This window comes from Jannaschia sp. L-14R, from assembly GCF_056857695.1.
Map to the genome: position 1 here is coordinate 1 of NZ_JBSXNP010000007.1, position 225397 is coordinate 225397.

The following is a 225397-nucleotide window of genomic DNA, read 5'->3' on the forward strand; positions in this document are numbered from 1 at the left end:
CCGTCGATCTGGTCGTAGGCCTTGAAGTCGCCGAAATACTTCGTGATCGCCGCCGTCAGCGTCGTCTTGCCATGGTCAACGTGACCGATCGTACCGATGTTCACATGCGGTTTGTTGCGTTCGAACTTTGCCTTCGCCATGATGGGCCCCTGACTTGAAAGGAGGCCGCGCACGACCCCCGGAATTGCATCGCGCGCCGTCTAGCTGCACGGGGCTCGGTTGGCAAGCCCGACAGGCCGTCCGCGGTGCTCAGGCAGGCAGATCGAACCACGTCGGATTGCGCAAAAGCCAGGACTGGATTTTCTTGACCATGTTGCGTGACAGCGTCGTCAGTTGTTCATCCGCCGTCTTCTGCAAACCGGAGCCCAGAAGGAACGTATCGGCCCCTTCGAAGGTCGTGAGCTGTTCGGGACCGGCGATCTTCTCCTGCGGGTCCGCGGTCCAGAGGTTGGCGGATACGACCATGATCGACTTGGGTGTCAGAACGATCGGAATGCCCGGAGGGGCAAGGGCATATCCGTCGATCGCCACGGCCACGACGAAGCCTTTGCCGCCTTTGTACTGCCCGAACCGACGCTCGATCTCGGAGGTCATGGTCGCTTTCAGCAGTTCGGGCGTTGCATCGCGCGACGGGGGGACCTTCTTGGCATTTTCCGACACCACCACGGAATAGGCCAATTCGAAATTGCCCATATCGGGCAAGTCTTCGTCCACTGGGTCGGGCACAGCGCAGCCGGACAGGCCCGCCGTCGCGGCGAGGCCGAGGCTCCCGAAGGTGCGGCGGTTCATCATGCGCGTCATCCTGTATCCCCCCTTTTATGGTCCTGCCGGTGGTAGACACGGTGAACCCGCATGGCAAGCATGCCAATCCGGCTACAATCACCGGCAGGAGGCCGTGAAAGGCGCGGCAACGGGCACGATTACCGCCCCGATCATCGGCAGATCGACTGCAACGCGGCCCAGTCCTTCGGCGTCAGGGCGGGCTGGCCGATCGGCGGGTCGCCGACGCCGAGAGAGGCCTCGATCCGGGAGGTCAATCGCGGATGGCTGGAAAAATACGCGCCCAGACCTTCGGCTTCGCCCCAAGTGGCGCGCGCCCGTTCAAAAAAGCTACCCATGGCGGAAGGCGGCAGACCCGCGGCCGTCAACTGCGCGACGGCGAAGTCATCGGCCCGCATCTCGGCTCCGCGCGAATAGCTGGCCACCAGGGCATTGCCGAAGGTCGCAGTCAGGACCCCGCCACCGGAAAGATCGCCCACCAGAACCGCCAGAACCGCCTGTGAGCTGGCGGACTGAAGGGTGTGCCGTACCGGATCGGAATAGACGACATGGCCCAGTTCATGCGCAAAAACGGCCGCGACCTCTTCGGGGGTCCGGGCCGTCTGAATCAAACTGTCGAAAAAGGTGATCCGGCCTCCCGCGACCGCATAGGCATTCAGGACCGGACTGGCGCTGTCGTCCAGAATCTGGACCTTGATATCGTACGGCAGATCCACGCCGTCGGACACCCGCGCGACAAGAATGGCCAGCGCCGCGCGACCGGCAGGGTCGTCACATTCGCGAAGCGGCATCCCCGCCTCACCGCCGAACATCCTGCGCGTCAGTTCGTAGTGCTCGCGGCCCATGGCCACTTCGGCCTCGGGGTTCATGAAGCGGGCCAGGGAGCCGGCAAGCGCGGGCAAGACCATGAAGATCAGGGCCGCGAGTGTCACGGCTCCGGCCATGAACACGATCAGCGCCCGCGGCCAGAGCGGCGGGGCAGCCAGACGCCCGCGAACCGATGAACCGATGATCGGCAGAAGCGTTTCCGCCGCTTCGACCGACAGGACCACGCGCGTCGGATCATCGAGTGAAAGACCCAACACCGTCTTACCGGGGGCCTGGTCTGGCAGGCGACGGATATGCTGCGCTGACCAATGCCGGACCTTTCCCTCGGGCGGTTCGATCACCAGAACCCGACCACGATAGGTGTCTTCGACTGTCAGACGCACCCGTTGCCGCAACGCGCGCAGACCGTCGAAATAATCGCCCCAGACGGGCTGTATCTCGGGAGGTGTGGCTTCGCGCGTCATACGCCGGACCCGAAGTCGAACAGGTTCGCGAAGCCATCGGCATCCGCCATATGCGATGCCTCGCCCCGGCACACGGCGTTGACCTCGACCGCATTGGAAACGGAGAGTGTGCGCGCGACATGCCGGAACAACGGAAAGGTGACCATCGCGATCCGCAGGGCCCCGCGAAGGACGAAGAACGTCAGGTAGAACAGGATACCGCCGACTGCCAGAAGATAGGGCGAGAGGTTTTCCAGCACCTCCAGATCGACGTTCGCCTGCGCGCCGACCGCGAAAAAGCCGAAGGCGAAGGCCAGCACCGCGGCAACCGCCAGAAACAGCAAACCCATCAGAATCCAGCCCAGCAGGTGGATCCCGATCACTGCCCCGGTTCGGGGTGCAACGGTCAGATCCATCGCGCCGCCGAAGCGCAGCCCTGACGCCAGGATGCGGAATGAGGCAACTCGCCAATAGACCCAGCCGAACAACAGCAGCGGCACGAAGATCAGCAGGCCGACCAGCGCGCTTTCGTCGCGCATGAAACCATAGACGCCGGAGAGCAACGACCCGAACAGCCCGATCAGGACGAATCCGAAATGCGGATACAAATCGCCGGCCTTCGTGTCGAACCGGAAATGATCGTCGCCGTAATACGTTCGCTCCACCCGATATTGCCAAAGCCGATGCGCCCGGAGCGGCAGCAAGATACCAGCCGTCAGGACCGTCGCAATCGTCCAGCAGGTCGCGCGCAAGAGATAGCCCCAGGCCCCCGGCGCCATCGAAAACGCGATGCCGCGCCACCGGGTATGGTTCAGCAGATATCGCTGCCCGCGATATTTGGCGAACCAGTAGACAGGCAGCAACAGCGCGAAAGCCGCTGCAGTGCCGGGACCCACCCCTCCGAACAGGTTGAGGGAGGTAAAAATCAGTACCATCACCACCAGACCCAGGTAGATCGCGACGATAACGGCGGCGATGACGAAGCCCATCAGCTTTTCCAGCGGCCGGCCCGCGTATTCGAACGGTATCCCGTCCACCTGCAACGACGACCAGAGCCAGCGGCGGATGCGGGTCCGCGCCCAGAAGCTGTAGATGCCCAGAGTAAGCACCGTCAGGGTCGTTGTCTTCAGGACAAGCGACAGAAGATCGCTGCGTGTCCCGGCCATATCGCCGGTCAAACGGGTTGTGGCGACCACCCGTCAGCCGAAACGGTTGTCGCGGGGGAACCCCCGCGGCGCCATGCGACCGGCCTGCGCACGCGCACCCAGCCATTCGGACAGGTCCGCCTCGTGCCGTGTGCGCCCGGCAGGATCTGCCCAGGACAGCCCATCCGCCAGTGTGATAACCCGGACATCGCTCAGGCCGCCGTCCTTGAACTTCTGAAGGCGAACCCCCTTGCCGCGTGGCATTTCGGGCAGGTCGGCCAGCGGGAAAACCAGCATCTTGCGGTTATCGCCAATGCAGGCGACGTGGTCGCCTTCGGCCATCACAGGGCGCAGCGCGGCCACCCCCGGCTTGACGTTCAATACCTGCTTGCCCGCGCGCCGCATGGCCACCATCTCCGTCTCGGGGACGACGAACCCGTCACCCGCACTTGAAGCCAGAAGCAGTTTTCGATCCGGGTTGTGCAACAGGATATCGACAATCGCAGTCTCGTTCGGCAGGTCGATCATCAGGCGCAGCGGCTCCCCCATGCCCCGACCGCCGGGCAGCGAATTCGCAAGCAGGGTAAAGGCCCGCCCGTCGCTGCCCCAGATCAACAGCTTGTCAGTGGTTTCCGCGTGAAACATGAAGGCCGGGCCGTCGCCGTCCTTGAATTTCAATTCCTTATCCAGCGCGACATGCCCCGACAACGCGCGCACCCAGCCCATTCTGGAGCAGACGACGGTCACCGGCTCCCGCTCGATCATGGCTTCCAGCGGCACTTCGGCCACTTCGACCGCCTCGGCGAAGTCCGAGCGGCGACGACCGAGTTCCGTTGATTTGCCGAACTGTTTGCGGACGTCGCGCAATTCCTCGGCAATGGTTTTCCATTGGATATCCTCCGAATCCAGCAGATCCTGAAGCCCCGCACGTTCCTCCATGAGGGCATCGCGCTCCTTCAGCAGCGCCATTTCTTCCAGACGCCGCAAGGCCCGCAGGCGCATGTTCAGGATCGCTTCGGACTGAATATCCGTCAGCGATGCCTGGGCCTGGGACGGCAAAGGCGAAACGTAATCCGCCTCGTCCTTGGCACGGACGTATCCCGCCCCCCATGGCTCGAACATCAGCGCCTCTTTCGGGGCGTCGTCATAGCGGATGATGTCGATCACCCGGTCAAGGTTCAGATAGGCGACGATGAAGCCTTCCAACACCTCAAGCCGATGGTCGATCTTGTCCATGCGGTGCCGAGAGCGGCGCAGCAGCACGTCGCGACGATGATCCAGAAACGCCTGCAACACGTCGCGCAAACCGCAGACCCGCGGCGTCACCCCGTCAATCAGCACGTTCATATTCAGCGAGAAACGCGTTTCCAGCTCCGAATTGCGGTAGAGCGTGGACATCAGCACGTCCGGGTCGACGTTGCGCGACTTCGGTTCCAGCACAATGCGGATGTCCTCGGCACTTTCATCCCGGATGTCGCCGAGGATAGGGACCTTCTTGGTGGTCACCAGTTCGGCCAGCTTCTCGATCAGCTTGCCCTTCTGCACCTGATAGGGAATCTCGGTGACGATGATCTGCCACTGGCCCTTGCCCAGCTCTTCGATCTCGTGCCGCGCCCTCAGACGGAACGCGCCGCGCCCGGTGCGATAGGCTTCCAGAATGTTCTCGCGCGGTTCTACGATAATACCACCGGTCGGGAAATCCGGGCCGGGAATATGATCCAGCAGAGTCTCGTCACGGGCATTGGGCGACTTGATCAGATGCAGACAGGCCGCGATCAACTCGTCCAGATTGTGCGGAGGGATGTTCGTCGCCATGCCCACGGCGATACCCGCAGAGCCATTGGCCAACAGGTTCGGATAGGCGGCAGGCAGAACAACAGGTTCCTGAAGCGTCCCATCGTAATTGTCGCGAAAATCGACGGCATTCTCGTCCAGACCGGCCAGCAGCGCCTCGGCGGCGGCAGTCATTCGCGCCTCGGTATATCGCGCGGCCGCAGGGTTATCGCCGTCGATGTTGCCGAAGTTCCCCTGTCCGTCGACCAACGGATAGCGGACGTTGAAATCCTGCGCCAAACGCGCCATCGCATCATAAATCGCGGCATCGCCGTGCGGGTGGTAGTTGCCCATCACATCGCCGGAAATCTTGGCCGACTTGCGGAAGCCGCCGTTCGATACCAGCCGCAACTCTCGCATCGCATACAGAATGCGGCGATGCACCGGCTTCAGGCCATCGCGGACATCCGGCAGTGCGCGGTGCATGATCGTCGACAGCGCATAGGTCAGATAGCGGTCGCCAATCGCCAGGCTCAGGGGTTCTGACACCACCTCACCATCCGGGCCGTTCGGGCTTTTCGTGTCATTCGGGTCACTCATACCGGATGATGTATCCAGCAGGACTCCGCCACACAAGCAATGGCGGCTACTGCGGCCAGGAAAATCCAACCTATGGCGAATGGGCGCCATGTGTTAATTTAGAGTTAGTCGGAACCGCGTCCACGCTAGCGACGTTGATGAGACACAATGAGAAGTGTCTGGGGGAACGAAAATGTTTAAACTTACCTTTAGCTTGGCGGTCGCGCTTTATGCCGGCTTCGTCATTTGGGGTGACCCCTCCGACACTTTGACGACGGAGGTCAGCACTCGAAATGTGACCTCTGAAGCACAATCGAATGCGCAATTCGACCGCCCCGTCATCCTCAACGACGGGTCGGGTCCTGCGTCCAGTGCCGTCGTGACCCGCGCTGCAGTAACCGATACTGTCGTTCCCGACGCCGCCACGATTGCCGCATCGGCCCCTGCCCCAGAAACATTCGGAGCGGCCCCTCGGGTAATCGGCGATCCCATGGTGGTCAGTCTTGTTCGTCCCTACCAGCCTGATCCAGCAGACGCGCTTCAGACTGCCGCTGCGACTGTTACGGACGCACCCGAGGGCCTGCTCAAGGTCAGCGGCACACGTGTCAACATGCGCTCCGGCCCGTCGACGTCGAATGCTGTTATCGACAGTCTGGCCGGTGGCACACTGGCAGAGCCTTTGGGCGAGCCGGTAAACGGCTGGGTCGAGATCCGCGACGTTGCCACCGGTCTTACCGGATACATGTCGGCTCGCTTCCTGGAACCCGCGTAAATACGCCTTTCGGTTTCCGAAACGGACACGCAAGCGATTACGTGTCCGCTTGCATTTGCGGTCCCCACTGATATCGCGGGCGGATGACACGCTCCGTCCTTATCACCGGCTGTTCCTCCGGCATTGGTCGCGATGCAGCGCTGACCTTGCACGAACGCGGCTGGCAGGTCTTTGCGGCCTGTCGCAAACCCGACGACTGCGCCGCATTGGAAGCCAAAGGCCTGGTTTCTCCTCTGATCGACTATGAAGCACCCGACACCATCGCCGCGGGTCTGGATAAGGTCCTGACCGCGACCGGCGGACGACTGGACGGCCTGTTCAATAATGGTGCTTATGCCATTCCAGGCCTGGTCGAAGATCTGCCGACGGATGCCCTGCGCACCACCTTCGAGGCCAATTTCTTCGGTTGGCATGACCTGACAAGACGGGTGATTCCGGTCATGCGCGCGCAAGGCCAGGGTCGCATTGTCCAGAACTCCAGCGTACTTGGCTTTGCCGCCGCCCCTTGGCGCGGAGCCTATAACGCAACGAAATTCGCGCTCGAAGGTCTGACTGATACCCTGCGAATCGAGATGCGCGGCACCGGCATAGATGTTATTCTGATCGAGCCCGGCCCGATCACGTCGCGGTTCCGGGCCAACGCGCGGTTGCAGTTCGAACGTTGGATCGACTGGAAATCCTCGTCCCGCCGGGCGGATTACGAACGCCTGATGGACAATCTGTATCAGGATGGGACTGCCAGATTCGAATTGCCCGCGTCTGCCGTAACCGAAGTCCTGATCCGCGCACTGGAAGCCGATCGCCCCCGCGCGCGCTATCGCGTAACCACACCAACGACCTTGGCCATGATTATGAAACGCACGCTGCCGACGCGCATGTCGGACCGAATCGTCTCGAACTCCTGAATTTCCGGACTAGATTACGATGCGCGGACCAAACGACGGCCATGTAACAAAAAGGAGCATCCATGCGTGACGATCCCCTATTCTACGTTGTTGTGGGTGCCTGCCTGCTTGTTCTGGTAATCTTGATGACCGGGATTGGCGGTTTTGCCAAAGGCGGCGAATTCAACCAGAAATACGCTAACAAGATCATGCAGTTGCGCATCCTCGCTCAGTTTGTCGCAGTGGTGTTACTGGTCGGATACGTCTGGCTGCGCTCGAAAGGCTGACGCAATGGTTGTCCTGTCCAAGATCTACACTCGCACCGGCGACACTGGAACCACGGCCCTCGGCAACGGCTCGCGCGTGTCCAAGACCGACGTCCGCGTCGAAGCTTACGGCACCGTCGACGAAGCGAATTGCACCATCGGCATGGCGCGCCTGCACGCCGCAGGTGCGATGGACGACCGTCTTGCCATGATCCAGAACGACATGTTCGATCTGGGCGCGGATCTGTGCCGCCCGGACATGGCTGGCGACGCCAGGGCTGAGTATCCGCCGCTGCGCATGACCCCGGCCCAGGTCGACCGTCTGGAAGCGGAAATCGACGCGATGAACGACGTCCTGGACCCCTTGCGAAGTTTCGTCCTGCCCGGCGGGTCTGCCCTGTCGGCACATTTGCACATGTGTCGCACCGTCTGCCGCAGAGCCGAAAGGCTTTGCGTCGAATTGGCGGGGCGGGACGACGTGAACGAAGCGGCCATCAAGTATCTGAACCGGTTATCCGACTGGTTTTTCGTCGCCTCGCGGATCGCAAACGACGATGGCAAGTCCGACGTTTTATGGGTTCCGGGCGCAAACCGGACCTGACGATGGGACGACGCGACCAGTTTCGCCGCCTCAGGTTTTCCTAAAAATCATCATAAATTCTCGGGAATGCCCGTTTCTTGCCTTGTTGTCTCGCCATTCGAAACAACGGCAAGACGGTCAGGAGACCCCGAAGATGGCAGATGCAACTCTCTCTCCCGTGGCAAGTTTCTGGACGGGAGCGCCGCTGTCTTTCGTGGAACGTCTCTGCCTCAAGTCCTTCGTGGATATCGGTCACGAGATCACGCTTTACAGCTATGAAGAGATCGAAGGCGTGCCCGAGGGCGTGCTGATCGCCGATGCCGCCGACATTCTGCCGCGCCCCGACACTTATACCGTGCACCCCCGTACCGGCAGTCCGGCACCCTTTGCCGACCGCTTTCGTTATCACCTGCTACGCAAGCGTCCCGGTATCATCTGGGCGGACACCGACGCCTATTGTCTGCGGCCCTTCACGCCCAAGGACGGTTATTATTTTTCGTGGGAAGACGATCATCAGGGGTCCGTCTCAAATGGTGTGCTTGCCCTGCCTGCGGACAGCCCGGCTCTGGCCGAACTGATCGCCTATACCAGTGACGAATACGCCGTCCTGCCCTGGCTGCCGCCGCGCATGCTCGACATCGCCTGCCGCCGTGCCCGCGACGGCGACCCGATGCATGTGACCGAAATGCCATGGGCGGTCTGGGGGCCGACCGGTATCACGCATGTCCTGCGGACGACCGGCGAAATCGAACACGCGTTGGAACGCGATGTCCTATATCCCGTGCGCTATGCAGACCGCCGTCGGTTCTTCCGCAAGGCCCGGATGACGTGGGAACATATCACGCCCAATACGCAATCGATCCATCTTTACGGACGTCGCATCCGCAGCCGCCTGGCCGCAGATTACGACGGCGTGCCGCCGCGCGGTTCGATCCTGTCCCGTCTCGCGCAGCGCCACGGCATCGCCGCCTGATCCGAACCCGCATCGCTCTGCCCTTCGACATCCGCATAACCTGTCCGACGGTGCGTCAGAAGGCATCATCCTGTCGCTTTCGCCCTGTCCGCCGCAGTATTGTTCCGTTAACACCCGGAAAACATCTGTAGGAGGAGCGACCGATGAAAGTCCTCGTGCCCGTCAAACGGGTCATCGATTACAACGTCAAAGTGCGCGTCAGGGCCGATGGCTCGGGCGTCGATCTTGCGAACGTCAAGATGTCCATGAACCCCTTTGACGAGATTGCCGTCGAAGAGGCGATCCGCCTGAAAGAGGCCGGAACCGCGACCGAAGTCGTTGCCGTCTCCATCGGCGTCAAACAAAGCCAGGAAACACTGCGGACCGCACTGGCAATGGGTGCCGACCGCGCCATTCTGATCGTTGCCGCCGATGATGTTCACACAGACATCGAGCCGCTGGCCGTCGCCAAGATCCTCAAGGCTGTGATCGACGAGGAGGCCCCCGGCCTCGTTCTCGCCGGCAAGCAGGCCATCGACAACGACATGAATGCCACCGGACAGATGCTGTCGGCCCTTCTGGGCTGGTCGCAGGCCACCTTCGCGTCCGATTTGTCGGTCGATGGCGACCACGCGACTGTCACCCGCGAAGTTGACGGCGGCCTTCAGACCATCAAGGTCAAGATGCCTGCAATCGTTACTGTCGATCTGCGCTTGAACGAGCCGCGCTATGCATCGCTGCCGAACATCATGAAGGCCAAGAAAAAACCGCTTGATGAAAAGACCCCTGCTGATTACGGCGTCGACGCTGCCCCCCGGCTGGAAATCATTAAGACGACCGAACCCGAAGCTCGCAAGGCCGGTGAAATGGTCGCCTCGGTCGACGAGCTTGTCGCAAAACTCAAAGAAGCGGGGGCTGTCTGATGGCTGTTCTTCTGATTGGCGAAGTGACCAATGGTGAACTCAACGTCGATGCGACTTCCAAGGCACTGACGGCGGCGAAGCAGTTGGGCGACGTGACGATTCTGTGCGCCGGGGCATCCGCCGCTGCCGCCGGCGATGCGGCGGCGAAACTGGACGGTGTGAGCAGGGTTCTGGTCGCCGAAGACGCCTCGCTGGGACATCGGCTGGCCGAACCGACTGCCGGGCTGGTTGTGTCGCTCGCAGGCGATTACAGCCACATCCTGGCGCCCTCGACCACCGACGCCAAGAACGTGATGCCGCGCATTGCCGCTCTTCTGGATGTCATGATCCTGTCCGACGTGACCGCGGTGATCGACGCCGACACATTCGAGCGACCGATCTATGCTGGCAATGCCATCCAGACAATCAAGTCGTCGGATGCCACAAAGGTGATGACGATCCGCACGTCGACGTTCGATCTGTCGGGCGATGGCGGCAGCGCGCCGGTCGAGACGATCGGTGCCGTCGCCGACCCTGGCCTGTCAGAATGGATCGAAGACAAGGTCGCAGCATCGGATCGTCCTGAACTCACCTCTGCGGGGGTCGTCGTGTCGGGAGGCCGGGGCGTCGGGTCGGAAGAAGACTTCGCGATGATCGAAAAACTGGCCGACAAGCTGGGCGCCGCTGTCGGTGCGTCCCGTGCCGCGGTCGACTCGGGTTATGCGCCGAACGACTGGCAGGTCGGTCAGACTGGCAAGGTCGTCGCTCCAGATCTGTATATCGCAGTCGGCATTTCCGGGGCGATCCAGCACCTGGCTGGCATGAAAGACTCGAAGATCATCGTTGCCATCAACAAGGACGAGGAAGCGCCGATCTTTCAGGTCGCGGACTACGGTCTGGTCGCCGACCTGTTCACCGCTGTGCCTGAATTGATCGAAAAGCTCTGACAACGCGCCATTTCGTCGATCTCGCGCGGTCCCGTAAAACCTGCGGGGCCGTGCTTTCGTATTTTGTCTGTTCGCATATCCTGTGCCCCCGTCTCTGGGCGATCAGGCCGCCATTCCATCGACCCGACGCACGGCCCTGACCAGATTTTCCGCAACTCGTTCATGGGCTGCAGGGGTCAGGAACTGATTGGCGCGTGCAAGGTCAGCTTGAGGAACGACCATCTGTGCGGTCTGCGCTTCGGTCATGGCATCGGTCACGTTGCAATGTACGATCTTGTCCAGCGATGCCTCCAGCTGCTGCATCATATCTACCGTCACGAACAACGGCTCGGCCCCCAGCCCGCGATCCGTTTCATCCTCGATCCACAGAAGAATGCGATTACCTTTGATGCGCGACAGCAGCACCGTCATGCGCGCAACCCAAGCTATCTCCAGTTCCAGTTGTAGAATTCGAAACCGGTTCTGTGACACCTCGCGCAGAGACGAAAGCATGTGACGCGTGAAGCTGAAATCGCTGAAATCGACGTCGCGATACAGGTTCGTCATTGTCGTCGAATGCTTCAGAAAGCGGTCGTTGCGACGCGGATGCACAGTATAATATCGGTTCGATAGATTCTGCGCCCCCATTGCCTGAATCACGACCGTTTCTGCGCCGCCGATGATCTGCATGATCGCCTCGTCCTTGACGAAGGTATCGATGCCACCGTTGATCACGCCCAGATTGACGACCCGACGTCCGGTTCGCTCCGCAAGCTGGTCGGTGAACGGATCTTCGACGTATCGGCCATAGACCTCGCAACTGCCGATCACGACCGTATAGGGCCCGTCCAGACTGACCCTGGGGCCCCGGAACATCGTTCGGGACTTGCCATATGTGCAGGGGTAATAGTCCACCCCCGTGTCTTGCCCATCGAAGTTCATGCCGATTCCGTCGCTTTCATCGTCTGAAGGCAACTGTTGCATCCAAGGCTTACCGAAAGGTTGAACCCTGCATTCACTGATAATTTTCAGCATTCCGCCCTGCCTTGCCCCGCCCCGTTCCGCTGCTATGGTCCCGGCACGTCACATGGGGTCAGGAGAGCGGCATGGACATCACCAGCATCGGCATCGTTGGGGCAGGCCAGATGGGCAACGGGATCGCGCATGTCTGCGCTCTGGCGGGCTATGACGTGACCCTGACAGACGTGAATGCCGATGCGCTGGAAGAGGCCGTGAAGATAATCGGCACGAATCTCGACCGACAGGTCAGCCGTGAAAAAATCGCTCAGAATGACCGTGATGCAGCCATGCAGCGCATTCGCACGACCTCGACGCTGATTGAGCTTGGGCCGTCCGATCTGATCATCGAAGCTGCAACCGAACGGGAAGACGTGAAACATGCAATTTTTGCAGAGTTGCTGCCCGCACTGAAACCCGAAACGATTCTGACTTCGAACACGTCATCGATCTCGATCACCCGACTGGCCAGCCGAACAGACCGGCCCGAGAAGTTCATGGGCTTCCATTTCATGAACCCCGTCCCGGTCATGCAACTGGTCGAGCTGATCCGCGGCATCGCCACGGACGAGCCGACGTACGACGCCTGCCGGTCCGTCGTGGACCGGCTGGAAAAGACCGCCGCCACGGCCGAGGATTTTCCCGCTTTCATCGTCAATCGCATCCTGATGCCGATGATTAACGAAGCGGTCTATACCCTGTATGAAGGCGTCGGCACGGTGACCTCAATCGACACCTCGCTCAAGCTGGGGGCAAATCATCCGATGGGGCCGCTGGAGCTGGCCGATTTCATCGGTCTGGATACCTGCCTTGCGATCATGAACGTGCTGCATGACGGGCTGGCAGATACCAAGTACCGGCCCTGCCCCCTTCTGACCAAATACGTCGAGGCCGGATGGCTGGGTCGCAAGACACAACGTGGTTTCTATGATTACCGCGGCGAAGGCGACCCTGTTCCCACCCGCTGAGCTGCGCTATCCCTTGATCGTCCGGTCGCGCAGCCAGTCCATGAAGTCGCTGGCATTCCCTGCCATCGGGCCCCAGTCATCGGGATGGAGCGGCGTACGGATGACCGGTACCTGGGGCTTGCCAAGGGCATGCACCACCTCGTGCAGCAGCAGACCCTGCCGCAACGTTGCGGAAATTCGGTTGGCAATCTGATAGGCCCGCGAATTCCGTCCCCTGAAATACACCGGAACGATCGTTGCACCGCTGCGCCGGATCATCTTGCCTGTGAAAGGGTTCCACGGCTTCTCGATAGCCGGGCCAAAAGCCGTTTCCGACGCGGCGACGGCTCCCGCCGGAAATACCACGATACAGCCCCCATCCGAGAGGTGCGCCATGGCAAGGCGGCGCATCTCCAGATTGCGTTCACGCGCGTCGGCTTCATGCGGGAACGGAACCGGGATCATGAAATCGGAGACTTCAGGCACGTCGGTAAGCAAGCTGCGCGTCAGAATGCGATAATCGGTCCGCACCCGCCCGATCAGGTCTGCAAGCACGATCCCGTCGACCAGACCATGCGGGTGGTTCGCGACTACCACCAAAGGCCCGGTTGCGGGAATGCGGGAGATCTGTTCGGCGGGGGTGTCGATGCGAATATTCATCACCCGCAGCGCATGGGCGAAGAAAGCCTGCCCTGTCTCAACGCCTTCACGCTCAAACCGACGGATCAGACGTAACAGGTGCAGCTTGCCGGTCATCCATTCCAGCGTGCGAATGACATTCACCTTGAACGGATCGGTGAAGGTTCCGGCATAGCTCAGGTTGCCACCGTCATATGGGACGTAATCCTCTTCCGGGACCTGATCTTGCTCAGGGTTCCCGATGCGTCCCAGTAACGGAACGTCGCTCACATTCCCTCCCCGAAGAAATCGGCGACCAGCGCCGCCAATGCCTCCATCAGGGCGTCGGCCTGCGGCCCTGTCGTCTCTACCTCGATCGACGTGCCGCGCGCGGCGGCCAGCATCAGCAGGCCCATGATCGAGTCGCCGCCCGCCGACATTCCGTCGCGACTGACCGATGCGCGGGCGTCGAACCCCTCAACCGTCTCCACGAACCTGGCCGAGGCCCGCGCATGCAAGCCCTTTTCGTTCACGATTTCAAACGTTCGAATCGGCATCCAATCCCCTGGCCATGTCCTTCCGGATCAGACCGCCGGACCCTCTGCAACGTCCATGTAACGCGTTCCCGCCGCTTTCGCCAAGGCCAGTGCTTCGGACAGTGGCTTGTCGCGGCTGCGCGCCAGCTTGATCAACGCCGGCAGGTTCGCCCCATAGAAGATTTTGCGGTCGCGGGGCGCACAGGCGCCCATCGACAGGTTCGACGGCGATCCACCGAAAATATCCGTGACGACGACAACGCCGTCCCCCTGATCGACAGCATCGGCAGCCGCGCGAATCTCGTTTTCCTTGCCGCTACGGTCGCAGGACGCGGCGACGGAAATCGCGCGCACCCCTTGCTGCGGGCCCATGACATGTTCCACGGCACGCCGATATTCCTCGGCCAGGCCCCCATGGGCGACGATGACGATGCCGATCATGCGGCGCTTTCCCCGTGGTTCGTATCCCCCGAACCATTGGGGATCGCCGCAGTGCGGCGATCCAATTCCCGATGCCGTTTAGACACCTGCCATCCGTGCTCGGCAAGGGTCTCTGACAGCATTTCCGTTACGGCAACGGATCGGTGCCGCCCGCCTGTGCATCCCAACCCGATCGCCAGATGCGCCCGCCCCTCATCCCGGTAGGCCGGCAGAAGCGACGTGATCAGCCCGGACAGGCGCTCATAGAAATCCGCGAAACGCGGATCGCTCGTCACATACTTGCGGACCGGAGCATCGCGACCCGTGCCGCCGCGCAGTTCCGGCACCCAGTGCGGGTTCGCCAGAAACCGTACGTCGAACACCATGTCCAGACCCCGTGGCACGCCCCGCTTGTAGCTGAAAGACTGCACCGAGACCGCTAATCGGCGCTGGTCCCGGCCAAACCATCGCAACACTTCATCCTTGAGATCATGCACTGTCATTCCGGTCGTATCGATCACGATATCTGCATGATCGGCGACCGCGTCGATGATCGACAACTCGCGTGTGACGCCGACTTCCGCATCCTCTTCCGGGGCAAGGGGGTGACGACGGCGCGTCTCGGAAAACCGGGCAATCAAAGTCGCTGCGTCGCAATCCAGATACAGCAGACGCGCCGCATAGGTCGGGTCGGCCCGCAATCGCGCCGCCAGCGACAGAAGCGCGTCGACACTGAAATCGCGGTTTCGTATATCTATGCCAAGGGCCAGCGGCCGATCGGTGCCACCGTCGAGCAGTCGGGCCGTTAACGACAGCGGCAGATTGTCGATGACTTCGAACCCCGCATCCTCCAGCACATGGACCGCCGTTGTCCGACCGGCACCCGACGGGCCGGTGACAAGGATCAGGTCGATGGGCTCAGATGCCGATATCATTCCATTCTCGCATACGCAGGCCTGACATAGACAATTGTGATGGCAATACTAGGGCACGGCAGGCCCACGCCCCACACTCTATCGTGTCTTCAGCCAAAGTATCAGTTTCGCGGCCAGGTCAGCAGTGGCCGGATGCCGCAGAAGCGGCATCTGCACACCGCAAAGAAGGACCATTTCCGGTTCCGGCAGGCGGGACTGAATGGGTTCCAGCAGCAGCACCCCAGCCAGAGACGTCGGCCCCGTTACTGTCATCGGCACGATCCCCAGGCCCCGAAGCTCCATCGCTGCCACCCCCCTGGCGGGCATTTCAGCAATGACGCCCCCGGCCAATGAACCGTCGCCATCCCTGTCCCTCATCCCTGGAGACAGAACAGTCAGGTCATCTGTCACCAGGTCGGCGCCCAGCGCGATCATCTGTGCCGCGACCCCGGATTTTCCGCTGCCCGACGGGCCGGTTATCAACAAGGCGCGATCCGCAACAGCGACCGTCGTTGCATGAACCGATAATCTGCCGTCCGGCAAGGGAGTCGATGAAAAGGGCATGTCGCGGGCTCATGCAGCAATGACATATCTGACCGGGAAAGCCCGGCGCTTTGGGCCGTGATCGTCAGGTCCGTGACGGCGAAGGGGGTCAGATGGGCCAACACCCTACTCCATCGATCAGATCGGCAGGCCGACAACGAAACGCGCGCCAAGCGGGTCTGACGTCATATCCATGTCGGTCGGTCGGATGTTCTCGGCCCAGATGACGCCGCCATGTGCCTCGACGATCTGCTTCGAAATCGCCAGACCAAGACCAGAGTGATTGCCGAACTGCTTCTCGGGTCGTTCCGAATAGAAGCGATTGAACACCTTCGTCAGTGCAGCCTCCGGAATTCCCGGCCCCGTATCCTCGACCACGACAAGTACACGATTTTCCCGGCGGCGCAGCCAGACGCGAACGGCATCGCCCTCCTCGCAGAAAGACAGCGCATTGGTAATCAGGTTGACGAAAACCTGCGCCAGGCGCGCCTCCAGCCCCATGATAACGATGGGTTCCTTCGGCAGGTCAGTGATGAAGTCGATGTTGTCGAGTTCCGCTTCCTGCGCATTGTAGACGGCGAGGTTCGAGATCATCTTGACCAGATCGAACGGCTCCTCCTCCTCCTTGACCAGTTCGGAGTCGAGGCGGGACGCGTTCGAGATGTCGGAAACAAGGCGATCCAGTCGCCGCACGTCATGCTCGATCACATCAAGCAGGCGGCCGCGTTGATCGTCATTCTTGGCCAGGCGCATCGTACCCACGGCGGACCGCAGGCTGGCCAGCGGGTTTTTGATTTCATGCGCGACATCGGCTGCGAATTGCTCGTTGCTATCGATGCGATCATAAAGCGCCGCCACCATACCGCGCAGCGCGCCGGACAAACGACCGATCTCGTCGGGGCGTGCCGTAAGGTCCGGGATACGAACACGCTGCGGCGACATCTTGCGCGCGTGTTTGTCGCGGCCCAGTTCCGCTGCGGCTGACAGGTCCGACAATGGGTTCGCGATGGTCGACGCCAGCACGAGGCTCAGCCCTATGGACACCAGTAGGGCGATCACGAACATCTGCAGAAGCTGTTCCCGCTCGACCCGGACCAGCGCATCGATTTCACCCGCCCGGGTTGTGATGGCGATCATTCCCATTTCCCTGCCCGCCGCCAGAATCGGCGTGGCAACGGTGAACAGCTTGCCATCCTCGCCATCATAGCCGCGGATCGCAGTGCCACCGTCCGATTGGGCGATCAGGCCCTGCGCCACGTCGAGCGGACGCGGGGCTTCCTCCGGGGCGCGGCTGAAAATCGAAGACGCGATCTCCCAGACCCCATTCAGGGCCGAGGTGATGATCGTCGTTTTCCGGGTGCCGACGCTCAATCCATCGACTTCTTCCACGACATTGTCGCCGGTGGCCTGCGCGACCAATGCACCGCTTGTGTCGAAAACATGTACATCGACCCCGCGCGGCAGGTCGATCCGCTCCAGAAGATCGGTAACATCGATACCGTCGCCCGCCCCCAGCGACACGGGCGCACCCTGCGGCAATGACGCTTGAAAGATATCCGCGATCAGCCGCGCTTCGGTCACCAGACCCTGTTCGCGCTGCACCAGAAGGCTGTCGCGAGACGGATTCAGGAACAGAACGCCTGCCACCAACATAAGAATGGCGAGCAGGTTGAACAGGATGATCTTTCGCGCCAAGGGGGAACGGTCGAGGCTGAACAAGCCGCGACGTTCGCGGGCCGCGCTCAGTTCACGTTCGACTGTCCCCTCTGGACGATCCCAATCTTCGCCAAGCAAGACTTCCCCGCCCTTGGCAGGAGTGTCGCGGCCGAAGCGTCGACGCTTACGCGCCGCGGGAGCCATGTCCATGTCGGTCACGGAAGCCATTCTAACCCGATCTATTCTTCGTTGTAGCGATAGCCAATACCGTAAAGCGTCTCGATGGCCGAGAACTCGGAGTCGGCGGACCGCATCTTCTTGCGCAACCGCTTGATGTGGCTGTCGATCGTGCGGTCGTCGACATAAACCTGATCGTCATAGGCAACGTCCATCAACTGATCGCGCGACTTGACGAAACCCGGTCGCTGGGCCAGCGCCTGCAGAAGAAGGAATTCCGTGACGGTCAGGGTGACGTCGCGACCTTTCCACTTCACCGCATGTCGCAGCGGGTCCATCGAAAGCTCCCCACGCTGCATGATCTGGGTGTCTTCGGGGGTTTCCGTGTCGTCCGAGGCGATCGCCTCCTGACGGCGCAGGATCGCGCGGATACGTTCGACCAGCAGACGCTGACTGAACGGCTTGCGCACGTAATCGTCCGCTCCCATCCGCAGGCCCAGAACCTCGTCGATCTCATCGTCTTTGGACGTCAGAAAGATCACCGGAACCGAAGATTTCTGCCGCACACGTTGCAACAGGTCCATCCCGTCCATGCGCGGCATCTTGATGTCGAAGACACCCAGATCCGGCATTTGCTTGGTGAAGGCGTCCAGCGCCGACTGTCCATCATTATAAGTCTCGACTTCAAAGCCTTCGGCTTCGAGAGTCATTGAAACCGACGTCAGGATGTTCCTGTCGTCGTCGACGAGCGCGATCCGCGACATGCCAATGTCCTTTGATTGCCTGTTATACTGCTTTTTTTTTCATCGTCCCCGAAAAGACCCCTCAAGATCAACACAAATCGCCATCCGGATGATTCGCTCGGCTGACTGTGGCCTGTCTGCAATTAAGGCGCGGTTAAAGGGATGTTTCCTATCGGACACATGATTGCGCTAGCGGGAGGCCCTGCTTGCGCTAACACCCCCTGCCCCATAACCGGCCGCGATGATACGTAGAACACATGGGGAGGCCGGGGCGACTGTCGATGCCGACAGATCGTTCGACCCGACGTGCCCCCGCCAAAAGGAGCATGACGATGACCCACCGCGTGAACCCCGAGCAGACGCTCGAAGCCCAAGGCATCACAGGGTTGGGTCGCGTCTATTACAATTTGCTGGAGCCTGCGATCATCCAGCAGGCCATCACCCGCAAGGAGGGCACGCTGGGTCACGGCGGGTCATTCCTGGTGACAACCGGCAAGTTCACCGGCCGCTCCCCCAAGGACAAGCATGTCGTTCGCAGCCCTGCCACCGAAGGTACGGTCTGGTGGAACAACAACGCGCCGATGACGCCCGCGGCCTATGCAACACTCAAGTCCGACATGCTCGCCCATATGAAGGGCCGCGACTATTTCGTGCAGGATCTGTTCGGCGGCGCCGATCCGGCCCATCGCCTCGATGTGCGGGTGGTAACTGAACTTGCATGGCATTCCCTGTTCATCCGCCATATGCTGCGCCGCCCCGACGCGCAGCAACTCGCGAAATTCGTTCCTGAATACACCATCATCAACTGCCCGTCCTTCAAGGCCGATCCGGCGCGCCATGGGTGCCGCAGCGATGTGGTCATCGCGATGAACCTGGACGCGAAGGAAATCCTGATCGCCGGCACCGAATACGCGGGCGAGAACAAGAAATCCGTGTTCACGCTGCTCAATTACATCCTGCCCGAGAAAGGCGTGATGCCGATGCACTGCTCGGCCAACCATGCGCCTGGCAAACCCACGGAGTCGGCCATTTTCTTCGGCCTGTCGGGCACCGGCAAGACAACGCTGTCCGCCGCACCCGACCGCATACTGATCGGTGACGACGAACATGGCTGGTCGGATCGCGGCATCTTCAACTTCGAAGGCGGCTGCTATGCCAAGACTATCAACCTGTCGCCCGATGCGGAGCCGGAAATCTTTGCCACCACCTCGAAGTTCGGCACCGTGATCGAGAACATGGTGTTCGACCCCGACACTCTGGATCTGGACTTCGACGACGACAGCATCACCGCGAACATGCGAGCGGCCTATCCGCTGGATTACATTTCCAACGCATCGCCATCTGCGCTTGGCGGAAACCCCGGAAATGTCATCATGCTGACCTGCGATGCCTTCGGTGTCTTGCCCCCGATCGCCCGACTGACACCGGCCCAGGCGATGTATCACTTCCTGTCCGGCTTCACGTCCAAGGTCGCGGGAACCGAGCGTGGCGTGACCGAACCCGAGCCGACATTCTCAACATGCTTCGGCGCGCCCTTCATGCCGCGCAGGCCCGAAGTCTATGGCAACCTGCTGCGTGACAAGATCGCCAAGCACGGATCCGATTGCTGGCTGGTCAACACCGGCTGGACCGGCGGCGCTCATGGCACCGGATCGCGAATGCCGATCAAGGCGACCCGCGCGCTGCTGACAGCCGCGCTGTCGGGGTCATTGTCACGGGGAAAGTTCCGCCGCGATCCGAACTTCGGTTTCGACGTGCCGGTGCATTGCGAAGGCGTGGCAGACCTGTTGCTGGACCCTCGCCGGACATGGGCGGACAAGGACGCTTATGACGCACAGGCACAAAAGCTGGTGGACATGTTTGCTGCCAACTTCGAGAATTACGTCGATCACATCGACGAGGACGTAAAGGCGTGCGCCATCGGCTGACCCTCATTGCCCGGCGGGGGCCATTGCGGCCCCTGTCCGGTCTGGTGGCATCGGCCCTGCTGATCCTGTTCAATGCGGCGCCGCTTGCCGCGCAGGTTCGCCTGGTGGAAGTCGGCATCTCCTGCCCCGACTTTCGGGAAGGCGTGATCATCGAGGCACCCGGCACACCCTCCGGTTTCGTGCGTCGGATCCAGGGCATCAGTTTCGATCTTCCGGGCCGCAGCCTGCCTGCCGTGCCAGGTCTGGGGTTCGGATTCCGCACCGAGGTAGAGGGCGATACCCCGGTCAAGGCACGGATGATCACCCGACATCCGCCCATGGGCCCCGATGGCATCACCGAACAGGCCTATTCGATCACTTTGCCCGCCGGTGGTCAGACGTATGGTCGCATCTACCGCTTCGACTACGGCTATGAACTGCTGGTCGGCACATGGACCCTCGCGGTAGAGGTGGAGGGGAAAACCGTCGTATCGGTCGATTTCACCGTGATCGATGGGCCAGATGCCCGCGTGGATGCCGCCTGCGGCATGCGCCTGCAAAGCTGAAAGACCTTCATATGATCCGTTCCCTTGCCACTGTCCTGCTGCTGACGATCGTCACTCCGGCCACTGCACAGGTCCGCCTGGTCGACGCCGGCATCATCTGCCCGCGCGAGTCCACCGGCGAACTTGTCGAGGCGCCAGGCACGGAAGCGGGCTATATCCGCCTGATTCAGCAAGGGCAGACCTTCGACCTGCCGGATCGCATCGTGCCCGCGATGGATAACCTCAGCTTCGGGTTTCGCACCGCCCTGAAACCCGGCATGCCCATGCAGGATGTCACCGTTGTCGTCACCCACCCCCCGATGGGCGACCGCGGCGTCGAGCGAGAGGAATGGTCCGACGTGATCGAACCGGGAAGCGAGAGTCTGAACCTTTTCACCTTCGAGATGGACTACGAAAAAGTGCCCGGCGCCTGGGAATTTTCAATCGAGGTCGACGGCACCCCGGTCGTCCGTGTGCCCTTCACGGTAACCGAAAGCGAAGGTCGTGGCCGCGTCGAACAGGCCTGCTTCCAGTTCCTGTCCTGAGCCGCGCTGCCGGGAATCCGGCCATTTTCTAGAAACCACTCAACCCCTTGCGGATCAGGTTCACCCCCGCGACGACCAGCACGATCAGCGTCACGCGCTTGAACAACGCCTGATCCATCCGGTCCTGAGCCTTGAATCCGATCGCCATACCGATCAACGCCGCAGGCAGCATGGCAGCCGAAAACCACACCGTTTCGCCGTTCAGGATGCCGGACCGCAGATGTGCCAGCACCAGAACCACCGATCCCGCCCCGTAAATTACGCCCTGTACCACCATTTGCCGCGCCTTCGGCGTATCGATGGCCAGCAGATACAGCACCGTCGTCGGTCCCCATGTTCCGGTCAGCCCGCCAAGCAGACCGGAAATCAGTCCGATTCCCCATTCCGCCGTGACGCGACGCTCAGGCGCGATCGAAAGGCGCACACCGACCAGCTGGATCAGCGACAACGCCACGACGGGGATACCCAGTATGAAATAAAACACCTGACCGGGGATACGGGTGACAATCTGCGCCGCTGCGAAAATCGCCACCATCACGATCAGCAGATACCGCCAGTGCAGCACCGCCGCATCGCGTGCAGGCTCCCACCCCTGACGTGTGACCTGCCACACGTTGGTGGCAAGCACTGATATCAGTATCCCGGCAAGCGCCAGTTTCGGATCGAGGAAACTTGAAAGCCCCGAAATCATGATCAGCGGCAGGGCAAAGCCGATCGATCCCTTAACTATTCCCGCGAACAGCGCGATGACGAGCGCAAGAGTCCAGGCGAAGGGAGAAAGGTATTCCATGCCGCCTGCCTACGACGGGCAATGCCGACAGACCAGCCCGCCCATGAGACACTTTATACACTTGCGGAGGTATTTTCATGCAATTAAGTTTCGCTGCAACTGCACAATAACCAAAGCTCAGGAGGGTCCGATGCCCCACGATGGACAGACGATGCCGCTCGACATGCCGACGATTCTGCCGGACCTTCTGACGCTCACCGCGACGGCAACCGAGGCGCTCGATGTGCTTGTCGTCGCTGCCAGGGAGGCGGCAGCGGCCCATGTCACCCGTGACAGCCGCATTGCCCCAGATCTTATGGAGGCCTGCCAGACCGCCACCCACGGCTTCGCCTGGCTTGCGACCTATGCGCAGGCCCTGCGTCAGATGCAGAATTGGGCAGACCGTCTGAATGCCACCGGCAGCTTTGGCGAGATGGAGATGTTGATCCACCAGATCGCGTTCGGCGAATACCTTTTGCAGGTCCGTGGCGGTATCCCGATGTCGCAGGGCGAAATCGTCCGCATGGATGACATCGGCCTGACTCAGGACCAACAGCGCAGTCTGATGATCCCAGCCGTGATGACATTGTGCAGTCAGGGCAACATCCAGGCCGCCCGAACCCGCCTCGTCGCCCTGATGCGTGATGGCACCGCCAACGCCACCTTCGGTGCCACCGGGCAGGACGAAGAACTCGACATGATCCGCGACCAGTTTCGCCGCTGGTCCACCGACAAGGTCGCGCCCCACGCCCACGGCTGGCATTTGCGCGACGAACTGATCCCGATGGAGGTCATCGACGAGATGGCCGAAATGGGCGTCTTCGGCCTGACCATCCCCGAAGAATTTGGCGGCCTCGGCCTGCCCAAGGCGGCGATGTGTGTCGTGTCCGAGGAACTGTCGCGCGGCTATATCGGCGTCGGCTCGCTGGGCACCCGCTCGGAAATCGCGGCTGAATTGATCCTCTGTGGCGGCACCGACGACCAGAAAGCCAAGTGGCTGCCCAAACTCGCCTCGGGCGAAACGCTTCCCACTGCTGTCTTTACCGAACCGAATACCGGCTCCGACCTCGGCTCCCTCAAGACGCGTGCCGTCAGGACAGGCGACGACTGGACCGTGACCGGCAACAAGACCTGGATCACCCACGCAGCTCGCACACATATGATGACCCTCTTGGCGCGGACCGACCCCGAGTCCACCGACTACAAGGGCTTGTCGATGTTCCTTGCCGAAAAAACGCCCGGCACGGACGAAGCACCCTTCCCGACCCACGGCATGACCGGCGGCGAGATCGAGGTGCTGGGCTACCGTGGCATGAAGGAATATGAACTGGCCTTCGACGGCTTTCACGTCGCGGGCGACAACCTTCTGGGCGGCGTCACCGGCGCGGGCTTCAAGCAGTTGATGCAGACGTTCGAGAGCGCTCGCATCCAGACCGCCGCACGCGCCATCGGCGTCGCACAGGCCTCATTGGACGAAGCGCTTGCCTATGCCGAAACCCGCACCCAGTTCGGCAAGGCCCTGATCGAATTCCCCCGCGTCGCCAACAAACTGGCGATGATGGCCGTCGACATCATGGTCACGCGACAGCTCACCTATTTCTCCGCCGGGGAGAAGGACAACGACCGCCGCTGCGACATCGAAGCGGGCATGGCCAAACTGCTGGGCGCACGCACCGCATGGGCCGCCGCCGACAACGGGTTGCAGATCCACGGTGGCAACGGCTTCGCCCTGGAATACCCGATCAGCCGCCTGCTCTGCGACGCCCGCATCCTGAACATCTTCGAAGGCGCGGCGGAAATTCAGGCTCAGGTCATCGCAAGAAGACTCCTCGGCCAGCAAAAGTGAAGAAAGGTCCAGTGGACCTTTCGCCTCCGCCGCGCGCGGAAATTCAGGCTCAGGTGATCGCCCGCCGCTTGCTCGGGTAAAACCTGAGTTATCCCCTCCTCCCCTGACGCTTACGCAGGGGAAAGACGCGACGTTCTGCGCCCTCGACGTCCGACGCAGATCACCCGTGGATCACCCGTTCCTCATACCTCGGATTTCAGCGCCGCCAGCAATCGCTGACGTGCTGGCGGCACAGGCCGATTGCCCAGTGACGGCGCTAGCCTGTTCTCCAAAAAGAACCCGGTAACCTCCAAAGCCGCGACAGCACCTTCAATCGACGGCGCTCCACCGAGAAGTATATCCGGCAATTTCAACAACTTGGATGCCCACTCCCCGGCCCCCGACCGACTGACCGCGCGACCCGTACGCGGACTGACATAGGCCAGATCGTTCGCCCCACCGGATACCGCGCAAGCCGACAGATCCAACCGAAAGCCCGTGACCTCAAGAAGCGCCATTTCCCAATAAACGTAATCGGTTATCCAACCCTTCCCGTCCACGATCGCATCGCAAAGGTCTTCTGTCCGCGTCTGGAAATCCTCCATCGCCTCTCGCTCCGGCAGAGCGAACGACGCCATTGAACAGGCCGACGTCAACGCAGCCAACCGCAAAGGATCGCTCAATATTCCAGCCGCCCGCGACCGTTTCAGCTCCACCGTCCAGCCGCCCATATGGCTCTCCAACCGGGCCCGCCAGACTGCATCGAGTTGATTGCCCGGTTGCAGCATCGGGGATTTCTTGCGCGATACACCCCCATGCACGACGCCCAGATGGCGCCCGTGCGCGCGCGTAAACATCTCGAGAATAACAGAAGTTTCGCCATGAGGTCGCGCCGCGAGAACAATGCCTTCGTCCCGCCATTCCATCAGCCCATACCGTCCTGATCCAGCATATGCCGCCCCTGCCGGTCTTCAACCTCCAGCACCCAAAGGTCCGGATCAAAGCTGTTTTGCCGCGCAATTGCCTGATCGCAATACGTTTCTTCGCCCTCGGCCAGCACGATCCACGACCGGTCCCCGGTCATCAGGTCGAAACTGCGCTGAAAGACACGGGCATTTCCGTCCAGTGTATTGAGCTTGACCAGTACTGCGCCTGCCGTATCGTCGCCATGACGCACCACGAAGCAGGATATGTCGTGCATCTCCAGCCGCTTGCGATAGGCGGACACCCAGAAGGATGCCGTCAGTCGCATCAGGCGTTGCCGTCCTTGAAATCCAGGCCCATTGCGTCGAACCTTTCCGCATCGTCCATCCAGCCGGGCCGCACCTTGACCTGAAGGAACAGGTGGACGCGCTGACCCAAAAACGCTTCCATATCGGCGCGCGCCGCCTGTCCTACGGCCTTCGTCGTCTCGCCCTTGCGGCCCAACACGATGCCCTTGTGACCATCCCGAACAACATAGATCAACTGGTCGATCCGCACCGACCCGTCGGGACGATCCTCCCACTTCTCGGTTTCCACAGTCAGTTGATACGGCAACTCCTGATGCAGCCGCAGCGTCAGTTTCTCGCGCGTAATTTCCGCCGCTATGGTCCTGAGCGGCAGGTCCGCGATCTGATCCTCGGGATAGAGCCACGGCCCCACCGGCACCCGCGCCGCCAGATCGGCGCGCAGATCCTCGACCCCGTGTCCGCGTTCCGCTGAAATCAGGAACGTGCCGTCAAAGGCGTAGCGCGCGTTCATCTTCTCGGTCAGCGCCAAGAGCGTATCGGCCTTAACCCGGTCGATCTTGTTTATGGCCAGCAAGACCGGCTGCCCCGCACCGCGCTTGTCCTCCAGTGCAGTCAAAATCGCCTCAACACCTTCGGTCAGCCCGCGTGTCGCCTCGATCAACAGAACGACCACATCCGCGTCCGCCGCCCCCGTCCAGGCCGCTGCGACCATGGCGCGATCCAGGCGGCGCTTGGGGTGGAACAATCCGGGCGTATCGACAAAGATCAGCTGGCTTGCCCCCGCCATCGCCACACCGCGTACACGGGCGCGCGTGGTCTGGACCTTGTGCGTGACGATGGACACCTTGGCCCCCACCATCCGGTTGAGAAGTGTGGATTTCCCGGCATTCGGCTCGCCAATAAGGGCAACGAAACCAGCCCGAGTTGATTGGTCAGTCATGACTTACCTCTGTCAGCAGAGCCTTGGCCGCCGCCTGTTCCGCTGCTCGCTTGGACGGGGCTTCTCCGTCTGCCGACGGGCCGTCCCCAAGGCTGGCAGTGATGCGGAAAACAGGCGCATGATCCGGGCCGGACCGTTCCGTGACAGTATAGACCGGTGGCTTCATGCCGCGCGCCTGCGCCCACTCCTGCAATGTCGTCTTGGCGTCTCGGGCGTCGTATTCCACATTCTCGACCTGATCGGACCAGAGGCGCAGGATCATCGCGCGGGCGGCGTCCAGTCCGGCATCCAGATAGACCGCCGCGATCAGGGCTTCCATCGCGTCGCCCAACAATGCCAGCTTGCGACGCCCGCCTGTCACCTGCTCCGATTTGCCAAGCTTGAGGACATCGCCCAACCCGACTGACCGGGCCACTTCGGCGCAGGCCTCCTTGCGAACCAGTGCATTGAAGCGCGGGGCGAGCTGACCTTCTTCGGCGGTGCGGTCGCCGTTCATCAACGCCTCGGCGATAACGAGGCCCAGAACGCGGTCGCCCAGAAATTCAAGCCGTTGATTGTCGGGACGGGTATCGGATGCGATAGACGAATGAGTCATCGCACGCAGCAGCAACTCGGGCTGCCCGAAGCGATGACCGATACGGTCCTGGAAAGCGTCGAGATCGCGGGAAAGCTTCAAACGATCTCCTCGAAGAAACGGTCCAGCCGCCATGTCCAGAAATACAGCATCCGACTGCCGGCAGAGGAGAAGACGACCCGGTCGGCCCGCCCGATCAGGTTTTCATATGGCACGAACCCCACGCCGCCGATCGACCGGGGCACCCGGCTGTCGCGCGAGTTGTCGCGGTTGTCGCCCATGAAGAAATACTGGCCCTCGGGAACCGTGAAGACCGGGGTATTGTCAGTGCTGGAAATACCGATGTTCAGGATCGAATGACCGCGGTCGTTGCCCGGCAGATATTCGGTAAACCGCTCTTTAATGCACTCACCACCCAGGCCGATGGGATCGTTGGAACAACGCGGCGTCAGGCGCTGCGGCCCCTGCGGGGCCTTCGTCTCCACGAGATCGGGTGCCGGTTCGACCCGCACCGCTTCGCCATTAAGGTAAAGCCTGCCGTCGCGCATCTGCACCGTATCCCCCGGCAGACCGATCAGCCGTTTGATGAAGTCGGTGCCATTGACCGGATGGCGAAAGACGATCACATCCCCACGTTCAGGTTGCGATCCTAAGATACGGCCGGACACCGGACAGAGTGAAAACGGGCAGGAATAGCGGGAATAACCGTAGGCCATTTTGTTGACGAACAGGAAATCGCCGATCAGCAGCGTGTCTTTCATTGAGCCGGACGGAATCCAGAACGGCTGAAAGAACAGTGTACGGAAGATGCCTGCGATCACCAGGGCCCAGAACACGGTCTTGACCGTCTCGAAGAGACCCTCCTTCTTCTCCGCCTTCGCCATGATCACCTTCCAGAATTACGTTTCGGTTCCCTGCCCCCTGCCCTCTTTGCTGTCAACAGCGCACCCGCCCGAGGGCGAAGTGTCGCGGCAATTCAGATGGTCAAGCGATGCGCATCAGGCGAAGGGGCGCGCTTCGATCACGACGTAAGCCTGAGCCCAAGGGTGGTCGTCTGTCAGGCTGACGTGGATGATCGCCTCGTATCCGTCCGGGCACATAATATCCAGACGCTCCGCCGCCCAGCCGGTCACACTCATTACGGGCTGGCCGGAGTGCAGGTTGCTGACGGCCATGTCTTTCCATGAAATCCCCATACGCAGCCCGGTGCCGAGGGCCTTGGAACATGCCTCCTTGGCGGCCCAGCGTTTGGCATAGGTCGCTGCCTCGTCCACGCGGCTGGCTGCCTTGCTCTGTTCGCGGGGGGTAAACACGCGGTTGCGGAACCTGTCGCCAAAGCGGTCGAGAACACCCTGCACCCTGTCGATGTTCGCAAGATCGGTGCCGATGCCAAGGATCATCTGTAAAACTTGATCGGCAAAGCGGACTGGATTTGCCCTTGCGTCAACACTGCACCATGCCCCGCGCCTGATCCATCAGCCGCCGCATCTCGGCCATGGCGTCGGGCAGGCCGCGAAACACGGCCTCGCCAATCAGGAAATGGCCGATGTTCAACTCTACCGCCTGCGGAATCGCGGCCAATGCCGTGACACTGTCATAGGTAATTCCATGGCCCAGATGCACCTCCAGCCCCAGATCGTCGGCCTGGCGCGCGGCGGAAATCAGTCGCCCAAGCTCCGCTTCGGCTTCTTCGATCCGTCCTTCGGCGACAGCATCGCAATACTTGCCGGTGTGCAGTTCCACGACAGCCGCACCTACGCGGGCCGAGGCGTCGATCTGCCGGGGGTCGGCCGCTATGAACAGCGAGACGCGCGCACCCATATCGGCCAGCGGCGCGACATAGCTCTTCAGACGGTTGGCATCGCCCGCCACCTCCAGCCCGCCCTCAGTGGTTCGTTCCTCGCGTCGCTCGGGCACCAGACAGACGGCGTGGGGCCTTGTGGCCAAGGCGATACGGCACATTTCCTCGGTCGCCGCCATTTCAAAATTCAGCGGAATGTCGATGGCCTCGGCAATTGCCGCCATGTCGGCATCGCGGATGTGACGACGATCTTCGCGTAAATGCGCCGTAATCCCGTCGGCTCCGGCGGCCTGCGCCATCAGGGCCGCGCGCACCGGATCGGGATTGTCGCCACCGCGCGCATTCCGGATGGTGGCCACATGATCGATATTGATGCCCAGCCTCAGCTTATCCATTCGCCTCGCCCTTTGCTTTCTTCTCGGCAGCTCGCGCCGCCGCCTTGCGCCGGATCTCGTCCAGCTTTTTCTTGATCCGGCCGCGTCTGCGCTTCTGATAGGCTTCGATCAGCGGCAGGCTGATCGTATAGGCGGCGATCCCGGTGAAAATACCCGGCACCAGACCGCCGACCAGCCACGGCAGAAATACGTCGTTCCAGAATACAGCGGTCGCAGTCCAGTCGACAGAATTGCCGACCAGCGCGTTCCAGCTGTTCCAGAAAAGATCTTCACCCGCGCCGAAGAACTTGCCGAAGATATTTTCATCGACGGCACCGCGCACTTCGGTCCCCAGCATGAAATGCCCAAGGTTGAGCGACACGACTGCAATCGGCACATAGGTCAGCGGATTGCCGAAAAATGTCCCCAGCAGTGCAGCCATGACGTTGCCGCGCACTGCGATGGCAAGGCTCGCCGCGACGAAGAAGTGCAACCCGTAAAATGGCGTGAACGTCGTGAAAACGCCGACCATGATGCCACGGCTGATCTTGCGCGGTGTGTCGGGCAAACGCCGCAACCGGTGCTTGACGTAGATCGCGGCACGACCCCATCCGCCACGCGGCCAGACCGCCTGCCAGATGCTTTGCCAAAGGGGCAATCGGTCGCGGCGTTTGAACAAGATCAGTCCTCAGGCGGGTATGGACGGGGGCGGCCCCGGGTGTGTCAGGCGTTCGCGATGACGGCGGACCTGCGCCACATCGTTGTCGGTATCGATCGCCATGACAAGGCTGTGCAGGTGCTCGCGGTCACGCACGTCGACATCAATCAGCAGCCGGAAGAAGTCCGGCTTCCGATCTACAAAGCGCAGATCCGAGATATTAGCGTTCTGTTCCGCAATCAGAAGGCAAATCCGGCCCAGCACCCCTGGCGCGTTGCTTATCGTCAAGTCCAGAGTGACCGCATTGCGCGGGGCGTGATGCCCCGGCGACCAGCCCAGATCGACCCAGCGGTCTGTCTGATCCTCGAATTCGGCCATGCGCGGGCAGTCGATGGCGTGGAGCGTGACGCCGTGCCCCTTGTTGGTGATGCCCACGATCCGCTCTCCCGGTACCGGCTGGCAACAGGTCGCGCGGTCGTAATGCGCCTTTGGGTCGAGGCCGATAATAGCGCGTTCGGGCGAAACATCCGGCGCGGGGGGGGCTTGCGATATTTCGGGGTAAAGTGTCGCGACGACGGTTCTCGCGCTGACCTCTGACGCGCCGATGGCGGCCAGCAGATCTTCATCGTCATCGAACCCGAGCGCCTTGGCCGCGGTCTCAAGCGCCTTGTCGGTCGAGCGCTTGCCGACCTGCGAAAAGGAGGCACGCGCCAGTTCTCGCCCCAGCCGCACATGCCCCCCCCGTCGCTCGGCCTTGAGCGCGCGGCGGATCGCGGATTTCGCGCGTCCGGTGGTTGCGATGTCGATCCAGGTGGCCTGCGGTGACTGCGCTTCGGCTGTGACGATTTCGACCGACTGTCCGTTGCGCAAACGGGTCCAGAGCGGCACCCGCATTCCGTCGACCCGCGCCGCCACGGTGCGATGACCGATGCGGGTGTGGATCGCATAGGCGAAGTCGATGGGCGTAGCCCCCTTGGGCAGCTTGATGACATCACCCTTGGGTGTGAAGCAGAACACCTGATCGGTATACATTTCCAGCTTCACGGCTTCCATGAATTCGGCGTGGTCGCTGGCTTCCTCAAAGCGCTCGGTCATCGTCTTCAGCCACTCCGCCGGATCGACGGCGAACGGATTCTCGGCCCGCACACCGTCGCGATACGACCAGTGCGCCGCCACGCCGCGTTCGGCGACCTCGTGCATTTCCCGAGTGCGGATCTGCACTTCGACCCGCTTGCCGTCGCGCCCCGACACCGTCGTATGGATCGAGCGATAGCCGTTGGACTTGGGCTGACTGATATAGTCCTTGAAACGGCCCGGCACGGACCGCCAGCGTTGGTGGATGACACCGAGCGCACGATAACAATCAGCTTCTGACCCGACGATGATGCGGAACCCATAGATGTCGGAGAGACGGGAGAACCCGATCTCCTTTTCCTCCATCTTGCGCCAGATGCTGAACGGGCGCTTCGCGCGTCCCATGACGGTTGCGGTGATATCGGCGCGGGCCAGTTCGGTTTCGATATCGTCGGTGATGCGACGTATGACGTTGCCCGCTTCGCGCTGCAGGGTCACGAAACGGCGCAGGATGGAATTACGTGCCTCGGGGTTGATGACCGCGAAACACAGATCCTCCAACTCCTCTCGCATCCATTGCATGCCCATGCGCCCGGCCAGCGGCGCATAGATTTCCATCGTCTCATGCGCCTTCTGGGCCTGCTTGTGATGCGCCATGTGACGGATGGTGCGCATGTTGTGCAGCCGGTCCGTCAGCTTGACCAGGATAACCCGCAGGTCCTTGGACATCGCCATGAACAGCTTGCGGAAATTCTCGGCCTGCTTGGTCTCGGAAGAGCTGAGTTCAAGGTTCGTCAGCTTGGTAACGCCGTCGACCATCTCGGCGATTTCGAGGCCGAAGCGCGCCTCGACCTCGGCATATGTGGACCGTGTGTCCTCGATCGTATCGTGCAGAAGCGCGGTAATAATTGTCGCGTCGTCCAGCCGCTGTTCCGTCAGCAAGCTGGCCACTTCGACAGGATGGGTGAAATACGGCTCGCCGGATCGACGCACCTGACCTGCATGCATGTCCCGCCCATAGGCATAGGCTTCGCGGATCAGATCAGCGTTCGTTCGGGGGTTATAGGCGCGCACCAGCGCGATCAGGTCTTCGACCTCGATCATCTCGCGCAGGCCTCCGCTAGTGTCAGGGCTGGCCTTGCGCCTCCATCAGCGCGCGCAGCAGTTTTTCCTCGGACATATCGTCCTGGGCAGGCATGTCCTTTTCGACACCCATAAGCAGGGCCATCGAGTCCTCTTCCGGCTCGTCAACTTCGATCTGCGTCTGGTTCGATTCGATCAGGCGCTCACGCAGGTCATCAGCCCGCTGCGTTTCCTCCGCGATCTCGCGCAGGGCGACAACGGGGTTCTTGTCGTTGTCCCGATCCACGGTCACCGGGCTGCCGGTGGCGATTTCGCGCGCCCGATGGGCGGCCAACATCACCAGTTCAAACCGATTGGGAACCTTGTCGACGCAATCTTCGACTGTCACGCGGGCCATGGGCGCACCTCTGTCAGGGGGGTCGGAAAGGCGTATCTATTACCGACGTTTTATATTGACAACCCCGTTCACGGGTCCAATCGCGGTGATTTGTCCACGCTCGGTCCCCGACAGGGCCATCAGCATTGCCCGCGCCGTCCGTCCGGTCAGCGGATGCCGCCAGTCCGGAGCCACGTCGCACAGCGGGATCAGCACGAAAGCCCGGTCCTGAAGGCGCGGGTGTGGCAGGATCAATTGGTCCGGCGCTATGCTGACCTGATCGGCTGGGGGCAACGTCATCCAATGTCGCACGGTCGTCACATCCGGGCGCATCGTGCCGTTCCAGTCAAGAAGATCGAGGTCAAGCGTCCGCGCACCCCAACGACGCTCGCGCACCCGCCCATGGCGCGCCTCGATACCATGCAACCGGTCCAACAGGATACTCGGCGCCATCGTGCAGTGCAGCAAGGCAACGGCATTTGCGAAATCCGGACCCGCCCCCGGTGGCCATGCAGGCGTCCGGTAAATCCGCGAAATCGCGCCTATTCGGCCGGGCAATTGTCGGGCCGCCTTGGCAAGACCCCGCGCGTTTGCGGCGAAACTGACGCCGGAATTGGCACCGAGCGCGATTAGACATAATGTCACCGGATGACCAAACATTGTTGCTGCATCTGACAACCACTATATGTAAGAAATTACAGAGAGAAGCTGTACCTGACGATTTCACTCATCGTTGATCGGGTCCGGGCGTTCTCCATGAGGATCTGAAATGTTTTACCGGGACGAGCGATTGGCGCTCTTCATCGATGGCTCGAATTTGTATGCCGCTGCAAAGGCGCTTTCATTCGACATAGACTACAAGCTGCTACGGCAGGAATTCGTTCGACGTGGCAAGCTGTTACGCGCCTGCTATTATACGGCCCTGCTTGAGAACGACGAATACTCGCCGATCCGCCCGTTGGTCGACTGGCTGCAATACAACGGCTTTAATATGATTACGAAGCCCGCCAAGGAATTCACTGACAGTCAAGGTCGGCGCAAGATCAAGGGCAACATGGACATCGAACTGGCCGTCGATGCGCTGGAGGCCGCGGACCACGTCGATCACATTGTTTTGTTCTCGGGGGATGGCGATTTCCGACCTCTGGTCGAAGCGTTGCAGCGCAAGGGCGTCCGTGTATCGGTCTGCTCTACCATGCGAAGCCAGCCTCCGATGATTGCAGATGATCTTCGCCGTCAGGCCGACAATTTCATCGAGCTGGAAGATCTGCGAGACGTCATTGGACGCCCACCGCGGGAAAACCGCGAAGCCGAGCCGGCTGCAGTCGCCGCCAGGTAGATCGTCGTAAAGTCATTCGCCAGGACGTTTTCAGCCTGGTATCATGTTCGCGGCGGACGCGGGCGGAACGATGGCAAACTCCACCCATAACGGATTGCTCCGGCCCTCAGCAGGAATGTCACCGCGATGCAGGCCGCCAGCGGCAGCAGCCCCGCGCCGCCACCCTCCCGCGTCACTACGGCAGCCCCGCCCCCCGCCAGGGCCGCAGTGACATAGAGTTCACCCTGTTTCAGAACCAGCGGCACTTCGTTGCAGACCACGTCCCGCAACAGGCCGCCCATACTTCCTGTCACGACACCCATGACAACCTGTGCCCAGATCGGCTGACCCAGTCCGTAGGCCACGCCGACTCCGGCAGCTACTGCAATCGACAAGGCGACGGCATCCAGCCAGATGATCCACGCCATCCGTGACGCCAGCAGATGATGCGTGAAAAATACCAGAATTGCCGCACTGCCCGCGACTGCCAGCGGAGTCGGATTGCCCACCCAGAAGACCGGATCGCGCCCCAGCAGTACATCACGGACTGTACCGCCGCCCACCGCCGTCAGGCAGGCTATAAAAATGAAACCGACCGGGTCCAGTTGCGACCGCGCAGCGACCAGAGCGCCTGTAATCGCGAACACCAGCACGGATGCCAGGTCAAGCGCGGTGGTCAGTATCATGCCGTCACCGTTTGTCCTTGAACGGTGCCATACCGGCCCGTGCCAATTCGTCCGCCCTTTCGTTCTCGGGGTGTCCTGCGTGGCCCTTGACCCATTTCCAGTTCACCTTATGACGCGCCTGTGCGGTGTCCAGACGCTTCCACAGGTCCTCGTTCTTGACCGGCTTGCGGGTCGATGTCTTCCAGCCGTTCTTCTTCCAACCATGCATCCAAACTGTGACGCCACCCTTCACATAGGCCGAATCGGTAACAACAGTCAGCGTCGATGGCCGCTCCAACGCTTCCAGCGCATGGATCGCGGCCAGCAGTTCCATTCGGTTGTTGGTGGTGTCGGCTTCGCCGCCCTTCAACTCCCGCTCGCGCAACACCGCCCCGCCTTCGGACGCAACGAGAAGCGCGCCCCAGCCGCCGGGCCCCGGATTTCCACTACAGGCACCATCGGTATAAGCCGTCAAATCCATCGAACCCCTCTCAGAACGCGATCGGTAAAAGGCTGGCAACAACGCCTGCCGTCAGGATCAGCCTTAATTTCATCCACCATGCCGGGGCCAATCCCTGTTGCCAGAACAGCCAGTCCAGACCCAGCAGGCCGATGTATCCCGCGACCAATGCAATGGCCGCGCTGGTCGGCCCGCCCCCGGTCATGAAAAACGCCCAGAGCGCGGGCAGCGTGGACAAGGCGTATCCTGTCGCCGCGACCCGCCCTTCGGCCTGTGTGGCAAATCCCCATAGCACGCCGGACATGAACGACAGGATGACCGAGCCATAGAACAGCCCGACATATGGCCCGATGAATCGCGGACCCATCCATTCCATTGTTAGCGCTGCGGCCGGGTCGGAGATGATGGTCACCTGTCCCCAGATGAATGGCAAAAGACCGGTCAAACCGAGCAGAAGAGCGGATATCGGGATGCGAGCGTCGAACATGCGCTGCAGATGCCACGGGCGAGCGCGGCGGGGAACCGGAAACTTGTGCGCGCTAGGCCGTATATCAGGGCGGATCGGCGCAGCTCAGATTTTCCATGCGCTCTGGGCATGCCGCAGATAATGCGCGTCGCATTCAATCCGGTCAGTCAGATGCGCTCCTATGCCAATCGTCCCGCCATGCCCGTGAAGACCGCCGAAGCTGCGATTCAGCCAAGCCATCGCGCGATCGCTTGACAGCAATCGGACACGCAATGCCCCGGCGAACAGGCCGTAGATGGCTAAGACCGTAAACGTCATCGCCATGAAACTGCCTCCGAACGTTGCCATCTCGACTGTGGCTTGGCTGGCATCGCCGGACAGGAAAGGCGGCAAAATGCCAGAAAGAAGATCGACAACCTGGGATTCAGAACATTGATCAGAACCCCACGCCACGCCACGCGCAGCAACGGATCGGATCTGCGGTCCGCGGGGCGCACAGCCAGCGCGCCTAAACCCAAAGCCGCGGTGGCAAGCGCCAGAACAATACCCAGAGTGCATCCTGCCGCCGCCAACCTGGAGAGGCACCCGCTGCCCGGTCCTGGTGCCAGTATGCAGACGACGCCGGTTTCTGGGGCGATGACGATGATCAGGGCTGTAAAAGCAACTGCACGGTAATCATTTGGCCACCCTGACACATTTACGCGTGCCGGACACGCGCCAGCAAGGGCTTCGACAGCTGTGGGTAACGGCTACAAACATTGCGATGCGCGAACGACAAAGCGTTTTAGCTCCCGCACCGATTGTCGATGATAAGATTTGGTAACACTTCGTTAACGAATATTAACGAGGTCGGATTTTTTACCACGAACCCACTGAGCTGGTCCGCCCCCAACTCGCGGCCGCCCTTTTGCGGCTGCCTGCCGTTCCAGCGGGGGCGCAATCCTGTCACAGCAGCCATATCGGAGTCTGCGTTCCGGCAGACGTCAGCCATGTCGATTGCGCGGGCGGCTCTGGAGTCGGACCATACCAGGTGCGTGGTCCATTTCGCGTCGGCGGGTGGGACGAATACAAGCTGGATCGCGACGGCGTTGCCTGCAAGCGCCGATCCTCAGGCCCGTTCGCGCAGAATGCGCGGGACCTTGAACTCCACATGCTCCTCGGCGGTTACGACCGATTCGACCGTCACATCATAGCGAGCCCGAAACGCGTCGACGACTTCGTCGATCAGAACTTCTGGCGCACTCGCACCAGCCGTGATCCCTATCGAACGGATGCCGTCCAGCGCGCGCCAGTCGATATCCGTCGCCCGCTGCACCAGTTGGGCATACGCACATCCTGCTTTTGCCCCAACTTCGACCAACCTGCGAGAGTTCGACGAATTCGGCGCTCCGACCACCAGAATCGCGTCGCAATCGGGAGCCATGGCCTTGACCGCCTCTTGGCGGTTGGTGGTGGCGTAGCAGATATCTTCCTTGTGCGGTCCGACGATTGCCGGGAAACGCGCCTTGAGCGCGGCGACCACGGCGGCGGTATCATCGACTGACAAAGTTGTCTGCGTGATGAATGCCAGCTTCTCGGGATCATGCGGCTCTAACGTCGCCACGTCATCGGCCGTCTCAACCAGCAGGACCGCGCCCTCGGGCAACTGCCCCATCGTACCGACGGTTTCCGGGTGACCGGCGTGGCCAATCATAATCATCTGCAAACCCGCCTCATGATGGCGGGCGGCTTCTATATGAACCTTGCTGACCAAAGGACAGGTGGCGTCGACGAACACCATCTGACGCGCAGCCGCCGCCGCGGGCACTGCCTTGGGTACGCCATGCGCACTGAAGATCACGGGGCGGTCGGGCGGGCATTCATCCAGGTCCTCGACGAAAACGGCGCCCTTGTCCCGCAGGCTGTCGACAACGTAGCGGTTATGAACAATTTCATGGCGCACAAAAACCGGCGCACCCCATTTTTCCAGTGCGATCTCCACGATCTTGATGGCACGATCCACGCCCGCGCAAAAGCCGCGCGGTGCGGCCAGAAAAAGGGTCAGCGGGGGTTTGTTCATCACGGCCATCCTCTCGTGGCATGAGTTAGGCGGCCCCCTGTCCCGCGTCCACCCCCAACCATTGCCAGATGGAGTCCAAGCGTTCCTTTGCAGGTCGAAATGGACCGGTCCAGGCGGGGAAGACGTTCTTGTGAACCGGATTTGAAAACATCGGTCCGGATACCCGTCAATGTTTACGTCAAACGTGTCGTATCCCGCGGCGGGTCAACAGTTTTAAAGGAAGGTCTACATCCTGAAACGAAATATCATGCCTGCGCGGGTGACCAGCGCCGTACCGGTTCCGATCTGGGCCGAACTTTCGGAAATCAACGTACCGATATCCTGTGCCGCCTGAGACGCCCGCCCGGCGAAAGCGCGCCCCTCCGATGCGACGACGGCGAAGCCGCGGCCGGCCTCTCCTGCGCGCGCCGCCTCGCTCGCTCTCCGCCTCGGCGCGGGCCCGGCTTTCTTCGGCACGGGCGGCCTTCGTCTCGGCGTTGCGGGCCTTGAGCGCCTCGTGTTCCCGTTGCGCCTCGGCATTGCGCCGAAAGACCTGCATTGCGATGGCCATCTCGCCCTATTCATCCCGACGTGCGGTGAAGGGAATCACGATATCCGTTCGCCCATCGGACAATCGCGACATGACTTCGGTCATCCTTGCTACAGCGTTTCCGATGGACCGGCCCAGAAGACCGGAGATCACAAGAAGTGACAGTACGCCGACAGGTCCGAACAAGATGAGAAACTTGCCGACGCGATAACTCAGTGTCACCAGCGATGCCCAGACGACCGACACAAAAACCGCCAGCAGGATCATCTTCCCTTGATTGACGTCAAATGCATTTTCATCCCTCGCAGTGGGTCCCGTACGGGTCCTGTCACAAGGGGCATGGGCGAATAGTCCTAATAGCCGATGAATCGCCAGCAACCTGTCAGTCGAGTGCGAAATGCATCTGCTATCGTCCTGACGCAGGAGTTTGACCTCATGCCCACGAAAGGCGACTTCATGCCCGTTGATCGATACGGCACCGAGGGAATGTCGCGCGCGCCTGCCAGATCCAACGGTATGTTATGTATTCAACACCTGTCGTCCGGCTAGCGCCGCCAATGCGTCGGAACGATGACGAGCGCTCCGACCGACGCCATGATCGCGTTCAGTCCCTGCGCCCTGAAACCGAAGCCGAACATGATGCTGACGAAATAGAACAGAAAGGCCCCGCCGATGCAGATGATGATGCTTTGCAGATAGCCATTGTGGGTGAACGCCATCCGCTCGGATGCATAGCCGACGATGCCCGCGATCACGACCGTTCCGAACAGGGTAAGAAACATGGAAGGGAGCACCTATGCAGAGAATGCCCCCTTAGTGGCCGAATTGTCGGGTCAGCACAAACCGACGATGAAGCTGCGGGAAACCCTGTCAGTCCATCAGGGTGTCACCGGGCTTGAGTCGTGCGCCATTGCGGAATGCGGTGCCGGAGACCGGCCCCCTGCCTGCAGGCTGAACCTGCAATAACTCAACCGCCCCCTGCCCGGCGGCAACGATCAGGCCGGGCATATCGAGAAGCGTTCCCGGTTCGACATCGAACTCATCAAGCTCATCGGCCACCCGACCGCGCAACAACTTCAGTCTTGTGCCGCCATGCTCGACCCAGGCACCTGGAACGGGCGACAGACCATTTATATGCCGCACAAGTGTTTGGGCGTCCCAGGCCGGATCGGCGCGCGCCTCGGCCTTGTCGATCTTGGCGGCATAGGTCACGCCCTCCCTGGGTTGCGCCACGGGCGACAGGCGGTCCACCTGCGCAACAACCTGCACTGCCAGCCGCGCGCCCATCGCCGACAGACGGTCGTGCAGGTCGCCCGTGGTGTCGGTCGGGGCGATATCCGTGCCCTCGCGCAGCAGGACTGGCCCGGTATCCAGCCCTGCCTCCATCTGCATGATGCAGACACCTGTCCGGTCGTCGCCCGCCATAACCGCGCGGTGGATCGGAGCTGCCCCGCGCCATCGCGGCAACAGGGATGCATGGACATTGATGCAACCCTTTGCCGGGGCGTCGAGGACGTTTTGCGGCAGGATCAAACCGTATGCCACGACCACGGCGATATCGGCCTGAAAGGCTGCGAACTCCGCCTGCGCGGCTTCGTCTTTAAGCGATTTCGGCGTGCGGACTTCGAAGCCCAGCGCCTCGGCCCGCGTCTGCACTGGCGATGGACGGTCTTTCTTGCCCCGACCTGCCGGACGCGGCGGTTGCGAATAGACTGCGGCGATCTCATGTCCCGCCTCCACCAGTGCGTCCAGTACCGGCACCGAAAAATCGGGCGTGCCCATGAAGATTACGCGCATTTCGACGCCTTTCGCAGAAGCATGTCCCGCTTGAGTTTCGACAGACGGTGAAAATACAGCTTGCCGTCCAGATGATCGATCTGATGCTGCACAGACGTTGCGCGCAGCAGAACAAAATCCTCTTCCCGCGCCGTCCCAGTCTCGTCCAGATAGGCAACCGTCACGGCGCGCGGACGCTTCACCTTGGCCGATACCCCAGGAAGGTTAGGCGATGCTTCGTCGTGTTCGCGCAGGTCCCCGCTGGCATGAAGGATGCGCGGGTTGGCCAGACGCGTGACGCCAAACCCGTCATCCGCGTCCACCACCGCAAGGCGCTGCGGAATGCCAAGCTGCGGCGCGGCAAGTCCGACGCCCGGCATCGCACGCATGGCGGCGATCATCTCGTTCCAGATCGCGCGGGTTTCGTCCGTTACCGCATCCACCGGCCGCGCAGGCTTTGTCAAACGCGCGTCAGGCCAGCGCAGGAACGGGCGATGCGTCATTCGGGCGCTTCCGGCAGGTCAGTGATCAGAATTCCATCCAGATGATCCATCTCGTGACAGATACAGGCGGCGGCCATGCCCGTGAACACTTCGGACCGGCGGCCTTTCACCCCATCGAACGCAAGCGTGACACTCGCCGGTCGGGCAATGCGGCGCGGCATGTCCGGGATCGACAGGCAGCCTTCGGTATTCACCTGCGCGCCCTCCCGCGCTGTGATCTCCGGGTTCACGAAAACGCGCGGATCGGGCAGACCTTCTTTCCACGTCGCGTCCATCACGAAAATCCGTTCCGTAACCCCCACCTGCGGACCGGCCAACCCGCGTCCCGGCGCGGCATACATCGTGTCCAGCATGTCGCGGGCAAGATCGGTCCGGTCGCCGACGACCGGGGTGCACCGCACATTCAGAACCGGGTCGGGAGACAGGAGGATCGGCAGAATCAATCTACCGCTCCGGGCCGCGCGCACATCTTATCCACGCGCGAGTTCGCGCTTCAGCTTCACCATCCGCCGCGTGATCAACTGACGTTTCATCGGGCCAAGGTAGTCGATGAACAGCTTGCCGTCCAAGTGATCGATCTCGTGCTGCACACAGGTTGCCCAAAGACCTTCCATATCCTCCGACCGTTCCGCCCCGGTCTCGTCGATCCAGCGCACGGTGACTTCGGCGGGGCGGGTGACTTCGCCATATTGCTCGGGAATCGACAGGCAGCCTTCCTCGTAAACCGATGTGCGATCCGAGGCGGCAATGATTTCGGGGTTGAACATGATCAGCGGGCGAGGTGCTATGCCCTCGTCCTTGACGCAATCCACGACGATCAGACGCTCCGCCACCCCCACCTGCGGTGCAGCCAGACCGATGCCGGGCGCGTCGTACATCGTCTCCAGCAGGTCGGCAGCGAGAGCGCGCCGTTCGTCCGACAGATCGGACACGGCGGCGGCGACCTGCTTCAGACGAGGGTCGGGGTGGATCAAAATCGGACGTTTCATCGGCTGCCCAGATAGTCGTGCAACCCGCGCCTTGCAACCGCGACCGCGTGGTCTAGGGTCCGATCAAGCCAAGGAGAGATTTCCATGAACGCCGACCCCCGACTTACCCAGATCGATGACCGTTTCGACCAGGTCATCGACAGGCGCGGCACGCATTGTTCCAAGTGGGATATGATGGAGGACATCTATGGCGTGCCAGGTGATGACGGCCTTGCAATGTGGGTCGCCGATATGGATTTCCGTCCGCCCCAAGTCGTCATCGATGCAGTGCAGCGGCAGGTCGATCATGGTATTTTCGGCTATTTCGGCGACGACGGACCGTATCTTGACGCAATCTGCTGGTGGATGAAGACGCGGCACGGGTGGAAGGTCGATCCGTCCGCCATCTTTTCGACCCATGGCCTGGTCAACGGCGCGGCGCTCTGCGTCGACACATGGACCGATCCGGGTGATGGCGTGGTTCTTTTCACACCTGTCTATCATGCGTTCGCAAGGGTGATCAAAGCCAACGACCGCCGGGTCGTGGAATGCGAACTGCCGTTCGACGGCACGCAATATACCTGCGATTTCGATGCCTGGGACAAGGTGGTCGAAGGTACGGGTGCCAAGCTGATGATCCTGTGCTCGCCACACAATCCGAATGGACGGGTCTGGTCGCGCGAGGAGTTGGAAGGATATGCCGCCTTCGCGCGCCGCCACGACCTGATCCTGATCGCGGACGAGATTCACCACGACGTGGTCTATCCCGGCAATACGCATATTCCCATGGCGCATATCGACGGCATCTCGGACCGCCTCGTGATGATGACCGCTACCACGAAGACCTTCAATATCGCCGGGTCGCATGTCGGTAACGTGATCGTCCACGACGAAAAGCTGCGGGCGCAGTTTGCCAGAAAAATGGGCGCATTCGGAATATCACCCAATTCCTTCGGGCTGTTCATGGCCACCGCCGCCTACTCAACCGAGGGGGCTGAATGGCTGGATGCGCTGATCGATTACCTGGACGGTAACCGCAAACTGTTTGACGCAGGGATCAATGCGATTCCGGGCCTGAAATCCGTGCCGTTACAGTCGACCTTTCTGTCCTGGGTGGATTTTTCAGGCACCGGCATGTCGCGGGAAGAGTTCACTCACCGCACCGAACAGGGTGCACATATCGCCGCGAACCATGGGTCGACCTTTGGAAAGGGCGGCGAGAGTTTCCTGCGGTTCAACATCGCCACACCGCGCGCGAACATCGAAAAGGCAGTCGCGCGCATGCAAAAGGCGTTCGGGGATCTGCAATAGAGATCGTCGCTTTGGGAGTGGTACCACCGCCCCGGCTCGAACGGGGGACCTCCTGATCCACAATCAGGCGCTCTAACCTACTGAGCTACGGCGGCACTGCGGGCGATTTAGCGAAGCTGACGCCGGGGTGCAAGGGTCGTGGAGAGGTCAGAGGGTCAGCGCCCAATTCTGTTCCTTCGTGGGTTGACCGAAGGCCTCGACCGGCTTTTCATCGAGCAATTCAAAGCCGTTGCGTGCATAGAGCCTGCCGGCCGCCCGGTGGCTTTCATGAGTCCAGAGGACCAGCTTTGTCGCGCCGCCCAACCGCGCGCAGTCCACCACTGCGTCCAGCAACCTCTGCGCCAGCCGCTGCCTCGCATCGCCGGTTCTACCAGAAACATCCGCAACTTGGCCGTCGCATCGTCCGGCCAGACACAGAAGACGCAGCCCTGCCGAGTGCCCTGTCCGTCGACCGCAATCCATGCGCGATCTTTCGGGCCACGCTCTTTGATGAAATTCGCCAGTATACCGGCAACCAGCCCCTCGAACCGGATGTCATAGCCTTCATCGACCCAATATAGTTCGCCATGGCGCTGCACGACCCAGCCCGCATCGCCGGGATGCAGATCACGCAGTTGAATGAAGTCGGTCGAGAGGATGTCCGTGGCCATGGCGGCAGCCTTGCGCGGATGCAACGGTCTGTCTAGAGATCGGCACATGGGTATCAACGATCAATCCGACGCCGAGGCCAATCTGCAGATTGCACCGACCGATCAGGGAATGGTGCGCCTGTTCATCGAATCCGGCAGTGTGGAAATTCCGATGGATTTCGACCCCGAGGACGCGCTCGAGATCGCTGAAGAAATCCGCGCCGCCGCCGCCATCGCGGCCAGCAAACGCTGATTTTTCATAGCAGCCCCATTGGGTCACGCAGCGCCTGCATCCGCAGCGCCGCGCAACGTGCGAACCGGAACGTAAGGGCGCGGCGGCGGGCCGAAGCCAGGGGCGTCGCGTCGGGCATGCGGACGACTTCGGCCCCGAAGGAATCGGCGATGATCAGGCCTGTGTCGTGCGGCAGGAGATCGACCGGAAACTCGGGATCCACGGCCCAGAAATACCGATCCGACCATTCCAGATAGCCCGACCATTTCGCATCGGCCGTAAAATCGGCGCGGCTGGATTTACACTCGACAATCCAGAATTCGCCCTTCGGTCCCAGGGCCATGACGTCCAGCCGCTTGCCGCGTTCGGGCGAAAACTCCTCCAGGCAGGTGAAATCGAGATCGCGCAGATGTCGGCATACACCGCGGGCCAGCAACTGACCGGGTTGGAGGATCTCGGGCGTCATCAGGCGACATGTGAATGAAAGGTGAACAAAAGTCCAGCTAAGCCATCGCGGGGCATTGCCCTTGCCCGCACACCAGCGCAAGCCTATCTGATAGATACGGTGCTTCTGTGCTTCCCGTCATCCGGACATAATTCCAGTGGCCTTAAGCAATTCCGAGGGAGCTGGCTCTGTCGCGGTCCTGGCTGCGTTACCCGGCGCCCACCTGTATATACAGGTCCTCGGGAATACATGTTCGACGGTTGCCATGGTTCACCACAGGGTCGATCCCGAAAGGGGTCGGCCCGACCAGCCACAAAGGCAGCCACCGCAGGCGGATGCCCGTCAGGCCCGACGATTCCAGAACTCCGACAGCAGAGTCGAAGAACCGGGCTGCGTCCATCCTACTCCGCGTCGTCCATTGCTTCCGCATCTCTCCAGAAATCCCGCACTACCTGTGCCAAATCGCCCGTGTCGGTAAGGGGTATCATGTGACCCCTGCCCGTTCGGGCCTGTCTCGCCTGTGGCATGTGTCGCTGTAGGCCATCGCAAATCGACCGGACGATATCGGGCGGATTGTGGCGCGCCACGATCAGGGTCGGTGGCCTGCCCGCCGGAAGCCGGTTCAATACGTCGTGGATGTCTTCGGTAATACTGGGTGCCATCGCGGGAATCAGGGGGATCCGGTCGATGACGTAAGCGCGCTGCAGATCGCTCAGATCATCGAAATCTGTGCCGTCGCCCCAGACCTCCATGAACATGCGCGCGGCTTTCACATGGTCGCCCCGCGCCATAGCCACATCGAATCTCGTCATCTCCAGCCAATGGTCCTCCAGCTCCGCGGCATCGGCGGCCGCGAACTTCACAGGCTCGATCAGGACGAGACTTCGCACCCGCTCGGGGTGATCTGCCAGAAGACGCAGGGCAAGGCAGCCGCCGAAACTGTGACCCAGCACGTCGAACCGCCCGTTGGGCGCAGCCTCCATAGCAAGGTCAAGAGCTTGCGTCTGAAAGTCCTGAAGTTCGTCCCAGCCCCCTGACGTGCCGTGACCTGGCAGATCCGGACAGTGAAACAGGACCTCTGGCAAAACGTCCCTCAGCGCCTCGAAAACCGCACCTGACGCCAGACTGCAATGCAGGCCCAGCACGTTACGAGTCAAGATGATGGCCTCCCACTATGGTCAAACCGCAGCAAGATAGGCGTCCAGATCATCGATCCGATCCTGTCCCCAGAACGGTTCCTCTCCCACGATGAAGAACGGCGCGCCGAAGGCCCCGGCCTTGACAGCATCTTCGAGGTTTCGAGCATAGGTCTCGGCCCCCTGCATCATGTCGTGATCGACCAGCGTACGGTCGAAGCCGGCGGCGGCAAGACAATCGCCGATCACCTCGTCCTGGGCGATATCCTTTTCCTCGGCCCAGCAGGCGCGCGTCAGTCCTGCCACCAGGTCGGCCACATCGCCCGAGCCGTCACGGACAGCGGCGATGATCGCATAGGAGGAAGGTGCAGCGTTGGTCGGCCAGTGCGCAGGTTGCAGATTGATCGGCATCTCCAGTTTGGCCGCCGCACGCCGCATTTCCGTCAGACGATAGGCTTTGCGGTTTTCATGGCGATCCTTGGGCGGCGTGCCCCCGGTGCGCCCGAACAGTCCCATGATGTCCAGTGGTTTATAGTTCAGCGAAGCCCCGTGCTTGGCCGCCACCTGGGCCGGGCGGGTGCCGGACAGATAGGTGAAAGGTGAAATCGTCGAGAAGTAGTAGTCGATCTGCATCAGGCCGTTCTCCAATGGTTGGAAGAACGGCTAGCCCGGTGCTAACCCCTGCGCAACGTGCTCCGGACGATTCGAGAGGAATGTCGATGCCAAGCCCTGATCCGAAGATCATCTCCGGCAACGCCAACAGGCCATTGGCCCAGGCGATCTCGCGGCGCATGTCGCTGCACAGGGGGATCAAGACGGGGTTGGTCGACGCACGGGTCGAACGCTTCAACGACCAGGAAATCTTCGTCGAAGTCTACGAAAACGTGCGCGGCGAAGATATGTTCATCATCCAGTCCACGTCGAACCCCGCTAACGACAACCTGATGGAATTGCTGATCATATCTGACGCACTGCGCCGATCGTCTGCATCGCGCATCACTGCTGTGATCCCGTATTTCGGCTATGCCAGGCAGGACCGCCGGACCAAGGCCCGCACCCCGATCAGCGCCAAGCTTGTCGCCAACCTGATTGCCAACTCCGGTATCGAACGGGTCCTGACGATGGACCTCCATGCCGCGCAGATTCAGGGTTTTTTCGATATTCCGGTCGATAACCTTTATGCTTCCCCGATCTTCGCGCTCGACATAATGCACCACTTCAAGGGCCAGATGGACGACGTGATGATCGTCTCGCCCGATGTCGGCGGCGTGGCCCGCGCGCGCGAATTGGCGCAACGGATCAACGCACCGCTGTCGATCGTGGACAAACGACGGGAAAAGGCGGGCGAAGTCTCGGAAATGACGGTCATCGGCGACGTGTCGGGCAAGAAGGTCATCATCGTCGACGACATCTGCGACACGGCCGGAACACTGTGCAAGGCGGCGGACGTTCTGATCGATGCAGGCGCGACGGAGGTTCACTCCTATATCACTCACGGTGTGCTCTCGGGTCCTGCGGTCGAGCGAATTACAAACTCGAAGATGAAATCGCTGGTCATCACCGATTCCATCGAACCCACGCAGGCCATCAAGGACTGCAAGAACATCCGTATCGTGCCGACCGCCCCGATGCTCACGCAGGCGATCCTGAACATCTGGAACGGCACGTCCGTATCCTCGCTGTTCGACACCGCAACGCTGGAGCCGATCTACGAACCGCTCTATCCCGGCCTGGCCATCGACGGCTGACAGGCGATCTGCGGTTCCGCAGGGCCGGTGGCTCGGCTAGGGACATACATGAGCTTTGAAATTTTCCTGATGGCCGCACCGGGCCTCGAAGCCGTGTTGGCGGACGAAGCGCGGGCGGCGGGATTCGAAGGCCTGACCACCCTGCCCGGCGGCGTGACGTTCACAGGCGACTGGCCTGACGTCTGGCGCGCCAACCTGACATTGCGCGGCACGGGTCGCGTATTGGCCCGCATCGGCGAATTCCGGGCTTTTCATCTGGCGCAACTGGATAAGCGGGCACGCAAGTTTCCATGGGGCAACGTGTTACGTGCCGATGTGCCGGTGCGGGTCGAGGTGGCGACCAACCGCAAATCCAAGATCTATCACGCCGGGGCCGCGCAGCAGCGGATCGAGACGGCGCTCATCGAAGAACTTGGTGTCAAAATCGCAGCGGACGCTCCGGTCACGGTCAAGGCGCGGATTGATGACAACCTGGTCGTTCTCAGCGTCGATACCTCTGGCGAGGGGCTTCACAAGCGTGGCCACAAGGTCGCAGTCGGCAAGGCACCCTTGCGGGAAACCATGGCCGCGATGTTTCTGAAGCAGAGCGGGTTTTCGGGCCAGGAACCAGTGTTGGACCCGATGTGCGGTTCGGGAACTTTCGTGATCGAAGCCGCCGAAATCGCGGCAGGCCTGTTGCCGGGACGGTCAAGAGACTTCGCATTTCAAAAACTTGCGACTTTCGACGCGCAAGCATGGTCCAGCATGTCTGGCGTAGCGTCCAGTCCGAAACCGACCGCTCTGCGTTTCCACGGATCGGACCGCGACGCGGGCGCGTTCACTGCCGCGCGGGCAAACGCGGAACGGGCGGGGGTGGGCGAACTAGTCGACTTCAGGAAGTGCCCTATCAGCGACATCCAGCCGCCCGAGGGACCTGCGGGACTGGTAATCGTGAACCCGCCGTATGGCATACGGATCGGAAACAAGAAGCCTTTGTATGGATTGCACGGTGCATTGGGTGCATCTCTCAAATCGCGGTTCCGCGGCTGGCGGGTCGCTATCGTCACATCGGAGGCGTCGTTGGCGCAAGCCACGGGTCTGCCGTTCGAGTCACCAGGACCGCAGGTCGCGCACGGCGGGCTACGTGTAACGCTGTTCCAGACGAAACCACTGCCATAATCGTTGGAAAGGCCCGCTCTGCGAACGCAGCCCATATTGAACCCCGACGCGCCCGACGCTAGACCGCCCTCGAACATTCCCCCGGAGGTCCCATGTCCATCGACAAGGAAACCGCGCGCCGCGTGGCCAAGTTGGCCCGCATTGCTGTCCCTGACGACCACCTCGACGCACTGGCGGGCGAATTCAACGCCATTCTGGGCTTCATTGAGCAGTTGCAGCAAGTCGATGTCGACGGCGTGGAACCGATGGTATCCGTCACACCGATGAGGCTCAAGCGGCGCGCCGATATCGTGACTGAAGGCAACCAGCCCAAGGCCGTACTTGCCAATGCGCCCGACGCTCGCGAGGGCTTCTTCTCCGTGCCGAAAGTCGTCGAATGACCGATCTGACACAGCTGACCATTTCCACCGCCCGCGATGCCCTGCGCGTCGGCGACATCAGTGCCATCGACCTGACCGAAGCGCATCTGACCGCCATCGAAAGCGCCGGTGCCCTGAACGCCTTCGTCCACCACACCCCCGAGATTGCGCGCAAACAGGCCGCCGACGCCGATGCGCGGATCAAGGCCGGGGACGCGCCCGCAATGTGCGGCATTCCGATCGGGGTGAAGGATCTGTTCTGCACCAAGGGCGTGGCATCCCAGGCCGGATCGCACATTCTGGAAGGTTTCAAGCCGGAGTACGAATCCACCATCACGACGCAATTGTTCGACGCGGGGTCGATCATGCTGGGCAAGCTGAACATGGACGAATTCGCCATGGGCAGCTCGAACGAGACCTCGACCTACGGCAATGCCGTGAACCCCTGGAAGGCCGGAAACTCCGACGCGGAACTGACGCCCGGCGGATCCTCGGGCGGGTCCGCCGCCGCCGTCGCCGCGCATCTGTGCCTGGGCGCGCTCGGCACCGATACCGGAGGGTCGATCCGGCAACCCGCGGCCTTCACCGGCACCGTCGGCATCAAGCCGACCTACGGTCGTTGTTCCCGTTGGGGCGTCGTCGCCTTCGCCAGCAGTCTGGACCAGGCCGGGCCGATGACCCGCAGCGTGCGTGACTGCGCGATCATGCTGGAAGCCATGGCCGGGCACGACCCGAAGGACAGCACCTCTGCTGACTTGGCCGTGCCCGATTTCGAGGCGATGCTGACCGGCGACATCAAGGGCCAGACCATCGGCATTCCGCGCGAATACCGCATGGACGGCATGCCCGAGGAAATCGAAACGCTTTGGAGCCAAGGCACCCAGATGCTGCGGGATGCCGGTGCGATCATCCGTGACATCAGCCTGCCGCATACCGAATACGCCCTGCCCGCCTATTACGTCATCGCCCCGGCCGAGGCGTCGTCAAATCTGGCGCGCTACGATGGCGTGCGCTTCGGCCACCGTGCCGACATAGGCCCCGGCGACGGCATCACCGAGATGTACGAAAAGACCCGCGCCGAGGGCTTCGGGCCGGAGGTGCAGCGCCGCGTCATGATCGGCACCTATGTCCTGTCGGCGGGTTTCTACGATGCCTACTATAACCGGGCCCGCAAGGTTCGCGCCCTGATCAAACGCGACTTCGAGACGGTCTTCGCCGATGGCATCGACGCCATCCTGACGCCCGCCACGCCCTCGTCTGCGTTCGAACTGGGGTCGATGACCGACGCCGATCCGATCCAGATGTATCTCAACGACATTTTTACCGTGACGGTAAATCTGGCCGGTCTGCCCGGCATTGCCGTGCCGACGGGACAGGATCGCAGAGGCCTGCCGATGGGCCTGCAACTCATCGGACGGCCCTGGGAAGAAGGGGCCCTGCTGAATGTCGCACAATGCCTCGAAGACCGTGCCGGATTCGTGGCGCAGCCCGCCAAGTGGTGGTAGGGATCGCAAAACAAACGTCGGGGCAGACATGCGGACGATCAGGATCATTGTTGGCCTAGCGGCCGCGACACTTGTTACAGCGTGCGAACCGCCCCTGCCCGAAAGCGGCGCGCGCGGCGTAGGCTTCGATACGCCCGAACAGGCTGCGCAGCGGCGCGACGCACAGTTGAGCGGGCAAGCCCCGTTGAGACCGCAGGCCTCGGTCCTCCCGCCCGCGCCCGGCACCGCGGTCGCCTCCGCCGCCCCGTCCGAAGCCGAAGACCTGGCCAGCCAGACCCGCGTGGCCCTTGGTCGACCGGCGGCAACGACATCCCCGACGACATCCCCCGCGCAGCTGCCGCAAACGATCACGACGGCATCGACCGATCTCAACCTTGACCGTGATAATCCGTCGATCAGCCGTGAACAGGATTTCAATGCCGTCACCGCACAGCGTGACATGGCCGCCGACGCCGAACGCCTGCGCGCCGCGCGCCAGCGATATCAGCTGGTCACACCGACCGAGTTGCAACGCCCCGACTCGACCGGGCCGAACATCTTCGCCTACGCCCTCGGCCCGTCGCGGCCCGTCGGCACGAGCGGAGCCTATCGTCGCGGATTTCGCGCCTCGGAACGGGCCGCGGCCGTGAAATGTCAAAACTACCGCAGCGACGACATCGCCCAGGAAGATTTCCTTGCCGCCGGTGGACCGGACCGCGACAAACTCGGCCTCGACCCCGATGGCGACGGCAACGCCTGCGCCTGGGATCCGCAGGTCGTGCGGGACCTCGTCCAGAGCCAGTGAGCCCGCTTATCATTCGCGACTGCCCCAGCCCGAACCACGGTCCCCGCAAGGGGGGTGTGGCGGCACCTGACCTCATATTGATCCATTATACGGCAATGCAGGGCGGCCCAAATCCGGCGATCAAGCGCCTGTGCGATCCTGAAACCGAGGTCTCCTGCCACTACGTCATCGGAGAAAGCGGCGATATCACCCGGCTCGTCCCCGACGACCGGCGGGCATGGCATGCAGGTGCGGGTCAGTGGGGCGGATCGGACGACGTGAACTCCCGCTCGCTGGGCATTGAGTTGTCAAACGACGGTCACTCCCCGTTTCCCGCCCCGCAAATGGACGCTCTCGAAGCCCTCCTGCACGACCGGATGGCGCGACACGGCATCCCGCCCCAGGGCGTTATCGGTCATTCTGACTGCGCCCCCGGCCGCAAGATCGATCCTGGCAAGCGGTTCGACTGGCAACGTCTTGCCCGCCGCGGTTTTGCCGTCTGGCCCAGGTCAGTGCCCGCCGACCCCGAAGCTTTCCGCGGCCACGCCCGCACCTTCGGCTATACATCCTCCGTCGATGACGAAACGCTGCTGGCCGCCTTCCGCCTGCGATTCCGACCCGGCGCGCAGGGTCCCCTCGACGCGATTGATGCGGGACTGGCCGCGGATCTCGCCCGCCGCTTTCCGGCCTGATCCGCTTCTATTTCCGAATATTTGTGTTCGAGTCATCGCCTATCTTTCCAGTGCGGCCATTTTCGTTGACGCGGCTCGCGCTGCCGCATACTCCGCCCCTTGTGCGGGGGGCCGGACGGCCGCCTGCGGGGGGAAACCCTTGCGGGAGGAAAGTCCGGACTCCACAAAGCGACGGTGCCGGGTAACGCCCGGGCGGGGTAACCCGACGGATAGCGCCACAGAGAACAGACCGCCTTCGCGACATTGCTCTGCAATGGACGGGGGTCAGGGTGAAACGGTGGGGTAAGAGCCCACCGGGGGGGCGGCAACGTTCCCCGCATGGCAAGCCCCACCGGGAGCAATGCCAAATAGGGACCCCGCGCCTTCGGGCATCGGTGCTTTGCCGAAGGGGTCCGGGTTGGCAGCTGGAGGCCGCGAAGCGATTCGCGGTCCAGAGGAATGGTCGTCGAACCGGAGCGATCCGGGGAACAGAATCCGGCTTACAGGCTCCCCGCACATCCTGTTTTGACCCGATATCGGCGACATTAAGCCGACGCTCTCAAGATTATTAACGAATCCGCATCATCGGACTTGCCACACGGTCAGTGTCGGCTCTTCCTGTTAAGGGATCGGGGTATGAAGGAAGTCGGGATTTGCGATGGAACAGATGGAACAGACGCCTCTGCCATCCTTGTCCGGGCCGGATGCCCTTTCTGACGCTGCGCTCGATTTGCTCGAATCCCGAAAATCACGACGTGGATTGATCCATTGCGATGGTCGTATCGCCGTGTTTGGCGCGGCTTTGCTCGGCGATCTCGGTTTTGACGACAAGGACGATCTGAACGGGTTGGCCTTTGCGAGTTTCTGGCACCCGTCCGAGCGTCCTGCCGTGATGGCTGCCCTGCGCCGCGTCCATATCGAAGGTGTGGTCGTTCTGAAACTGGACCTCAGCTATGCACAGAAGCGGAATGACACGCGTCAGGTCCGGATGAAACTGGCCCCGGAAGGCGATCTGATTGTCGTCGATCTGGACCGCGAACCGGCATCCGCTTCGGGTTGACACCCCACGTCCAGCGGCTAGAAGGCAGCTTCCGGATTAAGCGGCGGCCCGACCACGCGGCCCCGACCCGTTGCAGGAGACACCCAGATGGCGAAGCCAACCACGATCAAGATCCGGCTGAATTCCTCGGCCGGCACCGGCCACTTCTACGTGACGAAGAAGAATGCCCGTACCATGACCGAGAAGATGTCGGTGCGGAAGTATGACCCCGTTGCGCGGAAACACGTCGAATATAAAGAAGGCAAAATCAAGTAAGGGCTTCTTAACCTTATTTGCGAGAATGTGAGAGAGGTCGTGCGGTTATCCGCACGGCCTCTCTTTGTTTTGCAATGGAGGTTGCTTGTGACCCTTACCCTGACCCTCAGGCCTGCCGACCCGTCGGATCGTCTGGCGGTGGATGCGCTGCTGTCGCGTGTCTATCCGAAGATGCTGGCGCGGGACTATCCTGCCGCCACTCTGCGCGCCGCGCATCCGCTGATTGCGAAGTCCAATCCGGACCTTCTGGCCAGTGGCACCTATCACCTGATCGAGGAAAACGGCGAGGTGATCTGCGTCGGTGGCTGGTCGCGCGGCTATCCGACGGCAATTCAGGAGGATGCGGTCGGACATGTGCGCCATGTGGCCACCGACCCGCGCCATCTGCGTCGGGGCCATGCCGCACACCTGATGAAACACGTTCTCGCCGAGGCACGGGCAACCCGCCTGGATCGGTTGGAGTGCCTGTCGACAACGACGGCGCAGTCTTTTTATGCCGGGCTGGGCTTCATGCCGGTGCAGAACATCGACGCCGACATCGGCGGCGGTGTGTCCTTCCCGGTCGTGAAGATGCAATTGCCACTCTAGGCCAGAACGCCGGGGTCCGGGCCAAGGTCGAGTCCCGGAAAAACCACCGATGCCAGCGCGGACCGATCGGTTCCGAACAATCCGTGCAGCGCCCAGGCCAGATAGGCCCGCACATCCCGCGTCGGCATCAGGTCGCGCCGGTCCAGAAGCTGCGCCTCGGCCAGACCGGGCCAATCGCCCCAGACCTGTCCGCCCTTCAGCGCGCCGCCCGCCAGAATCATCGTCCCGCCCGTGCCGTGATCGGTGCCTTGCGTGCCGTTCTGGAAGGCCGTGCGCCCGAATTCGGTGACAGCGACGATCATCGTGCGATCCCATTCCGGGCCCAGATCCGCCTTCAGCCGCAGCACGCCTTCGCTCAGCGCCGTCAGCCCCCGCGTGACTTGCCGCGCCTGCCCCCGATGACTGTCCCATCCGCCAAGGCTCAGCGCCGCGATCCGTGCGTCCTGCCGCAATTGCGCGGCGGCAAAGGCGAACAGAGCATCCGTTCCGCGCCCTTCGGTGTTTCCCGTCGCCCGCGCCAGCCCCAGCGCAGCCGTCGCCGTTTCGCGAAACAGCGCGTCGTCCTGATAAATGTGCAGCAACAGGTCCGCCGTCGCCGGGGCCATGTCCAGCCGCGCATCCGGTGCCCAACTGGAATGCGCCGCCGGGCCGCGCAGGATCAGCATCTCGTCCCGGCCCACGGCAAAGGCCGTCCGTCCCTGTGCCCCCGGCATCAGCGGCAGCAGACGGTTCAGCCAGCCCTCACGCCCCGCCAGCGGTGGAACATCGCCCGCCGTCCCCGCCTCCAGCACGTCCTGCGCGTCGAAATGGCTGCGATTGCCCCGATAGGGGGTGCTGACCGCCTGCGCGAACCCAAGGTGCCCGTCCCGCCACAAGGGCAGCAGCGGTGCCATCGCCGGATGCAGCGCGTGAAATCCGGTCAGGTCCACGGCCCCTGCCCCCGGCCCGATATCGAACCCCGGTCGCATCCGCTCCAAATCGGGGTCGCCATAAGGTTGCAGCGCGTCCATCCCGTCCATCGCACCACGCAGGATTATCACGACCAGCCGGTTGTCCGACGGCAATGCGGCAAAGGCCATCGGCGTGGCCAGCGGGAACGCCGCCGCCGAACAGCCCAGCAAAGACAGCATCCGGCGACGTGTCAGATCATCGGGCATCGCACTCATCTCCGCTGAAACTCCGGCGACGACAGAACCAGTTCTATGCCCGCAATCCGATCTTCGGCTGCTTGTGCCGCGAAAACCGTGCGCGGCCCGGCCAGAGGTCCCAGCGCCTGCACCACGAATGCACGCGGGTCCGGCACCGGGTTCAAAAGGCCCGCCAACCCCATCGTCCATTCCAGACGCGCCGCCAGCGCCTGCGGGGTGATCCACGCCTCCGCTTCCTCGGGCCAGCCGTCAGGCCCGGCAGGGCGCAGCCAGGGCTGACCCATGGCAGTCAGCGGTTCGGTCAGGCGCTTGCGGGTCTGGCGCGTCGTCTGGTCCGGCAGCGCGGACCCCGCCCCCGTCGCGCGCAATGCCGCCGCCATCATGTCCAGCGGTCGGCGCACCTTGCGCAATTCCGGCACCCAGGCGGCCGGGTGCTCCAGCATCGCGCCATAGACAGCCATCAGGTTTCCCTTGGTCGCCAGCCATGTAGCAGCCATCGCCTCCACCAGATCGCCCGGCGGCACATCCGCCACGAAATGCGCGGCCAGCTTGCCCGACAGATGCCGCGCCGTCGCCGGATGCACCGCCAGATCGCGCAGAACGGCGGTGATATCGTGCCGGTTAGGGCGATCGCCACCGTAACTGCGGCCCAGCACGGTTTCGGCCCCCGGCTCAGCCATGTTCGGAGTAAAGCGTGCCTGCCCGGCCTTGTCGAAATCAAGACCCGTCAGAAGCTCCGCCAACTCCCGCACGTCGGTTTGCGTATAGTCGGCCCCGACGCCCAGCGTATGCAGTTCCAGCACTTCGCGGGCGAGGTTTTCGTTCAGCCCGCCGCCCCGCCGCCCGCGCGGCGAATTCGGCCCCATCGACTTGTTCTGATCCAGATAGGACACCATCGCCGGATGTGTCACCGCCGACGTCAGCAGCGTGGCGAAATCGCCCGTCAGATAGGGTCGGATCGCCTCGTCATGGTATGATCCGACATTGCGCCGCAACGCGCCACGCCCCTCGGTCACGGCGAAATGCCCGGCCCAGAACCAGTGCAGGCGTTCGCGCATCCCGTCGCGCGTCATCGCGGCCCGCGACAGCGTCTGCCGCAAATCGTGGTGATAGCCATCGTTCAACGCGCGGTCGGCGACGCGATACGCTTCGTTCGCCGCATCGCTGTCGCGGCGCGCCCGGCGCAGCCGCCCGTGGTCGCGGATGGCGATGGCCCGTGTCGTCCAGGATTCAATCGGAAAGGCCGCCCGCATCTCGTCCGCTCCGCCCAGGCGCGACAACAGTGCGTTGGCCCCGGTCGGAGAGGGCAAGTCGGGCGACAACCCGGTTCCAAAGCGAATGGCGGCCAGTGTGGGGATCATGACGGCAAGATAGGCGCGCGGCTTCCCCTTGCACAGGGGGGCCGCCGCGCCTGTGTTCCAGCCTGCGTCAGTCCTTCGGGACGACCCGCAGGCCCAGCTCCATCAACTGACCGGCCACCGGCTCGGACGGGGCACCCATCATCAGGTCTTCGGCCCGCTGGTTCATCGGGAACAGGATGACCTCGCGAATGTTCGCCTCGTCCGCCAGCAACATCACGATCCGGTCGATGCCTGCCGCACAGCCACCGTGGGGTGGCGCGCCATAGCGGAATGCCTTGACCATGCCGCCGAACCGCTTTTCCACCTCGTCCTTGCCGTATCCAGCCAGTTCGAACGCCTTGAACATGATCTCCGGGCGGTGGTTCCGGATCGCGCCGGAAATCAACTCATATCCGTTGCAGGCCAGATCATACTGATATCCCAGCACGTCCTCCGGCTTGCCTTCCAGCGCCTCCATTCCGCCTTGGGGCATGGAGAACGGGTTGTGGCTGAAGTCCAGCTTGCCGTCGTCGTCGCGCTCGTACATCGGGAAGTCGACGATCCACGCAAAGGCGAAGCGGTCTTCGTCGATCAGACCCAGTTCCTCGCCGATAACGGTGCGCGCTCGCCCCGCAACGGCTTCGAAGTCGGAGGCCTTGCCGCCGAGGAAGAACGCGGCGTCGCCGACGCCGAGGCCAAGCTGCTGGCGGATCGCCTCGGTCCGCTCGGGCCCGATGTTCTTGGCCAACGGACCCGCGGCTTCCAAGCCGTCGCCCTGATCACGCCAGAAAATATACCCCATCCCCGGCAAACCCTGCTCCTGCGCGAACTTGTTCATCCGGTCGCAGAACTTGCGCGACCCGCCGGTCGGCGCGGGAATGGCGCGGATTTCGGTACCCTCTTTCTCCAGCAAAGACGCGAAGATCGCGAAGCCCGAACCTTTGAAATGCCCGGACACGTCCTGCATCTCGATCGGGTTGCGCAGGTCCGGCTTGTCGGTGCCGTATTTCAGCGCCGCATCCTTGTAGGAAATCAGCGGCCAGTCGGCATCGACCTTGCGACCGCCCCCGAACTCCTCGAACAGCCCGCCGACCACGGGCTGAATCGTATCGAAAACATCCTGTTGCGAGACGAAGCTCATCTCCATGTCCAACTGATAGAAGTCGGTGGGCGAGCGGTCGGCACGGGGGTCCTCGTCGCGGAAACAGGGCGCGATCTGGAAGTATTTGTCGAACCCCGACACCATCAGAAGCTGCTTGAACTGCTGCGGTGCCTGCGGCAGGGCATAAACCTTGCCCGGATGCAGGCGCGACGGCACGATAAAGTCCCGCGCGCCCTCCGGCGACGAGGCCGTGATGATCGGCGTCTGAAATTCGTGAAAACCCTTTTCCCACATACGGTTACGGATCGATCTTACCACATTTGAACGCAGGATCATGTTCTTCTGCATCTGTTCGCGACGCAGGTCGAGGAAGCGATACTTCAGCCGCGTCTCCTCGGGGTATTCCTGATCGCCGAACACCATCAGCGGCAATTCGTCCGCCGCGCCCAGCACTTCCATATCGCGCACGAAAACCTCGATCTCGCCCGTCGGTATCTTGGGGTTCACCAGTTCCGCGTCGCGCGCCTTCACCGTGCCATCGATGCGGATGCACCATTCGGCACGCACTTTTTCCATCTGCGCGAACACCGGGCTGTCGGGGTCACACAAGACCTGCGTCATCCCGTAATGGTCGCGCAGATCTATGAACAGGATGCCGCCGTGGTCGCGAATACGGTGGACCCAGCCCGACAAACGGACGGTTTCACCCACATCGTCCTTGGTCAGACCGGCACAGGTGTGGGTGCGAAAGGCATGCATGATCGGGTCTCCGGCAAGGGGTCGTCAGGGTTGGCCCTATCGACACGGCCCCTTGCCGGGTGTCAACCTACTCGGCAGCGATGACACTGGCCCGGCTGCTTCGGTTCAGATGATCCCGGTCCAGCCGGTCGACGATCTCGACGCCTGCCGGAAAGGCCCGGCCCCGCGCCGCTTCGCCCGCGAAACCGATGGTCGCCAGCCCGGCATCGACGGCGGCCTGCGCGCTTTCGGGCGTGTCTTCGATCACCAGAACATGGTGCGGCAACAGGCCCAGATCATCCATCGCCGCGTAGTAGAGGTCGGGCGCAGGTTTTCCCCGCGCCGCACGTGTCCGGTCACCGACCCAGTCGAAGTCATCGCGCGAAATCGGCAACGCTGCCAGTAACCCATCTACCTGTGCAGCGTCCGTGCCGGTGACCAAAGCCAGCAACAGACCCCGTGCCTGGACCGCGTTGATCAGGTCGCCGACGCCGGGACGCAGATCGACCCCCTCGCGGGCCAGCAGCATGGCGAAATACATCTGTTTCGCGGCGTGGACGGCCGCGGCATCCACCCGGTCGCCCGCCTGTTCGGCATAGGTCCGGATGCGGGTCTTCCCGCCCGGCTCACGCAGCATCCGGGCATAGCTTTCGCGATCCCAGACCCAATCCAGGTCAGCGGCGGCAAAGGCCATATTATAGGCACGGCGTTGCAGTTCACTGGTCTCGGCAAGTGTGCCGATGGCTCCGAAAAAGACAGCTTGCAAGGTCATATCTAAGCTCCTCCCGTGTGAAATCGAATGTTCCGCGTCCCAACCTCGGCGCGAAGGTTCCGTTCCCACTCTCCCGCCGACAATATGCACTGAATTGTCATGCTCTTGCTCCTGCGCGACAGATTTCGTTCTCTGCGGCAAAGACCCGCCCATGGGTCCACCAAAAAGGACTGCTGATATGTGGCAATCAATAGTACTGACGATGCTCAAGCGACTGTCCCGTAAGGGGCAACTTACCGCGATCATGCCGGACGGCACACGCCACGTATTCGGTTCGGGCAACAATGGCCCCTCGATCACGTTGAAGCTGACCGACGAATCACGCCTGCGCGATCTGGTGCGCAACCCTGAACTGGCCATGGGCGAAGCCTATATGGACGGCACCCTCACTGTCGAGGAAGGCACTCTGCGCGAGATGTTCACCCTGTTCGCAATCAATGGCGGGCGGTCGATCATGCCGCCGCTCATCGCCGCCGGATACCGTGCCCGCTTTGCCATCCGACGCGTCATGCAGGCCAACGACCCGCGCAAATCCCGCACCAACGTAGCGCACCATTACGATCTGGGCGACGATTTCTACGCCCTTTTCCTGGATGACGACCGACAGTATTCCTGCGCCTATTTTCGTGAACCCGAAATGACACTGGAACAGGCGCAGCAAGCCAAAAAGGACCATATCGCCGCCAAGCTGCGAATTGAACCGGGGATGCGCGTTCTCGATATCGGCTGTGGCTGGGGCGGCATGGCCCTGACGCTGGCCCGCGATTATGGCGCGCATGTCACCGGGGTCACCCTGTCCGAGAATCAGCACGCCACGGCTACGGCCCGCGCCAAGGAAGCCGGGCTGACCGATCAGATCGACTTCCGCTTGCAGGATTACCGCAACCTCTCGGGCCGCTATGATCGGATCGTCTCCGTGGGCATGCTGGAACACGTCGGCGTTCCGCAATACGCGACCTATTTCAACAAGGTGGACGACCTGCTGACTGATGATGGCGTGGCGCTGATCCATTCCATCGGGCGCTGTGGTCCGCCGACGACGACGTCGGGATGGCTGGCGAAATACATCTTTCCGGGCGGCTACACACCGTCCCTGTCCGAACTCCTGCCGCCAATCGAGGCGACACGACTTTGGCAGGGGGATATCGAGGTCTGGCGCGGCCATTATGCCGAAACCCTGCGCCACTGGCAGGACCGGTTCGAAGCCAATATCGACACCGTACGTGCCATGTACGATGACCGCTTCATCCGCATGTGGCGCTATTACCTCGTCGCCGCCGAGGTCAGCTTCGACGCCTACAGCCACGTCGTCTATCAAATCCAGCTGGCGAAGCGGCGCGAAACCGTGCCCAACACCCGCGACTATCTCTATACCGACCGATGATCCGTAAACCTTCCCTCCCCTGACACCGTCCCTCAAGATCCTGTGCCCAAGCTTGGGCCGTGTCGCTGGCGCACAGGCAGGGGGCGTGACGGTTTCCAGCGCATGACATCGTCGGCTCAACCGTATGTGCGTTTGTCCTCCGTATGGCTGCGACTGGCTCGCCAGATCGCACCGGGCACCCTTGCCCTCCGCGAGTCCTCCCCCTAAACCCCGGCGAGTTTGCCAGACATCGAGGGAAGACCATGCCCAAACGGACCGACATCAAGTCGATCATGATCATCGGCGCGGGCCCTATCGTGATCGGTCAGGCCTGTGAGTTCGACTATTCCGGCGCACAGGCCTGCAAGGCCCTGCGCGAAGAGGGCTATCGCGTCATCCTCGTCAACTCGAACCCGGCCACGATCATGACCGACCCCGGCATGGCCGATGCGACATATATCGAACCGATTACCCCGGATGTCGTCGCACGCATCATCGAACAGGAACGCCCCGACGCGCTGTTGCCGACGATGGGTGGCCAGACCGGGCTGAACACCGCATTGGCGCTGGACGACATGGGCGTCCTCGAGAAGTTTGGCGTGGAGTTGATCGGTGCCAGGCGCGCCGCCATCGAAATGGCCGAAGACCGCAAGCTGTTCCGCGAAGCGATGGAGCGGCTGGGTATCGAGAATCCAAAGGCCACCATCGTCTCTGCTCCCAAGCTCCCGAACGGCAAGTTCGACATCGCTGCCGGTTTGAAAGACGCTATCGAAGCCATCGAATTTGTTGGACTGCCCGCCATTATCCGCCCCGCATTTACGCTGGGTGGCACAGGCGGCGGCGTGGCCTACAACCGTGCCGATTACGAACGCATCTGTCGCACCGGGCTGGAAGCCTCGCCGATGGCGCAGATCCTCGTGGACGAAAGCCTGCTGGGTTGGAAAGAATTCGAGATGGAGGTCGTGCGCGATACCGCCGACAACGCCATCATCGTCTGCGCCATCGAAAACGTCGATCCGATGGGCGTGCATACCGGCGATTCCATCACCGTCGCCCCCGCGCTGACCCTGACGGACAAGGAATACCAGATCATGCGGACACACAGCATCAATGTGCTGCGTGAAATCGGCGTCGAAACCGGCGGCTCCAACGTCCAATGGGCCGTGAACCCCGCCGACGGGCGTATGGTCGTGATCGAGATGAACCCCCGCGTGTCGCGCTCCTCGGCACTGGCGTCCAAGGCGACGGGCTTCCCGATTGCCAAGATCGCCGCCAAGCTGGCCGTCGGCTACACGCTCGACGAACTGGACAACGATATCACGAAAGTGACACCCGCGTCGTTCGAGCCGACAATAGATTATGTCGTCACCAAGATCCCAAGGTTCGCTTTTGAAAAGTTTCCCGGTGCCGAACCCCTGCTGACCACCGCGATGAAATCCGTGGGCGAGGCGATGGCCATCGGTCGCACCTTCCACGAGTCGATGCAGAAGGCGCTTGCCTCGATGGAAACCGGGTTGACCGGATTTGACGAGATCGAGCTTTCCACCGACCCCGCCGCCATCAAGGCCGCCCTCGGACGTCAGACGCCGGATCGCATCCGCGTCATCGCCCAGGCCATGCGCCACGGGCTCTCGGACGATGAGATCAATGCCGTCACCAGGTTCGACCCGTGGTTCCTGGCCCGCATCAGGGAAATCATGGACCTGGAGGCCGAAGTTAAGGCCAATGGTCTGCCTGTCACCGAAGACGGCCTGCGCCGTCTCAAGACCTACGGTTTTACCGACGCCCGCCTCGCCAAACTCTCCGGGCGGACCGAAGACAACGTCCGCCGGGCGCGCCTGAACCTCGGCGTCGTGGCCCAGTTCAAACGCATCGACACCTGCGCCGCCGAGTTCGAGGCGCAGACCCCCTACATGTACTCGACCTATGAAACGCCTGTCATGGGCGAAGCGGAATGCGAATCCCGCCCCACGGATGCCAAGAAGGTCGTCATTCTCGGCGGTGGCCCCAACCGCATCGGTCAGGGCATCGAATTCGACTACTGCTGCTGCCACGCCTGTTTCGCGCTCTCCGATCAGGGCTACGAAACCATCATGATCAACTGCAACCCCGAGACCGTCAGCACCGACTACGACACCTCCGACCGCCTGTACTTCGAACCCCTGACCTTCGAACACGTCATGGAAATCCTGCGGGTCGAACAGGAAAACGGCACCCTCCACGGCGTCATCGTTCAGTTCGGCGGCCAGACACCGCTCAAGATCGCCGCTGCCCTGCACGACGCGGGCATTCCGATTCTCGGCACCTCTCCGGACGCCATCGACCTGGCCGAAGACCGCGAACGGTTCAGCGCGCTGGTCACCCAGCTCGGCCTGAAACAACCCAGGAACGCCATCGCCCACAGTGACGCCGAGGCCCGCCTCGTGGCCGAAGACCTTGGCTATCCGCTGGTGATCCGCCCGTCCTACGTCCTCGGGGGCCGCGCCATGGAAATCGTTCGCGACACCGCGCAGCTCGAACGCTACATCCGCGACGCGGTCGTCGTTTCCGGCGACAGCCCCGTCCTGCTCGACAGCTATCTTTCCGGTGCGATCGAAGTCGACGTCGACGCCCTGTCCGACGGCGAAAACGTCCATGTCGCCGGCATCATGCAGCATATCGAGGAGGCGGGCGTCCACTCCGGCGACTCCGCCTGCTGCCTGCCCCCGCATACCCTCTCGACCGACACGATCAACACGATCCGCGACCAGACCGTCGCGCTGGCCCGTGCGCTCCGTGTCGTCGGCCTGATGAACGTCCAGTTCGCCGTGAAGGACGACCCCGAGACCGGGCCGGAGATCTATCTGATCGAGGTCAACCCCCGCGCCTCGCGCACCGTGCCCTTCGTCGCCAAGGCGGTGGACTCCGCCATCGCCAGCATCGCCAGTCGCCTCATGGCCGGAGAGCCGCTGTCGAATTTCCCGCTGCGCGACCCCTACCCCGCCGACGCCACCATCGACCACGTGCCGATGGGCGATGTCATGTCGCTGGCCCATCCCGACACACCGTGGTTCTCGGTCAAGGAAGCTGTGCTGCCCTTCGCCCGCTTCCCCGGCGTCGACACCCTGCTGGGGCCGGAAATGCGCTCCACCGGCGAAGTCATGGGCTGGGACCGCAGCTTCGCGCGTGCCTTTCTCAAGGCGCAGATGGGTGCGGGCGTCGAACTGCCGCATTCGGGCACCGTCTTCCTGTCGATCAAACCCTCCGACAAGACCGCGCAACTGATCGAAACCGCGTCGATCCTTACCGACATGGGCTTCTCGATCCTCGCCACCTCCGGCACCGCCGAATACCTGGCCCGCCACGGCATCGACTCGCGCCACGTCAACAAGGCCTACGAGGGCGGCCGCACCATCGTCGACGTCATGAAGGACGGAGAAGTCGCGCTGGTCATGAACACCACCGAAGGCGCGCAGGCGGTCGAGGACAGCCGCTCCATGCGCAACGTCGCCCTGATGGACCGCATCCCGTATTACACGACCCTGGCGGGGTCACACGCGGCGGCCTTGGCGATGCGCGCGCGGGCGGAAGGGGACGTGGAGGTTCGGACGTTGCAGTAGAGACGCAGCCAAACCGCGCCACCTCTCGCCATGCCGGTGCCGACCCGCCAGCCCCGGTACGGCCTCGCATCTACTGGTTCGCGACGGGTCCGGTCACCGGCGCATTATTATTGTCGTTCTCGGTATCTGACGGGTCCACAGGGGGGAGCGGTTCGGGTGCCTCGTCTTGAAAGAACCGTGCCAGCAGCAACCGGACTTCGACATCTCCCGCACCGGAGATCGTGACAGGCGCGCCGATGCACCGAACGCCCTCCGGCAACCCCTCCAGCGGCAGACGTTGTGCGATCGCGTCGACAGAGAACTGCTCATTGATCGCATCTTCGATATTGTTCTCAAGCCAGAAGATCAGGAAATCTGCGTTCACCCTCAAATCACGCGCCGCGATCGCGTAACTGATCTGATCGCCCGCGTCGTTGCACGCCGCCGACACGTCGAGTTCGAGACTCGCTTCGATCTGCGCATCCGGCAGAAACGGCGCCTCGCCCACGATCCCGAAACCGATCCGATAGGTGTCCTCGTCTACCGTCTTCAAAGACACCCTGCTGTCTTGTCCCGAGGCCGGACTTTGCCAATGGGCGTCCTCTGTCGCGATGCTGTCACCGATGATCGCCTCGACCCGGCTGAGCATGTCGGCATGCAGAAGCCCCAGCAATTGGCTCGGAAGTTTGACGGTGGTCAGAGAACCTTCAGGCAGCGGATCGTCGTCCGTCTGCAAGGGCGTCGTCGTCCGCTCGCTCAGCAATGCCAAGACCCTCGGGTCGAACCGGCCCCATTGCGGGTGGTTTCGAAGGGACTCGAACGGAATGACAAGCCGTCCGTCGCTTGCGGCTCTGACCCAGAAACAGTCGTCCGGCAAATCCTCGAACGTCTGGTCGAAATACGTCAGTTCATTGACGATCAATTCTATCCTGCTGACGCACCAATCGTCAGACCCGGATTTTTCGACGAAAATCTGGGTGATATCGCTGATCCGGCGAAGGCTCCGCACGTTAAGGTCATAAGCAAAGTGGTCGCCCCGCTCGAAATCGTTTCGGCTGTAGTCGATCCAGGTCGAATTCCCCGTCGGGACGATAAGCGCGCGGTGTTGGAGCAGAACCTCGATATCGTCATCGGTTCCGGCATTCTCCAGATCGGCGGTGTGCAACTGCAATTGCACTCGAAAGATCGGTTGTGTCTGCGCTGCGTGGGTTACGGCACAGCGCACTGCCGATCTCTTTTCAGTCGTGTCATCGACAGCAAACGCGCGATAACAGTAGTGCCGTTCCGGTATCAGACCCTCATCGACGATCTCCGGAAAGCCCTCCTGCGGACCGGTCGATGCGACCTCCTGCCAGAGGTCTTCGCCGGGCCAGGTCCAGACCTGCCCGACATCCGCCCGCTCAATCCGGTATCCAGTCTCGACATCGGTGCGATCATGCCAGCGAACGGTAATCCGGGTGGCGCGACGGTCACGCAGGAAAACACCCCCCGGTGATTGCAAAGAGCCGGTCGGGTCGCCTCCAATTACTGTGCCACCATTATCGATTGAGTCGTTCTGAAATGCGGGCGAAATCGTTTCAGCTTCGCCTATGCTGCCAGCAGCAGCGACGACCAGGAACAATGAAAGAAAAAGAGAGGCTTGCATAAAAACACCCAATGGTAAGAAACACGAAGATCAACAGGTTGGAACGGAAAACCCTCGTTTCATGACCGGCTGCCCAGCAAAATTAACACATTTCAGGCCGCAAGTCTTAATTCGCTTTGGATCATGCCGGACATGCGTCACGACTTGCCCGATGACCGTTCGCGTGCCGCTCCCTGTCCAGAGTCATACTCCAGGCGTAAGGTCCGGCGCGCGATCGCACTCCGGACTACGTATCTTGCCATTCCGGAAACACCCAATCTTTAGCAACGACCGACTTCATTCCCACATCCGCCTTGATAGGACTGATGCTGCATCATCAAGCCCCACCACTCAGCCGCACCGAACCCTCACCCCCTCAAACCTCCCAATCCTCCGTGCCCGTCTCGTTCCGGGCGATCCGGCCCAGCCGCTCCATCTCCGCCAAGATCTCCTGGACCTGCGGCTTCTTCTTGCCCATCCAGTCCTCGCGGTAGCTGTCCAGCAGGTCCTCGCCTTCCAGCATCGCTGCCATGCGCGCGTACATGAACGATCGCAGCACGATATTCATGCGCGGGCCATAGCCCGGGCCCATAGACCGGAACAGCTTCAGCACGTCCTCGTCCAGCCACAGCGACACCCGCGTCTTGCGCTTCGTGCGGTTCTGCCAGACCTCGCGCCATTCGCGCGGCACCCGCCCCTCGCGCGTGGCGACATGGTGCAGGTCCCATTCAAATCGCTGCATCGCCGCGATCATCGCATTTGTCGCGTCGTGTTGCGTTCTGTTCGGTTTTCGATCCGCCATGGTTACGCCCCAATTCACCAGATTTCAGGTAAACCTGAGCCGGAACGGTTAATCGATTCCTAATGCCGCGGGGTATGACCGGGGTAATACCTTCATATGCACTGGCACCATACGTGGGATTTTCCGGAAACAGGCCGCGCGTCCGACGGGAACATGGCATAGGTCAGGCGGTGTTCGCGGCGACGGAAACAGAAGACAGGCTTGTATGGGATTGTCTCCGAAACCGTCTGGAGGGACACCGTAGTTTCACGATCCCGGCGAACGAAAGACATGACCGGCGGCAATGGTTTTCCCAGAGATAGCAGACACTCGAAAGGAAGACCGATGGAACCGATGAGCCTCTCCCTCATGGCACTTAGCGCTTCTAGCATGGCGATCCGCCGCGCCACGGCAACGCCCGAAATCACCCTGGAGTTTCCCGCCCACCGCATCGACGCGCAGCCCCGCGCTTCTGTCTTGTCGGCGCTCGCCGCGGGCCTTCGCAAGCGCAAGCTCTTCGCTCCGCGTCAGTCCGACATGCTGCACGCCCTCGCCCGGTTCGCCGCCAGCCAGGGGTTGCGGATCGACATGCAGGTATCCCTCGCGGGTCTTTTCGAAACCGGCGACGACGATCTGTCCCCTGTTGCCAGTGCCCTGCGTCAACGCCGGATCGACGTGGTCATTTCCGACATGGAGGGCATGCCCCTGTGCGGCGTCGAACTCCCGGCCGGTCGTGGTCCCGCCCACCGCGATGCCGTCCGCCGCCGGGCCTTCGCGGCGGCCGAACTGCCACTGCTGACGCTCTATGACGACAGTGGATGGCAAGCCTGTCATGCTGAACTGATGGACGTCCTTGGCGTCGATCTGGATGCGGCCGACGATGACTGTCCCGCAGAAGCCGCTTTGAACTGAGCCTTGGGGCGGAGCGGATCTGACGTAACGCTCCGCGCCTCATAGGCTTGACGACACCGGACCTGCCCGGCACATCTGACCGACCTCTGGGGGAGGCATCGGATGGCCAACACACCTAGCGTCGCAATCACCGGATCGGGCGTCTTTACCCCTTCGCAGGTAATCACTAACGACGAACTGGTGGTCGCATTCAACGTTTATGCAGACCGCGAAAATGACAGACGTGCCGATGGCATCGCGTCGGGCAACCGTGAAGCCATCCCTCGGTCCAGCGCCGAGTTCATCAAGTCCGCCAGCGGAATCGAACAGCGCTTCGTTCTCGACAAGGCGGGCGTGCTGGACCCCGACCGGATGTATCCCAAGCTGGCCGCGCGCGACGACGAAGCCCCGAGCCAGATGGCCGAAATGGCAGTTGCGGCCTGTACCGATGCGCTGGCGCAGGCGGGTATCCTGGCGGGCGAGATTGATGTCGTGATCTGCGCCGCCTCGAACCATGAACGCGCCTATCCCGCCATTGCCATCGAAATTCAGGACCTGATGGGCACGGGCGGGTTCGCCTTCGACATGAATGTCGCATGTTCATCGGCGACTTTCGGTATCCAGGCCGCGGCAGACATGATCCGCGCCGGGTCGATCCGCCGCGCCATCGTGGTCAACCCCGAGATATGTTCGGCCCACCTGGAGTGGCGCGACCGCGATTGCCACTTCATCTTTGGCGACGTCTGCACCGCCGTCGTGCTGGAGCGGGATGATCTGGCCACGGGCGATCGGTTCATCGTTGAAAGCACGCGCTGTGCGACGCAGTTTTCCAACAATATCCGCAACAACGACGGGTTCCTACGCCGTACGCGTGACGCAATGGAAGACCGTCGCGACATGCAGTTCATGCAAAACGGTCGCAAGGTATTCAAAGAAGTGCTGCCGCTGGTGGCAGGTCACATCGCCGATCACATGGCCGATGCAGGTTGGGTGGCGGACGACCTGAAACGGCTGTGGTTGCATCAGGCGAACAAGTCGATGAACGATTTCATCGGCAAGAAGGTTCTGGGCCGCGTGCCTGCGCCCGAAGAACAGCCGAACATTCTGCAGGATTATGCGAACACGTCGTCGGCCGGATCGATCATCGCTTTTTCACAATATTCGGCTGACATGGAATTGGGTGACAAGGGGCTGATCTGTTCATTCGGGGCCGGGTATTCCGTCGGGTCTGTTCTGCTTACGCGCGCCTGAAGGGGGCTTGCAGCCACGTGGGCCGCTTGGCAGGAGGGGGCATGGCCAAGCTCTATTTTCATTTCTCGACAATGAATGCAGGCAAAAGCACGCTCCTGCTTCAGGCGTCCTACAATTACATAGAACGGGGAATGCAGACCTATCTGCTGACCGCAAATTTCGACAACCGTGCGGGCAAGGGGCGCATCGCCAGTCGCATTGGCATCGACGCTGAAGCCGACACATGGTCGGGCCGGTCTGATCTCTATGCCATGATCGAAACCCGGCTGACCGAAGGTCCGGTCGCCTGCGTCCTGCTGGACGAAGCGCAATGGCTGTCGCGCGAGCAGGTCTGGCAATTGGCGCGCGCCGTCGACGACCTGAACGTGCCGGTCATGGCCTATGGGTTGCGGGTCGATTTCCGGGGCGAGCTGTTTCCCGGCTCCGCCGCGCTGCTGGCGCTGGCGGACGAACTGCGCGAGGTGCGGACGATCTGCCACTGCGGGCGCAAGGCGACGATGGTCATTCGCGTGGACGAAGACGGCACCGCCCTGTCCGAGGGCAGGCAGGTCGAAGTGGGGGGCAACGACCGCTATATCTCGCTCTGCCGTCGGCATTTCCGCGAGGCTACGGGCGATCGCGTTCCGCCGGAACCGCCGATCTAGGCCATCAACTGCGTCAGCAGGGTCTCGGCCCGCTCGATCACGCGGGGCAAATCTATGGTCGTGATACGCCCGTCACGCACCACCTGCCGCCCCTCGACGAAGAGGTCGCGGACCCGGCGCGGACCGGCCAGCAACAGCGCGCTGCGATCCCAGCTTCCGGTCGCCTCGACACCGGACATATCCCATATGGCAATGTCGGCACGCATCCCCACAGCCAGTCGGCCGATGTCATCGCGGCCCAGAACCGCAGCACCCCCGGCGGTGGCCAATTGCAGCGCCTCGATGTTCGACATGGCATCGGCGCCCCGCGATACCCGCTGCAACAGCATGGCCTGCCGCGCTTCGTCCAACAGGTTCGCGCGATCATTCGACGCGGAGCCGTCAACACCCAGGCCCACCGGAACCCCCGCCTCCAGCATATCTCTCAAAGGCGCGATGCCCGACCCAAGCCGACAGTTGGAACAGGGGCAATGCGCCACACCCGTGCGCGTTCGCGCGAACAGGTCGATTTCCGTCGCATCCAGTTTGACGCAATGGGCATGCCAGACGTCTGGTCCGGTCCAACCAAGGTCTTCGGCATATTGACCGGGACGGCACCCGAAGCGGTCGAGCGAAAACGCGACGTCTTCGTCATTCTCGGCCAGATGGGTGTGCAGCATGACGCCCTTGTCGCGCGCCAGCAGAGCCGCATCGCGCATCAGTTCCCGGCTGACCGAAAACGGCGAACAGGGCGCGATGCCGACCCGGCACATCGACCCCGGCGCGGGGTCATGGAACGCGTCGACCACGCGGATGCTGTCGGCAAGGATCGACGCTTCCGACTCGACCAGAACATCCGGCGGCAGGCCGCCGTCGGATGCGCCGATGGACATGGCCCCGCGAGTCGGATGAAATCGCAAACCGACGTCTGCGGCGGCATGGATCGTATCCTCCAACCGGACGCCGTTCGGGAACAGATACAGGTGGTCGGACGACGTGGTGCAGCCCGACAGCGCCAGCTCTGCCAACCCCAGCTGAGTGGCGACGTGAACATGGTCCGGCGTAAACCGTGCCCAGATCGGATAGAGTGCCCGCAGCCAGCCGAACAGCAATGCGTCCTGCCCGGCGGGCACCGCACGGGTCAATGTCTGGTAGAGGTGATGGTGCGTGTTCACGAGGCCGGGCGTGACGAGGCAGGCTGTCGCGTCAACGACCTCACCCACCGTGGTCAGGCCCGCTCCAACCCCGGCGATTACGCCATCGCGGATCAGGATGTCGGCTCCGGTCACGGTTGCATCCATGGTCAGGATGTGACCAGCCCCCCGGATCAGCACCTCAGCCATTCAAACGCTCCAGCGCGGCGGCATGCAGTGCGGGTGTGGCGGCGGCAATAACCTGACCGCCATGATGGGCCGGGCCGCCCCGCCAATCGGTGACGATGCCGCCGGCCGCCTGAATGACGGCGATCGGTGCGGCAATGTCATAGGGCTGCAACTGGGCCTCGATGACCAGATCGACGTGGCCCGCCGCCAGCAGGGCATAGGCATAGCAGTCCATGCCATAGCGCGTCAGACGACAGTCCCGCGCGACGCGGGCAAAGGCGGCCCCTTCGGACCTGGTGCCGACTTCGGGAAAGGTGCTGAGGATGGTCGCCCGCGCCAGCGTGGCGGTCATGCTGACCTGCAAGGGCCGCGTTTCGCCCGCCCGTATCCATCTCGCGCCGGACGGATCACCCTCGAACCGCTCGCCCGTGAACGGCTGGTCGATAATGCCGTAAAACGGGCCATCCTCGTCCTGCACCGCGATCAGCACGCCCCAGGTCGGTGTGCCGGAAATGAACCCCCGCGTGCCGTCAATCGGGTCCAGCACCCAGGTCAGGCCGCTGGTGCCGAGAACGGCCTCGCCCTCCTCGCCCAATATCCCGTCATCGGGCCGCATGCGCGACAGGACAGCCCGCATTGCCGTCTCGGCCTCGCGGTCGGCGACGGTGACAGGGTCGAAATCGGCCCGCTTGGTCTCGATTTCGAGGGGGTGGCGAAAATACCGAAGGGTCACGACACGCGCGGCATCGGCCAGCGCATGCGCAGCCTTTCTGATATCGTCGATGTCGGTGCGGTTCGTCATCCCAACCGGGTGGCATCCCGGCGCAGGACGGTCAAGCGGCAGGCGGGTTCACGCGGCACTCTCGGACAAGGCGCGCGCCAGATCGAACAGACGACGGCGCTGGTTCTCGGGCATTGCATAATAGGCGCGAACCAACTCCACCGTTTCCTTGTCGGACAGCATATCTTGCGCCCCTATCGCAGGAATCTCTCCCTCCAGACCTTCGAAAAAATGCTCGATCGCGACACCGAGCGCGTCCGAAATCTCCCAAAGTCGCGACGCGGAAACCCGGTTCATGCCGGTTTCGTACTTCTGAATCTGCTGGAATTTGATCCCCACCTGTTCGGCCAACTGTTGCTGTGTCATTCCCACCATCCAGCGACGGTGGCGAATCCGCCTGCCGACATGGACGTCCACGGGATGTTTCATCTTGAGCTCCGTTCGAATGACATATGTTCTGAAGACTGAAAATTTTATGAAGAATAATGAATTCTAAGATCATACGCTTATGCTGACTTGGTATAATAGATCTATGAAACGCGAGACGTGCTTGCATAAGTGCAAGGTTCCATTCGACTTTCCGTCGATTTCATCGATCGCCGATGGGTTGTTTTAACTCTGTTTGCAACAGCTTGCGCGAAACCGGGGGCTGGAAGCCTGGCGTGTCAAATGACACCCTGCTCCGACCACTTTCAGGCAAGCGGAGACTTTGAGATGCGTGGATATGTCGTAACGGGGCCCGAGTCCGCCGCTTTGCAGCAGGATGTTGCGGTTCCCGAACCGGGTCTCGGCGAGGTCGCCCTGAGAATCGGGGCAACGGGGCTGAACTTTGCGGACCTGCTGATGGTGAAGGGCACTTATCAGGCGACCCCGCCTCCCCCCTTCATTCCAGGGCTGGAGGTCTGCGGTACCGTGACCGCCCTTGGTCCGGACACCGACGGTCCGTCCCCCGGAACGCGGGTCGCGGTTTTTGGCGGACAAGGCGGACTGGCCGAATACGGGGTTTTTCCCGCGAACCGCCTTGTTGTCGTACCAGACGCGATGCCGTCAGAGATCGCGGCAGGTTTCATCGTGGCATGGTCGACCAGCCATCTCGCCCTGACCCACCGTGCCCGGTTGCGACCCGGCGAACGTCTTCTTGTGCTGGGAGCGGCGGGCGGTGTGGGTCTGACGGCGGTGGAACTGGGCGCGAAGATGGGGGCAGAGGTCGTTGCCGTCGCGCGTGGCGCGGATAAACTTACTGTGGCGCGCGACCACGGCGCACACCACCTGATTGACGCCGACGCACCCGATCTGCGTGATCAGTTGCGCAATCTGGGTGGTGTGGACGTGGTCTATGATGCTGTCGGCGGGGGCGTGGCGAAGGCAGCATTCCGTGCCATCCGGCCCGGTGGGCGATATCTGGTGATCGGCTTCGCCAGCGGCGAGATCCCCGAGTTTCCCGCCAATCACATCCTGGTCAAGAACATAGACCTGATCGGCTTTTACTGGGGCGGATATCTGGATTTCGATCCATCACCCGTCACCGACAGCATCGCCGCCCTGTTCGCGATGTATGCTGCGGGCGAAATACGGCCACATGTCAGCCACGTGTTGCCTCTGGACCAGGTAGAAGAAGCACTGGCCCTGCTCCGCGAGCGCAAATCCACCGGCAAGATCGTCGTGGTGCCCTGATCCGGTTGCAAAAGGCCCCAAAGTCGCGATCAGGGGATGCACGCCTATCTTGCCGCTGTCGTCTTAACCTGCGTCCACCGATCGCGGCAGATGGATCAGAAAGGTCGTTCCCGCCTCGCCCGTGTGTTCCAGCGTCAGGGTTCCGCCATGGCCGCGGATCAGTTCGGACGCTATTACGAGGCCGAGGCCAGTCCCGCCCTTGCGAACATTGCCCTGAAACGCCTGAAACAATTTCTCCTGTGCCTTGGGGGGCAAGCCGGGGCCGGTGTCGGTGACGCGTATCTGCCAGGCATCACCAATATCGGACGCCGCTACGATCACTTCGCCCGCGCCGCCGGACACCTGGATCGCCTGCCGGGCGTTTCTGATCAGATTGCCGATCACGCGGTGCATCTGGTCGGGGTCGATCCGCAGGGTCAGGCCAGGTGGCGCGTCGTGACGGATGGTGACATCCTTCTGCGCGACGGCAAGTTGTTCACCTTCGCAAATCTCCTCGAAGAATGGCCGCGCGTCGATCAGCTGGAGGGCAGGCGCAGCCTCTTCGGCGCGCCCGAAGGCCAGCGTCCCTTCGGTCAGGTTCACGGCGCGGGTCAGGGATTTGACGATCTTCGGGGCGACGCGGCGGACGGTGGGGTCGTCGACCATTTCCATCCGGTCGGCCAGCAGGGTGGCGGTCGTCAGGATGTTTCGCAGGTCATGGCTGATCTTGGCGACGGCGGTGCCCAACTGGGCCAGACGCTCCTTCTGCCGCAGCGATTGCGACAGTTGGGTTTCAAGGTCGCGCAGGGTCGTCTCGGCCTCGTTCAACTCGCGGATGCGGGATGCGGGTTCGATAATGCGGCGCGCGTCTTCGGGAGCGGCGGCATAGGCCTTCATGTGACCGACCAGGGCCTTGATCGGCATGACCAGAAGGCGTCGCACAGCAAGGAACAGGAAGACCGAAGTGATGACCGAGATAATCAGGCTAAGCCACAGGATGTTCAGACCATATTCGATCATCGCGGCGTAAAGGTCCCCGGTGTCGATGGCGGCCTCGATCTGGACGCCGCCACCGCGGGCGGGTTCGGCGATGACGCGGATAACTTCGGGCGTGGGCGTCATGAAACGTACAACGGCATCGCGGATCAGGACGAGGGCCATAGGATCGCGCAGGTCCACCGTCTTTGCGACAGGGCCGGGCAGGTCCGACGACAGGACCAGTTGCCGCATCGCGTCCCGGCGCAGCACGACGTTGAGGACGCCTGCGTTTTCAAGCAGTTCCGCCTCAACATTTTCGGGAATCATCTCGTCCGCGCCCAGCAGCGCCAGCGAAGCGATCTGTGCCCGCTCCATGCGTTCAGTCAGGTAGTCCAGGCGGAAGCGCGCGATGGACGGCACGAAGATCAGCACTTCCGCCAGCATCACGAACACCACGGTCAGGATCAGGAAGCGGCCGGAGAGGGTCGTGAACATGGTGGAAACCGGTCTGGTTGCGTCGGGGCATCTTATGGCCCCTAGCCGTTGATTGCGACAGGAGGAACAGTGGTTCTTGTCAGGGCATCCATCGCTGAACGAATCCGACGACGGCCTTGACCAACTGACTGTCGAACAGGCGCGGGGCGTAATACTGACCCGCCGCGCGTTTGGAGACCTCGCCCAGCGTCGGGTAGGGCGCGACCATGTTGGTAACGGCCCCGATCTTGAGCTTGTTGGCGATGACCAGCGCCCACAGGCCGATCAGCTCGCCCGCGTGGGGTCCGACAATCGAGACGCCGACCGGACGCTTGTTCACGACCATGACCTTGATCAGCCCCTCGGCCCTGCCTTCCGCGATGGCACGGTCGTTTTCCTCGAAGCCGGAGCGCAGGACCTCAAGCCTGTCGCCATGCGCCTCGCGCGCCTGTGCCTCGGTCAGACCGATCTGGGCCAGTTCGGGGTCGGTGTAGGTGACCCATGGAACGTGATCCTCGCGTGCCTTCGCGGGCAGGCCGAACAGGATCGGACGGATCACGGTCGCGCCGTGATAGCCCGCGACATGGGTGAACTGTAACCCGCCCGCGACGTCGCCGATGGCATAGACGCGGCGGTTCGTGGTCCGCAGGTCGGCACCGACCCTGATGGCGCGGTCATGTTCGATACCCGCCGCATCCAGGTTCAGTTTTTCGATATTGGCCTTGCGCCCGACTGCCATCAGCAGGTGCGAGCCCTTGAATGTGCCGTTGTCCGTCTGGACCGTGATCGCACCCGCCTTGCCCGAAATTTTCCCGGCCTTGGCCCCCTCGACGATCTCGACGCCCTCGGCGCGCAGGTTGCGCAGCACCATTTCGGCCAGTTCGGGATCGTCCTTGCCCATGGCTTTGGCCCCTTCGATCACGGTGACCTTGCTGCCCAGCCGGATGTGCGCCTGCGCCATTTCCATTCCGATGGGACCACCGCCGATGATCAACAGATGGTCGGGCTGCTCCATCAGGTCGAACAGCGTCTCGTTGGTATGAAACGGCACATCGCCGAGGCCATCGATCGGCGGCACGAAGGGCGACGATCCGGTGGCGATAACAATGCGGCGCGCTGTGATGCGATGATTCCCCGCGACGACCGTGTCGCGGTCGGTGAAGGTGCCGTATTCCTTGATGACGCGGACACCCAGACCCTCGAATCTCTCGACGCTGTCGACGGGGGCGATGGTCTCGATCACCTTGCGGACGTGGCCCTTGGCGGCGGCATAGTCGACTTTTGGCTTGACCGGAGACACGCCGAATTTTGCCCCGCTGCGCATGGCGTGAGCGTGCTTGCCCGCCGCAATCAGCGCCTTGGAGGGCACACAGCCGTAGTTCAGGCAGTCGCCACCCATCAGGTGGCCTTCCAGCAACGTGACGTCGGCGCCCATCTGGCTGGCCCCCGCTGCAACGCTGAGTCCGGCGGACCCGGCGCCGATCACCAGGACGTCTGTCTTGATCTCTTGCATGGCCGGACCTTTCGCCTGCGTCGTTTCCTGTGGCGCGGCTTGCATGTTCATGGTGTTCCCCGGTTTTGCTTTCGCAATTTCTTGAAGACAATGGGCAGTACCGCCAGTGCCACGAGGCCGAGGATCGGGCCAAGGATCTGCGGTTCGAATATGATGCCAAGGTTCGGGGTTTCGCCACGGGCGAAAACCTCTCCCAGTCCGGCACCGACCCAAGTATAGATCACGCATGCAGGCAGAATGCCGAAGAAGGTGGTGAAAACGAATTTCCCGAGTGAAACACCGACGAATGCGGGGCACAGATTTGCCACGAAGAACGGCACTGCAGGGACCAGGCGCATGATGAACAGATACGATGTCTCGTTTTCGCGAATGCCCTCCTTGATTTTTTTCACCGCCCCGCCCGAGGCGTCCATTCTGGCGGCAAGACGGTCACCAAATCCGTATTTTGCCGCCAGGAAGATGATCGTGGCCCCGCTGGTCGCCCCGACCATGTTGAATATTGTGCCTTGAAAGACGCCGAACAGGAACCCGCCAGTCAGCGTGGCGACGGTCGCACCCGGCAGAGAAAAACCGACGATGACGATATAGGCGGCAATGAAGACCGCGACGGTCAGGACGTAATTCGCATCGCGAAATGTCAGCAGCGCCTCGCGGTTGGCGGCCAGCGCGTCGAAGCTGAGATGATCGCGGAGCAAGACCGCGCCCATCACGGCGGCGAGCCCAATAACAGCCAGTGGAACGTATCGAGCTGGACCTGACCTTGCCTTGGGCCGGGGGGGCGTCGTTTGATCGATCATGTCACATCCAGTGCATCATTCGGATTTTCCCGCAAGACGACCGTGGGTCGCTCGGAGGACTTTGAATGGTATCTGACGGGTGTGGAGGCACGGAGATACCCGCCCTCACGTCGACTTGAGAGGGCGTGTAAGCCCGAGCCCTGAAAGAGGTCGATTGTTTCAGACTGTGACGCTCCGCGGGTCGCGATGTTACAAGTCGGGATGATCCGGCTGAAACAATGGATGACACTGCGCGGAGATCGTGAGTTCGCCCGGTCGGGACCGTTGACAGCCCCTGCCACCTGACCTAGACGGCGACTTCCAGTTTACCCGGTTACAGGTTCACGTCAGAATCTGGCCCAAGATGTCGGAGAGAAGGCAATGAAACGTACCTTCCAGCCCTCGAACCTTGTCCGCAAGCGGCGCCACGGTTTCCGCGCGCGCATGGCCACCAAGGCCGGACGTCGCATCCTGAACGCGCGCCGCGCCCGTGGCCGCAAGGTTCTTTCGGCGTAAGACGCCCGATGGATGACGCGATTTCGACGCCGGAGGGGGTATCCTCTCCGGCGTTTTTGCGTGTTCTGCAGAAGCGTCGGCAATTTCTTGCGCTCAACAGGGGCTTGCGCGTGCCTGCAGGGGCATTTCTGTTGCAGGCCCGCGACCGGTGCGACGATGATCCGGTAATCGGTGTGGGCTTCACCTGTTCCAGAAAAGTCGGCAATGCCGTGGCCCGCAATCGCGCCAAGCGGCGTTTGCGTGAAGCGGCACGATTGGTCCTGCCCGATCTGGGCCAAGCCGGGTGGGATTACGCACTCATCGGGCGCGCCGAAGCGACAGCGGAGCGGGAGTTCGAGGCGCTACTGGACGATCTTCGGAAGGCTCTGACGAAGGTTCATGGATCGGTGCGGACCAAGGGACGCAAGACGTGACCCCCCTCGCCCGCGTCCTTTCGTGGCCGGTTCATGGTTACCGCGCGGTGTTCTCCGCTCACGTCGGACACAACTGTCGCTATCAGCCTACCTGCTCGGCCTATGCCCTGGAGGCATTGGCACGCCACGGCGGTATACGCGGAGGATGGCTGGCGGTGCGGCGTATCGTGCGTTGCCATCCGTGGGGCGGTGCTGGCATCGACAACGTTCCGGACTGACAATATCCGGTTTACGGGCGAAATCGACGGACTGCGACCCGAGCCACATCCGCCATTGCGGCTCGTCCCTGATGACTGCACTTGCGTCATAATACAGGGCGAAAGCACTGCTGCCCGCGTTCAGTGAGGGGACATAAGATGATACCGTATTCTCGCCGGTCGCCCGCGGGCTGATATTCCCGCAATATCTGGTCCGACACTTGCTGCCTGAACTCGGTTGCCCTGTGGAAGCCCCTCGTCCGATCCGCTAGGACAAGGTTACCCGACCCAAGGACGCCGCCCATGCCCGACATCCTGAGATCCGACCAAGGCACCGACGACATTCACGCTCTGTTTCATGGCGCGCCCAAGACCACCGAATTTCGCAAACTGCGAAAACGTCTGGTGCGCGAAACCCGCGAGGCGATTGAACGCTATGGCATGCTTCCGCCCGATACCCCGCGGGCGGGCGGAGCGCGCCCGAAATGGCTGGTCTGTCTGTCGGGCGGCAAGGACAGCTATACATTGTTGGCTGTGCTGACCGAATTGCAGTGGCGCGGGCTTCTGCCGGTCGACATCCTGGCCTGTAATCTGGATCAGGGGCAGCCGAATTTCCCCGCCACCGTGCTGCCCGCGTTTCTGGAGCGGATGGGTGTGCCGCACCGCATCGAATACCGCGACACCTATTCCATCGTCGTCGACAAGGTGCCTGCCGGGCGCACGTATTGCGCACTCTGTTCACGGTTGCGTCGGGCCAATCTGTACCGCATTGCGCGCGAGGAAGGCTGCTCCGCCGTGGTGCTGGGTCATCACCGTGACGACATACTGGAGACGTTCTTTCTGAACCTGTTCCATGGCGGCAAGATCGCGACGATGCCACCCAAACTCCTGAATGACGAAGGCGATCTGACCTTGCTGCGTCCGCTTGCCCATGTGGCCGAAGCCGACTGCGCGCGCTTCGCGGAGACCATGGCCTATCCGATCATACCCTGCGATCTGTGCGGGTCGCAGGATGGGCTGCAACGGCAGGTCATCAAAGCGATGCTGGACGGGTGGGAGGCCAGGGTGCCCGGACGTCGCGCCAAGATGTTCTCGGCTCTTATGCAGGTTCGCCCCTCACATATGCTGGACCCGACATTATTTGATTTCGCCGGTTTAACGGTAACATCCAGGGGAGACGCGGTATCGGATTGTAACAATTCGATGGAAGTTCCTGACCTGCGTTAAGGCACCGTTAGAGCCTGCGGCCTACCTCCTGAATCAGTTGATGATCGGAGATTCGCATGACCGACCGGCCAAGTGCCCCGCAATCGCGGACCCGCCTGACAGGCTGGATCGCCCGCGTGGACTGGATGATGCTGTTCCCTGTCGTGGCTGCCATCGCATGGGCCTCGGGACAGGACGCGGTGGCGATGGTGCTGGCAATCGTGCTGCCGGTATTCCTCGCCCTGAATGGCGATATTTTACGCCACCGCACCGACCGGATATCAGCCCTTTCCATGCTGTCCAGCGATCAGCCCCTCGCGCGGCCGGTCCTGAAGCGCATCGTGGACGACGTGCTGGACGATTGCGCCCGTCGCGACCGCACGACTGCGGTTCTGCACATCCAGGTCGACGATCTCCACATTGCCGATGGCGGCTGGGGGGCTGATGCCGGGGACAAGATCATGGATCGCGTGGTGCAGCGCGTCGCGGCTACGATGCGGGGACAGGATGCGGTCATGCGGACGGGCGACGACGGGGTGATCGCCATGCTGGCACCCACCCGGCGCGCTGACCTCGACATAATCATGGCTATCGTTGATCGCATTCAATCTGCCGTGTCCGCACCGATCTCGGTCGATGGCCGCACGGTTCGGGTGCATTGCTGCATCGGTATCTGCTCCGAGGCGATGGCTCCCATTCGCAGCGGTGCCGCCATTCTGGCCGCTGCGGAGTGCGCCCTTCGGATAGCGCGCCAACAGGGGAACGATGCCGTCCGTGCATTCAATGCAGACATCCAGATGCAGATCGAAACCGACCACCGTCTGTCCACCCAGGTCGAGGATGCGCTGGATGCCGGCGAAATCAGGCCCTGGTTCCAGCCCCAGGTCGAAACCCGATCGGGTCGACTTGCCGGATTCGAGGCGCTGGCCCGCTGGCATCACCCCGAACTCGGTATCCTGACGCCTGCCCAGTTTCTGTCCACCATCGCATCGGCCGGTCGATCCGCCGAACTCGGTGAAATCATTCTGAAAGCAAGCCTGGAGGCGTTGATCGAATGGGACAGGGCCGGGTTGGACGTGCCTTGTGTAGGCGTCAACGTTTCGCTTGAACAATTGACCGATCCGCGTCTGGCGGAACGGATCATCTGGCAGTTGGATCGTTATGATATTGCGCCCGATCGAATCGCCATCGAAATCCTCGAAACGGTGACGCTGCGCGACGGTGACGAAACGATTACCCGTAACATCAATGCCATGCGGGATGCGGGGTTCCGCCTTGATCTTGACGATTTCGGCACAGGCGCGGCGTCCATCGCGCATATCGCCCAGTTCGGAGTTCACCGCATCAAGATCGACCGCAGCTTCATCCACGGTATCGACGCCAATCCGATGCAATGCGAAGTGGTCGCGGCGATACTGGGTCTGGCCGAACGGCTGTCAATCGCCACACTTGCCGAGGGCGTCGAAACCCCTGAAGAGCAGGAGACATTGGCCGAAATGGGCTGCCCTCATGTGCAGGGATACGGCATCGCCCGCCCGATGCCATTCCATGAGACGATTCCCTGGGCTCTATCGCTTCGCGCCGGTCCCTCGGCTAAGCTACGAATGATGCAGACGCAGGGATCGGCCTGATAAAATATGTACCACTCACGACCCAGCTTTGATGGTGACGGCCGCAGACCGACAAGTGACCCTTTCCAGGATCATAATTACCAGGAACAGCCCGGTTCAGTCATAACGGCTCCACCTTTGTGGAGTTCAGACATGCCCGCACCTTTCCCCATTCCATGGATCAAGACACGACCGCTACATCTATAGTCCTCCGTACAAAACCTGTCTCTGCTGACAACGCAGCAACGCAGATCGCCCGACCGATTGGCTTACGCGTGGTTGCACCCGCCCTACGCGGAGCAACGTATCACTGCGACAGCCGCCCATTGCCTTTCTGAGACATATCCCTCTTCCGCGACACAATGTCTCGTTATGGCAGCGATATCTCGTCACGGCGGCAATCCGAGAACTTGTCGGCCACATCGGTTTTTCGGGGCAAATCGGACTTTCGGGTAAATCACTTCGTCGCTAGCAGCATGCAATGGCATCGCAGCACACCTTTCGGACCGCGACGCCCAACATACCGGAATGGATCGTGATCTTGTCGAGCCCAAGACAAATGTATGAACGATAGGGTCGTTGCCCGCGCGCCCAGCTCCGGATTCGCCTTGACCTTCCCCGGCCCGGTCTGTTGAACGGCGCGCAATCCCCCTTTCCGTGCGCGACAGGTCTTCAATGGACGATCAGAACAAGAACCTCATCCTTGCCACGGTGCTCAGTGCCTTGGTCCTCCTTGTCTGGTTCGTTCTGTTTCCGCCCGAACAACAGGCACCTTCGGTGGCCGAAACGGCAACCTCCGATGGCGTTCCGGCCCCGGCACGCGAGGCGGGTGCCCCACCCGCAGGCGACGGAACTCTGGCCGTGACGCCCGGCGCAGTGCCCGGCGTCGGGGTGACACCCGCGGAAAGTCGCGCGAACGCCGTGAATGCATCGACCCGTATTCCCGTCGACACGCCGCGCCTGACCGGATCGATCTCGCTGACAGGAGGGCGAATCGACGATATCGCCTTGAAGGACTACAAAGAAACGCTGGCCCCGGATTCACCTATCGTGACGCTGCTGTCGCCCGCAGGCGCGCCAGACGCATATTATGCACTTCACGGCTGGGTTCCCGCGGGCGACCTGCCGAGCGATGCCGTGCCATCGGCCTCGACCGAATGGACCGCACCGGAGGGCGCAAGGCTGACACCTGATACGCCGCTGACACTGACGTGGGACAATGGCACAGGCCTGATCTTCACGCGGGTAATTTCCGTCGACGATGATTTCATGTTCACGGTCGCGCAGTCGGTTGAAAATACCGGCGATGTGGCCGTGCGGATGTTCCCCTATGGTCTGGTGGCACGTCACGGCGAACCCGATGTCGAAAACTTTTTCATCAGCCATGAGGGCGTCGTCGCTCATTCCGATGGCATCGTGGAGCGGCTCGAATATGGCGACATGGTCGATCTGGACGTAGATCCGACCGAAGGCGGACGTGTCGTCAAATACCAGATCACCGATGAAGGCTGGATCGGATTCGCGGACAAATACTGGATGACGATGTTGATCCCGTCCACGGGAACACCGGCCACAAGTGTCGTGAAATACGTCGACGGCGGAGCCATCTATCAGACCGAAACACGCATGCCCGTGGTCGAAGTGGCCGCCGGTGCGACGGTAACCAGCGAAAGCCGCCTGTTCGCCGGTGCGAAGGAATGGGAAGAGCTGCGCTACTATCAGAACGAACAGGGCGTTCCGGGCTTCGTGGATGCAATCGACTGGGGCTGGTTCTTTTTCCTGACCAAACCGATCTTTCAGGCTTTGCACTTCTTGAATGCATTGATCGGGAACATGGGGCTGGCGATCATCGTGCTGACACTGGGGATCAAGGCGATCCTGTTTCCGTTGGCTTATAAATCCTACGTCTCAATGGCGCGCATGAAAGAGTTGCAGCCCGAGATGGAGAAGCTGAAGGAAAAGGCGGGCGACGACCGCCAGAAACTTCAGACCGGGATGATGGAACTCTACAAGAAGAACAAGGTGAACCCGGCGGCGGGCTGTCTGCCGATCCTGTTGCAGATCCCAATTTTCTTCAGCCTCTACAAGGTGATCTTCGTCACGATCGAATTGCGGCATGCACCGTTTTTCGGGCCGTTCCAGGATCTGTCGGCACCCGATCCGACTAGCCTGCTGAACCTGTTCGGCCTGCTGCCCATCGCTGCGCCCGAGGCAGGAACCATCCTGGCACTTGTCTTCATCGGGATCCTTCCGATCATGCTGGGCGTGTCGATGTGGTTCCAGCAGAAGCTGAATCCGGCGCCCGCCGACCCCACTCAAGCAATGATCTTCGCCTGGCTGCCATGGGTGTTCATGTTCATGCTGGGCAGCTTCGCATCCGGGCTTGTGGTCTACTGGATCGCCAACAACACGATCACCTTCACACAGCAGTACATCATCATGCGGTCGCACGGGTCGAAGCCCGACCTGTTCGGAAACATCAAGTCCGGTTTTCGCAAGAAGGCGGCTGCCAACGATGTCAGGCCGCCGTCCTCCAAGGGAAAATAGATGCGTCTGGTCGAGATCTGGCGCCATCCGATCAAGGCCCATGGCCGGGAGGACATGTCTGCGTTCGACATTGCGGCAGGCGGCACCATCCCTCTCGACCGGGAATGGGCCGTAGCGCATGAGGCTGCAAAGCTGAACGGCGAGTCATGGGTGCCCTGCGCGAACTTCAGCCGTGGTGCCAAGACACCGGCCTTGATGGCGATCAAGGCTCGGACTGGGGACGGTGTCATCACGCTGTCACACCCCGACCTGGCCGATCTGACCTTCGATCCTGATTGCGACAATCGCATCTTCCTTGAATGGATCGCGCCCCTGGTCGATCCATCGCGTGCGGCCCCGACCGGTATCGTGCGGGCCGCAGGCCGGGGCTTCACTGATACCGAGTTTCCGTCGATCTCATTGCTTGGCATGGCGTCTCACCGCGCCGTAGAGCAAAAGGTCGGGCGGCCTCTTTCGCATCTGCGATGGCGTGGCAACCTTTGGATCGACGGACTTGCCCCGTGGGAAGAGTTCGACATGATCGGGCGGGAGTTGACTTTGGGCACTGCACGGTTCGCTGTCGAAGAACGGATCACGCGGTGTCGCGCTACGATGGCCAACCCGGAGACCGGCAAGATCGATACCGACACGCTTGGCGCATTGGAGGATGGCTGGGGCCATCGCGATTTCGGCGTCTACCTGAGTTGTATCGCGCCGGGCCATGTGGCCGTCGGCGATGTGCTGGTGCTTTCGTGACGGCCCGCGCAGCGGCTTTCCACGTCCGCAGAATTTCCAATTCAATGGAGGCCACCGCATGAGCCTGCCCTTCCCAGTCGCCGATGCCCCGACCCCCGAAGCCGAGGAGATTGGTCGCAAGCTGTTCGCCACGGGCGGAGAGTTCCTCAAGGGCGTGGTCGCCATGTCGGGCATGCCGCCCGCAGATCGCTTGGAGGTCTGTTTCGCGGGCCGGTCGAACGTCGGAAAATCGACACTGATCAATGCGCTGACGGGCCGCAAGGCGTTGGCCCGTGCTTCCAACACGCCCGGACGGACACAGGAAATCAACTATTTCACGCTGGCCGACAGCCACTACCTTGTGGACCTTCCGGGCTACGGTTTCGCCAATGCGCCCGTCGCCGTGGTCGCCAAGTGGCAGGCCTTGCTCAAGGCATATCTGGCGGGCCGACCATCGCTGCGCCGTGCCTTCGTTCTGATAGACGCGCGCCACGGCGTGAAGTCCGTGGACGAAGAGATCATGACCCTGCTCGACCGGTCCGCCGTGCCGTTCCAGACCGTGCTGACCAAGGCTGACAAGGTGAAGGACGCGGAGAGGGAGCAGGCGCTGAACCAGACCCGCGCGGCCTTGGCCAAGCATCCAGCCGCCTATCCGGAACTGATCGTCACCAGCAGCGAAAAGGGCTGGGGCATCCCCGACCTTCGTGCCACCATCGCGACGATGGAGTGACCCAATGCAGAAACAGGATTCCATGACCGCCCGCGACAATGCCGCCATCGCCCGCACGCTTAACGAAGCATTGCCTTATCTGACGCGCTATAACGACGCGATCGTCGTCATCAAGCTGGGCGGACATGCGATGGGCAGCGATGAGGGCATGGCCAGTTTCGCCCGCGACGTCGTGCTGATGCGAACGGTCGGGATCAACCCGGTGATCGTTCACGGCGGCGGACCGATGATCAATGAACTGCTGGCCAGGCTTGGCGTCGAGTCGGAGTTCGTACGCGGCAAGCGCGTGACCGATGCCGAAACCGTCCGTGTCGTTGAAATGGTGCTGGCCGGAGAGGTCAACAAGCGGATCGTTCAGGCCATCAACTCGGCCGGTGGGCGCGCCGTTGGCCTGTCGGGCAAGGACGCCGACATGATCGTCTGCACGCAGACGGACCCGGATTTGGGCTTTGTCGGCACCCCGTCCGAAGTGGACCCCCGTCTGTTGCACAGCCTGTTTCGCGATGAGATGATCCCTGTGATCGCCCCCATCGGCACGGGCGAGAACGACGAGACCTTCAACATCAACGGCGACACTGCCGCAGGGGCCATTGCCGGGGCATTGCGGGCCGATCGCCTGCTGTTGCTAACGGATGTGGCTGGCGTAAAGGACGGCACCGGCGAAGTCGTGACGCAATTGTCGGCCTCGCAGGTGCGCGAAATGACGGCAGACGGCACAATTGCGGGCGGCATGATCCCCAAGACCGAAACCGCGCTGGATGCGCTGGCGGCGGGTGTGCGCGCCGTCGTCATTCTGGACGGGCGGGTGCCGAACGCGGCCTTGCTGGAACTGTTCACCAGTCACGGCGCAGGCAGCCTGATCCGAATGGATCCGGCCAACTGATAGCCGACTGATACGTGTGTCTAACCCCGATAATCAGTCCTCGGCGTGGGCACGGATGCGTCGGATGACCCACCAGACCAGAAGGACGACAGGCACCACGGCCATGGCCGAGATCATTTCTTTCGTCAGACCGATGGCCGATCCGAACGGATAGGCAATATAGGTCACGAGGTTGACGGCATAGTACCCGATGGCGACGACCGACAGCCCCTCGACCGTCTTTTGCAGACGCAACTGCATCGCGGCGCGGTCATCCATCGAGCGCAGCAGTCTGCCATTCTGGGTCGCCCGCTCTACGTTCACACGGGTAGACAGCAAATCACCGGCACGGCGCGCCCGTTCGGCCAGGGCTTCCATTCGCCTTTCGACCGATTGACAGGTGCGCATCGCAGGGTCGAACCGGCGCATCATGAACTCCGCGAAGGTTTGCCGCCCTCCGGTCCGATCTTCGCGCAGGATGGCAATGCGCTGCGCGACCAGTGCCGCATAAGCCTCGCGCGCGCCGAAGCGAAAGGCCGAGAGGGCGAGCATCGTCTCAAGCTCCGACCCGATGGCCAGCAGGTCTTCCAGTGTCGCATCGGCATCGCTGTCGGTCTGACGCAGAGCCCCGACGAGTGCGGAAAGCTGCGTATCCATTTTACCCAGACGGGCGCTCAGATCATGGGCGCGCGGAAGGGCCAGCATCGACATCGTCTTGTAGGTTTCAATCTCGCAAAGCCTTTGGGCAATGCGTCCGATCCGTCGTTCACCAGTTCCCGGAGCGGTAAACAGGGCAAATCGCATATGACCGCTGGCGTCGATGCGAAAGTCGCCCGCAATCGTCGCGCATCCATCCAGCACGGTCGCGGCGGCAAGGCTTTCGGGTACGAACCATTTTGACATTTTAGCGTCCATGTCGTCGCACTCCGGCTCTACCCGGATCAGGGCGGACGTCAGACGCAGGCCCGGCGCTGCGGCCAACCAGTCAGCGGGGAAGGCCGCAAACAAATTGCCGTCAAATGGGAGCGGCGAAAGACTGTCGGAAAACAGCGTGTAGGTCACGAATTCGGTATGACTCTCCCATTTGAGGCGATAGCGGCCCATCTGGCCGAAGAAATGGGTTGCATCGGGTTTAGGATGATCCGCGCCAAACCGGTCCAGCAACGCCAGAAGATGCGCCCTGTCCGCTGCGCGGTCACGATTGGCAGCATCGTGTTCCCGCTTGATGGCGAGGAACGCGGCTTCGGACCCGGTCGGCAGTGACGGGAACGGACGGGCATGAAGCTCGTTGGCCAAATCGTAGCGGCAGGGATAATCGCGCAACATATCAGGTATCTCCGACGTATGGCGCGATAGGTGTGCGCCAAGCGGAAGGGTGCAATCGCCACCGCGCGGTATGCAATGGCATGGCGGCTTTCAGGTCACGGCCTTACGCGCAAGAAATTGCGGCTGATCCCATTCCCGCGTGGTCAGAACCTGCGCCAGATGGGAGACTGCCGCATCCACCTCGGACTCGCCGATGAATAACGGGGTAAAACCAAAGCGCAGGATGTCGGGTGCGCGGAAGTCGCCGATGACACCGCGCGCGATCAGGGCCTGCATGACCGCATAGCCCTGATCGTGGCGGAAGCTGACTTGCGAGCCGCACGTCTGATCGGCGGGCGATGCAGGCATCAGCGAAGGACATAGTTCGGAGACACCGTCGAAAAAACGGCCAGACAATTCGAGAGAGCGCGCCCGCAAGGCAGGCATGTCGACGTCGTCCCAGATATCGAGTGCGGCGTCGAGCGCGGCGAGTTGCAGGACCGGAGGTGTGCCGACGCGCATCCGCTCGATCCCCGGACCGGGACGATAGGATGGATCGAAGGCGAAGGGCGCGGCATGTCCCAGCCACCCTGACAGCGCCGGGGCGATCCGGTCCTGCAAGTCGGGGCGGACGTGGACAAAGGCGGGCGCACCGGGGCCGGCGTTCAGATACTTATAGGTGCAGCCGATTGCGAAATCGGCATTTGCGGCCGTCACATCAACTTCGTGCGCGCCGGCGGAATGGGCCAGATCCCAGATTGCAAGTGCGCCGTGATCGTGGGCCAGTGCGGTCAGGGACGCCATGTCATGCATCCGACCGGTGCGATAATCAACCTGTGTCAACAGGGTGACGGCCACGGCGTCGTCGATCGCCGTTGCCACGTCTTCTGGCGCGACGACCCGCAACTCGTGCCCCTGCCCCAGCGTGGCGATCAATCCTTCAGCCATATAGAGATCGGTCGGAAAATTGCCGCTGTCAGACAGAATCACGCGACGGTCGGGCCGCAACTTCAAGGCGGCATCCAGCACCTGAAACACCTTGATCGACAGGGTGTCGCCCACGACGACTGACCCCTCGGGCGCGCCGATCAAGCGACCTATGCGGTCGCCCAGACGTGTGGGCCATCCCATCCAGCCTTCACCGTCCGCGCCTGTGTTCCAACCCCGGATCAGAAGCTGCCCCCACTCGTCTTCGATCGTTCGGCGCACGCGCTCCGCCGCTGCGACCGGCAGTGGACCCAGCGAATTGCCATCCAGATAGATCACCCCATCCGGCAGATGGAACCGTTTTCGCATCTCCGTCCAGTTCATCAGTATTGCCCCCCGGCGATCTGTATCGCCTGACCATTCACGCTACGTGCGCCATCGCTGCACAGCCATATCGCGGCATCGGCTACTTCATCGACTTCGATCAGGCGGCGATGGGCGTTTTGGCCGATCATCACATCGCGCGCATCCGCCTCGGACATGCCCGTCCTTGCCATGATCCGTGAGGTGTTGTCAGTTACGATCGCGGTATCCACATATCCGGGGCAGAGCGCGTTAAACGTGACGCCGCGTCCCAGATGATCCGCTGCAAGCGCCCGGATCAGTCCGATCATTCCATGTTTCGACGCGGTATAGGCCGATGCTCCTTTCAATCCCTTAAGCCCCGCGATGGATGACACGGCGATGACCCTTCCCCAGTCGTCCATGTCGGGCAGGCAGGCGCGGATCGTGTGAAACGCCCCGTCGAGGTTTGTCGCCATGATGCGCCGCCACATCTGCGCATCAGTCCTGGCCAGTGATGCACCTTCTGCGATGCCCGCGTTTGCAATACATATCTGAACAGGGCCAAACGCGGCGCGGGCAGCGTCGATGCCCTCGATGACAGAAGCTTCGTCGGTTACATCCATCGCGACTGCATTTGCGCCGGACACGGATTGCAATGCTTCCAGTCGCCGTCCGGTGACCGTGACGCGCGCGCCCGCCGACATCAGGCTTTCCGCAATGGCGCGACCGATGCCGCTGCCACCGCCTGTTACAAGTGCGTGCCGTTCGCTCAATTTCCCCAAGGTCATCATCCTTCACGCAATTAAGTGTCGCATCAGCGCATGTTGCATTGAGGCTTCCGTTGCCGACAGATAAGAGGGATTACCGCTAACTGCCCCCGGAGACTTTGCAATGAAGATCGGCGCACCGAAAGAGGTACACGAGGGCGAAGCCCGCGTCGCCATCACCCCAGAGAGCGCAGGTCATCTGCAAAAGCTCGGGCATGAAGTTTTTATCGAGGCCGGTGCCGGTACCCTCGCCGGGTTCACGGATGATGCGTATCGTGATGCAGGGGTGGAAGTCGTCAAGACAGCGCCGTCCCTGTTCAAGATGATCGACGTCGTGGCCAAGGTGCGCCCGCCGACGGAAACTGAAGCCAAGCGACTGACCAAGGGCCAGACGCTGATCTCGTTCTTCTATCCGTCGTCGAACGAGGCGCTGATGGAAACGCTGAAATCCAAGGGCGCGACTGCCATTGCGATGGACATGGTTCCCCGGATTTCCCGCGCCCAGAAGATGGATGCGCTGTCGTCGATGGCGAATATCGCCGGGTATCGCGCGGTGATCGAGGCGGGCAATAACTTCGGGCGTTTCTTCACCGGACAGGTAACGGCTGCAGGCAAGGTGCCACCGGCCAAGGTTCTGGTGATCGGTGCGGGTGTCGCCGGTCTGGCCGCGATCGGCACGTCTACATCACTGGGCGCCATCACCTATGCCTTTGACGTGCGTCCCGAAGTGGCCGAGCAGATCGAGTCGATGGGGGCGGAGTTCGTCTATCTGGAGTTCGACGACAGCGAATTGCCCGACGGCGCGGAGACGGGCGGCTATGCCCCGCCTTCCAGCCCCGAATTCCAGGCAAAGCAACTGGCCAAGTTCCGTGAGATCGCTCCGGATATCGACATCGTCATCTCGACCGCGCTGATCCCGAACCGGCCCGCGCCGGTGTTGTGGACGGCCGATATGGTCAAGTCCATGAAGCCCGGATCGGTAATCGTGGATCTGGCGGCCGAACGCGGCGGTAACTGCGAACTGACCGTGCCGGACGAAAAGATCGTCACCGATAACGGCGTCACGATCATCGGCTATACCGATTTCCCCAGTCGGATGGCGGCGCAGTCGTCGACGCTTTATGGCAACAACATCCGTCATATGATGGCCGACCTGACGCCCGAGAAGGACGGTGTCGTGGTCCACGACATGGAAGACGATGTGATCCGGGGCGCGACCGTCACGCACGAAGGGTCGATCACATGGCCGCCCCCGCCGCCCAAAATCGCGGCCATCGCAACGAAGCCGAAGCAGAAAGTTATCGTCCCGACAGCCGAGGAAAAACGCGCGACCGAAGTCGCCGCCTTCAAGGCACAGACCCGCAATCAGGTCGGGCTGCTGGTCATCGGTGCCGCGCTTCTGCTTTTCGTAGGCTTTTTCGCGCCTGCCAGTTTCATGCAGCACTTCATCGTATTCGTCCTGTCTGTTTTCGTCGGGTTTCAGGTCATCTGGAACGTGTCGCACAGCCTGCACACACCACTGATGGCGGTGACCAACGCGATCTCTTCGATCATCATTCTGGGCGCCCTGGTGCAGATCGGCTCGGGCTCGTGGCTGGTGATCCTTCTGGCGGCGTTGTCCGTCTTCATGGCCGGGATAAACATTTTCGGCGGCTTCCTCGTGACACGGCGCATGCTCGCCATGTTCCAGAAATCATAAGGGGGACCGGTCATGGAATTCGGATTCACCACTGCGGCCTATGTTGTCGCAGCCGTTCTCTTCATCCTGTCTCTGGGCGGATTGTCAGGTCAGGAATCGGCCAAGCGCGCCGTCTGGTACGGTATCGCGGGCATGGCTCTGGCGGTCTTCGCAACCCTGATAGGCCCCGGTGCGGGGCTTTGGGTGCTGTCGCTGATCCTGATCGCACTGGGTGGCGTCATCGGTTACCAACTGGCAACCAAAGTGCAGATGACGCAGATGCCGGAACTGGTTGCGGCCATGCATTCGCTGGTCGGTCTGGCCGCCGTGTTCGTCGGCTTCATCGCGCATTTCGAAATGGCGCGCGTCGCGGGGCTCAAAGCAGAGGGCGCCGATCTGACGACACTGGGCACCTTCGCCACGCTGATCGCCAAGAAGACCACTGTCGAGCTGAATATCCTGCGGGTCGAGTTGTTCCTGGGCGTCTTCATCGGAGCCGTGACCTTCACCGGTTCGGTCATCGCCTATGGCAAGCTTGCGGGAAAGGTCGACTCGGCTGCTAAAAAGCTACCGGGCGGTCATCTGTTGAATGCGGCGGCGGCGGGTATCTCTCTGCTGGCGCTGATCTGGTACTTCAACACTGGCGGGTTTTTTCCACTGTTCATCATGACGCTGGCCGCGCTTTTCATCGGGTATCACCTGATCACGGGCATCGGCGGCGCAGACATGCCCGTCGTCGTCTCGATGCTCAACAGTTACTCGGGCTGGGCAGCGGCGGCGATCGGTTTCAGCCTTGGCAATGACCTGTTGATCGTGGTCGGCGCGTTGGTCGGATCGTCGGGCGCAATCCTGTCGTATATCATGTGCAAGGCGATGAATCGCAGCTTTGTGTCGGTTATTCTGGGCGGCTTCGGTGGCCCGGCGGGCGAACAGATGGCGGTCGAGGGCGAACAGGTCGCCATTGATGCCGACGGCGTAGCGAATGCGCTCAACGAGGCGGACAGTGTCGTCATCGTGCCGGGCTATGGCATGGCGGTCGCGCAGGCACAGCAGAATGTGGCCGAACTGACCCGCAAATTGCGCGCCAAGGGCAAGAACGTCCGCTTCGCCATTCACCCCGTCGCGGGCCGTTTGCCCGGCCATATGAACGTGCTGCTGGCCGAGGCGAAGGTGCCCTATGACATCGTGCTGGAAATGGACGAGATCAACGACGACCTGCCCGACACCGATGTCGTCATCGTCATCGGGTCAAACGACATCGTGAACCCCGCCGCGCAGGACGACCCCAACAGCCCCATCGCCGGGATGCCGGTGCTGGAGGTCTGGAAGGCGAAGCAGGTGTTCGTGTCCAAACGAGGCCAGGGCACCGGATATTCCGGCATCGAGAACCCGCTGTTCTACAAAGAGAACACGCGCATGTTCTACGGCGATGCAAAGGCGTCGTTGGACCTGTTGCTGCCGAAGATCGACTGATCCATTGAAGCTTTGAGATTGCTCAAGATGGTTACTCCAAATTCCGCACTGCCGCGTTCCTCTTTATGAGAGAAAATATAGACCGCACAGTTAAGCAGCATCGAAACAGATAGTTTGGCCATATATTCCGGACAGCTTGGCAAGGCAGATCATACAGTCAGCGGATACAAAGCTCCGGCATTTGGTGGACCATCGAAAAGAACAGTAAATTGCATGGGCTGCCTTTCGGGGCGGCCCTTGACATTCCGAGCGTAAGAGCCACTTTTGCGAATAGTTCTCAATCTCAGGTATTCATGTTTCGCATCATCCTCGCCATACTTCTCCTCGCCTCACCCGCCACGGCGCAGGAGGGCAGATTGAAGGTCGTGACTACCTTCACCGTCATTGCCGATATGGCCCGCAATGTCGCAGGCGATGCCGCCGATGTCGTGTCGGTCACCAAACCGGGGGCGGAAATCCACGGCTACTCCCCCACACCGCGAGACCTGGTGCGTGCGTCGGATGCGGATCTGCTGCTGTGGAACGGCCTGAATCTGGAGCTGTGGTACGAGCAATTCCTGTCAAATCTGGGCGATATCCCATCCGTCACCGTCAGCGATGGGATCGAACCGATTTCCATCACCGAAGGCGGCTATGAAGGGCTGGCAAACCCCCACGCCTGGATCGGCCCGGATGCCGCACTGATCTATGTCGACAATATCCGCGATGCGTTGTCGGAAGCCGACCCTGCGAATGCGTCGACGTACGCTGCCAACGCCGATGCTTACAAGACGCAAATCACTGCCACCCTCGCCCCGGCGCGCGAACGTCTGGCGACCATCCCCGAAGATGGCCGCTGGCTGGTCACCTGCGAAGGGGCCTTCAGCTATCTGGCGCGCGATTTCGGGTTGAAGGAATTGTATCTGTGGCCCATCAACGCCGATGCCGTGGGCACCCCGCAGCAGGTGCGCAAGGTAATCGACGGGGTGCGCGACCATAACATTCCCGTCGTATTCTGCGAAAGCACCGTCAATACGGACCCCGCCAGACAGGTCGCCCGCGAAACCGGCGCGGCCTACGGAGGCGAGTTGTATGTCGACAGTCTGTCGGAAGCCGACGGGCCGGTCCCGACATATCTGGATCTGCTGCGGGTAACGTCGGAAACGGTGGCCGACGGCCTTTTGGCAAACCGATGATAAACAGTGTGGCAGATGGCGGCGGCATCGACGCGACCGGTGTAACCGTGACCTATCGTAACGGTCTCACGGCGCTGCGCGACGCGACCTTTCACATTCCCAAGGGCAGCGTGACCGCGCTGGTCGGGGTGAACGGGGCGGGCAAATCCACGCTGTTCAAGGCCATAATGGGCTTTGTGCCTGCGTCCCAGGGTGAAATCAGACTGTTGGGGCGAACCGTACGCGAGGCCCTGAAATCCAATATCGTCGCCTATGTCCCGCAGGCGGAGGAGGTCGACTGGGCCTTCCCCGTACTGGTCGAAGACGTCGTGATGATGGGTCGATACGGCCACATGGGGTTCCTGCGCCGCGCCCGTCCGGCCGATCATGCCGCTGTCGATCAGGCGCTGGCCCGCGTCGGCATGTCCGATTATCGGCAGCGTCAGATCGGTGAGCTTTCAGGAGGTCAGCGCAAGCGCGTCTTTCTGGCTCGCGCCCTGGCGCAGGACGGTCAGGTCATCCTGCTGGACGAGCCATTTACCGGCGTCGACGTCAAGACCGAGGAGCAGATTGTCGCCCTGCTGCGCGAAATGCGCGAGGAAGGCCGGGTGATGCTGGTGTCGACGCACAACCTCGGGTCCGTGCCGGAATTCTGCGATCGTGTCGTCCTCGTTAAAGGGACCGTCACCGCCTACGGCAAGACCGACGAAGTCTACACCCGCGATAATCTGGAGGCTGCCTTCGGAGGCGTCCTGCGGCATTTCACGCTGGGCGGGACCGAGTTGCACCACGACGACGAAGACACCCGCGAAGTGCGTATCATCACTGACGATGAACGACCGTTTGTGATGTATGGCGAGAAGCGGAAGAAATCGATTGCGCGCATGACGGTCAAGGCCGACACAGATGACGGCAATGCTTGAGCCCTTCGCCTATTCCTACATGGTCAACGCGATGTGGGTCAGCGCGCTGGTCGGCGGCGTATGTGCCTTCTTGTCGTGTTACCTGATGCTCAAGGGCTGGTCGCTGATCGGGGATGCCCTGTCCCATTCGGTCGTGCCCGGAGTGGCGGGGGCCTATATGCTGGGCCTGCCTTTCGCCTTCGGCGCATTCCTGTCGGGCGGATTGGCGGCGGCGGCGATGCTTTTCCTGACCGATCGGTCGGGGCTGAAAGCCGATGTCATCATCGGCATCATCTTCACATCGTTCTTCGGGCTGGGCCTGTTCATGGTGTCGGTGAATCCGATATCTGTGTCGGTTCAGACCATCACGATGGGCAATATCCTGGCCATCACGCCAGAGGATACGCTGCAGCTTGTCATCATCGGAACAGTGTCGGCAGTGGTACTGGCGCTGAAGTGGAAAGACCTGCTGGTCACATTCTTCGACGAAAGCCACGCCCGATCCATTGGATTGCGGCCCGAGTTGCTGAAAGTCCTGTTTTTCACCCTGCTGTCCGCTTCCGTCGTCGCAGCAATGCAAACGGTCGGCGCGTTTCTGGTGATCGCCCTGGTGGTGACCCCCGGTGCGACCGCCTATCTGCTGGCCGACCGGTTTCCACGTCTGCTGGCTTGGTCGATCAGCATCGGGGCCGGCACATCGTTCGTTGGCGCTTACCTTAGCTTCTTTCTTGATGGGGCGACCGGCGGCATCATCGTGTCGCTGCAAACTCTGATCTTCGGTATCGCCTTTGTTTTCGCACCCGTGCACGGCGTTCTGGCGACCCGTCGCAAGGCACGGAAAGCCCGGAAGGTAGCATGATCGAAACACTGCTCCTGCCATTTCAGTTTCCGTTCATGCAGAATGGCTTTCTGATTTCGCTGATCGTCTCGCCAGCGGCTGCGCTTCTGTCGTGTTTCCTCGTCCTCAAGGGTTGGGCGTTGATGGGCGATGCCGTCAGCCATGCAATCCTGCCCGGCGTCGTGTTGGCATATCTGCTGGGCATTCCGTTGATCGTTGGGGCATTTACCGCTGGCATGGGATGTTCGCTACTGACCGGGTATCTGGCCGAAAATTCGCGCGTCAAACGCGACACCGTCATGGGTGTGGTATTTTCCGGCATGTTCGCAGTCGGATTGATCCTGTTCGTTGCATTTCCTTCGGATGCCCATCTGGATCAGATCCTGTTCGGGAATATGCTGGGCGTCGGCCCTGCGGACCTGTGGACCGGGCTGGCCATCTCGGGGCCGGTGGTCGCAGTCCTGAGCCTGAAATGGCGGGACTTTCTGCTGCATGCCTTCGATCCTGCGCAGGCACAGGCGGCGGGGCTGAATACGCGGTTGCTGCATTATGGCCTGCTGACGATCCTGTCATTAGTGGTCGTGGCAGTGCTTGCCTCCGTCGGCCTGATTTTGGCTGTCGCTCTGCTGGTGACGCCGGGGGCCATAGCGTTTCTGGTCACACGAAGTTTCGGACGTATGCTGGTCGTTTCTGTCGTCGTCTGCACCGGTTCGATGCTGACGGGCATATATGCGAGTTTCTGGTTGGACAGTGCACCTGCGCCAACCATCGTGCTGGTTTTGACGGGGTTGTTTTTGGCGGCCTTCACGGCTCGCCGCATTCAGGTCGCACGACAATCGCGTACCGACCGTGAAAAATACGAACGCCCCAGTCCTAATGAAAGAACCGGGGCGCCGCTCTGACGATCGCCTCCCGCACCGCACAACCACCGGAAGACGACCGGAGCCCATAAAGGGGAGATATGCCAACGGTTGTGGCGTAGACATTTTGTGCGGTTCGATAAATCAACGGCAGCCGCGGCGTATAGTTCCGCCCAATCGCTCGTGTTACAGAAACATGTCGCCAGGTTCCGGCGGAACCTGCACGGTATCTGATTTCGCGACCTTGGACGCCCCTTTGTCGCTGCGTCCCACGCCGATACAGATGTCATCTTCCACAAACGCGCGCACGAAATGCCCCTATTGTAAGGTCAGTCCACCGCCAGGACACCCCTCGCAATCTGATCAGCCTCGATGCTCTCGAACAGGGCCTTGAAGTTGCCTTCACCAAAGCCGTCATCTCCCTTGCGCTGGATGAACTCGAAAAAGATCGGCCCGATGCAGGTCTTTGAGAAAATCTGCAGCAGAATCCGGGTCTCGCCCCCACCGACGACGCCTTCACCGTCGATCAGAATACCGTGCTTCTCCATCCGGTCCAGCGGCTCCGTGTGGTCGGTCACCCGTTCCCGGCTCATATCGTAATAAGATTGCGGCGGCTTCGGCATGAAGGTGACACCATTGTCGGCAATGCGGTCGACGGCCGAATAGATGTCCCTGGCCCCTACCGCGATGTGCTGAATGCCTTCGCCGTTGTAACGCTTGAGATATTCGACGATCTGCCCGGTCTCGCCGCGGTCTTCGTTGATCGGGATGCGGATACGACCACAGGGTGACGTCAGTGCCCGGCTAAGCAGGCCGGAGTGTTTACCCTGAATGTCGAAAAAGCGGATTTCGCGGAAATTGAACAGATCGCCGTAGAAGCGGAACCACTTGTCCATGTTCCCCTTGTGGACGTTATGGGTCAGGTGATCGAGGTAGTGGAAGCCCACGCCCTCCGGGTGCGCCTTGCCGACCCAATCGAACTCGGCATTGAAGGGCGAGGCGTCACGGTACTGATCTATGAAATAGATCAGGCTGCCGCCGATCCCGATGATTGCGGGCACATCCATCAACTTTCCCGGACCGTCGAACGGTATGGCACCCCGGCCCACGGCATGATCGAAGGCATGCCGGGCATCTGCGACGCGCCAACCCATCGCCGGGGCGCAAGGCCCATGTTCGTCGACGAAGCGCATTGCGTGGCTGCCGGGCTGGGCGTCGATCAGATAGGTAATATCGCCTTGCTGCCAGATCTCGACGGCGTCGGTCTTGTGCGTTGCGACATGAGAATAGCCCTGCCGGGTGAAAACGTCGCGCAGCATCTGTGGATCTTCATGCGCGAAAGCGACAAAGGCGAAACCGTCGGTTCCGGCCGGATTATCGGCACTGATTTCGGCATAGGGGGCGTGATGCGGGAACGGACCCATAAGTGATCTCCTTCGAATTTGCCTGTACGATACTGGCTCGGCTCTGATCCTTGTGCGCATTATCAGGGCTATCATTGCAGTTGCGCGCATTCTTCGCGCATCTTAACTTTTGGGGACGCGATAAACGCGCACCCTTGAGGCTAGCCGTGCTTGATGAAACCGACCGCCATCTTCTTCGTCTTGTTCAGCGCGATGCAACACTTACGGCAGACGCGCTTGGTCGCGCCCTGAACCTGTCGCCCAGTCAGGCGGGACGGCGGCGCGCCCGACTGGAAACGGACGGTCTGATCCGGGCCACGGTCGCCCGGCTCGACCCATTCAAACTGGATCTGAATGTGCAGGCCTTCGTTCAGGTCCAGATGGCGAGCCACGCCCCGGACCGCGCCCGTGCGTTTCTGCGTTTGCTGGAGACAGAACCGCGCGTCGTGTCGGTCTGGACGATGACGGGCGAGGCGGATTATCTGCTGCGCGTCTGGTGCCACGACCTGACGGCGCTGAACGATCTCATCCACTGTGTCCTGCTGCCGCATGATGCCGTGGCCCGCGTTCAAAGCCAGATCGTCATGGACCAACCCAAGCGGGATGGCCCCCTGCCCGTCTGACGCCAACACTGCGTTGCCCGACAGGGCAGTGTGGCCTAGACCCGTGACATGGAATCCTTTCTCTTTCAGGCGGCGATATATCTGGGTGCGGCAACGCTCTGCGTGCCGCTTGCCGTACGATTCGGGCTGGGCTCCGTTCTTGGCTATCTGGTCGCAGGCATCCTGATCGGCCCGGTCACCGGCCTCGTCGGGTCCGAGACCGTGACATTGCAGCATTTCGCGGAATTCGGCGTCGTCATGATGCTTTTCGTAATCGGGCTGGAACTTGAGCCCCGCGCCCTCTGGGAGATGCGGGTCCGATTGCTCGGGCTGGGTCTGGGTCAGGTCTTGCTGACGACCGGCCTCGTGACGGTGACAGCGGCATGGTTCGGCCTGCAGCTTCCCGTCGCAATCGCGATCGGCATGGTGTTTGCACTGTCGTCCACGGCAATCGTCATGCAGACGCTCGATGAAAAGGCCCTGACCTCAACCCGAGGCGGACGCTCGACCTTTTCCGTCCTGTTGACGCAAGACATCGTTGTCATCCCGATGTTGGCCATCATGCCCCTGTTGGCGATCGATTATGGATCGGCGGCCACAGGCAAAGCGGAAACTGAAGGTGAGCCGGCGGCGGTTGGTGACGGCGAAAGTGCCACGATGGTCGCCGATGTCACATCCTGGGTCGACGCCCTGCCCGGTTGGGGGGTCGGCCTGCTGACGATAGGCGCGGTCGCGGTCATTATTCTGGGCGGCACATTCCTGACGCGGCCGGTTTTCAACTTCGCCGGTCGCGCGCGCCTGCGCGAAATGCACACCGTAGTGACGCTTCTGTTCGTGATCGGTGTCGCAGTCATGATGTCGCTGATCGGGCTTTCTCCCGCGCTCGGTACATTTCTCGCTGGTGTTGTGCTGGCCAATTCCGAATTTCGCCACGAGCTGGAGGCGGATATCGAGCCGTTCAAAGGGCTTCTGCTTGGATTGTTCTTTATAACCGTAGGGGCAGGCATCAGCTTTGAAACCTTCGCTTCGGCCCCTCTGATCGTCCTGGGGATCGTTCTGGGCGTAATGTTGGTCAAAGGCGCGATCCTGTATGTTCTGGCTCTCGTTTTCCGCGTGAAGGGGCGAGACCGCATCCTCTTTACACTCAGCCTTGCGCAGGCGGGGGAATTCGGGTTCGTTCTGGTGTCGGTCGGGGTCCAGGATGGCGTCTTCACGGACAGAGTGTCATCCATCCTGCTGCTGGCAGTAGCCCTGTCGATGCTGCTGACTCCGTTTCTGTTCATCGTCTATGAAAAACTTGCCGCACGACAACCCGCAGGCGAGGACGTTCCTGACGATAAAATCGACGAACGGGCCGAAGTTATCATCGCCGGAGTCGGGCGGTTCGGTCAGGTCGTTCATCGCATGCTTCAGGGCGCGGGGCTCCGCACGGTGGTTCTGGACCGGGATATCGAAACGATCCAGTTGCTTCGCCAGTTCGGAATCAAGACTTATATGGGCGACCCGACCAGACCCGAATTGCTGGAAGCTGCTGGACTGAAAACCGCGAAGATTCTGGTTGTAGCAGTCGACAGCAGGGCAGACGCGGTCAAGCTGGTCAAGCTGGCGAAAAAGGCTAACCCCGAAATACATATCGTCGCACGCGCCTATGACAGGGTGCATGTCTACGAGTTGTATCGGGCTGGTGCCGATCAGATCGTTCGCGAAATGTTCGACAGCTCCCTGCGGGTCGGGCGATATGTTCTCGAACAGATGGGCTGGTCGGAAACCGAGGCCCATGAAGCGCGCGAAACTTTTTTCCGTCATGACCGAGAGGCGATGCTGAACCTTGCAAAGGTCTGGAAACCAGGTGTGTCGATCAAGGATAACCCCGAGTATACCGAACAGGCCCGCGCCTATAACAAGGATCTGGAAAGCGCCCTGTTGACTCGTTTCGGCGAAGACCCGGCTACAGCCGATGCTCTTACAGGGAACGGCGACGCAACCTGACCCTTTCGGCCCAGGTCGGCGTTTGATGAGTTGGATCGGGTTGTGAATCGGCCACCCCCCGCATCTGATCAAGTAGCGTTCCGAACGCGAACGCAATGACTTCAGCCTGATCGCCACCCCTCGCGTCCGTCATGGTGGCGTCCCGGCACGTTGTTACGACACGGTCGATGGCTTTTGACAGGTTGCTGATCTGGTCATGTATCAATTCGCCGTCGGCCAAGGCATCCAGAACGTCTCCGCCGAGTTTCGAAATAGGAGCGAGCGGTTCCTCTAAAGGCGTTTGCCTCAGGTCCTCCGTACGCTGCATGATCGAATTGAGCAGCCAGATCGCATCGGACGCCGCATCAGCAGCCTGCAGGCGTTGCGTCATGGCACCGTGATCAGCCATCTTGGCGGCCTCGTTTACTTCGCGGGCGGAGCGCAGACTGTCGCGGGCGGCTTGGTGCCCCTTGATGTCTGTATCCGGTTTCTCCTGCGGGGCCTTTTCCGAAACGTTGCGCATGGCGTCTGCCATATGGCGCAGGGCCGCCGACAGATGACGTTCGAACCGGGCGGTTGCGGTATCCGGCCAGATCGTCGCCGACACGATCAGACCTGTAGCCACGCCCAGCGCGATAGCAACAAGGCGCGTGATGGACGCCGTGGTCAGGTCTTCTGTATCGGCGATAGACAGGGCGACCGCGGCGACGACTCCATATGACCACTCCGGTTTGAGCTGGGCAAAGGCGTTTATGATCAGCATCGTGAAAAGAAGCGCGAATGCCGTGCCGAAGCCCGTGGGCAAGACGATCAGGCTGACCAATCCGATCAGCGACCCGATGACCGATGCCGCGATCCGCGTGCGTGCGGCATCTATCGTACCCCCGACACTGGGTTGCAGGATCAGAACGGCCGAAAGTATTGCCACAAAGGCCTCGTCCGAACCGATTGCCCGGATAACGATATAAGAAACCATGGCGGCAATCGCGCTCTGGATTGACAGGCGGGCCGCATCGCGAAGCGTTGCATTATCGTAGTCCAGCCCCATTCGGGACAGAAATCGGGACACTATACGAAAAATCTGCATGGTCCTGAACGCGCGTCCTTCGCCGGGGTTCCGGACGCGCGCTCAGATCAGAGGCCCTTGGCCTGATAGCTTGCCGCAATCCGGCCGATCGAGACGATAAAGCCCGCTGTCCGGAGGTCGGGAACCGCATCGCGGGAATGCCAGACTTCGCGCATCGCGCCGTAGGCCGCGCGCATCGTATCGTCGAGACCGGATCGAACGAGTTCCAGTTCACCCGCGCCCCGCAGGTAGTTCTTCTTGAAGTCGTCCGAGAGCGTCCAGGCCACCTCCTTGTTTTTCGACAGCCGCTCCAGCTCATTCACCAGCACATGATGTCGGGCTTCCTCCGCGCGGCGCTGCATTCGACCGAAGCGGATATGGCTCAGGTTCTTGACCCACTCGAAATAGCTGACCGTGACACCGCCAGCATTGGCGTAAAGATCGGGGATGATGACGCAGCCGCGTTTCTGCAATATGTCGTTCGCCCCGGCTGTGACCGGACCGTTCGCCGCCTCGATGATCAGCGGCGCCTTGATGCGGTCGGCGTTCCCTTCGTCGATCACTCCTTCCAGCGCCGCCGGGATCAGGATGTCGCAGTCGATTTCCAGCAACTTGGCACCATCGGGCTCATATGTAGCGCCGGGGAAGCCTTTCACGCCGCCGTTTTCACGAATGTGCAGATGCACCATGTCGACATCGAGGCCGGCTTCATCATGAATCGCGCCGTCGCGCTCGATGATGGCGATGATCTTGGCCCCATCCTCCCGCGACAGGAAGCTGGCGGCATGGAAGCCCACGTTGCCCAGACCCTGAACCACGACTCGCTTGCCGTCGAGCGTGCCGGTCAGGCCCGCGATCTTCATGTCATCGGGGTGACGGAAAAATTCCCGCAGCGCATATTGCACACCCCGGCCCGTCGCTTCGGTCCGACCGGCGATGCCGCCCGCATTCAGCGGTTTGCCGGTAACGCAGGCATTTCCGTTGATGTCCGTGGTCTTCATGCGTTTGTACTGATCGGCGATCCAGGCCATCTCGCGCTCGCCGGTTCCCATGTCGGGGGCGGGGACGTTCTGACTGGGGTTGATGAGGTCGCGCTTGATCAGCTCATAGGCGAACCGTCGGGTGATCTGCTCCAGCTCATGCGGTTCCCATTGGGTCGGGTCGATGCACAACCCCCCTTTGGACCCGCCGAATGGCGTTTCGACCAGCGCGCACTTGTAGGTCATCAGCGCGGCAAGGGCCTCGACCTCATCCTGGTGGACGGCCAGCGAATAGCGGATGCCGCCCTTCACGGGTTCCATATGTTCGGAGTGGACGGAGCGATATCCGGTAAAGGTGTGGATCGCGCCCCGCAGGCGCACCCCAAAGCGAACGGTATAGGTCGCGTTGCACACCCTGATCTTCTCGACCAGCCCGGGACCAAGGTCCATCATACCGACAGCCCGGTCGTACATCGCGTTAACAGAGGCGCTGAAGCCCCCTTGTTGGGTAACCATTGTGTCGTATCCTCCGAAGCTGCGGTGCGTGTGCGCAAAGTTCCATGACCCACGATAGAGGCTGGATCGGGAAACGACACCTCCATTAGGGCAAGATCATATAAATCCTATGAACAATGCCTTGCTTTTTCCTCATTCACGCCCGGCAGACACCCTGATCGGGGTCAATAAAAAGCGGCGCGACTCAGTTTTGTCGCATCTCGTTAACCGTATTAATTTGAGTGGTATCTGCCGTGATCCGCGATTATGAAAACCCGCCCCGACCAGCCGCTGCCAAGGCTGCCCTCGCCTTCGGAAAGCGCGAGGACGGCAGTTTGACGATCTTCGGATTGATGGTTTTCATGTTGATGATGGTCGGCGGCGGGATCGCCCTCGACATCATGCGCTCGGAGTTGAAACGGACCGAGCTGCAATATGCGGTCGACCGCGCAGCGCTCGCTTCGGCTGGCCTTGACCAGAACCGTGATGCGGAAGCCATCGTGAAAGACTACATCCGGGCGGCAGGCATTGACGAAGAAAGCGTCGAGGTGACGTCCACAGTCCAATCCGATGCCCGCACGGTGGAGGTCACCGGCTCGGCGGACGTGAATAGCCTCTTCATGGACCTTCTGGGCGTGGAAACCCTTCGTCAGCCGGTGCGATCGGTTGCCCTCGAGCGGCGGACCGAACTGGAACTGTCACTGGTCGTGGATATCTCCGGTTCGATGGGGGGCGCCAAGATCGAAACCCTGCGCACCGCCGCGTCGGACTTCGTGGCCGAACTTCTGCGCGGTCGCACCGATCTGACGTCAATTTCCCTCGTGCCCTACAATGACCGGGTGAATGCCGGGTCGCTGGTCGGTGGTGTCTTCGACCTGACCGAAGAGCATCCGTTCTCGAACTGCGTCGTTTTTTCGGATGCGGAATATCGTCGCCTGGATCAGCCCAATGGCTTTCCGTTGCAGCGGATGGGCCATTTCGACTTCCGGACGAGCTACCGCTCGGGGAACTCGCCCGGTCTGGTCGAAAACCCGAACTGCCGCACGGATGAATATGGTGCGATCCTGCCTTGGTCCAACAACGTGACCGAGCTTCAGAACCGTATTTCGGCCCTGCAAGCCGGCAGCTGGACCGCAATGGATCTGGGTGTGAAATGGGGCAGCCTGCTTCTCGACCCTTCGTCGCGCGATGAACTTGCTACCCTGAGCATTGACCCGGACGTCTCCGACGCAGAGCGGGTGAACGCCAACTTCGTCGGACGTCCGGTCGACTATAATACCGATGGCACGCATAAGGTGCTGGTGGTGATGACCGATGGCGTCAACACTCAGCAGTGGGATCTGAAACCCTCCCGCAAAACCGGCGCTTCGGGCATCTATGTCTATCGCGAGCCGCTGTCCGTTGTCTGCGAGAATTACCGTGCCAATGCGACGGTCTACAGTAACGGCAGCCGATCCGACGGCATCTGGCCCGAGGATGTGGCCCTGTGCGAAGGCTGGGTCGATGCCGGTCGCCCCGACCCGGCGGACAACACTCCATTCAATCTCAGCGTGCTGGGTCAGACAATCAGCCTGAACCTGTTCGGTTTGAACGGCAGCGGCTGCGGCACGGTCGGAGATCTAAACGAAGCCCTTTGCCAAGCCTATTACGATGACGATCAGGACAACACCTACGCCGTGCGCTTCTCGGTCTACGACCCCGCGGAAAACGAATATTGGATCGACCATCAGAACCGCTACAGAACATCGGTTTATGGTGGCACCGCCGCGCGGCGTCTGGACTGGGCCGAAGTCTTCGGATCGCTGACCATGAGCTATATTGCAAACGACATCATGAGCGGCATGACCTTCAACACCCGCGTCGATTACTTCTATTCATGGGAAACGACCCATGGGCAGAGAGAGGCCGACACCAACCTGTCGAATATCTGCAAGCAGATCAGGGATCAGGGTGTGGTCATCTATACCATCGCCTTCCAGGCGCCATCCGACGGCAAGGCCGCGATGCGCGATTGCGCCGGCGACGGTGACGTCTCGATGGGCGATAACTTCCGGGCCCGCTATTTCGAGGTCGAGAACCTCGATATCGAATCCGCCTTCGATGACGTGCTGGCCTCTGTCTCGCGCCTGCGGTTGGATCAATGACACGGCGCGCCCTCCCCCTTGTCGGGCAATTGGCCCGCGCCTGGGGTACCCTGTCCCGTGCAGTCGTCGGACGCTTCGACAATGCGGCCTGCCCCGGCCAATGCGATGCGGAACGGGGTGCCGCCTCGGTCGAATTCGTCCTTCTTCTGCCCGCATTCCTGATGGTCTTCATCTCATCCTTCGAGGCGTCGATCATGCTGACACGTCAGGTCATGCTGGAGCGCGCGGTGGATATCGTCGTGCGCGACATCCGACTGGACACCGGCAGTACGGTCACCCAGGGACAGGTTCGCGCCAAAGTCTGCAACCGGGCGAAAATTCTGCCCGACTGCAGCGAGAACCTGGTGATCGAAATGACCGAAATCGACCAGATTACCTATTCGACGCCCGATACAGATGCTCCTTGCGTGAACCAACTGACTTCGATCGTGCCGCCGTCGCGCTTTGCCGCCAACCGGACCGGTCGGATGATCCTGCTGCGGGCCTGTTATTCTGTGCTTCCGACATTGCCGCTTTCTGTGATGGCAGGGAACCGCACCTTGGGATCGCATCTGGTGAATGACGAAGACGGATCGTTCCGCATGGTGACGTCGAACGCTTTTGTCGTCGAATCGAATTGAGGATGACGCAGATGAAGACCATTCTTTCGCGCCTCCGGACCGCCACGCGCCACTTTGCACTCGAAGACCGCGCCTCGCTTTCGATCGAAGCCGCGATCATCCTTCCGGTCATCGCCGCACTCTATGTTGCCGGCTACCAGTATTTCGACGGTTACCGCCGTGAATCGCAGATGTTCAAGGCCAGCTATGCTGTTGCGGATATGCTGTCGCGTCGGCTTAGCCTGCTGAGCCCGCAGGATCTGGATGGTCTGGAAAGCGTCTACGAAACGCTGACCTTCTCGGAAGATGCCAGCTATATGCGCTTCACGGAGGTGCGGCGCACCGACGATGGGCTGGAAGTCGTCTGGTCCTATGCGACCGATGGGCAGCCCGCCTTGACGACAACCCGCCTGCAAAGCTTCCTCGACAAGATTCCGCGCCTCGACAAGAACGAGCGCCTCACTCTCGTCGAAGCCTATACTTATGATTCTCCGTTCTTTTCCGTCGGCCTAGAAGATCGGATCATCCCGAACTTCGTACCAATCAGCCAGAGGTACTCGGCCCGTCTGGCCTTTGCGCCCGGCGAGAACCAGGAAGGCAACACCAGCGTCAACAACAACAACCTCGACTGCGGCACGGAAGTTGTGCTGATCGACGGTGTCCCGCTCATCGGTCTTGGAAACTGTACCGCAGGCTGAGGTCTGCGCCACGCGTGCAGTGTCTCGAATGGCGAAACGCCGCCCTCCATTCGGGATCGGGCGGCGTCTGGCGTACCGGTGGGTTTCGTGTTCGCACACGCTCGGGCGACAATCGCCGCCGACGGTCGCCCACAGGTCCATGATCGTGCTGCGCCCTCTCGACTCTGGCAGGTCGCAGGCCGATATTGCGGCAATGCGCCTGCCCGACAGCTTCCTCGACGATCTTCGCAACCGGCTGAGCCTGTCTCATGTCGTCGGGCGCAAGGTGACGTGGGACATGAAGAAGACGAACCAGGCCAAGGGCGACTGGTGGGCCCCCTGCCCGTTTCATCAGGAAAAATCCGCCAGCTTCCACGTCGACGACCAGAAGGGATTCTACTACTGCTTCGGTTGTCAGGCGAAAGGCAACGTCTTCGGCTTCGTGCAGGAGACCGAGAACGTCGGCTTCATGGAAGCTGTCGAAATTCTTGCAGGCGAGGCCGGGATGCCGATGCCCGCGAAAGACCCGAAGGCCGCCCAGAAGGCCGATCTTCGCACCCGTCTGGCCGAGGTTACCGAAGAGGCCGTGAAATGGTTTCGCCTGCAGCTTGAGACGCAGGCCGCCACGGATGCACGCGCCTATCTGGAACGCCGGGGCCTGAACCGCACCACCCTCGACCGCTTCGAGATCGGGTTCGCGCCCGATGCCTCCGACCTGCTGATGAATGCGCTGACCGACAAGGGCATTCCATTCGACCTTATAGAAGGGGCCGGCCTGGCCGTTCCTGCCGAAGATGGCAACGCGGCCCGCGACCGTTTCATCCACCGGATCATCTTTCCGATCCGCGACCCAAGAGGACGCTGCATCGGGTTCGGCGGTCGGGCAATGAACCCGAATGCCAAGGCGAAATACCTGAACTCGCCCGAAACCGTGCTGTTCGACAAGGGGGCCAATCTCTATAATCTCGGACCCGCGCGCACTGCGGCGGGCAAGGGTCAATCCCTTGTCGTGGCCGAGGGTTACATGGACGTCATCGCCCTGTCGCAAGCCGGGTTCGAGGCATCCGTCGCACCGTTGGGCACCGCCGTCACCGAACGTCAGCTGCAGATGCTGTGGCGCGTCACGCCCGAACCGCTGATCGCGCTGGACGGCGACGTGGCCGGACAGCGTGCGGGGCTGCGTGTGGTGGATCTTTCGCTGCCTCTGATCGAAGCGGGTCAATCCCTGCGCTTTGCCATCCTGCCCGAGGGCAAGGACCCGGACGATCTGATCCGCGACGGCGGGCCGAAGGCGATGCAGGCCGTGCTGGACGAGGCCCGGCCCATGCTGTCGCTGCTATGGCACCGCGAAGTGGTCGGCAAGTCCTTCGACAGCCCCGAGCGTCGTGCGATGCTGGACCGCGACCTTCGGGCCGTCGTGCGCCGGATCAAGGACCCCAGCCTGCGACGACATTACGGCGAGGAAATCGCCCGCCTGCGCGCCGAATTGTTCGGACCCGTCGTGCCCCGCGGCGACGGTGGCGGGCTGCGGGGCAACCGCGAATTCGTCTCGACTAAATCCCATGCGCAAAACCGCCCCTTCACGCCCGGCAAACGCTGGCAGCCACCTGCGCAGGCCACGACAACGGCGCGCACCTCGGATCTGGCGGTGGGCAAGACCAGCCCCGACACATTGCTGGAACAGGTCATCCTTGCCGGATTGGCCCTGCATCCGTCGCTGATCGGGGAGTTTTCCGATCTGCTCGAGGCGGGCCATTGGACGCGGGACGAGCATCTTTGGCTGGCTCAGGTATTGATTGCACTGGAGCCGCAAATCGGCGCGGAGGCGGCACGGATCACCATTGACGAACGTCTTGGCCACGAAGCCCTTGAAATACTTCTGGCGCAGCGCCATGTCCGCATCTCGCCTCTGACCCGTACCGATGTGGACGGGGCGCGGATGTGCATTCGGGATGCGCTGGCGCGACTTGATGCGCGGCGGGGGGCCGACCGGGAACGCCGGGAGGCGATCGAGGATTTCGAGGACGGAGCCGATGAGGCAATGACCTGGCGGCTGGCGCAGGCCGGGCGCCTTCGTGACAACAGCCAGCGGATGGCACGGAGTGATGACTTGGACGGGGCGGATGAAGTCGGCCTGTCCACCTACTTGCAGGACCTTCTGGACACGAAGGTTTGGGAAAAAGCTAAGAAAAAGTGATTCGGGGTGCGGCTCCGTGCGATTCGCGCTAGTGATTCGCCAGACGAACCATGAAGAATCACTCCTCTGATCGGAGCGCGGCGATGGCCAAAGATACGGACGACGAAAAGCAACAGGATCCGGATGGCGATCACTCGCTCGATATGAGCCAGGCGGCTGTCAAAAAGATGATCGCCGAGGCCCGCACGCGGGGCTACATCACCTACGATCAACTCAACCAGGTTCTGCCGCCCGAACAGGTATCGTCCGAGCAGATCGAGGATGTGATGTCGATGCTGTCCGAGATGGGCATCAACATCGTCGAGGCCGAGGAAACCGAGGACGAGGACGAGGATGACGATCAGTCTGGCGGGTCCACTGCCGTAGTCGATGCGTCGAAAAAGGGTGGCGACGTTGCCACGACCGAGGGCGGTGCCGAAAAGCTGGACCGGACCGATGATCCCGTGCGGATGTACCTGCGCGAAATGGGGTCTGTCGAATTGCTGTCGCGCGAAGGCGAAATCGCCATCGCCAAGCGGATCGAGGCCGGTCGCAATACTATGATCCTGGGTTTGTGTGAAAGCCCGCTGACCTTTCAAGCGATCACGATCTGGCGGGACGAATTGCTGTCCGAGGATATTCTGCTGCGCGACGTGATCGATCTGGAAACCACATTTGGCGACCAGATGGAGGAGGAGAGCGAGACTGCTGTGGTTGGCACCGCTCCCGTATCTGGGGCAGCTCCGGACGCAGGCGCCAAGCCTGAACTCGATGCCGACGGCAATCCGATTACGGACGCGGATGACGAAGACGACGAAGACGAAGGCGCGAATATGTCGCTGGCCGCGATGGAGGCGGCTTTGAAGCCGCGTGTCCTGGAAACGCTCGACGTGATCGCAAACGACTACATCAAGCTGGCCGAGATGCAGGACCTCCGGATCAGCGCCACGCTGAACGAGGACGATACGTTCTCGAACAAGGCCGAGGACGAGTATCAAAAGCTGCGCTCCGAGATCGTCGAACTGGTCAATGCGCTGCATTTGCACAACAACCGGATCGAAGCCCTGATCGACCAGCTCTACGGGATCAATCGTCGGATCATGTCCATCGACTCGGGCATGGTGAAGCTGGCGGATCAGGCGCGCATCAACCGTCGCGAATTCATCGAGGAATATCGCGGCCATGAACTGGACCCGGGCTGGGTCGATCGCATGACCGAGAAGACCGGGCGCGGCTGGCAGGCCCTGTTCGAGCGGTCGCGCGACAAGGTCGATGAATTGCGCGGCGACATGGCACAGGTTGGTCAATACGTCGGCGTCGACATCAACGAGTTCCGCCGCATCGTGAACCAGGTCCAGAAGGGCGAGAAGGAAGCCCGTCAGGCCAAGAAGGAAATGGTCGAAGCCAACCTGCGTCTCGTGATTTCCATTGCCAAGAAATACACCAATCGCGGCCTGCAATTCCTCGATCTCATTCAGGAAGGCAACATCGGTCTGATGAAGGCCGTCGACAAGTTCGAGTATCGTCGCGGGTACAAGTTCTCGACTTATGCGACGTGGTGGATTCGTCAGGCGATCACGCGCAGCATCGCCGATCAGGCCCGCACGATCCGTATCCCGGTCCACATGATCGAGACGATCAACAAGCTGGTCCGCACCGGCCGCCAGATGCTGCACGAGATCGGTCGCGAACCGACACCCGAAGAACTGGCCGCCAAGCTGCAGATGCCGCTGGAAAAGGTTCGCAAGGTGATGAAGATCGCCAAGGAGCCGATCTCGCTCGAAACGCCGATCGGCGACGAGGAGGACAGCCAGCTTGGAGATTTCATCGAGGACAAGAACGCCGTTCTGCCGCTGGACAGTGCCATTCAGGAAAACCTGAAAGAGACGACGACGCGTGTCTTGGCATCGCTGACCCCGCGCGAGGAACGCGTCCTGCGGATGCGGTTCGGCATTGGTATGAATACCGATCACACCCTGGAAGAGGTCGGCCAGCAGTTCTCGGTGACCCGCGAACGCATCCGTCAGATCGAGGCGAAGGCGCTGCGCAAACTGAAGCATCCGTCGCGGTCGCGCAAACTGCGTTCGTTCCTCGATCAGTAAGTGAAATATGAGCCGCGTGCCGCTCAGGTCATCCTATTACCTGAGCGGCCAGGTCTCTGGTGCCATAGTCGTATCGCGGACGTTGACCGGTGGGCCCGTCACGACCAATGTCTCGGATCGGATGGCCGAGTATTACACGGCTGAAAGCGCTGCAATCGTGGCACGGGTATACGCCAGTGATTTTGCGCGTCTCCGGTATTCGACAGACCTTTCCGAGGCCCGATAGAATTCCCTGGGTCTTTCACGGCTCACACAACAGCGGGAGGAGCGCTCCCGCTGCCGCATGGCAACGCGGTATCTAGTACCTTCCGGACTACTTCTTCCCGTCTTCGAGGATGAACGTCACCATCATGTTGACCTGATAGTGGTCCACCTTTCCGTCCTCGACGCGGACATACTGCTCCTTGACCCAGGCGCTCTGGACATTGCGCAATGTGTCGTTGGCGCGTTCGACACCTAGGGCCACGGCGTCATCGAAGCTCTTCTTCGAGGTAGCGGAAATTTCTGTTACGCGGGCGATACTCATGTTCTGATCCCTTTCAACTGTGTCGGAACAGGTTGCGGGCTCGGCTGTCGTCAGGTCAAGGAAACATGCCGCAACCCGAGTTTGCGCGGACGTCCGCTGCCCGCACGGGGTCCGGCTAGATGCGGAGGCACATTGGAAGATGCCGCATCGCACTTGCCACACCACCATTAGAACGGCACACTACCCGCGCACCTAGGATTGGTCCCTTGCGCCAGATGTCGCTGGACCGAAGACCCGGAGATCTATCATGCGTTGCCCCTTCTGCGGAAATGTCGACACCCAGGTGAAGGATTCCCGACCGGCCGAAGATCACGTCGCCATCCGCAGACGTCGGTTCTGTCCGTCCTGCGGGGGCCGGTTCACGACCTATGAACGGGTGCAACTACGCGATTTGGTGGTTATTAAATCCAGCGGCAAACGCGAGGAATTCGACCGTGCCAAGCTGGAGCGCTCGATCCGCATCTCGATGCAGAAGCGGCCCGTCGATCCTGAACGGATCGATCAGATGATTTCCGGCATCGTGCGGCGGTTGGAATCGATGGGCGATACCGACATCAAGTCAACCACGATCGGCGAGATCGTGATGGAAAGCCTCGCCCGGATAGACACCGTCGCCTACGTTCGTTTTGCCAGCGTCTACAAGAACTTCCAGGCCGCGGACGACTTCGAAGACTTCGTTCACGAACTGCGCCCCCCCGCCGACCCGTGATCGACCCCCGCTTCATGGCCCACGCCCTGGGTCTGGCACGGCGCGGTCTGGGCCGGGTCTGGCCAAACCCGGCCGTCGGCTGTGTGATCGAACGGCATGGCGTGATCCTGGGCCGCGCGCGGACCGCCGACGGGGGCAGGCCTCATGCCGAAACACGCGCCTTGGCTCAGGCCGGTGGGGCGGCGCGCGGGGCGACGGCCTATGTCACGCTGGAGCCTTGCGCGCACCATGGCGCGACCCCGCCATGCGCGCAGGCCCTGATCGATGCGGGTATCGCGCGGGTCGTTATCGCCGCTCGCGACCCGGACCCCCGCGTCGATGGGGGCGGGATCGCGATGCTGAGGGACGCCGGGATAGAAGTGATTGAAGGCGTTCTGGACAGCGAGGCAAGGTCGCTGCAGCAAGGGTTTCTGACACGCCTCGCGCAGGGTCGCCCGTTTGTTACGTTGAAACTCGCCACCAGTATCGATGGTCGTATCGCGACGGCAAGCGGCGACAGTCAGTGGATCACCGGACCGGAAGCACGGGCTCATGTCCATGCGCAGCGGGCTTGCCACGATGCCGTGATGGTCGGTGCCGGAACCGCACGCAACGACGATCCGCAACTGACGGTGCGCGGAATGGGCGAGGTGCCGCAGCCCGTCCGCATTGTCCTGTCCCGGCGTCTGGACCTGCCTGTCGACAGTGCAATGACCCGTGGCACAGCCCCCGTCTGGATGGTGCACGGCAGCAAAGCGCCAGAAGATCGCCGTGCCGCCTTCGCAGCCAGGGGTGTCAGCCTGATTGCCTGCCCCGCCGGGCCGGGCGGGCATGTCGACCTGACAGCCGCGCTGTCTGAACTGGCCCGGCGCGGACTGACGCGGCTATATTGCGAGGGCGGCGGCACTTTGGCCGCGGCCTTGCTGTCCGGAAACCTGGTCGACCGGCTGGATTGCTATACCGCCGGACTGGCCTTGGGGGCCGAGGGCACGCCCGCACTTGGGGCAATGGGGCTCAGCGTCCTGTCCGATGCGCCGCGTATGCGCCTGTCGGAGGTTCGAACGCTGGGCCCCGACATCCTGCACCGCTGGACCGCCGGTTAGACCATCCGCTCAGACTTCGGTGGCGATCTTTTCGGCCAGATCCGTCCGCTCCCACGAAAAACCACCGTCCGCCTCGGGCGCGCGACCAAAGTGACCATAGGCAGCCGTGCGCTGATAAATCGGCTTGTTCAGGCCCAGATGTATGCGGATGCCGCGCGGCGTCAGATCCATCACCCGATCCAGCGCGTGTTCGATCGCAGGCTCTTCGACCTGCCCGGTGCCATGCGTATCGACATAGATCGACAGCGGCTTCGCCACACCGATCGCATACGACAGTTGAAGTGTGCAGCGTGTCGCCAGTCCGGCGGCGACCACGTTCTTCGCCAGATACCGCGCGGCATAAGCGGCGGAACGATCCACCTTGGTCGGATCCTTACCCGAGAATGCACCGCCGCCATGCGGGGCCGCGCCCCCATAGGTATCGACGATGATCTTGCGCCCGGTAAGGCCCGCGTCGCCGTCCGGCCCGCCGATCACGAAGATGCCGGTCGGGTTCACGTGCCAGACCGTATCGTCGTGAATCCATCCGTCGGGCAGAACTTCGCGGATATACGGCTCAACGATGGCGCGAATGTCGGCCTGCGTTTGCGTCTCATGCGCGTGCTGTGTCGACAGGACGATGGAGTCGACCGCCACCGGCACGCCGTCTTCATAACGCAACGTCAGCTGCGACTTGGCGTCCGGCAGCAGCGTTGGTTCGGTCCCGTCCTTTCGCACTTCGGCAAGACGGCGCAGCATCGCATGGGCGTAGTGGATGGGCGCGGGCATCAAATCGGGTGTCTCGGAACAGGCATAGCCGAACATGATCCCCTGATCGCCCGCGCCCTCTTCCTTCTGGTTGGTCGCGTCCACACCCTTGGCAATATGCGCCGACTGGCCGTGCAGAAGATTCGTCACCTCGACCGTGGCGTGATGAAACTTGTCCTGTTCGTAACCTATATCGCGGATGCAATCGCGGGCGATCTGCTCAATACGACCCAAGTAGTCGTCCAGCGCCGCCTTGTCGGACAGCCCCACCTCGCCACCGATCACCACGCGGTTTGTCGTCGCGAAGGTTTCGCAGGCGACGCGGGCCTCCGGTTCCTCGGCCAGAAAAGCGTCGAGGACGGCGTCCGAAATCCGGTCACAGACCTTGTCAGGGTGACCTTCGGACACGGATTCCGAGGTGAAGGAATAATTCTTGCGACTGCTCATGAAGTGCTCCGATTATGAACCGCGCCCCGTCAGGAAGCCGTTGGGACGGTTGGTGTCTTCGCTAGGTGGGATTGCGAACGAGGGCAACCGGATTTCGAACCCTGTGCCACAGCAGAAATGCAGTCAGGAGCAGCAACACCATGAGAGCCGCCCAGTCTCCAGTCATGATATAAAGCGTCGGGGGCAGTGCGGGCGGCAAGGCTGCGTCGAGGTGCCCGGCCTCTCCCAGTGGCAGCGACCCGAGAATGTTGCCCCGCGCGTCGATGACCGCCGATACCCCGGTATTCGCGGCGCGCAGCAGCGGCAGACCGGATTCGGCTGATCGCAACCGCGCCAGAGCCAGATGCTGCTGCGGCCCCGCATTGGCTCCGAACCAGGCGTCGTTGGTCAGGTTCAGAATCGCCTTCGGGCGATCTACCTGCCGCAATATCTGGGGAAAGATGGTTTCGTAACAAATCAGGGGCAACACCGTTCCGATTTCCGGCAGGTCCATCAGAACAGGTCCGTCGCCCGGCACGAAGCCACCCGCCAGCTGCGCCGCGAGGGGGCCTAATCCGAACATTTCAAAAAAGCCCTTCAGGGGCAGGTATTCTCCGAACGGAACCAGTCGGAACTTGTCCTGTACCTGGGCGACGTCGCCCCCCTCACCCGTCAGCATCACGACCGAATTCCGCGGCCTGCCGTCCTCGCCGTATCGCTGCGCTCCGATGACGACCGGTTTGCCACCCGCCGCCGTGGCGATGACAGGCCGCAGATCGTCGGAGTATCGCAAAAGCTGTGGCAGAGATGTTTCGGGCCAGACGACGGCATCCGGCGCTCGGCCAAGCGGAGCGGCCGCGGTTTCGGCAAGCCCCCGCTGGAAGAATACGTAAATGAAATCCGGGTCCCATTTCTGACTTTGCGGCGCATTCGGCTGCACCAGCCGGATGACCGGCGCATCGTCGGGCACGGCGGGTGCATCCGGCAGGGTCAGTGCCAGACCGAATGGCAGCAGCCATATCGCGACCCCCGATGCCATCCGCACCGGGGTCCGCGCCGCGATCAGGGCAGCCCCCAGAAGCACCATCAGACCCAACCCGTGCGCACCGACATAGGCCGATGCCGTAAGGGCAGGCGATCCGATCAGGATGTGCCCCGGCAGGCCCCAGGGGAACCCGGTCAGCATATAGGACCGCAAAAGCTCGGCCCCCGCCAGCGCCACGCCGACCCCGATAGGCCCGCCCGACAGGCGCATCCCCAGCCAGCCTGCAACCGCCCAGAACAGCCCGAAACCCAATGAGAAGCCAAGCAGGGCGAAAGGCGCGAGCCATCCGGTCAGGGCCACGTCCACCAGGAAAGGTTCTATGATCCAGTTCAGGGCCAGCGCGAAATGGGCCATGCCGAACAGCAGACCGGCCAGGAAGGGCCAGCGCGCCACCGTGATGGAATAGATCCCGACGACATAGGCCGGCAGCGCCAGCCACCACAACTCCCACGGGGCCTGACCCAACGCGGCGGCAAGTCCCGCGAGAACGGGAAGAAGGTGGTGAAGGTGGCGCATTCTCAGGCGGCTTGCGGCATACGAAGGCGCAGACGCTTGATCCGGCGGGGGTCGGCGTCGACTACCTCGATCTCGGCGCCCGACGGATGGGGAATGACCTCGCCGCGTTCGGGCACACGCCCGGCCAGCATGAACACCAGCCCGCCCAGCGTATCGACCTCTTCTTCATCCTCGGAGTCAACCAGCCGAAAACCGATCTCGTCCTGAAAATCGTCGATGGGCGTGCGGGCCAGCGCCAGATAGCAGCCGGTCTTCTCCTGCCGCCAGAACTTGCCTTCCTCCTGATCGTGCTCGTCCTCGATCTCGCCGATGACCTGTTCGATCAGGTCCTCCAGCGTCACCAGACCGTCGACGCCGCCATATTCGTCGATCACCAGCGCCATATGGATGCGCTGCGTCTGCATCTTGGTCAGCAGCACGCCAATGGGCATCGACGGCGGCGCATAGATCAGCTTGCGCAGCAGGGGGCGCATGTCGAACGTCTTGTCGCGATCACCGTTGAATCCATGGTTCAGCGCCAGATCTTTCAAATGGATCATGCCCAGCGGCTCGTCGAGCGTATTCTCGAACACCGGCAGGCGCGTCATCCCGGACTGGCGGAATTTGGCAACCAGATCCGGCAGCGAGATATCGACCTGCACGGCCACCACCTCGGCGCGCGGGATCAGCACATCGTCCAGCCGCTTCAGCCGAAGGTTCAAAAGGCCAGGCATCGGACGCGCTGTCGCCACGTTATCGGTTCGCAACTGTGGATCGGGCATCAAACCGCCGAAAACACGCGCCATGAATCCCGGACGTGCACCGATATGCCCGTCGCTTGCTGTATTTTCGTCCTGCGCGCCCGGCGCGGCGCTAGACGATCCGTCGTTGTCCATCGGACCCGGTGGCCCCTTCCTGTTGATGCGAAACATCGCTTCGCGCATGTCGTATCATTCCCTACCAGACGCATAGGGATCGGGGAAACCCAATCCGGCAAGGATTTTAACTTCGAGCGCTTCCATGCGCGCCGCCTCCGCATCGGTCTGGTGATCGTGCCCCAGAAGATGCAGCGTGGCATGGACCAGCAGATGAATGACATGGGCTTCGAATGTCTTGTCCTGCTCGGCAGCTTCTTGCCTGCAAGTATCGAAGGCGATTGCGATATCGCCCAACTCCGGATCATCCGGCACCTTGCCGGGCATGCGGTCCCCGGACGGCCAGCTCAGCACGTTGGTCGGCACGGGCTTGCCGCGAAAGTCCGCGTTCAACGCGGCGATGCGCGTATCGTCGCAGCCCATGACCGCGACCTCGAAATCGCCGGTCAGGTCCGATCCGCGCAGTGCTGCGGGAATGGCAATCTGCGCCAGACGCTCCAGATCGATCCAGCGCGCGTCTTCGACGATCACGTCGGCGATCATGCCCCGATAAATCCCCAGCCATCGGGTGTGAACCCGAAACGCAGCGCCGCCTCGGTGCAGCGACGCTCCTCGGCATGGATCGTCTCGGGCGTCAGTGGCATGACACCGGTCTGCACTTCGATTGCCTCTTCCGGGTCATCTTCATCCTCGGGGTCGGCCTCGTAATGTTCGACATCGTATCCCGCGTCTTCCAGCCAGCCCATGAATTCTGTCGCATCCGCACCGTCACCAGCCCGGAAATGCAGGTCCAACTGGCCCTGATGCGGCAGGTCGTGCTGCGCCGACATCTCCGCCCAGAGCGCCTCCGTAGCGGCTTTCTGCGCGGCATAATCAAAGCTCATCGCGCGTAATCACGCGGCGCGGCGCGCTCGGCTTCGCGGCGCGCATCATCAGCCTCGTAGGCGGTGATGATCTTGGCGACCAACTGGTGACGCACGACATCGGTGGCGGTGAAGTAATTGAAACTGATCCCCTCCACCCCTTCCAGAATAGCCTCCGCATCGCGCAGACCCGACTGAACACCGCGTGGCAGATCGACCTGCGACCGGTCGCCGGTGATCGCCATGCGCGACCCCTGCCCCAGACGCGTCAGGAACATCTTCATCTGCATGGTCGTCGCGTTCTGCGCCTCGTCCAGAATGACGAAGGCATTCGACAGCGTGCGCCCCCGCATGAAGGCCAGCGGCGCGATTTCGACCCGCTTGTCCTCGCGCAGTTTCTGCAACTGCTTGCCGGGCAGAAAATCATTCAGCGCATCATACAGCGGCTGCATGTAGGGATCGACCTTCTCGTCCTGTGTGCCGGGCAGGAAGCCCAGCTTTTCGCCCGCCTCGACGGCGGGCCGTGTCAGGATGATCCGGTCGACTTCGCCGGTGATGAATTTCGACACCGCGACCGCGACCGCGATATAGGTCTTGCCCGTTCCCGCGGGGCCGATCCCGAAGGTCAGTTCGTTCTCCAGAAGGTTGCGGGTATAGGCTTTCTGCGCCTCGGTCCGCGGCTCCATCGTCTTCTTGCGGGTGCGGATTTCCAGTTTGGGACCGGCGAACATCTCGGTCTGATCGCCCTGACGCGCGCCATCGTTCTCTTCCTCGGCGCGCAGACGGATCAGACCGTCGATCGCGCCCATATCGACCTGTTTGCCCGATTCGAGCCGGGAGTAGAGCGCATTGAGCACCCGTTCCGCCTCGGGGGCAGCTTCACCGTGCACGGCAAGCGCATTGCCGCGATGGACGATTTGCACGCCCATTAATTGTTCGATCTGAGAGAGATGGGCACCGCCGGGACCGACCAGGTCGATCATCAGGCGATTGTCGGGGAAGTCCAGCTGGACGGCGATTTTGTCTTCGGGGGCAAGCAGAGTGGCCAAGCACGCATCCTTCTAGGGAGTATCAACAGCGGCGATCGCAAAAGGGTGCCCCGAACACGATGGAGCCGCAAGGGAACGTCGGTGGCATGAGCGCGATTTCAACCCCGAATGTAACAGGGCCGCGACGTTTCCGCAGCGACCCCATCATTGGCACCCGAAAACAACAGTCAAATTCCGTCGCTGACGTCCTGTCCGCCACGGAACGGACCGGTCACATATTCCGGCGGAGCCGTGTTGCGTCCGCAGACCTGACGTCCGGTGCGCGGGTCGTAACGGGCCGAAAGATATCCTTCCACGCCGTCGTCTATCAGCCAATGTTCACAGCCGCGCGGGTCGACCCAGATACCGGGCGAAAGGTCCTGCAGGGACGAACGACCGATCAACCCGCGGTCGATGGTCTTGTCGCCGGTGTTGTCCGATTCGCATGCGGACAGCGTGACGAACACCGCACCTGCGGCGGCGATACGAAGAATGCTCATGTCAGTGTTTCCCCCGGTGCGTCTTTGGCGGTTGATTGCATACGGGAACACCAAGCTCTGTCACATGCGGCGTCATGAAGCCTTCGACACCGTCGTCCATGACCCAATGTTCGCATCCGTCGGGGTCAGTCCAGATCGTGGGCGTGTAGCGTTCGGCCTGAATGCGCCGCTCGGTCGTCGGCTCGGGAATCGTGCGCCCCTTCATCCAGACGCCGCGCCCGGTCCGGTCGCGTACGAAAGTATAGATGTTGCCACGCGAATCCGCGCCGACATCACCGATATTCTGCGCCATCGCGGGGGCTGCTGCGACCTGCAGCGCAGCCATACTCAGAAAGGCCATCGCCATCCTGAATGTCTTCGTTCCGTCCCGAGCCACACCGAGCCTCCCATATCGTTCCGTCACAATATCGCGCGACTCACCCCCACGAATCCGACGTCACGATTGCGAAAGACAGAACGGACGGTGGCAGCCGCTGTCTCGCAGACTATCAAATGCGGCGCGCCTGCAAAGCCCCATTACTACATATTGCGGCTTATTAGGGCCGAACCCCAATTTTTTCGTCCCCACCTCCGCTTTTCTCGGGACAATTCCGGCTATCCCGGCCTTTCGTCTCCGGAGCGAGCAAAATGCGCCATAATAGATGTCAAACCCCTTCGAGAGCGCTACTCTGACCGATATGCGACGGTCTTTCGCGCGGGGTAACTCGTGATCCGGGGGGATCGGGCCGACGCATGTGTCTGCCATAACCTTCACAGGATAACGTCATGAAAATTCTAACTGCCGCGCTTACCGTTGCCGTGATGCTACCGGCATCGGCTGCCTTCGCGCATCAGGGCCACGGCTACAAAGTCCGCCACGCGACCCAGCAGGTGCAACCCCTTAAGGTGCGCGTCAGCTGCCAGCGCTTCTTCAGCGATGAAGTCATCTGGGACCGGCCCAACGGTGTCTTCGTCGATGATCTGCGGGCTGCGGGCTACAACCCGTCCGACTCTCAGTCGATCGCCACGTCGGTCTGCCGCGATGAACGTCTGGTCAATAATCCCGAAGGGCTGGGCGACAAGATGCGCGAAATCCTCGCCTCCAATCCGCCCCGTCGCTGAACCGGGTCTCTGCGTCCGGGTGCGGGCACATCAACGGCCCGCACCCGTCAGATCAGGATACCGGCCAGCGAATTGGTCTTGGCCTCGACGATGCGGACCCGCGCGACCTGACCCAGCAAGGTATCGGGCGCATCGGCGTGAACTGCCTGTAAATACTCGGATTTGCCGATCAACTGACCGGGATTGCGCCCTGCCTTCTCGAACAGGACCTCCGTTTCGCGCCCGACCATCGCGTTCTGCGTCTCGTGTTGCTGCTGCGTGATCAGCGTCTGCAGACGATGCAGACGTTCGACCGCGATGTCCTGCGGAACGTCTTCTTTCTCTGCGGCGGGCGTGCCGGGGCGCGCCGAATACCGGAAGGAATAGGCCGCTGCATAATGCACCTGCCGCACCAGATCCATCGTCGCCTCGAAATCCGCTTCGGTCTCGCCCGGAAAGCCGACGATGAAATCGCCCGACATCGCCAGATCGGGCCGTACCGCCCGCAGCCGCTCAAGGATCGCCAGGTATTCCGCCGCCGTATGCTTGCGGTTCATCGCCTTCAGAATCCGGTCGCTCCCCGACTGCACTGGCAGGTGCAGATAAGGCATCAGCTTGGCGCAACGCCCGTGCGCCGCGATCAGATCATCGCTCATGTCGTTGGGATGCGACGTCGTGAACCGAATACGCGCCAACCCTTCGATCCCTTCCAGCGCCCAGATCAGATCGGCCAGCGACCAGGTTCGGCCATCCGGCCCGACCCCGTGATAGCCATTCACGTTCTGCCCCAGCAGGGTGATTTCCCGCACACCGCGCGCCACCAGATCGCGCGCCTCGCCCAACAGACGCTCGACCGGGCGGCTGACCTCGGCGCCGCGTGTATAGGGCACGACGCAAAACGCGCAGAACTTGTCGCAGCCTTCCTGCACAGTCAGAAACGCGGTCGGCCGCGCGGCACTGCGCAGTTTCGGCAGAAGGTCGAACTTGTCCTCCTCCGGCATCTCCGTATCCAGCGCCTTCTCACCCGCATCGACCTTGCGCATCATCGCCGGCAGCCGGTGATAGGTCTGCGGACCGACGATCAGATCGACCAGCGGTTGGCGGGCCATGATCTCCGCGCCCTCGGCCTGCGCAACACATCCCGCGACCCCGATCTTGAGGTTCGGATTGGCCTCCCGCAGCGGTCGCAAGCGGCCAAGGTCGGAATAGACCTTCTCGGCGGCCTTCTCGCGGATATGGCAGGTATTCAACAGGATCAGATCGGCCTCCTCGGGCCGGTCCGTCACCTCATATCCTTCCGGCCCCATCGCCTCGGCCATGCGCTCGCTGTCATAGACGTTCATCTGACAGCCATAGGTCTTGATGTGCAGCTTCTTCGGCGCGCTCATGGCAGGGGTCTCCGCGGGGGTACGAGTTGCGCCAATACCGCAGGCCCGCAGCTACCGCAACGCGGCCCCGTTGCGGCCTCGGTAACTTTGCGGGAAGGTGCGCGACGAACGGGCAGGCGGGCGCACTGGATGGACTTTACCTCGACCGAGGATCTGACGGCCCGCGCCGGTGCTCTCGGCACGGGTCCTGCCCTGATGCTGATCTGCGAGGACGACTGCGAAATCGCCAGCACAGTCCGGCATCATTCCGATGCCGGGTTCCGGCAGATCGTGCTGGCCGTGCCCCCCGGCATCACCGTGCCTCCGGCCCTGCCCGAAGGTGTGCATCGCCTGACCCTGGACCGACGCCCCGACGACATGGCCACGACCTGCGTGAACGCTCTGATCGCCGGTCGACCCGCCGGGGCCTGGACCGGATACGTCCATAACGCGGAATACATCTACCATCCGTTTGCCGAAACGCGCCGCATCGGCGAAGCCCTCGCCTTCTGCGCCGAAGAACGCCGCGATGCCGTGCTGACCTTCGTGGTCGATCTCTATTCCGGCACGCTGCAGCGGGGTCAGAACGGTGTCGATCCGAACGATGCCTGGATGGACGAGGCAGGCTATTTCGCACTGGCCCGCTGGAGCGAGGACGGCCCCGTCGACCGGCAGCTCGACTTCTTCGGCGGCCTGCGCTGGCGGTTCGAGGAACATATCCCGTGGGAACGTCGCCGCATTGACCGTGTGTCGCTGTTCCGCGCCAGGAAGGGCCTGCGCCTGCTGCCCGACCACCGCCTGTCGGACGAGGAAATGAACACCTACGCCTGTCCGTGGCATCATTCGCTGACCGGCTGCGTCGCGTCCTTCCGCGCCGCCAAGGCGCTTGCTACCAATCCCGGTTCGCGCGCGGCAATCAAGGCATTCCGCTGGGATGGCTCGATACGCTTCGACTGGCAGGCACAACAGTTGATCGACCTGGGCCTGATGGAACCGGGGCAGTGGTTCTGACGGCACGCTCCGGCACCCATGGCGTCCCAACCTTGACCAGACCTCGCAGGCCACCCTGCCCGTCGTCTGCCCGGTTCGCCCTGTCCGGCCGGGCAAACGGCCGCCAGACAAAAACGCGCGCCCCCATTGCCGGGGACGCGCGCCACTCCTCATCTGCGAGGGTCAGTCTTGGGGACGTTCAGACCTCGACAGTCTCGGAGGTTCCTTCCAGTGCGGGCCGCTTCGGCGCGCCCGACGCGATCTCGATCCGGCGGGGCTTCAGGGCCTCGGGGACCTGACGCTCCAGATCTATATGCAGCATGCCATCGGCATGGCTGGCACCCGTGACGGACACGTGATCGGCAAGCTGGAACGACTTCTCGAAGGCACGGGTGGCGATGCCCCGGTGCAGATAGGTCGGCTTGGTCTCGCTCTCGGCCTTGCGGGCAGTCACGACAAGCTGGTTTTCACGCGCTTCGATCGACAGCTCGTCTTCGGCGAATCCGGCCACGGCAATCGAAATCCGGTAATCGTTCTCGCCCAGCTTTTCGATGTTGTAGGGCGGATAGGTCGTCGCCGTGTCGGCGGTCATCGCGCGGTCCAGCTGATTGGCCATGCGGTCGAAACCGACGGTGGCGCGATAAAGGGGGGTCAAATCTAGGGTTCGCATGTCATGCATCCTTGCTTCAAGCGATACGGGACGGCCCCCTCCGGGATGGACAGGGACCGGGTCTGCTGATGCCGGACCCTGTTCAGGCATCCGACACAGAAAAATCTGGGGATCGGACGTAATCGCTTCAAGGGGGGCCGCTGAAAATCCTGACGCCCAAAGCCGATCAGGCGCCCCTGCCAGTTTTCTGCTGCAAGGTATCGATCCGCTTCGACGCCTCGGCCTTGGTCATATCCGGGTCAAACGTCTCGCCCGCCTCTTCGCACAGCGTCTTGAGATAGCTGGCCTGTGCGCCGGTCATCTCCTCGTCACCCGTGGTCCAGTCGTCCGGGTCTTTCTCGGCGTTGCCTGGGGCGTCGGTTTTCGGGGTATCGGTCGTCCTGGTCATGGGAACCTCTTCTGGTTGAAGTTCCCTTAACGTTCTTGTTGCGGCCCCGGTTCCCTTCCCGATCTCAGGTCGGCTCGATCAGGTCCCAGCGCGTGCCGAACGGGTCGCGCCAGACGGCCACCTTGCCATAGCTTTCGCTGCGCACCGCTTCCTCGAACACGCCACCTGCCTTCTCGATCTTCCTGGCATCGCGGGCAAAGTTCGTAGTCTTCAGGAACAGGCCGACCCGGCCCCCGAACTGCTGCCCGATGGCTGCGACCTGCGCATCCGTGTCGGCGCGTGCCAGGACCAGGCTTATCGGACCGCAGCGCACCGTGACCCAGCGCTTACGTCCCTGATCGATATCCTCGACCAGTTTGAATCCAAGCCCGTCGACAAAGAAGGCCAGGCCCTTGTCATAGTCGGGCACGAGATAAGCGAAGGAGCCCAGCTTCATTCGCGTCGCCCCCCCGCGAACCGCTCGGCCCAGCCTTGGCGGGTCGCATCGTCGATCTTGGCAAACAGGACTTCCGGCACCGTGAACGCATGACCGGGGGCCAGCACGCGCACCGCTGCATCCACGTCGTCGGGCCAGGCATCGTCCTCGGTCTGCATACCCGCCAGCATTGCCGCAGCCGCATCCGGAATGAACGGGCGCGACAAAACGGCGTAGAGCCGGATCAGGTTCAGCGCCAATCGGATCTGGGCCGCCGCCTGTTCAGGATCGGTCTTGAACGTGGCCCAGGGTGCGGCCTCCTGCAAGTATTCGTTCCCCGCGACCCAGATCGCCCGCAACTCCGCCGCCGCCTTGCGGATTTCGATGGCGTCCATATGCCTCTCATAGGCGCGGATGCGCGTCGTCAGCGTGTCGATCAATGCCGTCTCCGCCGCGCCCCAGTCGCCACCCCCCGGCACCGCCTCGCCGAACTTCGAGCGGCAGAACTTGGTGACCCGGCTGACGAAATTGCCCAGCACGTCGGCCAGGTCCTTGTTCACGTCGGTCTGGAATGCCTCCCAGGTGAATTCGGTATCCTGATTTTCCGGCGCATGGCTCAGCAGCCACCAGCGCCAGTAATCCGACGGCAGGATCTCCAGGGCCTGATCCATGAACACGCCGCGCCCTTGCGACGTGCTGAACTGTCCGCCGTCGTAATTCAGATAGTTGAACGCTTTCAGATAATCGACCGTCTTCCAGGGCTCGCCCGACCCCAGCAACGTCGCCGGAAAGCCCAGCGTGTGGAACGGCACATTGTCCTTGCCCATGAACTGAACATAGCGGACGTCTTCGGCACCTTTATCCTTGCGCCACCAGCGCTCCCAATCGCCGCCAGTCGCATCCGCCCATTCGGCGGTTCCGGCGATGTATTCGATGGGCGCGTCGAACCAGACATAGAAGACCTTGCCCTCCATACCGGGCCAGGGCTCATCGCCGCGCATCACCGGAATGCCCCAGTCCAGATCGCGGGTGATGCCGCGGTCCTGCAACCCGTCGCCGTCGTGCAGCCATTTCTTGGCGATCGACGTCGTCAGCACCGGCCAGCCGTCCTGGCTGTCGATCCATGCATCCAGCCGGTCCTTCAACTGCGACTGCTTCAGGAACAGGTGCTTGGTCGACCGCACCTCCAGATCGGTGCTGCCCGAAATCGCCGAACGCGGGTCGATCAGGTCGGTCGGTTCCAACTGCTTGGTGCAATTCTCGCACTGGTCCCCCCGCGCCCGCTCGTATCCGCAATTCGGGCAGGTCCCTTCGACATAACGGTCCGGCAAAAACCGCCCGTCCGCATTGGAGTAGACCTGCTTCGACGACCGCTCCTCGATCAGACCGGCTTCGTCCAGCTTGCCCGCGAAATGCTGCGTCAGCTTATGGTTCTGCGGGCTGCTGGATCGTCCGAAGTGATCGAACGACAGGCGGAAGCCGTCGGCCAGATCCTTCTGCACCTGCCACATCTCCGCGCAGTATTCCGCAACCGGCTTGCCTGCTTTCTTGGCCGCCAGCTCCGCCGGGGTGCCATGTTCGTCGGTGGCGCAGATGAACATCACCTCGTGCCCCCGCGCGCGGGCATAGCGGGCATACAGATCGGCGGGCAATTGCGAGCCGATCAGGTTGCCGAGGTGCTTGATGCCATTGATGTACGGAATGGCCGAAGTGATGAGCGTGCGCTGCATGTGGTTCTCTCGATAGGTCGAAAGGCTTCTAGGCGCGCGACATGGGCCTCGCAAGCCGGGAGCGTGGCGCCAGGCCCGTCATACCGTGGTAATACCTTCGTATGCACCGTCGTAATATGTCGGATTCAGACCGGCAAACGGCGTCAGGTGAACTGTTCCCGCAGCAGCCGTTCCTCCAGCCCGTGTCCCGGATCGAACAGCAGGCGATGACAGATCGCCGGTTCGCTGGCGACTTCGACGGATACGACATCGCGCACCGAATGCCCGTCCGCCTCGGCCATCATCGGCCGTTTATCGGGGGTCAGTACGTCGAACCGGACCCTGGCTTCCTGTGGTAAAAGCGCGCCGCGCCAACGCCTTGGCCGGAACGCCGACATTGCCGTCAGCGCCAGAACGCCGGACCCGATCGGCAGGATCGGACCGTGCGCGGAGTAGTTGTAGGCCGTCGATCCCGCCGGCGTGGAGACCAGTGCGCCATCGCAGACCAGTTCTTCCATCCGCACCCGGTCGTCGACCGTGATCCTGAGCCGTGCTGCCTGCGGCCCTGCGCGCAGCAACGAAACCTCGTTTATTGCCAAAGCCTCGACAATTTCCCCATCGGAACGAGTGGCTTGCATCCGAAGCGGGTTGATGACCGCCTCCTCGGCCCGCGCCAGGCGACCCGTCAGGCCGGTCTCGCGGTAGTCGTTCATCAGGAACCCGACTGTCCCCCGGTTCATGCCATATACGGGCGCTTCGACTGCCATCGTTGCATGCAACGTCTCCAGCATGAACCCGTCGCCCCCCAACGCCACGATGACCTGAGCATCCGCTATATCCGTCTGGCCATAACGGTCCGTCAGCCGCTTCAAAGCGAACTGCGCCTCGGACGTGTCCGAAGCGACAAAGGCGATATTCTTGGCGCGCGGCATTAAGGCCCCCGATGGTTCCGGCACAGGGTTGTCGTGCGCGGATCGGAAAGGCAAGGCGCGCATCGGCGTCGCGGGGAACCCCCGAAGCGCCGCATTGGCGGCTTCAAACCAGACGCGAGGCGGCGTATGACGCCTGCAACCTGCCCAAAGGAGCCGTGCCATGAACGCCCCCCACCGCGACCCGACCTTCTTTACCGCCACTCTGGCCGACACCGACCCGGAGATCGCCGAGGCCATTCGCCAGGAGCTCGGACGTCAACGCGACGAGATCGAACTGATCGCATCCGAGAACATCGTCAGCCGCGCCGTGATGGAAGCACAGGGCAGCGTCATGACGAACAAATACGCCGAGGGCTATCCGGGTCGCCGCTACTACGGCGGCTGCCAATATGTGGATATCGCGGAAAATCTCGCCATCGACCGAGCCAAGGAATTGTTCGGTTGCAACTTCGTCAACGTCCAGCCGAATTCAGGATCGCAGGCCAATCAGGGCGTGTTCACCGCCTTGTTGAAACCCGGCGACACCATTCTGGGCATGTCGCTTGATGCGGGTGGTCACCTGACCCACGGCGCCAAGCCGAACCAGTCTGGCAAGTGGTTCAACGCGGTGCAATATGGTGTCCGCAAGCAGGACCTGACCCTGGACTACGATCAGGTGCAGGAGTTGGCGACCGAGCATCAGCCGAAGATGATCATCGCAGGCGGCTCGGCCATTCCGCGCATCATCGACTTTGCCCGGATGCGCGAGATTGCAGACAGCGTCGGTGCCATCCTACTGGTGGACATGGCGCATTTCGCGGGTCTGGTGGCCTCGGGTCACTACCCCAGCCCCTTCCCGCACGCCCATGTCGCGACCACCACGACACACAAGACCCTGCGCGGCCCGCGCGGCGGCATGATCCTGACCGACGACGAAACCATCGCGAAAAAGGTCAATTCCGCGATCTTCCCCGGAATTCAGGGCGGCCCGCTGATGCATGTCATTGCGGGCAAGGCCGTGGCCTTCGGTGAAGCGCTGCGTCCGGGCTTTAAGGACTATCAGCTCCAGGTGATCGAGAACGCGCAGGCCTTGGCCGATCAGCTGATGAAAGGCGGCCTCGACATCGTTACCGGCGGCACCGACACGCATCTGATGCTGGTCGATCTGCGCCCCAAAGGCGTCAAGGGCAATGCGACCGAGGCCGCGCTGGGACGCGCGCATATCACCTGTAACAAGAACGGCATTCCGTTCGACGATGAAAAGCCGACCGTTACCAGTGGCATTCGTCTGGGGTCACCTGCGGGGACCACGCGCGGGTTCGGCGTTGATGAGTTCCGCGAAATCGGCGACCTGATCGTCGAGGTGGTCGATGGATTGGCCGCGAATGGACCGGATGGGAATGCGGAGGTCGAAGAAGCGGTTCGCACCAAGGTGCAGGCGCTGTGCGACCGGTTCCCGATCTATCCGGGCCTGTAAGACGCGACTTACACTTGATCTCGGAATACCGTGCTGCGCAATCGGGCAGCGCGGTATTGTCCTGCCCGACACAAGCGCCGCGCGGCGATTGAAAGCCTCGGGACGACCGGATAACCCTTCTGCAAGGACAGCTTCATGCAGGGTGGGACAATGAAGAAAGTATTCGGATCGGCGGCCGAGGCACTCGACGGGCTTTTGCAGGACGGGATGTTCATTGCTGCCGGCGGCTTCGGGTTGTGCGGCATCCCGGAATTGCTGTTGCAGGCGATCAAGGAGGCCGGGACCAGGGACCTGACGTTCGCATCCAACAATGCGGGCGTCGACGATTTCGGCATCGGCATCCTGTTGCAGACGCGGCAGGTGAAGAAGATGATCTCCTCCTATGTCGGAGAGAACGCCGAGTTCATGCGCCAATACCTGTCCGGCGAGCTGGAGCTGGAGTTCAACCCGCAAGGCACCTTGGCCGAACGGATGCGGTCGGGCGGCTGCGGCATACCCGGCTTTTATACCAAGACCGGCGTCGGCACGGTCATCGCGGACGGCAAGGACCACAAGGATTTCGACGGCGAGACATATATCCTGGAGCGCGGGATCGTTGCCGACCTGTCCATTGTCAAGGCCTGGAAGGCGGATGCGACGGGCAATCTGGTGTTCCGCAAGACCGCGCGCAACTTCAACCCGCCCGCCGCGATGTGCGGCAAGGTCTGCGTAGCGGAAGTCGAGGAGATCGTGCCGACCGGATCGCTGGACCCCGACGGCATCCACCTGCCGGGCATCTATGTGCATCGGATCGTGCAGGGCGAGCACGAGAAACGTATCGAACAGCGCACCGTGCGCGCCAAGAAGGAGCCTGTCTGATGGCCGACGCGATCAAGGGTTGGGACCGCAACCAGATGGCCGCACGGGCGGCGCAGGAACTGCAGGACGGTTGGTACGTCAATCTCGGTATCGGGATTCCGACACTGGTATCGAATTACATCCCCGACGGGATCGAGGTGACGCTGCAATCGGAAAACGGCATGCTGGGCATGGGTCCGTTCCCGATCGATGGCGAAGAGGACGCCGATCTGATCAACGCGGGCAAGCAGACCATTACCGAACTGCCGCAGACCGCATATTTCGACAGCGCGCAAAGCTTCGGGATGATCCGGGGCGGCAAGATCGCGATGGCGATCCTGGGCGCGATGGAGGTAGCCGAGAACGGCGATCTGGCGAACTGGATGATCCCCGGCAAGCTGGTCAAGGGGATGGGTGGCGCGATGGATCTGGTGGCAGGCGTCGGCCGCGTGGTGGTGGTGATGGACCATGCCAACAAGCACGGACAGTCGAAGGTGCTGCGCGAATGCACACTGCCGCTGACCGGCAAGGCGGTGGTCGACCGCATCATCACCAACCTGGGCGTTCTGGATGTCGTCGACGGTGGCTTGCGCATCGTGGAACTGGCCGATGGCGTAAGCGAGGCTGAACTGCGTTCCCTGACAGACGCAACGCTGGTCTGAGCGGATGGTGCGACTATCGGGCGAAATCACCCGCGAAGACGGCGAAAGCGGCGGGCGCTGGGTCTATCGCGCGGACGGGGCCGAGGCCGAGATGACCTATTCGCGGCTGGGAACGGCGAAGATCATCGTCGACCACACCGGGGTGCCGGATGCGTTTCGCGGACAGGGTGTCGGGCTGGCGCTGGCTGAACGGATGGTTGCCGACATGCGCAGCGAGGGGATGCGGGTGATCGCGCTCTGCCCCTTCGTCAAGGCGCAGGCACAGCGGCATCCGGACTGGGCCGACGTCATCGAATAGGATATGTGCCCCTAACGATGCGGTACGGATCAGGATCCGGTGAGTGTCGGATTGAAGACGCACCCGTCACCGGGCAATTCGGGCGGCGTGCTGCACATCATGCGCGCGACGTTCCAGGCAGCCAGCACCCTGGGTACATAAGCGCGGGTTTCGTTAAAGGGCGGCACGCCTTCGTGGCGGCGCACGGCCCCCTCGCCGGCATTGTAACCGGCCAGCGCGAGGACCGGATCGTTCCCGAACTCCTCCATCAGCCAATCCAGATAGGCGACACCCGCGCGGATATTCTGAGCCGGATCCCTGGCATCGGTGATGCCGAACCGTTCAGCGGTGGCGGGTATCAATTGCATCAGCCCGGTCGCGCCCTTGTTGGATACCGCGGTGACCCGACCACCCGATTCAACCGAGATCAGCGCCAGCACCAGCGCGGGCGACACCCGTGTTCCGACCGAGCGTGCCAGGATTTCGGGACCATGCAGCTTGGCGATAGCCTGAAGCTGCGCAAGCGACGGGGCAAGGATGCCACTGCCGTCCGGGGGGCGGGCAGCAACCTGCGCGGCCTTGAGAAAGCGGCCCGGCGTCGGCGCGATGGTGGGCGATATGGCAGACCAGAACCAGGTCTGCGGGTCGCCGCGCCCGACTTGCGGATTTGACGGGGGCGTACGCGCAACCGCTACGTCCGGGTCCTGCGGCCTGTCGGGGCGCGGGGCAGACTGGGCGTCGAACGTCTCCTGCTCGATCTGGATGTTGATGCGATTCGTAGCCCCAGCCTCGGGCGGGCGCACGCGTTTGAACGTGAACTGGGCGTTCGCCTGTGTCGCCGGCAGCGCAAGAAAGAGAGCACCCGCAAGAGCGAGGGAGATAATCGGCTTCATGTCTGGACTGCCCGACCGTTGTGTCGTTGTTATTGCGGGCATCCTGCCATTTTTGTGCCCCGCCTGTCATTGCGCCTGCATGAAATCGTGCCCGCCCTGTGACAATTGCCGCGCGCAGGTCATCGCTGGACGTCCAGCAACACCGGAATAACACGCCCCGGCCCTGCTGTTGTCGCCTGGCATCGCTAAAAAGAGCGTAAATACGCCATTGTCCCCACTTTGAACGAAATGCGACACGATCTCGCCTCAATTGCCCGACATACCGATCACATCTTATGACGCGGGCGACGGCAGACCGCCCCGGCATGGATCAATAACAAGCACCGGAACATCCGGGCAAGGACCGTGGCAATCGAGCAAGTCCCCACCGATCCGTTGGCAGGCGGACCGGACAATGAGGGAAACGCCACGACATTCCATCGGTACCAAGAGCCGAGGGACAGGGGGTCGTGCTGGCAGGCGCGGCCCCTACTCTTTTCCGATCTCATGAGATCCGCGGATCGGTTTGCAGGACGTGACTGGAGCATGCGGTCCCTTCACCGCAATAGGACCAATGTGCCTGGCCACGTCCGTGAAGGCGGGCACTCCAAGGCAGAATCTGCCGTAAGGAAGATTCACGTTAAATTCGCATAAATCCTTGAGTCCAATCCCAAGTCACTGGTTTTCCGGCAATGTGCTAAATGCAAGATCAACTTTGCATAATCCATCATGTCTATATAAATCAATTGGTTACAAAAATAACACCATTGTTTGACCCGCACATTTCCCCTGACTTGACCCGAAGGTGTCTCATTCCCGCCCTGTTTCACATGCAGAACCGACTCATCGAAAGGGCGAGACGGCCCGACGATGTGAAACCAGAAGAACCTTACAAGGAACGAACCAATGCTGAATGCCATCAACACCTTCAAGAACGACGAATCCGGTGCCGTGACGGTTGACTGGGTTGTGCTGACCGCCGCCCTGGTTGGCCTGGGCCTCGCCGTCATGGGCGTCGTCTCCGGCGGTATCGAGGATCTGTCGACCGACATCAACTCGGCCCTGACCGACACCGATCCGCTCACCAACCCCTTCACGAACAACAGCGACGGAATTTCCGGCACCCCCCCAGCCTGATAACAGACAAGCAAATCTGACCAAAGCGCCCCGGACATCATGTCCGGGGCGCTTTTTTTCGTTCACGATTCCTTAGGCCAGCCATGCGATGACCCAATCGCGTCCATCGTATTGCCGTATTCCGACGCCAGAACGGAAACGATCGCCCGGCCGACGCAAGTGGCGGATGTTATACAAGGAAAAGATCGATGCGCGTCATCTTCGGACTTCTGCTTCTGGTGGGCCTCGGCCTGGCCGGGTTTGCAGTCAACACCGCCAAGGGGCGGTTCAGCCAATACAAGAATGCCCTTGCCCAGACCCAGCAGGCCATCATTCCGGTCAAGGATGTCTATGTCGTCAAGCGCCAGTTGCGCTATGGCGATATCCTGAAGCCCGACGATGTTCGCGCCGTGTCCTGGCCTGCGGATGCCATCCCCGCCGGCACGTTTGAGACGATGGAAGCCATATTCCCGCCGGGCGAAAGCGGTTCCCGCACCATTCTCCGCGTCATGGAACGTGACGAACCGGTTCTTCTGGTCAAGGTCACGCAGCCGGGCGAAGATGCGGGACTTGCCGCCGCGCTGACACCGGGCATGCGGGCCTTCACCCTTCAGGTCGACGTGAACAGCGGCGTTTCGGGCTTTCTGCGCCCCGGCGACCGGGTCGACGTCTATTGGACGGGTGGCGGCAAACAGGGCGGCGTAACCCGTCTGATCCATGCGAACCTGCCGCTTATCGCCATCGATCAGCAGACGGACGAGGAACGCAACAGCCCCACTATTGCGCGCAACATCACGGTCGAGGTCACCCCCGCCGTCGTCGCCAAGCTGGCCCAGGCGCAGGCCACCGGGCGATTGACACTGGCCCTGGTCGGCGTGCGCGACGAAACCGAGGCGCAGACTGTCGAGGCGACGCTTGCGGAAATCCTGGGTCCAAAGGAAGAAGAGGCCGTGGTCGAGCGGCAGCGCACCTGCACCGTCCGCACCCGCAAAGGCGCCGAAATGGTGCTGATCCCGATCCCCTGTCCCAGAGAGGGCTGACCGGAAACGAACCGGCTTCGCCAGGATGACGAAACAGTGCCCCGCGTGGAGATCACCCTCCGCGCGGGGTTTCCTGCACGAAAACGCCTGCATAACATGCTGGAATGTGTCGCAAAAGAGACGAACTGTGTCCAAAAGGTCCGTCTTGGCACCGCATTCCCCCAGATCCGTTGCAAAATTCCGCCCATCTGACATCGTTGTCGGGATGCGGACGCAAGATCCGTTTGAGCAGAGTGATCAGAGAGGCAGGTCACAATGAATTTTCGTACGATTCTTCGGGCAGCGATGCTCGGGGTGCTTATTTCCGGTTCCCCCGTCGCAGATGCCTATGCACAGACTTTACAGATCAGTCAGGGCCGGACGCAAACCGCGCTCCGGGTTCCGCTGAACCGCGCCATCGTGCTGGAGTCGGATGTCCCCTTTGCGGAACTCTCCGTCGCCAACCCGCTGATCGCAGATATTGCAACGCTGTCTGAACGCACGGTTTATGTGCTTGGCAAACTGCCTGGCCGGACGACGCTGACCCTTCTGGGGGCGGACGGACGTCTGATCACCAACGTCGAGGTGCAGGTCACACCCGATATTGCCGAATTCAAGGAACGGCTGCGAGAGCTGCTGCCGCGTGAACGCATCGAAGTTCGCACCGCAAATGATGGGATCGTCCTGTCCGGGACTGTTTCCTCGGTGCAGAAGGTAGACCAGGCGATGGAGATTGCCGAACGCTATGCTCCGGGACGGACATTGAACCTTATGAATGTGGGCGGCACTCAGCAGGTGCAGTTGAAGGTCCGCTTTGCCGAGATGTCGCGGAACCTGTCCAAGCAATTGGGCGCGTCGCTGGGCGTCGATTCCTCGGGTGACACTTTCACCGGATCCACGGCTGCGGTCGCCAACAATGCCGGCGCACTGAATGTCACGTTCGGCGCGGGTTCGGTCAACTTCAACCTGATGCTGCAGGCTCTCGAAAATCAAGGCGTCGTGCGGACATTGTCTGAGCCGAATCTGACTGCCCTCTCGGGCCAGACGGCCAGTTTTCTCGCCGGCGGCGAATTTCCCATTCCGACAGTGGATACAGATGGAAACGTCGGTGTGGATTTCAAACCTTTCGGTGTCACCCTGAATTTCACACCAACTGTGGTAGATGGTGACATCATCAACCTGGTTTTGGAAAGTGAAGTCTCTGCAATCGACAACGCCAACGGGGTCACGATCGGTGGCGGTGTAATTCCTGCGGTCAGTTCACGTCGCGCGGCGACGACAGTCGAACTGCGTGATGGACAAAGCTTCGCAATCGCAGGCATCCTTCAGGACGATTTTCAGGACAATATCACTCAAGTGCCATTCTTGGGCAGTCTGCCGGTGTTGGGTGCGTTGTTCCGGTCCGCTGGATATCAGCGCAATCAAACGGAACTGGTCATCATCATTACCGCCTATCTGGTGCAGCCGACGTCGGGTGTAGCCCTGGCCGTACCGACCGACCGCATCCGTCCCCCGACCGAAAATGAGCTGTTCCTTTATGGCCGGGTGACCGGCAGCCAGACGAACACGAATGCGTCCAGCCGTGGAAACGGGGCCGCAGCGCAGGACTTTTCGGGCAATTACGGTTATGTGTTGGAGTGAGATGATGAACAGACTGTCCCTCTCCCGTCGCTTCGTGATCGGAGGCCTCGGCCTTACGGCGCTTTCGGCCTGCACCGGCACACAGTACAACCGTCCCGCAGGATCCGAAATCGACGAAGGTGCCTTCGGCGATTCCACGATGCAGAACATGCTTGTCATGAATGGCGAAGCGCCCGCGCTCAGCCATCTGGGCACGCGGTTCGCAGCCGAAGTCCCGACGACGATAAATTTTGCCTTCAACTCCTCGGCACTGGACGCAACGGCACGAGCCGTCCTGGACCAGCAGGCAGCGTTCATCCGCACTTTCCCCGAGGTGCGGTTCAGTGTCTACGGCCATACCGACAAGGTCGGCTCGAACGGCTATAACAAGCGACTGGGCCTCGCTCGCGCGAAGGCCGCCGTGGCCTACCTGGCGTCGCGCGGTGTCTCTCTCAACAGGCTGGAAGCTCTGGTGAGCTTCGGCGAGACCCGTCCGCTTGTGCCGACCCAATCGCGGGAACGTGCGAACCGCCGGGCCGTTACCGAAGTTGCCGGCTTCGTGGGTGACCATCCGTTGGTGCTTGACGGAAAATACGGTCAGATCGTCTATCGTCGCTATGTCGGAGGGGCCGCAGGACAGGCATCCGCATCTTCGGTCGCCACGAGTGCGGCAGCACCGGCCGGAGCTGGTCAGAGCGCCGGCAATTCCGGCGGAGGCGGCTGACTTCGAATTCCAGATCATGAACGTACCAACAGGGCCCTGCGGAAACGTGGGGCCTTTTTCCGTCAAGTTTCGTTCGAAATGGCGTCGGATAGATCACAGTTTGGTGCCCGTGTTTCCGATAATTTCATATTTTCGGTCCAATTGTTGCCTGAATTGCCCGTCATTCAGGGCTCACGGAGGTAACCTCCGCGTGCGGGCCGACAGATTTTCGGCTGTCCCCGCTCAAGATCTGCCCCAAAGGGGCGCCGATAACAGTGTGGTGATGTCCGATGGCGAGCAATCTTGCCCTGCTACCCGAACCCGAGCCGCTTCGCGCGGTCACCGTGTCCCGTGACGTGCAGGAATTTGATCTTCTTATCGAGGACATGGAAACCGAACTGGGCGAAGCCTGGGGCGACCTCGATTTTGCCGAAGCGGCAGCGTTCCTGCGACAGGACGATGCCCGCAAACTGGAATTCATCGTACTTGCGGTCGACAAGGATGACGAGGCGCGCCTGCCCCAGATTGCGGATGTGATCCGCCAGGGCAAGCGCAGCGGACTGAAGGTTATTCTGGTGGCAGACGGTCTGGGGCCGATGGCCCTGCACGAACTGCTGCGCGCCGGAGCCGACGATTTCGCGCCCTACCCTCTGCCAGAAGCTGCCTTGTCTGATGCGGTTTCGCGCATTCGCACCCAGGGCGGCGCGGACAACACCGAAATGCTCAAACGCGCAGGCTCCGACATGGTCGACGCGCAACCGCAACTGCCGACCCCCAGTATGAACCTGCCCGCCACCACTGGCGGTGGCGTGAAGTCGGAGGGCGCGATCTTCGCAGTCCAGTCCGCATCTGGCGGCGACGGCGCGACGACCGTTGCCGTGAATCTCGCCTGGGAACTGGCGAATGTCGTCAAGGATGGCGGCCCGACGATCTGCGTGATCGACCTGGGATTACAGTTCGGGTCGGTCGCCACATATCTCGATCTGCCGCGCAAGGCGATGATCTACGAAGTCCTGTCCGATATCTCGGCAATGGACGAACAGGCCTTCAGGCAGGCCCTTGGTCACTACAAGGACAAGGTCAGTGTGTTCACGGCCCCTGCCGAGATCCTGCCTTTGGATCTGATCGGCCCGGAAGATGTGACCGGCCTGCTTACCCTTGCACGGACCTGTTTCGACATCGTCATCATCGACATGCCAATTACTGTAACCGGTTGGACGGACACAGTTTTCAGCCTGTCGGATATCTATTTCCTGGTCTGTAGCCTGGAAGTGCGATCGGCCCAGAATGCCATGCGGTTTCACAAACTTCTGCAAGCCGAAGGGCTGCCGATCGAAAAACTGACCTATCTGCTGAATCGGGCTCCGGGAAAAATGGACATGTCCGGTCGCGGACGCGTCGACAAGATGGCCGACAGCCTTGGCGTCAAATTTCACGCCGTGCTGCCCGATGGCGGCAAGCAGGTGACCGAAGTCAACGATCAGGCCGCGCCGATCTCCACCCTTGCCGCCCGCAATCCGCTTGCCAAGGAACTCGGCAAGCTGGCCGGGAGCCTCTTGGAAGCGCGGAAGGCCATCCAGTCCGGGGTCCCGCAAGGTGCTCAGAAACCTGCCAAAAAAGCGATTTTCGGCTTGAAGTTCGGCTGAATACGCAAGGAAGCGACAGATGTTCTCACGTTACAAGAAACCGCAGATCGAAGGGGCCAAGCCCATTGGAGGCCCTGCCGACGGCCCCAAAGCCGCTCCCTCGGGCGCCATTTCTGTTTCTGAGGCCAGGCCGACCGCTGCGCCGAAGGCAGCACCGGCCCCGAAGCCGAAGGCCGCCGCACCCGCGCCCGCCGACAGGGATATGAAACGCCGCGAACGTATCGAGGAGTTGAAGACCGAAATGCACCACAGGTTGCTCGACAACCTGAACCTTGGTGCGATCGAAAAGGCCGATCCGACCGCTCTGCGCGGCGAGATCGTCTCGATCACCAATGAAGAGCTCAACGAGTTGGGTATCGTACTGGGCCGTGAAGACCGCGATATCCTGAACTCGGAATTGTTCGACGAAGTCATGGGTCTCGGCCCGCTCGAGCCGCTGCTCAAGGACGAAACTGTCAACGATATTCTGGTCAATGGTCCGCACAGCATCTTCATCGAACGCGACGGAAAGCTGCAGAAATCCGAAATTCGTTTCAAAGATGAAAAGCACCTGATGCGGATCATCGACAAGATCGTGTCCGCCGTGGGCCGTCGTGTCGACGAATCCAATCCTTATGTCGACGCCCGCCTCAAGGACGGGTCGCGTTTCAACGCGATGGTCCCGCCGGTCGCTGTCGACGGATCGCTGGTCTCGATCCGTAAGTTCAAGAAGGAAAAGCTGGCGATTGACGATCTGGTCAAGTTCGGAGCCTTCACCGAGGAAATGGCCACCTATCTACAGGCTGCGGTCGCTTGCCGCCTGAACGTGATCGTGTCGGGCGGAACCGGTTCGGGCAAGACGACAACGCTGAACGCGCTGTCGTCCTTCATCGGAAACGCCGAGCGTGTTCTGACGATCGAGGATACGGCCGAACTTCAGTTGCAGCAGGATCACGTCGGCCGGATGGAAAGCCGACCGCCCAACGTCGAAGGCAAAGGGGCCGTCACCCAGCGTGACTGTCTCCGCAATGCGCTGCGGATGCGTCCCGACCGTATCATCGTGGGTGAGACGCGGGGCGAGGAGGTCATCGACATGCTACAGGCGATGAACACCGGCCACGACGGTTCGATGACGACGATCCACGCCAATAACGCGCGCGACGGTATTTCGCGTCTTGAAAATATGGTCGCGATGGCCGGTATCGAAATGCCGCTGAAAGCCGTGCGTGCCCAGATTTCATCGGCCGTGAACCTGATCGTGCAGGCCTCACGCCTGCAGGACGGTTCGCGCCGCATGGTCTCGATCACCGAGGTGACCGGCATGGAAGGTGAGGTCATCACCCTTCAGGAAGTGTTCCGTTACGAGCGTCTTGGTCTGGAGCAGGATGGCAAGATCATCGGTCGCTTCACAGCCACCGGCATCCGCAGCCATTATTCGGATCGCTTCAAGGCCTGGGGCTATGACCTGCCCACATCCATCTATGAACCGGCAGGGAGCCGCTGATATGGAACTGTCTATTGAGCCACTGATTTATCTGGCTATTTTCGGTGCCGTCTTCCTGTCTATCGGCGGCATCTACATGCTGATCTTCGGCAAGTCGATCAAGCTGAACAATCGCGTCAATCGCCGCCTGGCCCTGTTGGAGCAGGGTCAGACCCGCGACGAGGTGATGGCCCAGCTTCGCAAGGAAATGTCGCAGCATGATGGGGCGAAATCCATTCCGCTGTATTCTCTGCTGGCCGAAAAGGCGCAGAAGGCGAACCTCGCCTTCACGCCGGGCATGCTGATCGGCGTCATGGTTCTGATGGTATTCATGTCCTTCTTTCTGATGACCTTCCTGACAGGCGCGGCACTCGCGATCCGTATCCCGCTGTCGCTTTTCATTGGTATCGGCGGCGTATATTTCTGGGTTAACGGCAAGGCCAAGAAACGTCTCGCCCTGATGGAAGAGCAACTGCCCGATGCGATCGAACTGATCGTCCGGTCGTTGCGTGTCGGTCATCCGCTGAACTCCGCCATCGGGATCGTCGCCAAGGAAGTCGCCGACCCGTTGGGCTCTGAAATGGGCTTCATCGCGGACGAAGCCGCATATGGACGCGATGTGCCCGACGCTTTGCGCGCGCTGGCGGAACGGGTCGAGTTGCAGGACCTACGCTTCCTCGCCGTGGCCGTCGCCATTCAGCAGAAATCGGGCGGCAACCTGGCGGAAATCCTCGAAGGTCTGTCGAAAGTGGTCCGCGCGCGGTTCAAGCTATTCCGCAAGGTCAAGGCAATCACCGCCGAGGCGCGTTGGTCCGGCGTCTTCCTGTCGGCGTTCCCGGTTCTGGCCGCCGTCGGCATCAATGTCATGAAGCCCGACTATTATTCCGAGGTCTCCGGAACCCCCTATTTCATCCCGGCCGCAGCCGTGGTGATCGTGTTCCTTATCGTGAACGTGATCTTCATGCGCATGATGGTCAATATCAAGGTCTGAGGCACACCGATGTTCGAAACAATCAACACGATGCTGACCGATGCTCTGGGCGCGGACGCCTGGATATATGTCGCGGGCGCAGCCGGGCTGGTCCTTGTACTGATGATGCTGCCCCTGATCCTGACCCGCAAGAAGGAGCCGATGGACCGCATCGCCCGCGAGCGGAAGGGGATCATCCTGGAGGATGACAGCGATAATCGTCTGTCGCGTCACGGCACGCGCAACGAACACCTGGCAAAATACGCACAATACCTCGATCCGCAGGACGAGGAAGAGATGTCGAAGACCCGAACGATGCTGATCCGGGCGGGCTACCCGCACAAGGACGCCGTCCGTACGTTGACTGCCGCCCAGATGCTTCTGGGTCTGGGGTTGCTGGTTCTTGGGGCGATCTATTCGCTGGTTCTGGCCGCAGATATGTCGATGGTCAACAAAATGGCCTATACGATGATTCCCGGCGTGGTCGGGTACTATGCGCCGAAATACTGGGTGAACAAGCGCGTCGCCAAACGTCAGGGCGAAATCCAGGACGGGTTTCCCGACGCGCTCGACCTTCTGTTGGTCTGCGTTGAAGCCGGTCAGTCGCTGGACCAGTCGATTATCCGCATGGCCACCGAGATCGAACCTTCGTATCCAGCACTTGCCGGTGAGTTCCTTATGGTCGCCCAGGAAATGAAAGCCGGCAAGGACAAGCCCGATGTTCTGCGCGCAATGGCCGATCGCTGTGATATCAACGATATCACCAGCTTCGTCACAGTGCTGATCCAGTCCGCGAGCTTCGGCACCTCGATCGCCGATGCCCTGCGCGTCTATGCGGGCGAGATGCGGGACAAACGTGTGATGCGGGCCGAAGAAAAAGCCAACGTCCTGCCGACCAAGCTGACCGTTGGCACGATGATGTTCTGCGTCCCTCCCCTTCTGATCATCCTTATCGGCCCTTCGCTGTTCGGCATTGCCGAGGCGTTGAGCGGTACTAAGGCATTCTGATGCGCCGCAGCTGGCTCCTTTTCCTGACCGTCGCGGCCCTGTCCGCCTGCCAGGCCGGTGTCACCGAACGCGGGGCGGTCGCAGATGATCCGTTGACAGCGCCAGGTTTCATGCGCGGCCCGGGGGGCGTCGATCCTCTGATCGTCGGGGACCGACTGTTGGCGGCGGGGGAACCTGAACTCGCCTTGAATAGCTACATTCGGGCGGCAGGCCAACGCGCGGGCCCGACAACCGAGATAAAAATTGCCATGGCACAAGCCAATATAGGATTGGGCCGGTTGAATCAGGCTGAACGTCTTCTGCGAGAAGCGGTCGCCGAAGAACCCCGGAACGCGCCTGCGATGAATAATCTCGGTGTCGTCCTGATGGAGTTGGGACAGACGGGTGAGGCACACCGCGTCTTCCGAACTGCGTTCGCGTTGCAACCATCACCGGAGATTCTGGAGAATCTGCGTGTCTCAGGTGCAAAAATCGAAAACAGCGGCTACACTCAACCGCAAGATAACGCCTTCACGCTGACGCGGGGGGATGATGGCATTTACGGCCTGAATTCGCCCGAGCAGTTTCCATAAGAAAAAGAAGGCATCGAGCAGCAAAGGACGCAAAATGCGCCACCCTGTCTTTTTCGCTCTCCTCCTCGGGAGCGCCGCGATCCTGTCGGCCTGTGGCCAGACGGGGCAAGGCGATGTCACCCGTGCCGTCAACAATGCCGCCGCCGCCGAAGCCGACAGCATTCGCCAGATCATGCTTACGGTCGCCGACCCCGGCGAGGCGGTCACATATTTCCAACGTCAGGTGGATGCCGAACCAGATGAGATTGAGCATCAACGCGGCCTCGCCCGTTCGCTGGTGCGCGGCGGTCGGCAATCAGAAGCGGTGCTGGCCTGGCGCAAGGTCGTCGACCACGATGACAGCAATAACGATGATATGGTCAGCCTGGCCGACGCGCTGATCCGGACGTCCGACTGGGCCGCAGCCAAAATCGTGCTCGACACCATACCCCCGACGCATGAGACTTTTGACCGCTACAAGCTGGAAGCCGTCGTCGCCGACAGCAATCAGCAATGGACAAAGGCCGACAGTTTCTATGAGACCGCCGTAGGTCTGACGACGACGCCGGCGGGTGTGCTGAACAACTGGGGTTATTCCAAGTTGACCCGCGGTGATGGTGAGGCGGCGGAACGGCTGTTCACCGAAGCCATCACTTATGACCCCAAGCTTTTCACGGCAAAGAACAATCTCGTTCTCGCGCGGGCCACCCGCCGGGTTTACGCCCTGCCGATCGTTCCGATGACGCAGGAAGAACGGGCGCAACTTTTACATACCGGTGCCCTTGCCGCGATCAAGCGGGGTGACACAGACATCGGGCGCAGCATGCTTGAAGACGCCATCGATACACACCCCCGCTATTTCGAACCGGCGGTGCGTGCACTGGAAGCATTAAACAGCTAGGTCATGGAAAATATAACAAGTACCATTTTGTCCGCGACGCCCTTGCAGGGCCTTGTGTTCGGCCTTCTTTCCCTGCCGATTTGCCTCTGGGTCGCCTATACCGACCTGACTCAGATGAAGATCCGCAACGAGGCGGTGCTTGCCCTGTTCGTGACATTCGTCGTGTCGGGCATCTTCCTGATGCCGTTCACCGAATACTTGTGGCGCTACCTGCATCTGGCCGTCATCCTGGCAGTCGGATTTGGTCTCAGCACGATCCGGGCACTGGGCGCGGGCGATGCAAAATTTGCTGCTGCCATGGCACCTTTCGTGGCGGCTGGTGACATCGCCGAAGTCATGATCCTGTTTGCCGGTCTGCTTGTCGTGACCTGGGTCGCGCACCGCTTGATCCGTATGATCCCCGCCGTTCGCTCCGCGACACCCGGCTGGAAAAGCTGGTCCGAACCCAAGGATTTTCCGATGGGCATCACGCTTGCAGCAACGCAACTGACCTATTTGGGACTGGCCGCGACGCAATGACAATCGCCCTTCAGAATTTCTAAAGCCCTGCGTGTCAAACCGGGCCAGAGGCAGAGGACAGATAGATGAATATTCGCCCCGACCCCATAGAATTAGGTGTTCCTGCCCCAGTCCAGCCTCGCACGCTGGTCGATACCGGCCTGACGAACACGATGCTGCGTGACATTCTGTTGAAAACGGTGTTCCGCAAATCGCTTGAAACCACCCGCGAAATTGCAAGCGCCCTCTGTCTGACATCCGGCCTGACGCAACAGTTGGTCGATAAGGCCCGCGATGCGGGGTTGATGCAGGCGACCGGCACAATGCATGCCGGGTCGTCGGGCGAAATGGGATTCCAGCTCACTGATCAGGGCAAGGCCCGCGCGATGGATGCTCTCAGCCAATCGGAATATTACGGCCCGATGCCGGTGCCACTTGAAACCTACAAGATGCAGGTCAAGGCGCAATCGATCAAGAACATCCGCATGACCCGTGACCTTCTGACCAAGTCGATGGGTCATCTGATCCTGCCGGAAGGATTGTTGGATCAGCTTGGCCCCGCCGTGGGATCGGGTCGATCTGTTCTGCTTTACGGTCCGCCGGGCAACGGCAAATCGTCGATCGCCGAAGGCATCCGCGCCGCAATGGGCGATCATATCTGGATCCCGCATGCCATCGAATATGCAGGTCAGGTTATTACCCTGTACGACCCTATCGTGCATACCCCCATCGTGGTCGATGTCGATGTGAGCGAGCTTCGCAAGGTCAATAACCGCGTCGACGGCAGATATATCCTGTGCCAGCGCCCGACCGTGATGACGGGGGGTGAGTTGTCCCTGGACATGCTGGATCTGAACTATAATCCCGTTGCGCGCACCTATCAGGCCAGCTTGCAGTTGAAATCCTCAGGTGGCGTTTTCATCGTGGACGACCTAGGCCGCCAGGCCGAACCGCCGCAGAAAATCGTCAACCGCTGGATCGTTCCGATGGAAATGGGATACGATATTCTCGCATTGCAGTCTGGCGAAAAGTTCGAGGTGCCCTTCGATACGCTTGTCGTATTTTCGACAAATTTCCACCCAAACAAGATTTTCGACATGGCTGCCCTACGTCGTATTTTCTTCAAGGTTCTGATCGACGGGCCAACTCAGGCGGAGTTTCTCAAGATCTTCGCCCTGGTAGCAAAGAAGAAGAAATTTGAGCTGGATGAAGCCGCACTCGTGCATCTTCTCAAACAAAAATACCCGGAAATTGACAATGTTTACGCCAACTTCCACGGCATTTTCCTGATCGACCAGATGATCGCGGCCTGCGACTTCGAAGGTCTTCCCTATCGCATGACGCCGGAACTGGTCGACCGCGCCTGGGCAAACCTGTTCGTAGAGGAAGGCGACATTGCACACTAATGGTTAATAATTGGTTAACAATACCCTTTTTATTGATTGCATTTGTGCAGGAGCGGTTCCGCAAAGGTTGAGTCAAATTGACAGAATCATGCCAGCATCATCACCTAGGATCGAATTATGGAAACGGTGCGTTTCGCCCCGGATATGATAACTCGAAATGATGAGGTGCCTAGGATGTCGTTAGAAACAGCAAAAAAAACTGGACTCAGTTTGGTGCGCAAGCACAGTCATGCAACGATTGCCGTCTTCACGATGGCCGCTATCCTCATCACCGCAGGGGCCAATGCCGTGACATTGATCGCGCCGCAATCCCGTAAAGCACCGGCTCCCACGACCAATATCGCAGTGACGGCATTTTCCCAAAATGCGATGGTCGAGACGATCAACAAGGCTTGCGAGGTTGTCGGATGCGACATTGATAATCTGCATCCTCTCATCCTGGCTTACGCCGATACTATGGACCGGGATCAACTCGACTCCGGGCGGTGGGCGCAGATGCGTACGATCGTCGAAAATCTTGCCGTGATCGACAAGTCACCCGACGGGTCGGAAAGCAAGGTTTCAGCACAGCTGGAATTGACGGCAGCCGCACGCATCGCACGTCTGTATACTGCGAAACTGCATTATCTCCGGTAGGTTTTCCGAACATCCAAGACCGCTCGCCTGACACAGGCGAGCGTCCTCCATCTGGCGCTTGCCCGATTTTCGCCAGATTTTCCCAGTACAATTGTTTCGAATAAGCGTGAAAACCGCGGCGACCGAAGGGCATGACGTCATGGGCAATACGACAGAACTCAAACGCATTCTGCGACTGACTGCAATTGTCCTGCCTGTCGCTGTGATCGGTGGAGTTCTTGCGACAGCCACGGTGGTCTTGGGCGATCTGCGTGCGAACGTGGCGGCCTATGCCGACCTTACGCCAGCTGATATACAGGACATCCAGTTTGTCGCGCAGACTGATACTTCGCTGGCCGTTGCCTTGTATGATGCCTGCGCGGCATCCGGATGCAACGCGGACCTGGTACATCCCATGATCACAGCGTCGGCCGTCAACATGACCAAATCGGAACTTGAAGCCGCGCTCGAAGCTCAAGCCCGTATCCTGATCGAAAGCCAGGTTACCCGCGACATCGCACCGTCAGGGTCCGAAGCGGCTCGGATGGCTGATCTTGAAATCGCCGCCACGACGCGAATTGCCGATCTGTATCGGGCAGAACTCCGCAGTCGCTGATCCGAACAAGTCCCGTAAACACAAGTAAAACTCCGCGCCCTGAAGCGCTCCTCATACTCGCCGGGTCCATTGCAACCCCCAAGGCTGTTCCGCGACCGGCGGGTTAACAAGGGCGGGCCGTACCGGTCCGCCCTTTTCCTTCGCCTTGCCTGCGCTAGACTGCAGGGGCATGTCCCTGCCACTCCCCCTCGTCAGGTTTTTCGCCAGCCGCAACTGGTCGCTGCATCCTCATCAGGTTGAGATGCTGGCCCGCGCGGACGCGCCGTCGCTTTTGCTGATCGCGCCCACCGGAGGCGGCAAGACACTGGCCGGTTTCCTGCCAACATTGATCGAACTGGCAGATGGTACTCATGAAGGGCTGCACACGCTTTATGTCAGTCCGCTCAAAGCCCTGGCGAATGACATCAAACGCAATCTACGCACCCCTATCGAGGAAGCCGGGTTTCCGATCCGGGTAGAGGACCGGACCGGCGACACCCCCCAGACCCAGCGCAAACGTCAGCGTGCCGACCCGCCACATATCCTGCTGACCACGCCGGAAAGTCTGGCACTGATGATCAGCTACCCTGACGCCGGTCGCACATTCAAAGGCCTCAAGCGCATCATCGTCGACGAAATTCACGCTTTGGCCGACAGCAAGCGTGGCGATCAGTTGATGCTGTGCCTGTCGCGCCTGCAAACCCTTGACCCCGGCCTGCGCCGGATCGGGCTTTCTGCCACAGTCGACGATCCCGCTGTCATTGCACATTATCTGGCACGCCACCCCGACCCATGCCCCATTTTGCATGCCGACCCCGGCCCGCCGCCCGACATCGCCATCCTGCCTACGACAGATGCACCGCCCTGGGCCGGTGCGGGCGGTCGATATGCCATTCCTGACGTGCTGGCCGAAGTTCGAAAGCACAACACGACGCTGATTTTCCACAACACCCGCGCTCAGGCCGAGATCTTCTTTCACAACCTCTGGCTTGCCAACGATGATGACCTGCCCATCGGCATTCACCATGGCGCGCTATCGAAAGAAGCCCGTATTCGGGTTGAACAGGCAATGGTCGAAGGGACGCTGAAAGCCATAGTGGCGACCGGCAGTCTCGACCTGGGGATTGATTGGGGCGACGTCGATCTGGTGATCCAGATCGGGGCACCGAAAAAGGTGAAGAACCTTGTTCAGCGTATCGGACGCGCCAATCATCGCTACAATTCTCCTTCCAAAGCTCGACTTGTCCCGGCAAATCGCTTCGAGGTCGTCGAATGCATCGCCGCGCTGGATGCGGTCCGCGACAGAACATTGGACGGCGATTTGCGACTGGACGGGCCGCTCGACGTGTTGAGTCAGCATATTGCCTGCGTGGCCTGTGCCGGCGATTTCTCCGAAGACGCACTTTATACAGAAGTTCGCAGTGTCGGCCCCTATTCCACCCTGACCCGCGCCACGTTTGACGATTGTGTGAATTTCGTGGCCACGGGCGGATATGCCCTGCGTGCCTATGACCGCTACCAAAGGCTCAAGGAACGCGAACCCGGTGTCTGGGGTCTTCGCGATCCGCGTGCGGCGCGACAGATACGAATGAACCTCGGTACGATCATCGATACGGACACGCTCAAGGTGCGCTATCGCGGGCGTGGCGGCGCACCATTGGGTGAAATCGAAGAAGGCTTTGCCGCCACCCTGTCCAAAAACGATACTTTCCTGATGGGCGGTCAGGTCGTCCGCTTCGAGGGCCTGCGTGAATTGATCGTGGAGGTCAGCCCGAACCCCAATCGGGAACCCCGCATCGCCACCTTCATGGGGTATAAATGGTCGACGTCGGTGCATCTGGCCGACCGTATCCAGCGCATCCTTCACTCCGGAGATTTCAGTGCCTTTCCGGACCACACTCGCGAATGGCTTGATCTTCAGATCGCTAGGTCGCAAATGCCGCAGCCCGGTCGCCTGTTGGTCGAGACATTTCCCCGCGACGGCCGCCACCACATCTGCCTTTATGGGTTTTGCGGGCGCAATGCGAACCAGACGCTGGCCCTTCTGGTCACCAAGGGTATGGAAGAAGCGGGACTGGAGCCGCTAGGCTTCGTTGCAACCGATTATGCCGTGTTGATCTGGGGCCTGAAACCTGTGCCCGACGTCGCGCCATTTCTGCACAATGACGGGGTTCACGCCGCGCTGGAATCCTGGCTGAAAGGCAATGCTGTCATGAAACGGGCATTTCGGAATGCGGCGATCATCGCTGGATTGATCGACCGAAATTTTCCGGGCAAGCGGTCCAGCGGGCGACAGGCGACATTCAGCAGCGACATTCTGTATGATACGCTGCACCGCTATGACCCGGACCACCTGATGCTGCGGATCACCGAGGAGGAGGCGATGCGCGGCCATATCGACTTCGCACGGGTGGAGTTGCTTCTGGAAACCGTCGGCGACAGGATCGACCAGATTGCTCTGGACCGCGTGTCGCCGCTGGCCGCGCCGCTGTTTCTGGAAATGGGCAAGGTTCCGATCAAGGGCCGCGCTGAAAGCCGGTTGCTTCAGGAAGAAGCCGCGCGTTTGATGTCCGATGCAGGGCTGTCGCTCGACTGACGCGGCTTGCATTGGATCGCCGCGCATGATTCACCGGAACGCATGCAGAACGGGCACATCTTCACCTTTGCCGGTCAGGCGATGATCGCACGCCCTTCGGGTGCGCTGTACTGGCCTGCGGAGGAGTTGCTGGTCGTCAGTGACCTGCACCTCGGGAAATCCGAGCGCATTTCGCGGCGCAGCGGAGCCCTGTTGCCGCCCTACGAAGTACAGGACACGCTGACCCGGCTGGAGGCCGATATCGCGGCGACCCTGCCCCGCGCCGTCATCTGCCTGGGCGACAGTTTCGATGATATGGTCGCCGTAACCGCACTCGACCCCGACCATGCGAACTGGATCGCAGGTCTGACGGCGGGCCGTGACTGGACATGGGTGACCGGCAATCACGACCCGGCACCGACGGGGCTGGGCGGGCATGCGGCGGATGTCGTGACCTGCGGGCCGGTGACGTTTCGGCACATCGCGATTGATGGCACGTCCCCCGAAATCTCGGGGCATTATCATCCAAAGGCCAGCTTGCGGGTTCGGGGGCACGCGGTATCTCGACCTTGTTTCCTGCGCGACGACATGCGCCTTATCCTGCCTGCCTACGGCACCTATACCGGCGGGATGCGAACCTCTGACCGGGCGTTGGGGCAACTCATGGCCGCCAATGCGCGCGCCATATTGGCCGGGCTGCCGATGGTCGAAATTCCGATGCCACGCTAGGGTTGGCCATGCGCGCGATATTCCTCTTGCTGCTGCTCGCCGGGTGCGAGGCCACATTGTCCCCAGCCGGTGAACGCAATTTTCGTGACCCAAACGCCCTCATTGCATCGAAAGCCGATTTCGATCTCGCCCGGTTTCAGGGAGATTGGTACGAGGTCGCGCGCTTCCCGGATGGGCGCGCCTGTGCCAACGCTCGTGTCCGTTATGACCAGCGAAGCCCGACGTCCGCGGCGATTACCGAAACCTGCGACGGCGGCGATCCTGCGACCGGCCAGGCAGATACTACCGGCCTTGGGCGACTGTCCGTCAAGATGCAGGGACAGACGTCGCAACACTGGATACTTTGGACTGACACCGGCTATCGCACGGCCATTATCGTGCGGCCCGACGGCACCGGGGGGCGCATCCTGAACCGTAGCCCCGGCCTGCCGTTGGACCGTTTGCGCGCGGCGCTGGAGGTTCTGGACTTCAACGGCTTCGATCGCAGTGCGCTGATGTTTGTCCGCCCCTCGTAAGCCGGTCAGTCAGAACAGTTTTGCAAGAAAAACGAATCATATTCCAATCAATGTTTGACGGGCGATTCGCAGATGCGCTATGACTGTGCCACAGGTCGGGCAGCGGCCGAAAAAAACAATAAAAAACAAACGGTAACGAAGGGGCGGGCATGTTGGGGGCATGTGCAGGGGCACAAGTCATTTCCGCAGTTCAGGCGCGGGTGGACGGGCATTTTCCGTCCGCCCGCACACCTTTTCCGGTCGGCTCCGATTTCCGGTGGTTCGGTGCTCCCCTGCGCCTTGACGGGGCTCGCGCGGCGCTGCTTCTCAATGGTGCGGAAGGTCAGGCGGACCTGCGCGCGCGCGTGCCGCGAACGGTAGCGAAACTTAGCCGAGGACGCGGCAGCAGTGCCGTCCCGCTCAGTCTGCTGGACCCCGACGAGGATCCCGCCGCCCTGATCGTGACCGACGGGCGGACCCGATGGCCCGCGCAGGTTGTGCCGGTCGCGAACGGTGAAACGCTTCTTCTGTTCTCGGATGGTCTGCCGCCCGCCAACGCCGATCTCCGCATCGTGCAGTCGCCCACGGTGCAGGATGCGCCGACCGACAAGAAGACCATCTGTTTTACCGCAGGCACCCTGCTCGACACGCCCGACGGCCCCCGCGCAATCGAGGATCTGTATCCAGGCGACCGTGTCGACACCCGCGACAACGGCCCGCAGGAAGTGCTTTGGATGGGACTGCGCCGAGTGTCGGGCGCGCGAATGTTCGCGATGCCCCGTTTGCGCCCGGTTCGTATCCGTGCCGGTGCAATGGGCAACGATACCGACCTCGTGGTGTCGCCCGGCCACCAGATGCTGATATCCGGGCGCAAGGTGCAGGCGCTCTGGAATACTGCCGAAGTTCTGGTCCGCGCGCAGGACATGATCGACGGCGTCCGCGTTGCGGTCGATCACAGCGCGACCGAGGCCACGTATCTGCATGTCCTGACGCAACACCATCAGGTGCTGCGCGCCAACGGTGTCTGGTCCGAAAGTTTCCATCCCGGCGAGGCCGACCTGTCCCACGTTAATACCGCCGAGATGGAGGAGTTGCTGGACCGCGTGCCCGGCATCGACACCGACGACAGCGCTTATGGTCCATCGGCGCGGCGTTGCCTGTCGGCGGCCGAACTGGCGATCCTGCGCCATGACGGGCCGCCGCGTTATCTGATATAGCGGCTGACCGGCAGGCGCTGAACAAGCGTTGACACCCTTCGGGGGTGCGACTAACAGGCGACTTCCATTGGTGTTGGTGGCCCCCGCGAGGGGATCCCTGTCAGGGTGCAGATCGCCCAGAGGACAACGCCCTTCACGCCCCGTCGGGGGCACTCAGAAGGAGAACAGCCGTGACCAAACGCACGTCTGCCAAGTACAAGATCGACCGCCGCATGGGCGAAAACATCTGGGGCCGCGCCAAGTCGCCGGTTAACCGCCGCGAATACGGCCCCGGCCAGCACGGCCAGCGCCGCAAGGGCAAGCTGTCGGATTTCGGCCTGCAGCTCCGCGCCAAGCAGAAGCTCAAGGGCTATTACGGCGACCTGACCGAGAAGCAGTTCAAGCGTATCTTCGCCGAAGCCGCCCGCGTCAAAGGCGATACCGGTGAAAACCTCATCGGTCTGCTGGAGCGTCGTCTGGATGCCGTCGTCTACCGCGCCAAGTTCGTGGCGACTATCTTCGCCGCCCGTCAGTTCGTGAACCACGGCCACGTCACCGTGAACGGTCAGCGCGTCAACATCGCATCCTATCGCGTCAAGGAAGGCGACGTCGTTGCCGTCCGCGAAAAGTCGCGTCAGCTGGCCGTGCTGCTGGAAGCCACGCAGCTGGCCGAGCGTGACGTCCCCGACTATATCGAGGCTGACCACTCAAAGATGACCGCCACTTTCGTCCGCGCGCCCGGCCTGTCCGATGTGCCCTACGCAGTGGTCATGGAACCGAACCTCGTCATCGAATACTACGCTCAGAACTGACGCGCGTCCGGCGCGTCATCCCTGACACCGATCCGGGGTTTCCCGTTTCATTCTATAAAGGGCCGCTCCTTCGGGGCGGTCCTTTTCTGTTGAGGCTGCCCCCAAACCTCGCATGCGCGTCCAGACATTGACCTTCGCCCTCCGGCAATGCATTCCCGCGCGCGGCTGCCCTTTCGCCTGTTCGGAGACCTGACTATGACCGATTACCCTGTCCACGCCCGTATTGACGGTGCCGTCGTGATGATCGGTTTCGGGTCCATCGGGCGCGGCACGCTCCCCCTGATCCAGCGTCATTTCGACTATGACCCCGACCGTTTTCTTGTGATCGAACCATCGGACGCAGCCTGTGCCGACCTTGCTGCCCGTGGCATCCCGTACCGACAGGTCGCACTGACACCCGAAAACTATCGCGCCATTCTGGACGAAGTGATGACCCCAGGCACGGGTTTCGTCGTCAATCTCTCGGTCGACACGTCCAGCCTTGACCTGATGAAGCACTGCCGGGCGCGCGGCGTTCCCTACATCGACACCGTCGTCGAACCTTGGGCGGGTTTTTATTTCGACACCGAAGACAACGCACAACGTACGAATTACGCTCTGCGTCAGAAGGTCCGCGATGAGAAATCCGCGAACCCCGGTGGCACCACCGCAGTATCCTGCTGTGGTGCGAACCCTGGCATGGTCAGCTGGTTCGTCAAGGCAGCTCTGTTGAAGTTGGCGCAGGACATCGGAGTTGCCGGGAACATACCGTCGGACCGCACCGGATGGGCCCGCCTGATGCAATCCCTCGGCGTCAAAGGCGTTCACATCGCCGAGCGGGACACTCAAGCCCGCCGCACTCCGCGTCCCCGCAACACATTCGTCAATACATGGTCAGTCGAAGGTTTCATCGCCGAAGGGTTCCAGCCTGCCGAATTGGGCTGGGGCACACATGAGACATGGTTTCCCGAGAACGCCCGTCGTCACAGCACCGGGTCTCAGTCCGCAATCTGGCTGAACCGCCCCGGCGCGATCACCCGCGTCCATAGCTGGTGCCCGACCCCCGGCCCGCAGTTCGGCTATCTGGTAACCCATAATGAAGCGATCAGTATCGCCGATTACTATACCGTCGGGTCCGGCCCCGCGCCGGAGTATCGCCCGACCTGCCACTACGCATATCATCCCTGCGACGACGCAGTTCTGTCTTTGCACGAAATGTTCGGTGCCGGCCGCCAGCAACCAGACCACCACATCCTGTCAGAACACGAAATTGTCGAAGGCGTGGACGAACTGGGTGTCCTCATTTTTGGTCATGCGAAAAACGCGCTCTGGTATGGCTCCCGTCTGTCGAATGCGGAAACCCGCGACCTTGCCCCTGACCAGAATGCCACGGGTTTGCAGGTCACCTCCGCCGTGCTGGCTGGAATGGTCTGGGCACTGGAGAATCCCGATGCTGGCATTGTCGAGACCGACGAGATCGACCACGCCCGCTGCCTGGAAATCCAGATGCCCTACCTTGGCCCGGTCGAAGCACATTATACCGATTGGACCCCGCTTCAGGACCGTTGGCAGCACTTTCCCGAAGACATCGACGAAAGCGACCCGTGGCAGTTCCGAAACGTCCTCGCCAGCTGATCGAACTGGGGCGCGCCACTAGAACGCACCTGCAATCTTCCCCCCCCGGACAAGACATGAACCCTCTCCGGCGTCGATCCGTTAGCAGGCCGTCGCCCCGAATGTCAGTCGCACCGATCCGGGGCATGCGCACAAGGGGAACCGATTTGTGATCGGCCGTGTTGGAAAGCCAAGACGTAACGGCGTCGCCCCCGAAGCAAAAGGACGATCCCATGAGCGAAACATATGTCACCGCACCCCCCGTTGCCGCCCCTGCAACCGGAACCGTGCGCCGCGTATCCTGGGGCGCCATCATTGCGGGATCTGTGGTGTCCGTTGCCCTGATGATCCTGTTTACGACTTTCGGTATCGGCATCGGTGCCGCCATCGTTGACCCGCTCTATGACCGGAACCCCGTGGAAGGGGTCGGTATCGGATCGGGTATCTACATGGTCATTACGCAATTGATCGCATTGGGTGTCGGTGGATATGTCGCCGCGCGTCTGGCGGGCATTCCCCGTCCGATCGCATCCGTTCTTCATGGTGCCGCCGTATGGTCGGTCGCCACTATTTTCCTGGCCTGGGCCGCTGTCACCGGCGGCGGCATGATATTCGGCGCTACGTCGTCGATCATCAGTGGCACTGTCAACGCCGCCGCGAATGTCGGCGAAGCGGTCGTACCCGACGATCTGTCGATGCCGAACATCGGTGAAATCGCCGGCTCCATCTCGCTTGATGCCTTGCCGCAGGATGTGCAGGACCGTCTGGCCGAGGCCGGTATCACCGAAGCCAACATCCGTGAGGAAGCAACCATTGCCTTTCGCAACGTGTTCAGCCAGCAGGAACAGCAGGCCGCCATGTCCGAGGCGCGCGACACCCTGAACGATATCCTGCGCTCGCCGGGCGATGCGGGTGCCGACATCGCGGCCTTCTTCGACCGTCTGGTTGAAGGCCCGAACGCGATCATCTCGGATGAGGATCGTCAGGAGGCGATGGCTGTCATGGAGCGTCGCCTGGGAGTGACACCAGAGGACGCACAACAGATCGTCCAATCGGTCGAGGACGGGGCGCTGACTGCACTGGACGAAGCCGAAGCCGCTGTCGAAGCCGTGCAGACACAAACCGTTGAGGCGGCACAAGCCGCAAGCGATGCCCTGTCGGCCGCCGCGCTGCTGTTGTCGCTGGCCTCGATCCTGGGTCTGGCCGCGGCCGCTGGCGGTGCCTTCGCCGGCAAACCTAATTCGCTGATAGGAGACCGTTTGGACGATCACGTCTGATCGTTTCGCGCTCACACACGACCCTTGCTCCGTCCGCGCTGCACTGTGCGGGCGGGATTCATCTTCGCCCTAAATGCATCCCACAGCGGCACTTTTTGAAAAAGGACTCGCTAGACGCCTCTCGGTCGGGGGCGTAGGCCAACCGGCATGCGCCTCTTTCCCTCGCCGCAGCCCCGACGCTTCCCGCTGGCAACGCCCCGAGGCGCTTTTGATGCTGTTCGCAATTCTCATGCCCGGTCGAAGGACACGAAACCACGCTCAGCCGCCGCCCCCTCGTCATTGCCGAATAACGACCCCATATTGGAGGACAAAGGAGTGCTAAAGATGCTATTTCAACGCCAGAAGTCCGAATTGATCGCCAAAGATGCCGCCCTGCCCGGACGAGACACGCCGATCTCCACCGCCGAGACGCACCATGTCTTCGGCACACCCCTGTCCAACGACGTACCCGAAGATATGGAAGAAGCCATGTTTGGCATGGGCTGTTTCTGGGGCGTTGAACGCATGTTCTGGCAGACCCCCGGCGTCCACATGACGCTGGTCGGCTATGCCGGGGGGCACACCCCGAACCCCACTTACGACGAGGTCTGTTCGGGCCGCACCGGCCATAATGAAGTCGTCCGCGTGATCTATGACCCCTCCGTTGTGACGTATGATGATCTGTTGCGCGTTTTCTGGGAAGGCCACGACCCGACCCAGGGCATGCGGCAGGGCAACGATCGCGGCACGCAATACCGCTCCGGTATCTATGCCTATTCCAACGCGCAGATGCAGGCGGCCAAGGCCGCATCCGAGGCATTCGCCCCCCGACTACGCGATGCAGGCTACGGCGAAATCACGACCGAGATCGTGGATGCCCCGGCTTTCTACGTGGCCGAGGAATACCATCAGCAGTACCTGTCGAAAAATCCACGCGGATACTGCGGGATCGGCGGAACCGGTGTTACCTGCCCGATTGGCGTTGGGGCGTAAGGGCATATTACGGGTTTATCCTGTCCGTCACCTTGACCGACCCAGAACAGTTAGCGACCTGTGTCATTCCAATCGAAGTCCGGAGTGCAATCCTGCGCGACCGTCGTGGCGCGACCCAGCGTAGCGGCGACGATTCCGTGATGAACAGGTTCGCCGTCCGTATCGGTGATGGCAAGGTGCAGGCGATCGCCGTCGTGATCAAGTAAAACCGCCCAGCCCAGCGCTTCCTGTGCACCGCGGTCGGCATCGAACTGTTACAAGGCCATATTGGACCTGTCGCGGAATTTTTCCGTTCCTTTGGCTTGGTATTTTGCCTCAAAGGAGAAGTATCTTGGCATCGAAATCTTCCCCCGAATTCAGTATCGAAGCAGTTCGCGTGGCGCTGGCGAGCGGGGTGCCGTGCGAGCAAAAAAGCAACGACCGACAGCAATCACCGCTCTAACATCGCGCCGAACCTGCTGAACCGGAAATAGGATCAGCACGAAAACGCTACAGGCTCAATGAACTTCAGACAGTCGAACATACCGGTCCCTTCCCGCCTTCACAGGAGGGGTCGCATGCTCGACCGTCGTCAGCCCTTATTCAGATCAAGCGGATCGGTCGTCCCGGCCATAGTCAGACAATATTACTGTGTCATCGCCCGTCACGGATATCAACGAGGGCAGATCGCCACAGACAATGCCGCGTGTGCCTTCAAGGCGGATGAACCCGTCCTTGCGAAGGGCGGTCATCTGGCGGCTCACGGTTTCGATGGTCAAACCCAGATAAGTCGCCATCGCTTCCCGCGAGAGGGGAAGTTCCGCGCGCAACGGAAAGGCTGCCGAGGGGGCGCGGCGCAGAATAATCGCCAGCAGCGTCGCGACCTTTTCGCGTGCGGTCTTGCGGCCCAGCAGCAGCATCCAATCACGCGCCGCGTCCAATTCATCCAACGCCATTTTCAGAAGGCGATCCGCCACATGCGGCGTTTCCGCCATCATCCGCTCGAAGGCCAGGCGTTCGAACACGCACAGCGTCGTATCCGTGACCGCGACGACTTCGAACGGTGCGGTGGCACGGCCCGGACGGCCCAGAAAGTCCGATGGCAGCAAAAGCCCGACCATTTGCATCCGCCCGTCTTCCAGCGATTGCGTCAACGTCGCACAGCCGGTGACGATCGAGGCGACGAACGGCAGCACTCCGCCTTCCAGAGCGATGACCTCGCCCGCCTTGCACGATCGATAGGACTTCATGTCGGACAAGCGGTTCAGTTCCGCCCCGTTGCAAGAGGCACAGACGGCCCGGTGCCGGATCGGACAGGACGAACAGTCCGAGGTCGCAAGTAAAAAATCCATGTGGGCCATGGCCAGAAAATGTCCGAAAAAATGTGGGGCCGTCGCCGCTTGTTCGAAAACTGCCATGTCCTTTGATCTGTAACAAGGGACGGCGGTGCATACCCGCAATGGCAGGGGCACGAGGCTCCTGCTCCTGGACCTGATTGCGCGGCGTCACGCTACTGCCCGGCAAAAACGCCCGGACCGCTTGATCCGGGCGTCATATTGTCAGATCGGGCCATCCAACCCGGTCAGTGTCGCGTCAGGACGGCAGCGCACCAGAGTCCTGTGCGGCCTGAACTTCTTCTTCGCTCAGCAACCCATCTGCATCGGTGTCCATCGCGGCGAAGTTGTCCGCAGTCATATCCGGATAGGCGGTCTGAAGCTCTTCCATCGAGACGTATCCATCGCCATCGGTATCCATTGCGCTCTGCGCCCAGGACGGGGCGGCAAGGGCAAGGACGGTAGCAGCTGTCGCAAGAATGCTTTTCATCGTTCTTCTCCAGTTTGGATTACAAAGGGGTGATCTCTCTACCCGCGCCCATTAGGACGCAACGCCGTCATCGACGCTTCCCCAAGTGATCATCCGTCCCTTTTCGTGCACAACCTCGCTCCTTACTGCCCCGTTCCTGCGCACTTTCCTGCCCGAAAAATCGCGCCCGGAAACCTCGGCGGAAAAGCCTTCATCGAGCCCGTGATTTCCGGCTTGTTCCCGCCGCAGCGGCACAGGCCGATCAACATCACAATGCAGTGCGAATCGCATAAGGAGATCTGCATTCCGGCTTGCCGATTCAGGCGAAACGATCAAAGTCGGAAAAGTGAGCAGGCAGTCCGGTAAGGTCGATCCGTATCGGTCTGAATCGAAAAAGGCGCCCCGTTTCCGGGACGCCTTTCAGACTGTCGGAACCCTCGAAAGGGTTCGAAAATCAGGCCAGTTCGATGTTGGTCGCGCTCTCGCGGCCGTCACGGCCGGGCTCGATATCGAACGTGACTTTTTGGTTGTCGGCCAGACCGGTCAGGCCCGCGCGCTCAACAGCAGAAATGTGCACGAACACGTCCTTGCTGCCGCCGTCGGGGGCGATGAAGCCGAAGCCTTTAGTAGTATTGAACCATTTGACGGTGCCAGTAGCCATCGTCGATCTCCTTCTTAAACTGCCCACAGGATGCGGCAGGTCGGCTAGCGTCAGTGCAAGATCGAAAGACTGAGCCTTAAGAAGGTGTCGTCGATATGGATAACGTCGCAACTCCCACATGGCCGCTTGCAAGCAGGTTTGCAAGCCTTACGCGCAGTCGCGACGATATAGGCAAAGGTTCGCCGCCATTGTTCTATTCCCATCCGGCCCGGATCAGCCGCGCCGCCTCGGGCGCGAAATAGGTCAGCACACCGTCGCAACCGGCCCGGCGGAACGCCATCAGGCTCTCCATCATAGCCTTTTCCCCATCGATCCATCCGTTTCCCGCCGCCGCCCGGATCATCGCGTATTCTCCCGACACCTGATAGGCAAAGGTCGGCACGCCAAAACGATCCTTCACCTTCGCGCAAAGGTCCAGATAGGGCATACCCGGCTTGACCATGACCATATCCGCGCCCTCGGCAATATCGCGGGCGACGCAACGCAGACCTTCATCGGCATTCAGCGGATCCAGTTGATAGGTCTTCTTGTCACCCTTCAATGCACCCGACGCCCCCACCGCATCCCGGAACGGACCATAGAAGGCCGAGGCGTATTTGGCAGCATAGGACATGATCGTCACATCGCACAGGCCCGCGTCTTCCAAGGCACTACGGATCGCGCCGATGCGACCGTCCATCATGTCCGATGGTCCCAGAATATCGGCCCCTGCTTCGGCCTGTGCCATGGCCATCTTGACCAGAGCCGCTACCGAGTCGTCGTTTACGATGACGCCGTCACGCAGAATGCCGTCGTGACCCTGCGCGTTATATGGGTCCAGCGCCACGTCCGTCATGATCGCGATGTCGGGCACGGCGGCCTTGATCGCACGGGTGGCACGGTTGGACAGGTTCTCGGGGTTCCATGCCTCGGCGCAATCGTCGGTCTTGAAGGTGCCGTCTGTATAGGGAAACAGACAGATCGCGCGAATGCCAGCCGCCTGCGCTTCGGCCGCCGCTTCCACGGTCAGGTCAACGGACCGGCGGATCACGCCCGGCATCGACGCGATTTCCTGTGTCGCGTTGTCACCGTCGCAGACGAAAACGGGCCAGATCAGGTCGTCGACCGACAGCCGGTCCTCTCGGACCAGCGCCCGCAGCGCCGGGGTCCGGCGCAGACGACGGGGGCGGGAGGCAGGGAATCCGGGCGCAGACTTGGCCGTCATGATGTACCTTTGTGACAGTTCCCCTTCGGTCGCACGACCGGAGGCTGGGTTCAACCGCCGCCCGACTTGCCATCCCTCCTTGCGTGGGCGACATGGGTGCGACGGTTGCTATGGATCAAGCTGAACCTTGGATTTTCTTTTCCTGGAACTGGCTCTCGAAGCCATCGACTTTAGGTCCTTCTCGAACCTTTGGTTCTGGATCGCGCTCGCCGTGCTGTGGTCAACGGCATCGCATTGGGTCGTGGGCGTGCCTTTCGACATGGTGCGCCGAGCGGCCAGAGGAAACGAGCAGTCGCTGGAGGACATGCATGTGCTGGCCAACATCCATGCTCGTCGCATTCTGTTCATCGCCGAAGAAACCGGCCTGATCACAACCGCCTTTAGTTTCTTTCTGGTCACGATGCTGGCCCTGCTGGGTTTTCTGTATCGGGTGGAATTCGCGCAGGCGATCCTGCTGCTGTTCCTGCCGCTGATGCTTGTTGCGTGGGTCACCCTGCGCGCTGCCCGCAAGGTCGACGGGTTGGACGCGTCAGATCTGGGCAACCTTCTGTTCCGCACCCGACGTCTGATCCAGTTCCTTGGCATCGTGTCGATCTTCGTCACATCGATGTGGGGCATGTGGGTCAATCTGAGCGCCAACGTCCTAGGAATATGAATACGGGTATGGCGCATGGTTGACACCCGCGCCGGCGCCGTTACCTGACGCGGATGCCCGACACCGCCTTCTCTCCTTTGCCGCAAGGCCATATCCGCGTCGGCGGCGCGCCCGAGGGTTTCGACGCCCGCGTTTTGTTGCGCGAACTGGAAAGCGGCAAACCTGTCGTTCATGTCGCCCGCGACGACAAACGGGCCGAGGCAATGGCCGCTGCAATCCGTGCGCACCAATCGGGCGTCACCGTGTTGCGCTTTCCTGCATGGGACTGCCTGCCCTATGACCGGCTTAGTCCCGCTGCCGAAATCAGCGCCACGCGCATGGCGACGCTGACGGCGCTGGCGCATGGGTTCACCGGCGAATTCATCCTGCTGACGACGCTGTCTGCGCTGACGCAGCGTATGCCTGCGCGCGCGACACTGAAAGGTGCGGGCTTTGCCGCCCGTCTGAACCAGCGCATCGACGAGGATGCCTTGCGCCTGTTCCTTGTCCGCATGGGCTTTACCCAGACCCCCACCGTGGTTGAGCCGGGCGACTGGTCGCCGCGCGGCGGTATCATCGACATCTGGCCCCCGGGTCAGCCTGCGCCAGTGCGTCTGGACCTGTTCGGCGACACGCTGGACGGGCTGCGCCGCTTCGATCCGGTGACGCAGCGCACGACCGATCAATTGAAGATGATCGAACTTGCGCCGGTTTCCGAAGTCATCCTGGACGGTCCGGCGATCACCCGATTCCGTCAGACCTATCGCATCGAGTTCGGGGCGGCGGGCACTGACGACCCGCTCTACGAAGCGGTCAGCGCTGGCAAGAAACCACAGGGCGCGGAACACTGGCTGCCGTTCTTCCACGAAACGCTGGAGACTTTGCCCGATTATCTGCCCGACGCGACCTTTGTGCTGGACGACGCCACGCCCGCGCATCACGCCGACCGATGGATTCAGATCGCCGATATGTATGATAATCGGCGCGAGGCGATGCAGGCCAAGGGGCGCGTCGACAGCGTATATAAACCCGCCCGGCCCGAGACCTTGTATTTGCGCCCCGAAGACCTCGATGTCGCACTGGCCTCCCACCGCACGCTGCATCTGAACCCTCTACCCGCTGCCCCCGGCCCGGGTGTCATCGACGCGGGTGGGCGGATCGGTCGCAGCTTCGCGCCCGAACGGCAGCTGGAGGATGTGAGCCTGTTCGGCGCGCTTGCCGACCACATCGCCGCCAAACGGGCCGATGGCGGCGTTGTGATCGCATCCTATTCCGGCGGCGCGCGCGAGCGTCTGCAAGGATTGCTTGAAGATCAGGGCGTCACCGGTACCCGTGCCGTCAAGCGACTGGAAGACGTTGCCAAGGGCGAAGTCGGGCTGGCGATCTGGGCGCTGGATCGGGGCTGGGAGGGGCCTGTCGGCAAGGACAGGCTGACGGTGATTTCAGAACAGGACGTGCTGGGCGAACGCCTGATCCGCGGCAAAAAAAAGAAACGCCGTGCCGAGAACTTCCTGACCGAGGCGCAGGCCCTGTCAATGGGCGATCTGGTCGTTCACGTCGATCATGGTGTCGGACGGTTCATCGGGCTGGAGACGGTCACGGCGGCGGGCGCGCCGCATGAATGTCTGGCGCTGGAATACGCGGGCGGCGACCGCCTGTTCCTGCCGGTCGAGAATATTGAACTGCTGTCCCGATACGGGCAGGAAGAAGGTCTTCTCGACAAGTTGGGCGGCGGCGCATGGCAGGCCCGCAAGGCCCGACTGAAAGAACGCATCCGCCAGATCGCCGAACGCCTGATGCGGATCGCGGCGGAACGTGCCCTGCGCAAGGCGCCCATTCTGGAGGCACCCCGCGACATGTGGGAAACCTTCGCCGCCCGCTTTCCCTACGAGGAAACCGACGATCAGTTGCAGGCCATCGAGGACGTGGCCGAAGACCTTGCCTCGGGCCGTCCGATGGACCGGCTTGTTGTCGGCGATGTGGGTTTTGGCAAGACCGAGGTGGCGATGCGCGCTGCCTTCATCGCGGTCACCGCCGGCAAGCAGGTGGCCGTCATCGCACCGACGACCCTGCTGGCACGGCAACACGCCAAGTCGTTTCAGGACCGGTTTCGCGGACTGCCGATCAAGGTGCGGCAGCTGTCGCGGTTCGTGACCACCAAGGATGCCAACGCGACCCGCGCCGGTCTGACGGATGGAACCGTCGACATCGTCATTGGCACCCACGCCCTGCTGGCAAAGCAGGTGAAATTCGCCGAGCTTGGCCTGTTGATTATCGACGAGGAGCAGCATTTCGGCGTCACCCACAAGGAACGCCTCAAGGAAATGCGGTCCGATATTCACGTTCTGACTCTGTCCGCCACGCCGATTCCACGCACGTTGCAGATGTCGCTGACCGGCGTGCGCGATCTGTCGATCATCGGCACTCCGCCGATAGACCGTCTTGCCATCCGTACCTATGTGTCCGAATTCGACACCGTCCAGACCCGCGAAGCATTGCTGCGCGAACATTATCGCGGCGGGCAATCCTTCATGGTCGTCCCCCGCATCACCGACCTGCCGGACATGGAAGCGTTCCTGCGCGAACAGCTGCCGGAACTGACCTATGTGATTGCCCACGGACAGCTTGCGGCAGGAGATCTGGACGAGCGGATGAACGCCTTTTACGACGGCAAATACGATGTCCTGCTGTCGACGACGATCATCGAGAGCGGCATCGACATCCCGACCGCCAATACCATGATCATCTGGCGCGCCGACATGTTTGGCCTGTCGCAGCTTTATCAGATCAGGGGGCGCGTGGGTCGCTCCAAGACGCGCGCCTATGCGTTCCTGACCACCAAACCGCGCGCCAAGCTGACGCCGCAGGCCGAGCGACGCCTGAAGGTGCTTGGGTCTATCGACGCGCTCGGTGCCGGGTTCAACATTGCAAGCCAGGATCTGGACCTGCGCGGCGGTGGCAACATCATTGGCGAAGAACAGTCCGGCCACATGCGCGAAGTCGGCTTCGAGCTGTACCAATCCATGCTGGAGGAGACGATCGAGAAGCTGAAATCCGGCAAGGCCGACCTGCCCGATGCGCTGTCCGACGATTGGTCACCCCAGATCAATCTGGGTGTTCCGGTCCTGATCCCCGAAGACTACGTCACCGACCTGGATACCCGTCTGGGTCTCTATCGTCGCCTGTCGGGTCTGGATCGGAAAGTCGAACTGGAAGGCTTTGCCGCCGAACTCATCGACCGTTTCGGTCCTCTGCCCCGCGAAGTGAATGTCCTGCTGCGGATCGTGCGCATCAAATCTATGTGCAAGGCTGCGGGTGTCGAGAAGCTGAACGTCGGGGCCAGGGGTGCAACGGTCGAATTTCACGGCAACCGCTTTGCGCGGCCCGAAGGTCTGGTTGATTTCATCAAGGCAAGAAACGGCGCCGCCAGAATCAAGGGCGACAAGCTGGTCGTCATCTCGGAGTTTCCGTCCGAGGCGGACCGCATCAAGGGCGCATTCTCCATCGCCCGCGATCTGGCGGTGCACGCGGGGGCGGCCAAGCAGCGAACGGATTGACCTTTATTGCTGACCGTGAGTCGGAGGACATGCTTCTGGTCAAAACGCGAGCGTGGTTCTGGTCGGGCCTTCAGTTTTCTTGGCTTTCGGACACTGGCTGACTGTGGCGGACTGTGGCGGAGCGCACCGCCGGGGCCCCCCCTATAGCTCCCGCAACCTGCGCGCCAACAACAGACCAAGCGCAGCGCAGACAGCGACCCCCAGCATCAGAGGCACCGGCGTGCCATTGAACGCCAGCCCGATGGGTGCGGCCACGAAAACGGCGACAATGGTGGAAACGGCTGAAATCACCGACGACGCCATCCCCGCGATATGTCCCATCGGCTGCATCGCGATGGCGTTCAGATTGCCGATGGTCAGCCCCGCCATGGCGAAAACGCCAACCTGCCAGACCACGAACAAGCCGAAGCGCCAGCCCTCGGGCGTCAGTCCCGTGGCCCACCCGGCGGCCAGCACGAGCGACAGCACCAGATGCGACGCCAGCGCAAGCCTTACCAGATACGGCATGCCCAACCGTCCGACGAGCGATGCGTTCAGAAAGGACGCCCCTCCGGACAGAAGGGCGACCAGACCGAACCAGATCGGGAACGTATCAGCCCGACCGAAAGTGAATTCATAGATCGGCTGTATGCTGATGATGGTGGCAAACAGGATGCCGAACACCAGCGTCTGCATGATGATCGCCCGGCGAACGTTACGATGGACAAAGACCTCGACCACTGCCGCGCGCAGCTGCGCGATCCGCAGGGGACGGCGCAAACCGACAGGCAGGGTTTCGGGCTGACGGATCAGCAGCCAGAGACCCGAGATGGTCGCGAACACGACGAAGGCCCAGAATACCCCGCGCCAGCCGAAGCCCGCGATGATGAACGCGCCGATCAGCGGCGCAATGGCGGGCACAAGAGTGAAGGTCATCATTATGAAACTGGCGACACGCGCCATCCCCCGGCCGGCATAAAGGTCGCGCACCATCGCCTGTGCCGCGACCCTTGGACCGGATGCCCCCAGCCCCTGCAACACGCGCACGGCCAGCAGCATTTCCAGACTGGGCGCGATGGTGGCGAGTGCGGCGGCGATGGAGTAGACGACCGCACCGCCGATCATCACCCATTTGCGCCCCAGCGCATCCGACAGCGGCCCGGCGAACAATGTGCCAAGCCCCATGCCGAACACGAAGGCGACGATCACCAACTGAGCGGCATTGGGCGCACCGGGCGAAAGCTCACGGCCGATTTCCGGCAAGGCGGGCAGCATGGCATCGATGGAAAACGCGATCGTAGCGGACAGCATAGCCATCAGCGCCACGAACTCCGGCATTGACAGTGCGCGCTCTGTGCGTGGTTTCAGACGGGACGGTTGCGGCGGCGGGGCTTCCGGGCGGGCGGTCACGGAATTCTCACGTAGCAGTCGCGTCCGATCCGGCCTGTTTATTCACCTCCTCCAGAATTTCCTCGATGACCTGCCCCCATAATTCGGGCGGCTGCGCCCCGCGCAGCACATGCTGATTGGCGATCACGAACGTCGGCACGCCGCTGACACCCCGTTCACGGGCGTGGGCATCGCGGGCGCGAATATCCTCGCGGTCCGCGTCCGATGCGAACAGACGGCCCAGCATCTCGCGCTCCATGCCGCAGCCCACACCGATATCAATCAGAGTAGCTATATCGCCAATGTCGCGGCCCTGCTCGAAATACGCTTCGAACAAGGCCTGCACCACGTGCGTCTGTTTTTCCTCAAGCCCTGCCCAATGGATCAGCCGATGAGCATCCAGCGTGTTCGGCGTGACCTTGATGGCCTCGAAATCAATTGTGAGACCCGCCGCCTCCGCCGCTTCGACGACGGGGGCATAGGCGCGCATCGCGCCTTCCTTGCCACCGAACTTCTCCTCGAGGTAGGCGCGCCGGTCCCTGCCCCCTTCAGGCATGTCCGGATTCAACTGAAACGGATGCCATTCCAGAACGAAAGGATGGTCTGGATGCTTCTGCAGCGCCCGGAACAGGTTCGCCTTGCCGATATGGCACCAGGGACAGATCGGGTCTGAAAGAATATCGAGCTTGATCATGAATACAGCCTTATCGCGGGGTCATGACGAACCTAATGGCGGTATCGACGGGTTGAAAGATCGTCGGATACACATCCGCCTGTGCGCATTTTTCTTTTCCCGAAGCATTAAGGTCGGCAACGGACCTTAGCTTCATCCGAAAAGATCGTCCCGTTCAGGAACGTCCAGTCCCAAGTGCGTCCAGCCCTTCTGCGCCAGAATCCGTCCGCGCGGCGTTCGCGCAAGCAGCCCTTGTTGCAGCAGGTATGGCTCGATCACCTCTTCCAGGGCATCGCGGCTTTCCGAAAGCCCGGCAGCCATCGTTTCAACCCCCACCGGGCCGCCGCCGTAATTTTCCGCCAGCAGTCTCAGATACCTTCTGTCAGCGGAGTCGAGGCCCAGGTGGTCCACACCCAAACGTGTCAAAGCCCGGTCAGCGATGGCGGAGGTAACTGTCCCGTCGCCCTCGACCACCGCGAAATCCACCACCCGTCGCAACAAGCGACCGGCGATCCGCGGTGTGCCACGGGCCCGTCGGGCGATTTCCTGCGCGCCGTCATCGGTCGCAGGTGCCCCCATCAGTCGCGCACCACGGGTGACGATCTGGTGCAACTCGGGGATGGTATAAAATTCCAGTCGCGTCGGAATGCCAAACCGGTCGCGCAACGGCGTTGTCAGAAGCCCCAGCCGCGTCGTCGCGCCCACCAATGTGAACGGTTGCAGGTCGATGCGCACGGTGCGCGCCGCCGGACCTTCGCCGATCACCAGGTCCAGCGCGAAATCCTCCAGCGCGGGGTAAAGGACTTCCTCGACTGCGGGGTTCAGGCGGTGGATTTCGTCGATGAACAGAACGTCGCGTGGCTCCAGGTTGGTCAGGATCGCGGCCAGATCACCGGCCTTGGCCAGCACCGGCCCCGAGGTCATCCGAAACCCCACGCCCAACTCGCGTGCCATGATCTGCGCCAGCGTCGTCTTGCCCAACCCCGGAGGGCCATGAAACAGCACGTGATCCATGGCCTGCACCCGTCTGCGTGCGCTTTCGATGAAGATCCGCAGGTTTGCCCGCGCCTCAGCCTGCCCGATGAATTCATCCAGCACCTGTGGACGCAACGCCCGGTCGTCCGGCACGTCATCGGGGATCGAAGCATCCAGCAGCGGGTCACGGTCCATCATCGGTTCAACCCATCCGTTCTGGCGTGCAAATGTCTCATCCAGCCTTGTTGCGGTGTCGTGATGTCTTCAATGGACATGGCGGGCGAGACGCGTTCAAGGATCGAGAGGTTTTCCTGCGCAGCTTTTATAAAGCACGCAACGAACCTGCATCCCAGCCTCCGATACAGCAGCATGAGATTCGCATCCTGCGGCGCGATTTTTACGCGCTCCAGAATCTCGCGAAACGCCAGCATCAATCCCTCGGGGCCAGCAGCTTGAGCGCTGCGCGGATCAGGTCGGGTGTGTCGCCGCCCGCGCTCGCCGCTTCGGCCACGGCGCGGGCGGCATCGACCGGGGCATAGCCCAGGTTTGACAGGGCCGACAGCGCTTCGGACTGGGCGCTGGCGTCGACCTTTGGCGCGACTGCGGTCGAGTCGACCAAAGGTCCGTCCGCCACCCCTTCCAAGTCAGGGGCCGAACCACCCTCCATCAGCATCATGGCCGGGGCCTTGCCCTTCAGCTCCAGCACGACGCGCTGCGCGATTTTCGGGCCGACGCCCGGCGCGGCCCTGACCGCATTCGCATCGCCCAGGGCAATCGCACGGGCCACACCGTCGGCACCCAACGTGCCAAGAATAGCCAGTGATCCCTTGGCTCCGATCCCCTGAACGCTTGTGAGAAGGCGGTGCCACTCCCGCTCCTGCACCGTCAGGAATCCGAAAAGCTGCATCAGGTCTTCGCGCACCAGTAACTCGGTCCAGAGCGAAACCGGCGTCCGCACAGGTGGCAGTGCGGCGATTGTACGGTCCGAGCATTGAACGATATACCCAACGCCGTTTACGTCCAACAGAACGTGATCGCTTGCCTTGTGGTCAAGCCGCCCGGTCAGCCGCCCGATCACGCGGATGTCTCCGCGCCGCGGGCCACTGCCGCCGCCAGCCGTCCGCGGGTCTGCAAATGCACGGAATGGCACAGTGCAATTGCCAGCGCATCCGCTGCATCCGCCGAATCCGGGGCGCACCCCGGCAATTGCATCAAAACCATGTGCAGGATCTGCGATTTGTCGGCGTGACCAACGCCCACAACGGTTTTCTTGACCGTATTGGGGGCATATTCACCGACATCGATTCCGGCCTGTGCCGGGACCAGAACGGCGATCCCCCGCGCCTGCCCAAGCTTGAGCGTGCTTTGCCCGCCCGCGTTCACGAACGTCTGTTCGACCGCAGCCGCATCGGGCGCGTATCTCAACAGAACCTCGGTCAGCAAAGCATGCAATGACAGCAGGCGGACATCCATTGCCGTGCCAGTCGGGCGACAGGTCCCGTTCGCAACATGACGAATGCGCGGCCCATCGACATCGATGACGCCCCAGCCGCAGGCCCGCAGACCCGGATCGATTCCCATCACGCGCATCTGCCCAACCCCGTGCCTCGTCTGATGTTCTTGCTTTGATCCTTTGCTAGCATAGGCCAGCCCACAGGACCAGCACGGACATTCGCGGAACGGCATCACTAGGATTGCCGTGGTCACCCCGTGTAAACTTGCCGCGGCGCAGCAACTATTTCCGAGGTTCTCATACTGCTATGCAAAAAGCACATAGCGGACATTCCCGCTTGATATTTGTGCAGTTTGAGAACCCACCCTATCTGCGCCTGATCCGAAGCAGCCAAAAGGGCTGCACCCCCTCTTTGCAGCCTCATTCCGAACTAGGATAAATCATGGCCACCTTCGACGTCTTTACCCCCGCCCGTCCAGCCCCCGCCACAGGCATGTTCACTGCCATGTTGGGACGTTTCATTTCGTGGAACGATCGCCGCGTGACTGTAAAGATGCTGAACGGTCTGACCGACCGCGAACTTAACGATATCGGCCTGGAACGTGCCAACATCGCGTCCTGGTCCCGCCGTCGCTAATCTGTGACCGCATTACCGTTACGATTTGCCAATGGGCCGTCCATCGGGACGGCCCGTTTTGCCTTGGTGGATTTATAGAGACAGCTTCATCAGGCATGGCTCCCGTTCCATCGGGATCAACGCCGCCGCAGGCTCAGTGTTGTCCAGTCGCCGACTTCGACGCGGCGGACCATATCGAACCCGACAGCATCATAGGCCGCCACGACCTCGTCACCCTGTGGATTCAACAGGCCTGAAAGTATCGCGTAGCCGCCCCTCGCCGCGTGGGCGGCCAGATCGGGGGCCATGTCGATCAGTGGGCCTTTCAGGATATTGGCGAAAATCAGACCATAAGGGGCCTGCGCCGCCAATCGCGGATGATCGAACCCGGCGGCCTCAACGCATTCGACCCGCGCCGTCAGGTCGTTCACGTCGACATTGGCCTGCGCCACTTCGACCGCGACCATGTCGATATCCGACGCAATAACGGCTGCGTCCGGCCAGACCTTCGCCGCCGCCATCGCCAGAACCGCCGTACCCGCCCCGATATCCGCTGTCGGTCCCGGCGCCAGGCCGTCGGCCAGCAGCGTCTCGAACGCCAGAAGGCAGCCCTGCGTCGTGCCATGGTGGCCGGTGCCGAAGGCCATCGCCGCCTCGATCAGCAGGGCGACGCGGCCATCTGGAATGCGGTCGGCATCGTGACTGCCATAGACGAAGAAGCGCCCTGCTTCGACCGGGTGCAGATCGCGCTTGACGTGAGCGACCCAGTCCGTCGGCGGCACTTCTGAGATGACGAAAGGTTTCGCCCCGAAGGCCGCCGCCAGCAAGGCCAGCCCGGTGTCATCGGGAGCATCCGCGAAATAGGCTCCGACCTCCCACAACCCGGAGCCGTCCTCCATCTCGAAGACGCCGACGCCGTCGGGCTCCAGCGTTTCTTCCAGTGCGTCGCCCAGCCCTTCGGCCTGCGCCTTGGTCCTGAGGGTGGTCAGCGCGGTCCAGCTGGCGGGGGTGATGTCAGACATTCTTGCGGCTCCTCGTCGGGTTCAGGTGTCCTTGCGGGGTGGCTGGGGCAGCCGTCAAGGCATTGCGCGCCCCGCCCTCTGGCCACCGCGCATCCGTCATGGCATTTCCGTGCCCATGACACAGAATATGCCACAGATCGAACCCCTGTCGCCCGACGCCATTGAAACGCTATTCACCCGTGGCGACGGCCAGTTCCTGTTCGCCCGCTGGGGTCGACCCATCGTGCCGGTCGTCTTCGGTGTCACCGACGAAACCGTCGCCATTCTGAAAGGCGCGATCGAGGCATTGTGCGTGCTGACCGGCCACAAGATGGCCGAGACCGACCCGGAGCTTGGCGTCAACCTGATGGTCTTCTTCGTGCGCGACTGGGCCGAATTGCCCGTGACGCCCAACCTGGACCGCCTGATCCCGGATCTGGGCGCACTGACCGACCGCCTTCAGGCCGCAGAGGCCAACCAGTATCGCATCTTTCGCTTCGACGAGAGCGGCGCGATCAAGGCCTGCTTCGCCTTCCTGCGCATGGACGACGAGCTGGCGCAGGTACCCGCCGACACCTTGGCATTGAACCAGATGGTGCAGGCGCTTTTGCTGTGGTCTGATAAAGCGTTTACCGACGCCTCCCCCCTCGCCCTGCTGGAGGGTCGCGCCGTGCTGCGCCCCGATGTCGCCGACCTTATGCGAGCTGCCTATGACCCCGTTCTGCCTGCGATGGCGCAGGACCCAAGCCATGCGCTGCGCCTCTTCGCCCGCACAGGACGGGTGCAATGACAGCCATTGATCCGAGGCATGTCTGGCCGATCCGCGTCTATTACGAGGATGTCGATCTGGCCGGCATCGTCTATTATGCCAATTATCTGAAGTTCATAGAACGCGCCCGCTCCGAAATGGTCCGCTCCGCAGGGGTGGATCAGGACGCGATGCGGTCCGCGGGGCTGGTTTTTGCCGTTTCGCGGATCGAAGCGGATTATCTGAGGCCCGCGCGCTATGACGATACGCTTCAGGTCGAAACCACGATGGGCGACGTTACTGCGGCGCGCTTCGTGATGAAGCAGACGGTGATGCGCGATGGCAGGCCCCTGTTCCGCGCGACTGTGACCATTGTCTGCATGGACCTGTCCGGTCGTCCGCGCCGCTTGCCTGCCGAAATAACGGATCTGGTCCCATGACGTCCGCCGCCACCCGTGCAACGCTTGCCCGGCGGACGTCCGATGCAGAATTCACGGATGTGCAGAGGAAGGATCGCTCGACGGCGGCGCTCGGTCCTAAGGGTTTTTTAAGGGCAATCTGGCAGGGTCCCGCAAAACAGCGAGTCGACTGCCATGCCCCTTCCCTTCCGCGCCGCCGCCTATCTCGTTGCCACGCTGTCAGGGGCATCGCTGGGATATTCGATCTCGGGCGGGGGCGGCGACGGCGCGGTGCCGCGGAATACCATGCCCTCGACCCTGCCCGTCGGCACCCCGCCCGTTACCCCGGTCGCGACCCCGGAGACAATGTCGGACGGCCCTCCGCCAACCACGGTGCAAACGACGGCAGCCCCAGACGGGGACACATTCGACACCAGTGGGTGGACTTTGCGATCCGAAGTGTCGGATTTCGATAATCTGACCAATGTGTTCCTGTCCGTTTCAAGCGATCGGCCATTGCCCTGCGGACCACGGCGCAGGGCGACATTGATGCTGCGTTGCCTGCAGGACAGGACAGCGGTCTATATCGCCCACGATTGTGCCACACCGCCCGGCGACCCCGATGGATGGCAGGTGGAGCAGCGTCTGGATAATGCCGCCACCACCACCGCCTATATGGAGGTCGACAGTCACGGCGAGGCATTCGGGCACTGGCAGTATCGCCCCGCCCGCACCCTCATCGAAGACCTGACCCGCGCCGACAATCTGTATCTTCGCTTCACGGATGCCGATGGCCTGACCAGCGAGATGCGATTTCCGCTGACCGGTCTGACCGAGACATTGCCGACACTCAGCGCAGCCTGCAACTGGTCGGATGTCGCCCCATGGGAGGCACCAGATCCCGCAGCGATAACGGTGGGGTCTGAACACGATCCCCAAACCGGCGAGAGCAGTGTGACAACAAGCGCAGGCAAATCGCGCAATGATCACGGCGATGATGGGTCGGCTTTGAACGGGATCAACGCAATATCCGACGACCATCCGTCGACCGAAGCCGAAGGGGCCGCGCCGCGAGGTACAGGGCCGGGTGCAGCGAGGCAGGCGGCGAAGGACGGCGGTCGCGGTCAGCCCGGACCAGACAGGCCGCCAACCAGCCTGCTTGCGGCACGCTCTGGGGCTGGCGCATCCATCGACATCGTACATCTGGATGGTCAGCCACCGGACAGGGCGGCAGGCCGTCATGAAGACGATGGCGGGACGGCCCCACAGGCTTCGACACCCGCCGTCGTGACAGTCAACGCATCGAACAGGTCGAGGGAAAGACCCGCCGACGTCGAAAGCGCACCAAGACTGTTGCTCGGCGAAAGATGGCTCAACGATTATACGCGCGGCAATCCGCCCAAGAAGTGATCCAGCTACACAAACGCTTTTTCATCTGATAGGGATTCGGCAATTCTCAGCGGTCGACAAACGATCCGAACAACCAAGGACGGGCAGTCCACATGGAAACCGAAGTACTGGCAGCCGCCAGCGAGATCGACTTCTCGCTCTGGGCGCTGTTCCTGCGTGCGACCTTCATCGTGAAGATCGTTATGGTCATGCTGTTTGCAGCCTCGATCTGGGTCTGGGCCGTGCTGATCCAGAAAGTCGTGCAGTTCCGGCGCGCGCGCAACCACGCCGCCTCCTTCGACCGGGCTTTCTGGTCGGGCGAGCCGTTGGACGAACTCTATGACCAGATCGGCGACCGACCCAAATCCGCGTCGGAGCGCATCTTCGCCTCGGCAATGCAGGAATGGTCGCGCAGCCACCGCGATGACGGTGGCCTGATCGCGGGCACCCAGTCGCGCATCGATCGCACCATGGATGTGGCCATCGCCAAGGAACGCGACCGCCTGACATCCGGGCTCGTTTTTCTGGCCACGGTCGGATCCACCGGACCGTTCGTCGGCCTGTTCGGCACGGTCTGGGGCATCAAGAACGCGTTCGAACAGATCGCCATCAGCCAGAACACCAATCTCGCAGTCGTGGCTCCCGGCATTGCCGAAGCCTTGCTGGCCACGGGACTGGGCCTTCTGGCCGCCATTCCGGCGGTCGTCTTCTATAACAAGCTGACCCGCGATGCGGATCGCATCACCGGTAACTACGAAGCCTTCGCGGACGAATTCGCCACTATCCTGTCGCGCCAGCTGGACGCGGCCTGACATGGGGGCGGGAACGATCCAGTCCGGCGGCGGCAGTGGCGGGCGACGCCGCAGGCGCAGCAGCAGCGGTGCACCGATGTCCGAAATCAACGTCACGCCCTTTGTGGACGTGATGCTGGTGCTGCTGATCATCTTCATGGTCGCGGCCCCCCTGCTCACGGCGGGCGTTCCCGTCGAGCTGCCCCAGACTGCCGCCACGCCCCTGCCTCAGGAAGACGAGGAGCCGCTGGCCATAACGGTCGCAGCGGATGGTCTCGTGCAGATCGGGTCTCAGGAAGTGCCACGCGACGAATTGGTCACGCGATTGCAGGCGATCGCCGGCGAACGTCAGAGCGACAGGGTGTTCCTGCGCGCTGACGGAAGCGTGCCATATTCCGACATTATGGTGGTGATGGGTGCTTTGAACGCGGGCGGGTTCCGAAATATCGGGCTGGTCACGGATGCGGGCGGGCCGACGCTGGATGGCACCGGCACGGCGGATCAGTAGATGGAACGGCGCACGGCAGTCGCGCTCTCGGGCACGGCCCATGCAGGCCTGATCGTCTGGGCCATGGTTGCCGGGCTTTTCAACCCCGTTGAAGACGACCAGTTGCAGATTGCGGCCGTCAGCGTCATTTCCAGTGCCGAATTCGACGCACTGGTGTCGGCGGCTCCGGCCCCTGCCGCGCCCGCTCCGGCAGCACCTGCGGCACCCGAACAACCCGAAACATCTCAGGCGCCTACTCCCACCGAAGAAGCACCGCCCCCTGAGCCTGCACCGACGCCCGTGACCCCGACTCCTACCCAGCCTGACGATACGCCGGACGTGGCAGAACTGGTCCTGCCACAGACCGAAGTGACGCAGGATGCACCGAACGCGCCGACCCCGCCCGCCGATGCGCCGGATGCGGCACCCGGCCCACGGCCCACCCCGCGCGCCGCGGAACGCGTGTCGCCCACGCCTGCCCCGGCCCCGCCGCCTCTGACGGAAACCGCACCAACGGTCGAGGCCCCGCCTGCCCCATCGGACGTCAAACCGGAGGAGCCGGTCGAACCTGCCGAAACGCCGACCGCGCCCGAGGAGAGCGCACCGCGTATCATCACCGAAGCCGATATCCCGGCGGCCGCCGAACAACCGTCGAATGCCCCCGAGACATCGTCACGGCCTCCGTCACGGCCCGCGCGTCCGCAAGTTGCTGTGGCCGAAACGCCCGCCGCTCCGGCACGACCCGCCGCTCCGGCGGAACCCCGACCGACTGAAACGGCGACCGCCGCCGAAGAACCCCGCACATTCGATACATCCGCGGCTTTGGCCGAAGCTCTGGGTGGCGGCACACCCGCCTCGCCCGGCGATCCAGGCCCGCAACTTTCTCCGGGACAGGAGGAAGGCTTCCGTCTCGCCGTGCAAAGCTGCTGGGATCTGGGTGCCGTCTCGACCGATGTCATGCGGACCGTAATGACGGTGTCGTTCGAAATGCGGCCCGACGGTTTTCCCATCTCCAGTACGATCCGGGTGAAAAATGCGTCGGGCGGCACCGCGGCGTCCCAGCAAATCGCATTAGAACGGGCCAAGACCGCGATTATCCAGTGTTCGGTGAAGAATCAGGGCTATGACTTGCCCGAAGAAAGCTATGCACAGTGGAAAAACATCACGATCACCTTCGATCCGACGCAATCGCGGGTTCGGTGATGTCACAATATCGCGCTGAACGTTGCCACCCTGCAGCAAAGCCCACACGGCCGGTTGAGAAATTTCGCCATGGCGGCGATACCGGACGCACGACCGTTCTGGAAACGATGAGGTTGACGTGAAACGATTGTATCAAGGTCTCTGCGCCGCTCTGCTGTCGCTTGCATTCCTGACAGGTGCCGCACGGGCGCAGTTGGAAATCATCATCACCGATCCGAACATATCGCCTCTGCCCTTTGCGGTGCCGACTTTCGTGGCGCGGAACGCGGAGGCGGCCGAACTTGCCGACAACATCTCGCAGGTCATCGCGGCGGATTTGACGAACACCGGCCTGTTCCGTGAAATCCCCAGGGACGCTCATATTTCACGTATCGGCACTTTCGATGCCCCGATCCAGTTTTCCGACTGGAAGGCGATCAATGCACAGGCGCTTATCACCGGCTCCGTTCTGGCCGAGGGGGACGGGCGCATCGTCGTTCAGTTCCGACTGTTCGACGTGACCAGCGAGGCACCTCTGGGCGAGGGACTGCAATTCGTCGGGACCGCCGATGGCTGGCGCCGCATGGCCCACAAGGTTGCCGACGCCGCCTATTCCCGCATCACCGGCGAAGGCCCCTATTTCGACAGCCGCACGGTATTCGTCTCGGAACAGGGGCCCAAGGATGCACGGCTCAAGCGTCTGGCGGTGATGGATTACGACGGGGCGAATGTACAATATCTGACGTCGTCGGATTCCATCGTGTTGGCCCCTCGGTTCAGCCCGGACGGCAGCCGAATCATCTATACCGGGTATGAATCGGGCTTTCCCAAGGTCACGTTGATCAATGTCGGCACCCTCCAAAAGCAGACCGTGGGCGGCATCGACCAGAACATGAGCTTCGCCCCACGATTCAGCCCGGATGGCGGACGCGTCGTGTATTCCGCCGAGGTGGCAGGCAATACCGACCTGTATCTGCTGGATCTCAACTCGGGTGCGACGACGCGGCTGACGACGGCCCCCTCGATCGAGACGGCCCCCAGTTTCAGCCCCGATGGCACCCGGATCACCTTCGAGTCTGATCGCTCGGGCGGACAGCAGCTTTATATTATGCCTGCGAGTGGCGGCGAAGGTAACCGGATCAGCTTTGGCGCGGGCCGGTATGGCACGCCTGTCTGGTCGCCCAAGAACGATTATATCGCCTTCACCAAGCAGAATGAGGGCCGCTTCCACATTGGCGTGATGCGCACCGACGGGTCCGAAGAACGGCTGCTGACCGGAGCTTTTCTGGACGAGGGGCCGACCTGGGCGCCGAACGGGCGTGTGATCATGTTTACCCGCGAGACGTCGGGCGCGAATGGTGCGCCTGCTTTGTATACGGTCGACATTACTGGCCGGAATCTTCAACGTGCCGCGACTCCCGCGGCGGCTTCGGACCCGTCCTGGGGTCCGCTCCTTCGATAGAGGTAGATACCATGAAACTGACTGCACTTCTTCTGTTGGCCGCGCTGACCCTGTCCGCCTGTGGCAGCCGCCTGGGTCAAGACGGGGCGAACGGCGCCGTCGATCTGAATGCCGGCGCAAACGGCAGTTTTGTCCCCGGCAGCGCCAACGATCCATCCTCGGTGGCTTATTTCCAGCAAACCATCGGCGACCGCGTACTGTTCGCTCTCAATCAATCCAGCCTGTCTCCCGAGGCGCAGACCGTCCTTGCCGCCCAGGCCCGTTGGATGAACAGCAACCCCGGCTACACCGCGCTGATCGAAGGTCATGCGGACGAACAGGGCACCCGGGAATACAACCTTGCGCTTGGCGGCCGACGTGCGAATTCGGCCCGCGATTACCTGATCAGCCAGGGCGTTTCCGCCACGCGCCTGCGCACCATCAGCTATGGCAAGGAGCGTCCGGTTCAGGTCTGTTCGACAGAAGCGTGCTATAGCCAGAACCGTCGAGCCGTCACCGTGCTGGCCGCCGGGGCGGGCGTCTGATGCTGCGCGTCCTCTGCGTCGCTCTGTTGACAGCGATGTCGGGGCTGCCTGCAGTCGCGCAGCAGGACCAGACCCTGGCCGACATTCGCCAGCAGTTGAGCGTTCTGCAGGTCGAGATGCAGAAACTGAAGGGTGAATTGAACACCACCGGTGCGCCCGCGACCGGCACTGGTGGGTCCACGGTTCTCGATCGGATGAATGCCATCGAGAGCGAGCTGCAACGCTTGACCCAAAAGACCGAGCGGATGCAGTTTCGCATCGAAAGCGTATCACGTGACGGGGCCGCAAGAATCGAGGATCTGCGGTTCCAGCTTTGCGAACTGACGACCGATTGCGACCTGGCGTCCCTGCCGAACCCCGGCCCGCTGGGCGGCGCGCCCGAGGGCGGAACAGCGGCAGCGGGCATCATCGCGCCTCCGGCCGAAACCGGTGGCACGTCCGGCGGCGCTGAGTTGGCGTTCAGCGAACAGGCTGATTTTGACCGCGCCAAATCCGCGCTGGATGCGGGTGACAATGCCGCTGCGGCGCAGGCGTTCAGTCAGTTCGTCACAAGCTATCCGACCGGGCCGCTGACCGCCGAAGCACAGTTCTTCCGCGGCCAGGCGCTGGCCCGCGACGGCCAGCACGCCGCTGCGGCCCGCGCATATCTCGAATCGTTTTCCGGCACCCCCGAAGGCCCGCGGGCGCCCGAAGCGCTGGTGGGGCTGGGCACGGCGCTCGGCTCTCTGGGGCAAAACGATGAGGCATGTCTGACGCTGTCGGAAGTGGCGATCCGCTTCCCGAACTCGCCCGCCATCTCGCAGGCCAATGCGGCGCGGGCAGGTCTTGGCTGCGCAGGATAGTACCATCGGGGGACGCCTCTGGACGTCCCTCGAGACCCTTCTCGGCCCCCGTCGCTCTCGTTTCGAGTCTGGCCCGCTTGGCGTTGCCATTTCGGGTGGCGGCGATTCGACGGCGCTTTTGCTGGCGACGCTCGACTGGGCGAAAGAAGACGGAATCGACGTTCGAGCCGTGACAGTGGACCACGGCTTGCGCGACGGCTCCGCAGCCGAAACGAACCATGTCGCCACCCTTTGCGCCGGTCTGGGTTGCCCGCATGATACACTGACCCTGACCGATCTGGTCCCCGGCCCGAACCTTCAGGCGCGCGCCCGCGATGCCAGGTACGAGGCGATGAAGGACTGGGCCGGGACCGTGGGGTGCAACGCCGTTCTGCTGGGTCACACCGCCGATGACGTTGCCGAAACGCTGGTGTTGCGGTTGCGGCGCGGGGCGGGCATCGACGGTTTGGCCCGGATGGCGGCGTGGCGGCTGGCGGCGCACACGTCGCTGCACTGGGGCCGCCCGTTTCTGGATATCCGCCGCGCCGAATTGCGCGACTATCTCGGTGCAAAGGGGATCACACCTATCGAAGATCCAAGCAACGAAGACCCGTCTTTCGATCGCATCGCGGTCCGCCATGCGATGGCGAGCCTCGGCCTTGATGTCGCAACTTTGTGTCAGTCGGCGACGGCGCTGGGCGAAGCGCGGGATACCCTGGACCATCGGATGCGCATGCTGGCCCGCGAGCTTATCCGCGAGGATCGTGGCGACCTGATCTTCGCCCTTGCGCCTTTCTCCGACCTGTTCGCGTCGGAACCTGAACACGCCAGACGCTTGCTGGTCGCCGCACTGGCATGGGTGGGCGGCAAGTCGGATGCACCCCGCCGGGCCGAACAGCGTCGTTTGCGTGAAAATATTCTGAACCGTCAGGCCTGCACACTGGCCGGATGCCGGATAGAGCCGAACCTGCCCGATATGCGGATCGGACGTGAACTTTCCGCCGTCGCCGGTCCGTCCCAGACCGACGCGGTATGGGACGGGCGCTGGATACTGGACGGCCCGCATGCGCCCGAGCTTACCGTCGGCGCGCTCGGCGACGACATCAATTCCATCGACTGGAGAGCGACCGGCCTGCCGCGAAAAACCGTCATGGCCTCGCCTGCGGTGCGGCGCGGAGACAGCCTGATCGCCGCGCCGATCGCCGGGTGGTCGGAAGGTTGGGACGCATTTCCCCGCGTCGCATTCGCACAGGCGCTGATAAGACGTTGAACCTGCGGCCCGAACGACTATCTTTCAGTGCAAACCAAACGCGTGGTCTAGGGCCGCGAGATTCGGAGATTTTTCTTGGGTAATGCGCGCAATATCGCCTTCTGGGTCGTTCTTTTCGTCCTTGTGATGGCCCTCTTCCAACTGTTTTCAGGTGGTAATTCGACGGTCGCCGGCCGCGACGTCCCGTACTCCGACTTCATCAACCAGGTCGAGAACGGGTCGGTTTCCACTGTGACTCTGGACGGCGAGCGGATCGTCTTCCGCGGCGCATCGGGTGCTGACCAGATGACGATCAAGCCTGCCGACGTGGACGTAACCGATACGCTTCTGAAGAATAACGTGCGGATCGTCGCCGAAAGTCAGCAACAGTCTGGGTTCCTGTCGGCGCTGGGACTGTGGTTGCCGTTCCTCGTGCTGATCGGGATCTGGATCTTCTTCATGAATCGCATGCAGGGCGGCGGCAAAGGCGGCGCCATGGGCTTCGGCAAGTCGAAGGCAAAACTGCTGACCGAGAAATCGGGCCGGGTGACGTTTGACGACGTGGCTGGCATCGATGAGGCCAAGGAAGACCTGGAAGAAATCGTCGAATTCCTGCGTAATCCGCAAAAGTTCAGTCGACTGGGCGGTAAAATTCCCAAGGGCGCTCTTTTGGTTGGCCCTCCGGGTACGGGCAAAACGCTTCTGGCGCGCGCCGTGGCGGGCGAAGCCGGGGTGCCGTTCTTTACCATTTCCGGCTCTGACTTCGTCGAGATGTTCGTGGGTGTCGGGGCCAGCCGTGTCCGCGATATGTTCGAACAGGCCAAGAAAAACGCGCCCTGTATCGTCTTCATCGACGAAATCGACGCCGTCGGCCGTTCGCGCGGCGTCGGCTATGGCGGTGGCAACGACGAGCGTGAGCAGACGCTGAACCAGCTTCTGGTCGAAATGGACGGGTTCGAGGCGAACGAGGGCATCATCATCGTCGCCGCCACCAACCGGCCCGACGTTCTGGACCCGGCATTGCTGCGCCCCGGTCGCTTCGACCGTCAGGTGCAGGTGCCGAATCCCGACATCAAGGGTCGTGAAAAGATCCTCAACGTTCATGCCCGCAAGGTGCCGCTGGGTGCTGACGTCGACCTGCGGATCATTGCGCGTGGCACGCCTGGTTTCTCGGGGGCCGACCTTGCCAACCTCGTGAACGAATCCGCGCTGAGCGCTGCTCGCATTGGCCGCCGTGTCGTGACGATGGAGGACTTCGAGCAAGCCAAGGACAAGGTGATGATGGGGGCCGAGCGTCGGTCGATGGTCATGACCGAAGACGAAAAGAAACTGACCGCCTATCACGAAGCCGGTCACGCTATCGTCGGCCTGAACGTGCCGCAGCATGATCCTATCCACAAGGCAACGATCATCCCGCGCGGTCGTGCATTGGGTCTGGTGTTGTCGCTGCCCGAACGCGACCGGATCTCGGCCAGCTATCAGTGGTTCACCTCGCGCATTGCAATGGCGATGGGTGGCCGCGTCGCCGAGGAGCTGATCTTCGGCAAGGAGCATGTCACCAGCGGGGCCAGTCAGGACATCAAACAGGCCACGCAAATGGCGCGCGCCATGGTCACGCAATATGGCTATGCCCACGAGGAATTGGGGTTCGTCGATTATGCAAACGAACAGCAAAGTTTCCTGGGACCCTATGGCGGCGGTACGAACCATTCGTCCGAAACGCAAAAGCTGATCGACGACAAGGTCAAGGAAATCATCAACGACGGGTATGAGACCGCCAAGCGTATCCTGACCGAAAAGGCCGATGCGCTGGAAAACCTGGCGCAGGGTCTTCTGGAATATGAGACGCTGACCGGACCCGAGATCATGAAGGTGATCAACGGAGAGGTGCTCACGCGCGGTGATGACGACGATCACACGGATATTTCGGGCGGCAGCAGCCTGACGGCGGTTCCGAAAACCAAGCCGAAATCCAAGGGTCCGGATATCGCGCCCGAACCCGAACCAAGCGCCTGAGGTTTTCTCAACGGCCCCGGCATCGTGTCATGGCGCGTGCCGGGGTTTCCATTCCGTGACGGGTAGGATGCGTATGCCGTGCTGGCTTGCTGAAAACATCGGTTGCCTGTGCCTGATCAGAGGCTGGCAATGCGCAAAGGAAAAGGCCTGACGCAGCGCATCAGGCCTTTGAAATCAATCTGTTCGTATTTATCAGGCCAGAGCCAGGCTTGTCGCGAGAGCAAGGGCCAGACCGGTGACGAAACCGGCGTGAATGAAGAGGCTTGTGGCGGTCATGGTAAGCTCCTGAGTTGGGTAGTTCGGCGATACTCTGCCGATGATGTTCATCGTTCTTGCAGGTAGAACAATTAACAACTCGTTTCGGTTCCTTGATTCGGCACGATCATTTTTCCAGCTCTGGCCGATGCTTCCGTTTCCCAGCCGTTGCCATAGTTTCCAATCCGATCCGTCAGGCCCTTGCGGCGACGTGGGAACGTGTCGGAATGTCGGTTTTCGCAACACCCTTCCCCTGTCGCTCCGCATAGGGCTTGTGCCAAGTCTGAAGCCCGCGCGACGAAAAGGATGCCGCCATGACCGTGAAGACAGATATCGAGATTGCCCGTGCGGCGAATAAGCGTCCTATCCTGGAGATCGGAGAGAAGCTGGGCATCGGGGCGGATGATCTGCTGCCGTATGGGCATGACAAGGCCAAGGTCAGTCAGGCGTTCATCAACGGCATCGAGGCGCGCAAGAGTGGCAAACTTATCCTTGTGACCGCGATCAACCCGACACCCGCGGGTGAAGGCAAGACGACGACGACGGTGGGTCTGGGCGACGGTCTGAACGCGATCGGCAAAAAGGCGATGATCTGCATCCGCGAAGCCTCGCTCGGGCCCAATTTCGGGATGAAGGGCGGCGCTGCGGGCGGCGGTTACGCGCAGATCGTTCCTATGGAGGAGATGAACCTCCACTTCACCGGCGATTTCCATGCCATCACCAGTGCGCATTCCCTGCTGTCGGCGATGATCGACAATCACATCTACTGGGGCAACACGCTGGAGATCGACATCCGACGCGTCGTCTGGCGGCGCGTCGTCGATATGAACGACCGGGCGCTGCGCCAGATCACCGCCAGCCTGGGCGGGGTCAGCAACGGTTTTCCCAGTGAGGCCGGGTTCGATATCACCGTTGCATCTGAAGTCATGGCCTGCCTGTGTCTGGCCAGTGACCTGAAGGATCTGGAGAAACGTTTGGGTGATATGATCGTGGCTTATACCCGCGATCGCAAACCGATCTATGCCCGCGATATCAAGGCCGATGGTGCGATGACGGTATTGTTGAAGGATGCGATGCAACCCAATCTGGTGCAGACGCTGGAGAACAACCCCGCCTTCGTGCATGGCGGGCCGTTCGCCAACATCGCGCATGGCTGCAACTCGGTCATCGCGACGACGACGGCGCTGAAACTGGCGGATTACGTGGTGACCGAGGCGGGCTTCGGGGCTGATCTGGGGGCCGAGAAGTTCATGAACATCAAGTGCCGCAAGGCCGGGATCGCGCCAGATTGCGTGGTGCTGGTGGCGACGGTGCGGGCGATGAAGATGAACGGCGGCATCGCCAAAGCCGATCTGGCCGCTGAAAATGTAGACGCGGTAAAGGCGGGCTGCGCCAATCTGGGCCGCCACATCGGCAATGTGAAATCCTTCGGCGTGCCGGTCGTGGTCGCGATCAACCACTTCACCGGCGACTCGGATGCCGAGGTGCAGGCGGTCAGTGACTACGTCGCCAGCCAGGGATCCGAGGCCATCGTCTCGAAGCATTGGGCCGACGGCTCCAAGGGGTCCGAGGCGTTGGCCAGGCGCGTGGCGGAAATCGCCGATGCGGGGGTGGCGAACTTCGCGCCGCTCTACCCCGACGAGATGCCGCTGTTCCAGAAGATGGAGACTATCGCCAAACGAATCTATCACGCCGACGAGGTGCTGGCCGACAAGAAGATCCGCGATCAGCTAAAGGCCTGGGAAGAACAGGGCTATGGCCATCTGCCGGTCTGCATGGCCAAGACGCAGTATTCCTTCTCGACCGATCCGAATTTGCGTGGCGCGCCGACGGGGCATTCGGTGCCGGTCCGCGAAGTCAGGCTGTCGGCAGGGGCAGGCTTCGTGGTCGCGGTCTGCGGCGATATCATGACGATGCCCGGCCTGCCGCGCGTGCCCTCGGCCGAGAACATCCGGTTGAACGACGCGGGCGAGGTCGAGGGGCTGTTTTGAAGGTGCGAAACCCGAAACGCCGCCGTTCACCTTTGTGAATCAATCGTTCACATTCGGGACCAGCGGTCGCAGCAATGCTCCGCGACCGGCGAAGAATCGCCACGGGTGATCCACGGGTGACCTGCGGGTGATCCGGGTCGGACAAGAAAGCAGATGAGGAGAAACGGATGACCGCAACGATCATCGACGGAAAGGCCTTCGCGGCCCGCATCCGCGAACAGGTCGCCACCGAGGTCGCGCGGGTAAAGGCCGCAGGCGTGACACCCGGTCTGGCCGTCGTTCTGGTCGGTGAGGATCCCGCCAGTGCCGTCTATGTCCGCAACAAGGGCAAGCAGACGGTCGAGGTTGGAATGGAGAGCTTCGAGCACAGGCTGCCTGCCGACACCTCCGAAGCCGACCTGCTGGCCCTGATCGCGCAGCTGAACGCCGACCCGGCGGTCCACGGCATCCTGTGCCAGTTGCCGCTGCCCGATCATATCGATGCCGACAAGGTGCTGGCCGCGATCGACCCGGCCAAGGACGTCGATGGCTTCCACATCTCGAACGTCGGTCTTCTGGCGACGGGGCAGAAGGCGATGGTGCCCTGTACGCCGCTGGGGTGCCTGATGATGCTGCGGGATCATCATGGCTCGCTGTCAGGCATGGATGCGGTCGTGCTGGGCCGGTCGAACATCGTCGGCAAGCCGATGGCGCAGCTTCTGCTGGGCGACAGCTGCACCGTGACCATCGCGCATTCGCGCACCAGGAACCTGGCCGATGTCGTGCGCCGCGCCGATATCGTGGTCGCCGCCGTGGGCCGCCCGCAGATGGTGCCCGGCGACTGGATCAAACCGGGCGCCACGGTCATCGATGTCGGCATCAACCGCATCGACGCCGGGGTCAGGGATGACGGGACGCCGAGGACACGGCTGGTGGGCGACGTCGACTTCGACAGTTGCGCTGCCGTGGCAGGGGCGATCACCCCGGTCCCCGGCGGTGTCGGCCCCATGACCATTGCCTGCCTGCTGGCCAATACGCTGACCGCCTGCTGCCGCGCACATGGTCTGGACGAGCCGGAGGGCCTGACCGCCTAGACGTCGAGAAAGGCGCGCACCGCCGCCTCGAATTCGCGCGGTTTCTCGGCGTGCAACCAATGGTGGGCGTCGGGAATTCTGGCGAAGCGTGCCTGCGGGAACAATGCCTTGATCGTGGCCCGGTGTTCGGGGCGGACGTAGTCGCTTTCCGCGCCTGACAGGAAGAACGCGGGCCCGTCGAACGTGCCAGAGAGATCGGGAAAGCCGAGGATCTTCGGCATCTCGGCCTCCAGTGTGTCGAGGTTCAGGGTCCAGCGCTTGTCGGCGGTGTCCAGCGATTGCAGCAGGAACGACCGCGTGCCGTCGTCGGGCACCTGCATGAGTTGTGCGGCGGCATCCGACCGACGGGTGACGCCAGACAGATCGACGGCGCGCATGGCCGCGATCAGATGCGCCTGTGTGTGGTCGTACGCAACGGGAGCGATGTCGGCCACGATCAGGCGGCGAAGGCGCGTCGGGTCGGTCAGTGCCAGAACCATCGCCGCCTTACCGCCCATCGAATGGCCCAGAACGTCGTGCGGCGTATCGCCGATGACCTGCGCCAGATCGGCGGCGAGATCGGCATAGGAATGGGTGTCGTGCCACGCGCTGTCGCCGTGATTTCGCATGTCGACGGCGACGACCTGACGATCCGTGGACAGGCGCTTGGCGATAACGCCCCAGTTGCGCGCCGACCCGAACAGGCCATGCGCGATCAGAAGCGGGGGGCGGTCGGTGGGCAAGCCGTGGCGGATCGTGTTCAACATGGAAACCGCAGTATCCGTCCGCCGCTCCGATTGCCAGATGCGGCGGGTGAAGCCCTGATCGGAAGAGACGACGCTGGGCTGACGCTTGCCCAGCACCACCCCGCCATGCGACGACGCAATGAGACCCCCATCTGAAAGCACTTCCATGTCCGACGACATGCCCCCGACCGACGATCTGACGCTGGCGGCCCTGGGCTGGCAGGCGTTCTTTGCCGATCAGGTGTCGGATGCCGATCTGGAAGCCGCGCCCCCGGTCCGCGTCACCGAAGTCCATCGCAGCGGGTTGCGTGCGCTTGGGGCCGGGTTGGACCGGCGTATTCCGCCGGGCGTGGCGGCGACCGTGGGCGACTGGATGCTGCTGGACCGGGATCGCCCCGTCGACAGCCGCGTGCTGGACCGGCACAGCCTGATCAAGCGCCGCGCGCCCGGCAAGGGGCACGAGGTACAGTTGATCGCGGCGAACATCGACACGGTGTTCATCGTCACCTCCTGCACGCGCGAATTCAACGTGGCCCGGCTGGAACGCTATGCCGCCCTGACCCTTGAGGCGGGGGCCGTGCCGGTGATCGTGATGACCAAGCCCGATCTGTGCGACGACGCGCAGGCCATGGCCGACCGGGCGCGGACGATTTCGGACCGGGTAGAGGTCGTGGTTCTGGACGCGCGGGGCGACGCACCCCGCCGCGATCTGGCGCGTTGGTGCGGGCCGGGGCAGACGGTGGCGTTTCTGGGGTCGTCAGGCGTGGGGAAATCGACGCTGGTGAATGCGCTGTCCGACGGGCCGGAGATCGCCACCCAACCCGCGCGCGAAGCGGACGACCGGGGGCGTCACACAACGACGCACCGGCAGATGCACCTGCTGGGCAACGGTTGCGTCGTCCTTGACACGCCGGGCATGCGCGAGTTGCAACTGACCGATACCGCCGATGGTCTGGCCACGCTGTTCGCCGATCTGGAAATGCTGGCCGGGCAGTGCAAATTCCGCGACTGCGCCCACGAGAGAGAGCCGGGCTGCGCCATCATGGCCACACTGGACGCAGGCGATATCGACGCGAACCGGGTCGAGCGATGGAAGGTTCTGGTGGCGGAAGACACGTTCAACACCGAAAGCCTGTCGGGCCGGCGCTGGGACGAAAAGGAACGTGCCGAGGGCATCCGCGACCGGCGCGCCCGTCTGGGCAAGGGCGGCTGACCCGCCCCTTCCTCTTGGCATGAAATATCCCAGGGAGCGCGAGGGAAGATCCCTCGCCCCCCTCCCGTCTAATGCGCCGGTTGAATGAACGTCCCGTTGCGCAGGTCCTTCATCGCCTGCTGCAATTCATCCTGAGTGTTCATCACGATGGGACCGTGCCAGGCCACCGGCTCTCTGATCGGCGCGCCCGAGACCAGCAGGAAACGCACGCCGTCTTCGCCCGCCTGCACCGTGATCTCATCGCCGGAGCCGAAGCGGACCAGCGTGCGATTGCCCGACAGGTCGCGGATATTGACCTCCTGACCCTGCCAGTCCTTCTCCACCAGAATCCCCTGCGGCGCGCTGGCATCCGAAAACGCGCCCGAGCCTGCGAAGACATAGGCGAAGGTCTGACGATAGGTGTCGACCTTGAAGGTCTTCTTCACGCCCGGCGGGACCGAAATATCGAGGTATTGCGGATCGGCGGCGATACCGTCGACCGGTCCCCTGGTGCCCCAGATTTCGCCCATGACGACCTTGATGCGGGTGCCGTCATCGTCTGTCACCTCGGGAATGTCCGATCCGGCGATGTCCTGATAGCGCGGGGCCGTCATCTTGAGCGCGCCGGGCAGGTTTGCCCAAAGCTGGAAGCCGTGCATCTGCCCCTTGGCGTTCCCGCGCGGCATTTCCTGATGCAGGATACCGGACCCGGCTGTCATCCACTGGACCGAACCAGCGCCCAAAGTGCCCGAATTGCCCAGCGAGTCGCCGTGATCGACCTCGCCTTCCAGAACATAGGTGATCGTCTCGATTCCCCGGTGCGGATGCCACGGGAAACCGGCGGAATACATATCGGGGTGATCGCCACGGAAGTCGTCGAACAACAGGAACGGATCCTGCTCGGACGGGTCGCCGAAGCCGAAGGCACGGTGAAGGTGGACGCCGGCGCCTTCCAGCGTCGGGCGGGCGGTGCGGGTTTCGAGAACGGGACGCAGAGACATGGCCTGTCCTTTCCTGTTTGGAGTTGACGTAAAGATAGGCGGCGGCGGGCCGTGCCGCAACGCGCGGGTGCGAACCGTGATTGTGCAGCGCCGCGCGGAGCGATAGGCCGGGGCCATGTCCGATCCGATGCACATCCTCCGTCCCTCAGCCCCGCGCCGCATGATGGGCCTGGTGATCCAGTTGCTGCTGGGCGGCTTGTTATTGTGGCTGGCCGTGGTGAACCCGCCGTCGAACCCGCTGTGGAAGATATTCCTCGTGCTGATAGGGATCGGTGCACTGGTGCTGGCGCAGAAGGGCTGGCGCGGATCGGCGCAGGGCATCGTGCTGCGCGAGGATGGCCTGTGGTCCGAGGACGGCACCCCGATCGCACCGCTGGATCAGATCGCGTCGGTCGATCGCACGCTGTTCAGCCTGAAGCCGTCGAACGGGTTCCTGATCCGCCTGAAATCGCCGCTGGGCCGGGCCTGGGTGCCGGGCATGTGGTGGCGTGTCGGGCGTCGTGTGGGCATCGGCGGGGTCACGGGGGGCGCGAATACCAAGATCGTGGCCGACGCCCTGTCGTTTCTGGTGGCGGACCGCGACGCGCGGAACGGCTAGCCCGCCGCGACGCCCGCCTCGGCGAATGTGGCCATCCCGGAATGGCAGGCCAGCGCGCCTTTCAGAACCTGAATGGCGAGCGCCGCGCCCGAGCCTTCGCCCAACCGCAGGCCCAGCGAAAGCAGCGGCTGCTTGCCCAGGGCCTCCAGCATGCGGGCGTGCGCACCTTCGGCGGACAGGTGGCCCGCGACGCAATGATCCAATGCGCCCGCCTCTTCGGCCTGCAGGCACAGGGCCGCGGCGCAGCAGATGAACCCGTCGAGAATGACCGGAATGCGCAGCGCCCGTGCGCCCGCGATGGCACCTGCCATGGCTGCGACTTCCCGACCGCCCAGAGCAGCCAGAACCTCCAGCCCCGAACGCTTCGGGTTGGCGGCCAGGCCTGCGGCAATGACCGCCTGCTTGCGGGCCAGCCCGGCATCGTCGACGCCGGTGCCGCGTCCGGTCCAGTCGTCGCCGCCCAGAAGCGCGGTCACGATGGCTGCGGCGGAGGTGGTATTGCCGATGCCCATTTCGCCTGTCACCAGAAGGTCGGCGTTCCGATCGACGGCGTTCCAGCCGGTGGTGAATGCGGCGCAGACCTCGGCCCCGGTCATGGCGGGGCCTTGGGTGAAATCGGCAGTGGGCGTATCCAGGTCGAGTGCGTGAACCTGCATCTGCGCACCCGCGAAATCCGACAACTGGTTGATGGCGGCCCCGCCCGCGCGGAAGTTGGCGACCATCTGCATAGTGACTTCGGGTGGAAAGGCGCTGACACCCCGCGCCGCGACGCCATGGTTGCCCGCGAAAACCAGAACCTGCGGCGCGGCGATCCGGGGGCGCGCGTCGCCGGCCCATCCGGCATACCAGATTGCCAGATCCTCCAACCGGCCCAATGCGCCCGGTGGCTTGGTCAACTGGCCGTTGCGATCCGTGGCCCCGGCGCGGGCGGCGGTGTCGGCGGCGGGAGCGGCGGCCAGGGCGGCACGAATGGCGGTCAGGCTGGTCAGGTCGGTCATTTGAGCCTCGGGTTGATCTTTACGGTGTTGACCACGAGCGATATGCGAGCGTTACGCCCTTCGCCAGTGCAGGAAAGACATGCCCCTTCGATCCGACGTCACTTCCGCGCTGATGCTGATGACCCGCCTGCCGGTCACCACCGCCCTGCGCGCGCCTCCGACGCCACGGGCCGCCGATGCCGCCTGGGCCTGGCCGCTGGCCGGATTGCTGGTCGCGATGATCGCGGTCGGGGCCGGATGGGGGGTCTGGTTTCTGGGGGCGACGCCCGCTGTCGCGGCAGCCGTGACGCTGACGCTTCAGATCGTGCTGACGGGCGCGTTGCACGAGGACGGACTGGCCGACATGGCCGACGGCATCTGGGGCGGTTCCACCCCCGAACGACGGCTTGAGATCATGCGCGACAGCCGGATCGGCACCTATGGGATGGTCGCACTGGTGCTGACGCTGACGATCCGATGGTCGCTGATCGCAACGGCAATGGTGCAGATGCAGGTGCTGCCGGTCCTGATCGCCGCCGTTGTCAGCCGTGCACCGATGGCCGTCGCGATGCGCTGGCTGCCGCCCGCGCGGACCGACGGATTGTCGCATGGCATGGGACGGCCGCCTGCGATCGTGGCGCAGGTCTGTCTGGGGCTGGCGGTTCTGGCGCTGATCCCGGTGGAGGGGCATGGGCTGGTGGCGGGGCTTCTGGTGCTGGGCGTCCTGGCCGGTATCGGGACATTGGCGCGCAGCAGGATCGGGGGACAGACGGGGGATGTGCTGGGGGCAATTCAGCAGCTTTCGGAAATTGTCGTTCTTGCCGTCCTTACATCAGTGTAGGATCGCGCAATGAGCCTTTGGTCCCGTATTCTGGACGTTCTGGCCAGCCTGGCACCGGGCGAGGCGTTGTCCGGGCTGTTCGACCGGCTGCGAACGCCGCCCGACCGTTCGGTCGCCTTTACCATCGCCGTCATCGCGCTGAGCGCCAAGATGGCCAAGGCGGACGGTCTGGTGACCCGCGACGAGGTTTCCGCCTTCCGCGAAGTTTTCACCATCGCACCGTCCGAGATCGACAACGCCGCGCGCGTCTTCGACATGGCGCGCACCGACGTCGCGGGTTTCGAGGAATACGCCCGCCGCATCCAGAAGATGTTCGCGGACGACACGGACACCCTGCGCGACCTGATGGAAGGCCTGTTCCACATCGCGATGGCCGACGGCACCTATCACCCCGCCGAGGACGATTTCCTGACCCGCGTGGCGCAGATCTTCCGCCTTTCGGAACGCGAGTTCCGGTCGCTGCGCACCCGCTTCGTGCCGGGGGTCGAGCCGGATTGCCACGAGGTGCTGGGTGTGGCGCCGGATGCACCGATGGAAGAGATCCGCGCCGCCTGGCGCGCTGCCGTCCGCGAGACGCACCCGGACCGCCTGATGGCGCGCGGCCTGCCGGAAGAGGCGGTAAAACTGGCGGAAAAGCGTCTGATCGCGATCAACCGGGCGTGGGAAAAGATACAGGCCGACGAGGCGTGAGCTTTCGCTTCGCCACATGGAACGTGGAATGGTTCAACCGGCTGTTTTTGGACGATGGCGCGATGGACGCGACCGAGGAGCTGTCGGCACGCTATGAGGTGACGAAGGCGCGGCAGTTGCAGGCTATCGCGGCGGTCATGCGTGCCGTAGACGCCGATGCCCTGCTGATCATCGAGGCACCGGACGACAATCGCCGCCGGTCATCGGTGGTGGCGTTACAGGGCTTCGCCGACGCCGTCGGTCTGCGGACAACGAAAGCGATGCTGGGGTTCGCGAACGACACGCGGCAGGAAATCGCGCTGCTGTATGATCCGACGCGAGTTACACCCCGCCATGCGCCCGGCGATAGCGAAAATGCGCCGCGCTTCGATCGCGTTTTCGGGATGGATCTGGACATCGACCTGAAAGCCGAGCGGCTGATCTGGTCGAAACCTCCGCTGGAACTCGATCTGGAGACGCCGGTCGGGCCGCTGCACCTGATCGGGGTTCACGCCAAGTCGAAAGCCGCGCATGGGGCGGTCGATGCGCAGGACGAGCTGCGGGTGAATATCCTGAACCGGCGCAAGCAACTGGCGCAGTGCATCTGGCTGCGCCGCCGTGTCGATGAGCGCCTGGCCGAAGGACGCGACATGATCGTCGCGGGTGATTTCAACGATGGACCGGGACTGGATGCCTTTGAGACGCTGTTCGGACGGTCTGGGGTGGAGGTTGTGCTGGGCGAAGGGCCGGATGCGCTGCACGACCCGAATGCCAAACCGGTGCGCATCGGGGCCGCCCTGCCCGCGACGGCGCGGTTCTGGGACAATGACAACCGCAGATATCTGAATGCGCTTCTGGACTTTGCTATGGTCAGTCGTAGGTTACGAAGTCGGTGTCGCTGGCGCATTCTGCATCCGTTCGACGATGTCGATGCTTCCAGGGACCCGGATCTGCGGCAGGCCCTTCTGGACGCCTCGGACCATTTCCCGGTGATCCTTGACGTTACCGCTTCTTCGACCCACCTTTGAATACATGAAACCGCTGTTGATCGCTCTTATGCTGACCGCCCCGGCCTTGCCGCTCGCCGCGCAGGAAGATGATCGCCCGGTGACCGAGCGGGGCCTCCGGCTGTTCCTCGACGGATTGATCGAGGACATGGAGCCGGCCCTGCGCGATCTGGAGGGGCTGGCACAGGATGCCACGCCCTTCATGGAGGAAATGCAGCGCAGCCTGAGTGACATCATAGATGATTTCGACGTCTACGATGTGCCCGAGGTGCTTCCGAACGGCGATATACTCATCCGCCGGAAAACCCCGCTGACCCCCGACCTGCCTGGCCCCGACCTTCGCGACCCTGACATGCCGGAGATCGAGCCGAATGCCGACGGGTCGTTCGACCTTTAACGCTGCCGCTCGCGCCCTGCGATGCCGCCGAGTGCCTGCTGCACCGCGCCCGCGCAGAGCAGATAGAGCGTACAGACAGCGAAGACCCAGCCCAGGACCGGACCCAGCCCGAATTCCCCCCAGGCGGCCGTCAGCGCCAGGATCATCCAGACCGTCGTGACCGACAGCGTGACGGGGCGCCATTGCCGCGTCCGGGTCGGATGCACGAAGCGGATCGGAAGGAACATCGCGACCGACAGCAGGATCGCCGCGATCAGCGTCATCCAGGGATTGGGTTGCAGAATGAAAACCGTCAGGGCGACCATGTTCCAGCAGCCGGGAAACCCCTCGAAGCTGGCATCGGCGGTTTTCATCCGCGTGTCGCAGAAATACAGCGCCGAAGCGAAGGGCACCACGATCAGGATGCCCCAACCCGCCCAGCCCGGCACCAGACCGGACGCATAGAGCGCGTAGACCGGGATAAACACATAGGTCAGGTAGTCGATGATCAGATCGAGCAGAACACCATCGAAACGCGCCGCATGAAGGGTTACATCCCAGCGCCGGGCCAGCGGGCCGTCGACGCCATCCACGATCAGTGCCATCAGAAGCCAAAGGAACATCCCCGACCACGCGCCTTCGACCGCCGCCAGCAGGGACAGCATCGCGAAGACCGCGCCGGTGGCGGTCAGCAGATGCACGGAAAGGGCTCGGGTGCGGGGCCACATCCGTCACATCTGCCCGTCAGACCGGCCGATGTCGAGAGAGCACACGGGATATCCCGGTCGCGGGATGCCCGATGTCTGACGCAGGCCTGTGACCGGATCAGTTTGCTGTCAGGCGCACCTCTTCCAGCGGATACCCCATGCTGTCCTGCGTATCGAAACCGATATGACAGTCGCTGCAGAAGCTCTGGCTGATCTTCATGTCCTTGCCGTTGGGCTGAACGGCCGAGTAAAGCCAGTTGTCATTGTCCGGCGCATCGTCGACCTTGGTCATGATGAACAGCGGACCGACGCGGCCCGTCCCGTCGCCAACAGCGATGGATTCCTTGGCAAGAACCGACCCTACCGGCATTTCGAAACCGCCCTCTTCGAACTTCAGATACTGCTCGGCCGCGACATCGTTGGCGAAGGTCAGAAGGAAGCGGTCGCCATGGGGGCCGGGGACGGCGGCGCGGGTCGCGGTGGGCATCCAGTCGCGATAGATGGCAGCGATTTCGTTGCCTTCGGAGGTATAGCCTTCGACCATGCGATCGGACATGCAGTTGTAGAATGCATCGACACCGGCGGCATCCAGATCGTAATAATCGCCTTCGACGGTGCAGACCTCCTGCGCGGCGAGGGGCGCGGCGAGCGTCAGACCTCCGGCTAATGCGGCAGCGGTGGCCATGGTTGTGCGTTTCATGATTCTCTCCGATTGATTGCCGGTCATTGAACCACTCCGCCCGATCACGTTCATCCAACGATGGCGTGAGGGGGGCGCGTTGACAGGCCTCCGGATTTGCGCCACGCCCAAATCTCCGAAACCCTGACCCAAGGAAATGGTATGATCCCCGCCGTTCTGCCCACCTACAACCGCGCGCCGCTGAGCTTCGTCTCGGGCGAAGGCTCCTGGCTGGTGGAAGCGGACGGGCGACGTTTTCTGGACCTGGGCGCAGGCATCGCGGTGAACGTGCTGGGCCACGCCAATCCGGCGCTTGTCTCGGCGCTGACGACGCAGGCCGGGGCGTTATGGCACACCAGCAACCTGTATCAGATCCCGCAACAGCAGGCGCTGGCTGAAAAACTGGTCGAGCATACCTTCGCGGACACCTGTTTCTTTACCAACTCCGGCACCGAAGCCTGCGAACTGGCGGTCAAGATGGCGCGCAAGTACTGGACCGAAAAGGGCCAGCCCGAACGGCATGTGATCCTGGCCTTCACCGGCAGCTTTCATGGCCGGTCCGCCGCAGGTATCGCCGCCGCCGGGTCCGAGAAGATGACCAGGGGTTTCGGCCCCCTGCTGCCGGGTTTTCGTCACCTGCCGTTCGGCGATCACGATGCGTTGACCGAGGCGATGAAATCCCCCGACGTCGCCGCCGTGATCCTGGAGCCGGTGCAGGGCGAAGGCGGCATCGTGCCCGTGCCTGACCAATGTCTGAAGGGATTGCGCGACCTGTGTGACCAGACCGGAGCGCTGTTGATCTTCGACGAGGTGCAATGCGGCATGGGCCGGACCGGCAAGCTGTTCGCGCATGAATGGGCCGGTGTGTCGCCCGACATCATGATGGTCGCCAAGGGCATCGGCGGGGGCTTCCCGTTGGGCGCGCTTCTGGCAACCGAGGATGCGGCCATCGGCATGACGGCAGGCACGCATGGCAGCACCTATGGCGGCAACCCGCTGGCCTGCGCCGTGGGCAATGCCGTCATGGATATTGTCGCGACGGATGACTTTCTGGCCGAGGTGAACCGCAAGGCCGCGTTGTTCCGGCAGGGACTGGAGGGCCTCGTGGCGTCGCACCCGGATGTGTTCGACTTCGTGCGCGGATCGGGCCTGATGCTGGGCCTGAAGTGCAAAATGCCGAACACCGACGTGCTGGCCGCGGCCTACGGGCAGGAGCTTTGCGTCATACCCGCCGCCGACAACGTCCTGCGCCTTCTGCCCCCGCTGAATATCACCGACGACGATATCCGCGAGGCGTTGATCCGACTGGACCGCACCGCCGCGGCCCTCGTCCCAGCCTGAATTCAAGCTTTCCCGAAATATCCTCGGAGGTTGAGGCCAGACGGCTCCCACCCTCTCCGCAAGGAGCGATACATGAACAATTTTCTCGATATTCACAGAACCGATCCGGCGCAGCTACGCGCGATCCTCGATACGGCGATGGCCATGAAGACGGGGCGCGGCGACCGCCCCAAGGGCACGCCCGACGATGACCTGCCGCTGGCAGGCCGTGTCGTCGCGCTGATCTTCGAGAAGCCCTCGACCCGGACGCGGATCAGTTTCGATGTCGGAACCCGCCAGATGGGCGGCACGACAATGGTTCTGTCTGGCGCGGACATGCAACTGGGACATGGCGAAACCATCGCCGACACCGCCCGCGTTCTGTCGCGTTATGTCGACCTGATCATGATCCGGACTTTCGGCGAGGATATTCTGACCGAAATGGCAGAACATGCCAGCGTGCCGGTCATCAACGGCCTGACCGACAATTCGCATCCCTGCCAGATCATGGCCGACGTCATGACATTCGAGGAACATCGCGGCCCCATCGTGGGCAAGCGTGTGGCGTGGATGGGTGACGGCAATAACGTGGCCCAAAGTTTCCTGCATGCCGCCGCCAGCTTCGGGTTCAACTTCACGTTCTCCGGGCCGCAGCAACTGGACCCGCCCGATGCCGTCGTGGGGGCCGCCCGCAAGGCCGGCTGCGACGTGCGGATCGAACGCGACCCAGCGCGCGCGGTGGCCGATGCCGACCTGATCGTGACCGACACCTGGGTCAGCATGGGTGACGCGGAATCGTCGCGGCAGCGGCGGCACAACCTGTTGCGCCCCTATCAGGTGAACGAGGCCCTGATCGCCGCGGCACCGGACCATGCGCTGGTCATGCACTGCCTGCCCGCCCACCGCGGCGAAGAGATCACCGATGCCGTGCTGGATGGCCCCCGGTCGGTCGTCTTCGACGAGGCGGAAAACCGGCTGCACGCGCAGAAGGCGATCATGCGCTGGTGTCTGGGTGTCTGACGCCGATGAGATCCTTCGACGAAGGATCGCGCGAACCCGATTGCCGGGGCCTTGATGGTCGCCGCCACCGTTCTGATGCACACGGGCTTTCTGGCCTGGAGAGAGGGCCGCCTGCGGTCATTTCGACAGCACCAGGAGCGTTCCCGCCGTCCGTTCCCCGCCGCCCGGCCTGACGGCGATCTTGTCGTCTGAACAGATATCAGGACTTCAGACGATACCCCGTCCGGAACATCCACCACGCGACGCCACAGAGCGCCAGCGTCGTGCCGGAGACGACCGCGAAACCCAGCCAGGGCGAGCTGTCGGATACGCCCAGCACCGAAGACCGCAATCCGTCAATCAGGTAGAAGATCGGGTTACCATAGCTGAGAGCACGCATCACAGGCGGCAGTCCCTCGATGGAATAGAATGTGCCTGACAGGAAGCTGAGCGGTGTCACAATGAAGTTGGTGATCGCCGCCATCTGGTCGAATTTGTTGGCGAAGACCCCCGCGATGATGCCGATGGACCCAAGGAAAGCACCACCAAGGCTGACCCAGACCAGCGCCATGACCGGGTTCTGAATACCGAGGCCGATAAACGGGAATAGCAGAACCGTGATCGCCACCGCCACCATCAGCCCGCGCAGGATACCGCCGACCAGATAGCCGACGACCAGTTCGAAGGCCGAGAGGGGCGGCATCAACGTGTCGACGATATTGCCCTGCACCTTGGAGATGACGATGGAGGACGATACATTTGCAAAGGAATTCTGGATCACGGTCATCATCAGGATGCCGGGTGCCAGAAACTGAACGAAAGGCACACCCATGACGTCACCGCGCCGGGTGCCGATCGCCAGAGAAAAAACCAGCAGAAACAGTGTGGCGGTCGCCAGGGGTGCCAGCAATGTCTGGGTCCAGACGGCGACGAACCGGCGCACTTCGCGAATCGTCAGCGTCCACATCCCCAGCCAGTTGACGTGGCCGAAACGACGCACACCCTGTTGCAGCTCTGTCGTGTCTGACATTTGCGACCCTCTGACCGGGCGTCCGGCTTGTGACGGACGCATGGGATGCTTACAATAGCACTTCCTCCGGGATCGCCACCCCTAGCGGTGTGCGTATCCGAACACAACAAACGGGGGATATGAGCAGTTTTCAAGGAGAGTGGCATGGCCTGGACCGATGACCGCGTCGAGACCCTCAAGCGTATGTGGGGCGAAGGGGCCTCTGCCTCGCAGATCGCCAAGGAACTTGGGGGCGTCACCCGCAATGCGGTGATCGGCAAGGTCCACAGGCTGGGTCTGAGCAACCGCAACGCCGACGAGGCGAAGCCCGCGTCCCAGACGCCCGCCAAACCGGCACCCGCGCCGAAGACCGCGAAACCGGACCCGACGCCTGCCCCCAAGCCCGAGCCTGTGCCCGCCGTCGAAGAAGATGACGACGACGAGCCGCGGACCATGGCAGCCGTGCCGCAGGGCACCAATGTCACGCCCCTGCGCAAACCGTTGATGGCCGGACAGCCGTTGCCGCCGCAACCTTCGGCCAACGAGATTTCGCCCGAAGCCCTGGCCAAGGTGAATGCGGTCGAGAAGACGGCCAAGAAGATTTCGCTGATGGAGTTGACCGAACGGACCTGCAAATGGCCGATCGGCGATCCGGCGACGGAAAAGTTCTGGTTCTGCGGACTGCAGACCCAGGCTGGAAAGCCCTATTGCGAGGCGCATGTCTCTGTCGCGTTTCAGCCGATGTCGTCGCGCCGCGATCGCAAGCGGTAGCATCGGGCGTATCCGTAGTTTCGCGAAGGCCCCTTAGGAATGAGGGGCCTTTTTTCCGTCAGAGCCGCCGTTTTGCAACGCCCCAAGCAAGCAGGGAGAGATACAGAACCGTCGCGGCAACATGGAACAGCCAGAGGCGCGTCAGCATCAGGCCAATGATGATGGCCGCCGCCAGCAGAACATAGACCGCGTTGTCCCGGCTGATCCGCATCGCCTTGAGCGACAGGGTTTTGAAGCGCGCGATCATCATCGCACCGACGGCCAGCATCCAGATCGCCACCAGCAATTGCAGGTCGCGCAGGTCCACGAAATCGGCGAGATAAAGCGTGACCGGAAAGATGCCCAGCATCGCACCCGCCGGGGCCGGAACACCGGTGAAGGATTGCTTGTCATCGGATGTTTCGCCCTTGGCGGCGACGTTGAAGCGGGCCAGTCGCAGACAACAGCAGATTGCGAAGAACAACGCTGCGAGCCAGCCCATGCCGGCCAGATTTCCCAACCCGAAATGATAGACCAGCAGCGCCGGAGCGACACCGAAACAGACGAAATCCGACAGGGAATCCAACTCTGCCCCGAAAGGCGATGCCGCATTCAGTCGCCGTGCCAGCAAACCGTCCAGACCGTCGATCAGTGCGGCAAGGATCAGCAGCCCGGCCGCGATATCGAAACGGTTGTCGAACGTGAAGCGGATCGACGTCAGACCGACGCTGAGGCCCAGCAGCGTCACGATGTTCGGCACCAGCGAGATCAGCGGCAGGCGCCCTTCGCGCGTTTCCTGCACCGGCGGCATTTACTCGACCCTTGATGTAGCGGGGCGCGCATCGCCCAGAATGGCAAGGATGCTTTCGCCCGATGTCATGACCTGCCCGACGGACACGCGTGGCGCAGTGCCTTCGGGAAGATAGACATCCAGTCGTGATCCGAAGCGGATCAGTCCGAAGCGGTCACCCCGCGCCAGGCGCGCGCCCTGATCGACTTCGCACAGGATACGACGTGCCACGAGTCCGGCGATCTGCACGACACCCAGACGGGTGCCATCGTCCATCGTCAGGACGATGCCGTTGCGCTCGTTCTCCTCGGAGGCCTTATCCAGTTCGGCCGAAAAGAATTTGCCGGGACGATAGGCGACCGCCGTGACCTCGCCCGCGACGGGCGCACGGTTCACGTGGCAGTCGAACACGGACATGAAGACCGACACGCGGGTCAGAGGCTCCGCGCCAAGCCCCAATTCGACCGGGGGAACGGCGGGTCCGATCAGCGACACGACGCCATCGGCGGGTGAGACGATCAATCCGTCATCCATCGGCACGGTGCGGTCGGGATCGCGAAAGAAGTAGTAGCACCAGATCGTCAGCGCCGTGGCGATCACGCCCAGCGGTTCCCACACGAACCAGAGGATCAGAGTCACGGCAATGAAGATCGCGATGAATTTCCGGCCTTCCGGATGGATGGGTTTGACGACCGTTCCGACAAGGCTGACGCTCATGGGGCACTCCTGTTGCTAGGGTGCCAGATAGCGCGGGGGTGTGTCCGGGTCCAGCACGGTGGGGCCATGCGATTTTGCCGGCGTCATCAACGGCCCAGCAAGAGGTCCAGCAATTTTTCCTCGACCCGGTCCTTGAGGGCGTCCTCAAGCGCATCACGATCGGTCAGAACTTCGGGTGCGATCTCCAGTTCATCGGCAATCCGGGTCCGGGCCAGTTCGCCGGCGCGGTCGCGCGCCTCGGTCTGCGCACGCTCCACGTCCAGTTTTTGCCGGGCGATATATTCCAGATCGGGACGAATGCGGGGGTCCGACCACGGGCCTTCGATCAAAAGCGGCACGGTAATGCCATCGCTGCCACCCCCTCGCCGCAAGGTCGGGATCAAACGATAACTGATGGTCTGAGCCCCAAGCGCGATGTCCCCCGCGCCGGTCGCCAACAAATAGGGGGCCGTCAGCGACAGATCGTCACCGCGCGCAATGCCGTCCGTCACGACGAAACTGGACGAAACCCCGTCGAATACGGTCTTTTGCCCTTCGCCACGGTAGCCCAGGTCCAGCGTTCGGACCATGCCACCGATGTCGAACCCGAGAATTTCGCCCGCTCCCATCCGAAACGCCACATTTCCGGACAGGCTGTCGATCAGTTGTTGCGTGGTGTCGCCGATGCCCAGCAGGTCCAGCGAGATATCCGCCTGTCCGATCAGCCGGTCGAAATCGGCGAATTCAGTCAGGAAGGGCTGCATCTGCAACCCCGACAGTTCCAGCGTCGCGCGCGAGGACAGGCCGCCGCGTCCGTTCACGACGACATCGCCGGTGACGGTGCCGCCATATGCGATCAGCGGCTGCAGGGTGACGACGGCGCGGCCATCGTCGACCACGGCGCGGGCCCGCACCTCGTCGAATGTTGCATCGCCCATGGTCACAGCGCCGCTGCTGAAGGTCAGTTCCCCGTCCGCTGCGAACAGGCCCGAAACATCGAGTGTTTCGCGGGCCCAGCCGGTCTCGGAGACCAGAGCCGTTTCGCCGCCCTGTCCCTTCCGGCTGAGCGCGGTCAGGTCCAGCGTATCGGCCGACAGATTGGCAACCAGCCGGGTCCTTGCGCCGTTCGGGTCCACGTCCAGCGCACCGGTCAGGCGGTTGGTGTCCAGATCCATGATCATGTCCCGAAAGTGCAGCGTGCCCGCCGGGGCCAGTGTGATCGCGGCGTTCAGCGCGATGGACCGCGCGCCCAGACCGTCAGGCAGATCGGGAACGACGATGCCCAGCACGTTGGCCACCTTGAACCGATCCGATGACGTGGCCTCGATCCGACCCTCGAATGACAGCGGGTCCAGATCGGCTCGACCGTCCAGCCGCAGCGCCGTCTCGCCCGCCCGCAGGCTGAACGCGACAGGCGTCAGCGCGCCTTCCATCAGCGAACGGGCTGCGTCGAGCGAAGCTTCCAGCGTGACGGCCTGCCCGCTGACAAGGGCAGAACCGGTGATGCGGACGGGGCTGTTCAGATCGGCCAGCCGGGTCTCCAGATCGACTGCACGCAGACGGATCTGCGTTCCGTCCTCGTGATCCAGCCATGTCACGTCGGCTCCGGTCAGGATTGCCCGGTCAATGGAAAGCGCACGGGCGGAGGCACCGCCGCCATCAGACCCGACCGAACCCGGTTGCGCGACCGGTGTCCCCGGTATCTCCCAGTTTCCACGCCCATCGGCGTTGCGTTCAAGGATCAGGCGCGCGCCGTCGATCTGCAGGGTCTCGATCCGGATGTCGCTGCCGAAGATGGATCCGAGGGCAATGCCCACTTCCAGTGTTTCCGCCGTCAGCATGGGGCCTTGATCGGACCACCCGGCATTCGCGATTTCGATCCCTTCGGCGCGGATACCTGGTCGCGGCCAGAGCGTCGCCTTCACCGGACCGCCCAGCGTCAGCGCGCGCCCGGTCGTTGCCTCGAACCGATCCGCGGCCAGTTGCGCCACCCGTTCCGTCGGCACCATGATCAGGACGACGACCGCAATCAGTATCAATGTGACCAGCGTCAGCGCGCTTCGGATCAGCCATTTCATCCGCAATCCCCCCGTGCCCGACGATGAATCGCTTGCACCCATACCGCAAGGGGTTCCACGGACCGCGAGGGCAGCTTATGTGGCCTGCATGTCCCAGAATCCGCCTGAACTTCGCCCCGACCTCGCCCCCCGCGCCGTCCTGCCCGGCGATGCGCGCCCCGGTCAGCCGAAAATCGGGATGGTGTCGCTCGGCTGCCCCAAGGCGCTGGTGGATTCGGAGCGGATCCTGACTCGTTTGCGGGCAGAGGGATACGCCATCTCTCCCGATTATGCAGGGGCGGAGGCGGTGATCGTGAACACCTGCGGCTTCCTCGACAGCGCCAAGGCCGAGAGCCTGGACGCCATAGGAGAGGCCCTGCGCGAAAACGGGCGCGTCATCGTCACCGGCTGTCTGGGCGCGGAGCCGGAGTACATCACCGGCGCGCACCCCAAGGTGCTGGCCGTCACCGGTCCGCAACAATACGAACAGGTGCTGGATGCCGTGCACAGCGTCGCGCCGCCATCGCCCGACCCGTTCGTCGACCTGTTGCCCGCATCGGGCGTGACGCTTACGCCGCGCCATTTCAGCTATCTGAAGATTTCCGAAGGCTGCAATCACAAGTGCAAGTTCTGCATCATCCCCGACATGCGGGGGCGTCTGCAATCGCGCCCGGCGAAGGCGGTCCTGCGCGAGGCGGAAAAGCTGGTCGAGGCCGGGGTTCGCGAATTGCTGGTCATCAGTCAGGACACTTCGGCCTATGGCACCGATTGGAAAGATCGCGCCGGAGCCGGGACGCATATCGTCGATCTGGCCCGCGATCTGGGGTCGCTGGGGGCCTGGGTGCGCCTGCACTACGTCTATCCCTATCCGTTCGTGCGCGACCTCGTGCCGTTGATGGCGGATGGGTCGATCCTGCCTTATCTGGATGTGCCCTTCCAGCATGCGCACCCCGATACGTTGCGTCGGATGGCGCGGCCTGCCCACGCAGAAAAGACGCTGGACCGGATTGCGGAATGGCGCGGTATCTGCCCGGACATCACGCTGCGCTCGACCTTCATTGTCGGCTATCCCGGCGAGACCGAGGCGGAGTTCCAGACCCTTCTGGACTGGCTGGATGATGCACAACTGGACCGGGTCGGAGCGTTTCGCTACGAAAATGTCGCCGGGGCGCGATCCAATGCCCTGCCCGACCATGTGCCGGATGATGTGAAGGAAGACCGTTTCGCGCGCTTCATGGAGAAGGCGCAGGCAATTTCGGCAGCCAGGCTGGCCGCGAAGGTCGGCACACGGCTCGATGTCATCGTCGACAGCATCGACGATCAGGGCGCGACCTGCCGCACCAAGGCGGATGCGCCCGAAATCGACGGCAACCTGTTCATTGACGAAGGTTTCGAGACGCTGGCCCCCGGCGACATCGTCACGGTCGAGGTTGACGAGGCCAGCGAATACGATTTGTGGGGACGGCTGGCTCAGGAGCGTTCATCTAGGCCGGAATGAAGTTCAGACCCAGGCCGTTGATGCAGTGCCGTTCGCCCGTCGGTTCGGGTCCGTCGTTGAAGACATGGCCCATGTGGCTGCCGCAGTTGGCACAATGCACTTCGGGCAGGATCTCTCCGTAAACGGGATCCGGGCCGCGTTCGATGCCTTCGGCGACTTCCTCGTAGAAGGCGGGCCAGCCGCTGTCGCTGTAATACTTGGTCTTGGAATCATAGACATACTGATCGCAGCCGACGCAGGTATAGATACCTTCGCGCATCTCTTCGTGCAGGGGACTGGAAAACGGCCTCTCGGTCGCGTTCTGGCGCAGCACAAGATACTGATTTTCCGTCAGTCGCGCGCGCCATTCGTCATCGGTGTAGGTCACCGGGAAGGTCGCGGCCATCGCGCGGCCTCCAAGGGTCGAAGTGGCGGCCAGCGCAGCAAGCGCGGAACCGGTCGTGAGGAATGAACGCCTGCTGATCATGATGTTTCCAGTCTGTTGCAATGTCGGAGCCACGTCGGGTGGGTCGACCGAGTTTCAAAACCGGCGAATAATTTTCACCCAAGGACCTCCTGCAGAATGCGGGCAACCCAGCCGCGCGGGATCAGATGACTGGCCGAATGGACATCCATCGTCACCAGTCCGCGGGCACAGTCCCATTCGTGACGTTCATGTGTCAGCCACTCCACCGCCCTCCAGTCATAGCGGCGAGCTACGGCTCCACAGCCCATCCATGTTTTCCACATGGCGACGGCCTGAGTTTCGTCGCCATCGGGCCCATAAGGAAAGTCCAGCACGGTGTCCGTCGTGCCATGCACATGGCTGACGCGGGCAGGCGGTGCGCCCTGACACTCGGTTCCTGGTGGAAAGGCCCCTGAAATCAACAGCAGTGCATCAATCCGCCCGCCACCGTCGCAGGCGAACCGCGCAGCCATCAAAGCGCCCCAGCTATAACCCGATACGATCAGCGGCTGCCCCGCCGTGGGATACCGTTTCGCGATATCGGCCAGAACGGCCTGCGCGAATGCCGTGTCGCGTGACCCCGGCCTGCGAAAATCCCAGGTGCGCCCCAGTCCGTCGGGCGCCACGAACAGGACACCGGCGGCGGCGGCGGCTCCGCCGGTGCGTGGACTCCGGGCGGAAACCTGTCCCTGGCGTCCCCATCCGTGAAAATGCAGTTGAACCGCCAGCGGGCTTTTCCCGTCCCATCCGTCCGGCTCCCGGACGAAATAGGACCGGTCGCCAAGCTGGCAGGTCTCTGCGCCGGTGCAGGCGGCGGCCGGCGCGGCCGCGACGACCATGGCCATCAGCATCGCAGACAGGAGGGCAATCGATTTCATGCCCGCCTGCCTGTCAAACCGCCGCCCCGCCGACCAGTCACTTCGACGTCAGACACGGGGTTCCGATACGGATGTGGTCAGAGACCCGCCGCTGTGCGTCGAACGACCTCGATGCGCTCGCTGTTGGGCGGATGTGTCCCCAGGAAACGGTCGCCCGGATCGGGAATCCGCATGAAGAACGCCGCACCGCGCACCGGATCAAACCCAGCGCGGGCCGTGATGACGGTGCCCAGGGCGTCCGCCTCCAACTCGTGCTCCTTGGAGTAGCGGCGCGCGCCGACGCCGGCGCTGACGCGGCTGATCTCGTTCACCGTCGCTGAATTGGCCCCCGCCACGGTCGCGATAAGGCCCCCGACAAGCGCGCCGGTCGCCGCCGACTGCTGCTGGCGGGCGATGTGCTGCTCGATGTGATGCGCCGATTCGTGACCGATGACAAAAGCGATTTCATCCCGGTTCCGGGTATCCGCAATCAGCGATTGCGTGAAGGTCAGCACCGGACGGCCCGACCGGTCCAGCGATTGGAAGGCATTCGGCGGCGCGTTCCGGTTCGGGTCGATCCGGATCAGGAAATCGCAGTTCACATTGGACGTCCGTTGGCGACAGAGATTCTCGGCCACCGGCTCGACACGCGAGACGGCAGCCCGAAAATTCGCAATGGCGGTGGACTCGGATATCCGGTCCGGGCTGGCGGACGTGGCAACGGGCGACGGTCCGGTGGATACCGGCTCGATGGCCACGCAGGCGGACAGAAGCGCTGTAAAAAGAAGCGTTGGAATGGAGGATCGCATGGATATTCCCGAATGGTTCGATAGTCTGACGAAAGTTATAGCTCACCAAGTCGCTTTGTCAGTGGTGGACATGCAATAACGGACGCCATTGCAATGCGGAAACGGCGGAGGTCCGGCGAATGTTTTCGATCGAACACGAATTCGATGCAACGATCATAACCCTGGTGGACGAAGGCGAGCCGGGGCGTAAACCCGCCGAGGATGTGATCGTCGCCGCCTTCGAGGAGTGCATCACGCTGACCCAGGCCGACCCGCGAACCGATCTGCCTGTCCGCATCACACTGACGATGGGGCAGTTGCGCGATCTGGCGACGGCGCTGAACCTGCCGGAAGGCGTCTATCGTCGCTAGGTCTGGAGGGACGCGATCCATCTCTGGCCGACGGGAAACAAGTCTGTGGCCTGGATTTCAGGCCGCCAGCCCCTTTGCCCCCATGCCGAGAAACTTCTTCCGCCGTGCAGTCCTGATGGCATTGGCATCCTGGCCGTCGAACTCGCCGAGCAGAGCCGATATGGCCTGACCCACGGAGTTCAACGTGGCGGTGCGGTCGCGGTGCGCGCCGCCCAACGGCTCGGGCACGATCCGGTCGATGACACCCAGCTTCAAAAGATCCTGCGCGGTCAGGCGCAGGGCTTCGGCGGCTTCGCGCATCTTGTCCGCATCCTTCCACAGGATCGAGGCACAGCCCTCGGGCGAAATCACCGAATAGATCGAATGCTCCAGCATCGCGACCCGGTTGGCCGTCGCGAAGGCCACCGCGCCACCCGATCCGCCTTCGCCCACGATAACCGAGATCAGCGGCACACCAAGCCGCAGACAGGTCTGTGTCGACCGGGCAATGGCCTCGGATTGACCTCGCTCTTCCGCGCCTTTGCCGGGGTAGGCACCGGGCGTGTCGATCAGCGTCACGACCGGAAGCCCGAAGCGATCGGCCATTTCCATCAGCCGGATCGCCTTGCGATACCCTTCGGGCCGGGCCATTCCGAAATTCCGCTCGATTCGGGTGCGTGTATCGTGCCCCTTCTCATGCCCGATCACCATGACCGACCTGCCGTCCATCCTGGCCAGGCCACCCATGACGGCATGATCGTCGGCAAAGTTCCGATCCCCGGCAAGCGGGGTCCAGTCAGTGAACAGCGCCTCGATATAATCCTTGCAATGCGGTCGGTCAGCATGACGAGCGACCTGCGCCTTCTGCCACGGGGTCAGCCCCTTGTAGAGCGTCGTCAGCATATCCCGCGCCTTGACGTCCAGCTGTCCCGCTTCTTTCGAGACATCGATCTTGTCGTCGGCGCGGGCCATGGCCCGCAATTCCTCGGCCTTGCCTTCGATTTCCGAGAGCGGCTTTTCGAAATCGAGATACTGCGTCATGTCCGGCCCCTGGATCTTTCGCCACCGATATGGCGTTCATGAGCCTGCGATGCAACAACGACCGGACAGGCCGGCAACCTGTCGTTCGCACTGTGCAGGTGCTGATATGTGCAGGTTCCGTCTGGCCCGCATCTTCCCCAGGCGGCCGTCCTCATCCGAGAACCATCGAATTCCGATCATGGTTGATATTCCGAAAGTCTGTCACATGGGCCGTGCGCCGTTCCGTTGACAGCACAGCAACCCGCCCGATGCGCAGGACATGGCAGTCAATGCCATGACAGTTATACTCAGTGCACCCCGCAAGTTCTCCTTGCGAAACCTGTTCCAGTAAAATCCGGACAAGGGGATCGACGGTATGGTTCAGGTGATCGTGATGATCGCGCGCCTTGCGAAAATTCAACGCTGTGCGGGTGCACGGGGATCGGCGGCGGTTTCATGTTCCGTTCCGGCACTTCGGGCACATGACCAAGGAGGGCACGCTACAGGTTCTGTCGTCGGCCAGTGGGTCACTGGCCAGCGGAAGCTGATAAGATGGCGCAGGCCGCAATTCACCGCACGTCGCAAGCCTGGAAACGGACAAGCGGAGCGTTGTGGCCGCTATTGCAGATGCGGGTGATGGGCCTGGTCAGTCCGGGCCTGGTCAGTCCGGGCCTGGTCAGTCCGGGCCTGGTCAGCCCGGGCCTGGTCAGTCCGCGCGAACGCGGTGCCGAATGGGGCGCTGGCCACGTTGGAAGTGCCCAATAATCTGGCCCTTCAAGACCAGAAATCGTGGGGTGGAAGCGCCTAGATCTGGCCAAACCTTGCCTCGCGCAGGCGGTCAAAGGTTCCGAAAAGATCGTCCCGTCTTCGGCGCGCCGTTTTTGTCTGCGTCTGCATTTCGGCAAAACCTTCCCGCTTCCGTTTGACAGGTATGATCTGAGCCTTGCCAACTTTCTTGATCTTCATATCTGTCAAAATGCGATCCAGAGGCGGAACAGCATCATAGGTGCGAGCGTCAAGCTCCAGCGAAAGTCGGATCGCCGCCATGCCTGGCACCGGGATCGGATCGGATGAAACCTCGCGACGGATGTGCATCAGGAAGTCCGTCTTTGCGCGGTCGGACATGGCGGGAATGGCCATCATTGCCTGATCGGGGCCAATCCAGCCAACGATGCCGCCATCCGGCACAAGTGCGTCCAATCGGGCACTGAGAGCCGCTGTGGCTATCTTGTCGGCTTCGGTCCCCCACATGCGCGCCAAGGCACCGCGATGACGCAATTCGATAGCAATGATGCTCGCTCCGTCCCGCAGACTTCCGGTGACCGATGCCTGCACCAGGGTCCATGCAAACGCTTCTTTTGGCATCAGCCCGTCTGACGCGCCAATATTGGCGGCGCGCCGAAGTTCCGCCTCCTTCAACATTTGACGCCGTTCCCTGTCCAGCAGTCCGGCAACGACGGGAACCGACAGCAGATATAACACGATAAGAATGGGTGCGGCATTCACCATGAACCAGATCGCAACATCAAGCGGCAGAAACACCACGGAAACAAGATGCGTGCTGAGCAGCATCACCAGACCCAGCATCGCCAGCGGCCCCCGCGTCCTGCGGGCCGTGGCCGCGTTCCAGAATGCGCCAGCGGCCCCGGCGATCAGGATTGATGCAACCCCGGCCAGAGCGCCGATTCCCCCGATCTGAAGGCGTGCCGCAATTGCCAGAACCATGCAAAGCAACATCCCGCGCGCACCCAGAAAGGCCCCCGCCAGCACCATAGGTACATTTCGCATATCGATAATCAGACCAGGTATCGGTTCGAACGGGGCATTCATCTGCATCACGGCAACCACACCGAACAAGATGCCCAGCAACGATTCTGCGATCCAGGTTCCCGGCAATGCCCGCCGGATTGACCCATAGAAGATTGCCAGCATTCCCAGAATCGAGAGCGATCCGAAGAAGTCCATCAATGTGCCGATTTCGATCATGGCAGGGTTCCTTGCAGGTGTTGCAAGGGCAAACCTTTCACCGATTCATGAATCGAACCTTACCAGGTCCAAAGCGCAATAGGGTCAATTATCCTCAATCATTTCGGATTGGCGCACGATGACCTCCGCCTGTTTGATGGAAGCGATGTCCACCAGACGACCCTTGTAGACGGTCGCGCCTGCCCCTGCAGCCTTGGCTTCTTCCATCGCAGCAAGGATTTCGCGCGCCTCGGCGACCTTGGCGTCGGAGGGGGTGAACACCTCGTTGGCCAGGGCGATCTGCTTAGGGTGAATGGCCCATTTACCGACCATGCCCAAAACCGCCGACCGGCGCGACTGTGCGCGGTATCCCTCGTCATCCGAGAAGTCGCCGAAGGGTCCGTCGACCGGCAGAACGCCGTGCGTCCGACAGGCCGCAACGATGGCCGCCTGCGCCCAGTGCCAGGGGTCGGACCAGTGCCGCGCCCCGTCTTCGGTCAGCATGTAATAGTCGTCCTGTGTGCCGCCGATGCCGGTCGTCTGCATGCCCATCGAGGCCGCAAAATCCGCGGCTCCCAGCGACATGGCGACCAAACGGCGGGAACTTGCGGCAATCTCCTCTACATGGGCGAGGCCGGCCGCGCTTTCGATGATGACTTCGAAGGTGACGGGTCTGGTGCGACCCTTCGCCGTCTCGATGGCGGTGACGAGGGCGTCGACCGCATAGACGTCCGCAGCGCAGCCGACTTTGGGGATCATGATCTGGTCCAGCCGCGCACCCGCCTGCTCCAGCAAATCGACGACATCGCGATACCAGTACGGCGTATCCAAGCCGTTGATCCGAACAGATAAAACTTTCTTGCCCCAGTCCACCGCACCGATAGCCTCGATCACATTCACCCGAGCCGTATCCTTGTCGGAGGGCGCGACCGAATCTTCCAGGTCGAGGTTGATGACATCCGCATCGGACGCCGCCATCTTGGCGAAGAGCTTGGTGTTCGACCCCGGACCGAAGAGCTGGCAGCGGTTCGGGCGGGCGACGGGGGCGGGTTGTGTGCGAAAGCTCATGGAACGGCTCCGAGACATAATGTTGCGTAATATTTCATATGAGCGCTACAATGTGTCTGCTGCGTGCGCAACCGCTGCACTGCGGCGCGACCGCACCGCCATGCGATGACCCCCGCCGCCGCGATACGGCACCGGGGGTAGCGAGCGTCAAGGCAAGTCCGTATAGCGTCAGGCATAATTTCCACAGCATGAGGCGTTCCATGTCGAAGTCGTCCGATAACAGCTCGAACAAGATGTGGGGCGGCCGGTTCGCGGAAGGCCCGGACGCGATCATGGAGGCGATCAATGCCTCGATCGGTTTCGACCGCCGCATGGCGAAACAGGACATCGAAGGCAGCCGGGCCCATGCTGCGATGCTGGCCGCGCAGGGTATCGTCACCGAGATGGATGCCGACGCGATCCGGGAAGGCCTTCTTACGGTGTTGTCAGAAATCGAGGGCGGCACGTTCCGGTTCTCAACTGCGCTCGAAGACATCCACATGAACGTCGAGGCGCGCCTGACCGAGATCGTGGGCCCCGCCGCAGGTCGCCTGCATACGGCCCGGTCGCGCAATGATCAGGTGGCACTGGATTTTCGCATGTGGGTGCGTGACCAGTGTGACGCCGCCATCGACGCCCTGCCCCGACTGATGACGGCGCTGGTGTCGCAGGCCGAGGCCGGGGCCGGTTGGGTGATGCCGGGCTTTACCCATCTGCAAACCGCGCAACCGGTGACCTGGGGCCACCACATGCTGGCCTATACCGAAATGTTCGCCCGCGACCTGTCGCGTTTTGAGGATGCTCGCAAGCGGATGAACGAAAGCCCGCTGGGGGCCGCCGCACTGGCGGGAACCGGCTTCGACATCGACCGCGACATGACGGCAAAGGCCCTTGGTTTTGATCGACCGTCGGCCAATTCGCTGGATGCCGTATCGGACCGGGACTTCGCACTGGAGTTTCTGGGCGCGGCCACGATCTGCGCGATGCACCTGTCGCGTCTGGCCGAGGAACTGGTGATCTGGTCCTCGGCCCAGTTCCGCTTTGTTCGCCTGTCGGACCGCTGGACGACCGGGTCCAGTATCATGCCGCAAAAAAAGAACCCGGATGCCGCCGAGCTTTTGCGCGCCAAGATCGGGCGCATCTTCGGAGCGCAGACAGCGCTTCTGATGGTGATGAAGGGGCTGCCGCTGGCCTATTCCAAGGATATGCAGGAAGACAAGGAACAGGTCTTCGACGCCGCAGACAGCCTGATGCTGGCGCTGGCCGCGATGACCGGCATGGTGGGCGACATGACGGCGCAGAAGGACAACCTGGAGGCGGCGGCTTCGGGCGGGTTCTCGACCGCGACCGATCTGGCCGACTGGCTGGTGCGCGAAGCCGGTTTGCCGTTCCGCGATGCGCATCATGCCACCGGCGCGCTGGTCAAGATGGCCGAAGATGCGGGCATCGACCTGCCGGATCTGACGCTGGCGCAGATGCAGTCTGTCAACGATAGGATCACCGAAGGTGTATTCGGCGTGCTGGGTGTGCATAATTCGGTCGCGTCGCGCACGTCATATGGCGGCACCGCCCCCGCCAATGTCCGCGCGCAGGTCGCGCTCTGGCAAGAGAGATTGAAATGACATTGCGATTGCTTCCCGTTCTTTTCCTTTTGACGGCCTGCGGCGTCGATGGCGCCCCCGTCCGCCCGTCTGATGTCGAAGACAAACCACAATCCGCCGTGACCCTGTCCGGCAGTGTTGAGGTCGGGATCGCCCGCACCGACTGACGCCAAGTGGCGACATAGCGCGGCAGATACGCCGCCCGCTCATTCCACACCTGTTGCACCTGTCCACGCCCCTGCTAGTCTTGCCTCCAACACGGAACAACGGGGCGGAACAGTCTCCCCGGCAGGAGAATATCCATGGAAAAATTTCCCATGACGCCAAGGGGCATGACTGCCCTTCAGACTGAATTGAAGCATCTGAAATCCGTCGAGCGTCCCGCGATCATCGCCGCCATCGCCGAAGCCCGCGAACATGGGGACCTGTCGGAAAATGCGGAATACCATTCCGCGCGCGAAAAGCATTCCTTCATCGAAGGTCGTGTCAAGGAACTGGAGGGCCTGATTTCACTGGCCGACGTCATCGACCCCGCCAAATTATCGGGCACCGTCAAGTTTGGCGCGACAGTGATGCTTGTCGACGAGGATACCGACGCCGAAAAAACCTATCAGATTGTCGGGGAGCAGGAGGCGGATATCGAAAACGGCCTTCTGAATATCAAGTCGCCGCTAGCCCGCGCCTTGATCGGCAAGGAAGAGGGCGACTCGGTCGAGGTCCGGACGCCCGGCGGCACGCGCGGCTACGAAATCACCTCTGTCGTCTTCAAATAGCCGGATGTCGGACGCCCCCCAGATCGGCCCGCAGACTGGCCCGGAGACTGGCTCGCAGACTGGCGCAGCGCCCCTGACGGCCAGTAAGGCGATGTCAGCCACAACATCGCGCGGCCCCAACCGTCGCCGGACGCGCGGGGGTCGACAGAACGCTGGTATTTCGATGATCGAGATCACGGCGCTTGTCCTCAGCCTTGGTTGGCTGGGATTGGTCGGCTGGTATTTTCTGACGCTGGACGACGACCAAGGCCGCCTGATACGCGGCAATCCGTCCGGCTTTATGATAGCTGTTCTGGGCATTTTCCTGCCCGTCGCATTGATCTGGGTCGCCGCTTCCGTCGCGCGTACTGCCCAGACAATGCGCGAGGAAAGCGCGCGCCTGCAGGCCGCGATCGATACCATTCGCCTCAGCCATCTCGACCAGCAGGCGGCCGACGCCGCAACGCTGAAGCGCGATCTTGGCACGCAGATCGAACAGGTTGCGCGCGCGCAAGCCGTTCTTGGGGCCGAAGTCGCGTCGCTGCACCGCCCGAAAGCGCCCGACGCTATTCTGAGCGCGCCCATCCGGCCCCTTCCGCAATTGCTGCTTCAACCGGCGCTGGCACTGGACACCGAACCCGAAGACGAAGCTCTGCCGCCCGACGACTTCATCCGCGCGATGAACTTTCCCGAGAACGAACGCGATGCCGAAGGTTTCCGCGTTCTGCGGTCGGCTTTGAAACATCATCGCACCGCGCAGCTGGTCACCGCCGCGCAGGACCTGCTGACATTACTGGCGCAGGACGGCATCTACATGGACGATCTGACGGTTCATCGCGCAGACGCGGTGCTGTGGCGTGCCTTTGCCGATGGCACCCACGGGTCGGATGTCGCGGCCCTGGGCGGCATCCGGGACCGCTCGTCGTTGGCCCTGACGGCAGGGCGGATGAAGGACGATGCCGTCTTTCGCGATGCCATCCATCATTTCCTGCGAACCTTCGACCGGGTTTTTGCCGATTTTACAAAGATCGCCACAGACGGCGAAATTGTCCGATTCGCAGATACCCGCACGGCGCGGGCGTTCATGCTGTGCGCGCGGGTCGCAGGCACATTTGATTAAGCTCGCGGCGGCCAGGTTCCATACCGAATGGTTCATCCATGCGCAGTCCCTGCGCGAGACACGGGGTATATTTGTCGTGCCGATTGAATAATATCCCAACAATTCCGCATATCGCAGAGGTTCAATGGGACAGCTTGTCGACGGCATATGGCATGATATCGAGTACGATCCGAAACCGGCCGACGGCAAGTTCGTCCGTGCGACCGCGGGGTTCCGCAACTGGATCACACCGGACGGCAGCCCCGGCCCGTCGGGCGAAGGCGGTTTCAAAGCCGAGGCCGGGCGTTATCATCTGTTTGTCTCGCTTGCCTGCCCCTGGGCGCACCGCACGCTGATCTTTCGCAAGCTGAAAGGCCTTGAGGACCTGATCCAAGTGTCCGTGGTGCATCCCGTCATGTTGTCCGACGGCTGGACGTTCCAGGCCGACGACCATGGAACAACCGGCGACCGCCTGTTCGGCCTGCCGTTCCTGCGCGACATCTATGTCCGCGCGAAACCCGACGTAACGGGCCGGGTAACGGTGCCGGTCCTGTGGGACACCGCGACGGACACCATCGTGTCCAACGAATCCGCGGATATCGTCCGCATGTTCAATTCGGCGTTCGACGGGCTGACCGGCAACGACCGGGATTTCTATCCTGAAAAGCTGCGCCCCGAGATCGACCGCATCAACGCGCGCGTCTATTCCGACATCAACAACGGGGTCTACAAGGCGGGGTTCGCCACGACCCAGACCGCCTATGACGAGGCGGTCACGACGCTGTTCGGGGCGCTCGACTGGCTGGAGGACCTGTTGGGTCGGCTCCGCTATCTTACAGGGGATCGGCTGACCGAGGCCGACTGGCGGCTGTTTGTAACGCTGGTACGGTTCGATTCGGTCTATCACCTGCACTTCAAATGCAATCGCAGGCGGCTGATCGATTATCCGAACCTTTGGGGTTATGCGCGCGAAATGTTCCAGTATCAGGGCATCGCGGACACCGTGAATATGGCCCACATCGTGCGGCATTATCATTGCAGCCATAGTAGCATCAATCCGCACAGGATCATCCCGATCAATCCGATTCTGGACTGGCAGGCCCCGCACGGGCGGGATGCGACCGGTCGTTCATGACCTGAAAATCTGGTCAGAGTGTCAGGCGACTTCGCGCCGGGCACCCGCATGGAATGCAATAAGGGCGGTCAGATCCGACGCCTCGATCTGCGCGGGCAGAATGGCCGCCGCGTTGCCGACGTGACAGAACAGCGATCCGTCCGCAGCCAATCCCCCGCCGCCCAGCAGGATTACCCGCGCATCGGGGCGGCGATAGTCGCAGAAGTCGGCGACCGCCAGGGGGCTGCCATCTGCAAGACCCAGGTGAATCAGGACGACCGCCGGGGCCGCCTCGCAAAGCCAGAGCGCGGCTTCATCCTGGCTGTGGGCCGCAAACAGACGCATTCCTTCTTCGCGCAATGCCTGTCTTGCCCGCAGAAACGCGCGATGACTGCGAAAACATGGGCCAACGGCCAAAATCATCCTTCCGGGTCTGAACATGACGTCACCTTTCGCGGTCTGGCCGCACAGGAACCCCTTCCCTTGCGTAATCTTGCGCCCGATTTCTTAACGGGAGGTTAATTCGTGTGACCCGGTCTGACCCTCGGCGAACCTACGCCGACCCCTCTCCGATTGCCCCAAAGCCATGACCGGGCTATCGGTGGCAAGCCGCAAGAAGCCACACCAACCGGAGCTTTCATGACCACTACGATCACCATCTGCGACACCTGCAAGCGCGACGACTGGAATGCCACATCAGGTGCGACCGACGGCGAGGTACTGGCCAGCCTGATCGAAGCCGCCGCGGCAAACGTGGACAATGTGTCCACGCGGCGCCATTCCTGCCTGATGGGATGTTCCGGGGCCTGCAATATCACGCTGCAATCGACCGGCAAGATGGCCTATACCCTCGGCCGGTTCGACCCTACAAACGAGGCGGCGCAGGGCATCGTGGACTATGCAGCGATGCATGCAGCGACGGATACGGGCGTAGTGCCGTTCCGCGAATGGCCAATAGCGATCAAGGGGCATTTCGTGACGCGCCATCCGCCCCTGACAGAGTAATCTGACATGCCAGGCGGGCAGCCCCTGCGGGATCATGGTGGTGGCCTTGACGCCGCGTGTGCCCGCTGGGGCGGGGCGCGGGAAACATGGCTCGACCTGTCGACTGGCATTAACCCGGTTGCCTATCCAATTCCCGACTTGCCAGCCCACGCATGGACCACCTTGCCGGATCGCGAGGCACAGAAGGCGCTGACCGCTGCTGCCCGCGACTTCTGGGCCGTGCCGGACACAGCCGACATCCTTGCCGCGTCAGGCGCGTCCGCCCTGATCGCGCGACTACCGCTGATTGCGCCTGCAGGGCCCGTCGATATTCCCGCCCCGACCTATAACGAGCATGCCGCCGCCTTTCGGATCTCCGGCCGGAAGATCGATCCGGATGGAACGACGCGCGTGTTGGTGCATCCGAACAACCCGGACGGACGGCTCTGGTCGTCCGACGAATTCAGCGACGGACTGACCATTATCGACGAAAGCTTTTGCGACGTCTGCCCCGAGGCATCGCATGTCCAGACAGCCACCGATCCGAACCGCGTTATCCTGAAAAGTTTCGGCAAATTCTGGGGACTGGCCGGCCTGCGTCTGGGCTTCGCCATCGGTCATCCTGACACGCTGACCCCGCTGCGCGATGCCCTTGGTCCATGGCCCGTCTCCGGCCCCGCGCTGGCCATTGGGGCCGCAGCCCTCAGCGATACCGAATGGGCTGCAACGACCCGAACCCTTCTGCATGCCGATGCCATACGACTGGACGCCTTGATGGCGCGACACGGAACACTTGTCGGAGGCACCGACCTGTTCCGGCTATATGACGTAGGCGACTGCAGGAAGATGCAGGACCATCTTGCGCAGAACAACATCTGGAGCCGGGTTTTTCCCTACTCTGATAAGTGGTTACGCCTTGGTCTGCCGCATCCGAACGCGTGGAATCAACTGGAAAAGGCACTTGCATGATCCTGCCCGTCGCCATGATCCTCGATGCTATCTTCGGGGAACCGGAATGGCTCTGGACGCGTGTCAAACATCCTACAATCGTGATGGGCGTTGCCGTCGATACACTGGACGACCGGCTGAACAGGGGTGGGATGCGCCGCTCAAAGGGAATTCTCGCCATCGCCTTGCTGGTGGCTGCCGCCTTTTTGCTTGGCTGGATCATTGCGTGGGTGCCCGACTTCGGACTGCTGGAAATAATCGTCGTCGCCGTTCTGCTGGCACAAAGGAGCCTGGTCGAGCATGTCCGTGCCGTCGCCACGGCCCTGCGCGAAAGCCCCGAGGCCGGGCGCATCGCCGTTGCCAGAATCGTCGGCCGTGACACATCGGACATGGACAAAGATCAGATTGCCCGCGCCGCTATCGAAAGTGCAGCCGAGAACCTGTCCGACGGCCTCGTGGCCCCCGCGTTCTGGTTCGTTGTCGGCGGCTTGCCCGGCATCCTGATCTACAAAGTCGTCAACACCGCCGACAGTATGATCGGCTACCGAACCCCTCGGCATGAAGACTTCGGCTGGGCCGCCGCCCGGCTCGACGATGTAATGAATTGGGTCCCCGCGCGCCTGACGGCCCTGCTCATTCTCGCATCCAATTTCGCCCTCCGCCACTGGCACCGTGTGCCCAACGACGCGCGGCAGCACCGCTCCCCGAATGCGGGCTGGCCCGAAGCGGCGATTGCCCCCCTGCTGGACCTCGCCCTGGCCGGGCCGCGCAGCTACGGCAGCCGGATGCAGGACTTTCCCTGGGTCAACCCGACGGGACGCAAACAGGCTGACGAAGACGATATCGACGCCGCCATTGCCGTTCTATGGCGGACATGGTTCGGTGCCCTGCTGCTGGTCGTAATGATCGAGCTTTTCAAGGTCGCGCTCAGGTTTGCGACGATGACATTGACCGGGACAGGACTGCCATGACCGACATCGCCCCCGCCGACAGCCATATCGGGGCTGCCGCCTGGAAAAAGTCCTACCGGCCCATGCCCGTCTCGTCCGACCCCCTCGTCGTCTTCGCGGCCCCGCTCATGTCACGCGCCTTCGCCGACGACTGGGGCACGGTCAGCCGAACCGTCGCCCGCGCCGTGGCTTCGCTGCGCGCGCAGACAGACCCGAACTGGCGACTGCTCATTTGTTCGCAGGACCGCCCCGAGGGCATCGACTTCGACGACCGTGTCCGGTTTCTGCCCTTCGAACAGGCAGTGGAAGGCTTCGACAAGAAACCCAAGGTCGAATACCTCTGCCATGCCCTGCCAGACCATATGCAAGGGGACGGCTATCTCTTTGCGTTTGACGCGGACGATGTGATCCACCCCGATCTCGTCGGGTGGATGCGGCGCGATCACAATGGACGCGGCTACTGGCTGCGCGACGGTTACATGATCAACGCGCAGACCGGCGACGTCGGCGTCCTTACATCCCGCCGCCCGTGGGCGCCGCTGCGCCGCCCGTTTATCGCACAATGCGGCTCCAGTGCAGCCATCTACGTCGATTTCCGTACCGACCGCGGGTTCGAGCACGTCGCCTGCCACTTCTACCGGCCTGGGCACCGCGACTTCCGCAAAAGTGCCGCGGCACTGGGCCTGCCGCTGGCGCGGGTGCCGTTCCCGGCGGCATTCTACGTGATGAACACAGGCGAGAACCATCGACAGAAAATCGGCAAACTCGACCGCAAGCTGGTGCAACTGAACCGGGCACGACTGAAGCCTGCGGACGCGCAGGCCGTGCGCGCCGATTTCGGATGGGACGCGCTGGTCTGAACCTTCAGCCGAGCCGCACATTCACCGTCTGCGTCAGCATGTCGGCCTGACCGAAGCTTGTCAGGAAGGATACATCCGCCGCATCCCGACCGACTCCGATCACCACCATCTCGCTGGCCCGTGCCATGCCCGTCGCATCGACCAGATGCCATGCGCCCTCAAGCCAGATTTCGGCCACGGCGTGGAAATCGGGCGGGTCGACATCGGGCGCATAGACCGACGCGATGCGGGCCGGTATTCCTGCCGCCCGCGACAGCGCGATCAGCACGTGGGCATAATCGCGGCAGACCCCCTGACGTTTGACGAAACTTTCGCGTGCCGTTGTGGCTGCCGTGCTGGACCCCGGCACATAGGTGAACGATTCCATGATCCAGTCGCGCATCGCGACGATCAGCGGCCCGCCCGAAATCTCCCCGAACTCGGCCATGACGAAAGCGTTGAATTCGTCGGACGGGCAATACCGCGACGGCATCAGGAAGGATGTCGCCTCGGACGTCATGGTTCGTGGCGCGCTGGCGACCAGATCGTCGAGCATCGGATCGGGCCGATTGACCGAGACCCGCGCCCTGTAGGTCACATCCAACCGCCCTTCGGCCCGCATCCATGCGCGGGTGCCCAGGGCCGCCTCGCCGCCGATGCGCACGAAGCCATCGACCGGCGTGGTCAACAACGCATCCTCCTCGACCAGTTGCCCGGCCATGCGGGCAACCTCGACCTGCAACAACAGATCCGTCGCCTCCGGGAAGTCATACGACAGGGCAGCTTCGATATTGACGATCATGGGAGTTCCTAACGCGGTCCGACTCAGGCCAATCCGCAGGACCGCCGTTCGTTCCATGCGATCGCGGATCAGCGGTGTTTCCGTAACGGCATTCGCCGCGGATCAGGCGCGCGTTCAGGCGACCAGGGCCTCGGCCTTCTTCAGGTCGACCGACACCAGCTGGCTGACGCCCTGTTCGACCATCGTCACGCCGAACAGGCGGTCCATCCGCGCCATGGTGACGGCGTGGTGCGTAATGATCAGGAAACGGGTATTGGTCCGGCGCGTCATCTCGTCCAGCATATCGCAGAACCGGGTGACGTTAGCGTCATCCAGCGGCGCATCCACCTCGTCCAGAACACAGATCGGAGCGGGATTGGCCAGGAACACTGCGAAAATCAGCGCCAGTGCCGTCAATGTCTGCTCGCCCCCCGACAACAGGCTCAGCGTCGAGAGCTTCTTGCCCGGCGGCTGGCACATGATCTCCAGCCCGGCTTCCAGCGGATCGTCGGATTCGACCAGTTCCAGTCTGGCCTCACCGCCCTGAAACAGGTGCCGGAACAGGGTCGAGAAATTCGCATTCACCGTTTCGAAGGCATCCAGCAAACGCTGGCGTCCCTCCTTGTTCAGGGACGCGATGCCGGCCCGCAATTCGCTCACGGCCTGCTCCAGGTCAGCTTTCTCCGCTACCAGCAGGTCATGTTCGCCCTGAACCTCCGACGCGTCCTCTTCGGCCCGCAGGTTCACCGCCCCCAGCGCATCGCGCTGCCGTTTCAACGCGTTCACCTGCGTCTCGATCCCCTCGACCGGCGGCAGGGCGTCCGGGTCTACATCCAATGCGGTCAGCAACTCCGCCGGTGTGCAGTCCAAAGCTTCCGCGATACGTTCTTCGGCATAGGCGAGTGTTTCCTGTGCCGCATCCATTCGCGCCTCGGCCCGGGCCCGCGCCTCCCGCGCTTCGCCTGCCAGCCGCTCGGCATCCCGCAGAGATTGGAGCGCGTTGCGCAGCGTCGTCTCGCCCGTCGCCAATGCATCCGACGCCTGCGCGCGCCGCCCCTCGGCCCGTGCAATTTCAGCGGACAGATCGTCGCGCTGCCGTGCCAGATCATCGGGCATCACCAGCGCCGCAGCCAGTTCCGCCTCCGAGGCCCTGCGCCGCCCGGTCAGCTCGGCCAGCCGCTTGTCTGCGCTGTCCAGACGCAATTGCCAGGATGCTATATCCTTCTCGATCTGCGCCAACCGCCGTGCCCGCACCTCGCTTTCGCGCATCAATTCATCGGCCTGCGCGCGGCGTGCCATCATTGCGATGCGCGCGGCCTCGACCGTAGTGCGGATCGTCTCCAGGGCTGCGCGGGCCTCGTCCAGCGGGGCCAGATCGCGCCGTGCACTTGCCGCCTCACGCTGCGCTTCACGGGCTTCCAGCATTTCGGATTCGAAGCGCGCGACTGCCATCTGCGCTGTCTCCAACCGAGACGCAGCCATCCCGCGCGCACCTTCCGCCTGCGCCAGACGACGGCCCGCATCGGTCAGCGCACGATCGGCATCGCGGCGTGTATCGCGGGCCTGCGCCTCGGCCTCCTTGCGACGGGTCAGCGTCAGAGCCAGCGCATCATGCGCGGCGCGGGTTCCATCGGCGCGCGCTTCGGCCTCCTCCAGATCCTGTCGCAGGGACGCCAGCCGGTTCACCTGTTGCAGACGCAGGGCCGCCGACGACGGCGCGGCATCGGCCGAGGCACGATACCCGTCCCAGCGCCACAGGTCGCCATCGGTCGAGACCAGCGTCTGACCCGGTTGCAGACGTGGCTGCATCTGCGCCGCCTCATCGGGCGAGACCAGTCCGATCTGCCCCATCTTCCGTGCCATCACGTCGGGCGATTCAACGAAACGGGCCAGCGGTTCGATCCCGTCCGGCAACCCGGCTACCCGGTCATAGGGCGGCAGCATGGCCCATCCGGACTCCTCCTCGTCGCCCGCGCCGATTTCCGACGCCCGCAGATCGTCGCCATAGGCCGCGCCCAAGGCTGCCTCGAACCCCGGAGTCACCGTCAGCCGATCCAGCAACGGCTCGCCCTCTCCGGTATCGCGGGTCAGCATCTTGGCAAGTGCCGTTACCTCCGCACCCAGGGTGCTGGCCACGCCCTCGGCCTCCGCCCGCTCGGTGCGGGCGTGGCCTTCGGCATCCTGTGCCGCTTCGCGGGCGGTTTCCGCCTCGGTCGTGGCAGCTTCGGCAGCACTCGCGGCATCCTGCGCGCGGCTCTGGTCGGCGGCGGCCTGTTGTGCCTGCGCCGTCGCCTCCTCCACGGTTGCACGCGCCGCATCGGCCTGCGCGCGCGCCGCTTCGGCCTCCGACTCCACCCGCGACACGCGTTTGTCGGCGTCGTCGGCCATCCGGGTGACCGATTGGTGCCGCGCCGACAGACGTGCCAGATCTTCGGTCAGTGTCGATAACTCCCCCTCGCGCGCCGACAGTACCCGTGCGGCCTCCTCGGCTTCGGACTGTGCCTGGGTCTGCGCCGCCCCCTCGTCGTCTGCGGCGGCGATCAGTTCTGCCTGTTCCGCCACCAGCCGGGCAATCGTCTCACCCGCATCCCGGTTCAGCGTGCTTTCGCGGGCCGCATCCGCGATCAGTTGCGCGATTCGTGCCTCCAGCCCTTCGATCGTCGCCCGCGCCTGACGTTCCCGCTCGGCCAGGGTGTCGCGCTGCACGGTCAGCCGCTGCAGAACGGCACCCGCCACGGCCTCCTCCTCGCGCAGCGGTGGCATCGCTTCCTCGGCCGTCTGGCGCGCCGTGTCGGACCCGGCTGCGACCCGTTCCGCCGCCGCCGCCTCGGTCAGGCGGGTGCGCAGCGTCGCATCCGCCGCTGCCCGCGCGTCTTCGGCCTCGCGCCAGCGGCGATAGAGCAGCAGCCCTTCGGCATGCCGTAACTGCGTCCCGATTTCGCGATACCGCGCCGCCTGCCGCGCCTGCCGGGCCAGCGAAGCCAACTGCGTGGCCAGTTGTTCGACCACATCGTCGACGCGCGTCAGGTTTCCCTCTGTTGCGTTCAGCTTCAACTCCGCCTCATGCCGTCGCTGATAGAGACCGGAAATCCCGGCGGCCTCTTCCAGAATACGCCGCCGTTTCTGCGGCTTGGCGTTGATGAGCTCGGAAATCTGTCCCTGTCGCACCAGCGCCGGGGAATGCGCCCCGGTCGAGGCATCGGCGAACAGCATCTGCACGTCGCGCGCCCGCACATCTCTGCCGTTCAGCTTATAGGCCGACCCGGCATCCCGCGTGATCCGACGCACCACGTCCAGAGCATCGGCGTCGTTGAAGGCGGCGGGCGCGGTCCGGTCCGCGTTGTCCAGTGCCAGTGTCACTTCGGCGAAATTGCGCGCGGGACGGGAGGACGCGCCCGCAAAGATCACATCTTCCATTCCGCCACCGCGCATGGCGGTCGGGCGGTTTTCGCCCATGACCCAGCGCAGCGCCTCCAGAAGGTTGGATTTGCCGCAGCCGTTCGGACCGACGACGCCGGTCAGCCCGTCGGCAATGACGAGGTCGGTAGGGTCCACGAAAGATTTGAACCCGTTCAGGCGAAGGCGAGAGAACCGCATACCGGATTTTCCGCCCGGCCCGGCGGGCACGTCAAGGTCTGACCGCAGGATTTGGGGCCCTTTAGGCAAGTTCTCCACAACATATGCACTGGGCATCCCACATCTGGGGTCGCATCATGACCCACAAAGGGCGCAATCGCGCTTGACGGGCGCAGGTCGTGCGGCGCATCACCCTATGGCAAGGTTCCCCGATGCACCCAAGTGCCAAGGGGATTGAAATGGGAATGCGGTAAGGGGGATCCAATCAGGAACCCAAAGCCGCAGCCGCCCCCGCGACTGTATGCGGAGAGGAACGGGCCATATGCCACTGGGGAAACCTGGGAAGGCGGCCCGTACCATCGACCCGTAAGCCAGGAGACCAGCCCTGCACCATGAAACCGTGATCCCGTCGGGTGTGACGGGAAGAAGGAGATATATTATGACGCCCCAGACCCTGACCACATCGGCCCTTCCTCAGGTCCGCGATGCCGCAGGCCTGACCTTCGCCGCACTGCTGGGCCTGGGCCTTTTGTTCGTGGCAAGCTTCAGCCAGGCTGCGGTCATGCACGACATGGCCCACGATCAGCGCCACGCGCTGGCCTTTCCCTGCCACTGATCTGATCCGAATATGACCAGACATGTGCTGACCGGCGGATTGATCGCCGGGCTGATCGCAGGGCTGTTTGCCGTTCTGCTTCAGCTGACATTCGTTGTTCCCCTTCTGCTGGAGGGGGAGCTTTACGAGACCGGAGCCCGTGTGCATTTCAGGACCGGCGACCCGAAATCCATCGCCGGATCGCCCGGCATCATCGCTGAGGACGTCGCGCGCCATGCGGGCACCCTAGCGATAAACCTCGTATCATGGATCGGCTTTGCCATCCTGCTCATGGTGGGATTCGCGCTAGCGTCCCGTTCCGGTCACCGGATCGACGCCCGCAAGGGGACGGTCTGGGGCATGGCGGGCTTTGTGGCGGTCACACTGGCCCCCGCCATGGGACTTGCGCCGGAACTGCCCGGCACGATCGCCGCCGATTTGCAGGCGCGGCAAATCTGGTGGGCCGCCACTGTCGTGCTGACCGCCGGTGGTCTGGCGGCCTTGGCTTTCGGACGCGGCCCGATTGTCATTTTCGCAGGGGCTGTCGCCATCGCACTGCCCCATATCGTCGGCGCACCGACGCTGGATACCTATCTGGGCGTCAGCCCGCCCGAATTGTCAGCGCAGTTCGCGGCCCGCGTGCTGGCAGTCTCGGCGGCGATCTGGGCTGTGTTGGGGGCGGCTGCGGGGTGGCTTTGGATACGGTCACCAGCGGCATGAAGCCGAAGGTCTAGGCCGGGATACAGCCGCGCAGCATTGTGCGAAGTCGACCGCAAGCCCGTGCATCCGTCACGACACCACCGGGCGCAGCCCGCCACAGCCTGACAAAGGCGGCGATCTCGGCGGCCTGATCCTGCGGATCGGCCTGGGCAAAAAGATAGGCGGCGCGTCCCGGCGCGCGAAACGCCAACGACACGGGGTGGCCACAGGCGTTCAGACACGCGGCCACCTCGACCACAGCATCCGGCACCGCTTCGCGCAGTGTCGCCACCATTCCTGCCGTCCGATCCGGACGGCATCCGCCACAGACGACGATCTTTTCCATTTCTGTCACATTCTTCACTTCCGCTGCCACGAGGCCCCGCCATGCAAACCAAAATCCCAGCCACCATCGTCACAGGCTTCCTGGGCGCGGGCAAGACAACCCTCATCCGTCATCTGCTGGAAAACGCCGGCGGACGGCGCATCGCGCTCATCATCAATGAATTCGGCGATCTCGGCGTCGATGGCGACATCCTCAAGGGCTGCGGCATCGAAAACTGCACCGATGATGACGTGGTGGAACTCTCGAACGGCTGCATCTGTTGCACCGTCGCCGACGACTTCATCCCGACGATGGAGGCGCTGCTGAACCGCGAGACGCCGCCCGATCACATCGTGATCGAAACCTCCGGCCTCGCCCTGCCGCAGCCGCTCGTGCGCGCCTTCAACTGGCCCGGCCTCAAGACCCGCGTCACCGTCGACGGCGTCGTTACCGTCCTTGATGGACCCGCTGTGGCCGCCGGAACCTTTGCCGCCGACATCGCCCGTGTCGATGCCCAGCGCGCCGCCGACGACGGCTTGGACCACGAAACCCCGCTGTCCGAGCTCTACGCCGATCAAGTCGCCTGTGCCGACATGATCGTTGTCAACAAATCCGACCTGCTGGGCGACGGCACCGCGCCGCTGGTTGCCCGCCTGAAATCAGAAGCGCGCGAGGGCGTGCAGGTCGTCCCCGCCACCATGGGCGCGCTGCCCGCCGATGTTCTGCTGGGCCGCGGCCAAGGCGCGGAGGACGACATTTCCGCCCGCCACGAAGTGCATCATCATCACCATCATCACGACGATGACAGCCCTGATGATCACGGCGATCACCATCACGAACACGGCCATGATGCTTTCGAGTCGTTCATCGTCGACGCCCCCGAAGTCACCGACCCCGCCGCCTTCGCTGTCAAGGTCGCGGATGTCATCCGCACCCACGGCATCCTGCGCCTCAAGGGTTTCGCTTCGGTCACAGACAAGCCGATGCGCCTGACGGTTCAGGCCGTCGGACCCCGCGTCGATCATTATTTCGACCGTCCGCTGGGCGGCGACCCGCGCGGCGCGCGGCTTGTCGTGATCGGTCAGGCCGGGCTGGATCAGGCCGCGATCACGCAAGCCCTTCAGTGATCCTCGGGCCCGCCGATCCCCGCGCATCGGGAACGGCGGGTCTGATACGCCCGCCATGGCTTTACTGAATCTGGTCCCTTTGGCGATATCACGCCGACCTCAGCATGTTCCTTGAGCGTGTCAGGCCAACGCCGCCACGGCGACCCGCGCGGCCAGTCGCGCATTGTTCAGCACCAGTTCGATATTTGCCCCCAATGCCTTCCCCTCGGTCACGAGGTTGAGCCGTCCCAACAGGAACGGCGTTACATCCTTGCCGCTGATCCCCTCGTCCTCTGCTGCCACCAAGGCCTCTTCGATCGTCGCACCAATCTCCGCCGCATCTAGCGCGTGTTCCACCGGAATCGGATTGGCCACCAGCATTCCCGTTCCCATCCCCAAAGCCGCATTCGCAGCCCGTGCCGCCGCGATTTGTGCCGGATCGTCGAACCGCTCCCCCGCGATGACGCCGGAATGGGGCGTATAGAACGCCGGAAACTCGTCCGATCCGAAGGTCATGACCGGCACGCGCAGTGTCTCCAACACCTCGATTGTGCGCGGAATGTCCAGGATCGACTTCACACCGGCGCAAACAACCAGCACATCCGTCGCGGCCAGCTCGGTCAGGTCGGCACTGATGTCCATCCCGTCGCCCCGGTGCACTCCCCCGATCCCGCCGGTCGCAAACACCCCGATCCCGGCCAGCGACGCGATCCGCATCGTCGCGCTGACCGTCGTGCCCGCCGTGCGCCCCTTGACGATACAGGCCGCCAAATCGCGAGAAGCTGCCTTGACGACGCCGGTGTCGCGGCCCAGCCGCTCGACCTGATCGGCGGTCAAACCCGCACACAGATGTCCGTCGATCACGGCTATGGTGGCCGGAACCGCTCCTTGATCGCGTACGGCCTGTTCAACCTGCAAGGCGACCTCGGCATTGCGCGGCCAGGGCATACCGTGACTGATGATCGTGGATTCCAGCGCCACCACGGCACGGCCCTGCGTCAGGGCAGTCGCAACTTCGTCAGTCATGTGAACGGGGATCGTGCTGTGTGTCTGCGTCATGGGATGCTCCTGCTTTGGCCCCTCTTGCACCCAACCGGCGGCTCCCGCAAACCCCCGCGTGAAGGAGACCGCCATGCATCTGCTCGCCGCCACACCCGGAGCCATCGACGACGGCGAACCGGTGGATCTGGGCCAGACTCCGGCGGACCTCGTGGTGATCACGGCGGCGGACACCGAACTCGCCGCCCTGTCCGAAGCACGGGCGACGATGACAAAGGCCCCCAGCCTGCGATTGGCCAGTCTGATGCACCTGCGCCACCCAATGTCGGTGGACCTGCATCTGGACGCCTGCGCGACGAAATCGAAACTGGTGGTTGCGCGCATTCTGGGCGGGCGCGGCTACTGGACCTATGGCCTGGAGCAGTACGCCGCCCGCCTGCACGAAGCGGGCGTGCCGTTCGCGGCTCTGCCCGGCGACGACAAACCCGACCCCGAACTGCGCGACCTGTCTACCGTCGCGCCCGACGACTACGACGCCCTGTGGTCCTGTCTGGTCGAGGGCGGACCGCAGAACGCCACCACTTTCCTGACTCACGCCCGTGCGATGATTGACGGAACAGGGCGTCCGGCCCCGGCCCGGCCCCTTCTGCGCGCCGGTCTCTACTGGCCCGGCATATCCGATGCGACCGCCATCACCCTGCGCGACCATTGGACAGAAGACGCTCCCGTCGTGCCGATCGTGTTCTATCGCGCTCTGCTGCAAGGGGCGGGTCTGAACCCGGTCAATCGCCTCGTCAAAGCCCTGCTGCGTGCCGGTCTGAACCCTATGCCGGTGTTCGTCGCCTCGCTGAAGGACCCGGTCAGTCAGGCCAAGCTGGAGTCGCTTTTCACCGCGATGACCCCCGATGCCATCGTCAACCTGACAAGCTTCGCCGTGGGCGATCCCGCTGCGAATCCACTGGCCGCGCCCTTCGCCAACAATGCTCCGGTGTTTCAGGCCGTGCTGTCCGGCGGAACCGAAAGCGCATGGCAGGACGGCCTGACCGGCCTGTCGGCGCGCGATATCGCGATGAACGTCGCCCTGCCCGAACTGGATGGGCGCATCCTGACCCGCGCCATCGGCTTCAAGGGCGAGGCATTCTTCGACGAAGCCACCCAATGTCCCATCGCCACGTGGAAGGCGCAGGGCGACCGCATCACTTTCGTGGCGGACCTCATGGCGAATTGGTGCCGCCTGCGCCGCACGCCCGCGCCCGACCGCCGTGTCGCTTTGGTGCTGGCGAACTACCCGAACCGCGACGGGCGATTGGCCAACGGCGTCGGCCTCGACACGCCTGCCGCAACTGTCCACGTCCTGAACCTACTGGCGCAGGCAGACTACGACACATATGCCCCTGCAGACAGCGCTGCGCTGATGGCGCAGATCATGGCGGGCCCGACCAACTGGCTGACCGACCGCGCCGACCGAACAGGCGGCGAGCGCCTGTCCCTCACCGACTACCGCAGCTTCTACGACACCCTCCCCCTGACAGCCCGCCAACAGATAGAAGATCGCTGGGGACAGCCAGAAGCCGATCCTTTCTTTGCTCCCGACCTATTCCCGCGCGAGGCTCCGACCGACGGCCCGGACGGCACATTTGCCCTGTCCATCCACCGTTTCGGTAAAGTCGTAGTGGCCCTGCAACCGGCGCGTGGTTACAACGTCGATCCGACTGACAGCTACCATTCCCCCGACCTTGTGCCGCCGCACAACTACCTCGCGTTCTACGCCTGGTTGCGCGCCAATTCCGACGCCATTGTCCACATGGGCAAGCATGGCAATCTCGAATGGTTGCCCGGTCGGGCCATTGCCCTGGGCGAGACCGACTGGCCGGAAATCGCACTCGGACCCCTGCCCCACATCTATCCGTTCATCGTCAACGATCCCGGCGAGGGGACGCAGGCCAAGCGCCGCGCCCAGGCCGTTATCATCGACCACCTGACGCCACCCCTGACGCGCGCCGAAAGCTATGGGCCGATGCGCGACCTCGAAGCGCTGGTGGACGAATATTACGAAGCAGCGGGCGTCGACCCGCGCCGTATCGACCTGCTGCGGCAGGAAATCCTCAGCCTCGCGTCTGTCACCGGCCTCGACACTGACGCGGGCATGACCGGCGACGACGGCGACCTTGCCAAGCTCGACGCCTACCTGTGCGATTTGAAGGAAGCACAAATCCGGGATGGCCTTCACATCTTCGGCCAATCTCCCGAAGGCCTGCTGGAGCGGGATCTGCTTATCGCACTCGTCCGTTTGCCGCGCGGCCAAGCTCCGGGGGATGCGTCGCTGATCCGGACACTCGCCAAAGATTGCGGTGTCGATATCGATCCGCTCGATTGCGACATGGCCGCGCCCTATACCGGGCCGCGCCACAAGTTTCTGCACGCAGTCGGAAGCGGCACATGGCGCAGCAACGGTGATACCGTCGAACGGTTGGAGGGCTTGGCGCGGATGGCGGTCCAATGGGATGACCATCCTGCGCATTTCACCAACACCCGCCCCGTCCTCGAGGCGATCCATGCTGACATCCTGCCCCGCCTCCGCGCCTGCGGTCCGGCCGAAGGAACAGGTCTGCTCACTGCCCTTTCGGGGCGGTTTGTCGCCCCCGCACCCTCCGGTGCACCTACACGCGGACGGCCCGATGTCCTGCCAACGGGCCGCAACTTCTATTCCGTGGACAGCCGCGCGGTTCCGACGCCGACAGCCTGGAAACTTGGCTGGAAATCCGCATCGCTGCTGGTCGAACGCCACCTTCAGGATCATGGTGACTGGCCCCGCGCCATGCTGGTAACCGCCTGGGGCACCGCAAACATGCGGACCGGCGGCGACGACATCGCGCAGGCGCTGGCCCTGATGGGCGTAAAACCGCAATGGGACAGCGCCAACCGCCGCGTCGTCGGTTTCGAAATCATTCCCGCCACCGCATTGGGCCGCCCCCGCGTCGATGTGACTTTGCGCGTATCGGGGTTTTTCCGCGACGCCTTCCCGCAGCAGATGGCCCTGGTCGACAGTGCCGCCCGTGCTGTTCAGGCGCTTGATGAACCGGCAGCGGACAATCCGGCAGCAGAGCGTTTTCGCGCAGGCCAGAGCGCCGCCCGCGTCTACGGCTCCAAACCCGGAGCTTATGGCGCAGGTCTTCAGGCAATGATCGATGAAAAACTCTGGGCTGACCCCGCCGATCTGGGCCGCGCCTATGTCGAATGGGGCGGCTATGCTTATGGCACCGGCGAGGGCGCGCCGGATCACGATGGCCTGCGTCAGCGTCTCGGACAGGTCGAGGCCGTGGTTCAGAATCAGGATAACCGCGAACACGACCTGCTCGATTCAGACGACTACTACCAGTTCGAAGGCGGGGCGGCGGCGGCGGTCGAGATGCTGCAAGGTACCAAGCGCCCCGTCTACCACAACGACCATTCCCGCCCCGAACGCCCCGTCATCCGCACGCTGGAGGACGAGATCGGCCGCGTGGTCCGTTCAAGGGTGGTGAACCCGAAATGGATCGAGGGCGTCAAACGCCACGGTTACAAGGGCGCGTTCGAGATTGCCGCGACCGTCGATTACCTCTTTGCCTTCGCCGCCACGACCGGAGCCGTCCGCGACCACCACTTCGATCTGGTCGCCGCCGCCATCCTGGAAGACGATGCGACCCGCGATTTCATCGAAGCCGTCAACGCCCCGGCCCTGGCTGACATCGCGGATCGCCTGTGCGAGGCCATAGACCGAGGACTCTGGCTTCCGAAATCGAATTCGGCGCGCGGTCTGATCGCGCGATATGGGCGCGGTGACGCCGCATCCTAAACCTGAGGCATATCCAGCAGCCTTGACGGAGTTCCAGCATTCCTGTGGATCGAAGAGGTCGCAGATGTCGCCAGGAGCTTCAAACAGAGCGTTGGAAGTTCTGGCCCCGATCCGTCGCAAGTGGGATTTGAGCTTCGGGA

At 62.3% G+C, this 225397-nt stretch carries 229 protein-coding genes, 1 tRNA gene, 1 other RNA gene, 1 pseudogene and 2 riboswitches; of the genes and pseudogenes, 123 read left to right on the forward strand and 109 right to left on the reverse strand.

All coding sequences use genetic code 11. The annotated features are described in order from the left end of the window. The 5 genes from AC13C2_RS01615 to AC13C2_RS01635 form a co-directional block, all read right to left on the reverse strand. A partial coding sequence (locus AC13C2_RS01615; RefSeq protein ID WP_305249296.1) for a GTP-binding protein occupies window positions 1–140 on the reverse strand: 140 nt, incomplete at its 3' end. Between the two features lie 109 nt (window positions 141–249). After that, a complete protein-coding gene (locus tag AC13C2_RS01620; protein WP_092761006.1) occupies window positions 250–792 on the reverse strand; it encodes a hypothetical protein in 543 nt (180 codons plus the stop codon). Window positions 793–932: 140 nt separating this feature from the next. Then, window positions 933–2072, reverse strand: a complete 1140-nt coding sequence (locus tag AC13C2_RS01625) for a M48 family metallopeptidase (protein WP_482885741.1) — start codon at window positions 2070–2072, stop codon at window positions 933–935. Beyond that, window positions 2069–3217, reverse strand: a complete 1149-nt coding sequence (locus AC13C2_RS01630) for a DUF898 family protein (protein WP_482885742.1) — start codon at window positions 3215–3217, stop codon at window positions 2069–2071. The genes AC13C2_RS01625 and AC13C2_RS01630 overlap by 4 nt, the downstream gene beginning before the upstream one ends. A 33-nt stretch (window positions 3218–3250) precedes the next feature. Further along, window positions 3251–5569: a DNA topoisomerase IV subunit A gene (locus AC13C2_RS01635; RefSeq protein WP_482885743.1), complete on the reverse strand. Its 2319-nt coding sequence runs from the start codon at window positions 5567–5569 to the stop codon at window positions 3251–3253. Between the two features lie 172 nt (window positions 5570–5741). Between AC13C2_RS01635 and AC13C2_RS01640 the strand changes: the two genes are divergently transcribed. The 7 genes from AC13C2_RS01640 (at window position 5742) to AC13C2_RS01670 (ending at window position 10851) form a co-directional block, all read left to right on the forward strand. Next, window positions 5742–6320, forward strand: a complete 579-nt coding sequence (locus tag AC13C2_RS01640; RefSeq protein WP_482885744.1) for an SH3 domain-containing protein — start codon at window positions 5742–5744, stop codon at window positions 6318–6320. 83 nt (window positions 6321–6403) lie between these two features. After that, window positions 6404–7225: an SDR family NAD(P)-dependent oxidoreductase gene (locus tag AC13C2_RS01645; protein WP_339644734.1), complete on the forward strand. Its 822-nt coding sequence runs from the start codon at window positions 6404–6406 to the stop codon at window positions 7223–7225. Between the two features lie 62 nt (window positions 7226–7287). After that, window positions 7288–7491, forward strand: a complete 204-nt coding sequence (locus AC13C2_RS01650; protein WP_092760994.1) for a twin transmembrane helix small protein — start codon at window positions 7288–7290, stop codon at window positions 7489–7491. Window positions 7492–7495: 4 nt separating this feature from the next. Next, window positions 7496–8071: a cob(I)yrinic acid a,c-diamide adenosyltransferase gene (locus AC13C2_RS01655; protein WP_092760992.1), complete on the forward strand. Its 576-nt coding sequence runs from the start codon at window positions 7496–7498 to the stop codon at window positions 8069–8071. Between the two features lie 133 nt (window positions 8072–8204). Continuing rightward, a complete protein-coding gene (locus AC13C2_RS01660) occupies window positions 8205–9023 on the forward strand; it encodes a hypothetical protein (RefSeq protein WP_092760990.1) in 819 nt (272 codons plus the stop codon). A 143-nt stretch (window positions 9024–9166) separates the two neighbouring features. Next, on the forward strand, window positions 9167–9925 hold the full coding sequence (locus AC13C2_RS01665; protein ID WP_092760988.1) for an electron transfer flavoprotein subunit beta/FixA family protein: 759 nt from the start codon (window positions 9167–9169) through the stop codon (window positions 9923–9925). Further along, entirely contained in the window at window positions 9925–10851 is a 927-nt protein-coding gene (locus AC13C2_RS01670; RefSeq protein ID WP_482885745.1) for an electron transfer flavoprotein subunit alpha/FixB family protein, read from the forward strand. The genes AC13C2_RS01665 and AC13C2_RS01670 overlap by 1 nt, the downstream gene beginning before the upstream one ends. 102 nt (window positions 10852–10953) lie before the next feature. Here the strand turns inward: AC13C2_RS01670 and AC13C2_RS01675 are convergent, their stop codons facing one another. After that, window positions 10954–11865, reverse strand: a complete 912-nt coding sequence (locus tag AC13C2_RS01675) for a DUF6473 family protein (protein WP_482885746.1) — start codon at window positions 11863–11865, stop codon at window positions 10954–10956. A 71-nt stretch (window positions 11866–11936) separates the two neighbouring features. Between AC13C2_RS01675 and AC13C2_RS01680 the strand changes: the two genes are divergently transcribed. Then, window positions 11937–12815: a 3-hydroxybutyryl-CoA dehydrogenase gene (locus AC13C2_RS01680; protein WP_339644716.1), complete on the forward strand. Its 879-nt coding sequence runs from the start codon at window positions 11937–11939 to the stop codon at window positions 12813–12815. Window positions 12816–12821: 6 nt separating this feature from the next. On the opposite strand, the gene AC13C2_RS01685 is transcribed toward AC13C2_RS01680, so the two are convergent. The 7 genes from AC13C2_RS01685 to AC13C2_RS01715 form a co-directional block, all read right to left on the reverse strand. After that, on the reverse strand, window positions 12822–13685 hold the full coding sequence (locus tag AC13C2_RS01685) for a lysophospholipid acyltransferase family protein (RefSeq protein ID WP_092761307.1): 864 nt from the start codon (window positions 13683–13685) through the stop codon (window positions 12822–12824). 14 nt (window positions 13686–13699) lie between these two features. Then, window positions 13700–13969 (reverse strand): HPr family phosphocarrier protein, encoded by a 270-nt coding sequence (locus AC13C2_RS01690; RefSeq protein ID WP_092760981.1) that lies wholly within the window; start codon window positions 13967–13969, stop codon window positions 13700–13702. Between the two features lie 27 nt (window positions 13970–13996). Then, a complete protein-coding gene (locus AC13C2_RS01695; RefSeq protein ID WP_092760979.1) occupies window positions 13997–14389 on the reverse strand; it encodes a PTS sugar transporter subunit IIA in 393 nt (130 codons plus the stop codon). Further along, window positions 14386–15303 carry an RNase adapter RapZ gene (gene rapZ, locus AC13C2_RS01700; protein WP_092760977.1) on the reverse strand — a complete coding sequence of 306 codons (918 nt, stop codon included), beginning with the start codon at window positions 15301–15303 and terminating at the stop codon, window positions 14386–14388. The genes AC13C2_RS01695 and rapZ overlap by 4 nt, the downstream gene beginning before the upstream one ends. A 78-nt stretch (window positions 15304–15381) precedes the next feature. Then, complete coding sequence (locus AC13C2_RS01705) at window positions 15382–15846, reverse strand: HPr kinase/phosphorylase (protein WP_482885747.1); 465 nt, start codon at window positions 15844–15846, stop codon at window positions 15382–15384. Between the two features lie 117 nt (window positions 15847–15963). After that, complete coding sequence (locus AC13C2_RS01710) at window positions 15964–17709, reverse strand: sensor histidine kinase (RefSeq protein WP_482885748.1); 1746 nt, start codon at window positions 17707–17709, stop codon at window positions 15964–15966. Between the two features lie 11 nt (window positions 17710–17720). Further along, window positions 17721–18422, reverse strand: a complete 702-nt coding sequence (locus tag AC13C2_RS01715; RefSeq protein ID WP_482885749.1) for a response regulator transcription factor — start codon at window positions 18420–18422, stop codon at window positions 17721–17723. Between the two features lie 305 nt (window positions 18423–18727). On the opposite strand from AC13C2_RS01715, the gene AC13C2_RS01720 reads away from it, so the two are divergent. Genes AC13C2_RS01720 through AC13C2_RS01730 form a run of 3 tightly spaced genes read left to right on the forward strand, consistent with a single transcriptional unit; the run spans window position 18728 to window position 21398 of the window. Next, window positions 18728–20329: a phosphoenolpyruvate carboxykinase gene (locus tag AC13C2_RS01720; RefSeq protein WP_482885750.1), complete on the forward strand. Its 1602-nt coding sequence runs from the start codon at window positions 18728–18730 to the stop codon at window positions 20327–20329. After that, entirely contained in the window at window positions 20314–20874 is a 561-nt protein-coding gene (locus tag AC13C2_RS01725) for a DUF3859 domain-containing protein (RefSeq protein WP_482885751.1), read from the forward strand. The genes AC13C2_RS01720 and AC13C2_RS01725 overlap by 16 nt, the downstream gene beginning before the upstream one ends. 11 nt (window positions 20875–20885) lie before the next feature. Continuing rightward, the gene (locus AC13C2_RS01730) at window positions 20886–21398 is read left to right on the forward strand and encodes a DUF3859 domain-containing protein (RefSeq protein WP_175495790.1); all 513 of its coding nucleotides are present in this window, start codon (window positions 20886–20888) and stop codon (window positions 21396–21398) included. A 28-nt stretch (window positions 21399–21426) separates the two neighbouring features. On the opposite strand, the gene AC13C2_RS01735 is transcribed toward AC13C2_RS01730, so the two are convergent. After that, a complete protein-coding gene (locus tag AC13C2_RS01735) occupies window positions 21427–22188 on the reverse strand; it encodes a sulfite exporter TauE/SafE family protein (RefSeq protein ID WP_482885752.1) in 762 nt (253 codons plus the stop codon). 130 nt (window positions 22189–22318) lie between these two features. Here AC13C2_RS01735 and AC13C2_RS01740 point away from each other — a divergent pair, with 130 nt between their 5' ends. Next, window positions 22319–24013: an acyl-CoA dehydrogenase family protein gene (locus AC13C2_RS01740; protein ID WP_482885753.1), complete on the forward strand. Its 1695-nt coding sequence runs from the start codon at window positions 22319–22321 to the stop codon at window positions 24011–24013. Between the two features lie 182 nt (window positions 24014–24195). Here AC13C2_RS01740 and recO read toward each other — a convergent pair whose 3' ends face one another. The 11 genes from recO to folK all read right to left on the reverse strand — a co-directional run bounded on the left by recO (window position 24196) and on the right by folK (window position 32764). Further along, on the reverse strand, window positions 24196–24918 hold the full coding sequence (recO, locus tag AC13C2_RS01745; RefSeq protein ID WP_092760962.1) for a DNA repair protein RecO: 723 nt from the start codon (window positions 24916–24918) through the stop codon (window positions 24196–24198). After that, window positions 24918–25247 (reverse strand): DUF1491 family protein, encoded by a 330-nt coding sequence (locus tag AC13C2_RS01750; RefSeq protein ID WP_092761303.1) that lies wholly within the window; start codon window positions 25245–25247, stop codon window positions 24918–24920. The genes recO and AC13C2_RS01750 overlap by 1 nt, the downstream gene beginning before the upstream one ends. Continuing rightward, a complete protein-coding gene (gene era, locus AC13C2_RS01755; RefSeq protein ID WP_339645607.1) occupies window positions 25244–26164 on the reverse strand; it encodes a GTPase Era in 921 nt (306 codons plus the stop codon). The genes AC13C2_RS01750 and era overlap by 4 nt, the downstream gene beginning before the upstream one ends. After that, complete coding sequence (rnc, locus tag AC13C2_RS01760; protein ID WP_092760959.1) at window positions 26157–26840, reverse strand: ribonuclease III; 684 nt, start codon at window positions 26838–26840, stop codon at window positions 26157–26159. Before rnc ends, era begins: the two co-directional genes overlap by 8 nt. Then, on the reverse strand, window positions 26837–27622 hold the full coding sequence (gene lepB, locus AC13C2_RS01765; protein WP_482885754.1) for a signal peptidase I: 786 nt from the start codon (window positions 27620–27622) through the stop codon (window positions 26837–26839). Before lepB ends, rnc begins: the two co-directional genes overlap by 4 nt. A gap of 114 nt (window positions 27623–27736) precedes the next feature. Further along, complete coding sequence (gene acpS, locus AC13C2_RS01770; protein WP_482885755.1) at window positions 27737–28138, reverse strand: holo-ACP synthase; 402 nt, start codon at window positions 28136–28138, stop codon at window positions 27737–27739. A 43-nt stretch (window positions 28139–28181) separates the two neighbouring features. Further along, on the reverse strand, window positions 28182–28934 hold the full coding sequence (locus AC13C2_RS01775; protein ID WP_482885756.1) for a pyridoxine 5'-phosphate synthase: 753 nt from the start codon (window positions 28932–28934) through the stop codon (window positions 28182–28184). Further along, window positions 28927–29592: a DUF2062 domain-containing protein gene (locus AC13C2_RS01780; RefSeq protein ID WP_342707743.1), complete on the reverse strand. Its 666-nt coding sequence runs from the start codon at window positions 29590–29592 to the stop codon at window positions 28927–28929. Before AC13C2_RS01780 ends, AC13C2_RS01775 begins: the two co-directional genes overlap by 8 nt. Window positions 29593–29601: 9 nt before the next feature. Then, entirely contained in the window at window positions 29602–31749 is a 2148-nt protein-coding gene (locus AC13C2_RS01785; RefSeq protein WP_482885758.1) for a RelA/SpoT family protein, read from the reverse strand. 22 nt (window positions 31750–31771) lie between these two features. After that, window positions 31772–32125 carry a DNA-directed RNA polymerase subunit omega gene (gene rpoZ / locus AC13C2_RS01790; RefSeq protein WP_092760947.1) on the reverse strand — a complete coding sequence of 118 codons (354 nt, stop codon included), beginning with the start codon at window positions 32123–32125 and terminating at the stop codon, window positions 31772–31774. A 39-nt stretch (window positions 32126–32164) separates the two neighbouring features. Further along, complete coding sequence (gene folK, locus AC13C2_RS01795) at window positions 32165–32764, reverse strand: 2-amino-4-hydroxy-6-hydroxymethyldihydropteridine diphosphokinase (RefSeq protein ID WP_474522256.1); 600 nt, start codon at window positions 32762–32764, stop codon at window positions 32165–32167. A 109-nt stretch (window positions 32765–32873) separates the two neighbouring features. Between folK and AC13C2_RS01800 the strand changes: the two genes are divergently transcribed. Further along, window positions 32874–33443, forward strand: a complete 570-nt coding sequence (locus tag AC13C2_RS01800; RefSeq protein WP_339645587.1) for a LabA-like NYN domain-containing protein — start codon at window positions 32874–32876, stop codon at window positions 33441–33443. A 41-nt stretch (window positions 33444–33484) separates the two neighbouring features. Here AC13C2_RS01800 and AC13C2_RS01805 read toward each other — a convergent pair whose 3' ends face one another. The 12 genes from AC13C2_RS01805 to def (AC13C2_RS01860) all read right to left on the reverse strand — a co-directional run bounded on the left by AC13C2_RS01805 (window position 33485) and on the right by def (AC13C2_RS01860) (window position 40869). Further along, window positions 33485–34108, reverse strand: a complete 624-nt coding sequence (locus AC13C2_RS01805; RefSeq protein ID WP_482885759.1) for a trimeric intracellular cation channel family protein — start codon at window positions 34106–34108, stop codon at window positions 33485–33487. A 4-nt stretch (window positions 34109–34112) separates the two neighbouring features. Then, window positions 34113–34568 carry a ribonuclease HI gene (rnhA, locus tag AC13C2_RS01810; protein ID WP_482885760.1) on the reverse strand — a complete coding sequence of 152 codons (456 nt, stop codon included), beginning with the start codon at window positions 34566–34568 and terminating at the stop codon, window positions 34113–34115. 10 nt (window positions 34569–34578) lie between these two features. Beyond that, on the reverse strand, window positions 34579–35034 hold the full coding sequence (locus AC13C2_RS01815) for a DUF3429 domain-containing protein (protein WP_482885761.1): 456 nt from the start codon (window positions 35032–35034) through the stop codon (window positions 34579–34581). An 84-nt stretch (window positions 35035–35118) separates the two neighbouring features. Then, window positions 35119–35337 carry a hypothetical protein gene (locus AC13C2_RS01820; protein WP_482885762.1) on the reverse strand — a complete coding sequence of 73 codons (219 nt, stop codon included), beginning with the start codon at window positions 35335–35337 and terminating at the stop codon, window positions 35119–35121. A gap of 784 nt (window positions 35338–36121) precedes the next feature. Further along, window positions 36122–37072 (reverse strand): 4-hydroxy-3-methylbut-2-enyl diphosphate reductase, encoded by a 951-nt coding sequence (gene ispH / locus AC13C2_RS01825; RefSeq protein ID WP_424337640.1) that lies wholly within the window; start codon window positions 37070–37072, stop codon window positions 36122–36124. A gap of 225 nt (window positions 37073–37297) precedes the next feature. Beyond that, on the reverse strand, window positions 37298–37636 hold the full coding sequence (locus tag AC13C2_RS01830) for a methyl-accepting chemotaxis protein (protein ID WP_092760933.1): 339 nt from the start codon (window positions 37634–37636) through the stop codon (window positions 37298–37300). Further along, window positions 37629–37868 (reverse strand): hypothetical protein, encoded by a 240-nt coding sequence (locus AC13C2_RS01835; RefSeq protein WP_092760931.1) that lies wholly within the window; start codon window positions 37866–37868, stop codon window positions 37629–37631. Before AC13C2_RS01835 ends, AC13C2_RS01830 begins: the two co-directional genes overlap by 8 nt. 278 nt (window positions 37869–38146) lie before the next feature. Continuing rightward, window positions 38147–38383 (reverse strand): hypothetical protein, encoded by a 237-nt coding sequence (locus AC13C2_RS01840; RefSeq protein WP_092760929.1) that lies wholly within the window; start codon window positions 38381–38383, stop codon window positions 38147–38149. 88 nt (window positions 38384–38471) lie between these two features. Beyond that, on the reverse strand, window positions 38472–39398 hold the full coding sequence (gene fmt / locus AC13C2_RS01845; protein WP_482885763.1) for a methionyl-tRNA formyltransferase: 927 nt from the start codon (window positions 39396–39398) through the stop codon (window positions 38472–38474). After that, window positions 39389–39880 (reverse strand): peptide deformylase, encoded by a 492-nt coding sequence (def, locus tag AC13C2_RS01850; protein ID WP_424337469.1) that lies wholly within the window; start codon window positions 39878–39880, stop codon window positions 39389–39391. The genes fmt and def (AC13C2_RS01850) overlap by 10 nt, the downstream gene beginning before the upstream one ends. Then, on the reverse strand, window positions 39877–40323 hold the full coding sequence (locus AC13C2_RS01855; protein ID WP_482885764.1) for a peptide deformylase: 447 nt from the start codon (window positions 40321–40323) through the stop codon (window positions 39877–39879). Before AC13C2_RS01855 ends, def (AC13C2_RS01850) begins: the two co-directional genes overlap by 4 nt. Before the next feature lie 27 nt (window positions 40324–40350). Further along, window positions 40351–40869, reverse strand: a complete 519-nt coding sequence (gene def, locus AC13C2_RS01860; protein WP_424337468.1) for a peptide deformylase — start codon at window positions 40867–40869, stop codon at window positions 40351–40353. A gap of 84 nt (window positions 40870–40953) precedes the next feature. Between def (AC13C2_RS01860) and AC13C2_RS01865 the strand changes: the two genes are divergently transcribed. Beyond that, window positions 40954–42159, forward strand: a complete 1206-nt coding sequence (locus tag AC13C2_RS01865; RefSeq protein WP_482885765.1) for a MalY/PatB family protein — start codon at window positions 40954–40956, stop codon at window positions 42157–42159. Between the two features lie 18 nt (window positions 42160–42177). Here the strand turns inward: AC13C2_RS01865 and AC13C2_RS01870 are convergent. Continuing rightward, window positions 42178–42254 (reverse strand) — tRNA-His (locus AC13C2_RS01870). Window positions 42255–42306: 52 nt separating this feature from the next. After that, complete coding sequence (locus AC13C2_RS01875; protein WP_482885766.1) at window positions 42307–42621, reverse strand: GNAT family N-acetyltransferase; 315 nt, start codon at window positions 42619–42621, stop codon at window positions 42307–42309. 234 nt (window positions 42622–42855) lie between these two features. Here AC13C2_RS01875 and AC13C2_RS01880 point away from each other — a divergent pair, with 234 nt between their 5' ends. Further along, on the forward strand, window positions 42856–43041 hold the full coding sequence (locus tag AC13C2_RS01880; RefSeq protein ID WP_092760915.1) for a DUF6324 family protein: 186 nt from the start codon (window positions 42856–42858) through the stop codon (window positions 43039–43041). A 4-nt stretch (window positions 43042–43045) separates the two neighbouring features. Here the strand turns inward: AC13C2_RS01880 and AC13C2_RS01885 are convergent, their stop codons facing one another. The 3 genes from AC13C2_RS01885 to AC13C2_RS01895 all read right to left on the reverse strand — a co-directional run bounded on the left by AC13C2_RS01885 (window position 43046) and on the right by AC13C2_RS01895 (window position 45237). After that, window positions 43046–43486 carry an MmcB family DNA repair protein gene (locus AC13C2_RS01885; protein ID WP_482885767.1) on the reverse strand — a complete coding sequence of 147 codons (441 nt, stop codon included), beginning with the start codon at window positions 43484–43486 and terminating at the stop codon, window positions 43046–43048. Window positions 43487–43866: 380 nt separating this feature from the next. Further along, entirely contained in the window at window positions 43867–44622 is a 756-nt protein-coding gene (locus AC13C2_RS01890; protein ID WP_482885769.1) for an alpha/beta fold hydrolase, read from the reverse strand. A gap of 21 nt (window positions 44623–44643) precedes the next feature. Next, window positions 44644–45237, reverse strand: coding sequence for a DsbA family protein (locus tag AC13C2_RS01895; RefSeq protein ID WP_474522614.1), 594 nt, complete (start codon window positions 45235–45237; stop codon window positions 44644–44646). Between the two features lie 83 nt (window positions 45238–45320). Between AC13C2_RS01895 and AC13C2_RS01900 the strand changes: the two genes are divergently transcribed. The 10 genes from AC13C2_RS01900 (at window position 45321) to AC13C2_RS01945 (ending at window position 52708) form a co-directional block, all read left to right on the forward strand. Next, on the forward strand, window positions 45321–46349 hold the full coding sequence (locus tag AC13C2_RS01900) for a ribose-phosphate pyrophosphokinase (RefSeq protein ID WP_424337909.1): 1029 nt from the start codon (window positions 45321–45323) through the stop codon (window positions 46347–46349). Window positions 46350–46397: 48 nt separating this feature from the next. Beyond that, window positions 46398–47507: a THUMP domain-containing class I SAM-dependent RNA methyltransferase gene (locus AC13C2_RS01905; protein WP_482885770.1), complete on the forward strand. Its 1110-nt coding sequence runs from the start codon at window positions 46398–46400 to the stop codon at window positions 47505–47507. A gap of 92 nt (window positions 47508–47599) precedes the next feature. Continuing rightward, the gene (gene gatC / locus AC13C2_RS01910; protein WP_339645013.1) at window positions 47600–47887 is read left to right on the forward strand and encodes an Asp-tRNA(Asn)/Glu-tRNA(Gln) amidotransferase subunit GatC; all 288 of its coding nucleotides are present in this window, start codon (window positions 47600–47602) and stop codon (window positions 47885–47887) included. After that, a complete protein-coding gene (gene gatA / locus AC13C2_RS01915; protein ID WP_482885771.1) occupies window positions 47884–49371 on the forward strand; it encodes an Asp-tRNA(Asn)/Glu-tRNA(Gln) amidotransferase subunit GatA in 1488 nt (495 codons plus the stop codon). The genes gatC and gatA overlap by 4 nt, the downstream gene beginning before the upstream one ends. Window positions 49372–49399: 28 nt before the next feature. Beyond that, window positions 49400–50155 (forward strand): hypothetical protein, encoded by a 756-nt coding sequence (locus AC13C2_RS01920; protein WP_482885772.1) that lies wholly within the window; start codon window positions 49400–49402, stop codon window positions 50153–50155. Between the two features lie 11 nt (window positions 50156–50166). Next, window positions 50167–50826: an N-acetylmuramoyl-L-alanine amidase gene (locus tag AC13C2_RS01925; RefSeq protein ID WP_482885881.1), complete on the forward strand. Its 660-nt coding sequence runs from the start codon at window positions 50167–50169 to the stop codon at window positions 50824–50826. A 103-nt stretch (window positions 50827–50929) separates the two neighbouring features. Next, window positions 50930–51324, forward strand: an RNA gene (rnpB, locus tag AC13C2_RS01930) — RNase P RNA component class A. A 148-nt stretch (window positions 51325–51472) separates the two neighbouring features. Beyond that, window positions 51473–51865 carry a hypothetical protein gene (locus AC13C2_RS01935; protein ID WP_482885773.1) on the forward strand — a complete coding sequence of 131 codons (393 nt, stop codon included), beginning with the start codon at window positions 51473–51475 and terminating at the stop codon, window positions 51863–51865. An 87-nt stretch (window positions 51866–51952) separates the two neighbouring features. Continuing rightward, window positions 51953–52120, forward strand: a complete 168-nt coding sequence (gene rpmG / locus AC13C2_RS01940) for a 50S ribosomal protein L33 (protein WP_028958297.1) — start codon at window positions 51953–51955, stop codon at window positions 52118–52120. A gap of 87 nt (window positions 52121–52207) precedes the next feature. Next, window positions 52208–52708, forward strand: a complete 501-nt coding sequence (locus tag AC13C2_RS01945; protein WP_482885774.1) for a GNAT family N-acetyltransferase — start codon at window positions 52208–52210, stop codon at window positions 52706–52708. On the opposite strand, the gene AC13C2_RS01950 is transcribed toward AC13C2_RS01945, so the two are convergent. The 4 genes from AC13C2_RS01950 to AC13C2_RS01965 all read right to left on the reverse strand — a co-directional run bounded on the left by AC13C2_RS01950 (window position 52705) and on the right by AC13C2_RS01965 (window position 57808). Beyond that, on the reverse strand, window positions 52705–53865 hold the full coding sequence (locus tag AC13C2_RS01950; RefSeq protein WP_482885775.1) for a DUF1501 domain-containing protein: 1161 nt from the start codon (window positions 53863–53865) through the stop codon (window positions 52705–52707). The two genes, AC13C2_RS01945 and AC13C2_RS01950, sit on opposite strands and share 4 nt — an antisense overlap. Window positions 53866–53870: 5 nt before the next feature. Further along, on the reverse strand, window positions 53871–55217 hold the full coding sequence (locus AC13C2_RS01955) for a DUF1800 domain-containing protein (RefSeq protein ID WP_482885776.1): 1347 nt from the start codon (window positions 55215–55217) through the stop codon (window positions 53871–53873). Window positions 55218–55284: 67 nt separating this feature from the next. Further along, window positions 55285–57057: an aspartate--tRNA ligase gene (gene aspS / locus AC13C2_RS01960; protein ID WP_482885777.1), complete on the reverse strand. Its 1773-nt coding sequence runs from the start codon at window positions 57055–57057 to the stop codon at window positions 55285–55287. Window positions 57058–57124: 67 nt separating this feature from the next. Next, the gene (locus tag AC13C2_RS01965) at window positions 57125–57808 is read right to left on the reverse strand and encodes an HAD-IA family hydrolase (RefSeq protein WP_175495788.1); all 684 of its coding nucleotides are present in this window, start codon (window positions 57806–57808) and stop codon (window positions 57125–57127) included. Window positions 57809–57986: 178 nt separating this feature from the next. Between AC13C2_RS01965 and AC13C2_RS01970 the strand changes: the two genes are divergently transcribed. Further along, window positions 57987–59192 (forward strand): class I SAM-dependent methyltransferase, encoded by a 1206-nt coding sequence (locus AC13C2_RS01970; RefSeq protein ID WP_482885778.1) that lies wholly within the window; start codon window positions 57987–57989, stop codon window positions 59190–59192. Between the two features lie 242 nt (window positions 59193–59434). After that, window positions 59435–62770 (forward strand): carbamoyl-phosphate synthase large subunit, encoded by a 3336-nt coding sequence (gene carB, locus AC13C2_RS01975; RefSeq protein ID WP_482885779.1) that lies wholly within the window; start codon window positions 59435–59437, stop codon window positions 62768–62770. Window positions 62771–62840: 70 nt separating this feature from the next. Here the strand turns inward: carB and AC13C2_RS01980 are convergent, their stop codons facing one another. Then, complete coding sequence (locus AC13C2_RS01980) at window positions 62841–64370, reverse strand: PLAT/LH2 domain-containing protein (protein ID WP_482885780.1); 1530 nt, start codon at window positions 64368–64370, stop codon at window positions 62841–62843. Between the two features lie 379 nt (window positions 64371–64749). Then, a complete protein-coding gene (locus AC13C2_RS01985) occupies window positions 64750–65175 on the reverse strand; it encodes a BrnA antitoxin family protein (RefSeq protein WP_482885781.1) in 426 nt (141 codons plus the stop codon). Window positions 65176–65508: 333 nt separating this feature from the next. Between AC13C2_RS01985 and AC13C2_RS01990 the strand changes: the two genes are divergently transcribed. From AC13C2_RS01990 to AC13C2_RS02000, 3 genes are all read left to right on the forward strand, one after another. Further along, a complete protein-coding gene (locus AC13C2_RS01990) occupies window positions 65509–66066 on the forward strand; it encodes a DUF2726 domain-containing protein (protein WP_175495787.1) in 558 nt (185 codons plus the stop codon). Window positions 66067–66168: 102 nt separating this feature from the next. Beyond that, window positions 66169–67296 carry a beta-ketoacyl-ACP synthase III gene (locus AC13C2_RS01995; RefSeq protein WP_339646938.1) on the forward strand — a complete coding sequence of 376 codons (1128 nt, stop codon included), beginning with the start codon at window positions 66169–66171 and terminating at the stop codon, window positions 67294–67296. A gap of 41 nt (window positions 67297–67337) precedes the next feature. Further along, window positions 67338–67940, forward strand: coding sequence for a thymidine kinase (locus AC13C2_RS02000; protein WP_092760875.1), 603 nt, complete (start codon window positions 67338–67340; stop codon window positions 67938–67940). On the opposite strand, the gene AC13C2_RS02005 is transcribed toward AC13C2_RS02000, so the two are convergent. The 3 genes from AC13C2_RS02005 to AC13C2_RS02015 are packed head-to-tail and all read right to left on the reverse strand — an operon-like array spanning window position 67937 to window position 70451. Beyond that, window positions 67937–69262, reverse strand: coding sequence for an 8-oxoguanine deaminase (locus AC13C2_RS02005; RefSeq protein WP_482885782.1), 1326 nt, complete (start codon window positions 69260–69262; stop codon window positions 67937–67939). The genes AC13C2_RS02000 and AC13C2_RS02005 overlap by 4 nt on opposite strands. After that, complete coding sequence (gene hisN / locus AC13C2_RS02010; protein ID WP_482885783.1) at window positions 69255–70043, reverse strand: histidinol-phosphatase; 789 nt, start codon at window positions 70041–70043, stop codon at window positions 69255–69257. Before hisN ends, AC13C2_RS02005 begins: the two co-directional genes overlap by 8 nt. Window positions 70044–70091: 48 nt before the next feature. Further along, on the reverse strand, window positions 70092–70451 hold the full coding sequence (locus tag AC13C2_RS02015) for a helix-turn-helix domain-containing protein (RefSeq protein ID WP_092760869.1): 360 nt from the start codon (window positions 70449–70451) through the stop codon (window positions 70092–70094). Window positions 70452–70736: 285 nt separating this feature from the next. Between AC13C2_RS02015 and AC13C2_RS02020 the strand changes: the two genes are divergently transcribed. Next, window positions 70737–71696, forward strand: coding sequence for an NADPH:quinone oxidoreductase family protein (locus AC13C2_RS02020; RefSeq protein ID WP_424337672.1), 960 nt, complete (start codon window positions 70737–70739; stop codon window positions 71694–71696). A gap of 63 nt (window positions 71697–71759) precedes the next feature. Here the strand turns inward: AC13C2_RS02020 and AC13C2_RS02025 are convergent, their stop codons facing one another. The 3 genes from AC13C2_RS02025 to AC13C2_RS02035 all read right to left on the reverse strand — a co-directional run bounded on the left by AC13C2_RS02025 (window position 71760) and on the right by AC13C2_RS02035 (window position 75437). Further along, window positions 71760–73148: a sensor histidine kinase gene (locus AC13C2_RS02025; RefSeq protein WP_482885784.1), complete on the reverse strand. Its 1389-nt coding sequence runs from the start codon at window positions 73146–73148 to the stop codon at window positions 71760–71762. A 79-nt stretch (window positions 73149–73227) separates the two neighbouring features. Further along, entirely contained in the window at window positions 73228–74640 is a 1413-nt protein-coding gene (locus AC13C2_RS02030) for a dihydrolipoyl dehydrogenase family protein (RefSeq protein ID WP_482885882.1), read from the reverse strand. Window positions 74641–74687: 47 nt separating this feature from the next. Continuing rightward, window positions 74688–75437 carry a TVP38/TMEM64 family protein gene (locus AC13C2_RS02035; protein ID WP_482885785.1) on the reverse strand — a complete coding sequence of 250 codons (750 nt, stop codon included), beginning with the start codon at window positions 75435–75437 and terminating at the stop codon, window positions 74688–74690. Window positions 75438–75797: 360 nt separating this feature from the next. Between AC13C2_RS02035 and rpmH the strand changes: the two genes are divergently transcribed. The 9 genes from rpmH to argB all read left to right on the forward strand — a co-directional run bounded on the left by rpmH (window position 75798) and on the right by argB (window position 84232). After that, window positions 75798–75932, forward strand: a complete 135-nt coding sequence (rpmH, locus tag AC13C2_RS02040; protein ID WP_092760861.1) for a 50S ribosomal protein L34 — start codon at window positions 75798–75800, stop codon at window positions 75930–75932. An 8-nt stretch (window positions 75933–75940) separates the two neighbouring features. Continuing rightward, the gene (rnpA, locus tag AC13C2_RS02045; RefSeq protein ID WP_482885786.1) at window positions 75941–76345 is read left to right on the forward strand and encodes a ribonuclease P protein component; all 405 of its coding nucleotides are present in this window, start codon (window positions 75941–75943) and stop codon (window positions 76343–76345) included. Then, entirely contained in the window at window positions 76342–76563 is a 222-nt protein-coding gene (gene yidD / locus AC13C2_RS02050; RefSeq protein WP_092760856.1) for a membrane protein insertion efficiency factor YidD, read from the forward strand. The genes rnpA and yidD overlap by 4 nt, the downstream gene beginning before the upstream one ends. A 282-nt stretch (window positions 76564–76845) precedes the next feature. Beyond that, a complete protein-coding gene (gene ttcA / locus AC13C2_RS02055) occupies window positions 76846–77769 on the forward strand; it encodes a tRNA 2-thiocytidine(32) synthetase TtcA (RefSeq protein ID WP_482885787.1) in 924 nt (307 codons plus the stop codon). A 56-nt stretch (window positions 77770–77825) separates the two neighbouring features. Continuing rightward, the gene (locus tag AC13C2_RS02060) at window positions 77826–79379 is read left to right on the forward strand and encodes a putative bifunctional diguanylate cyclase/phosphodiesterase (RefSeq protein WP_482885788.1); all 1554 of its coding nucleotides are present in this window, start codon (window positions 77826–77828) and stop codon (window positions 79377–79379) included. Window positions 79380–80033: 654 nt separating this feature from the next. Next, complete coding sequence (gene yidC / locus AC13C2_RS02065) at window positions 80034–81905, forward strand: membrane protein insertase YidC (RefSeq protein ID WP_482885789.1); 1872 nt, start codon at window positions 80034–80036, stop codon at window positions 81903–81905. After that, the gene (locus tag AC13C2_RS02070; RefSeq protein WP_092760846.1) at window positions 81906–82640 is read left to right on the forward strand and encodes an MOSC domain-containing protein; all 735 of its coding nucleotides are present in this window, start codon (window positions 81906–81908) and stop codon (window positions 82638–82640) included. 58 nt (window positions 82641–82698) lie between these two features. Further along, entirely contained in the window at window positions 82699–83349 is a 651-nt protein-coding gene (gene yihA / locus AC13C2_RS02075) for a ribosome biogenesis GTP-binding protein YihA/YsxC (RefSeq protein WP_092760844.1), read from the forward strand. A 4-nt stretch (window positions 83350–83353) separates the two neighbouring features. After that, window positions 83354–84232, forward strand: a complete 879-nt coding sequence (gene argB / locus AC13C2_RS02080) for an acetylglutamate kinase (RefSeq protein ID WP_092760842.1) — start codon at window positions 83354–83356, stop codon at window positions 84230–84232. 33 nt (window positions 84233–84265) lie between these two features. On the opposite strand, the gene AC13C2_RS02085 is transcribed toward argB, so the two are convergent. From AC13C2_RS02085 to AC13C2_RS02095, 3 genes are all read right to left on the reverse strand, one after another. Then, entirely contained in the window at window positions 84266–85537 is a 1272-nt protein-coding gene (locus AC13C2_RS02085) for a DUF3422 family protein (RefSeq protein ID WP_423787122.1), read from the reverse strand. A gap of 90 nt (window positions 85538–85627) precedes the next feature. Next, window positions 85628–86827: a kynureninase gene (kynU, locus tag AC13C2_RS02090; protein ID WP_245737512.1), complete on the reverse strand. Its 1200-nt coding sequence runs from the start codon at window positions 86825–86827 to the stop codon at window positions 85628–85630. Further along, a complete protein-coding gene (locus tag AC13C2_RS02095) occupies window positions 86827–87570 on the reverse strand; it encodes an SDR family NAD(P)-dependent oxidoreductase (protein ID WP_474522286.1) in 744 nt (247 codons plus the stop codon). Before AC13C2_RS02095 ends, kynU begins: the two co-directional genes overlap by 1 nt. 109 nt (window positions 87571–87679) lie before the next feature. Between AC13C2_RS02095 and AC13C2_RS02100 the strand changes: the two genes are divergently transcribed. From AC13C2_RS02100 to AC13C2_RS02125, 6 genes are all read left to right on the forward strand, one after another. After that, window positions 87680–89254, forward strand: coding sequence for a Re/Si-specific NAD(P)(+) transhydrogenase subunit alpha (locus tag AC13C2_RS02100; RefSeq protein ID WP_424337667.1), 1575 nt, complete (start codon window positions 87680–87682; stop codon window positions 89252–89254). Window positions 89255–89266: 12 nt separating this feature from the next. Next, entirely contained in the window at window positions 89267–90706 is a 1440-nt protein-coding gene (locus AC13C2_RS02105; protein ID WP_482885790.1) for an NAD(P)(+) transhydrogenase (Re/Si-specific) subunit beta, read from the forward strand. A 293-nt stretch (window positions 90707–90999) separates the two neighbouring features. Further along, a complete protein-coding gene (locus AC13C2_RS02110; RefSeq protein WP_482885791.1) occupies window positions 91000–91881 on the forward strand; it encodes a metal ABC transporter substrate-binding protein in 882 nt (293 codons plus the stop codon). Beyond that, complete coding sequence (locus AC13C2_RS02115; protein WP_482885792.1) at window positions 91878–92783, forward strand: manganese/iron ABC transporter ATP-binding protein; 906 nt, start codon at window positions 91878–91880, stop codon at window positions 92781–92783. Before AC13C2_RS02110 ends, AC13C2_RS02115 begins: the two co-directional genes overlap by 4 nt. Then, the gene (locus AC13C2_RS02120) at window positions 92767–93621 is read left to right on the forward strand and encodes a metal ABC transporter permease (protein ID WP_482885793.1); all 855 of its coding nucleotides are present in this window, start codon (window positions 92767–92769) and stop codon (window positions 93619–93621) included. The genes AC13C2_RS02115 and AC13C2_RS02120 overlap by 17 nt, the downstream gene beginning before the upstream one ends. Beyond that, entirely contained in the window at window positions 93618–94502 is an 885-nt protein-coding gene (locus tag AC13C2_RS02125) for a metal ABC transporter permease (protein ID WP_482885794.1), read from the forward strand. Before AC13C2_RS02120 ends, AC13C2_RS02125 begins: the two co-directional genes overlap by 4 nt. 287 nt (window positions 94503–94789) lie before the next feature. Here the strand turns inward: AC13C2_RS02125 and hppD are convergent, their stop codons facing one another. After that, complete coding sequence (gene hppD / locus AC13C2_RS02130) at window positions 94790–95884, reverse strand: 4-hydroxyphenylpyruvate dioxygenase (RefSeq protein ID WP_092760826.1); 1095 nt, start codon at window positions 95882–95884, stop codon at window positions 94790–94792. 146 nt (window positions 95885–96030) lie between these two features. Between hppD and AC13C2_RS02135 the strand changes: the two genes are divergently transcribed. Together AC13C2_RS02135 and AC13C2_RS02140 are read left to right on the forward strand one after the other, a co-directional pair. Next, window positions 96031–96486, forward strand: coding sequence for an Lrp/AsnC family transcriptional regulator (locus tag AC13C2_RS02135; RefSeq protein ID WP_092760824.1), 456 nt, complete (start codon window positions 96031–96033; stop codon window positions 96484–96486). Between the two features lie 48 nt (window positions 96487–96534). After that, entirely contained in the window at window positions 96535–98454 is a 1920-nt protein-coding gene (locus AC13C2_RS02140) for a cation:proton antiporter domain-containing protein (RefSeq protein ID WP_092760822.1), read from the forward strand. On the opposite strand, the gene AC13C2_RS02145 is transcribed toward AC13C2_RS02140, so the two are convergent. Continuing rightward, window positions 98429–99502, reverse strand: coding sequence for an FUSC family protein (locus AC13C2_RS02145; protein ID WP_482885796.1), 1074 nt, complete (start codon window positions 99500–99502; stop codon window positions 98429–98431). The two genes, AC13C2_RS02140 and AC13C2_RS02145, sit on opposite strands and share 26 nt — an antisense overlap. Window positions 99503–99567: 65 nt before the next feature. Next, window positions 99568–100995: a Glu/Leu/Phe/Val family dehydrogenase gene (locus AC13C2_RS02150; RefSeq protein WP_092760818.1), complete on the reverse strand. Its 1428-nt coding sequence runs from the start codon at window positions 100993–100995 to the stop codon at window positions 99568–99570. A gap of 233 nt (window positions 100996–101228) precedes the next feature. Between AC13C2_RS02150 and AC13C2_RS02155 the strand changes: the two genes are divergently transcribed. The 5 genes from AC13C2_RS02155 (at window position 101229) to rpoD (ending at window position 108672) form a co-directional block, all read left to right on the forward strand. Beyond that, entirely contained in the window at window positions 101229–103118 is a 1890-nt protein-coding gene (locus AC13C2_RS02155) for a pilus assembly protein TadG-related protein (protein WP_482885797.1), read from the forward strand. Continuing rightward, entirely contained in the window at window positions 103115–103738 is a 624-nt protein-coding gene (locus tag AC13C2_RS02160; RefSeq protein ID WP_092760813.1) for a TadE/TadG family type IV pilus assembly protein, read from the forward strand. Before AC13C2_RS02155 ends, AC13C2_RS02160 begins: the two co-directional genes overlap by 4 nt. An 11-nt stretch (window positions 103739–103749) precedes the next feature. Next, window positions 103750–104415 (forward strand): TadE/TadG family type IV pilus assembly protein, encoded by a 666-nt coding sequence (locus AC13C2_RS02165; protein WP_482885798.1) that lies wholly within the window; start codon window positions 103750–103752, stop codon window positions 104413–104415. Window positions 104416–104608: 193 nt separating this feature from the next. Beyond that, complete coding sequence (gene dnaG / locus AC13C2_RS02170; protein WP_092761289.1) at window positions 104609–106591, forward strand: DNA primase; 1983 nt, start codon at window positions 104609–104611, stop codon at window positions 106589–106591. Window positions 106592–106674: 83 nt separating this feature from the next. Then, window positions 106675–108672 (forward strand): RNA polymerase sigma factor RpoD, encoded by a 1998-nt coding sequence (gene rpoD, locus AC13C2_RS02175; RefSeq protein ID WP_482885799.1) that lies wholly within the window; start codon window positions 106675–106677, stop codon window positions 108670–108672. 313 nt (window positions 108673–108985) lie between these two features. Here the strand turns inward: rpoD and AC13C2_RS02180 are convergent, their stop codons facing one another. Then, window positions 108986–109198 carry a dodecin family protein gene (locus AC13C2_RS02180; RefSeq protein WP_092760807.1) on the reverse strand — a complete coding sequence of 71 codons (213 nt, stop codon included), beginning with the start codon at window positions 109196–109198 and terminating at the stop codon, window positions 108986–108988. Window positions 109199–109445: 247 nt separating this feature from the next. Between AC13C2_RS02180 and nrdR the strand changes: the two genes are divergently transcribed. Next, a complete protein-coding gene (gene nrdR / locus AC13C2_RS02185; protein ID WP_092760805.1) occupies window positions 109446–109907 on the forward strand; it encodes a transcriptional regulator NrdR in 462 nt (153 codons plus the stop codon). 14 nt (window positions 109908–109921) lie between these two features. After that, complete coding sequence (ribD, locus tag AC13C2_RS02190) at window positions 109922–110989, forward strand: bifunctional diaminohydroxyphosphoribosylaminopyrimidine deaminase/5-amino-6-(5-phosphoribosylamino)uracil reductase RibD (protein WP_482885800.1); 1068 nt, start codon at window positions 109922–109924, stop codon at window positions 110987–110989. Between the two features lie 9 nt (window positions 110990–110998). On the opposite strand, the gene metK is transcribed toward ribD, so the two are convergent. The 8 genes and pseudogenes from metK to AC13C2_RS02230 all read right to left on the reverse strand — a co-directional run. Further along, the gene (gene metK / locus AC13C2_RS02195; protein ID WP_482885801.1) at window positions 110999–112183 is read right to left on the reverse strand and encodes a methionine adenosyltransferase; all 1185 of its coding nucleotides are present in this window, start codon (window positions 112181–112183) and stop codon (window positions 110999–111001) included. A 4-nt stretch (window positions 112184–112187) separates the two neighbouring features. Then, window positions 112188–112235, reverse strand: a riboswitch (SAM-SAH riboswitch). Between the two features lie 9 nt (window positions 112236–112244). Next, window positions 112245–113723 carry an apolipoprotein N-acyltransferase gene (gene lnt, locus AC13C2_RS02200; protein WP_482885802.1) on the reverse strand — a complete coding sequence of 493 codons (1479 nt, stop codon included), beginning with the start codon at window positions 113721–113723 and terminating at the stop codon, window positions 112245–112247. Window positions 113724–113725: 2 nt separating this feature from the next. Continuing rightward, window positions 113726–114646, reverse strand: coding sequence for a hemolysin family protein (locus AC13C2_RS02205; protein WP_245737511.1), 921 nt, complete (start codon window positions 114644–114646; stop codon window positions 113726–113728). A 6-nt stretch (window positions 114647–114652) separates the two neighbouring features. Continuing rightward, window positions 114653–115120: an rRNA maturation RNase YbeY gene (gene ybeY, locus AC13C2_RS02210; RefSeq protein WP_482885803.1), complete on the reverse strand. Its 468-nt coding sequence runs from the start codon at window positions 115118–115120 to the stop codon at window positions 114653–114655. Beyond that, on the reverse strand, window positions 115117–115461 hold the full coding sequence (locus tag AC13C2_RS02215; RefSeq protein WP_092760797.1) for a ribonuclease E inhibitor RraB: 345 nt from the start codon (window positions 115459–115461) through the stop codon (window positions 115117–115119). Before AC13C2_RS02215 ends, ybeY begins: the two co-directional genes overlap by 4 nt. Beyond that, on the reverse strand, window positions 115458–116423 hold the full coding sequence (locus tag AC13C2_RS02220) for a PhoH family protein (RefSeq protein ID WP_092761283.1): 966 nt from the start codon (window positions 116421–116423) through the stop codon (window positions 115458–115460). Before AC13C2_RS02220 ends, AC13C2_RS02215 begins: the two co-directional genes overlap by 4 nt. Window positions 116424–116656: 233 nt before the next feature. After that, a complete protein-coding gene (locus tag AC13C2_RS02225; protein WP_092760795.1) occupies window positions 116657–116968 on the reverse strand; it encodes a hypothetical protein in 312 nt (103 codons plus the stop codon). A 31-nt stretch (window positions 116969–116999) separates the two neighbouring features. After that, window positions 117000–117128, reverse strand: a pseudogene (locus AC13C2_RS02230) (OmpA family protein); the annotation flags it as partial. 605 nt (window positions 117129–117733) lie between these two features. On the opposite strand from AC13C2_RS02230, the gene AC13C2_RS02235 reads away from it, so the two are divergent. Further along, window positions 117734–118069, forward strand: a complete 336-nt coding sequence (locus AC13C2_RS02235) for a hypothetical protein (RefSeq protein ID WP_482885804.1) — start codon at window positions 117734–117736, stop codon at window positions 118067–118069. Window positions 118070–118116: 47 nt separating this feature from the next. Here the strand turns inward: AC13C2_RS02235 and miaB are convergent, their stop codons facing one another. Then, the gene (gene miaB, locus AC13C2_RS02240) at window positions 118117–119436 is read right to left on the reverse strand and encodes a tRNA (N6-isopentenyl adenosine(37)-C2)-methylthiotransferase MiaB (RefSeq protein WP_482885805.1); all 1320 of its coding nucleotides are present in this window, start codon (window positions 119434–119436) and stop codon (window positions 118117–118119) included. A 129-nt stretch (window positions 119437–119565) separates the two neighbouring features. On the opposite strand from miaB, the gene AC13C2_RS02245 reads away from it, so the two are divergent. Beyond that, window positions 119566–120426, forward strand: a complete 861-nt coding sequence (locus AC13C2_RS02245) for a hypothetical protein (protein ID WP_482885806.1) — start codon at window positions 119566–119568, stop codon at window positions 120424–120426. Between the two features lie 178 nt (window positions 120427–120604). On the opposite strand, the gene AC13C2_RS02250 is transcribed toward AC13C2_RS02245, so the two are convergent. The 5 genes from AC13C2_RS02250 to AC13C2_RS02270 all read right to left on the reverse strand — a co-directional run bounded on the left by AC13C2_RS02250 (window position 120605) and on the right by AC13C2_RS02270 (window position 124519). Then, entirely contained in the window at window positions 120605–121075 is a 471-nt protein-coding gene (locus tag AC13C2_RS02250) for an Hsp20 family protein (protein WP_482885807.1), read from the reverse strand. 166 nt (window positions 121076–121241) lie between these two features. Continuing rightward, the gene (locus AC13C2_RS02255) at window positions 121242–121463 is read right to left on the reverse strand and encodes a DUF3072 domain-containing protein (RefSeq protein ID WP_424337662.1); all 222 of its coding nucleotides are present in this window, start codon (window positions 121461–121463) and stop codon (window positions 121242–121244) included. A 64-nt stretch (window positions 121464–121527) separates the two neighbouring features. Next, complete coding sequence (locus AC13C2_RS02260; protein WP_424337661.1) at window positions 121528–121899, reverse strand: VOC family protein; 372 nt, start codon at window positions 121897–121899, stop codon at window positions 121528–121530. After that, window positions 121896–123608 carry a methionine--tRNA ligase gene (metG, locus tag AC13C2_RS02265; protein WP_474522306.1) on the reverse strand — a complete coding sequence of 571 codons (1713 nt, stop codon included), beginning with the start codon at window positions 123606–123608 and terminating at the stop codon, window positions 121896–121898. Before metG ends, AC13C2_RS02260 begins: the two co-directional genes overlap by 4 nt. A gap of 143 nt (window positions 123609–123751) precedes the next feature. Further along, on the reverse strand, window positions 123752–124519 hold the full coding sequence (locus tag AC13C2_RS02270; protein ID WP_092760779.1) for an NAD kinase: 768 nt from the start codon (window positions 124517–124519) through the stop codon (window positions 123752–123754). 160 nt (window positions 124520–124679) lie between these two features. On the opposite strand from AC13C2_RS02270, the gene glyA reads away from it, so the two are divergent. The 4 genes from glyA to AC13C2_RS02290 all read left to right on the forward strand — a co-directional run bounded on the left by glyA (window position 124680) and on the right by AC13C2_RS02290 (window position 127772). Continuing rightward, complete coding sequence (glyA, locus tag AC13C2_RS02275; protein ID WP_092760777.1) at window positions 124680–125975, forward strand: serine hydroxymethyltransferase; 1296 nt, start codon at window positions 124680–124682, stop codon at window positions 125973–125975. A 150-nt stretch (window positions 125976–126125) separates the two neighbouring features. After that, window positions 126126–126833 (forward strand): CoA transferase subunit A, encoded by a 708-nt coding sequence (locus AC13C2_RS02280; RefSeq protein WP_092761281.1) that lies wholly within the window; start codon window positions 126126–126128, stop codon window positions 126831–126833. Beyond that, window positions 126833–127474 (forward strand): 3-oxoacid CoA-transferase subunit B, encoded by a 642-nt coding sequence (locus AC13C2_RS02285; RefSeq protein WP_092760775.1) that lies wholly within the window; start codon window positions 126833–126835, stop codon window positions 127472–127474. The genes AC13C2_RS02280 and AC13C2_RS02285 overlap by 1 nt, the downstream gene beginning before the upstream one ends. Window positions 127475–127478: 4 nt before the next feature. Beyond that, entirely contained in the window at window positions 127479–127772 is a 294-nt protein-coding gene (locus tag AC13C2_RS02290; RefSeq protein WP_482885808.1) for a GNAT family N-acetyltransferase, read from the forward strand. Between the two features lie 29 nt (window positions 127773–127801). Here AC13C2_RS02290 and AC13C2_RS02295 read toward each other — a convergent pair whose 3' ends face one another. Then, window positions 127802–128644 carry a lytic transglycosylase domain-containing protein gene (locus AC13C2_RS02295; RefSeq protein WP_482885809.1) on the reverse strand — a complete coding sequence of 281 codons (843 nt, stop codon included), beginning with the start codon at window positions 128642–128644 and terminating at the stop codon, window positions 127802–127804. Window positions 128645–129529: 885 nt separating this feature from the next. Between AC13C2_RS02295 and AC13C2_RS02300 the strand changes: the two genes are divergently transcribed. From AC13C2_RS02300 to msrA, 22 genes are all read left to right on the forward strand, one after another. Continuing rightward, on the forward strand, window positions 129530–129760 hold the full coding sequence (locus AC13C2_RS02300) for a Flp family type IVb pilin (RefSeq protein WP_474522310.1): 231 nt from the start codon (window positions 129530–129532) through the stop codon (window positions 129758–129760). A gap of 188 nt (window positions 129761–129948) precedes the next feature. Beyond that, window positions 129949–130779, forward strand: a complete 831-nt coding sequence (cpaB, locus tag AC13C2_RS02305; RefSeq protein ID WP_482885810.1) for a Flp pilus assembly protein CpaB — start codon at window positions 129949–129951, stop codon at window positions 130777–130779. Between the two features lie 255 nt (window positions 130780–131034). After that, window positions 131035–132399 carry a type II and III secretion system protein family protein gene (locus tag AC13C2_RS02310; protein ID WP_339641096.1) on the forward strand — a complete coding sequence of 455 codons (1365 nt, stop codon included), beginning with the start codon at window positions 131035–131037 and terminating at the stop codon, window positions 132397–132399. Window positions 132400–132403: 4 nt separating this feature from the next. Beyond that, window positions 132404–133102, forward strand: a complete 699-nt coding sequence (locus AC13C2_RS02315) for an OmpA family protein (protein ID WP_474522312.1) — start codon at window positions 132404–132406, stop codon at window positions 133100–133102. Window positions 133103–133371: 269 nt separating this feature from the next. After that, complete coding sequence (locus AC13C2_RS02320; protein WP_482885811.1) at window positions 133372–134727, forward strand: CpaE/TadZ family protein; 1356 nt, start codon at window positions 133372–133374, stop codon at window positions 134725–134727. A 19-nt stretch (window positions 134728–134746) separates the two neighbouring features. Further along, the gene (locus AC13C2_RS02325) at window positions 134747–136210 is read left to right on the forward strand and encodes a TadA family conjugal transfer-associated ATPase (protein WP_482885812.1); all 1464 of its coding nucleotides are present in this window, start codon (window positions 134747–134749) and stop codon (window positions 136208–136210) included. Window position 136211: 1 nt separating this feature from the next. After that, window positions 136212–137180, forward strand: coding sequence for a type II secretion system F family protein (locus AC13C2_RS02330; RefSeq protein WP_092760755.1), 969 nt, complete (start codon window positions 136212–136214; stop codon window positions 137178–137180). Window positions 137181–137189: 9 nt separating this feature from the next. Beyond that, complete coding sequence (locus AC13C2_RS02335) at window positions 137190–138167, forward strand: type II secretion system F family protein (protein ID WP_092760753.1); 978 nt, start codon at window positions 137190–137192, stop codon at window positions 138165–138167. 110 nt (window positions 138168–138277) lie between these two features. After that, complete coding sequence (locus AC13C2_RS02340; protein WP_139204672.1) at window positions 138278–138739, forward strand: tetratricopeptide repeat protein; 462 nt, start codon at window positions 138278–138280, stop codon at window positions 138737–138739. Between the two features lie 34 nt (window positions 138740–138773). After that, window positions 138774–139619: a tetratricopeptide repeat protein gene (locus AC13C2_RS02345; protein ID WP_092760749.1), complete on the forward strand. Its 846-nt coding sequence runs from the start codon at window positions 138774–138776 to the stop codon at window positions 139617–139619. A gap of 54 nt (window positions 139620–139673) precedes the next feature. After that, window positions 139674–140138 (forward strand): prepilin peptidase, encoded by a 465-nt coding sequence (locus AC13C2_RS02350; RefSeq protein WP_482885813.1) that lies wholly within the window; start codon window positions 139674–139676, stop codon window positions 140136–140138. A 65-nt stretch (window positions 140139–140203) separates the two neighbouring features. Next, window positions 140204–141523, forward strand: a complete 1320-nt coding sequence (locus tag AC13C2_RS02355) for an ATP-binding protein (protein ID WP_482885815.1) — start codon at window positions 140204–140206, stop codon at window positions 141521–141523. A 117-nt stretch (window positions 141524–141640) separates the two neighbouring features. After that, entirely contained in the window at window positions 141641–142159 is a 519-nt protein-coding gene (locus AC13C2_RS02360) for a hypothetical protein (RefSeq protein ID WP_482885816.1), read from the forward strand. A gap of 106 nt (window positions 142160–142265) precedes the next feature. Continuing rightward, entirely contained in the window at window positions 142266–142754 is a 489-nt protein-coding gene (locus tag AC13C2_RS02365) for a hypothetical protein (protein WP_482885818.1), read from the forward strand. A 169-nt stretch (window positions 142755–142923) separates the two neighbouring features. Beyond that, entirely contained in the window at window positions 142924–145329 is a 2406-nt protein-coding gene (locus AC13C2_RS02370) for a ligase-associated DNA damage response DEXH box helicase (protein WP_482885819.1), read from the forward strand. A gap of 42 nt (window positions 145330–145371) precedes the next feature. Continuing rightward, a complete protein-coding gene (gene pdeM / locus AC13C2_RS02375; RefSeq protein ID WP_482885821.1) occupies window positions 145372–146037 on the forward strand; it encodes a ligase-associated DNA damage response endonuclease PdeM in 666 nt (221 codons plus the stop codon). A gap of 8 nt (window positions 146038–146045) precedes the next feature. Next, on the forward strand, window positions 146046–146552 hold the full coding sequence (locus tag AC13C2_RS02380; protein ID WP_482885823.1) for a lipocalin family protein: 507 nt from the start codon (window positions 146046–146048) through the stop codon (window positions 146550–146552). 149 nt (window positions 146553–146701) lie between these two features. Next, entirely contained in the window at window positions 146702–147748 is a 1047-nt protein-coding gene (locus tag AC13C2_RS02385; protein ID WP_482885825.1) for a Hint domain-containing protein, read from the forward strand. Window positions 147749–147918: 170 nt separating this feature from the next. Continuing rightward, window positions 147919–148539: a 30S ribosomal protein S4 gene (gene rpsD, locus AC13C2_RS02390; protein WP_339644522.1), complete on the forward strand. Its 621-nt coding sequence runs from the start codon at window positions 147919–147921 to the stop codon at window positions 148537–148539. A 195-nt stretch (window positions 148540–148734) separates the two neighbouring features. Beyond that, window positions 148735–150153 (forward strand): homospermidine synthase, encoded by a 1419-nt coding sequence (locus tag AC13C2_RS02395; RefSeq protein WP_092761277.1) that lies wholly within the window; start codon window positions 148735–148737, stop codon window positions 150151–150153. A gap of 212 nt (window positions 150154–150365) precedes the next feature. Beyond that, a complete protein-coding gene (locus AC13C2_RS02400; protein WP_482885828.1) occupies window positions 150366–151409 on the forward strand; it encodes a hypothetical protein in 1044 nt (347 codons plus the stop codon). Window positions 151410–151733: 324 nt separating this feature from the next. Then, window positions 151734–152381, forward strand: a complete 648-nt coding sequence (gene msrA, locus AC13C2_RS02405; RefSeq protein WP_092760727.1) for a peptide-methionine (S)-S-oxide reductase MsrA — start codon at window positions 151734–151736, stop codon at window positions 152379–152381. A gap of 50 nt (window positions 152382–152431) precedes the next feature. On the opposite strand, the gene AC13C2_RS02410 is transcribed toward msrA, so the two are convergent. The 5 genes from AC13C2_RS02410 to hemB all read right to left on the reverse strand — a co-directional run bounded on the left by AC13C2_RS02410 (window position 152432) and on the right by hemB (window position 156028). Further along, a complete protein-coding gene (locus AC13C2_RS02410) occupies window positions 152432–152602 on the reverse strand; it encodes a FixH family protein (protein ID WP_092761275.1) in 171 nt (56 codons plus the stop codon). A gap of 366 nt (window positions 152603–152968) precedes the next feature. Further along, window positions 152969–153721 (reverse strand): transcriptional regulator FnrL, encoded by a 753-nt coding sequence (gene fnrL / locus AC13C2_RS02415; protein WP_245737509.1) that lies wholly within the window; start codon window positions 153719–153721, stop codon window positions 152969–152971. 232 nt (window positions 153722–153953) lie between these two features. Beyond that, window positions 153954–154184 (reverse strand): EF-hand domain-containing protein, encoded by a 231-nt coding sequence (locus AC13C2_RS02420; RefSeq protein ID WP_482885831.1) that lies wholly within the window; start codon window positions 154182–154184, stop codon window positions 153954–153956. 433 nt (window positions 154185–154617) lie between these two features. Beyond that, a complete protein-coding gene (locus AC13C2_RS02425; protein ID WP_092760723.1) occupies window positions 154618–154824 on the reverse strand; it encodes a cold-shock protein in 207 nt (68 codons plus the stop codon). Between the two features lie 193 nt (window positions 154825–155017). Continuing rightward, window positions 155018–156028: a porphobilinogen synthase gene (hemB, locus tag AC13C2_RS02430; RefSeq protein WP_482885833.1), complete on the reverse strand. Its 1011-nt coding sequence runs from the start codon at window positions 156026–156028 to the stop codon at window positions 155018–155020. Window positions 156029–156155: 127 nt separating this feature from the next. Here hemB and AC13C2_RS02435 point away from each other — a divergent pair, with 127 nt between their 5' ends. Both AC13C2_RS02435 and mfd read left to right on the forward strand, forming a co-directional pair. Continuing rightward, window positions 156156–156683, forward strand: a complete 528-nt coding sequence (locus AC13C2_RS02435; protein WP_092760720.1) for a component of SufBCD complex — start codon at window positions 156156–156158, stop codon at window positions 156681–156683. Window positions 156684–156736: 53 nt separating this feature from the next. Then, window positions 156737–160219, forward strand: coding sequence for a transcription-repair coupling factor (mfd, locus tag AC13C2_RS02440; protein ID WP_482885835.1), 3483 nt, complete (start codon window positions 156737–156739; stop codon window positions 160217–160219). Between the two features lie 141 nt (window positions 160220–160360). Here the strand turns inward: mfd and AC13C2_RS02445 are convergent, their stop codons facing one another. The 6 genes from AC13C2_RS02445 to ruvC form a co-directional block, all read right to left on the reverse strand. Further along, window positions 160361–161536: an MFS transporter gene (locus AC13C2_RS02445; protein WP_092760718.1), complete on the reverse strand. Its 1176-nt coding sequence runs from the start codon at window positions 161534–161536 to the stop codon at window positions 160361–160363. A 79-nt stretch (window positions 161537–161615) separates the two neighbouring features. After that, the gene (locus AC13C2_RS02450; protein WP_482885837.1) at window positions 161616–162281 is read right to left on the reverse strand and encodes a DsbA family oxidoreductase; all 666 of its coding nucleotides are present in this window, start codon (window positions 162279–162281) and stop codon (window positions 161616–161618) included. A gap of 132 nt (window positions 162282–162413) precedes the next feature. Then, window positions 162414–163433, reverse strand: a complete 1020-nt coding sequence (ruvB, locus tag AC13C2_RS02455) for a Holliday junction branch migration DNA helicase RuvB (protein ID WP_339646631.1) — start codon at window positions 163431–163433, stop codon at window positions 162414–162416. Beyond that, window positions 163430–163666, reverse strand: coding sequence for a GIY-YIG nuclease family protein (locus AC13C2_RS02460; RefSeq protein WP_092760712.1), 237 nt, complete (start codon window positions 163664–163666; stop codon window positions 163430–163432). The genes ruvB and AC13C2_RS02460 overlap by 4 nt, the downstream gene beginning before the upstream one ends. Beyond that, the gene (gene ruvA / locus AC13C2_RS02465) at window positions 163666–164313 is read right to left on the reverse strand and encodes a Holliday junction branch migration protein RuvA (protein WP_092760710.1); all 648 of its coding nucleotides are present in this window, start codon (window positions 164311–164313) and stop codon (window positions 163666–163668) included. Before ruvA ends, AC13C2_RS02460 begins: the two co-directional genes overlap by 1 nt. Continuing rightward, the gene (gene ruvC / locus AC13C2_RS02470) at window positions 164310–164825 is read right to left on the reverse strand and encodes a crossover junction endodeoxyribonuclease RuvC (RefSeq protein WP_482885840.1); all 516 of its coding nucleotides are present in this window, start codon (window positions 164823–164825) and stop codon (window positions 164310–164312) included. Before ruvC ends, ruvA begins: the two co-directional genes overlap by 4 nt. Window positions 164826–165130: 305 nt before the next feature. Between ruvC and AC13C2_RS02475 the strand changes: the two genes are divergently transcribed. Beyond that, a complete protein-coding gene (locus tag AC13C2_RS02475) occupies window positions 165131–165325 on the forward strand; it encodes a DUF1127 domain-containing protein (protein ID WP_092760706.1) in 195 nt (64 codons plus the stop codon). 116 nt (window positions 165326–165441) lie between these two features. Here the strand turns inward: AC13C2_RS02475 and AC13C2_RS02480 are convergent, their stop codons facing one another. After that, entirely contained in the window at window positions 165442–166326 is an 885-nt protein-coding gene (locus AC13C2_RS02480; protein WP_482885842.1) for a 50S ribosomal protein L11 methyltransferase, read from the reverse strand. A gap of 115 nt (window positions 166327–166441) precedes the next feature. Here AC13C2_RS02480 and AC13C2_RS02485 point away from each other — a divergent pair, with 115 nt between their 5' ends. The 11 genes from AC13C2_RS02485 (at window position 166442) to ftsH (ending at window position 177372) form a co-directional block, all read left to right on the forward strand. After that, window positions 166442–167095 (forward strand): hypothetical protein, encoded by a 654-nt coding sequence (locus AC13C2_RS02485; protein ID WP_175495797.1) that lies wholly within the window; start codon window positions 166442–166444, stop codon window positions 167093–167095. Next, window positions 167092–167493: a tol-pal system-associated acyl-CoA thioesterase gene (ybgC, locus tag AC13C2_RS02490; protein ID WP_482885844.1), complete on the forward strand. Its 402-nt coding sequence runs from the start codon at window positions 167092–167094 to the stop codon at window positions 167491–167493. The genes AC13C2_RS02485 and ybgC overlap by 4 nt, the downstream gene beginning before the upstream one ends. Window positions 167494–167646: 153 nt before the next feature. Continuing rightward, entirely contained in the window at window positions 167647–168861 is a 1215-nt protein-coding gene (locus tag AC13C2_RS02495; RefSeq protein ID WP_482885846.1) for a hypothetical protein, read from the forward strand. Window positions 168862–168953: 92 nt separating this feature from the next. Further along, complete coding sequence (gene tolQ / locus AC13C2_RS02500) at window positions 168954–169652, forward strand: protein TolQ (RefSeq protein ID WP_092760696.1); 699 nt, start codon at window positions 168954–168956, stop codon at window positions 169650–169652. A 1-nt stretch (window position 169653) separates the two neighbouring features. Continuing rightward, on the forward strand, window positions 169654–170139 hold the full coding sequence (tolR, locus tag AC13C2_RS02505) for a protein TolR (protein WP_092760694.1): 486 nt from the start codon (window positions 169654–169656) through the stop codon (window positions 170137–170139). Then, window positions 170140–171321, forward strand: a complete 1182-nt coding sequence (locus tag AC13C2_RS02510; RefSeq protein WP_092760692.1) for a hypothetical protein — start codon at window positions 170140–170142, stop codon at window positions 171319–171321. It abuts the gene before it with no gap. 118 nt (window positions 171322–171439) lie between these two features. Beyond that, the gene (gene tolB, locus AC13C2_RS02515; RefSeq protein ID WP_474522335.1) at window positions 171440–172762 is read left to right on the forward strand and encodes a Tol-Pal system beta propeller repeat protein TolB; all 1323 of its coding nucleotides are present in this window, start codon (window positions 171440–171442) and stop codon (window positions 172760–172762) included. 11 nt (window positions 172763–172773) lie between these two features. After that, on the forward strand, window positions 172774–173286 hold the full coding sequence (pal, locus tag AC13C2_RS02520) for a peptidoglycan-associated lipoprotein Pal (RefSeq protein WP_092760688.1): 513 nt from the start codon (window positions 172774–172776) through the stop codon (window positions 173284–173286). Further along, window positions 173286–174128 (forward strand): tol-pal system protein YbgF, encoded by an 843-nt coding sequence (gene ybgF / locus AC13C2_RS02525; RefSeq protein ID WP_424337778.1) that lies wholly within the window; start codon window positions 173286–173288, stop codon window positions 174126–174128. Before pal ends, ybgF begins: the two co-directional genes overlap by 1 nt. Further along, window positions 174112–175377, forward strand: a complete 1266-nt coding sequence (gene tilS / locus AC13C2_RS02530; RefSeq protein WP_482885850.1) for a tRNA lysidine(34) synthetase TilS — start codon at window positions 174112–174114, stop codon at window positions 175375–175377. The genes ybgF and tilS overlap by 17 nt, the downstream gene beginning before the upstream one ends. A gap of 75 nt (window positions 175378–175452) precedes the next feature. Further along, the gene (gene ftsH, locus AC13C2_RS02535) at window positions 175453–177372 is read left to right on the forward strand and encodes an ATP-dependent zinc metalloprotease FtsH (protein ID WP_092760682.1); all 1920 of its coding nucleotides are present in this window, start codon (window positions 175453–175455) and stop codon (window positions 177370–177372) included. A 192-nt stretch (window positions 177373–177564) separates the two neighbouring features. Here ftsH and AC13C2_RS02540 read toward each other — a convergent pair whose 3' ends face one another. Continuing rightward, window positions 177565–177699, reverse strand: a complete 135-nt coding sequence (locus AC13C2_RS02540) for a hypothetical protein (protein ID WP_482885852.1) — start codon at window positions 177697–177699, stop codon at window positions 177565–177567. Between the two features lie 242 nt (window positions 177700–177941). Between AC13C2_RS02540 and AC13C2_RS02545 the strand changes: the two genes are divergently transcribed. Continuing rightward, entirely contained in the window at window positions 177942–179618 is a 1677-nt protein-coding gene (locus tag AC13C2_RS02545) for a formate--tetrahydrofolate ligase (protein ID WP_424337776.1), read from the forward strand. A gap of 167 nt (window positions 179619–179785) precedes the next feature. After that, window positions 179786–180691, forward strand: coding sequence for a bifunctional methylenetetrahydrofolate dehydrogenase/methenyltetrahydrofolate cyclohydrolase FolD (folD, locus tag AC13C2_RS02550; RefSeq protein WP_482885854.1), 906 nt, complete (start codon window positions 179786–179788; stop codon window positions 180689–180691). On the opposite strand, the gene AC13C2_RS02555 is transcribed toward folD, so the two are convergent. Further along, on the reverse strand, window positions 180688–181437 hold the full coding sequence (locus AC13C2_RS02555) for an alpha/beta fold hydrolase (protein ID WP_482885883.1): 750 nt from the start codon (window positions 181435–181437) through the stop codon (window positions 180688–180690). The two genes, folD and AC13C2_RS02555, sit on opposite strands and share 4 nt — an antisense overlap. A gap of 145 nt (window positions 181438–181582) precedes the next feature. On the opposite strand from AC13C2_RS02555, the gene rsgA reads away from it, so the two are divergent. Then, window positions 181583–182629 carry a ribosome small subunit-dependent GTPase A gene (gene rsgA / locus AC13C2_RS02560; protein ID WP_482885855.1) on the forward strand — a complete coding sequence of 349 codons (1047 nt, stop codon included), beginning with the start codon at window positions 181583–181585 and terminating at the stop codon, window positions 182627–182629. A 68-nt stretch (window positions 182630–182697) separates the two neighbouring features. Here the strand turns inward: rsgA and AC13C2_RS02565 are convergent, their stop codons facing one another. Beyond that, the gene (locus AC13C2_RS02565; protein ID WP_482885856.1) at window positions 182698–183609 is read right to left on the reverse strand and encodes a pirin family protein; all 912 of its coding nucleotides are present in this window, start codon (window positions 183607–183609) and stop codon (window positions 182698–182700) included. Between the two features lie 115 nt (window positions 183610–183724). Between AC13C2_RS02565 and AC13C2_RS02570 the strand changes: the two genes are divergently transcribed. Further along, window positions 183725–184207, forward strand: a complete 483-nt coding sequence (locus AC13C2_RS02570; RefSeq protein ID WP_092760670.1) for a hypothetical protein — start codon at window positions 183725–183727, stop codon at window positions 184205–184207. Here AC13C2_RS02570 and cobT read toward each other — a convergent pair. After that, entirely contained in the window at window positions 184204–185205 is a 1002-nt protein-coding gene (cobT, locus tag AC13C2_RS02575; protein ID WP_092760668.1) for a nicotinate-nucleotide--dimethylbenzimidazole phosphoribosyltransferase, read from the reverse strand. The two genes, AC13C2_RS02570 and cobT, sit on opposite strands and share 4 nt — an antisense overlap. 79 nt (window positions 185206–185284) lie before the next feature. On the opposite strand from cobT, the gene cobS reads away from it, so the two are divergent. Genes cobS through AC13C2_RS02595 form a run of 4 tightly spaced genes read left to right on the forward strand, consistent with a single transcriptional unit; the run spans window position 185285 to window position 188098 of the window. Continuing rightward, window positions 185285–186025 (forward strand): adenosylcobinamide-GDP ribazoletransferase, encoded by a 741-nt coding sequence (gene cobS, locus AC13C2_RS02580; protein ID WP_092760666.1) that lies wholly within the window; start codon window positions 185285–185287, stop codon window positions 186023–186025. A 9-nt stretch (window positions 186026–186034) separates the two neighbouring features. Next, on the forward strand, window positions 186035–186715 hold the full coding sequence (locus AC13C2_RS02585) for a molecular chaperone DjiA (protein ID WP_092760664.1): 681 nt from the start codon (window positions 186035–186037) through the stop codon (window positions 186713–186715). Beyond that, on the forward strand, window positions 186712–187722 hold the full coding sequence (locus AC13C2_RS02590; protein ID WP_482885857.1) for an endonuclease/exonuclease/phosphatase family protein: 1011 nt from the start codon (window positions 186712–186714) through the stop codon (window positions 187720–187722). Before AC13C2_RS02585 ends, AC13C2_RS02590 begins: the two co-directional genes overlap by 4 nt. A gap of 4 nt (window positions 187723–187726) precedes the next feature. Next, window positions 187727–188098, forward strand: a complete 372-nt coding sequence (locus AC13C2_RS02595; protein WP_339644664.1) for a hypothetical protein — start codon at window positions 187727–187729, stop codon at window positions 188096–188098. On the opposite strand, the gene AC13C2_RS02600 is transcribed toward AC13C2_RS02595, so the two are convergent. Beyond that, the gene (locus AC13C2_RS02600; protein ID WP_339644662.1) at window positions 188095–188805 is read right to left on the reverse strand and encodes a CDP-alcohol phosphatidyltransferase family protein; all 711 of its coding nucleotides are present in this window, start codon (window positions 188803–188805) and stop codon (window positions 188095–188097) included. The genes AC13C2_RS02595 and AC13C2_RS02600 overlap by 4 nt on opposite strands. A 97-nt stretch (window positions 188806–188902) precedes the next feature. Continuing rightward, complete coding sequence (locus AC13C2_RS02605; protein ID WP_482885858.1) at window positions 188903–189484, reverse strand: cytochrome P460 family protein; 582 nt, start codon at window positions 189482–189484, stop codon at window positions 188903–188905. A 141-nt stretch (window positions 189485–189625) separates the two neighbouring features. Between AC13C2_RS02605 and AC13C2_RS02610 the strand changes: the two genes are divergently transcribed. Together AC13C2_RS02610 and argF are read left to right on the forward strand one after the other, a co-directional pair. Then, complete coding sequence (locus tag AC13C2_RS02610) at window positions 189626–190804, forward strand: acetylornithine transaminase (RefSeq protein ID WP_482885859.1); 1179 nt, start codon at window positions 189626–189628, stop codon at window positions 190802–190804. Window positions 190805–190876: 72 nt separating this feature from the next. After that, window positions 190877–191803, forward strand: a complete 927-nt coding sequence (argF, locus tag AC13C2_RS02615) for an ornithine carbamoyltransferase (RefSeq protein ID WP_092760658.1) — start codon at window positions 190877–190879, stop codon at window positions 191801–191803. Window positions 191804–192002: 199 nt separating this feature from the next. Here argF and AC13C2_RS02620 read toward each other — a convergent pair whose 3' ends face one another. Further along, complete coding sequence (locus AC13C2_RS02620) at window positions 192003–192812, reverse strand: ABC transporter permease (RefSeq protein ID WP_339644651.1); 810 nt, start codon at window positions 192810–192812, stop codon at window positions 192003–192005. 144 nt (window positions 192813–192956) lie between these two features. Between AC13C2_RS02620 and AC13C2_RS02625 the strand changes: the two genes are divergently transcribed. Next, a complete protein-coding gene (locus AC13C2_RS02625; protein ID WP_482885860.1) occupies window positions 192957–193562 on the forward strand; it encodes a GcrA family cell cycle regulator in 606 nt (201 codons plus the stop codon). Window positions 193563–193620: 58 nt separating this feature from the next. Here AC13C2_RS02625 and pssA read toward each other — a convergent pair whose 3' ends face one another. The 3 genes from pssA to AC13C2_RS02640 all read right to left on the reverse strand — a co-directional run bounded on the left by pssA (window position 193621) and on the right by AC13C2_RS02640 (window position 197105). Beyond that, the gene (gene pssA / locus AC13C2_RS02630) at window positions 193621–194352 is read right to left on the reverse strand and encodes a CDP-diacylglycerol--serine O-phosphatidyltransferase (RefSeq protein ID WP_482885861.1); all 732 of its coding nucleotides are present in this window, start codon (window positions 194350–194352) and stop codon (window positions 193621–193623) included. Next, window positions 194353–195048 carry a phosphatidylserine decarboxylase gene (locus tag AC13C2_RS02635; RefSeq protein WP_092760650.1) on the reverse strand — a complete coding sequence of 232 codons (696 nt, stop codon included), beginning with the start codon at window positions 195046–195048 and terminating at the stop codon, window positions 194353–194355. A gap of 86 nt (window positions 195049–195134) precedes the next feature. Next, window positions 195135–197105: an AsmA family protein gene (locus AC13C2_RS02640; protein WP_482885862.1), complete on the reverse strand. Its 1971-nt coding sequence runs from the start codon at window positions 197103–197105 to the stop codon at window positions 195135–195137. Between the two features lie 88 nt (window positions 197106–197193). On the opposite strand from AC13C2_RS02640, the gene rimO reads away from it, so the two are divergent. Continuing rightward, window positions 197194–198582 carry a 30S ribosomal protein S12 methylthiotransferase RimO gene (gene rimO / locus AC13C2_RS02645; protein ID WP_482885863.1) on the forward strand — a complete coding sequence of 463 codons (1389 nt, stop codon included), beginning with the start codon at window positions 197194–197196 and terminating at the stop codon, window positions 198580–198582. Here the strand turns inward: rimO and msrB are convergent. The 3 genes from msrB to AC13C2_RS02660 form a co-directional block, all read right to left on the reverse strand. Further along, entirely contained in the window at window positions 198569–199048 is a 480-nt protein-coding gene (gene msrB / locus AC13C2_RS02650) for a peptide-methionine (R)-S-oxide reductase MsrB (RefSeq protein WP_482885864.1), read from the reverse strand. The two genes, rimO and msrB, sit on opposite strands and share 14 nt — an antisense overlap. A 74-nt stretch (window positions 199049–199122) precedes the next feature. Then, on the reverse strand, window positions 199123–199905 hold the full coding sequence (locus tag AC13C2_RS02655) for a CE1 family esterase (RefSeq protein WP_482885865.1): 783 nt from the start codon (window positions 199903–199905) through the stop codon (window positions 199123–199125). Between the two features lie 77 nt (window positions 199906–199982). Then, window positions 199983–200693, reverse strand: a complete 711-nt coding sequence (locus tag AC13C2_RS02660; RefSeq protein ID WP_482885866.1) for a M48 family metallopeptidase — start codon at window positions 200691–200693, stop codon at window positions 199983–199985. Between the two features lie 119 nt (window positions 200694–200812). On the opposite strand from AC13C2_RS02660, the gene AC13C2_RS02665 reads away from it, so the two are divergent. Beyond that, window positions 200813–201043 carry a hypothetical protein gene (locus tag AC13C2_RS02665; protein ID WP_092760638.1) on the forward strand — a complete coding sequence of 77 codons (231 nt, stop codon included), beginning with the start codon at window positions 200813–200815 and terminating at the stop codon, window positions 201041–201043. A gap of 57 nt (window positions 201044–201100) precedes the next feature. On the opposite strand, the gene AC13C2_RS02670 is transcribed toward AC13C2_RS02665, so the two are convergent. The 3 genes from AC13C2_RS02670 to AC13C2_RS02680 form a co-directional block, all read right to left on the reverse strand. Further along, a complete protein-coding gene (locus AC13C2_RS02670) occupies window positions 201101–202063 on the reverse strand; it encodes an acetyl-CoA carboxylase carboxyltransferase subunit alpha (protein ID WP_482885867.1) in 963 nt (320 codons plus the stop codon). 783 nt (window positions 202064–202846) lie between these two features. Further along, window positions 202847–204028, reverse strand: coding sequence for a LytS/YhcK type 5TM receptor domain-containing protein (locus tag AC13C2_RS02675; RefSeq protein WP_482885868.1), 1182 nt, complete (start codon window positions 204026–204028; stop codon window positions 202847–202849). An 84-nt stretch (window positions 204029–204112) separates the two neighbouring features. Beyond that, entirely contained in the window at window positions 204113–205075 is a 963-nt protein-coding gene (locus AC13C2_RS02680) for an L-malyl-CoA/beta-methylmalyl-CoA lyase (RefSeq protein ID WP_474522352.1), read from the reverse strand. 200 nt (window positions 205076–205275) lie between these two features. Here AC13C2_RS02680 and argH point away from each other — a divergent pair, with 200 nt between their 5' ends. The 5 genes from argH to AC13C2_RS02705 all read left to right on the forward strand — a co-directional run bounded on the left by argH (window position 205276) and on the right by AC13C2_RS02705 (window position 209641). Beyond that, window positions 205276–206676, forward strand: a complete 1401-nt coding sequence (gene argH, locus AC13C2_RS02685; protein WP_092760630.1) for an argininosuccinate lyase — start codon at window positions 205276–205278, stop codon at window positions 206674–206676. A gap of 8 nt (window positions 206677–206684) precedes the next feature. Beyond that, entirely contained in the window at window positions 206685–206822 is a 138-nt protein-coding gene (locus AC13C2_RS02690) for an argininosuccinate lyase (protein WP_482885869.1), read from the forward strand. A 135-nt stretch (window positions 206823–206957) separates the two neighbouring features. Continuing rightward, entirely contained in the window at window positions 206958–207428 is a 471-nt protein-coding gene (greA, locus tag AC13C2_RS02695; protein WP_092760628.1) for a transcription elongation factor GreA, read from the forward strand. A gap of 163 nt (window positions 207429–207591) precedes the next feature. Continuing rightward, on the forward strand, window positions 207592–208527 hold the full coding sequence (locus tag AC13C2_RS02700) for a hypothetical protein (protein WP_482885870.1): 936 nt from the start codon (window positions 207592–207594) through the stop codon (window positions 208525–208527). A gap of 124 nt (window positions 208528–208651) precedes the next feature. Then, window positions 208652–209641: a glutathione S-transferase family protein gene (locus AC13C2_RS02705; protein WP_482885871.1), complete on the forward strand. Its 990-nt coding sequence runs from the start codon at window positions 208652–208654 to the stop codon at window positions 209639–209641. A 21-nt stretch (window positions 209642–209662) separates the two neighbouring features. Here AC13C2_RS02705 and AC13C2_RS02710 read toward each other — a convergent pair whose 3' ends face one another. After that, window positions 209663–209965, reverse strand: coding sequence for a hypothetical protein (locus tag AC13C2_RS02710; protein ID WP_139204663.1), 303 nt, complete (start codon window positions 209963–209965; stop codon window positions 209663–209665). Between the two features lie 294 nt (window positions 209966–210259). On the opposite strand from AC13C2_RS02710, the gene AC13C2_RS02715 reads away from it, so the two are divergent. From AC13C2_RS02715 to AC13C2_RS02730, 4 genes are read left to right on the forward strand one after another with little or no spacing between them, the layout of a single operon-like run. Continuing rightward, entirely contained in the window at window positions 210260–210625 is a 366-nt protein-coding gene (locus AC13C2_RS02715) for a DUF1636 family protein (RefSeq protein WP_339646254.1), read from the forward strand. A gap of 6 nt (window positions 210626–210631) precedes the next feature. Further along, on the forward strand, window positions 210632–211573 hold the full coding sequence (locus tag AC13C2_RS02720; protein ID WP_482885872.1) for a threonine-phosphate decarboxylase: 942 nt from the start codon (window positions 210632–210634) through the stop codon (window positions 211571–211573). Beyond that, complete coding sequence (gene cbiB, locus AC13C2_RS02725) at window positions 211570–212523, forward strand: adenosylcobinamide-phosphate synthase CbiB (protein ID WP_482885873.1); 954 nt, start codon at window positions 211570–211572, stop codon at window positions 212521–212523. Before AC13C2_RS02720 ends, cbiB begins: the two co-directional genes overlap by 4 nt. Beyond that, window positions 212520–213362, forward strand: a complete 843-nt coding sequence (locus AC13C2_RS02730; RefSeq protein ID WP_482885874.1) for a glycosyltransferase family A protein — start codon at window positions 212520–212522, stop codon at window positions 213360–213362. The genes cbiB and AC13C2_RS02730 overlap by 4 nt, the downstream gene beginning before the upstream one ends. Before the next feature lie 4 nt (window positions 213363–213366). On the opposite strand, the gene AC13C2_RS02735 is transcribed toward AC13C2_RS02730, so the two are convergent. Continuing rightward, on the reverse strand, window positions 213367–214143 hold the full coding sequence (locus AC13C2_RS02735; protein WP_482885875.1) for a transglutaminase-like domain-containing protein: 777 nt from the start codon (window positions 214141–214143) through the stop codon (window positions 213367–213369). Window positions 214144–214257: 114 nt separating this feature from the next. Then, a complete protein-coding gene (gene smc, locus AC13C2_RS02740; protein WP_482885876.1) occupies window positions 214258–217719 on the reverse strand; it encodes a chromosome segregation protein SMC in 3462 nt (1153 codons plus the stop codon). 164 nt (window positions 217720–217883) lie between these two features. Then, a riboswitch (cobalamin riboswitch) is annotated at window positions 217884–218100 on the forward strand. Window positions 218101–218137: 37 nt separating this feature from the next. Between smc and AC13C2_RS02745 the strand changes: the two genes are divergently transcribed. Together AC13C2_RS02745 and AC13C2_RS02750 are read left to right on the forward strand one after the other, a co-directional pair. Beyond that, on the forward strand, window positions 218138–218314 hold the full coding sequence (locus AC13C2_RS02745; protein ID WP_092760610.1) for a CbtB domain-containing protein: 177 nt from the start codon (window positions 218138–218140) through the stop codon (window positions 218312–218314). Between the two features lie 12 nt (window positions 218315–218326). After that, window positions 218327–219013: a CbtA family protein gene (locus tag AC13C2_RS02750; RefSeq protein WP_482885877.1), complete on the forward strand. Its 687-nt coding sequence runs from the start codon at window positions 218327–218329 to the stop codon at window positions 219011–219013. 10 nt (window positions 219014–219023) lie between these two features. Here the strand turns inward: AC13C2_RS02750 and AC13C2_RS02755 are convergent, their stop codons facing one another. Beyond that, window positions 219024–219338: a DUF1636 family protein gene (locus AC13C2_RS02755; protein ID WP_092760606.1), complete on the reverse strand. Its 315-nt coding sequence runs from the start codon at window positions 219336–219338 to the stop codon at window positions 219024–219026. 41 nt (window positions 219339–219379) lie between these two features. Between AC13C2_RS02755 and cobW the strand changes: the two genes are divergently transcribed. After that, window positions 219380–220444 (forward strand): cobalamin biosynthesis protein CobW, encoded by a 1065-nt coding sequence (cobW, locus tag AC13C2_RS02760; RefSeq protein WP_482885878.1) that lies wholly within the window; start codon window positions 219380–219382, stop codon window positions 220442–220444. 120 nt (window positions 220445–220564) lie between these two features. Here cobW and AC13C2_RS02765 read toward each other — a convergent pair whose 3' ends face one another. Then, entirely contained in the window at window positions 220565–221482 is a 918-nt protein-coding gene (locus AC13C2_RS02765; RefSeq protein ID WP_482885879.1) for a pseudouridine-5'-phosphate glycosidase, read from the reverse strand. Between the two features lie 73 nt (window positions 221483–221555). Between AC13C2_RS02765 and cobN the strand changes: the two genes are divergently transcribed. Further along, the gene (gene cobN, locus AC13C2_RS02770; RefSeq protein ID WP_482885880.1) at window positions 221556–225257 is read left to right on the forward strand and encodes a cobaltochelatase subunit CobN; all 3702 of its coding nucleotides are present in this window, start codon (window positions 221556–221558) and stop codon (window positions 225255–225257) included. The last annotated feature ends 140 nt before the right edge of the window (window positions 225258–225397 follow it).

Bases quoted from the DNA above. Each gene is read 5' to 3' on its own strand.
- AC13C2_RS01620 (WP_092761006.1), bottom strand. From the start codon at position 792: ATGATGAACCGCCGCACCTTCGGGAGCCTCGGCCTCGCCGCGACGGCG.
- AC13C2_RS01625 (WP_482885741.1), bottom strand. From the start codon at position 2,072: ATGACGCGCGAAGCCACACCTCCCGAGATACAGCCCGTCTGGGGCGAT.
- AC13C2_RS01630 (WP_482885742.1), bottom strand. From the start codon at position 3,217: ATGGCCGGGACACGCAGCGATCTTCTGTCGCTTGTCCTGAAGACAACG.
- AC13C2_RS01635 (WP_482885743.1), bottom strand. From the start codon at position 5,569: ATGAGTGACCCGAATGACACGAAAAGCCCGAACGGCCCGGATGGTGAG.
- AC13C2_RS01640 (WP_482885744.1), top strand. From the start codon at position 5,742: ATGTTTAAACTTACCTTTAGCTTGGCGGTCGCGCTTTATGCCGGCTTC.
- AC13C2_RS01645 (WP_339644734.1), top strand. From the start codon at position 6,404: ATGACACGCTCCGTCCTTATCACCGGCTGTTCCTCCGGCATTGGTCGC.
- AC13C2_RS01650 (WP_092760994.1), top strand. From the start codon at position 7,288: ATGCGTGACGATCCCCTATTCTACGTTGTTGTGGGTGCCTGCCTGCTT.
- AC13C2_RS01655 (WP_092760992.1), top strand. From the start codon at position 7,496: ATGGTTGTCCTGTCCAAGATCTACACTCGCACCGGCGACACTGGAACC.
- AC13C2_RS01660 (WP_092760990.1), top strand. From the start codon at position 8,205: ATGGCAGATGCAACTCTCTCTCCCGTGGCAAGTTTCTGGACGGGAGCG.
- AC13C2_RS01665 (WP_092760988.1), top strand. From the start codon at position 9,167: ATGAAAGTCCTCGTGCCCGTCAAACGGGTCATCGATTACAACGTCAAA.
- AC13C2_RS01670 (WP_482885745.1), top strand. From the start codon at position 9,925: ATGGCTGTTCTTCTGATTGGCGAAGTGACCAATGGTGAACTCAACGTC.
- AC13C2_RS01675 (WP_482885746.1), bottom strand. From the start codon at position 11,865: ATGCTGAAAATTATCAGTGAATGCAGGGTTCAACCTTTCGGTAAGCCT.
- AC13C2_RS01680 (WP_339644716.1), top strand. From the start codon at position 11,937: ATGGACATCACCAGCATCGGCATCGTTGGGGCAGGCCAGATGGGCAAC.
- AC13C2_RS01690 (WP_092760981.1), bottom strand. From the start codon at position 13,969: ATGCCGATTCGAACGTTTGAAATCGTGAACGAAAAGGGCTTGCATGCG.
- AC13C2_RS01695 (WP_092760979.1), bottom strand. From the start codon at position 14,389: ATGATCGGCATCGTCATCGTCGCCCATGGGGGCCTGGCCGAGGAATAT.
- rapZ (WP_092760977.1), bottom strand. From the start codon at position 15,303: ATGATATCGGCATCTGAGCCCATCGACCTGATCCTTGTCACCGGCCCG.
- AC13C2_RS01705 (WP_482885747.1), bottom strand. From the start codon at position 15,846: ATGCCCTTTTCATCGACTCCCTTGCCGGACGGCAGATTATCGGTTCAT.
- AC13C2_RS01710 (WP_482885748.1), bottom strand. From the start codon at position 17,709: ATGGCTTCCGTGACCGACATGGACATGGCTCCCGCGGCGCGTAAGCGT.
- AC13C2_RS01715 (WP_482885749.1), bottom strand. From the start codon at position 18,422: ATGTCGCGGATCGCGCTCGTCGACGACGACAGGAACATCCTGACGTCG.
- AC13C2_RS01720 (WP_482885750.1), top strand. From the start codon at position 18,728: ATGACGATGACCCACCGCGTGAACCCCGAGCAGACGCTCGAAGCCCAA.
- AC13C2_RS01730 (WP_175495790.1), top strand. From the start codon at position 20,886: ATGATCCGTTCCCTTGCCACTGTCCTGCTGCTGACGATCGTCACTCCG.
- AC13C2_RS01735 (WP_482885752.1), bottom strand. From the start codon at position 22,188: ATGGAATACCTTTCTCCCTTCGCCTGGACTCTTGCGCTCGTCATCGCG.
- AC13C2_RS01740 (WP_482885753.1), top strand. From the start codon at position 22,319: ATGCCCCACGATGGACAGACGATGCCGCTCGACATGCCGACGATTCTG.
- recO (WP_092760962.1), bottom strand. From the start codon at position 24,918: ATGGAATGGCGGGACGAAGGCATTGTTCTCGCGGCGCGACCTCATGGC.
- era (WP_339645607.1), bottom strand. From the start codon at position 26,164: ATGACTGACCAATCAACTCGGGCTGGTTTCGTTGCCCTTATTGGCGAG.
- lepB (WP_482885754.1), bottom strand. From the start codon at position 27,622: ATGGCGAAGGCGGAGAAGAAGGAGGGTCTCTTCGAGACGGTCAAGACC.
- acpS (WP_482885755.1), bottom strand. From the start codon at position 28,138: ATGATCCTTGGCATCGGCACCGATCTTGCGAACATCGACAGGGTGCAG.
- AC13C2_RS01775 (WP_482885756.1), bottom strand. From the start codon at position 28,934: ATGGATAAGCTGAGGCTGGGCATCAATATCGATCATGTGGCCACCATC.
- AC13C2_RS01785 (WP_482885758.1), bottom strand. From the start codon at position 31,749: ATGATCGAGGTCGAAGACCTGATCGCGCTGGTGCGCGCCTATAACCCC.
- rpoZ (WP_092760947.1), bottom strand. From the start codon at position 32,125: ATGGCCCGCGTGACAGTCGAAGATTGCGTCGACAAGGTTCCCAATCGG.
- folK (WP_474522256.1), bottom strand. From the start codon at position 32,764: ATGTTTGGTCATCCGGTGACATTATGTCTAATCGCGCTCGGTGCCAAT.
- AC13C2_RS01800 (WP_339645587.1), top strand. From the start codon at position 32,874: ATGTTTTACCGGGACGAGCGATTGGCGCTCTTCATCGATGGCTCGAAT.
- AC13C2_RS01805 (WP_482885759.1), bottom strand. From the start codon at position 34,108: ATGATACTGACCACCGCGCTTGACCTGGCATCCGTGCTGGTGTTCGCG.
- rnhA (WP_482885760.1), bottom strand. From the start codon at position 34,568: ATGGATTTGACGGCTTATACCGATGGTGCCTGTAGTGGAAATCCGGGG.
- AC13C2_RS01815 (WP_482885761.1), bottom strand. From the start codon at position 35,034: ATGTTCGACGCTCGCATCCCGATATCCGCTCTTCTGCTCGGTTTGACC.
- AC13C2_RS01820 (WP_482885762.1), bottom strand. From the start codon at position 35,337: ATGGCGATGACGTTTACGGTCTTAGCCATCTACGGCCTGTTCGCCGGG.
- ispH (WP_424337640.1), bottom strand. From the start codon at position 37,072: ATGAACAAACCCCCGCTGACCCTTTTTCTGGCCGCACCGCGCGGCTTT.
- AC13C2_RS01830 (WP_092760933.1), bottom strand. From the start codon at position 37,636: ATGAATAGGGCGAGATGGCCATCGCAATGCAGGTCTTTCGGCGCAATG.
- AC13C2_RS01835 (WP_092760931.1), bottom strand. From the start codon at position 37,868: ATGATCCTGCTGGCGGTTTTTGTGTCGGTCGTCTGGGCATCGCTGGTG.
- AC13C2_RS01840 (WP_092760929.1), bottom strand. From the start codon at position 38,383: ATGTTTCTTACCCTGTTCGGAACGGTCGTGATCGCGGGCATCGTCGGC.
- fmt (WP_482885763.1), bottom strand. From the start codon at position 39,398: ATGCGCGTAATCTTCATGGGCACGCCCGATTTTTCGGTGCCGGTACTG.
- def (WP_424337469.1), bottom strand. From the start codon at position 39,880: ATGACGCATCGCCCGTTCCTGCGCTGGCCTGACGCGCGTTTGACAAAG.
- def (WP_424337468.1), bottom strand. From the start codon at position 40,869: ATGAAACGTCCGATTTTGATCCACCCCGACCCTCGTCTGAAGCAGGTC.
- AC13C2_RS01865 (WP_482885765.1), top strand. From the start codon at position 40,954: ATGAACGCCGACCCCCGACTTACCCAGATCGATGACCGTTTCGACCAG.
- AC13C2_RS01875 (WP_482885766.1), bottom strand. From the start codon at position 42,621: ATGGATTGCGGTCGACGGACAGGGCACTCGGCAGGGCTGCGTCTTCTG.
- AC13C2_RS01880 (WP_092760915.1), top strand. From the start codon at position 42,856: ATGGGTATCAACGATCAATCCGACGCCGAGGCCAATCTGCAGATTGCA.
- AC13C2_RS01885 (WP_482885767.1), bottom strand. From the start codon at position 43,486: ATGACGCCCGAGATCCTCCAACCCGGTCAGTTGCTGGCCCGCGGTGTA.
- AC13C2_RS01900 (WP_424337909.1), top strand. From the start codon at position 45,321: ATGCCAAGCCCTGATCCGAAGATCATCTCCGGCAACGCCAACAGGCCA.
- AC13C2_RS01905 (WP_482885770.1), top strand. From the start codon at position 46,398: ATGAGCTTTGAAATTTTCCTGATGGCCGCACCGGGCCTCGAAGCCGTG.
- gatC (WP_339645013.1), top strand. From the start codon at position 47,600: ATGTCCATCGACAAGGAAACCGCGCGCCGCGTGGCCAAGTTGGCCCGC.
- gatA (WP_482885771.1), top strand. From the start codon at position 47,884: ATGACCGATCTGACACAGCTGACCATTTCCACCGCCCGCGATGCCCTG.
- AC13C2_RS01920 (WP_482885772.1), top strand. From the start codon at position 49,400: ATGCGGACGATCAGGATCATTGTTGGCCTAGCGGCCGCGACACTTGTT.
- AC13C2_RS01935 (WP_482885773.1), top strand. From the start codon at position 51,473: ATGGAACAGACGCCTCTGCCATCCTTGTCCGGGCCGGATGCCCTTTCT.
- rpmG (WP_028958297.1), top strand. From the start codon at position 51,953: ATGGCGAAGCCAACCACGATCAAGATCCGGCTGAATTCCTCGGCCGGC.
- AC13C2_RS01950 (WP_482885775.1), bottom strand. From the start codon at position 53,865: ATGCCCGATGATCTGACACGTCGCCGGATGCTGTCTTTGCTGGGCTGT.
- AC13C2_RS01955 (WP_482885776.1), bottom strand. From the start codon at position 55,217: ATGATCCCCACACTGGCCGCCATTCGCTTTGGAACCGGGTTGTCGCCC.
- aspS (WP_482885777.1), bottom strand. From the start codon at position 57,057: ATGCATGCCTTTCGCACCCACACCTGTGCCGGTCTGACCAAGGACGAT.
- AC13C2_RS01965 (WP_175495788.1), bottom strand. From the start codon at position 57,808: ATGACCTTGCAAGCTGTCTTTTTCGGAGCCATCGGCACACTTGCCGAG.
- AC13C2_RS01970 (WP_482885778.1), top strand. From the start codon at position 57,987: ATGTGGCAATCAATAGTACTGACGATGCTCAAGCGACTGTCCCGTAAG.
- carB (WP_482885779.1), top strand. From the start codon at position 59,435: ATGCCCAAACGGACCGACATCAAGTCGATCATGATCATCGGCGCGGGC.
- AC13C2_RS01985 (WP_482885781.1), bottom strand. From the start codon at position 65,175: ATGGCGGATCGAAAACCGAACAGAACGCAACACGACGCGACAAATGCG.
- AC13C2_RS01990 (WP_175495787.1), top strand. From the start codon at position 65,509: ATGAGCCTCTCCCTCATGGCACTTAGCGCTTCTAGCATGGCGATCCGC.
- AC13C2_RS01995 (WP_339646938.1), top strand. From the start codon at position 66,169: ATGGCCAACACACCTAGCGTCGCAATCACCGGATCGGGCGTCTTTACC.
- AC13C2_RS02000 (WP_092760875.1), top strand. From the start codon at position 67,338: ATGGCCAAGCTCTATTTTCATTTCTCGACAATGAATGCAGGCAAAAGC.
- AC13C2_RS02005 (WP_482885782.1), bottom strand. From the start codon at position 69,262: ATGGCTGAGGTGCTGATCCGGGGGGCTGGTCACATCCTGACCATGGAT.
- hisN (WP_482885783.1), bottom strand. From the start codon at position 70,043: ATGACGAACCGCACCGACATCGACGATATCAGAAAGGCTGCGCATGCG.
- AC13C2_RS02015 (WP_092760869.1), bottom strand. From the start codon at position 70,451: ATGAAACATCCCGTGGACGTCCATGTCGGCAGGCGGATTCGCCACCGT.
- AC13C2_RS02020 (WP_424337672.1), top strand. From the start codon at position 70,737: ATGCGTGGATATGTCGTAACGGGGCCCGAGTCCGCCGCTTTGCAGCAG.
- AC13C2_RS02025 (WP_482885784.1), bottom strand. From the start codon at position 73,148: ATGTTCACGACCCTCTCCGGCCGCTTCCTGATCCTGACCGTGGTGTTC.
- AC13C2_RS02030 (WP_482885882.1), bottom strand. From the start codon at position 74,640: ATGCAAGAGATCAAGACAGACGTCCTGGTGATCGGCGCCGGGTCCGCC.
- AC13C2_RS02035 (WP_482885785.1), bottom strand. From the start codon at position 75,437: ATGATCGATCAAACGACGCCCCCCCGGCCCAAGGCAAGGTCAGGTCCA.
- rpmH (WP_092760861.1), top strand. From the start codon at position 75,798: ATGAAACGTACCTTCCAGCCCTCGAACCTTGTCCGCAAGCGGCGCCAC.
- rnpA (WP_482885786.1), top strand. From the start codon at position 75,941: ATGGATGACGCGATTTCGACGCCGGAGGGGGTATCCTCTCCGGCGTTT.
- ttcA (WP_482885787.1), top strand. From the start codon at position 76,846: ATGCCCGACATCCTGAGATCCGACCAAGGCACCGACGACATTCACGCT.
- AC13C2_RS02060 (WP_482885788.1), top strand. From the start codon at position 77,826: ATGACCGACCGGCCAAGTGCCCCGCAATCGCGGACCCGCCTGACAGGC.
- yidC (WP_482885789.1), top strand. From the start codon at position 80,034: ATGGACGATCAGAACAAGAACCTCATCCTTGCCACGGTGCTCAGTGCC.
- AC13C2_RS02070 (WP_092760846.1), top strand. From the start codon at position 81,906: ATGCGTCTGGTCGAGATCTGGCGCCATCCGATCAAGGCCCATGGCCGG.
- yihA (WP_092760844.1), top strand. From the start codon at position 82,699: ATGAGCCTGCCCTTCCCAGTCGCCGATGCCCCGACCCCCGAAGCCGAG.
- argB (WP_092760842.1), top strand. From the start codon at position 83,354: ATGCAGAAACAGGATTCCATGACCGCCCGCGACAATGCCGCCATCGCC.
- AC13C2_RS02085 (WP_423787122.1), bottom strand. From the start codon at position 85,537: ATGTTGCGCGATTATCCCTGCCGCTACGATTTGGCCAACGAGCTTCAT.
- kynU (WP_245737512.1), bottom strand. From the start codon at position 86,827: ATGAACTGGACGGAGATGCGAAAACGGTTCCATCTGCCGGATGGGGTG.
- AC13C2_RS02100 (WP_424337667.1), top strand. From the start codon at position 87,680: ATGAAGATCGGCGCACCGAAAGAGGTACACGAGGGCGAAGCCCGCGTC.
- AC13C2_RS02105 (WP_482885790.1), top strand. From the start codon at position 89,267: ATGGAATTCGGATTCACCACTGCGGCCTATGTTGTCGCAGCCGTTCTC.
- AC13C2_RS02110 (WP_482885791.1), top strand. From the start codon at position 91,000: ATGTTTCGCATCATCCTCGCCATACTTCTCCTCGCCTCACCCGCCACG.
- AC13C2_RS02115 (WP_482885792.1), top strand. From the start codon at position 91,878: ATGATAAACAGTGTGGCAGATGGCGGCGGCATCGACGCGACCGGTGTA.
- AC13C2_RS02120 (WP_482885793.1), top strand. From the start codon at position 92,767: ATGACGGCAATGCTTGAGCCCTTCGCCTATTCCTACATGGTCAACGCG.
- AC13C2_RS02125 (WP_482885794.1), top strand. From the start codon at position 93,618: ATGATCGAAACACTGCTCCTGCCATTTCAGTTTCCGTTCATGCAGAAT.
- hppD (WP_092760826.1), bottom strand. From the start codon at position 95,884: ATGGGTCCGTTCCCGCATCACGCCCCCTATGCCGAAATCAGTGCCGAT.
- AC13C2_RS02140 (WP_092760822.1), top strand. From the start codon at position 96,535: ATGGAATCCTTTCTCTTTCAGGCGGCGATATATCTGGGTGCGGCAACG.
- AC13C2_RS02150 (WP_092760818.1), bottom strand. From the start codon at position 100,995: ATGGTTACCCAACAAGGGGGCTTCAGCGCCTCTGTTAACGCGATGTAC.
- AC13C2_RS02160 (WP_092760813.1), top strand. From the start codon at position 103,115: ATGACACGGCGCGCCCTCCCCCTTGTCGGGCAATTGGCCCGCGCCTGG.
- AC13C2_RS02165 (WP_482885798.1), top strand. From the start codon at position 103,750: ATGAAGACCATTCTTTCGCGCCTCCGGACCGCCACGCGCCACTTTGCA.
- dnaG (WP_092761289.1), top strand. From the start codon at position 104,609: ATGCGCCTGCCCGACAGCTTCCTCGACGATCTTCGCAACCGGCTGAGC.
- rpoD (WP_482885799.1), top strand. From the start codon at position 106,675: ATGGCCAAAGATACGGACGACGAAAAGCAACAGGATCCGGATGGCGAT.
- AC13C2_RS02180 (WP_092760807.1), bottom strand. From the start codon at position 109,198: ATGAGTATCGCCCGCGTAACAGAAATTTCCGCTACCTCGAAGAAGAGC.
- nrdR (WP_092760805.1), top strand. From the start codon at position 109,446: ATGCGTTGCCCCTTCTGCGGAAATGTCGACACCCAGGTGAAGGATTCC.
- ribD (WP_482885800.1), top strand. From the start codon at position 109,922: ATGGCCCACGCCCTGGGTCTGGCACGGCGCGGTCTGGGCCGGGTCTGG.
- metK (WP_482885801.1), bottom strand. From the start codon at position 112,183: ATGAGCAGTCGCAAGAATTATTCCTTCACCTCGGAATCCGTGTCCGAA.
- lnt (WP_482885802.1), bottom strand. From the start codon at position 113,723: ATGCGCCACCTTCACCACCTTCTTCCCGTTCTCGCGGGACTTGCCGCC.
- AC13C2_RS02205 (WP_245737511.1), bottom strand. From the start codon at position 114,646: ATGCGCGAAGCGATGTTTCGCATCAACAGGAAGGGGCCACCGGGTCCG.
- ybeY (WP_482885803.1), bottom strand. From the start codon at position 115,120: ATGATCGCCGACGTGATCGTCGAAGACGCGCGCTGGATCGATCTGGAG.
- AC13C2_RS02215 (WP_092760797.1), bottom strand. From the start codon at position 115,461: ATGAGCTTTGATTATGCCGCGCAGAAAGCCGCTACGGAGGCGCTCTGG.
- AC13C2_RS02220 (WP_092761283.1), bottom strand. From the start codon at position 116,423: ATGATCGACCTGGTCGGTCCCGGCGGTGCCCATCTCTCTCAGATCGAA.
- AC13C2_RS02225 (WP_092760795.1), bottom strand. From the start codon at position 116,968: ATGAGCATTCTTCGTATCGCCGCCGCAGGTGCGGTGTTCGTCACGCTG.
- AC13C2_RS02235 (WP_482885804.1), top strand. From the start codon at position 117,734: ATGAAAATTCTAACTGCCGCGCTTACCGTTGCCGTGATGCTACCGGCA.
- miaB (WP_482885805.1), bottom strand. From the start codon at position 119,436: ATGAGCGCGCCGAAGAAGCTGCACATCAAGACCTATGGCTGTCAGATG.
- AC13C2_RS02245 (WP_482885806.1), top strand. From the start codon at position 119,566: ATGGACTTTACCTCGACCGAGGATCTGACGGCCCGCGCCGGTGCTCTC.
- AC13C2_RS02250 (WP_482885807.1), bottom strand. From the start codon at position 121,075: ATGCGAACCCTAGATTTGACCCCCCTTTATCGCGCCACCGTCGGTTTC.
- AC13C2_RS02255 (WP_424337662.1), bottom strand. From the start codon at position 121,463: ATGACCAGGACGACCGATACCCCGAAAACCGACGCCCCAGGCAACGCC.
- AC13C2_RS02260 (WP_424337661.1), bottom strand. From the start codon at position 121,899: ATGAAGCTGGGCTCCTTCGCTTATCTCGTGCCCGACTATGACAAGGGC.
- metG (WP_474522306.1), bottom strand. From the start codon at position 123,608: ATGCAGCGCACGCTCATCACTTCGGCCATTCCGTACATCAATGGCATC.
- AC13C2_RS02270 (WP_092760779.1), bottom strand. From the start codon at position 124,519: ATGCCGCGCGCCAAGAATATCGCCTTTGTCGCTTCGGACACGTCCGAG.
- glyA (WP_092760777.1), top strand. From the start codon at position 124,680: ATGAACGCCCCCCACCGCGACCCGACCTTCTTTACCGCCACTCTGGCC.
- AC13C2_RS02280 (WP_092761281.1), top strand. From the start codon at position 126,126: ATGAAGAAAGTATTCGGATCGGCGGCCGAGGCACTCGACGGGCTTTTG.
- AC13C2_RS02285 (WP_092760775.1), top strand. From the start codon at position 126,833: ATGGCCGACGCGATCAAGGGTTGGGACCGCAACCAGATGGCCGCACGG.
- AC13C2_RS02290 (WP_482885808.1), top strand. From the start codon at position 127,479: ATGGTGCGACTATCGGGCGAAATCACCCGCGAAGACGGCGAAAGCGGC.
- AC13C2_RS02295 (WP_482885809.1), bottom strand. From the start codon at position 128,644: ATGAAGCCGATTATCTCCCTCGCTCTTGCGGGTGCTCTCTTTCTTGCG.
- AC13C2_RS02300 (WP_474522310.1), top strand. From the start codon at position 129,530: ATGCTGAATGCCATCAACACCTTCAAGAACGACGAATCCGGTGCCGTG.
- cpaB (WP_482885810.1), top strand. From the start codon at position 129,949: ATGCGCGTCATCTTCGGACTTCTGCTTCTGGTGGGCCTCGGCCTGGCC.
- AC13C2_RS02310 (WP_339641096.1), top strand. From the start codon at position 131,035: ATGAATTTTCGTACGATTCTTCGGGCAGCGATGCTCGGGGTGCTTATT.
- AC13C2_RS02315 (WP_474522312.1), top strand. From the start codon at position 132,404: ATGAACAGACTGTCCCTCTCCCGTCGCTTCGTGATCGGAGGCCTCGGC.
- AC13C2_RS02320 (WP_482885811.1), top strand. From the start codon at position 133,372: ATGGCGAGCAATCTTGCCCTGCTACCCGAACCCGAGCCGCTTCGCGCG.
- AC13C2_RS02325 (WP_482885812.1), top strand. From the start codon at position 134,747: ATGTTCTCACGTTACAAGAAACCGCAGATCGAAGGGGCCAAGCCCATT.
- AC13C2_RS02330 (WP_092760755.1), top strand. From the start codon at position 136,212: ATGGAACTGTCTATTGAGCCACTGATTTATCTGGCTATTTTCGGTGCC.
- AC13C2_RS02335 (WP_092760753.1), top strand. From the start codon at position 137,190: ATGTTCGAAACAATCAACACGATGCTGACCGATGCTCTGGGCGCGGAC.
- AC13C2_RS02340 (WP_139204672.1), top strand. From the start codon at position 138,278: ATGCGCGGCCCGGGGGGCGTCGATCCTCTGATCGTCGGGGACCGACTG.
- AC13C2_RS02345 (WP_092760749.1), top strand. From the start codon at position 138,774: ATGCGCCACCCTGTCTTTTTCGCTCTCCTCCTCGGGAGCGCCGCGATC.
- AC13C2_RS02355 (WP_482885815.1), top strand. From the start codon at position 140,204: ATGAATATTCGCCCCGACCCCATAGAATTAGGTGTTCCTGCCCCAGTC.
- AC13C2_RS02360 (WP_482885816.1), top strand. From the start codon at position 141,641: ATGGAAACGGTGCGTTTCGCCCCGGATATGATAACTCGAAATGATGAG.
- AC13C2_RS02370 (WP_482885819.1), top strand. From the start codon at position 142,924: ATGTCCCTGCCACTCCCCCTCGTCAGGTTTTTCGCCAGCCGCAACTGG.
- pdeM (WP_482885821.1), top strand. From the start codon at position 145,372: ATGCAGAACGGGCACATCTTCACCTTTGCCGGTCAGGCGATGATCGCA.
- AC13C2_RS02380 (WP_482885823.1), top strand. From the start codon at position 146,046: ATGCGCGCGATATTCCTCTTGCTGCTGCTCGCCGGGTGCGAGGCCACA.
- AC13C2_RS02385 (WP_482885825.1), top strand. From the start codon at position 146,702: ATGTTGGGGGCATGTGCAGGGGCACAAGTCATTTCCGCAGTTCAGGCG.
- AC13C2_RS02395 (WP_092761277.1), top strand. From the start codon at position 148,735: ATGACCGATTACCCTGTCCACGCCCGTATTGACGGTGCCGTCGTGATG.
- AC13C2_RS02400 (WP_482885828.1), top strand. From the start codon at position 150,366: ATGAGCGAAACATATGTCACCGCACCCCCCGTTGCCGCCCCTGCAACC.
- msrA (WP_092760727.1), top strand. From the start codon at position 151,734: ATGCTATTTCAACGCCAGAAGTCCGAATTGATCGCCAAAGATGCCGCC.
- fnrL (WP_245737509.1), bottom strand. From the start codon at position 153,721: ATGGCCCACATGGATTTTTTACTTGCGACCTCGGACTGTTCGTCCTGT.
- AC13C2_RS02420 (WP_482885831.1), bottom strand. From the start codon at position 154,184: ATGAAAAGCATTCTTGCGACAGCTGCTACCGTCCTTGCCCTTGCCGCC.
- AC13C2_RS02425 (WP_092760723.1), bottom strand. From the start codon at position 154,824: ATGGCTACTGGCACCGTCAAATGGTTCAATACTACTAAAGGCTTCGGC.
- hemB (WP_482885833.1), bottom strand. From the start codon at position 156,028: ATGACGGCCAAGTCTGCGCCCGGATTCCCTGCCTCCCGCCCCCGTCGT.
- mfd (WP_482885835.1), top strand. From the start codon at position 156,737: ATGCCCGACACCGCCTTCTCTCCTTTGCCGCAAGGCCATATCCGCGTC.
- AC13C2_RS02445 (WP_092760718.1), bottom strand. From the start codon at position 161,536: ATGCCGGAGTTCGTGGCGCTGATGGCTATGCTGTCCGCTACGATCGCG.
- AC13C2_RS02450 (WP_482885837.1), bottom strand. From the start codon at position 162,281: ATGATCAAGCTCGATATTCTTTCAGACCCGATCTGTCCCTGGTGCCAT.
- ruvB (WP_339646631.1), bottom strand. From the start codon at position 163,433: ATGATGGACCGTGACCCGCTGCTGGATGCTTCGATCCCCGATGACGTG.
- AC13C2_RS02460 (WP_092760712.1), bottom strand. From the start codon at position 163,666: ATGCTGGCGTTTCGCGAGATTCTGGAGCGCGTAAAAATCGCGCCGCAG.
- ruvC (WP_482885840.1), bottom strand. From the start codon at position 164,825: ATGCGCGTGATGGGAATCGATCCGGGTCTGCGGGCCTGCGGCTGGGGC.
- AC13C2_RS02475 (WP_092760706.1), top strand. From the start codon at position 165,131: ATGGCCACCTTCGACGTCTTTACCCCCGCCCGTCCAGCCCCCGCCACA.
- AC13C2_RS02480 (WP_482885842.1), bottom strand. From the start codon at position 166,326: ATGTCTGACATCACCCCCGCCAGCTGGACCGCGCTGACCACCCTCAGG.
- AC13C2_RS02485 (WP_175495797.1), top strand. From the start codon at position 166,442: ATGACACAGAATATGCCACAGATCGAACCCCTGTCGCCCGACGCCATT.
- ybgC (WP_482885844.1), top strand. From the start codon at position 167,092: ATGACAGCCATTGATCCGAGGCATGTCTGGCCGATCCGCGTCTATTAC.
- AC13C2_RS02495 (WP_482885846.1), top strand. From the start codon at position 167,647: ATGCCCCTTCCCTTCCGCGCCGCCGCCTATCTCGTTGCCACGCTGTCA.
- tolQ (WP_092760696.1), top strand. From the start codon at position 168,954: ATGGAAACCGAAGTACTGGCAGCCGCCAGCGAGATCGACTTCTCGCTC.
- tolR (WP_092760694.1), top strand. From the start codon at position 169,654: ATGGGGGCGGGAACGATCCAGTCCGGCGGCGGCAGTGGCGGGCGACGC.
- AC13C2_RS02510 (WP_092760692.1), top strand. From the start codon at position 170,140: ATGGAACGGCGCACGGCAGTCGCGCTCTCGGGCACGGCCCATGCAGGC.
- pal (WP_092760688.1), top strand. From the start codon at position 172,774: ATGAAACTGACTGCACTTCTTCTGTTGGCCGCGCTGACCCTGTCCGCC.
- ybgF (WP_424337778.1), top strand. From the start codon at position 173,286: ATGCTGCGCGTCCTCTGCGTCGCTCTGTTGACAGCGATGTCGGGGCTG.
- AC13C2_RS02540 (WP_482885852.1), bottom strand. From the start codon at position 177,699: ATGAACATCATCGGCAGAGTATCGCCGAACTACCCAACTCAGGAGCTT.
- AC13C2_RS02545 (WP_424337776.1), top strand. From the start codon at position 177,942: ATGACCGTGAAGACAGATATCGAGATTGCCCGTGCGGCGAATAAGCGT.
- folD (WP_482885854.1), top strand. From the start codon at position 179,786: ATGACCGCAACGATCATCGACGGAAAGGCCTTCGCGGCCCGCATCCGC.
- AC13C2_RS02555 (WP_482885883.1), bottom strand. From the start codon at position 181,437: ATGTTGAACACGATCCGCCACGGCTTGCCCACCGACCGCCCCCCGCTT.
- rsgA (WP_482885855.1), top strand. From the start codon at position 181,583: ATGTCCGACGACATGCCCCCGACCGACGATCTGACGCTGGCGGCCCTG.
- AC13C2_RS02565 (WP_482885856.1), bottom strand. From the start codon at position 183,609: ATGTCTCTGCGTCCCGTTCTCGAAACCCGCACCGCCCGCCCGACGCTG.
- AC13C2_RS02570 (WP_092760670.1), top strand. From the start codon at position 183,725: ATGTCCGATCCGATGCACATCCTCCGTCCCTCAGCCCCGCGCCGCATG.
- cobT (WP_092760668.1), bottom strand. From the start codon at position 185,205: ATGACCGACCTGACCAGCCTGACCGCCATTCGTGCCGCCCTGGCCGCC.
- cobS (WP_092760666.1), top strand. From the start codon at position 185,285: ATGCCCCTTCGATCCGACGTCACTTCCGCGCTGATGCTGATGACCCGC.
- AC13C2_RS02585 (WP_092760664.1), top strand. From the start codon at position 186,035: ATGAGCCTTTGGTCCCGTATTCTGGACGTTCTGGCCAGCCTGGCACCG.
- AC13C2_RS02595 (WP_339644664.1), top strand. From the start codon at position 187,727: ATGAAACCGCTGTTGATCGCTCTTATGCTGACCGCCCCGGCCTTGCCG.
- AC13C2_RS02600 (WP_339644662.1), bottom strand. From the start codon at position 188,805: ATGTGGCCCCGCACCCGAGCCCTTTCCGTGCATCTGCTGACCGCCACC.
- AC13C2_RS02605 (WP_482885858.1), bottom strand. From the start codon at position 189,484: ATGAAACGCACAACCATGGCCACCGCTGCCGCATTAGCCGGAGGTCTG.
- AC13C2_RS02610 (WP_482885859.1), top strand. From the start codon at position 189,626: ATGATCCCCGCCGTTCTGCCCACCTACAACCGCGCGCCGCTGAGCTTC.
- argF (WP_092760658.1), top strand. From the start codon at position 190,877: ATGAACAATTTTCTCGATATTCACAGAACCGATCCGGCGCAGCTACGC.
- AC13C2_RS02620 (WP_339644651.1), bottom strand. From the start codon at position 192,812: ATGTCAGACACGACAGAGCTGCAACAGGGTGTGCGTCGTTTCGGCCAC.
- AC13C2_RS02625 (WP_482885860.1), top strand. From the start codon at position 192,957: ATGGCCTGGACCGATGACCGCGTCGAGACCCTCAAGCGTATGTGGGGC.
- pssA (WP_482885861.1), bottom strand. From the start codon at position 194,352: ATGCCGCCGGTGCAGGAAACGCGCGAAGGGCGCCTGCCGCTGATCTCG.
- AC13C2_RS02635 (WP_092760650.1), bottom strand. From the start codon at position 195,048: ATGAGCGTCAGCCTTGTCGGAACGGTCGTCAAACCCATCCATCCGGAA.
- AC13C2_RS02640 (WP_482885862.1), bottom strand. From the start codon at position 197,105: ATGAAATGGCTGATCCGAAGCGCGCTGACGCTGGTCACATTGATACTG.
- rimO (WP_482885863.1), top strand. From the start codon at position 197,194: ATGTCCCAGAATCCGCCTGAACTTCGCCCCGACCTCGCCCCCCGCGCC.
- msrB (WP_482885864.1), bottom strand. From the start codon at position 199,048: ATGATCAGCAGGCGTTCATTCCTCACGACCGGTTCCGCGCTTGCTGCG.
- AC13C2_RS02655 (WP_482885865.1), bottom strand. From the start codon at position 199,905: ATGAAATCGATTGCCCTCCTGTCTGCGATGCTGATGGCCATGGTCGTC.
- AC13C2_RS02660 (WP_482885866.1), bottom strand. From the start codon at position 200,693: ATGCGATCCTCCATTCCAACGCTTCTTTTTACAGCGCTTCTGTCCGCC.
- AC13C2_RS02665 (WP_092760638.1), top strand. From the start codon at position 200,813: ATGTTTTCGATCGAACACGAATTCGATGCAACGATCATAACCCTGGTG.
- AC13C2_RS02670 (WP_482885867.1), bottom strand. From the start codon at position 202,063: ATGACGCAGTATCTCGATTTCGAAAAGCCGCTCTCGGAAATCGAAGGC.
- AC13C2_RS02675 (WP_482885868.1), bottom strand. From the start codon at position 204,028: ATGATCGAAATCGGCACATTGATGGACTTCTTCGGATCGCTCTCGATT.
- AC13C2_RS02680 (WP_474522352.1), bottom strand. From the start codon at position 205,075: ATGAGCTTTCGCACACAACCCGCCCCCGTCGCCCGCCCGAACCGCTGC.
- argH (WP_092760630.1), top strand. From the start codon at position 205,276: ATGTCGAAGTCGTCCGATAACAGCTCGAACAAGATGTGGGGCGGCCGG.
- greA (WP_092760628.1), top strand. From the start codon at position 206,958: ATGGAAAAATTTCCCATGACGCCAAGGGGCATGACTGCCCTTCAGACT.
- AC13C2_RS02700 (WP_482885870.1), top strand. From the start codon at position 207,592: ATGATCGAGATCACGGCGCTTGTCCTCAGCCTTGGTTGGCTGGGATTG.
- AC13C2_RS02705 (WP_482885871.1), top strand. From the start codon at position 208,652: ATGGGACAGCTTGTCGACGGCATATGGCATGATATCGAGTACGATCCG.
- AC13C2_RS02710 (WP_139204663.1), bottom strand. From the start codon at position 209,965: ATGCGTCTGTTTGCGGCCCACAGCCAGGATGAAGCCGCGCTCTGGCTT.
- AC13C2_RS02715 (WP_339646254.1), top strand. From the start codon at position 210,260: ATGACCACTACGATCACCATCTGCGACACCTGCAAGCGCGACGACTGG.
- AC13C2_RS02720 (WP_482885872.1), top strand. From the start codon at position 210,632: ATGCCAGGCGGGCAGCCCCTGCGGGATCATGGTGGTGGCCTTGACGCC.
- cbiB (WP_482885873.1), top strand. From the start codon at position 211,570: ATGATCCTGCCCGTCGCCATGATCCTCGATGCTATCTTCGGGGAACCG.
- AC13C2_RS02730 (WP_482885874.1), top strand. From the start codon at position 212,520: ATGACCGACATCGCCCCCGCCGACAGCCATATCGGGGCTGCCGCCTGG.
- AC13C2_RS02735 (WP_482885875.1), bottom strand. From the start codon at position 214,143: ATGATCGTCAATATCGAAGCTGCCCTGTCGTATGACTTCCCGGAGGCG.
- smc (WP_482885876.1), bottom strand. From the start codon at position 217,719: ATGCGGTTCTCTCGCCTTCGCCTGAACGGGTTCAAATCTTTCGTGGAC.
- AC13C2_RS02745 (WP_092760610.1), top strand. From the start codon at position 218,138: ATGACGCCCCAGACCCTGACCACATCGGCCCTTCCTCAGGTCCGCGAT.
- AC13C2_RS02750 (WP_482885877.1), top strand. From the start codon at position 218,327: ATGACCAGACATGTGCTGACCGGCGGATTGATCGCCGGGCTGATCGCA.
- AC13C2_RS02755 (WP_092760606.1), bottom strand. From the start codon at position 219,338: ATGGAAAAGATCGTCGTCTGTGGCGGATGCCGTCCGGATCGGACGGCA.
- cobW (WP_482885878.1), top strand. From the start codon at position 219,380: ATGCAAACCAAAATCCCAGCCACCATCGTCACAGGCTTCCTGGGCGCG.
- AC13C2_RS02765 (WP_482885879.1), bottom strand. From the start codon at position 221,482: ATGACGCAGACACACAGCACGATCCCCGTTCACATGACTGACGAAGTT.
- cobN (WP_482885880.1), top strand. From the start codon at position 221,556: ATGCATCTGCTCGCCGCCACACCCGGAGCCATCGACGACGGCGAACCG.